Raw genomic sequence first — 230686 nt, 5'->3', positions numbered from 1 at the left:
GTGCTCGGGTCGCTGGTGGCCAAGCTCGGCATCCCGTCCTTCGTGGTCACGCTGGCGGCGTTCCTGGCCTTCCAGGGCGTCGTCCTGCTGCTGGTGAAGGACGGCACCAACATCTCGATCCGCGACGAGACGATCCTCGCGATCGCCAACAAGAACGTCCCGCCGGTCGCCGGATGGGCGGCCCTGATCGTGGGCGTCGTCGCGTACGCCGCGATCCAGCTCCTGCAGGCGCGCCGCCGCGCGGCGCGCGGCCTGGTCGCCACCCCGATCGCGGTCATCGCCGCCCGGGTCGTGACGCTCGCGGTGGTCTCCGGGATCGCGGTGTACGTCCTCAACCTGGAGCGCAGCCGCAACGCGGCGCTCGTGTCGCTCAAGGGCGTGCCGATCGTCGTCCCGCTGATCGTGATCCTGCTGATCGTCTGGACCTTCGTGCTGCGGCGCACGGCGTACGGCCGGCACATCTACGCGGTCGGCGGCAACGCCGAGGCCGCCCGCCGGGCCGGCATCAACGTGGACCGCATCCGCATCTCCGCCTTCGTCATCTGCTCCTTCATGGCCTCGCTCGGCGGCATCATCGCGGCGTCGCGGGCCAACTCGGTCGACCCCAACACCGGCGGCAGCAACGTGCTGCTGTTCGCGGTGGGCGCGGCCGTCATCGGCGGCACCAGCCTCTTCGGCGGCAAGGGCCGGGCGCTCGACGCGCTGCTCGGCGGCGCGGTGGTCGCGGTCATCGAGAACGGCATGGGCCTCATGGGCTACAGCGCCGGCGTCAAGTTCGTCGTGACCGGTTCGGTGCTCCTGCTCGCCGCGGGCGTGGACGCCCTGTCGAGGAAGCGTGCGGCGGCGACCGGCAGAAGATGACGTGATCGGGCCCCGATAAGGTGATCTGCGACCCCTGACCTGGTCAGGTTCCCCCCGACCCCACGGAATCCGAGGCTCCCCCGATGATGCGCGCCGGTCCCTCACAGGAGGAGATCCGCAAGCACAACCTCGGGACGCTGCTGCGGCACGTCCATCTCGGAGGGCCGACGTCGCGGGCCGAGCTGACCTCGCTGATGGGGCTGAACCGGAGCACCATCATGGCGCTCACGGCGGACCTCACGGCGGCGGGCCTCGTCAGGGAGGAACTGCCCAAGGACACCGGCCGGGCCGGACGGCCGTCGCTGGTCGTCCGCCCGGAGACGGCCCGCGTCTACGTCCTGGCCTTCGAGGTGGGCGTCGACCGGCTGGCCGCCGCGCGCATCGGCCTCGGCGGGGTGATCCTCGACCGCCGTGAGGCCGCGCGGGCGCGCGGGGAGTTCGACATGGCGCAGGTCGTGGGGACGCTGGCGGGCTTCGCCCGGCAGATGCGGCGCAGGACGCGCGAGGACACGATCTGCGTCGGCGCGGCGGCGGCGGTCTCCGGGGTGGTCCGCGCCTCCGATGGCGTCGTCAGGATCGGGCCGAACATCGGCGCGTTCGAGGTGCCGCTGGGGGAGGAGCTGACCAAGCGGCTCGCGCTCGGGCTGCCCGTGGCGGTGGGCAACGAGGCGAACCTCGGCGCGCTCGCCGAGCACACCCGCGGCATCGGCGCGGGCTGCCGCGACCTCATCTACCTGCACGGCGACGTGGGCATCGGCGGCGGCATCATCGTGAACGGCCAGCTCCTCGGCGGGTACGGCGGGTATGGCGGCGAGGTGGGCCACATGGTGGTCAACCCCGACGGCCGCCCGTGCGCCTGCGGCTCGCGCGGCTGCCTGGAGGCCGAGGTGGGGGAGCCGGCGCTGATGGAGCACGCCGGACGGTACGGCGAGATGATCGGCAGGGACGCGGTCCGCGCCGTCGTCGACGCCGCCGACCGGGGCGACGTGATGGCCCAGGAGGCCCTCGCCCAAGTGGGCAACTGGCTCGGGCTCGGCGTGGCCAGCCTGGTCAACGTCTTCAACCCCGAGATGGTCGTCTTCGGCGGCATCCTGCGGGAGATCTACCTGGGCTCGGCCGCCCAGGTGCGCAGCCGGATCGCCACCGGCACCCTGCGCGCGACCCGGGAGCAGGTGCGGCTGCGCACCTCGGCCCTGGGCGACGACGCGACGCTGATGGGGGCGGCCGAGCTGGCGTTCGCCCAGGTGCTCGCCGACCCCCTCGAAGCGTTGTCCCGGGTCGCCACCTGAACGTGGTCAGGCGACCTTGGAGACGGGAGCACGGAACGTGTCGCACGCCTGAGGGCCGCCACCCGCCCAGCCGCGCTTGAGCCAGTAGCGGATGTTGCGCGTCGTGCCGTGCCACATGTCGCCTTCGTCCGCCGTGAGCCACTCGTCCCAGTCGCGCCGGTCGCGGGCGAGCGAGGACCAGACGCTGCGGACGAAGGCGGCGGAGAAGCAGTCGGCCTGCAGCTCGATCCTGCGGTTGAGGTCGAGGGCCCGCTTTCCGCTCAGCGTGCGGGACCGCCGCTCGAACTCGGCCAGGATGCCGGCGCGGTCCTGCGCGTGGTGGCCGTACTCGTGGGCGACGACCGTGAAGAGCCCGAACCCCCTGGGGTCCGACAGCTCCTCCTTGGAGAGCATGATCCACAACGTCTTGTTCGCGGGGCAGTACAGGCTCGCCGCGTAGCTCGCCATGAACTGGCCGCAGCCCGTGTAGACGCTCTTCGTGATGTACCTCACCCGGGGCGGGGAGAACCGCAGCCCCGCCTGCCGGAACTTCTCGCTCCAGGCCCGGCGGAGGCAGCCGAGCAGGTCGTCCAGGTAGGCCCGGTAGGAGCCGAGGTCGTCGGCCCGCCGGGCCGGCTCGGTGCACGCGGAGGATCGGAACGCGCCCGTGGCGTAGAGCGGGTTCCTCATCAGCGCTCCCGGCCCGGTGGGCACGGGCCGCGCCGAGGCGCCGGAGGCGTCCGCCGCACCGGTGAGGGGCAGGGCTCCCACCACCGCCGTGACCGCGACGGCGGCCGTGCGGAGGCTTATGCGAATCATCAGTGGGCATCTCAAGCGGACAGAGAGATAGTCAGGAAGTGGCGAATCGCCCGAAGATCCGGCAGCGCGGATGTTCCTTCTAGGGGATCATGAGGGTAGAGCAGGAGGAGGCGACGGGTAAAGCAGGATCGATGCCGGCGCCGGGAAGGTCTTGTGGAGGTTCGGTGCAACCCCTGATCCCCCCGCACCTTCCTCGAACTAGACTCGATCCGTTCGATGGCGAGCGGGAAGGATGAGCGGTGGGGATTCTGGAGACGATCAAGGACCCGCTCGACGTGAAGCGCCTTGAGGCCGGGGAACTGCCCGTGCTGGCGGCGGAGATCCGCGACCTGCTGGTCTCCTCCGTCGCGAAGACCGGCGGTCACCTCGGGCCCAACCTCGGCGTCGTCGAGCTGACCATCGCCCTCCACAGGGTCTTCGACTCGCCGCGCGACCCGATCCTGTTCGACACCGGCCACCAGGCGTACGTGCACAAGATGCTGACCGGCCGGTCCGGCCAGTTCGACACGCTGCGCCAGGAGGGCGGCCTGTCGGGATATCCCAGCCAGGCCGAGTCGGAGCACGACTTCATCGAGAACTCGCACGCCTCCACCGCCCTGTCGTACGCCGACGGGCTGGCCAAGGCGATCACCCTGCGCGGGGAGACCGGCCGCACGGTGGTGGCCGTGATCGGCGACGGCGCGCTCACCGGCGGCATGGCCTGGGAGGCGCTGAACAACATCGCCGGGCGCAAGGACCTGCCGCTGATCATCGTGGTCAACGACAACGGCCGGTCCTACTCGCCGACCATCGGCGGTCTCGCCTCCCACCTGTCGTCGCTGCGGATGAGCCAGGGCTACGAGCACGTGCTCGAACTGGTGAAGAACAACCTCGGCCGGGTGCCCGTGGTCGGCGCGCCGCTCTACGACACGCTGCACGGCATCAAGAAGGGCCTGAAGGACATCCTGACCCCGCAGGTCATGTTCGAGGACCTCGGGCTGAAGTACGTCGGCCCGATCGACGGCCACGACGAGGGGGCGGTGGAGGCCGCGCTGCGCCGCGCCAGGGGCTTCCGCGGGCCCGTCATCGTCCACGTGCTCACCCGCAAGGGCAACGGCTACAGCCACGCGGAGAACCACGACGAGGACTGCTTCCACGGTCCCGGCCCGTTCGACCCGCTGACGGGCGAGGAGCGGCCCAAGCCGCACAGCTGGACCAACGTGTTCAGCGAGGAGATCGTGAAGATCGGCCGTGAGCGGGACGACGTCGTCGCGATCACCGCGGCGATGCTCCACCCGGTCGGCCTGGCGGCGTTCGCCGAGGCGTACCCGGACCGGATCTACGACGTGGGCATCGCCGAGCAGCACGCCCTGACCAGCGCCGCCGGGCTCGCGCTCGGCGGTCTTCACCCCGTCGTGGCCCTCTACGCGACGTTCCTCAACCGGGCCTTCGACCAGCTCCTTATGGACGTGGCGCTGCACCGCCTGCCGGTCACCGTCGTGCTCGACCGCTCGGGCGTGACGGGAGACGACGGCGCCAGCCACAACGGCATGTGGGACCTGTCGATCCTCCAGGTGATCCCCGGGCTCTCGATCGCCGTCCCGCGCGACGGCGCGCGGCTGCGCGAGCTGCTGGCCGAGGCGGTCCGGATCGAGGACGGCCCGACGGTGGTCCGCTACCCCAAGGGCGGCCTGCCCGCGGACGTCGAGGCGGTCGGCAAGCTCGGCGAGATGGACGTGCTCCGCGCCGGCGACGCCGACGTGCTGCTGGTCGCGGTCGGCCCGATGGCCGAGGTCTGCCTGGAGGCCGCGAACCTCCTCGACGCGCAGGGCATCTCCACCACCGTGGTCGACCCCCGCTGGGTGAAGCCGCTCGACGAGGCGCTGGCGCTGGCCGCCGCCGCGCACAAGCTGGTCGTCGTGGTGGAGGACAACGGCCGGGTCGGCGGCGTGGGCGACGCCGTGGCGCGCCTGCTGCGCGACGCCGACGTGGACGTGCCGGTGCGGACCTACGGCATCCCCCAGCGCTTCCTCGACCACGCCAAGCGGGCCAAGATCCTCTCCGATATCGGCCTGACCGGGCAGGACCTCGCCCGCCAGATCACCGAGGCCGTGGCGCGCCGGTCGCAGGTGATGGAGAGCCATCCCGCGCGGCTCGTGCAGCCCACCGATTGACAACCAGGAGTAATACCGGTGTGACCGGGAAGTCTGCAGGTCATCGACGTGATGAGGAGCCTGCGGATGAGCCTTTTCCGGACGAAGCCGGTCGAACAGTCGATTGAGGATGCCGAAGGCGGCGAGCATCGGCTCAGGCGCAGCCTGAGCGCTCTCGACCTCACCGTCTTCGGCATCGGCGTCATCGTGGGCACCGGCATCTTCGTGCTGACCGGTGTGGCGGCGCGCAACACGGCCGGCCCGGCCGTCGCGATCTCCTTCGTGATCGCCGGGATCGTGTGCGCGCTCGCGGCCCTGTGCTACGCCGAGTTCGCCGCCACCGTCCCGGTCGCGGGCTCGGCCTACACCTACGCGTACGCCACGATCGGCGAGTTCCCGGCCTGGATCATCGGCTGGGACCTGATGCTGGAACTGGCACTGGGCGCGGCGGTGGTCGCCTCGGGCTGGTCGGGCTACTTCGCCTCGCTGCTGAAGAACTTCGGCGTCTATCTGCCGCCGTCCATCGCCGGCGACGAGGCCGTCTTCAACATCCCGGCGGCGGTGATCGTGATCCTGCTGACCGGGGTCCTGGTGGCCGGGATCAAGATGTCGGCCCGCTTCAACGGCGCCATGGTCGCGGTCAAGCTGGCCGTCGTGCTCCTCGTGATCATCGCCGGGCTGTTCTTCATCAAGGGTGCCAACTACCAGCCGTTCGTCCCCCCGCCTCACCACATGGCCGCCGGGGAGGGCATGAAGGCCCCGCTCATCCAGGTGCTGTTCGGCGTGCAGCCGGTCGCGTACGGCGTCTTCGGCGTCTTCACCGCCGCGGCCCTGGTGTTCTTCGCCTACATCGGCTTCGACGTCGTGGCGACCGCGGCCGAGGAGACCCGCCGCCCGCAGCGCGACCTGCCCATCGGGATCATCGCCTCGCTGGTCGTCTGCACGATCCTCTACGTGGCGGTCTCGCTCGTGGTCGTCGGCATGCAGCACTATTCGGAGCTCAGCGCGTCTGCCCCGCTCGCGGACGCGTTCCGGTCGGTGGGCCAGCCCTGGATGGCCACGCTGATCAGCATCGGAGCCATCGCCGGGCTCACCACCGTCGTGATGATCCTCATGCTGGGCCAGAGCCGGGTGCTGTTCGCGATGTGCCGTGACAACCTGCTGCCCCGGTCCCTCGCCAAGGTCCACCCGACGTTCCGCACGCCGTACCGGATCACGATCGTCATCGGCGCGGCCACCGCGGTGCTCGCGGCGCTGATCCCGCTGAGCGCCATCGCGGAGCTGGTGAACATCGGCACGCTGTTCGCCTTCGTGATCGTCGCGGTGGCCGTGATGATCCTCCGCAGGACCCGTCCCGACCTGCCCCGCTCCTTCCGCACCCCGTTCGTGCCGGTGGTGCCCATCCTGTCGGTGCTGGCCTCGGCCTACCTGATGCTCAACCTGCCCGTGGAGACCTGGATCCGGTTCTTCGCCTGGATGGTCGTCGGCGCCGTCGTCTACTTCCTGTACGGCCGGCGCCGCAGCAGGGTGGCCGCTACAACCCCTGGGGAAGCAGTCCTCGAACGGTGAGCACGGCGCCCACGACGGCCAGCAGCGCGCCGCTCGCGCCCAGCAGCAGGCGGTAGCCGCGGGGGGTCAGCCGGTGCCGCCCGGCCCCCACGGCCCCCGCAAGCGCCACCTTGGAACCCACCAGGACCAGATAGAACCCGCCCACGAAGACCAGCGCGTACGCCGGGGCGTGGTCCCACGCCGAGACGAAGATCGGTGAGCCCACCGCGATCCAGAACAGCCACGGGTGGGGGTTGAGCATGTTCACCACCACCCCGCGCAGGATCTCCCGGGCCGAGGAGGGCGCGTCCTCGCCGGGCCGGGGCGGCAGGGCCGTACGGGCCTCGCGCAGCGTCTCCACGCCGAGGTGGACGACGTAGAGCCCGCCTCCGACCGCCAGCACGCGCAGGAGCACCTGCGGCAGCGCCCCGACCGCCGTCACGGCGAGCAGCACCACGGGCAGGTCGGACAGCAGCGGCACGCAGGCCAGGCGCACCCCCGAGCGGAACCCGCCGCGCAGGCTCGCCGTGATGACGAGCGTCAGCAGCGCGCCGGGCGTGACCCCCGCGCCCAGGCCGAGGCTGAGCCCCATCAGCAGTTCCGTCACGCCGCTTACCTCCCGTTTCGTCCGCACGAGAGGCTATCGCCGGTCGCACACCGGAAGCGCGCGGCGGACGAGGTCAGGCCTTGCCGCCGTTCCCTGGTTCGCATTCGCATGGCGCCTGCCGCGGATGGAGATCATGTCGTTTCCGCCGGCGATTCGGGCAGATTTTCAAGCGCTCTGTCGTGGCGGTGGAATGCCGGGGAGCCGCGAGGTCCGGATCTCCGGCGCCGCGGAGGCGCCTGCCGGGTGGTGTCCGCACGGGAGTGACGGCCGGTGTCTTGAGCGGCGGAAACGGTCTTGTGTTTCCAAAATGTATCAATTACCTTGACTTGGTGGAATCGCGGGCTGAAAAGGCGCGCGTCGAAAAGTTTCACATTCCATCAATTGGGTCGAGTCGATGGGCGGGACCGACCACTGCGGGCCATCAAGGGAGTTTCGGCATGGCGTTATTCCAGCGTGGCAGCGCGCGCCCCACGGGCGCCCGCAGACTCTCGGCGGTGATCGCCGCTGGAGTCACGGCGGTCGCGGCGGTGTCACTCACGCCGCGACCGGCGGAGGCGGACACGCCCTGGGTGAGCGTCTCGGACGACGGCTACCTGGCGATCAGCATCCCGGCGGCCGCCGTCGAGGCCAGTGTCGGCCAGGTGTCGGAGCTGGCCGTCGAGGGGAACTTCGGCCCCTCCTTCGCATGGGCGGAGTATGGCCTGACCCGCCGGGGCGACCTCTGGTGGGGAGCACTCGGCCCGCTCAAGCCGGGGCTGTACGCCTACCAGGTCACGGGCGACAACACCAAGAGCCTCAAGGACCCGACGAACAGCACCACCGTGGCGTCCAAGCCCCTGTGGAGCACCTTCCTCGTGCCGGGCGAGTCCGTACGCCTGCTGGCGGACGCGCCGCAGGGACAGGGCGGCCGGGTCGAGACCCTGACCTACCGGGTCAAGAAGGAGGAGCGGTCGGCGCTGGTGTGGACGCCGCCGGGCTACCAGGCGAAGGACCCCAAGGACCCCAAGGGCACCAAGGGCGCGGACGGCCCCAAGGGCGCGGACGGCCCTAAGGGGCCGAAGGGTCCCGAGGGCCCGAAGGGCTACCCGGTGCTGTTCCTGCAATCCGGCAAGGGACAGAGCGCCACCGACTGGCTCGATCTCGGCCGGGCCAAGCAGATCCTCGACAACCTGTCGGCCCAGAAGGCCATCGAGCCGATGGTGGTGGTGATCAGCGACGGTGACGACGACAAGGACCTGAAGGACCTCGGCAAGGCGGTCGGGGACAGGTACGACGTCCTGCGCGACCCGGCGCACCAGGCGATCGCCGGTGTGGCCGAGGGCGGGACGCTGGCGCTGCGCGCCGCTCTCACCGGGGGGCCGGGTCGGTTCGCCTACGCCGGCTCGTTCTCCGGCCTGCTGACGGACGCCGGGGGGCCGGACGCCCGGGCGATCGGCCACGACCTCAAGCTGCTGCGGCTGTACACCGGGAACGTGACCGATCCCGCGTACAACGCGACCGTCCGCCTGACGAAGGCGCTGGACCATGCCCGGGTCAGGTACGAGTTCGACGGGGTCAACCCCGACGGCGGGGCGAACTGGAACGCCTGGCAGGAGAACCTGATCGACTTCTTGCCGCGGCTGTTCCGCAACGCCCCGGACCACGGTCCGAGCGCCGGTCACGGACCGCTGAAGGGCGAGTTCCATCCGCCCGCGCCCGGCACCACGCCGACGCCGTACGTGTCCGAGGACGGGTTCGTCACGTTCGAGACCACGACGGAGTTCAAGGACGCCGACCACGTCACGGTGTGGGCGAACGACGCTCCCAACGGGAGCTGGCTCTGTATCCCGATGTCCCGCGACGGCGACCGGTGGCGGGTGACCGTGGGTCCGCTGGAGCCGTGGTTCTACTACTACCAGTGGATCGTGGACCGGGTCGCGGCCAAGGACACGTCGAACCCGACCAAGGTGACCTCCGAGCCCAACTGGAGCTCCTTCTTCATCCCCGGTGAGAGGTCGCGCCTGCTCTCGGACGTTCCCGCCGGTCAGGGTGGGAAGGTCGAGAGCCTGACGTACCACAGCAACGTCGTGAACGAGGACCGGACGGCGCTGGTGTGGACCCCGCCCGGCTATGACGCCGAGCGCGCGGAGCCCTATCCCGTTCTCTACCTCCAGCACGGCAGCGGCCAGAGCTACACCGACTGGGTCGAGATGGGACGCGCCAAGCAGATCCTCGACCACGAGTTCCTCGACGGGAAGCTCGTGCCGATGGTGGTCGTGATGGGCAACGGCAACGTGCCCGACTTCGGCAAGGAGCTGCTGGACGACATCGTCCCGGCGGCCCGCGCCCACTACAACGTCTCCGGCGACCCGGCGCAGCAGGCCCTCGCCGGGCTCTCGATGGGCGGCGTGCAGACGCTCGGCGTGCTGAAGGACTATCCGGGCCGGTTCGCGTACGTCGCGGCGTTCTCGGCCTGGTTCGGCGACGGCACCGGCGTCGACGCGGCGGCGATCAACAACGGGACCAAGATGCTGCGCCTGTACGTCGGCGACCAGACCGACTTCGTGCAGCCGTTCTTCCTGGGGTCCCTGCCCACCTTGGACAGCCTCGGCATCCGCTACGAGTTCGACGGGGTCACCCCCGGACCGCACGGCTGGGACGTGTGGCAGAAGAACCTCATCGACCTGGCGCCGCGCCTGTTCAAGCGCTGATCGACCACCGTCGCGGCGCGGTCGCCCCTGCTGCGGGCGACCGCGCCGTGCCCGTTCCGCCGCGCCGTGTACGGCACGCAGCGGGAGGGCCGTGGCGGACTCCCGCAGCGGGGAGCGAGCGCGGCGCCCCGTCGCGCTCGCAGAGAGGGATCAGTGACGCACCAGCCGGGCGCGGTGGGCGCGGTTGATATCGATGAGCCGGTCGAGGGCGTCGCGGGCCTGGACGAGCTCGTCGATGTTGCGGTTGATCCGGTCCCGCTCCTGGACCAGCCGCTCGAACGCCTCGTCGGAGTTCCGCTCGCTCGGCGAGTCGACACAGGGGAGCACCTCGGCGATCGTCCGGCTGGACAGCCCCGCGCCGTACATGCGCTGGATGAGCCGCACCCGCTCGACCTCGCCGTCGGTGTAGTGGCGCTGGCCGCTGGGGCTGCGCGTGCTGGTGAGCAGGCCCTGCTCCTCGTAGTAGCGCAGGGAACGGACGCTCACCCCGGCCCGCGCCGCCAGCTCGCCGATTCGCATCGCGCCTCCTTGAGAGAAACCCGGCTCTAACGCTTGCATCTGACGTCAATGTCAGGTCTTAGCGTAGTCGCGTGTCCAGCCGGCGGACGCGTCCCTCTGCAGGAACGTCTGGAAAGGCACGCAGGAATGACGACCCTTTTCGACCGCCACCAGCTTGGTTCGCTGACCCTGCCCAACCGTGTGGTGATGGCCCCGATGACCCGGGTCCGCGCGGCGGCGGGCGGCCTGGCGACACCGTCGATGGCGACCTACTACGCCCAGCGCGCCACCGCCGGGCTCATCGTGACCGAGGGCGTGCAGCCGAGCCTCGTCGGGCAGTCCAACCCCGGCACGCCCGGGCTGCACACCGACGAGCAGGTCGCGTCGTGGCGGCCGGTCACCGACGCGGTCCACACCAACGGCGGCCGCATCTTCGCCCAGCTCATGCACGGAGGCCGCGTCTCCCACCCCGACACCACGGGAACGCAGCCCGTGGGTCCCTCGGCCGTCCCCGCGCCCGGCGAGGTGTTCACCCCGTCGGGCCCAAGCCGGCGCCCGTGCCGAGGGCGCTGGAGACCGCAGAGGTGCCCGAGCACGCCCTGTCGTACGCGCGGGCCGCCGTCCGGGCGGTCGACGCCGGCTTCGACGGCGTCGAACTGCACGGTGCGAACGGCTATCTCATCTCCCAGTTCCTGTCGAGCACCGCCAACCTGCGCACCGACGCGTACGGCGGGTCGATCGAAGGCCGCATCCGCTTCGCGGTGGAGGCCGTGACGGCGACGGTCGAGGCGGTGGGCGGCGACCGTACGGGCATCCGACTCTCGCCGGGCGCGGGCCTGTGGGGCGCGGAGGAGCACGACGTCCCCGAGCTGTACGGCGCGCTCCTCGCCGCGCTGGCTCCCCTGAATCTCGCCTACATCCACCTGGAGGCCACCACGGACGAGGACGTGCTGGTCGAGCTGCGCAAGGCCTGGCCCGGCACGCTCATCGTCAACCCGGCCTTCCCGACGGGCCCCCGGAAGACGGACAAGGCGGCGGCCGATCATTGGCTGGGGCTCGGCGCCGACCTGATCAGCTTCGGCCGCGCGTTCATCGCCAACCCCGACCTCGTGGAGCGGCTGCGCCAGGGGCTGCCCATCGCGCCGGACGACAAGACCACCTGGTATCAGGGCGGCGACGCGGGCTACCTCACTTATCCCGCCTACCACCACGCGGCCTGACCGCGTACGGAACCGCGGCGAGCCGTCGCGCCGATGTGGCGTGACGGCTCGCCGCGCGGTCCTGTGCTCTGCTTCGGAGCTTCTGGAGGTGGCCCACCTCAGCCTCCTCGGAAGCGGTAGAGCGCCTTCCCCCGTAGCAGGCAGACCGTCACCCTCAGCGCGGGCTTCGGCTCGGATCGACGACGAGCTTGAACACCTACACATCGATCCCGCGAGCGGCGAGGATCTCGCGCCATGGCTTCCCCTCGGAGCGGGGTTCCCCGGCGAGGACATGTTCGGCCCGTTCGTGCATCTGCCGGCGGCCTTGGGGATCGCGCACCGAGTCGCAGACGGAGATCCACCACCGGTGCACGAACGCGTTCAGCGCCCCCAGGTCCAAGTTGACCCTGACCTCGTCGAGCACTGCCTTGAGTCCCGCGTCGAACGCCTCGCGGTCCTGGGGAACGACCAACGCGGCGCGGATGGCCCGCAGGTTCTTCTCGGGCAACGGCGTCTCACGGGACACGAAGTCGTGCGGTTGCGCTGTCATGGCCTGCTCCCTTCCCGCTCATAGAGCGTACAGAGAAGGGCCGACATCTTCCGGGCCGGCGGAGCGGGAAGGCGGAGCCGTCAGGCCGGTGACTGGTGCGGTGGATCACCGGGGCCCCGCGCGACAGGGGCCCCGGTGATCCGCCAGAGCCGGCGAAAGCCGGCTCGCTCAGCCGGTTCAGGACGGTTCAGGCCGATTCAGGCTGGTTCAGGCTGGTTCAGGCAGGTACGGAGGCGACGCCGGGCTCCAGGAAGCGGGAGCCGGTGACCTCCGCGGAGATGCCCGTACGGTCGAGATAGGGCGTGATGCCGCCGGTGTGGAACGGCCAGCCGGCGCCCAGGATCATGCACAGGTCGATGTCCTGCGGCGCGGCGACCACGCCCTCGTCGAGCATGAGCCGGATCTCCTGGGCGAGGGCCCGCAGCGCGCGCAGCCGCACCTCCTCGCCCGTGGACGGGGACGAGCCGCCCTCGAACAGCGCGCGCACCTCCGGGTCGATCTGGAAGTCCGCGCCGTAGAGGCCGGGCTTGCCCGCCGCGACCAGCTTGGCGAGGTTCTCCGATACGCCGAACCGGTCGGGGAACGCCGCGTGCATGGTCTCGGCGACGTGCAACGCGACGGCCGGGCCGACGAGCTGGAGCAGCGCGAACGGCGTCATCGGCAGGCCGAGCGAGTCGAGCGCGTGGTCGGCGACCTCCAGCGGGGTGCCCTCGTCGGCCGCCGCCGTGACCTCGCCCATGAAGCGGGTCAGCAGCCGGTTGACGACGAACGCGGGCGCGTCCTTGACCAGCACGCACGACTTCTTCAGCGTCTTGCCGACTGCGAAGGCCGTGGCCAAGGTCGCGTCGTCGGTGGCGGCGCCCCGGACGATCTCCAGCAGCGGCAGCACCGCGACCGGGTTGAAGAAGTGGAAGCCCACGACCCGCTCGGGGTGCCGCAGGCCGGACGCCATGTCGGTGACCGACAGCGACGAGGTGTTGGTGGCGAGCACACAGGTCTCGGAGACGACCTCCTCCACCTCGGCGAAGACCTTCTGCTTCACGGCGAGGTCCTCGAACACCGCCTCGATCACGAAGTCGGCGTCGGCGAAGACGTCCTTCGTCAGCGACCCGGTCACCAGGCCCTTCAGCCGGTTGGCCTGGTCGGCGGAGATCCGGCCCTTGCCGAGCAGCTTGTCGACCTCGGCGTGCACATATCCCACGCCCTTGTCGAGCCGGGCCTGGTCGAGGTCGGTCAGCACGACCGGCACCTCCAGACGGCGGGCGAACAGCAGCGCGAGCTGCGAGGCCATCAGCCCGGCGCCCACCACGCCGACCTTGGTGACCGGGCGGGCGAGCGACTTGTCCGGCGCGCCCGCCGGCCGCTTGGCCCGGCGCTGCACCAGGTCGAAGGCGTACAGCCCGGCCCGCAGCTCGTCGCTCATGAGCAGGTCGGCCAGCGCCTCGTCCTCGGCGGCGAAGCCCTCGTCGCGCGACGCCGTACGGGCCAGGGCCACGAGGTCGAGCGCCCGGTAGGGCGCGGGGGAGGCGCCCCGCAGCTTGAGGTCGACGAGGGTCCTGGCCTGGTCGATCACCGGCGCCCAGTCTTCGGCGGTATGGTCGGCCCGCTCGACGGCGATCTCGCCGCGCAGCACCTGGGCGGCCCACCGCAGTGATTCCTCGATGAAGTCGGCGGGCTCGAACATCGCGTCGGCGACGCCGAGGGCGTACGCGTCCCTGCCCTTGATCATGCGGTTCTGCGACAGCGGGTTCTCGATGATGAGCTTGAGCGCCTTCTCCGGGCCGATCAGGCGGGGGAGGAGCTGGGTGCCGCCCCATCCGGGCACCAGGCCGAGGAAGCACTCCGGCAGCGCGATCGCCGGGACGCCCGACGACACGGTGCGGTAGGTGCAGTGCAGGGCGATTTCCAGCCCGCCGCCCATCGCCGCGCCGTTGACGAACGCGAACGACGGCACGTCCAGCTCGCCGAGGCGGCGGAACACGTGGTGCCCGAGCCGCCCGATGGCGAGCGCCTCCTCGCGGGAGGACACCGCCGCCGCGCCCTTGAGGTCGGCCCCGACGGCGAAGATGAACGGCTTGCCGACGACGCCGACGGCCGCCAGGTCGGAGCGGGCGGCGATCGCGTCGAGCGCGTCGTTCAGCGCGAACAGGCCGTGCGGGCCGAACGTGTTGGGCTTGGTGTGGTCGAGGCCGTTGTCGAGCGTGATCAGGGCCATCGTGCCCGCGCCGTACGGAAGCTCGACGTCGCGCACGAGCGCCTTGGTGACGACCTCGTCGGCGTTCTTGCCCTCCAGGAGGGCCTTGCAGGTCTCGATCGTGCTCATGCGAGGTTCTCCCAGATGACGGTGCCGCCCATGCCCATGCCGACGCACATCGTGGTGATCCCGTAGCGGACGTCCGGACGCTCGGCGAACTCCCGCGACAGATGCGTCATCAGCCGCACGCCCGACGACGCGAGCGGGTGGCCGAACGCGATCGCGCCGCCGTACGGGTTGACCCGGGGGTCGTCGTCGGCGATGCCGAAGTGCTCCAGGAAGGCCAGCACCTGGACGGCGTACGCCTCGTTGATCTCGATCAGGCCGATGTCGCCGATGGACAGCCCGGCCAGGCGCAGCGCGCGCTCGGTGGAGGGGATCGGCCCGATGCCCATGACCTCGGGGTCGACGCCGGCGAAGGCGTACGACACCAGCCGCATGCGCGGGGTGAGGCCGAACTCGCGGGCCACGTCCTCGGCGGCCACGATGCAGCCGGTCGCGCCGTCGTTGATGCCGGAGGCGTTGCCCGCCGTGACCCGCCCGTGCGGCCGGAAGGGGGTCTTCAGCCCGCGCAGGCCCTCCATCGTCGTGCCGGGGCGCGGGGGCTCGTCCACGGTGGCCAGGCCCCAGCCTTCGGCGGCCTTGCGGGTGGCCATCGGCACGAGGTCGCGCTGGATCTTGCCGTCGGCGTACGCCTTGGCGGCCTTCTCCTGGGAGGCGACGGCGAAGGCGTCGGCGCGCTCCTTGGTGATGGACGGATAGCGGTCGTGCAGGTTCTCCGCGGTCATGCCCATGACCAGCGCCGAGCCGTCCACGAGCTGCTCGGACAGGAACCGGGGGTTGGGGTCCACCCCCTCGCCCATGGGGTGGCGGCCCATGTGCTCGACGCCGCCGGCGATGGCCACGTCGTACGCGCCGAAGGAGATGCCGCCCGCCACGGTGGTGACGGCGGTCATCGCGCCGGCGCACATGCGGTCGATGGCGTAGCCGGGGACCGACTTCGGCAGGCCGGCGAGCACCGCCGCGGCCCGGCCGATGGTCAGGCCCTGGTCGCCGATCTGGGTGGTGGCCGCGATGGCGACCTCGTCCACCCGCTCCGGGGGGAGGCCGGGGTTGCGCCGCATCAGCTCGCGGATGACGCGGACTACCAGGTCGTCGGCACGCGTCTCGGCGTACAGGCCCTTCGGGCCCGACTTGCCGAAAGGCGTCCGAACGCCGTCGACGAAGACGACTTCACGGGACGCAGGCACGGGTTCGCTCCTACTTGTCAGTAGCTTCCGGAATCCTATGCTACTGGCCGGTAACCGGTTCTGGCATCGGTGGGCCGGTGGCGTTTGTGAATGATCGTTAACCGGTCGGCAACCGGTGTGAATCAGTACAGGTCTCCGGTGACGATCTCATTCGGGATGCAACCCCTCAAACCCCAAGAATCACTCCTCTAGCTCTCGCAAGCGGATTTCTTGGGGCAATGCACTCGGAGAAAAAACCACATGCGCTCCCCTGTGCGCGCCTGGACCAAGGCGCTCGCCGCGGCCGTCACGGCCGCGACCCTGTCCACACCCCTCATCGCAGGGCCCGCGTACGCAGAGCCGCCCGGCTCGGTCGGGAAGGACGGCACCTGGACCGTCGAACCCGTCGGCGGCGGCCACCGGGTCACACTCCACCTGAACGCGCCCCTGCCGGTCCGCGACGCGGTCCCCGAGCTCGCGGCGGACGGCCGGTCGCTCGGCCCGGCCGAGGAGTCGCCCGACGGCATGACGCTGACCGTCGTCACCCCCGACCCCGCCGTCGCCTCCGCGTCGTCCGTCGACGTGGCCTGGAACGGCGAGGTGCCCGAGGCCGCCGCGGCGGCCGCCAAGACCACGCCCATGCTCGCCGACCCGCCGGCCGATCCGCCCGCCGGTCCGCCCGGCAAGCCTGGCACTCCGCCTGGCCCGCCCGGCAACCCCCCGGGCCCGCCCGGCAAGCCGGATCCCGCGCCGGTCGACCCCGCCGCGCCCGGCCCGTACGCCGTGACCCACGGCGAGTACGACTTCGGTGACACCGCGATCACCCTGGAGGGGCTCGGCGGCCGTCCGGCCGAGATCCGGGCGAAGGTCTACCTGCCGGAGGGCGCCCGCGGCAAGCGCCCGCTGGTCGTCTTCCTGCACGGCCGCCACTCGGCCTGCTACAACCCGACGGCCTGGACGTCGTCCAACACCCAGTGGCCCTGCCCGGCGGGGCAGCAGCCGATCGCCAGCTACCAGGGCTACGACGGCCCCGCCGACGTGCTCGCGAGCCACGGCTACGTCGTCGTGTCGGTCAGCGCCAACGGCGTCAACGCCGCCGACAACCCCTACAGCGAGGACCGGGGCGCGCTGGCCCGGGGCGAGGTCGTCATGCGCCACCTCGACCTGCTCGCCGACGCCGACCGGGGCGTGGGCGACGCGAAGCTCGTCAGCCTGTTCAAGGGCCGCCTCGACATGGCCGATGTCGGCCTGATGGGTCACTCGCGCGGAGGCGAGGGCGTCGTCAAGGCCGCGCTGATGAACGCGGGCAGGGCCAAGCCGTACGGGATCAAGGCGGTGCTCCCGCTCGCGCCGACGGACTTCGCACGGGCGACCCTGCCCGGCACGCCGATGGCCGTCATCCTGCCCTACTGCGACGGCGACGTCTCCAACCAGCAGGGCCAGCACTTCTACGACGACTCGCGATACGCCGAGGACGACGACCCCGCCTTCCGCTCCTCGCTGATGGTCATGGGCGCCGACCACAACTTCTTCAACACCGAGTGGACCCCGGGCGTGGCGCACGCGCCGGCGTCCGACGACTGGTCCAACCGCAACGACCCGGTCTGCGGCGGCACCGCGCCGTCGCGGCTGACCGCCGCCGAGCAGTACGCCGTCGGCACCGCGTACATCGCGGGGTTCTTCCGCCTCGTCCAGGGCCGTGAGCAGGGCCTGCTGCCGCTGTTCGACGGCAGCGGCGGCACCACCGCCTCCGCCGGGCGGGCCGTCGTGCACGCCGTCGCCCAGGCGCCCGCGAGCAAGCGCTTCGACGTGGCCTCCTTCACGTCGCTCGCGCCGTCCACGCGGGTCTCCGGCTCGGCAACCGCGGTCATCTGCGCCGGCATGCTCGACCGCTCGCCGCAGAGCGGCCTGCCGTCCTGCGCCTCCACGCTGACCACGTCGCAGGCGCCGTCGTGGACGCCCGCGACGTACGCGAACAACGTCGCCTCGACGCCGGTGCTGCGGTTCTCCTGGAGCGACCCCACGGGCACGGTGACCGTGCCGATCGACAACCGCGACCAGAACGTCTCCCACTACGACGCGCTCACCTTCCGCGTCGCGAGGGACGAGACGGCGACCGGCGACGTGGACCTCGCGGTCACGATCGCCGACAAGCACGGCGCGTCCCGCACCGTCAAGGTGTCCGAGGTGAGCGACGCGCTCACGGCGTTCCCCGGCACGGCCTCGCCGCTGCCCAAGACCTGGCTGCGCACCGTACGCGTCCCGCTGAGCTCGCTCACCGGCCTCAAGCCGCAGCAGATCAGCGAGATCCGGATCTCGGGCGCGAGCGAGAAGGGCGCGGTCTACCTCGCCGATCTCGCGTTCGGCACGGTGGCCGCGGGTGACGCTCGCACCGGCAAGCTGCCGCAGGTGTCGGTGGAGAGCGTCACGGTGGACGAGGGCGACGGCCCTGGCACGGCCACGATGACGGTGCGCCTGTCGGAGAAGAGCCCCACGCCGGTGACGGTCCAGATCCAGGCGATCGCGACCGGCGCCGCCCCGGTGATCGCCTCGGCGGCACAGGAGGTCGTCATCCCGGCCAGGTCGCTGCAGGCGTCCTTCCAGGTGCCCGTCAACGGCGACACCGCGGTGGCGGCCGAGCCGCAGTCCTACCAGGTGGTGGCCTCGGTGCCGGTCAACGCGACGATCGGGAACGGCTTCGCCCGGCTCGTCGTGACCGACGACGACGCGGTCTGATCACGTACGGCTCCCGGGGGCGCGCCGGCCGCGCCTCCGGGAGTCTTCGCGTGCTCACAGCGGTTCGAGGTCACAGCGGTTCGAGGTCACCGGGGTTCGAGGTCACCGGGGTTCGAGGTCACAGGGGTTCGAGGTCACAGGGGTTCGAGGAACTCCAGCCGGTTGCCGACGTTGTCGTGGGCGTAGAAGCGGCGGTGGCCGGGGAAGTGCGGGTCCCAGGAGACCTCGACGCCGGCGGACGTCAGGCGCGCGGCGAGGTCGTCGAGGCCGGTCACCAGGATGCCCGGGTGCGCCTTGCGCGCCGGGCGGAAGTCGCCCTCCACACCGAGGTGGATCTCCAGGGCCCCGGCCCGCACCCACAGGCCCCCGCGCGCGGCGAGCACGGGGGGCTTGCCGATCTCGGTCATCCCGAGCACGCCCACGTAGAAGGCGCGGCAGTCGCCCTCCGCCCCGGGCGGGATGGCGAGCTGGACGTGGTGCAGGCGATAGCCGAAGGAAGAGCCCGCGTCCCCGTCCCGCACGTCACACCTCTCCCTTGATCTCCAGCCGTTCGAGCGCCTTGGTCAGCGGGTGGACGGTCAGGCCGATCTGCCACTCCCGCGCGCCCAGCGAGCGCAGCCGGGCCGCCACGGTCTCCTCGCTGACCGGCGCGGGCGGCTCCCAGGTCAGCCTGCGTACGGCGTCGGGCTGGAGGAGGTTCTCCGTCGGCATGCGGTGCTCGTCGGCGAGCGTGGCGACGACGGCACGCGCCGCCGCGAGCCGCTTGGCGGCGGCCGGGTCGCGGTCGGCCCACCGGTTGGCCGGGGGAGGACCGTCACCGGGCCCCACGGGCTGCGGCAGCGCCGCCTCCGGCATCGTGCGGGCCCGGTTCACCGCCGTCAGCCAGTCGTTGAGGTGGCGGCGCGCGCTGCGGCCGACGAACGGCGTGATCTCGGTGAGGGCCTTCGTCGTACGCGGCTGGTCGAGGGCGGCCTGCACTATCGCCGAGTCCGGCAGCACGCGGCCCGGCGCGAGATCGGCCTCCCGCGCGATCTCGTCGCGCAGCGTCCACAGCTCCCGCACCACGGCGAGCCCGCGCAGCGTGCGCACCCGGTGGATGCCCGAGGTGCGCCGCCAGGGGTCCGTACGCGGGGGATGGGCGGGCGCGGCCAGGATCGACGCGAACTCCTCCAGCGCCCACTCCAGCTTGCCGGCGTCGGCCAGCTCGTCGTGCAGCACGTCGCGCAGCTCGACCAGCACCTCGACGTCGAGCGCGGCGTAGCGCAGCCAGTCTTCCGGCAGCGGGCGGGCCGACCAGTCGGCGGCGGAGTGCCCCTTCTCCAGCCGCAGGCCGAGGACCAGCTCGACCATCGTGCCCAGGCCGACCCGCTCGTAGCCCAGCAGCCGCCCGGCCAGCTCGGTGTCGAACAGCCGCCGCGGGCGGAAGCCGAGCTCGGCCAGGCATGGCAGGTCCTGGTTCGCGGCGTGCAGGACGATCTCGGCGTCGCGTACGGCCTCGTCCAGCGCGGACAGGTCGGGACACTTGATGGGGTCGATCAGCGCGGTGCCCGCGCCGGCCCGGCGCAGCTGCACCAGGTAGGCACGGCCGCTGTAGCGGTATCCGGAGGCACGCTCGGCGTCGACGGCCACCGGCCCCGACCCACGGGCGAAGGCGTCGACGGCGGCCGCGAGTGCGGCGGAGTCCTCGATGACGGGCGGGATTCCCTCGCGCGGCTCCAACAACGGCTGGACTACGGGTTCTGTCACGGGCTAAGGAACTTTCGGATCATCTCGGCGGGCGGGGCGCGGATGCAGCGTGGCGACGTCGGGGGGCAGCGGAGGGATGCCCGCGGCCAGGCACATGAGGTCGCACCACGCGGCGGCGTGCGGCGACAGGTCCTCGTCGAGCGGCGACCAGGAGGCCCGCAGCTCGATCTCCGTGGTGACGGGGTCGTCCGCCTTGCCGCCGAAACCCTCGGAGACGGCGCGGGTGACCGTGCCGCCCACCGCGGCGTACGTCGCGCCGTGGGCGTCGAGCGCCTCGGTGAGCCAGCTCCAGGCCACCGGCCCCAGCAGCGGGTCTGTGGTCATCTCCGGCTCCATGTCGGCGCGTACGTAGGCGACGAGGCGGAACGGTCCCTCCCAGCCGCGCTGCCCCTCGGGGTCGAACAGCATGATCAGGCGGCCGACGGCGAGTTCGTCGTCGTCACGGTACACCGAGGCCCCGACGGCACCGGAATACGGTGCGAGCCGCTGGGGTGCGGGAATGTCCTCCAGCTCGATCTCCGGCCGCACCTCGGCGGGGCGCAGCGTCTCGAGCGCGCGCCGGAAGGCGGCGGGAGGCGCAGGCGGTTCACCGAGGGTCATGACGGAAGAGTAGGTCGGATTCGGGATAGCGCGAAGCAGGGGGGTGGCTGTGGGGGGCATCGGAAGTCGTCAAACCGTCGCCGCCAGTCGGACCGTCACCTGATCGGCCGTACGCGCCGGGGCGTCTCCGAGCACGCGATCCCGGCGGTCGCCGCGGCCGTCCGCGCGGTCTCGCCGCCCCGTCGCGCACGGCGCGCCGCTCGGGCGGGCGGGGCGCGCGGCGTCGCTGCCGGCACAGCGCTCAGTGCGGCGTTCGGGGGAACTCCACATCGAAGTCATCGCTCCGGGGCCTCTCGTCGGATCCACGGTCGTGGCGGTCGCTCGGGACTGATCCGACGTTGGCACGTCCCGGCGACATTTCCCCGCATCGCACTCGGCGTGTCTCGAAAGTGGTATTGGAATCGATGCCGGATGGCTGATTGGCGAACACATTGCCGAGCTGTGAGATGACTCACAGGTGGGGATGGGGTTCACCTTACGCGATCAACGGTCGTCCGCGCGGCGTTCTGGAGTCCCAGGTCATGGGTCCCGGCGTCGGGCGCCGCCAGGGCATGGCAGGCTGGTGCCGTGAAACCCCAGCTCGCCGATTCCGTTTTCATTCGCGCGTGCCGGCGCGAGCCCGTTCCGCACACGCCGGTGTGGTTCATGCGCCAGGCCGGGCGGTCGCTGCCCGAATACCGCAGGGTGCGCGCGGGCGTCGAGATGCTCACCGCCTGCGCCACGCCCGACCTGGTGGTCGAGATCACCATGCAGCCGGTCCGCAGGTACGGCACGGACGCGGCGATCTTCTTCAGCGACATCGTGGTGCCGCTCAAGGCCATCGGCGTCGACCTCGACATCAAGCCGGGCGTCGGCCCGGTCGTCGGGACCCCCATCCGCGACAAGGCGGGCATGGATGTCCTGCGGCCCCTGGAGCCCGACGACGTCCCGTACGTGACGGAGGCGATCGGCGCGCTCACCGGCGAGCTGGGCGGCACCCCGCTGATCGGCTTCGCGGGAGGGCCGTTCACGCTCGCGTCCTACCTGATCGAGGGCGGCCCCTCCAAGAACCACGACCGCACCAAGGCCATGATGTACGGCGAGCCCGAGCTGTGGCACGAGCTGATGGAGCGGCTCGCCACGATCACGCTCGCCTTCCTGCGCGTGCAGGTCGCGGCGGGAGCCTCGGCCGTACAGCTCTTCGACTCGTGGGTGGGCGCGGTCGCGCCGCAGGACTACCGCACCTACGTGCTGCCGCACACCAGCCGGATCTTCGCCGGGCTGGCGGACCTCGGCGTGCCGCGCATCCACTTCGGCGTCGGCACCGGCGAGCTGCTCGGCCTCATGGGCGAGGCCGGGGCCGACGTGGTGGGCGTCGACTGGCGGGTGCCGCTCGACGAGGCCGCGCTGCGCGTCGGCGCGGGCAAGGCCCTGCAGGGCAACCTCGACCCGGCGATCCTGCTCGCGCCCTGGGAGGTCGTCGAGAGGCGGGCCAGGGACGTGCTCGAACGGGGCCGGGTGGCCGAGGGGCATGTGTTCAACCTCGGCCACGGCGTGCTTCCCTCGACCGACCCCGGCCAGCTCACCCGGCTCACCGAGTTCGTCCACGAGTCGTCGGCCCGCTGAGCGCTACCCCGGCGTGCGCTCGGACTCCCGGTCCTGATCCCGGTTCGCGTCCCGGTTCTCGTCACCGTCCTCCTGCGGCCCCGGCGAGCCGGGAGCGGGAGGCACGGCGCCGGGGGGCACCGGACCGGCCGGCGGGGTGGCGCGGGGGCGCAGCCGGCGCATGATCATCCGTACGGCCAGCCACACCACTCCCGCCACGACGAGCCAGGGCAGCAGCGCGCCCAGCACGGTCAGCGCCACCACGGTCGACGTGGTCAGGGTGTCCCACCCGGTGCGCAGCCCGGCGAGGAAGCCGCCCGCGTCGTCCTTCTTCTCGGGCCGGGGCGAGGACTGCGGCCGGGGCAGCAGGGTGAGCGTCACGGTGGCCATGCCGGTCTGCGCCTCCAGGGCCTTCTGCCGGGCCTGCAGCGACTCCAGATCGGCCTCGCGGCTGGAGATCTCCCGTTCGATCTCCAGGATCTCGCCGATCTTGTTCGCCTTCGACAGCAGCGTGCGGAACTGCCCGAGCGCGGCCTCGGCCGACTTCATCCGGCTGGCGACGTCGGCGACCTCCTCGGTGACGTCCTGCGCGTTCTGCCGCACCGACAGGCGTTTGCCGAGATCGCGCCCGAGCTGGGCCAGCACGTCGGCATAGCGCGCCGGGGGCACCTTGAACGTGATCGTCGACTGTTCGCCGCCGGGGATGGTCTCGCTGCGCTCCTCGGCGACGTATCCACCGGCGCCCGTCACGATCGCCTTCGCGCGGTCGGCCGCCGCCGCGACCTTCTCGGCCTCGACGCTGAGCTCGGCCTGATAGATGATCGCCCGGTCGGCCGGGTCGATCCGGGTCTTCTCCAGCCCGCCGCCCCCGCCGCTCCCGCCGCCTGTCGCGGGCGCCCGCTCCTGAGCCGCGCCCCCGGGCGTGATCGCGGCCACGGGGGCCTCCGCGTCCGCTGCGGTGCCGGCGCCGCCGGCCGCGTCGCTCATGGACGTGCCCGAGCCGCCGCATCCCGTCACCAGAAAGGCGACGGCCGCCAGGGCCGCCGCGCCGTACCGGATCTGCCTCATGCCCTTTAATCGGTTCACCGGCGGGGAGGGTTCGACGCCGGCGATCACGATGGCATCACGATGCCGCCGTGGCCGCCGGCGTCTCCGCGGAGGCCGGGTGGGGGGTGTGGTGCCCCGTGAGCCCGGCCGGGCCGGGCCGGACCCACGGGGGGCCTCCTGACCGCGCGGCCGCTCGGCGAGCGCCCTCGCGTCGCGGACGAGCGCGTCGCTCGCGGCAGCGGATGACGGGCCGGGGCGCCCGGCGGGCCTCAGCCGCGGAGCTTGGCGATGTTCTTGTAGCTCAGCTCGGCGTACTGCAGCGACTGCGCCGGGTTGGCCGAGCCGCCGGGCGCGTTGTCCTGCTCGTACATCGGGTTGTGGTAGCCCTTGGCGCCCATCTGCGAGAAGAAGGTCTTGTAGTCGATGTCGCCGGTGCCGAACGGAACCATGTCGTAGCCGTTGGACGTGGCGGTGTTGATCTTGCCGTCCTTGGCGTGGAACAGCGGGAACCGCTTCGTCTGGGCCTGCACGACGCCGAGCGGGTTGAAGACCTGCGTCTGGGTGGAGCCGTCGGGCGCGGTGTAGGTCTTGTACTTGTACTGGGCCACGTGCGCCCAGAAGATGTCCATCTCCAGCCAGACCTTGCCCGGGTCGGTCTGCGTGAGGAAGTACTCGAGGCGGCGGATGCCGGAGGAACGGGTGGGCCTGCCCTGGGCGTCGAGCGGGCCGCTGTCGAGCAGGAAGCTGTAGGCCACGTCGTGGTTGTGGGTGTAGAGCTTGAGGCCGGCCGCGGTGGCGATCTCGCCCAGCGTGTTCCACTTCTCGGCGGCCACGTCCCAGTCGGCCTTGTACGCGCTGCTGGTGGGGTCGTTGCCGGTGCCGACGTGGCCCATGCCGAGGATGTTGGCGATCTCCAGGTGGAGTTTGAAGCGGTCGAGGTCGGCCTGGCTCAGCGGCCAGGAGCCGGGGATGAAGCCGTGGTTGCCCTCGGCCTCCAGGCCGTTGTCGTCCAGCCAGGTGCGCAGCAGGCGGGCGCCCTCGACGGTCTCCAGGTCGGCACCGCCCTCGGCGTTGGCGTGCTGGCTGTAACCGGCGAACTCCACCTGCTTGTAGCCGATCCGGCTGAGCTCCTCGAACACGGCGCGGAAGCCGGACGGGAGAGTGGTCGACAGCGGGTCGCGTGCGGTGGCGTCGCGCACGGTGTAGAGGATGATGCCCCGCTTGCCGGGCGGCACGAGCACGCCGTTGCCCGCGGCCGCCGCCTGCGCGGCCGACTTCATCGGGCCGGCCGCGGCCACGGCGGCGGCAGCCGCCATGCCGGTCGTGGCCGCGAGGAACCGCCGGCGGTTGAGGCCCAGCCTGCGGCCGAGGGTGCCGGCGGTCTCGATCTCTTCTTCGTACGCGCTCATCGTCGTGCCAACTCCATCTGCGTGAAGAACCCTGATCCCCCCGATGACGCGGCCGTGCCGCGGGTGCCTCCGTTCCCTTCGTCTCACTTCGGCCCCGTGCGACTGTGCGGGGCACCTGGCGAGCAAGTTACGCGACTTTTACCCAATGGGGAAGAAGTTTCGGCATGATCCTTTTGACTTTCGTCATTAAGAGGACAAAGTCGGAGGTCGCGCACGGAATTCGTCAACACAGGGGTCGTCGTGTCCGGGCGTGACGCGGCGGTGAGGGCCGGCGGCCGGGATCCTGTCGCACTGTTCGTAGGCGGGTGACGTAACTTTCCGTCTCCTGTCAGGAAACTTTTGCTTGTCAGTGCCGAAAGATCCCTCTTAGTATCCGAATGTTCCGGGTGATCCTTCATACCCGAGTTGACGGGAGAGTTACAGTGCCCATCGGTGTCTGGCTGGTCGGCGCCCGAGGGTCCGTCGCGACCACGGCGGTGGTCGGGGCGGCGGCGGTTCGGGCGGGAGCGGCTCCGCCCACCGGGTGCGTCATCGAGGCCGCGAACTTCCCCGGGGACTTCACCCCCCTGGGCGACCTGGTGTTCGGTGGTCACGACGTGGTCGCCCTCCCGCTGCGCAAGAGGGCCGAGCTGCTCGCCCAGGCCGGCGTGCTCCCTCCCGCCCTGACGAGCCTGCTCGCCACGGCCCTCGACGCCGCCGAGGCCGAGATCAGGCACGGCTACGTTCCCGGCGAGGAGAGCCAGGCGCAGGCCGCGCGGCGGCTGGCCGCGGACATCGCGGACTTCCGGGAGCGGCATGGCCTGTCCCGCGTCGTCGTGGTGGACGTGTCGTCGACCGAGCCTCCCGCCGAGGTGCCGTACGCCACGCTCGCCGACCTGGACGAGGCGCTCGTGTCCGGACAGGATGTGCTCCCCGCCAGCTCCCTGTACGCCTACGCGGCGTTCACGGCCGGATGCGGCTACGTCGCGTTCACCCCCTCCACCGGCCCGACGCCCCCCGCACTGGACGAGCTGGCCCGGCGGCGCGGCCTGCCGTACGCGGGACGCGACGGCAAGACCGGGGAGACGCTGGTCAAGAGCGCGCTCGCGCCGATGTTCGCCGGCCGCGCGCTGCGGGTCCGCTCGTGGTCGGGGCTCAACCTCCTCGGCGGCGGTGACGGCGCCACGCTGGCCGACCCGGCGGCACGGGAGAGCAAGTCGGCCAGCAAGGCGCGGGCAGTCCCCGCGATCGTGGGCGATGACGTCGAGGGCCTGACGCACATCGACTACGTGGCCGACCTCGGCGAGTGGAAGACCGCCTGGGACCACATCACGTTCGAGGGATTCCTCGGCGTCCGGATGACCATGCAGTTCACCTGGCAGGGATGCGACTCGGCGCTGGCCGCCCCGCTCGTCCTCGATCTCGTGCGGCTCGTCGCGCGGGCCCACGAGGCCGGGCACCGCGGCGTGCTCCCCGAGCTCGGCTACTTCTTCAAGGACCCGTTGGGCGGCGGCGGGCACGACCTGCCCGGCCAGTACGCCCGGCTGGTGGCGTTCGCGCACGAGCTGTCGGAGGGGCGGTCATGAGGGCCTGGCTGGAGCTGGTCCGCGCACCGGCCGCGCTGTCGGTTCCCGGGGACACGCTGGCCGGTGCGGCGGCGGCCGGACGATCGGCCCGGCCCGGCCTCGCCGCCGCGTCTGTGCTGCTCTACTGGGCCGGAATGGCGCTCAACGACTGGTCCGATCGCAAGCTCGACGCCAAGGAGCGGCCGGAACGGCCCATCCCCTCCGGCCGGATCAGCCCGGCGGGCGCCCTCGGCCTCGCCGCCGCCTTGACCGGCGCCGGGGTGGCCACCGCCGCGGTCGCCGGCGGACGGCGCGGGCTCGCGCTCGCGGGCCTGCTCGCCGGCGCGGCCTGGGCCTACGACCTGCGCCTCAAGCACACGGCGGCGGGCCCGGCCGCGATGGCGGCCTGCCGCGTGCTCGACGTTTTGCTCGGGGCGGGCCCGCGCATGCGGGCGGCCGCCCCCATGGCGCTGGCCGTCGGCGCCCACACCTACGGGATCACCCTGCTCGGCCGCGCCGAGGTGGACGGCGCCACCCCCGCGACCATCGCCCAGGCGCTCACCGCCACCGGCGCGTCCGCGGCGCTGGCCGCCGTCGCCTGCCGCGGCGGCGACACCACCGGACGGCTGGGCGCCGCCGCGATGATCGCCGGCTACCTGGCCACCGCGGGAAGGGCCCAGGCGGCGCTGCGCGCCGACCCCGACCCCGAGCAGGTGCGGCAGGCGGTGCGGATGAGCATCCTCGGCCTGATCTCGTTGCAGGCGGCCGCAGTGGCCGGGCGGGGCAGGTTCGCCCAGGCGGCGGCGCTGCTGGCCGCGCTGCCCGCCGGCCGGTGGCTGTCGGCGAAGGTGTCCACGTCGTGACCTCGCTCACCTGGGCCTACTGCACCAACGGCTTCCGCGACCACCCGCTGGACCAGACGCTGGAGGTGCTCGCCGGCCTCGGCTACACCGGCGCGGCGGTCTCGCTCGACCACGGGCACCTCATGCCCGGCGCCTCCCCGGCGGAGGTCGGGCGGATCGCGGCGCTGGCGGGGCGGCTCGGCCTGGCCCTCGCCGTCGAGACGGGCGGCCGTTTCACGCTCGACCCCCGGCGCAAGCACTTCCCGACCCTGCTGCACGACGACGCGGAGCCGCGCGTCCGCTTCCTGGGCGAGGCGATGCGGATCGCGGCCGACCTCGGCGCCCCCGTGGTGCACCTGTGGAGCGGCATCCGGCCGCCCGAGGTGTCCGAGCACGAGGCCTGGGACCGGCTCGTACGGCACTGCGAGCGCCTGCTCGCCGAGGCCGAGACGACAGGCGTCACGCTCGGGTTCGAGCCCGAGCCGGGCATGCTCGTGGCGGACCTCGCCGGATACGAACGGCTGCGCGGCCTGCTCGGCGGCCACCCGAGGTTCGGCCTCACCCTCGACATCGGGCACTGCCGCTGCCTGGAGCCGTACGACGTGCCCGAGTGCGTCGAGCGGGCGCTGCCGCATCTGGTGCACGTGCAGATCGAGGACATGCGGCGGGGCGTCCACGAGCATCTCGAGTTCGGCGAGGGCGAGATCGACTTCCCGCCCGTGCTCGCCGCCCTGGAGGGCTTCGGCGGGCTGGTCGCCGTCGAGCTGGCCAGGCACAGCCACGCGGCGCCCGAGGTGGCGAGAAGGTCGATCGAATTCCTGAGGAGGGCACATGAGCTGGCTGGCGCGGGCCGTAGCCGACGTCGAGCGTGATCCGGAGACCGTCTACGCGCTGTTCCCACGGGCGGCGCGAGAGGGCGGCCCCGGAGCCCGCACCGAGCTGCTGACGGCGCTGGGGAAGGCCCTGCCCGACCCGGCGGCGGCCGTCATGAAGCTCTACTGGCAGGGCGACGCGGGGGAGCGGCTGGAGATCCTGGAGTCGCTTCCGCAGCTCGACCTCGGTCCGGCCGCTCTCCCGCTCGTCCATGACGCCCTGCGGACCAACGACACCCGGCTGGTCGCCGCCGCGCTCGGCCCGTACGGCTCGGCCTGGCTGGACGACCACGCCTTCCGGCAGGGCGTGCTCAAGTGCGTCTTCATGTCCGTCCCGCTCACGTCGGTCGAGGGCCTCGACCGGCGGTTCGACGAGGAGCTGCGGCGCATGCTCGCGGACTTCGCCGCCGAGCGCCGCGCGGCCGGGCGTCCCGTTCCCCCCGACGTTCTCGAGAGGCTCTGACTCCGATGAGGATCTTCGACCCCCACGTCCACATGACGTCCCGCACGACCGACGACTACGAGCGCATGTACGCCGCCGGAGTGCGGGCCGTCGTGGAGCCCGCCTTCTGGCTCGGCCAGCCGCGCACGAACGTCGGCAGCTTCATCGACTACTTCGACGCCCTGCTCGGCTGGGAGCCCTACCGCGCCGCGCAGTACGGCATCCGCCACCACTGCACGCTCGCGCTCAACCCCAAGGAGGCCAACGACCCGCGCTGCGCGGGCGTGCTCGACGAGCTGCCCCGCTATCTGCTGAAGGACTCGGTGGTCGCGGTCGGCGAGGTGGGCTACGACTCGATGACGCCGGAGGAGGACCGCGTCTTCGAGGCCCAGCTCGCGCTCGCCGAGGAGCACGGCCTGCCGGTGCTCGTGCACACGCCGCACCGCGACAAGGCGGCGGGCACCCGGCGCACGCTCGACGTGGTCAAGGGTCTGGACCCCGGCACGGTGCTGGTCGACCACCTCAACGAGCTGACCGTCGGCATGGTCCACGAGGCCGGCTGCTGGATGGGCTTCTCGATCTACCCGGACACGAAGATGGACCCCGAGCGGATGGTGGCGATCCTCAAGGAGTACGGCACCGAGCGGATGATCGTGAACTCCGCCGCCGACTGGGGCCGCAGCGACGTGCTCAAGACCCGCGAGGTCGGCGAGGCCATGCTGGCCGCCGGGTTCACCGACGACGACGTCGACCAGGTGCTGTGGCGCAACCCGGTGGCGTTCTACGGCCAGAGCGGGCGCCTGTCGCTGGACGACGTCGAGTCGGGCGGCGACTACGAGGGCAACACGATCCTCCGAGGGACGCGCTGACCATGCGCCTGCTCCATCCCTCGGGATCCGTCGTCCATCTGGCCTACTGCACCAACGTCCACCCCGCCGAGGACCTCGCCGGGATCTACGACCAGCTCTCCGGCGTCGCCGCCCGGGTGCGGGCGCTGACCGGCGCGCCCGTGCTCGGCCTCGGGCTGTGGCTGTCGTCCGGCGCGGCGCGGGCGCTGCGCGCCGACCCCGGCGAGCTGGCGCGGCTGCGCGCCCGGCTGGACGAGCTGGGGCTGGAGGTCGTCACCCTCAACGGCTTCCCCTACCAGGGCTTCCACGACCAGGTCGTGAAACTCCGGGTTTACCGGCCCGACTGGGCGGAGCCGGAGCGGCTCGCCTACACCCTCGACCTGGCCGAGATCCTCACCGCGCTGCTGCCGGACGACGTGACCGAGGGCTCGATCTCGACGCTGCCCCTCGCCTGGCGCACCGGCTGGACGCCCGACAAGGCCGGGACCGTCGCCGCCAACCTCGACGCGCTCACCAGCGGCCTGCGGGCGCTGGCGGAGCGCACCGGCAAGACGATCCGCGTCGGGTTCGAGCCCGAGCCGGGCTGCATCGTGGAGACCACCCCCCAGGCGGTCGAGCTGCTGGCCGGCACCGACCCCGCGCACCTCGGCGTCTGCCTCGACGCCTGCCACCTCGCCGTCGGCTTCGAGGACGCCGCCGACGCGGCCGGCCTGGGGCTGCCGATCGTGAAGCTCCAGGTGTCCTCCGCCGTCGAGACGCCGCCGGGCGGCCAGCCGGCGCTGGCGGCGTACGAGGAGGAGCGGTATCTCCACCAGACGCGCTGCGCGGCCGGATACACCGACGACCTGCCGGAGGCGCTGGCCGGCGGGCTCCCGGCGGACCTGCCGTGGCGCACGCACTTCCACATGCCGCTGCACGCCGCGCCGCCGCCCCCGCTCACCACGACCACTCCCTATCTGGAGGACCTGCTGAAGCGCCTCCTGGCCTCCGCCGACGCCCCCCTCACCCGGCACCTGGAGGTCGAGACCTACACCTGGAGCGTGCTGCCCGGCCCGGTGGACGTCGCCGAGGGCATCGCGGCCGAGCTGGACTGGACCCGGCGGCGGCTCGCCGCACTCGGACTCAAGGAGATCTGATGGCACCCGTCGTCGTCGTGAACGTCGTCGGCCTGACCCCGCGCCTGCTGGCGCACATGCCGAACGTGGCCAAGGTCGGCGCCGCCGCGTCGCTGCGGCCCGTGCTGCCCGCCGTGACCTGCTCGGTGCAGGCGACCCTGCTGACCGGATCGATGCCGCGCGACCACGGCATCGTCGGCAACGGCTGGTACTTCCGGGACCTCGGCGAGGTCTTCCTGTGGCGGCAGCACAACCGGCTGATCCAGGGCGAGCAGCTCTGGGACGCGGTGCCCGGGATCCGCACGGCCAACGTCTGCTGGTGGTACGCCATGGGCGGCTCCAGCGACTTCATCGTCACCCCGCGCCCGATCTACTACGCCGACGGGCGCAAGGAGCCCGACTGCTACACCAGGCCGCCGTCGCTGCACGACGACCTGGTCGCCGAGCTGGGCGAGTTCCCGCTGTTCACCTACTGGGGTCCGACGGCGAGCATCACCTCGTCCAAGTGGATCATCGCGGCCGCCCGCTGGATCCTCGCGAAGGAACGGCCCGACCTGCTCATGGTCTACATCCCGCACCTCGACTACGACCTGCAGCGCTTCGGGCCCGACGCGCCCCAGGCGGTCGCGGCGGCACGGGAGGTGGACGCCGCGCTCGCGCCGCTGTTGCGGGAGGACGCCACCGTGATCGTGCTGTCGGAGTACGGCATCACCAACGCGTCCCGCCCGGTCGACGTCAACCGGGCGCTGCGCCGGGCCGGGCTGCTGGAGGTCTACACCCAGGACGGCATGGAGTATCTCGATCCCTGGGCCTCCCGGGCCTTCGCGGTCGCCGACCACCAGGTCGCCCACGTCTACGTGAACGACCCCGCCGACCTGCCCCGCGCACGGGACGTCGTGGCCGAGCTGCCGGGCGTGGACGAGGTGCTGGGCCAGGAGGGCAAGGCGGCGTACGGCCTCGACCACGAGCGGGCCGGCGACCTGGTCGCCGTGGCGGAGCCGGACGCGTGGTTCACGTACTACTACTGGCTGTCCGACGACCGGGCGCCCGACTTCGCGAAGCTCGTGGAGATCCACCGCAAGCCCGGGTACGACCCGGCGGAGCTGTTCATGGACCCCGACGACCCGTTCGTGAAGCTGCGCGCGGGCGCGGCGCTGGCCCGCAAGAAGATGGGCATGCGCTACAAGATGTCGGTGGTCCCGCTCGACCCCGAGCCGGTGCGCGGCAGCCACGGCCGCCTGCCCGACGCGGCGGCGGACGGACCGGTGCTGCTCGGCCCCTTCGACAAGGACGCCTACGCCGCGACCGAGGTCAAGGGCCTGATCACGCAGCTGCTGAAGGGCTGAGCCGGCGGAAGACGGCCGCCGTCCCCTCTGAGTGGGGCGGCGGCCGTCCCGCGTTCTGACCGGCTCACGCGGGGCGCGCGCTCCGGCGGCATGTGCTCAACTCGCGCATGCTCAACTCGCGCATGCTCAACTCGCGCATGCTCAACTCGCGCGTGCACCCATGGCGCGTGCCCATCTCACGCGTGCCGACTCGGGGCGTGCCTACTCGGCAGAGAAGACGTGGTCGCTGATCAGCCGGGTCGCCCCGATGATCCCGGCCGTGTCGCCGAGCTCGGACAGCACGATGGGCAGGTTGCCGGTCGCCAGCGGCAGCGAGCGCTGGTAGACGACGCTGCGGATCTCCGCGAGCAACGCGTGGCCCAGACCGGCCACCCCGCCCCCGATGATCACCAGGCCGGGGTTGAAGAAGCTCACGAGCGACGCCAGCACCATGCCCACGTGCCGCCCGCCCTCACGGATCATCCGTACGGCGGCGGCGTCTCCCGAGGCCACCGCGGCGGCGACGTCCTCCGCCGTCAGCACGCCTTCCTGCGCGAGCCGTTCGGCCAGGAAGGGGGAGTCGCCCGACTCCGCGGCGGCCCGGGCGTCGCGGGCCAGCGCCGCGCCGCCGAAGTAGGCCTCCAGGCAGCCGGTGTTGCCGCAGGTGCACACCGGGCCGTCGTCGGACACCCGGATGTGGCCGATGTCACCGGCGCTGCCGGTCACCCCGCGGTAGATCTCGCCGTCCACCACGATGCCGCAGCCGATGCCGGTTCCGATCTTCACGAGCAGGAAGTCGCCGACGGCCCTGGCCAGGCCCGCGTGCAGCTCGCCCAGTGCCATGATGTTCACGTCGTTGTCCACGAGCACCGGGCAGCCGAACTCGCGGCTCAGCGTCTCCCGTACGGGGAAGCGGTCCCAGCCCGGCATGATCGGGGGCGAGACCGGCGTCCTGTCGAGGAAGCTCACCGGGCCGGGGACCCCGATCCCGACGCCGTGGATCTCGGTCGTCTCGCCGGTCCGCAGCTTGCCGACCAGTTCAAGGGCCTGCTCCAGCACGGCCTCGGGGCCGTCGCGCACGTCGGCCGGTTTCGACAGGTGGCCGAGCACCTCCAGCTCGCCGTTGGTCACCCCGACGTCGATGGATGTGGCGCCGATGTCGATCCCGACGAACCGCAGGTGTGAGGCGACCCGTACGATGCCCGACCGGCGGCCGCCTCGCGAGGCGGCGAGCCCGCCCGACTCGATGAGGTTCAGCTTGGCGAGCCGGTCGAGCTCGAGTGCGAGCTTCGACGGTGACAGGCGGGCCACCTCGCCGAGTTCGGCGCGTGAACGCGCGCCGTCCTGACGCAGGAGGCGCAGGATCCGCGACTGGTGCGGGTTCTCGGGGCGAGCCGTCATTCGCTTCCGCTCTTCGGTCGGGGACTCGGGATGCCTGTCCAGAAGTGACTGGACTTCTGCTCTTACTACAACAACTTTATTACAGGGAACCGTTACTTTTTGCCCGTCAGGTGAAAAGTTTCTGAGAATCTTGCGTTCCTGTCTGATTTGTCGGTTGGCGTCCGAGGTGTGGCCATACATGCTCCCGCCGAGGTGGCCGGGCGCCCGTTTCCCGCGGACACGCCCCGCGCCGGTGCGGGACCCGGCCGTACGGGCCGGTAGCTTTTCCCCATGGACGAGATTGCGGGTCGTCATGTGGTCGTCGTCGGCGGGGGCATCGCGGGTCTGGCCGCGGCGCTGCACCTCAACCGGGCCGACGCCGGCCTGCGGGTGACAGTGCTGGAGGCGGCGCCGAGGATCGGCGGCAAGCTGTACGCGTCGCAGGTGGCGGGGATCGAGGTCGACGCGGGCGCCGAGTCGATGCTGGCGCGGCGGCCCGAGGGCAAGGAGCTGGCCCGGCTGGCCGGCCTCGGCGACGACCTGGTGGACCCCGGCACGACCCGGGCCGCCGTCCTGTCGCGCGGTGCGCTGCGCCCGCTGCCCCGGGAGCAGGTGATGGGCGTGCCCTCCGACGTGGTCGCGCTCGCGCGCTCGGGCGTCCTGTCGCCGGCCGGGCTCGCCCGGGTGCCCCTCGACCAGTTCCTGCCACCCACGCTCGTGACCGGGGACGTCTCCGTCGCGGCGTACATCCGGGCCCGGATGGGGAGCGAGGTCGTCGACCGGCTGGTCGAGCCGCTGCTCGGCGGCGTCTACGCGGGCCGGGCCGACATGTTGTCGCTGGACGCGACCATGCCGCGGATCGCCGCCGTCGCCCGCACCGAGCGGTCGCTGCTGCAGGCGGCCCGGAGCATCACGGCCGAGGCCCCCGCGAACGCCGGGCCGGTCTTCACCACGCTCAGGAACGGCATGGGCGCGCTGCCCGCCGCGGTGGCCAAGGAGTCGGGCGCGCAGATCCGCACCGGCGTCACCGTCCGCGACCTGATCAGGACGCCGGACGGCTGGCGGCTGGTGACCGGTCCCACCAGGGACGAGGAGACGATCGACGCCGATGCCGTCGTCCTCGCGGTGCCGGCGCGGCCCGCCTCCCGCCTGCTGCGCCGTGAGGTGCCGAAGGCGGCGGCGGAACTGGCCGCGATCGAGTACGCCAGCATGGCGATCGTGACCCTCGCCTATCCCCGGACGGCGTTCCCCGAGCCGCCGGAGGGCAGCGGCTACCTCGTGCCGCCGGTCGAGGGCAGGCCGGTCAAGGCGGCGACGTTCAGCAGCGTCAAGTGGCCCCACCTCGCCGAGGCCGACCGCAACGTCCTGATCGTGCGGTGCTCGATCGGCCGCCTGGGCGAGGAGCTCGTGCTCCAGCGTGACGACGCCGAGCTGACGGCACTGGCGATGAACGAGATGGCCGAGGTCATGGGCGTGCGGGGGCTGCCGCTCGACACCCGGGTCACCCGCTGGGGCGGCGGGCTCCCGCAGTACGACGTGGGCCACCTCGACCGGGTCGCCCGCGTACGCGCCGCGATCGCCGGGCAGCCCGGCCTCGCCGTCTGCGGCGCCGCGTACGAGGGCGTCGGCATCCCGGCCTGTATCGCGACCGCGCGCACCGCCGCCAAGCTCGTGCTCGAGCACCTGCGGCAGGCACAGGGGACGACGGCCGCGGACGCCTGACGGGAGGCGGTGATCGTCCGGCGGGCGAGCGGCGAGGACGTCTGAGGGGACCGGCGGGGACGTCCGAGAGGCGGCGGGGACGTCCGAGAGGCGGCGGGGACGTCCGAGAGGCGGCGGGGACGTCCGAGAGGCGGCGGGGACGTCCGAGAGGCGGCGGGGAGGCCCGCCGCCGATGCCTCCGGGCGGTGCCGGCGCGGTTGATCGGCGGCACCCCGAGGCCGGACCGCCGCCCCCTACCGGCAGAATGGAGGCATGACGGAGCCTGCCCCGCGGCCCAAGGCACGCGATCTCAATCTGGTCATTCGCTACACGATGTGGTCGGTCTTCCGGCTGCGCGACCAGCTTCCCGCCGCCCGTGAGGGCGTGGCCGACGAGGTCGAGGAGCTGCTCGCGCAGGCGGCGGGCAAGGACGTGACGACCCGAGGCTGCTACGACGTGGCCGGGTTCCGCGCCGACGCCGACTTCATGTTCTGGTGGCACGCCCCCACGCCCGAAGACCTGCAGGAGACCTACACCCGCTTCCGCCGCACCGCCCTCGGGCGCGCGAGCGAGCCGGTGTGGTCGGCCATGGCCCTGCACCGCCCGGCCGAGTTCAACAAGTCCCACATCCCGGCCTTCCTCGCGGATGAGGAGCCCAAGGGCTTCGTCTGCGTCTACCCCTTCGTACGGTCCCTGGAGTGGTACCTGCTGGAGGACTCCGAGCGGCGCAGGATGCTGGCCGAGCACGGCAAGATGGCGCGCGAGTATCCCGACGTGCGGTCCAACACGGTCGCCTGCTTCGCGCTCAACGACTACGAGTGGATGCTGGCGTTCGAGGCCGACGAGCTGCACCGCATCGTCGACCTGATGCGCCACCTGCGCGGAGCCGAGGCGCGGCGGCACACCAGGGTCGAGATCCCCTTCTACACCGGCACCCGCAAGCCGGTCAGCGAGCTCGTCGCCGCGCTGCCCTAGCCATGCCCTTACAGCCACCCGCCCGGTGCCCCGGGCGGGTGGGCCCTGGCGTGCTGGAGCGACGCAAGGGACATTTAGGTTGATCTCGCGCGAAGCGTCGGAAACGGTCTTGGCGGCCCGAAGTCTTTGCCATACTGTGACGAAGAATCGACGTCTAGGTGAGGCAGAGTGGCTAGCGGGCTGGCACGTTCCAGGGGGCGCCGCCGCAAGAGGCGGGCCCGTTCGCACGTTGTCGAGGTGTCTCTTGGGGTGGCCGCCTTCGCCGTCGGGGCCGTGGCCATCGCCTGGCCGCTGTCGCGTTCCGGCGCGGAGCCGCGGCACGTGGTCGCCGCGCCGGCGCCGCACGCGTCCCCGGCCGGCGAGCTGACCGTCGCCAGCGTCGAAACCGACAAGAAGCCGGCCACCAAGCGGGACAAGAAGGCGGCGGAACAGAAGGCGTCCGGACGGTCGAAATACACCGACACCAAGGCGGAGGCCTACTTCCGCAGCAGGTGGAGCGACAAGACCGCCAAGCGCGTCAAGGACATCCGCACCGAGGGCGGCTACCTGCGCATCTACACGAACCTCCCGGAGAACGCCGGCAACTCCAAGACCGCGATCACGCTGTGCAAACGCGGCCTGGAGTATCTGGCAGAGCGGGGGGAGTCCAACCCCGTCGTGTTCGTCCAGGCGAGGTTCGGCGAGAACGGCAACCCCGTCCTCGCCAACGTCCTCGGCCCGGACGACGACGACTGCCGGGTCACCTACCCCAAGCCGAAATAGGCGTCACTCGCCCGGCTGCAGCGTCAGGCAGACGGAGTTGATGCAGTAGCGGTCGTCGGTCGGCGTGGGATAGCCCTCGCCGTGGAACACGTGCCCGAGGTGCGAGTCGCAGCGGGCGCAGCGGACCTCCACCCGGCGCATGCCGAGCGAGTCGTCCTCGTGCAGGGTCACGGCCTGCGACTCGGACGGCTCGTAGAACGACGGCCAGCCGCAGTGCGACTCGAACTTCGTCTCCGACCGGAACAGCTCCGCCCCGCAGGCGCGACAGGAGTAGACGCCGACCGTCTTGGTGTCGACGTACTCGCCGCTGAACGGGCGCTCGGTCCCCGCCTGCCGGAGGACCCGGTACTCCTCGGGGGAAAGCTGCGCGCGCCACTCGGCGTCGCTCTTGATTACCTTCTCCATGCTCACCACCCTGCCTTCGTGGGCCCCTCGCGGGGATTACGAAGTGGGAAACTCCGCGGACGCCCCGGATCTTCCCCGCACATGTTGACGAGGCGGAGCATCCTTTCCCAGGTCTTCCGGCGTCTTCATTGACGAGGGGGTTGATCGCCGTCACCCGCGCGGGGGCGGTCACCCACACCGCCGTCAGGGCGGCGAGGCACCCGACCCGTGCTGGACGCCGCCGGACGGCGAGAGGAGGCCGCCCGCGGGCGGCCGTCGTGGTCCGTCCCGTCGCGTGCGGCGCAGTCCGAACGCGAGCGCGCCGTACGCGACCACGTGCCTGCGCCGGGAGGGCGCGGCCGTGGGAGCGCCCGGTCCGGCCGCCGTCGGCAGCCCGGGACGGACCCCCTCATCCGGGTAGTGTCACGTGCATGGCTTCGCCGTACATCGAGATAGAGGTGGGTGGCCGCACCGTCAAGGTCACCAATCCGGACAAGGTCTACTTCCCCGAGGCAGGCGCCAACAAGCGCGACCTGGTGGAGTACTACGTGAGCGTGGGGGACGGCGTGCTGCGCGCCCTGCGGGAGCGGCCGACCTACCTCAAGCGGCACCCCGACGGCGTCGGCACCGACGCCATCTACCAGAAGCGGATGCCCCGGCATCCCGACTGGATCGAGACCGTCACGGTGCGCTTCCCCAGCGGGCGTACGGCCGACGCGTTCTGCCCGACCGAGGTGGCGGCCATCGCGTGGTGCGCCAACCTCGGCACCATCGACTTCCACCCGTGGCCCGCCCGCCGCGCCGACCTCGACCACCCCGACGAGCTGCGCATCGACATCGACCCGCAGCCCGGCACGTCGTTCGAGCAGGCCCGTCAGGTGGCCTTCACCGTGAAGGAGATCCTCGACGAGCTCGGTATGACGGGCTTCCCCAAGACCTCGGGCAGCCGCGGCATCCACGTGAACATACGCATCGAGCCGCGCTGGACCTTCACCGAGGTGCGGTACGCCGCGATCGCCTTCGCCCGCGAGGTCGAGCGCCGCTCGGACCTCGCGACGAGCGCCTGGTGGAAGGAGGAGCGGGGGGAGAAGGTCTTCATCGACTACAACCAGAACGCCCGCGACCGCACGGTGGTGGCCGCCTACTCGGTCCGCGCGCGGCCCGACGCCCGGGTCTCGGCCCCCGTGACCTGGGATGAGCTGGCCGGCTGCGACCCGCGCGACTTCGACATCAGAACCATGCCGAAGCGGTTCGCCGAGCTGGGCGACGTGCACCGGGCGATCGACGACCACGCCTTCGGCATCGGCACGCTGCTGGAGTGGTACGACGCCGACGAGCGGGGCGACATGCCCTATCCGCCGAACTACCCCAAGATGCCCGGCGAGCCGAGGCGCGTCCAGCCCAGCAAGGCGAGGCCGTCCGGCTGATCGTGACTCGCCGGGCGGTGTTTTTGTCCCACTGTCTCTGCTCTTGATCGGCTCTTGCATTCCCGCCCGGTGTCCCTGGAGACGGGTGCGGGGATGGTCCTGGCGAGCGCTCGCCGACGGGGGAGCGGGCGCTCGTCCCCGGGCAAGACCGCGCACGGACGAACCTGGAACACCCGAGCCTCGCCCTCACACCGCTGCCGAGGGCGGGGCCGTTGTGCACACGACCGAGCAGGGGGAGACAACCGCATGTGCCTGAGCTGCGGCTACGGCGAGCCCGACGACGATCGTGGGGATACCGGCCACATCACCTGGACGGATCCGCGGAATGCCTCCGGGGCCGTGGACAACGGCCCGGAGCAGGCCGCCGGCGACATCGGGTCCGGGACGGACGCCCTCGGCACGCCGCCTTCCTGACGCCCGGCCGGTTTCCCCTGTCCGGAACAGCTGGAAGCCGCCGCTAGACCGATATGTATGGAGAGTGACCAAGTGACGACACCGGTCAAGAGGATCACGATGTCCAAGCCGTTCTGCGCCCTCGCGGGCGTCGGGCCGTACGCCCTGGCCAAGGCGGGCGAGGTGTACGAGGACATGGCCCTCCGCGGGCGCAGGATCGTGAGCAGGATGAGCCGGGAGGCCGCGCAGGAGTTCGAGGAGACCGCGCACGAGCTGGAGGGCCTCTCCAGGTCCGCCCGCCAGCAGGAGAGGCAGGAGCGGGAGACCGTCGGTACGGCGACGGGCCGGAGCCGCACCGCGACTACCAGGGCGTAATGTGCGTCCTACGGCGGTCCCGCCCTCTTACCCGAGGGTGGGACCGCACTAGGCGCGCGTTCGCGGGCGCTCGTTCCTCCCCGCGGGCTCTCAGCCGTGAGGCCCGAAGACAGGGGTCATCGGGAAGGTGATGCGGTGGGTGTCGCCGCCCTTCGAACCGCCTGCCTCGACCACTTCGAACGCCAGCTCGCCGTCATCGCCGTTACGGCTGTTCTGGACCAGGATCTCCACCTCGACCGTGCCGACGCATCTCCTCGCCCATGACCTCAGCCCTGATGCGGGCCTTGCCGATCTCGCCTCGGATCACGTCCATCGCGCGTCGCCCCTTGCGAACGGCCAGACCCGAACGGCCAGACCTCGGTGTCGTTTCCGCTCACAAGCCAGAGGTGCCGGGGACCTCGACATGTATCGCTCCAAGCGGTCCGCCTGCTCGGTGTCGGGAGGACACCGGTGGGAATGGAGCCAGGATGGACCACAGGGACTTCTTCGGCAGGGTGGCCGAGCGCAGCGGCCTGTCGCGCGAGGAGGCGGCGGATCTGAGCCGCGCGACACTGGAGCTCCTGGGAGACCGGCTCAGCGCCACGGAGGCTCAGCATCTCGCGTTCGAACTTCCGGAGCCTCTCCGGGAGTCGGTCCACGTCAGTGATTCGATCCAGCGGCTCGGTTTCCGCGAGTTCGTCGTGCTGATCGGCAAACGCACAGGGCTGACCGAGGAGGAGGCGAGGGGAGGGATCCGGGCCGTCCTGCTGACGCTGCGGGACGCTGTTCCGGACGAGACCTTCGACCATGCCATGTCGCAGCTGCCGGCCGAGTTCCAGCAGGCCGCGGAGTAAGCCGTACGGCCGGGGCGGTGCGGTCAGGGCGGTGCGGTCAGGGCGGTGCGGTCAGTGGTGAAAGCTCGCCCCCTCCTAGCCGGCGGTGCGCACGGCGTCCTCCCAGGTCGATTCCCACACCCCTACGCGCCCCGGGCCGGGAGGCGGTGCCTACAGTGGACGGTATGGCTATCGCCATCGGCCTCGTCGGTGCGGGCCGCCGGGCGGCGGAGGTGCACGCACCAGCCATCGCGGCGTGTCCAGAAGCGCGCTTCGCGGGCGTGTGGGCGCGATCGCCGGGTCCCACGCAGGCGCTCGCGGCGCAGTACGGCGTGCCGGCGTGCGGCCGCTTCGAGGACCTGCTCGACCACTGCGAGGCGGTGGTGTTCGCCGTGCCGCCTCCCGTCCAGCCCTACCTGGCGGAGGTCGCGGCGGGGCAGGGCAAGGCACTGCTCCTGGAACGGCCCGTCGCGGGCGACCTGGCCGGCGCGGAGCGTCTGGCCGAGGCCGCCGGACCCACGGTCTCGCAGCTCGCGCTGCTCTGGCGTTACTCGGCGACGGTCCGCCACTTCCTGACCGACGCGGTTCCGAAGACCTTTCCGAAGGGGGCCAGCGGTCTGGTCGTCACGACAGCTCCGCCCGATCCGCGCCCATGGCGCAGAGGATTGAGCGTGCTGCGCGGGGACCTCGGCCCCGATCTCCTGGATCTCCTCGACGCCGCGCTCGGCCGTGTGATCGGCGTTCACGCGCACGGCCAGCCGACCGGCTGGTTCGGGATGATGTTCGAGCATGAGGGCGGGACCTACAGCGAGGTCTCCATGTACACCTCGCCCGAGCCCGTCAGGGAGCGCGCCGAGATCGAGGTGTTCGGCTCCGGCGGCGTGGCGGCCGTCGACGGCGTGGCCGCCGTCGGCAGGGAGGCCGTCGACACCATGTACCGCGAGTTCGCGGACGCCGCCGGGCACCGCCGGCGGCACGAGCTGGACGCGGCCCGCGGCCTGCACCTTCAGCAGGTGATCGAGGCGGTGGAGAGCGACCTGCTCCACCGTGACGACGACTGAGCGCGCCGCCTGTCGCCGGCCGCCCGGACGAGGTCAGCGCGTGCGCGGCCACACGCCGTCGTAGCGGTAACCCAGCTTCTCGACGTCCAGGACGTTCGCGACCTTCTCGCTGTACCGGGGCAGGCGGCTGGACTCGGTGACGTTCCCGTACGCCGACCGGATCGGGGCACCGGGATGGCGGGTGCGCCATGTGTGCCACAGCAGGTCGCCGAAGCAGGCGATGACCCAATACAAGGGGTCGTTCGGGGCGGAGGGCAGGGCCAGGTCGCCTCCGATGCCCATCTGCACCGCGCCGATGTGAACCTCCATCTGCATGTTGAACACCTGGAAGTCCGGATTTTTCAGCATGTTCACGATGAGATCGGGCGAGGCCCACGCGGGGATCTTCCCGCCGTCGGCGTAGGAACGCCGGAGCGGATGAGGTCGTGGGATTCTGGCCGTCCACCCGGCGAACGCACCGTTGAGCACGGCCTGATCGTGTTTCGCGTCGCCGTTTCCCCCGAAATACTCCTTCGACAGCACCACCGAGCGGTGCGGCGACCGGCTGTCGCGCGTCCAGTCCCAGTACGGCACGGACACGGCCGGATCGATGCGCTGGAGCTCCCGCTCGAAGTGCAGGAGATATCTACGCTGCCACGGCAGGAAGAAGCCGTTGGCGTGGGTGGCCGCGAACTGCTCGGTGTAGGCGTTGACCAGCGCGTCGTAGGTCCCCCGTGCCTTCAGTGTGCGCACCGCCCGGACGAACGCCTCCCACTGCTCCTTGGGCAGGTCGCCGATCCGCCGGCGTACCGTGACCGGGGCCGCGTGCGCCGCCGGGCCGCGCACCCCGAACGCGATCGCCGCCGTTCCCCACACCGCCGACGCCAGCATCTCCCGCCTGCTCGGCCCGCGCATATGTCCGCCCCCCGGATGTCCTCGAATCACATGGCCTGTTGCGACCGGCCGAAAGATTAGAACGGCGAAGCCGCCTGACCGTGAATTTCGCGCCGTGTCGGGGTGCCGGGAGGGGACGAAACGAACATCGGGGGAGTGATCGCCGGGCCAGGAGAGGCGATCACTCGGCGGAGAGCGTGTGGACGAGCCGGGCGACCGGGCGGCGCCGCACCATCCGCGGGCACGGCCACGGGAGCGGGCCCTGGCCGGGCGACCGGGCGGCGCCGCACCGTCCGCGGGCAGGGCCACCGGGACAGCGGGCTCTGGCCGGGGGATCGCCGGCCCGGCCGGTGGCGGCACCCCGGGCACGGGGCGTCGCGGCGGGGTTGTCGGTGCCGTGTGCCACTGTAGGAAGCGTGCGCCGCATCCACCCCTACGCCGAGGACGAGCCGGACATCCCCGCCGCCTACGCCTATCCGCGCGACCACTGGCTGCGCCTCAACATGGTGAGCAGCGCCGACGGCGCGGCCTGGGTCGAGGGCCACTCGGAGGGCCTGTCCGGCCGGGCCGACAAGCGGATCTTCGGAGTGCTGCGCGGCCTGGCCGACGTGGTGCTGGCCGGGGCCGCCACCGTCCGCACGGAGGGATACCGGCCGGCCCGCCCGCGCGAGTCGTGGCGGGCCCTGCGGGAGGGCAGGCCCCCGGCGCCGCCCATCGCCGTCGTCACCCGCCGCCTCGACCTCGACCTCGGCAGTGAGCTGTTCACCGAGGCGGAGCCGTACGCCCGGACGATCGTGATCACGACCGAGTCGGCGCCGAAGGACCGCCGCGAGGAGGCGGCCGCGAGGGCCGACGTCATCGTCGCGGGCGAGGAGACGGTCGATCTCGCGACCGCCGTCGGCGAGCTGCGCGCCCGGGGGCTCGGCCGTGTTCTGTGCGAGGGCGGCCCCCGGGTGAACGCGCAGCTTGCCGCCGCCGGCCTGGTCGACGAGCTGGCGCTGACCGTGAGCCCGCTGCTGACCGGCGGCGACGCGGCGCGCATACTGGACGGCGTCGCATCGCACACGCCGCTGACCCTCGCCCAGGTGCTCGAAGATGACGGCTTCCTCTTCTGCCGATACATCAGGGAGGCGCAGGATGAAGCTTCCGGTTGAGCCGGAGATCCCCGGTCTGGATCTGCCGGTCGTGCCGCCGGTCGCGCCGATGCTCGCCAAGGCCGTCAAGGGGCTGCCGAAGCAGGACGGCACGCTCTTCTACGAGCCGAAGTGGGACGGCTTCCGCTGCATCGTCTTCCGCGACGGCGACGAGGTCTTCCTCGGCAGCAGGAACGAGCGGCCCTTCACGCGCTACTTCCCCGAGCTGGTCGAGGCCATCCGGCAGGAGCTGCCGCCCAAGTGCGTCGTGGACGGCGAGATCGTGCTGATCAGGGGCCAGTCGCTCGACTTCGACGCGTTGCAGCAGCGCATCCATCCCGCGCAGTCCCGGGTGCGGCTGCTGGCCGAGAACACGCCGGCGTCCTTCGTCGCCTTCGATCTGCTCGCCACCGGGACGGAGGACCTCATGGAGGCGCCGTTCTCGGCGCGGAGGGCCCGGCTGGAGGAGATGCTGGCGGGCGCGGGCCGGTCCGTACGGCTCACGCCGGTCACCCGGGACGAGAGCCTGGCCGCCGAGTGGTTCGACGCGTTCGAGGGCGCAGGTCTCGACGGCATCGTCGTCAAGCCGGGCGACCAGCCGTACACGCCGGACAAGCGCGTGATGTTCAAGGTCAAGCACGAGAGGACGGCCGACTGCGTGGTGGCGGGCTACCGCGAGCACAAGTCGGGGCCGATCGTCGGCTCGCTGCTGCTCGGGCTCTACTCGCCGGACGGTCGCCTGCACCACGTGGGCGTCGCCGCGTCCTTCCCGATGAAGCGGCGTGAGGAACTCGTCGAGGAGCTCGCGCCCTACCGGGTGGAGGACCTGAGCGAGCATCCGTGGGGACACTGGGCCGAGGTCGCGACGGGCGGCGCGCAGGGCCAGCGCCTGCCCGGCGCCGTGTCGCGGTGGAATGCCAAGAAGGACCTGTCGTTCATCCCGCTGCGGCCGGAACGTGTGGTCGAGGTGGCCTACGACCACATGGAGGGCGACCGGTTCCGGCACACCGCCCAGTTCCGCCGCTGGCGCCCGGACCGCACGCCCGCGTCCTGCACCTACGAACAGCTCGAACGCCCGGTGAGTTACGACCTCGACAGGATCCTCGCCCGCTGACCCGCCGGGCGGCCGACCCGCTGCCCGCCGGCCGGCCCGACCACAAGTAGCTCTGACTTTCAGCCGGTCAGGGCGCGGACGGCGGCGGTGACGACGACGGCGACCGCGACGACCACCAGGAACGGCGCGCGCAGCAGCAGCGCGACGGCCGCCGCGGCGAGCCCGGCGGCCCGGGCGTCGACCACGAGCGTGCGACCGTCGGCGAAGGTCTGCAGGGCGATCAGCGCGGCCAGCGCCGCGATCGGCACCAGCGCGGCCAGCCTGCGGACGAGGGGCCGTTCCAGCACCGCCGCCGGCACCGAAAGGCCAAGCAGCTTCACGGCGTAACAACCGGCCGCCGTGACGACGATCGCGACCCAGACCATCAGCGTCCTCCTTGGGGCGAACGGCGGGTGAGCAGCCGTGACGCGGCCAGCACGGCGGGCGCGGCGAGCACGGCCACAAGCACCGGCACACCTGCGGGCAGGAACGGCACGCAGGCGAGGGCGAGCACCACGGCCAGCACCGCCACCACCGCCTCCGCATGCCGGGCGAGCGGGTCTCGGGCCGCCTGCGGTGTGCGGGGCGCCTCATCGCGTGGTTCCGCGTGGACACCGGGCCGGGCGCGGCCACGGGGTCCGCCGTCATCGGGCGGTTCGGCAGGGGAAGCGGCGGCGGGCCTGGAGGAGGAACGGCCTCGGAGCATGGGCAGGAGCAGGGCGAGGAAGACGGCCGGACCGGCGGCGTCGAGCCCCCACGCCGTCGGATCGCCCAGCGCGGAGGCGCCCAGCGCGCCCAGGAACGTGGTGATGTTCCACCCGGCGTACAGGCTGACCCCGGTGACCGTGAACCCGAGCCGGGCGAGGCGCCGGTCGGGCTGGGCCAGGGCCACGGCGGAGGTTTCGTCGATCACCCACTGCGCGGCGAGCGGGCGGACCGATCCGGGGAGCCCGAGCAGCTGTGACAGCCGCAGCCCATAGAAGGCGTTGCGGACGCCGAGCAGCAGCGCCCCGGCCGCGGCGGCTAGCGGGTTGCCGCCGCTGCCGAGCGCGCCCACCAGCGCGAACTGGGACGCCCCGGTGAACACGAACAGCGACAGCACGCAGGTCTGGACGACGGTCATCCCCGCACCCGCCGAGGTCACGCCGAACGCGAAGCCCGACAAGCCGACGGCAGTGCCGACCCCGAGGGCGTCCCGTACGACTGCCGCCCGGGGTTTCGGCGGCAGACCGGCCTGCACTGGTGTGGTGGTCACCCGCCAGAGAGTAACGAAGCGTGCAGGTATGTCCCTTATGGGTGGGGGTCAAGACGTGCCGGCGGGGACGGCCGTGTGGCGCGCCCGGGCGGCGGGGAGGGTTCAGGCGCCGGTGGAGACCAGGACCCGCATGGACCGGTCGGCGAGACAGACCTTGGCCTCGGCGGGCAGGATCTCCTCGGCGTACGGATCGTCGCGGAGGTCGTCCTCGGCGGTGTCGAGGACGGGACGCCAGGCGGCCCCCAGCTCCGGCCCCGGGAGGGCGAACGTCAGGTTCTCGTGGTGCGCGTTGATCAGCAGCAGGAACGTCTCGTCCCTGATCCGCTCGCCGCGCGGGCCCGGCTCGCTGATCGCGTCGCCGTTGACGTACACCGCCAGCGACTTGGCGTAGCCCGTGTGCCAGTCGCCGTCGGTCATCTCGGTGCCGGACGGCGTGAGCCAGATGATGTCCCTGCTGCCGTCCCCGGGCGAGTGGCCCTGGAAGAACCGGCGTCGCCGGAAGACGGGATGCGCCCGCCGTAACGCGGCCAGGCGGCGGACGAACTCCAGCAGGTCGCCCTCCTGGCGGATCAGCGACCAGTCGATCCAGGAGGTCTCGTTGTCCTGGCAGTAGGCGTTGTTGTTGCCGTGCTGGGTGCGGCCGAACTCGTCGCCCGCCAGCAGCATCGGCACGCCCTGGGACACGAACAGCGTGGTGAGGAGATTGCGCCGCTGCCGCCGGCGCAGCCGTACGATGCCGGGATCCTCCACCGGGCCCTCGGCGCCGCAGTTCCAGGAGCGGTTGTCGTCCGTGCCGTCGCGGTTGCCCTCGCCGTTGGCCTCGTTGTGCTTGTGGTCGTACGACACGAGGTCGTTGAGCGTGAACCCGTCGTGGGCGGTCACGAAGTTGATGGAGGCGACCGGGCGGCGGCCGCTGCTGGCGTACAGGTCGCTGGAGCCGGCCAGGCGCGAGGCGAACTCGGGCAGCGTCCGGGAGGCGCCGCGCCAGAAGTCCCGCACGGAGTCGCGGTATTTGCCGTTCCACTCGGTCCACAACGGCGGGAAGTTGCCGACCTGGTAGCCGCCGGGGCCGACGTCCCACGGCTCGGCGATCAGCTTGACCTGTGAGATCACCGGGTCCTGCTGGATGAGGTCGAAGAACGCGCTCAGCCGGTCGACGTCGTGCAGCTCCCGGGCCAGCGCGGCGGCGAGGTCGAAGCGGAAGCCGTCCACGTGCATGTCGAGCACCCAGTAGCGCAGCGAGTCCATGATCAGCTGGAGCGCGTGGGGCGAGCGGACGTTCAGCGAGTTGCCGCACCCGGTGTAGTCGAGGTAGTAGCGGCGGTCCTCCTCGCGCAGCCGGTAGTAGGCGACGTTGTCGATGCCGCGGAAGCCCAGCGTGGGGCCCATGTGGTCGCCCTCGGCGGTGTGGTTGTAGACGACGTCGAGGATCACCTCGATCCCCGCGTCGTGCAGGGCCCGCACCATCGCCTTGAACTCCTGGACCTGCTCGCCGCGCTGCCCCGAGCTGGCGTACGCGTTGTGCGGCGCCATGTAGGCGATCGTGTTGTAGCCCCAGTAGTTGGTCAGCCCCCGGGCGACCAGGAAGTGCTCGGGCACGAACTGGTGCACGGGCATGAGCTCGACCGCCGTCACGCCGATCGACAACAGATGGTCGATCACGGCAGGGTGCGCGAGCCCGGCGTAGGTGCCCCGCTGCTCCTCGGGTACGGCGGGATGGCGCATGGTCAGGCCGCGCACGTGCGCCTCGTAGATCACCGTCTCGTGGTACGGCGTGCGGGGCGGCCGGTCGTTGCCCCACTCGAAGAACGGGTTCACGACCACGTTCTTCGGCATGTACGGCGCGGAGTCGTCGGTGTTGAGCCGCGCGGGGTCGGCGAAATGGTAGGAGAAGAGCGACTCGTTCCACCGCACCGAGCCCTCGATCGCCTTGGCGTACGGGTCGAGCAGCAGCTTGGACGGATTGCACCGGTGCCCGTGGTCGGGCCGGTAGGGTCCGTGCACGCGGAAGCCGTACCGCTGGCCGGGCATGATCCCGGGCACGTAGCCGTGCCAGACGAACCCGTCGACCTCGGGCAGGTCGACGCGGGTTTCCTCACCCCTGTCGTCGTACAGGCACAGTTCGACCCGCTCGGCCACCTCTGAGAACACCGAGAAGTTGGTGCCCACACCATCCCAGGTGGCGCCGAGCGGGTAGGGCTCTCCAGGCCAAACCTCGCGCATGTAACCTCATTCTCCACTGCTCGGGCGAATCGTGCACGCGCGACGATCGCTGCTCTCGCACCGGAACGCGGGAGCCCCCGCCGGATCCGGTCCGGCGGGGGCTCCCACTGGTGCTCAGCCGACCAGCTCGGCGTTGAGGGTGATCGTCGTGCCGGCGAGCGCCTTGCTCACCGGGCAGTTCGCCTTGGCGGTCTCGGCGGCCTGCTGGAAGTCCTCGGCGGAGATTCCGGGCACCTGCCCGCGGACGGAGATCACGATGCCGGTGATGCCCTCGCCCGGCTGGAAGGTCACGTCCGCGCGGGTCTCCAGCGACTGCGGCGGCGTGCCGGCCTTGGCCAGCCCCGCGGACAGGGCCATCGAGAAGCACGAGGAGTGAGCGGCGGCGATCAGCTCCTCCGGGCTCGTCTTGCCGTTGGCCGCCTCCGCCCGGGAGGGCCAGGAGACGTCGAAGGTGCCGACCCCGGAGGTGTCGAGCGAAACGGTGCCCGAACCGTCGAGCAGTGCGCCCTTCCACTGCGTCGTCGCGGTACGAGTGGTCGCCATGGCGATATCCCTTCAGTAAGCGGAGCCTATCCACAGTGACCTTAACGCCGCCGGCGACGGGCCGGGCCCGCGGCATGGCCGGTTGCGGGCTCACGCCGGGGCGGCGCGCTCCAGGATCGCCTCCAGGTCGAGGCCGGGGGGCAGCGTGCCGAGGGCGCGTCCCCAGTCACCGGCAAGGCGCGAGGCGCAGAACGCGTCGGCCACCGCGGCGGGGGCGTGCCGTACGAGCAGGGACGCCTGGAGGACCAGCGTCATCTCCTCGGCCACCCGGCGCGCGTCGGCCTCGCCCGCCGCGGCGAGCCTCTTCAGCACCCGCTCGGCCGCGTCGGCGACCCTCCGGTCCTGGGCCAGCGCCACCTCGGCGAAGAACGCCTCGACGGCCTCCGGCTCCCTGGCCATCACCCGCATCAGGTCGAGGGCGGCCACGTTGCCCGAGCCCTCCCAGATGCCGTTCAGCGGCGACTCCCGGAACAGCCGGGGCATCTGCGACTCCTCGACGTACCCGTTGCCGCCCAGGCACTCCAGCGCCTCGGCCGCGTGGACCGGTGCCCGCTTGCACACCCAGTATTTGCCGGCGGCGAGGGCGGCCCGGCGGAACAGGCCCTCGCCCGCGTCGCCCCGGATCGCCCGGTCGGTGGCCCCGGCCAGGCGCATCATGAGCGTGGTCGCGGCCTCCGACTCCAGCGCCAGGTCGGCGAGCACCGAGCGCATCAGCGGCTGCTCGGCCAGCGTCCGGCCGAACGCCCTGCGGTGACGGGCGTGATGAAGCGCCTGCGTCAGGCCGTACCGCATGCCGGCGGCCGAGCCGATCACGCAGTCGAGCCTGGTCATGTTCACCATCTCGATGATGGTCCGGACGCCCCGGCCCTCCTCGCCGACGAGGTAGGCGATCGCGCCCTCGTACTCGACCTCGGCCGAGGCGTTCGACCGGTTGCCGAGCTTGTCCTTAAGCCGCATCAGGCGCATCGCGTTGCGGGTGCCGTCGGGCAGCACGCGGGGGAGCAGGAAGCACGACAGCCCGCCCGGGGCCTGGGCCAGCACCAGGAACACGTCGCACATGGGGGCGGAGTTGAACCACTTGTGGCCGGTCAGGGCGAAGCTCCCGTCGCCCAGCGGCTCGGCCCTGGTGGTGTTGGCCCGCACGTCGGAGCCGCCCTGCTTCTCGGTCATGGCCATCCCGGCCAGCACGCCGCGCTTGTCCTTCGCCGGGCGCAGCCCGAAGTCGTACGTGCGGGAGGCCAGCAGCGGCTCCCACTCCGCGCGCAGCGACGGAGAGTGCCGCAGCGCGGCCACGGCGGCGTACGTCATGGAGACCGGGCAGCCGTGCCCGGCCTCGACCTGCGACCAGGTGAAGAACTTCGCGGCCCTCGCGACGTGCGCACCGGGCCGGGCCGACGTCCAGGGCGCGGCGTGCGCGCCGCTCTCGACCGCGACCGTCATCAGCTCGTGCCAGGCCGGGTGGAACTCGACCTCGTCGATCCTGTTGCCGTAGCGGTCGTGGGTCCACAGGACGGGCGGGTGCTCGTTTGCCAGCCGCCCCCACTCCTGCGCCTTCGCCGAACCGGCCAGCAGGCCGAGCTGGCGCAGCTCCCCGGTCGCCCAGTCCGCCCCCTCCCTGGCGAGCCCCTCCAGCAGCGCCTTGTCGGCCGCGACGTCGTGGCCGGACAGCGGTGGCACCTGGTTGGTCACGTCGTGGGTCACTGGGTCCTCCTGTGGTCAGTGCAGGGACTCGTCCATACCGGGACGTCCACGATGCCGGGACTTCATCTCTAACATCCCGGGCGGCAGGGACAAACACCGGACAACGAACGGTCAAGCGCCCGTAATCTCCAGTCCGAGCTCCTGGGCCGCCTCCAGGGCGAGGTCGCGGGCGTAGTCCTGGTCGGCCCCCGCCTCGCTGAGCACCCGGTGGACGCCCTCGATCGCGCGCCGGTCCCCGCGCCCGGCCAGGCCCCGCGCGGCCTCGGCCACCGTCGTCAGATCGCGGTCGGTCAGCCGGGAGACCAGGGCGTCCCTGATGGGCTCGGTGTCGGCGGGCAGTCCCGCGATGCCCATCGTGGCCCAGTCGCGCACCTCGTCGTCGGCGCACCGGCTCAGCCTGATCAGCGCGGCCAGCCCGTCCTCGTCGTCCGGAGGCAGGACCGCGGCGAGTGCCATGGGATCGTGGACCGTGGGCTCCCGGCCCGGGGTGTTGACGAGCTTGAGCACCTCGGGGAGCGCCCATTCGTCGGTCTGGTGGCCGAACGCGCGGAGCAGCGCCTCGACGACCGCGGGCTCGGTCTCGTGCCGGGCCAGGTCGCGCAGGATCTCCAGGACGCGGTCCTGGTAGGGGTCGTGCGCCGCGTCCGCGCCGAGCCCTGTCTCCGCGCCGAGCCCTGTCTCCCCGGCGGGCCCCGGCTGTCCGTCGAGCCCCGGCCGCCTCCCGAGCGCCGCCTGCCCGCCGACGCCCGTCACGCGGCCGAACTGCGCGAGCGCGTCCACGCCGAACTCCCGCTCCACCGGGTCGTCGCTCTCGCACAGCCGGGCCAGCGCCAGGAACGTCTCCTCGTCGTGGCGGGACTGGAGCGCGTGGACGGCCGCCCACCACGTCTCGTCGTCCTCGTCCAGGTCGCGGTAGGGCAGCACGCGCCTGAGCAGTACGTCCGGGGGCGGACGCAGACCGAGAGCCGCCTCCAGGACCGTCGCGATCGCGGCGTGCCCCTGCTGGCGGCTGATCGAGTAGTCGACGCCGGTGCCACGCGCCTCGACCGCGACCCGCCGGGTGCCGTCCGCGGCGGAGGCGTGGGCCACCAGCACCGTGTGCTCGCCCTCCACCCTCCTGGAGACCTCCTCGCGCAGCACGGCTTCGACGTCCACCGCCGCCAGCCGCGCGGCGATCTCCAGCGGGGTCATGCCGTCCCAGCCCGGCGCGGACGGGTCGGCGCCGTGCTCCAGCAGGGACCAGACGATCCCGTACGCCCCGAAGATCGTGGCCAGCGTCAGCGGGGTGTCGCCGTCGTCGTCGGCCCGGCCGGGATCGGCCCCGGCGTCGAGCAGGATGTCGGCCGACTCCAGGTTGCCGTTGGCCGCGGCCCACAGCAGAGGCGTCCAGCCGCCCTCCTCCGCCGCGTCGGGATCGGCGCCGCCGTCGAGCAGCGCCTGGACGGTCTCGGCATGGTTCCAGCACGCCGCCGCGCAGAGCGGAAGGCCCTCCTCGTGCCCTCCGCTCGGCTGGTCCGGGTCGGCGCCATATTCCAGGAGCAGCCTGACGATGTCGTGGTGACCGCCGACGGCCGCCCGGTAGAGCGGCGTCGTCCCCTGAGCGGGGTTCACGGCGGTGTCCGGGTGCAGCATCGCCGCCACCCGCGCGACGTCCCCTCCCGCTACCGCTTCCAATAACCTGCTGCGGGTCACGATTCCATGCTCACACAGCCTCTTCCGAGCATCGTCCGCAGGGATCGTCTCTCCGGTTCGTCTCCTGGGTCGGTCCCAGGACCGCTCCCAGGATCGGCGCAGGATCGTTCCCAGGGAGGAGGGCGAGCGGGACCGGCCCGGGATACGGTGAAGGGCGTGAACGATCCGGGTGGTATGCGGGCATCCGACGCCGAACGCGAGGCCGTGGTGGAGCAGCTGCGCGTGGCCTCCGCCGAGGGACGGCTGACCCTCGCGGAGCTGACCGAGCGGACCGAGGCCGCCTATCTGGCGCAGACCCACGGAGAGCTCGCCCAGATCACCGCCGACCTGCCGGGAGGCGTTCCCGGGCCCCGGCCCGCCGTACCGGCCGCCCCGCAGGGCAGGACGCGCAAGTGGATCGTCGCGGTGCTGGGCGACGCCAAGAGGACCGGCACATGGCGGATCGACGACGGCATCGGCGCGGTCTCCGTCATGGGCGACGTGGTCCTCGACCTGCGTCAGGCCGAGGTGCGTGGGCGTGAGGTGGACATCGTCGCCGCGTGCGTGATGGGCGACATCAGGATCATCGTGCCGGACGGCGTCGACGTCGAGCTCTCCGGAATCACGATCATGGGGGACAAGAAGGTCCAGGTGATCGAGGCGCCCCGAGGCCGGTCCGCCCCCGTCGTCAGGGTCACGGCGTACGTGCTGATGGGCGACGTGAAGATCATCGGCGACTCGCACGCCGCGCCGGTCAAGCGCGGCTGGTTCGCCTGGAGCGAGTGGTGGCAGGAACGCCGCCAGCGCCCGGGCTTCAGCGGATACGAGATCCACCACCACCACCGACGCCGCCACCGCGGCCTGCACTGATCGAGCCGACTTTCCGGCCCGCGCCGGCCGGATGGCCCCCCGAGGCAACATCGGGACGTTCCCAGGGCGTAGTCATCGGTGACCGTTCACCAAGGGATCACCGAGAACCTGGGGGCCGCACATGCGCGACCGGGCCGACTTCGAGCGCTATGTCGAGCAGCGCTCGGAGCGACTGCTGCGGACGGCCTACCTGCTCTGCCGTGACTGGGCCACCGCCGAGGACCTGCTCCAGACGGCGCTGGCCAAAGCGTGGCTGGCCTGGCGCAGGGTCGGCGAGAACCCCGACCCGTACGTCTACCGCATCCTGACCAACACCCACGCCTCCTGGTGGCGCCGACGCTGGCGCGGCGAGCAGCCGGTCGACGTGCTGCCGGAACCGGCCGTCGGCGACCCGGCCGACCTGCTCGGCTCCCGCGACGCCGTACGGCAGGCCCTCACCTGCCTGCCGCCGAAACAGCGCGCCGTGATCGTGCTGCGTTACTTCGCCGATCTGGGCGACGCCCAGATCGCGGAAATCCTGGGCTGCTCGGCCGCCACCGTTCGAAGTCAGGCGAGCAGGGCGCTGGCCAGGCTGCGTGTCGATTCCGCCGCCCGCTCCGCGATGAGCCTGGAGGGCTGACATGACGATGACCGATAACGACCTGCGTGACCTGCTCGCCCGAGATGCGTCCACGGGGGGAGGCGCGGGCGTCACCCTGGCCGACGTCGACCGGAGGGTGCGGCGCATCCGGCGCCGTCGCGGCGTCGCGGGGGCGGCGGTGGCCGCCGGACTGGCCACTGTGGTGATGGTGGCGACCTCACCGCGTACGATGACGATCTCGCCGGCCGACGCCCCCGACGCCGCCACCGCGGCCGGCCCTTCGCCGACCCAGGATGTGACCTACCTGACGAGCGACCGGGTGCTCCTGGACGAGGAGATCACGGCTGGCGGGCGCAAGGTGCCGTTCAGGGTCGCCGTCCAGGCTGATTCGGTGAACATCCAGGTCGAGTGCCGCACGCCGTCCTACGCGTTCGTCTGGCACGAGGGGGTGCTGGTCGATCAGGGACCCTGTGGAATCCAGGACGACCACGTCGACCACCTGCGCTCCTGGACCGATCAGGATGGGCGGGTGCCGTCAGGACGCGACGAGTTCCATGTGGCGGTGATTCCGCCGGGCAGCGTGGTGGACGGTCATGGTGCGGTCGATGCGGACGACGCCGCGCGCATCGTCGGCGAGACCGGCGAATACCGCACCGACGCCAGGGTGACGATCCGGGAGGCGTTCGCCGTCGTCGGCGCGGGCTCGCCCAGCGTCTGCCAAGGAGACATCGTCATCCGCAGGCCGGACGGGCGGGAGATCCTGTCGTCGGCGTGCGACCAGCCCGGCGAGGAGCCCCCATCCCCGCAGGGTTAGTGCTCTCAGCCGCGCTGTGAGCCACGTCTGGCCGGTGCGGATCACCGGCTGCTGTCGGGCGTCCAGCGAAGCGTCATGTCGGGCAGGTTCTCCATGTTGCGATCACCGTCGCTGGTGTCGAGGACGGTGAAACCGTGGCTCTCGTAGAACGCGCGGGCATCGGTGTTCTGCTGGAAGACGTGCAACGACACCCCGTCGGGGCTGTGCCGCCTGACCTCGTCGAGCAGCAGCGTGCCGACTCCCTGCCGGCGGACGTCCGGGCGCAGATAGAGGTCTTCGAGCATGTCGCCGTCGAGGGCCGCATAGCCGATGATCTCCGCGTCACGCACGGCGACCCACGTGCGACACCGTTTGAGCACGACGTCCTGGACCCACCCGGTCACCTGCTCGTGACTGCGCTTCTGCGGAGGGAGGTAGGGCATGGTCGCCGACCGGGAGGTCATGTGGATCCGCGCGATCACAGCAGCGTCCGCTTCCTCCGCGATTCGGATCAAGGTCCTGCCGTCATCGGTCACGCCGGGAACCTACAAGCCCCGCGAAGACTCGGTCCACCGGTTAACCCCGTGAACACTGCCGGTCACAACACTGAACGAGCACGTCCTGACGCGAACCGGGAAACTCCGTCGAGATCTAATAGCCGACAATCGCCGCCATTTTTGCGAACTCTGTGTAATTGAACGACTGCCGTACGTAATATCTCGGCCATGCCTGGTATTGATCACGAAATGCCGATCGAGCTCATCCGCAACCGGCCGGAGACCGCACTTGAGCTGCTCCGCTGCGTCACCGGGATGCGGGTGCCGCCCTTTGCCGCCGCTCGCGTCGAGGCGGCCGACTGCACCCAGCCGGGACCGATCGAGCACCGAGCCGACTCGGTGGTGGTCGTGCGGGACAAGAACGGAACGGCGCTCCTGGCCGTGATCGTGGAGGTGCAGCTCGGACGGGACGCCGCCAAGAGGTTCAGCTGGCCGGTCTACGTCACGACGTTGCGATCGCAGCACAAGTGCGACGCCGCGCTGCTGGTCATCTGCCCGGACCGGTCGATGGCCCGCTGGTGTGAGAAGGCGATCCGGCTGGGCCCGAACGGCGTCATCGTCCCGCTGCCGATCCACCCCGGCCGCATGCCCCTGATCACCGACCCCGAGCAGGCCCGCGCCTGCCCCGAACTCGCGGTGCTGTCGGCCGTGGCGCACTCCGACGAGGCCGAGAGCGAGCAGGTGCTGGAGGCGATGCTGGCAGGGCTGGAGGCCCTGGATGAGGATCGGGTCAGATTATATTTGAACCACGTGTTCGGCTCGCTACCGGAAGTAACCGCTAAGCGTCTGGAGGAGATGGTGAGCACCATTCAGGACTTCGACTACCTCGGCGAGAAGTACTTCTCCCACTGGGTCGACAAAGGCCGTGAGGAGGGCCGTGAGGAAGGCCGCGCGGAGGGCGAGATCAACTCGATTCTGGCGGTGCTCGACGCCCGTGGTCTGGAGATCTCCGACGAAGCGCGTGAGCGGATCCGCGGGTGTGAGGACCTGAGCCAGCTCGGCATCTGGGTCCGCAGGGCCGCCACCGTCACCTCGGCCGACGACCTTTTCGCCTAGCCTGGGGCGTTCCGTCAGGCGGCCGCGGAGGCGGCGCGTACGGCCTGGGCGTGGCGTTCGAGCAGGAGCGTGACCAGTTCGGGAGCGGGCCCGAGGACGGCGGCCACGGCGTGTGCCCCGGCCTCCAGGGTGTCGCGCTCCACCATGTCGGCGAAGTAGCCGGGAGCCAGCAGGTAGGGCGCCACCACGACCTTCGGGGCGCCCGCGCGCGTCAGCCGTACGACCTCGTCCCGAGGGGTGGGCGCGGCGGCCGAGGCGTAGGCGGCGCTGACCGACCACCAGGGGCGGGTGCGCGCCCACTCGCGGGCGACGGCGGCGATCGTCGCGTTCGCCCGGCGGTCGCTGGAGCCGGCCGAGACGAGCACCACCGCGGTGTCCGGGTCGCCGATCTCCACGCCGGCCTCGGCGAGGCGGCGTTCGAGTGCGCGTACGAGCAGCGGGTGGGGGCCGAGGGTGGGGCCGCAGACGGCCCGCAGCAGCGGCGTACGGCCGGCGGCCTCCCGCAGCGCCGCCGGGATGTCCACCCGGCTGTGGTAGGCGGCGGTGAGCAGCAGGGGGAGCACGACGGCCTCGTCCAGCCCCGACAACGCCTGTGGCAGCGACGGCGTGGCGTGGTCGAGATAGGCGGCGCGGACGTCCAGGCCGGGCCGAGCCTGCCGTACGCCGTCGAGGAGCGCCTCCACGGTCGCGGCGGCGCGCGGGTCGCGGGACCCGTGCGCCACCGCGATCAGCGGTGCGCCTGTGTGCGCGACGGTCGTCACAGGTGGATGCCGCACTCGATCTTGCCGAGGCCGGCCCAGCGGCCGCTGCGCGGGTCCTCGCCCGGCGCCACCCGCCGGGTGCAGGGGGCGCAGCCGATCGAGGGATAGTCGTCGTAGTGCAGCGGGTTGATCAGGACGCCGTTGTCGGCGATGTAGTTGTCGACGTCCTCCTGGGTCCACCGGGCGATGGGGTTGATCTTCACCATCTGCCGCTTGGCGTCCCACTCCACGACCTTGGTGTTCGCCCTGGTGGGCGACTCGTCGCGGCGGATGCCCGACACCCAGGCGAGGTACGGCTCGAGCGCCCGGTTGAGCGGCTCGACCTTGCGCAGGTAGCAGCACAGGTCGGGGTTGCGCCCGTACAGGCGCGGCCCCAGGTCGCGGTCCTGTTCCTCGACGGTCCTGGACGGCTTCACGTTGATCACGTTGACCTGGTAGACCGCCTCGACCGCGTCACGGGTGCCGATGGTCTCGGCGAAGTGGTAACCCGTGTCGATGAACAACACGTCGACGCCGGGCTTGACCCTGCTGACCAGGTCGATCAGCAGGGCGTCGCTCATCGACGAGGTGAGACAGAGGCGGTCGCCGAAGGTGGCCGCGGCCCAACGGATGATCTCCCGGGCGGGCGCGTCCTCAAGGAAGCGCGCCGCGGACTCCACAATGCCCTGGAGATCCAGCGTCACCCGCTGCCGCTCCAGTCCTGCCTCTATCTCCGCCACCGACATCGTTACTCCTCACACGTCGTTCATTGGTTCATTCATCGGGTGATGGGATGAAAAGCCTCTGGGGATTACGAACGCACGCCGAGGCCGAGGAATTTCACCCGGAAGGCGCGGGCGCAGGACCTGCAGTACCAACCGTGGCTTTCTTCCTCGGTCACATAGGGCTCCAGGTCCTCCTCGCCGCAGTACGGGCAGTAGAAGGGCGCGGCGCGCTCGGTGCTCATCGGTTTGCTCCGCTCGCTGGCCTTGAGCGCGTTCCAGGTGACGTCTTCCGTCGTCGCTCACGCGTGCTCGTACCTCGCACGCGTTCGCTCCTCAGTTCAGACGCCACCGCGCCCTCGGCTGTCATTTGAGGTCGGCTTCGTCGGCGCGCTGGACCCACTGGGCGAAGGTCTCGCCGGCGTTCTTCTGCTTCTCGTAGTTGCGGACGACCCGCTCGACGTAGTCGGGCAGATCCTCGGCGGTGGTCTTGAGACCGCGGACCTTGCGGCCGAAGCTCGGGTTGAGACCGACCGAGCCGCCCAGGTGCACCTGGAAGCCTTCGACCTGCTCGCCCTTGTCGTTGACCACAAGCTGGCCCTTGAGGCCGATGTCGGCCACCTGGATGCGGGCGCAGGAGTTCGGGCAGCCGTTGACGTTGATCGTCAGCGGCTCGGCGAAGTCCGGAAGGCGCCGCTCCAGCTCGTCGATCAGGGCCGACGCGGTGGCCTTGGTCTCGACGATCGCGAGCTTGCAGTATTCGATGCCGGTGCAGGCCATCGTCTGGCGGCGGAACGTGGACGGGTTCACCTGGAGATCGGCGGCCTCCAGCTCCGCCACGATCGACTCCACCTTGTCGGGGGCGACGTCGAGGATGACCATCTTCTGCTCGACCGTCGTACGGACCCGGGTGGAGCCGTGCCGCTCGGCGATGTCGGCGATGCGGTGCAGCGTGTCGCCGTCCACCCGGCCCACGCGGGGGGCGAAGCCGACGTAGAAGTTGCCGTCACGCTGGGGGTGCACCCCGACGTGGTCGCGCCGGCCGCCGCGCGGCGCCTCCGGAGCGGGGCCGTCCGGCAGGGCGTACTTCAGGTATTCGGTCTCCAGGACCTCGCGGAACTTCTCCGCGCCCCAGTCGTTGACGAGGAACTTGATGCGCGCCCGGTGACGCAGGCGGCGGTAGCCGTAGTCGCGGAAGATGCCGGCGACCCCGGCCCACACCTCGTGAACCTGCTCGGGCCGGACGAACGCGCCGAGCCGCTTGGCGAACATCGGGTTGGTCGACAGACCGCCGCCCACCCAGACGTCGAAGCCGTGCTCGCCCTGCTCGTTCACCACGCCGACGAACGCCACGTCGTTGATCTCGTGGACGGTGCAGTGGGCCGTGCAGCCGCTGACCGCCGTCTTGAACTTGCGCGGCAGGTTGGAGAACGCCTTGTCGCCGATGTACCGGTCGTAGATCTCGCGGATCTGGGCGGTGCCGTCGATCACCTCGCCGGCGTCGATGCCGGCCAGCGGGCAGCCGAGGATGACGCGGGGAGTGTCGCCGCACGCCTCGGTGGTGGACAGGCCGACCGCCTCCAGCCGCTGCCAGATGTCCGGCACCGACTCGATGTCGATCCAGTGGAGCTGGATGTTCTGCCGGTCGGTGATGTCGGCGGTGCCCCTGGCGTACTCGTTGGAGATGTCGGCGATCACCCGGAGCTGCTCCAGGCTGAGCTGTCCGCCGTCGATGCGGACGCGCAGCATGAAGTAGCGGTCGTCGAGCTCCTCGGGCTCCAGGATCGCCGTCTTGCCGCCGTCGATTCCGGGCTTGCGCTGGGTGTAGAGGCCGAACCAGCGGAACCGGCCGCGCAGGTCGGCGGGGTCGATGGAGTCGAAGCCGCGCTTGGAGTAGATGTCGATGATCCGCTGGCGGACGTTCAGCCCGTCATCGGCCTTCTTGTTCTCCTCGTTCTTGTTCAGCGGCTCACGGTAACCGAGAGCCCACTGACCTTCGCCGCGCGGGCGCTTGTGGTGGCGGTTCGCCGGGCGGGCCGGGGTGCTCATGGGCACACGTCCTTCTCCGAGGCTCGGTCTGAGATCGGGTTTCGGCGGACACCGGCGCAGGCGGCCTCTCACCTCGCCGTCGAGTGTGAGGGCATACGAAAACGACGCCTGGCCGAGCGCCCGGATGGATCAGCGGAGGGGCGACGGTCAGCCGGCGTCGATACAGATCGCGCTACGGACGCGCAGGAGATCGACGTGGCGTCGCACGACGAGCAACGGGTCCGCTGGCATGTCCCAAACGATACCTCTGAGATCCTGGATGTCCAAGTTCGTGTCCAGGATGCGGGATTGTGACGGCAATGTAACGCGGGTCAGCCCTTGCGGACCCAGTTCACCGGAGGTTCGGCCTCGTGCTCCTTCTTGGACGGCTCCTGATGCTGGCAGTCGCACCAGGACCCGCCGCGGCACTCCTTGTGCCGGCGCTCCCTGCACGCTCTGCAGATCATGTCTCCATTGTGAACGCCATGCTGCAGGCCGGGCGATCCGGAGGGGCACGTCGCCGGTCTGGACCGAGGAACGCGTGGGAGCGAAGCGACCAGAGTGCGACGAGGGAATGCCCATGGCGCGCCTCCGGCACGACCGGGTTCTCGCGAGCAGGGGGTGGGGGCCCCTATTCTGGGCGGCGACGATCCGCCCGCAGGTCACGTACTAACCGCTGCGGCAGCGGGTAGAGCCCAGTTCTCATGACCGGTTGGGTGCCATGACCTCCACGGACGCGCCATCGCGCAGGCCGCGGCTTACGCGCAAGGGCATGGCGCTCGCCCGTGCGCGGCTCACGTGGCTGCGTGACACGAACGTCTGGGCCCTGGTCAGGGCGACCACGATGGCGGGCGTCAACTACCGGGTTACCGGCCTCGCGGGCGAGGCGGCGTTCTTCGCGCTGCTGTCGCTGCCGCCGTTCGTGCTCGGGCTGCTGGGTGTCATGGGCCACCTGAGCGGGCTGCTCGGCCCGGCCGCCATCGACGAGATCAGGCGCTGGGTCGTGGACCAGTCCGAGCTGCTGTTCACTGACAACACCGTCCAGCGGGTCGTCAAACCGCTGCTCGCCGACGTGCTGAGCGGCGGACAGGTCTCGCTGATCTCGGTCGGCTTCCTGCTGTCGCTGTGGTCGGGCTCGCGGGCCCTGTTCGTCTACGTGGACCTGATATCCATCGCGTACGGTCTGGGGGAGACCCGGGGGATCATCCGCACCCGGGTCATGTCGTTCTGCCTCTATATCGCGGCGCTGCTGATCGGGCTGGTCGTGATGCCGATCCTGGTCATCGGGCCCACGCTGATGTCCAACGCCCTGCCCAGATATGCCGCGCTCGTGACGATCTTCTATTGGCCCGTGCTCGTGATCGGCTCGGTGCTGATGCTCACGCTGCTCTATCACGTGAGCGTGCCGCACCGCACGCGCTGGTGGCGCGAGGTGCCGGGGGCCGTGCTGGCGCTGCTGATCTGGATCGTGTGCGCCGCGTTCCTGCGCGAGGTGCTCGCCGCCTGGTTCACCCCGCTGTCGATCTACGGCTCGCTCGCGGCGCCGATCGCCGTGCTGCTGTGGCTCTACATCACCGCGCTCGCCGTGCTCATCGGGGCGACGCTGAACGCGGAGCTGGACCGGCTCTGGCCGCTGGGCGGCGCCCCCCGGCACGAGCACCATCACCGCAGGTCCGCCAAGGACTGATCTGCGGCTGTCGCCGGGTGTGCTCCCGGTCTCGGCAGCCGTGCCCCGGGCCGGATCGTGCGCCGCGCACGGCTCTCGTACGGGGCGCGCTCCGATAGGGTTGATAGGCATCGCGACTGGCGCTGGAGCGCCCGATGGGCGCAGGTGGGGCACCACCGGGGAGCGAATCTGCGGAGGCCGTGCGCCTGGGTCGCCGCCGACGTCGACGTGGAGAAGGAAGGCGCAATGGCTGAGAACTCGCTGAACGTCGTCGATCCCGAGATCGCCGAGCTGATCAGGGCGGAGGAGCGGCGGCAGGCCGACACCGTCAAGCTGATCGCGTCAGAGAACTACGTGTCCAGGGCCGTCCTGGAGGCGACCGGAACCGTCCTCACCAACAAATACTCCGAGGGCTACCCGGGCAAGCGTTACTACGAGGGCCAGCAGGTCATCGACCAGATCGAGACGCTGGCGATCGAGCGGGCCAAGTCGGTCTTCGGCGTGAGCCACGCCAACGTCCAGCCCTACTCGGGCTCGCCCGCCAACCTCGCCGTCTATCTGGCGTTCCTGAACCCGGGCGACACCGTGCTCGGGATGGGCCTGCCGTTCGGCGGCCACCTCACCCACGGCTGGTCGGTGTCCGCGACCGGCAAGTGGTTCAACTCGGTCCGCTACGGCGTGCGCCGCGACACCGGCCGCATCGACATGGACGAGGTGCGCGCGCTGGCGCTGGAGCACCGGCCCAAGCTGATCTTCTGCGGCGGCACCGCGATCCCGCGCACGATCGACTTCCCGGCGTTCGCCGAGATCGCCAAGGAGGTCGGCGCGGTGCTCGCGGCCGACATCGCCCACATCGCGGGCCTCGTCGCCGGCGGCGCCCACCCCTCGCCGGTCGGGCACGCGGACGTGATCTCCACGACCACCCACAAGACCCTGCGCGGCCCGCGCGGCGCGATGCTCATGACGAACACCGACGAGGTCGCCAAGGCGCTCGACAAGGCCGTGTTCCCCGGCCTTCAGGGCGGCCCGCACAACCACACCACCGCCGCCATCGCGGTCGCCCTGCACGAGGCCGCCCTGCCGGAGTTCAAGGCGTACGCCGCGCAGATCGTGAAGAACGCCAAGGCGCTCGCCGACGAGCTGCTCGCCCGCGGGTTCGACCTGGTCTCCGGCGGCACCGACAACCACCTGATCCTGATGGACCTCACGTCCAAGGGCGTCGGGGGCAAGCCGGCCGCGCAGGCCCTCGACCGGGCGGGCCTGGAGACCAACTACAACACCGTGCCCTTCGACCCGCGCAAGCCGTTCGACCCGTCCGGCATCCGCATCGGCACGCCGTCGGTCACCTCCCGCGGGATGGGCGAGGCCGAGATGCGCCAGATCGCCGCGTGGATGGACGAGGTCGTCACCGCCGTCGCCAAGGGCGACGCGGAGGACGTGATCGCACGGGTGCACGGCGAGGTCACCGAGCTGACGAGCCGGTTCCCCGCGCCCGGCCTGTCCTGATCGCCGGAATCGACGAGCGACGGCTCCCCGCGACCTCACGAGGCCGTGGGGAGCCGTTGTTTCGCACCGGCCGGGGACGGATCAAACGGAATAATCGGTTGCGTGAAGCCGCGGGGGCGCTGCTAGGGTTCCCCCATCGCCGCAGCCGTGCGGCCAGGACCAGGGAGGTGAGGACTATGCGGGTCTTCCTGACGACCATGCCGTCCGTCAACTCCCGGGTGCCCGCCTAAGCTCTTCTCGCTGGGACACCCGGTTTCCCGAAGGGTGTTCACCAGCAGTGTTCAACGATCTTTCTCTTCTCGGCTGGCATGACGGGCTCGCGGAGGAGCTTCCCGGCCTGCCAGGCGGAGCCGTCCCCGCGCGTGTGGCGCGGGTCGACCGGGGCGCCGCCGAGGTCATCGCCGCCGACGGAACCCATCAGGCGCGGTTCGGCGCCCGCGTACGCAGGGCCGCGGCGGCCGATCCGCTGGAGCTTCCGTGCGTGGGTGACTGGGTCGCGCTCGCCCGGCTCGATCTGTCCTCGTCCAATGGAGGCCGCTACGAGCTGGCCGAGGTGCTGCCCCGCCGTACGGCCTTCGTCCGGGGCGGCGTGAGCCGCGACTCGCGCGGCGGCCTGTCGGGCGACGGCCAGGGCCAGGTGCTGGCCGCCAACGTCGACGTGGTCTTCGTGGCCGAGCCGTCCATGCACGCTACGCCTCCCGGGGGGCTACGGGGGGTCGTCCCCCCGGGCAAGCACGGTGCCGATCTCGGAAGGATCGAGCGTCTCGTGGCGCTCGCCTGGGAGAGCGGCGCGCGTCCGGTCGTGCTCGTCACAAAGGCCGACCTTTTCGATCAGGGGCTGGACGATCTCCTCGCCGACGTCGCGGCGGCGGCGCCGGGCGTCGACGTCCATCCGGTCTGCTCGCTCACCGGTGACGGCGTCGACCTGGTGCGCGCCCACCTCGGCCCCTCGGGGACCGCGGTGGTCCTCGGCCCGTCGGGTGCGGGCAAGTCCACGCTCGTCAACGCCCTCGCCGGCGCGGAGGTCATGGAGACCCAGCAGGTCAGGGCCGCCGACGGGCGGGGCAGGCACACCACCGTCCACCGGCAGCTCATCCCGCTGCCCGGCGGCGGGCTCGTCATCGACACGCCCGGCATCCGCCGGGTCGGGCTGTACGAGATGAGCGAGGGCGTCGACCTGGTCTTCTCCGACATCGAGGAGCTGGCCGGGGGCTGCCGGTTCTCCGACTGCCGGCACCAGGCGGAACCGGGCTGCGCGGTGCTCGCGGCGGTCGAGTCGGGCGAGCTGCCCGAACGGCGGCTGGAGAGCTGGAACCGGCTCCAGCGCGAGGCCGCCTGGATGGCCCGCCGCACCGACGCCCGGCTGCGCGCCGAGCAGACCCGCAAATGGAAGACCATCCACAAGCAGATGCGGGGCATGAGCCGCCCATAGGCCCGGATGTGTCCCGTTCCGGGCGGGTATGACCGGGACGTGAAGACGATGCGGGTGCGGCTGCCGTACGCCGACCGCGCCGAGGCGGGTGCGCTGCTCGCCGAGATCCTGTGGGACATGAGCCCGCGCGATCCGGTGGTGCTCGCCCTGCCGCGCGGCGGCGTCGCGGTGGCCGTGCCGGTCGCGGAGCGGCTGCGCGCCCCGCTCGACGTCCTGGTGACCCGGAAGATCGGGCATCCGGCCCGGCCCGAGCTCGGAGTGGGCGCGATCGCGGAGGGCGGGCTGCTCGTGCTCGACTACGAGATGCTCGACCGGCTCGGCCTTGATCCGGAGGACGTGGCGGAGGTGGCCCGGCGGGAGCGGCACGAGCTGGCCAGGCGGGTGCGGGCCTACCGGGGAGACCGGCCGCTGCCGGACCTGCGCGGCCGTGACGTGATCGTCGTGGACGACGGCCTGGCGACCGGTGGGACGGCGCGAGCGGCGCTGCGTGCCGTACGGGCGATCCAGGCGGGGCGGGGCCGGGTGACGCTGGCGGTGCCGGTCGCCGCGCCGGAGACGGTGGAGGCGATGCTCGGCGAGGCGGACGCGATCGTCGTGCCGGTCACGCCGGAGAACTTCCGCGCGGTGGGTCAGTGGTATCGGCGGTTCGACCAGCTCACCGATGACGACGTGCTGGGCCTGCTGGCCGAGGCGGGGCGAGGAGGAACGGATGACACCTGAAGGGCGCTCCGCGTGCGCCGTCGCCCAGGTCGGGGGACGGGACGCGAAGCGCCCAGCGGTGACGCGTGTCGGGGAAGGGGAAAATGCTCAGGCGACAGCGCTGATCCCGGCGCTGGCGGCGCGGCGCATACGACGGCGGCGCTCGGAAGCGCGCTCGTCCTCGTTGAGGCCACCCCACGTGCCGTACTTCTCCGGGCGGGAGAGCGCGTAGTCGAGGCACTCCGCTCGCACAGGACACTGAGCGCAGATGGCCTTGGCCTTGCGCTCCCGGATGTCGCGCTCGGGCTGACGCTCGCCGTCAGGACCGAAGAACAGCACCAGGTCCTCTCCCCGGCACGCGGCATCATCCTGCCAACCCCAGCTGGGGCGCGGGCGGGCGAGCTGCCGACGTACCTGAGACATGAGAAACCACCTTTGGTGAGAGGTATTTCAGTGTTTGTGCCGCATTGGACGCTTGTGGCATCCCTTGTGCCAACGCCGGGATAGGCCGTGGTGTTCCCGGCTCCGGGGCGGAGCCCTCAGGTCAACGCCGGCGTGAGCTCGCTCAGCTCGGCCAACCTGTAGGTCGGGATTCCGTCGGCGCAGAGCGATCCGCACGGTGCCGTGAACACCGTGGGTTCGACCACGACCCGAAACCGCGACGTCCCACGCTTCGTCGTGCAGCGCACGACGCAGATCGTGGAGTCGTCAACCGACCGGGAGGATTCCACGGCCACCCCGCCGACCGAGATCTCGCCGGTATGCGCCCGGACGAAGTGCTCGGCGGCCTGCAGTGGCTCAGGGATACCCGCGCGTCCCCGGAAACGGTCGAGGACGACCTCGCCGTGCCGGTACGCGTTTGCCGCCGCGATCGCAGCAGCCTGAGACATGCTGCCGTAGTAAAGCCCGTGTGGCAAGCATACGAGGTTGGCGGCGTATCGATCGCCGCCGACATGTGTGGTTTCCCACACTTCGCCGGGCAGGTTCTCGTCGAGGAACCGCGCCAGCGGGAGTCCGAGACGTGCACAGCACGCGTTGTGCCGACCGTGCGTGCACACCAGGTACATCGGCTCGTTAACCAGTATGCAGGACTCCGGAACCACTCCGTGCACAAGAGCGCCCAGGTCAAGATCGTCGGGGCGCTCCAGGAAGGCCTCGGCGAGCCATGGATCGTCCACCGCGCAGGCGGCGACGTAGACGTGCAGGGGGCCCGTACGGGCCTCGCGGCGGCCGGGCCGGCGGATGAGTTGCGGCCGGATGTCAAGAGCTCTGGCGCGGGAGATCAGCCGGTGGACCTCGTCGGGCAGGCGGCACTCCTCCAGCTCCGCGGCCCAGGGCCCCGCGTGCTCGATCAGCAGCCAGAACCGGCCCTTCTTGGTCGCGCTCGCGAGGATCGGCGCCTCCCCCGTGTGGCAGGCGGCGGGGTGCTCGCACCCGTTGGCCATGCGGTCCCGTCCTTCTCTCGCGTTTCTTAGGTAAGACTAACCTTAACCAATGACGTCGGCGGTCGCAGGAGCGGGCCGGTAAATCCCCGTTAAATCCACAAATGTCGTGATACGGCCCATCTGGGCGGCGCAGCCGAGCACGTGTGAGGCGGGCAGGGGCCGGGCGGCGGGAACGGCGGGGGTGCGGGAAGGGGCCCGTGGCGCAGGGGCGGCACGCTCGTCCCCGAGCGCGTGCGGGTGGCGCTCGGAACGGGCCCGGGGGCTTCGGCGGGGCGAGGGCCGGGTGGCGTTCAGGGCGGTCGGGGGCTTCGGCGGGGCGAGGGCCGGGTGGCGTTCAGGGCGGCCGGGGGCTTCGGCGGGGCGAGGGCCGGGGAGGCACTCAGGAGTAGGCCAGGGCGGCCTCGGCGGCGGGGAGGGCCGCCGCACGGTCCTCGGCCACCAGGCCGATCCTGGTCCGCCGGTCGAGCAGGTCGGCGGCGTCCAGGGCGCCCTCGTGGCGCACCGCCCACACCAGCTCGGCCCGGGTGATCCCCAGCGCCACCGGCTCGGCCAGGTCCGGGTCCTCGCGCATCAGGTCGCGCACCGCCCAGGCCTCCGAGCCGTACCTGCGGGCCAGCCGGTCGGGGGTGCCCGGCCGCACCGGTCCGGCGCCGACGAGGGGCAGCCGCGCCGTACGGCTCGCGCGGGCGTGGGGGCAGGCCGCGTCGACCGCGTCCTCGGCCATTCGCCGGTAGGTGGTGAGCTTTCCGCCCACGACCGTCACGACGCCGTCCGGCGAGCGCAGCACGGCGTGGCGGCGGGACAGGTCGGCGGTGCTTGCGCCCGCAGGGCCGCCGGGCGTGTCCGCCGTGTCGACCAGGGGCCGCAGCCCGGCGAAGGCGCCGGCGACGTCCGAGCGCCGCAGAGGGCGGTCCAGCGCCGTTCCGACGACGTCGAGCAGGAACTTGATGTCGCTCTCGGGCGCCTCGGGGACGTCCGGGATCGGGCCGTCGAGCGGCTCGTCGGTCAGCCCGGCGTAGATCCGCCCGTCGGCCTGGGGGAGCACCAGCGCGAAACGGGCGCGCTCGCCGGGGATCGGCACGTGCAGCCCCACGCGCAGCTCGCCGAGGGCCCCCGGGCGCAGCACAAGATGCGTGCCCCGCGAGGGGCGCAGCGCCACCGACGGCGTCAGTTCTCCGGCCCACACGCCGGTCGCGTTGATCACCGCGCGGGCCCGGATGTCGAACTCCTCGCCGGTCAGCTCGTCGCGCACCCGGGCGCCGTCCCCGGAGAGCGCCAGCGCCCGGCAGCGGGTGAGGATCCGCGCGCCGTGGGCGGCGGCCGTACGCGCCAGTGCGACGACCAGCCGGGCGTCGTCCACGACCCGGCCGTCCCACGACAGCAGCGCCCCGCGCAGGCCCTCCGCCCGCAGGTGCGGGGCGAGCGTGAGCGTCCGCCGGGCGGCGAGCCGGGTGGGGCCGGGCAGCAGGTGCCGCGGCGTGCGCGCGGCGGCCCGCAGCGCGTCGCCCATGCGGTAGCCGGCCATCAGGGTCGCGGCCTGGCCCCGGGAGACGGCCGGCGTCAGCGGCAGCAGGTAGGGGTGGGCGGAGACCAGATGGGGCGCGGTGAAGCGCAGCAGGGCGTCGCGCTCCACCGCGCTCTCCCACGCCACGCCGACCTGCCCGCTCGCCAGATAGCGCAGCCCGCCGTGAATCAGCTTGGAGCTCCACCGGGACGTGCCGAACGCCAGGTCGTGGGCGTCCACGGCGGCCACCGACAGGCCCCGCGAGGCGGCGTCGAGCGCGGCTCCGGCGCCCGTCGCCCCCAGGCCGACCACGAGGACGTCGACGACGTCCGTACGTGCCTCGTCGAGATCCCACCGGCGCCTGGCCGCATTCAGTGAGGAGTTCATGTCCCCTCCACTACTCGCGCATTACTCTTTAGTAACCTACCTGGAGGCGCGACGGCTATGGAAACCCCTCTCACTGCGGCGGAACCCATGCTCTGGTCGGGCTGGGGTGATCCCGCCAAGGCCGCCGAGCTGCCCGCGCCGGTGCGCGACCTGCTCGCGGGACTCCTCGGCGTCCGGGCGCCCGCCACGCCGCCGGCGACGTTCGGCGAGGTGCGGCTGCCGCCGGTCGTGCTGCCGCCGCCCGTCCTGGCCGCGCTGGCCGCGATCGTCGGCGACGAGCACGTGCGGGCCGACGACGACGCCCGAATCCGCCACACCCGGGGCAAGTCCACCCCCGACCTGCTGCTCATGCGCGCGGGTGACGCCTCGGACGCGCCCGACGCCGTCGTGCTCCCCGGCTCGCACGACGAGGTGGCCGCCGTGCTCCGCCTGTGCGCGGAGCATCGGGTGGCCGTGGTGCCGTTCGGCGGGGGCACCTCGGTGGTCGGCGGCCTCGTCGCGGTCCGGCGGGGCTTCGCCGGCGTGGTCGCGCTCGACCTCGCCAGGCTCAACCGGCTCGTCTCCGTCGACCCCGTGTCCATGATCGCCGAGCTGGAGCCGGGCCTGCGCGCGCCGCAGGCCGAGCAGCTCCTCGCCGCGCACGGGCTGACGCTCGGGCACTTCCCCCAGTCGTACGAGTACGCGACGCTGGGCGGCTTCGCGGCGGCCAGGTCCAGCGGGCAGGCCTCGGCCGGATACGGCAGGTTCGACGACATGGTCGCCGGCATGACCGTGGCGACGCCCCGGGGCACCCTGGAGATCGGCCGCGCGCCCCGATCGGCCGCCGGGCCCGACCTGCGCCAGGTGTTCCTGGGCTCCGAAGGCGCCTTCGGAGTGATCACCGCGCTGCGGCTGCGCGTCCGCCGCGCCCCGGCCGTCAGGGCGTACGAGGGCTGGCGGTTCGAGAGCTTCACGGCGGGCACGGCCGCCATGCGGCGGCTCGCGCAGCAGGAGGGACCGCCGCCCACCGTGCTGAGGCTGTCGGACGAGACCGAGACCCTGGTCGGGCTGGCCAAGCCCACCGACCTCGGCGCTTCCGGGCGCGACTCCGGCTGCCTGCTGGTGGCGGGCTTCGAGGGCTCCCCGGGCGACGTGGCCCACCGGCGGGAGCGGGCCGCCGCCGTGCTGGTCGAGGCGGGCGGCGTGCACCTCGGGCCCGAGCCGGGGGAGAAGTGGGCGCAGGGCCGGTTCTCCGCCCCCTACCTGCGCGACTCCCTGCTGGCTGCGGGGGCGACGGTGGAGACGCTGGAGACCGCCTGCTTCTGGTCCAACCTGCCGCGCCTGTACGACGCCGTACGGCTGGCCCTGCTCGGCGGGCTCGGGTCGCCGCTGGTGATGTGCCACATCTCCCACGTCTACGCCACGGGGGCCTCGCTGTACTTCACCGTGGTGACCGCCCAGACCGGCGACCCGCTCGGGCAGTGGGCGGCGGCCAAGCGCGCGGCGAACGAGGCGATCGTGCAGGCGGGCGGCACGATCTCGCACCACCACGGCGTCGGCCGCGACCACCGGGAGGCGTACGCCGCGGAGATCGGCGACCTGGGCGCCGAGATCCTGCGGGGGATCAAGGAACGGCTCGACCCCGCCGGGATCCTCAACCCGGGTGTGCTGATCCCATGAAATTGCCAAGATTGTTCCCATGGTCGATATGGGCGCGGCCGCCGCGCGGGGGAAGCAGGTCTCGTCACGGGTGTCGCAGGCCGGAGCGGGCTGGGACTGCGCGCAGATCGGCACGTTCGACGCGCTGCGCCCCACCCGGAACTCCTTCAGCTGGCTGAACCCCGCGACGCTGTGGCGCTCCCGCAACGAGGTCCTCGCCCAGCTGTTCGGCGACCCCTCGCCGCGGGTGCGCCGCCGCTGGGTGGCGGCCCAGCGCGACCGCGGCGTGGACGAGGACTTCCGCGTCCGGCTCGACCTGGGGGAGGAGTTCTCGTTCCTGGTGCTCGGCGACACCGGCGAGGGCGACGCCTCGCAGTACGCGGTGGTGCCCGGGCTGCTCAAGCTCGGCGCGGACACCGCGTTCGCCGTCATCGCCAGCGACGTGATCTATCCGACCGGCTCGGGCAACGAGTATGGCGACAAGTTCTTCCGGCCCTACAAGGACTATCCGGCCCCGATCTTCGCCGTGCCCGGCAACCACGACTGGTATGACGGGCTCGGCGGCTTCATGCGCGTGTTCTGCGACGCCCACCCTGTGTCCGCCGAGGGCCGGGGATTCCGGTTATCGCCCGGCGGCCTGCGCGGGCTCCTGTGGCGGAAGCCGGAGACGATCGACGAGGACGCCCTCGCCGAGGCCAGGAAGATGCGGCCCAACCCGGGCCCGGCGCTGCCCGGGCCGTACTGGGTGATCGACACCGGCCGCCTGCTGCTCGTCGGCATCGACACCGGCATCAAGGGCACACTCGACCGGGAGCAGGGCGAGTGGCTGCGCCGGGTCTCCGCCGACCCCCGGCCCAAGATCCTGATCACCGGCAAGCCGATCTACGTCAACAACGCCTACCACCCGTGCGAGATCGAGGGCGGCGGCACGGTGGACGACGTGGTCCGGGATCCGGCGCACAACTATGTGGCGGCCATCGGCGGCGACGTGCACAACTACCAGCGCTACCCGGTCCGTGTGGACGGGCGGCTCATCCAGTACGTGGTCTCCGGGGGCGGCGGGGCGTTCATGCACGCCACCCACACGATCCCCCGAGTGGACGCGGGCGGCGTGCACGAGGACGACTTCAAGTGCTATCCCCTGCGCGGCGACTCGCTGTCCTTCTACAGCCTGCTCTACAGCAAGCGGCTGCGCCTGCCCAGGCTGTACATCACGCCGGAGGAGGGCCTGGCCCTGATGTCCCGGCGGATCGGCAACACCCCGCCCAGGCCCACGCCGGGAGCGCCGATCGGCGCGCGGGTGAAGTGGGCGGCCCGGCTGCTCGGCGGCTGGCCCATGCCGTTCCGCCTGCCGGTGGGGCGGATCTTCCATCGGTACATCTCCGAGCTGTCCGACTGGGACACCCCGCCCTTCTTCAAGAGCTTCCTCCACCTGTCGGTCGTCGGGGACACGATCCGGCTGCGCTGCTTCGCCGCGACGGGCTGCCTGCAGCAGGAGGAGGAGCCGCCGTTGGAGGACGAGGTCGAGATCCCCATCTGACCGGCCGGGCGCGACAGGGCGGACGCCGGTCGCCGAACGGCTGGAGGAACGCCGCCCGGGGCGCGCTTGGCGGGCTCGGTCGGGGAACGTCGGCTGGGGGACGGCGCCTGGGTAAGGCCGATGGGGATGGGCTGGGGAGTGCCTGGCGGGCTCGGTCGGGGAAACGTCGGTTGGGCATTGGCCGGGGAACACCGGCTGGGGAAATGTCGGCGGCGCCTGGCACGCTGGTGGGGTGCACGTTGTGGTGGCGGCCGACGCCGAGGGGGGCGGCACTCTGAAGCCCCTCGGCGGGCCGGCGAGCCGGGTCCCCGATCTCGCGGCGGCCGTACGCTCGCTGGAGGCCGCCGAGCGGCCCCGCTGGGTATGGGCCGACGCCCACCGCGTCTACCCGGCGCTCCTGGCCGCCGGGGTACGGCTGTCGCGCTGCCACGACATTGCGTTGACCGAGAACCTGCTGCTGGCGGCCGACGGGCGCTACGGGGAGCCCAGAGGGGTCCAGGCGGCCTACGCGCGCCTGCACGGTCTCCCGGTGCCCGACGACCCGCACGAGGCGTCTGACGCGCATCAGGGAGGCGGGACGCAGGCGAGCCTGTTCGACCCGGCGCCGCCGCGGCACGGCGTGCCCGAGGCCGACATGGTCGCCGAGGTCTTCGAGGACCAGCGCCGCCGTGTCGCGCGTACGCCCGATCCCGGGCGGTTCCGCCTGCTCGCCGCCGCCGAGTCGGCCGGTGCGCTCATCGCCGCGGAGATGGGCCACGACGGCATGCCGTGGCGCGAGGACGTCCACGACGCGCTGCTGACCGACCTGCTCGGGCCCCGCCCCGCCCACGGCATGCGGCCCGCGAAGCTCCAGGCCCTGGCCGACGAGGTGGCGGCCGCCTTCGGCCACGTGGTCAACCCCGACTCCCCGCAGCAGATCGTCAGGGCGTTCAAGACCATGGGGATCGAGATCCCGTCCACCCGCTCCCACGTGCTGAAGACGGTCGACCATCCGGCCGTCGCGCCGCTGCTCGCGTACAAGGAACTGACTCGTCTCTACAGCGCCCACGGCTGGACCTGGGCCGCGCAGTGGGTCAGCGGCGACCGCTTCCGGCCCGAATACGTCGTCGGCGGGGTGGTGAGCGGCCGGTGGGCCACCAGCGGCGGCGGCGCGCTGCAGATCCCCAAGGTCATGCGCAAGGTCGTGGTCGCCGACGACGGCTGGACGCTCGTGGTCGCCGACGCCGCGCAGCTCGAACCCCGGGTGCTGGCCGCGCTGTCCGGCGATCTCGGGCTCGCGCGGGCGGCCGGGGAGATCGACCTGTACGCCGCGCTGGCCCAGGCGTTCGGCGGGGTGCGCGAGTCGGCCAAGATCGCCATGCTGTCCGCGATGTACGGCGGCACCAGCGGCGACGCCTCCAAGCTGCTGGCCGTGATGCGGCAGCGGTTCCCGAAGGCGTACGCGTTCGTGGAGGACGCGGCCCGCGCGGGGGAGGAGGGGCGGCTGGTCCGGTCGTGGCTGGGCCGCACCTGCCCGCCTCCGTCGGACCGGTGGCGGCGGCTGGTGGCCGGTCCCGAGGGGGCGAGGGCGGCCAGGGACCGGGGGAGGTTCACCCGCAACTTCGTCGTGCAGGCGACGGCGGCCGAGTGGGCGCTGACGCTCCTCGCCGTGCTGCGCGGGCTGCTGCCGGACCCGGCGCGGCTGGTGTTCTTCCAGCACGACGAGGTGATGGTGCACTGCCCGCTCGACGTGGCGGGCGAGGTGCGGGAGGCCGTCGGCCGCGCGGCCGACGAGGCGACCCGGCTGCTGTTCGGCGAGACCATGGTCCGCTTCCCGATGGAGGCGGTGGCCGTCACCTGCTACGCCGACGCCAAGTGACGGGCGGAGGCCGGACGGCTCCGGCTCAGGAGGCCGGACGTCGCTTCCTGGTGATGAGAGCGACCACCAGCAGGGTCGGAGCTCCGAAGACGGCGAGGAGCACCAGGAGCGCCACGGCGGCGGCGGAGATGCCCCGGGTGCCGGGGGAGGGCGCGGCTCCGACGCCGAACACGGTGTCGTCGCCGGAGCACGTCACCGTGTAGCTGCCCGCCTTCGGCGGGCGGATCTCGTAGAGCAGCCGCCACTTGGTGTCGCTCGTGGTGAACGGCCGGTAGCTCGCCGCCGGGCGGACGAGCCTGACGTTGCGCCCGCTGCCGTTCTCGACCCGGCAGCGCGGATCGGGCGACGCGTCGGAGACATAGATCGCCGGCTTCAGCGTGGGATTCAGCGTGACGGTCAACGCCGAACCGTCGGAGGAGATCCTCCTCGGCGTGGCGGAGATGCCCATGCCGACCTCGCACACGGCGGCGACGGCCACGAGGAGCACGCAGAGGACCAGCCAGGCACGCGTGGTCCGCCGCAACCAGGCGGGGTATCGCCTCGGCCGCCGTGGTCCCGGCGCGGGAGGCACCTGCGGCGCGTACGGCTGCGCCGGGCGGCGCGCCGAGTAGGGAGCGGCTCCCGCCGGGTGGGGGACGGGTCCCGCGGGGTGGGGAGTGGCTCCCGCGGGGTAGGGGGCCGGGCGCGAATACGGAGGGCCCGGTGCCGGAAAGGCCGCCTGCGGACCGGGCGCGTTCACCGGCGGAGCCGACCCGCCGCCCGCGCGGGGACCTCCGGGCGGGCCGGCCATGTGCGGATGCGGCGTCCCCGGCACCCCAGGCGTTTCCGGCGCCCCAGGCGTTTCCGGGCCCCTCGGCGTCCCCGGGCCGGGCATCCCTCGGCGAGGTCCGTCGAGCATCCCTGGGCCGTACGCTGCCGCGCCGGGTCCGTCGAGCATCCCTGGGCCGTTGATCACCACGCGGGGTGCTGCCGCGCCGGGTCCGCCGGGCGTTCCTGGGCCGGGGGCGACCGCGCCATGCGCCGCCGCGCGGGGTTCGTCCGGTGTTCGTGGGCCGTGCGCCATCGGGCCGGGTCCTGGGCCGTACGCTGCCGCGCCGGGTCCGGCGGGCGTCGCTGGTCCGGGTGCTGCCGCGCCGGGTCCGTCGAACAGCGGCGAGCGCGGCGTCTCCGAGGACGTGGTCAAGGTGCGGGTCGGGGCGACGGCCGGGGCGACGCGCGTACGCACCGCCTGCGCCACGTCCGGGGGGAGCCACCGGCCCTGCTGAATGGGCGAGGCGAAGTCACGGCCGCTGCCGGCGAGCTCGTTCAGCACGGCCGACACGGTCGGCCGCTCCTCGGGTTCCTTGGCCAGGCACCGCGCGACCAGAGGCCGGACCGCGGGCGGCAGCCCATCGAGGGCGGGCTCTTCGTGCACGATCCGATACCACAGCCCCTGCCAGGACCCCTGCCCGAACGGTCCGCTGCCCGTCGCGGCGAACGCGAGCACCAGCCCCAGGCAGAACACGTCGCTCGCCGGTCCGACCCGGGTGCCCTTGAGCTGCTCCGGGGACATGAACCCGGGGGATCCCATGGTGATGCCGGTCTTCGTCAGCGAGCCGCCCTCGGCGGCCAGGGAGATGCCGAAGTCGATGACCCGGGGGCCGTCGTCGGCCAGCAGCACGTTCGACGGCTTGAGGTCGCGGTGGACGACCCCGGCCGCGTGGATCGACTCCAGGGCCTCGGCCAGCCCCGCGGCCAGGGCCAGAACGGACTCCTCCGGCCAGGGCCCGTGCTCGTCCACGGCGTCTTCCAACGACAGTCCGGGCACGTACGCGGTGGCCAGCCATGGCGGCGACCCCTGTGGGTCGGCGTCGACCACGCCGGCCGTGAAGAAGCCGTTGACCTTGCGGGCCGTGGCGATCTCGCGGTCGAACCTGCGGCGGAAGTCCGCGTCGCCGGCCAGCTCGGGCCGCACGACCTTCACCGCGACGGCCCGCCCGCTCCGCGAGCGCCCGAAATACACGCGGCCCATCCCGCCCTCACCCAGGCGTGCCTCGATGCGGAATGGCCCCACCTGCTGCGGATCGTCTTCCCGCAGCGTTTCGAAGGTCCGCACCGGCACTCCTTCGGATCCGGGATCATGCGTCATCGATCAGGCCATTCTCGCCAAAAGCGCGGGAACGTGTGGCAGGGCGACGCCGCACTGCCCGCTCGACGTGGCGAGCGAGGTCCGCGAGGCCGCCGGTCACGCGGCCGGCGAGGTGACCCGGCCGCTGTTCCCCGAGACTACGGTCCGCTTCCTGAGGAGGCGGTGGCCGTCACCCGCCGTCACCCGCTACGCCGACGCTGAGTGACAAGGGGAACCGCACCGACATAGTCACCGCAGGACCCGCGCGGGCGGCCGTGACCTGCACCATCTGCACCATGGAGGCCGGACGCCCCCGGCGCAGCAGGCGGGGCGTCGCGGCCGGGACCCCGAGGCCGCGAAGAGGGTGGGCAGATGCCCCCGAGGCGGTGAGGAAGGCAGTCGGCGCGCGCGGCCGACGCCTCCAAAGCGGGGAGGAGCACCGGGAGCGCCACGGCGGCGCGTCGCCGACACCGCCGTGGTCCCCGCATCACGTGCCGGCGCCAGGCCCTGGCACAGGCCCCCCACCGAAGTTCCAGCAGGTCTCGGCGCCAAGGGTCCGACAGCAGATCCGGCGTCGGACCCTTGGCGCCGGGTTCCGGCGTCAGGCGGGGCGGAAGGTGCTCCAGAGGGCCTTCCGTACGGGCGCGGCCGACTCGTTCCAGTCGAAGTCGGGCGAGGCGAACATGATCGCGTAGGCGCGGTCGCCCGCCTCCAGATAGCGGATGACCGCGTGGACGGTGACCTCGCTGTTGTTGGTGTAGGTGTACTCCCAGTCGGCCGCCGGGTAGCGGTAGTCCCCCACCTTGCGAAGCTGGACCTGCGTGTAGTCGGTGAAGCCCTTGATGTCCAGGTTCTGCTCGGCGGACTGCAGCGCCGCCAGGCTGCCGTCGGGGATCCTCTTGATCGTGATGCTCTGCCCGCTGTCCTTCGGGCCCGTGAGCCTGACGACGCCGTCGTCGACCGTGGTGCTCCAATCCTCCGGCACCGCGAGCGACACCCCGCCCTCGGTCACCAGGTGGTAGCCCTCGGGCACGCGTACGGCCGACAGGGGGCGCGCGGTCGGCGTGTTGGAGTCGGGGGGCGCGAGGGTGTGGCCGGACCTGCCGTCCTGCTGGGAGACCACGGCCTCGTCCGGGCCGCTCGGCAGCAGCACGAACACGATCCCGGCGATCACCGCGACCACGGCCACGGCGGCGACGACGAGCAGCAGCTTCGACCGGCCCTCGCCCTGGGCGACCTCGTCGGCCTGTTCCTTGCGCCTGCGCCCCGCCCGGGGGTTGTGCGGACCCGTGGCGTCCTCGATCGGCCCGAAGTCACCGTGAGACGTGGCACCGGGCGACGAGAGACCGGGCGACGAGAGACCGGGCGACGAGACGCTCTGTGGTCCGGTGGCCTGCTGCGGCGCCGCGTGCGGTCCCGTCTGGTGGGGTGCCGCGTGCGGCCCGGTCCGGTGCTGCGGCCGCGGCGCACCGCCCAGGTCGCCGGGCATGTCGCCCGGCGCGGGCGTCGGCCACATGGCCTCCTTCGGCCGCTCCGGCGCGTGTGTCGAGCCCGAGGGGGACGCCAGCGGGTCGAAGCCCGTGTCGAAAGCGGGGGGCTGCCCGAAGGCGTTCACGGGCCCGAATGCGCCCGGCGGCTCGTACGCGGGGCCGTCCGGCCGTGGCTCCCCTGCGTGGGGCTCGGCCGGACGGGGTGCGGCGCCGGGCGGGACGGCCGCGCCCCCGGGGAGGCTCTCCGCCGTGAGCGGCACGCGGACCGGGCCCGAGGGGGTCTCGATGATGCGCGAGGGCAGCGGCCCCGAGGGGATGTCGAGCGGCGGCAGCAGCCCGGCGGGGGTGGAGTCCTGCGGGGTCGGCACCGACGTCGGCGTGCCCGCCCGGCCCGGCAGCCCGGCGCCGTGGCTGTGCAGCACCCGCTCCAGCATCTCCGCGACCTGCGCGGCCGGAAGGCGGTCGGCCGGGTTCTTGCGCAGCAGGCCCTCGATGACCGGCAGCAGCGCGCCCGCCCGGCGCGGCCGGTTGGGCTCCTGCGTCAGCACCGCGCCGAGCACGGCGACCGCGTCCGGCCCCTCGTAGGGCGGGCGACCCTCCACGGCGGCGTACAGCGTCGCGCCGAAGGACCACAGGTCGGCGGCGTGGGTGATCGGGCGGCCCTGCAGGCGCTCCGGCGGGATGTAGGCGGGCGAGCCCATGAGCAGCCCGGTCTGGGTGATCGTGACGTCGCCCTCGATGGCGGCGATGCCGAAGTCGGTGAGCACCACGCGGTCGGCGGTGAGCAGCACGTTGCCGGGCTTCACGTCCCGGTGGAGGATGCCGGCCGCGTGGGCGTGCCGCAGCGCGTCGAGCACCCGGATGCCGATCTCGGCGGCCTGCACGACCGGCAGCGGCCCGCTCTGCCGTACGGCCTGCTCCAGGGACCAGGCGCGGACGAGCTCCATCACGATCCAGGGACGCCCGTCCTCCTCGACGACGTCGTGGACGGTGACGATGCCGGGATGGCTGAGCCGGGCGGCCGAGCGCGCCTCGCGCAGCATGCGGCGGTGGGCGGCCTGCGCGCCGGCGTTGTCGAGCCCGAACGGCAGGAGCAGCTCCTTGACCGCGACGTCCCGGTCGAGCAGCACGTCATGGGCGTGCCACACCATCCCCATGCCGCCGCGGCCCACCGGGGACAGCAGCCGATAGCGCCGGCCGACGAGACGTCCCTGCCCTTCGGGGGCGCCTCCCGCGGGGACGCGACCCACAGGTCCGTGACCCTCTGGCATAGGGGGGACCATACCGAGCAGGCGATCTGTCGTCATAGATTAGGTCCCCAATTCACGCTCGTTCCGCAAGATCTTCCGAACGGACCGTGCGAATTGCATCGGATATCTGAGGTTGACGACGATATTACGGTCTGATGACGGTCGTTGGGAATTCACACACCGCACAGCGCGTCGAGCGCGGCCGTGAACGCCTCGGCCGGCGGGCTGACCAGACCCGCGCCGACCTGCCCCGTTCCGGCGATCCTGCCCGCGATGCCGGTGTTCACGACGGGCAGCAGGCCGGTCCTGGCCACGAGCGCGACGTCGATGCCCACGGGCGTGCCGCGGAAGCCCAGCCCCGGGATCTGGTACGCCGGGTGCTCGGCCAGGGTGATCTCGTACATCGACGTCGTGGCCGCCACGGCGTCGGACACCTCGCCGCCGACGAAGCGGACGATCGCCGGGGCCGCCGCCATCGCGAAGCCGCCCAGGCCGGTCGTCTCGGTGATGGTGGAGTCGCCGATGTCGGGGTTGGCGTCGTCCGGGCCGTACCCGCCGAGGTAGAGGCCGTCGGGCACGCCGGCGGGGCCGGTGAACCACCGGTCGCCCAGCCCCGACACCTGTATTCCGAAATCGGTGCCATTGCGGGCCATCGCCACGACCAGGCTCGATCCGGGCACGTCGCGCGCCGCGTCGGCGCTGACTTTCGCCGCCGCCATTCCGGCGTTCAGGAAGAAATGATCATTGCCATTGATGAATCGCAGCACCTCGGCCGCGTGGTCCGGGGCCGCCTCCACGATCGCGGGCGCGATCTCGCGCACCAGCAGGGACGTCGCGGCGCGGTTGCGGTTGTGCAGCTCGTCGCCCATCTGGAGCGCCTGCGCGATGAGCGTGCGCAGGTCGAGAGGGCCGCACCGCTCCAGCGCCGCCGCGAGCACCGGCCCGAGGACCTCGCCCATCCAGCGCAGCCGGTCGATCACCTCGGGCCCGTACGCGCCGTAGCGCAGGACCTTGCCCAGCCCCTCGTTGAGCGAGCAGTAGGCCGTGCCACCGTGCTCGGCGTCGGCGACCTCCAGCATCCACATGGACGGGCTGACCAGCCCCGCCATCGGGCCGACCGTGCGGTGGTGGTGGCAGGAGTCGAGGGTGATCCCCGCGCCCGAGGCCAGGCGTTCCTCCGCCTCCTCGGGGGTGGCCGCCAGGCCCTCGAACAGCATCGCCCCGACGAGCGCCCCCCGCATCGGGCCGGAGGCGCGCTCCCAGGTGATCGGCGGACCGGCGTGGAAGAACTCCCCGGCCGCCAGGCCGAGGACCTCACGCGCCGGGCGTACGCCGGTCAGCATGGGCCGTGCCGACAGCATCCTGCCGACGGCGGTCGCGTTGGCGCTCTCACGCCGGGGATCGGCCAGCACCCGCGCGAGGGCCGCCGAGGTGCCCGGCAGCGGAGGCCGCCAGTCGACCTCCCGGCGCGGCACGGCCTGCCGGTCCAGCGCCTCGCCCAGCACCTGCGCGCCGACGGTGATGACGCGCGGCTCGCCGTACAGCATGGAGAGGGTCATCGGGCTCCGATCCGGGTCGGCGCGGACACGCCCGTCACCCGCCCGCGAGGAGACGGGCGTGCCGGGCGGCCGCGGCATTGGAGGTGAAGACCGCCGCCCCGGCCTCGTTCAGCCGGGCGGCCTGGGCGCGCAGCCCCTGCGGGTCGCCGTCGGTGCCGACGACGGCCACGACCACGTCCACGCCCCTGGCGACCGCGTCGCAGATCGCGGGCGCGAGCCAGGCGGCCGGGTCGGGGTCGGCGCCGTGCCCGAGCACGACGTCCATCAGCACGACGCCGGAGGCGACGCCGCGCAGCGCCTCAAGGCGCAGCGCCGGGTCGATCATGGGATGGGCGCGGCCCCGGGTGTAGGCGTCGTCGCCGAAGTCGGTGAACTCGCCGGTGCCCGCCACGAGGGCCGCCTCCGCGCACAGCGTGCCGCCGGCGTAGAGCCCCCGCAGTGCCCGGCGGTCCGCCGCGCCGCCGCGTGACGCCGCCTGCCGCTCGGCGCCGCTCGTCCCGGCGGTCGCGTCCGCCTGGCGTACGGGTGCGGGCCAGGAAGGCCACTCGGGCACGTCGTGGCCGAGGGCACGCAGCACCTTCTCGGCGGCGGTGGTCAGGTCGTCCTGCCCCGGCCCGAGCAGCGCGGCGACGACCGGCGTCGCCAGGTCGAGGTCGCGTACGGCACGGGCCACCTCGGGGGCGGGGGGCTTGGAGACCAGCACGATCAGCTCGGTCGCAGGGTCGTCGTCGAGGGCGCGCAGCGCCTGCATCGCCGAACGCCCGCCCACCTCGGCGGACAGGTCCCTGCCGCCCACGCCGAGCACGTGGGAGACGCCGACGCCGGCGAGGTCGAGCAGGCTCGTCACCTGCTGGGCGCCGGTCCCCGAGGCGGCCACGACGCCGACGTTCCCGGGGCGCAGGACGTTGGCGAAGCCGAGGCCGGCCCCGCCCACGACCGCGGTGCCGCAGTCGGGGCCCATCACCAGCACGCCCCTGGCCCGCGCCCGGTCCTTGAGCAGGATCTCCTGCTCCACGGGCACGTTGTCACTGAAGATCATCACCGAGAGCCCGGCCTCCACGGCGTCGAGCGCCTCGGCGAAGGCGTGCTCGCCCGGCACGCTCACCAGCACCAGGCTCGCCTCGAAGGCACGCGCCGCCGACCGCGTGGTGCGCGGCGGCGCCTCGCCTCGCGGCGTGCCGCCCGGCTGCTCCCGCGCGGCGAGCTGCCGCTCCAGCTCGGCGGAGGCGTCCTCCAGCTCCGCCGGCGAACCGGCCCGGACCGCCACCAGCAGGTCGCCGGGCGTCGCGGGCGGCACCGCGAAACCGAGATCGCGGGCCAGGCCCACGTTGAGCTCGGTCGCCATCGCGACGACGGCGACGGACACTCCGGGCCGTTCGGTGAGCGCCCGGCTCACCCGCATCAGCGTCACGGAGTCGCGGTAGACCCCCGGACGCACCTCGACCAGGTCGTTCAACGGCCCTCCCGATGAGCGAGGACGGCGGACAGGCCGATCTGCACTCCCCACGCCAGGTCGGCTCCCGAGGTGTGGCCGAGGCGGAGCAGGCGGTGCACGGCGGGTTCGAGCGGCTGGCGCCCGGCCACGGCGCGCAGCACCCCGACGACCTCCGGGCTCGCCTCGCCCCTCGCGGCGCAGTGCAGCAGCGTGGCCGAGATGGACGTGGTCCTCGTGCGCGCGTCGTAGGTGACCGCGGCGGCGAGCCAGTCGGCCAGCCACACCGCGCGCGGCACGCCCGCCGCCGCGCCGAGGTGCCGCAGCGCGACCAGCAGCCCGGCGAGCATGTCGTCTCCGCTCGGCGTCAGCCCCGGGCCGAGGCCGATCAGCCGTTCGGCCGCGGTGATGCTCTCCACGAGCGAACCGGCCCGGCAGCCGTGGTCGAGCAGCGCCGGGGCGCCGTCCGGGTCCAGTCCCGGCCGCCGGGGCGAGGCGGCGCGGGTGCGGGCGAGCAGGCCGAGGGCGGGCGCGAGCCGTACGGGATCGGCGGGGCCGAGCGGGGGAGCGGGGTCCCACCAGCGGCGCACGCAGATCGACACGCCGCCGACCTCGACGGAGCCCTCGCCGACCCAGGCGTCGTCGCCCGCCGACACCCCGTCGAGGCGTTCGGGGAGCAGCACGGCGTTGGGCAGGCGGGTGGCCTCGCCCGTCACCACGGCGATCACGTGCGGTTCTGACTCGCTCCTGATCTCCAGGTAGAGCGCGAGGGGGAAGACCGCGAGCACTCTGGCCGGGCGGCGGGGCGCCTCAAGCGCGGGCCGCACGGCGACGCTCGCGGCGCCGCTCATGAAGGTGGGGGCCGCCGGGGGGCGGGACGCGGGCGTCGTCGCCCGCCGCCCTCTCGGGCGCGTGCCAACACTCACCGGACCTCCCGAAGCAGTCGTTGCCGACGCTAAGCCTCGCTCTCCCCCCTCCGTACGGAGAAAGATGCCAACAGTCGGCCGAATGCTTGGCTCTTCCTGCCAGGACCGCCGTCGTGCACAATCGCCCTGAGAGGTCCGCAACCCGTGATCGCGAGTGAACCCGACGCAGCGAGCGGAGTGGTCCGTGAGGTACGAGCGGCCCGCGTAGCGAGCGAGGAGGGGTGAGCGAGCCATAAGCACGAGTGAACCCGACGCAGCGAGCGGAGTGGTCCGTGAGGTACGAGCGGCCCGCGTAGCGAGCGAGGAGGGGTGAGCGACCCATGGTCACAGAACGTGCGACCCCGTTGACGGCACTTGCGGAGACGGCATTGCAGAACGACCCGGCCCCGCCCGCCATGCGCCTGGCGAGCACGGGGACGATCCTCCACGGCGTGTCGGTGGGCGAGGTGCTCGGGGTCTCGACGCTGGCGGACGCCCGCCTGATCGCCGGGCGGGGCGGCCTCGGCCGCATCGTGCAGCGCCTCAACGTGATGGAGGTGCCCGACATCCTCGCCTGGGTGAAGCCGCACGAGCTGCTGCTCACCACGGGCTACCCGCTGCGCAACACGCCGCAGTCGCTCGACCGGCTCGTGGCCGACCTGGACGAGCGCGGCCTGGCCGCGCTGGCGATCAAGCTGGGCCGTTACCTGGACGAGCTGCCGGGGGAGATGGTCGAGCAGGCCGACCGGCTGGGCTTCCCGCTGATCCTGCTGCCCAACGACGTGGGTTTCGACGACATCCTCAACCAGGTGCTCACCGACATCCTCAACCGCCAGGCGGCGATCCTCGCCCGTACGGAGGAGGCGCATCGGGCGCTCGTGCAGATCGTGCTGGCCGGGGGCGGGATGCGGGAGGTCACGGCGGAGGTGGCCGGGCTGCTGCAGGTGGCGGTGGGGGCGACCGACGCCGCTGGGCATCTCCTCGCGGCCGCGGGCGATTCGGCGCAGGTGGCGCGGCTGCGGGAGATCAACGCGGCGCTCGCGCGGACGCCGTCGGCCCCGCCCCCGGGCGGCGATGGTCACTACGCGGCGGTGCCCGTCGTCGCGGGCGGCCATCACCACGGGAGGATCGCGGCCTACAGCGCCAACGGCACGCTGACCCCCAGCGACATCAACATCCTGGAGCGCGCCGCGACCGTCGCCGCGCTGGTGATCACCAAGCAGGAGGCGGTCACCGCCGTCGAGAGCAAATATCGCGCCGACTTCCTGCGCGACGTCCTCACGGGCAGGGGCGGGCTGCGGGTGGCCGAGCGCGCCCAGGCGTTCGGCTGGGACCTGGAGCGCCCGGTGAGCGTGCTGGTCGCCGAGATCGACCCGGACGCCGAGGAGCGCCCGGTGCAGGACCGCATGCTGGCGGCGTGGCAGGCGGCGGTGCGCAAGCACGACCCGCGCGGCGCGGTCGCCGGCTTCTCCCACGAGGTGGTGGCGATCGTCGGGGCGGCGGCCGACCCGGCGAAGGTGGCCAGGGACGCGCTCGCCGCCGTCTCCGAGGGCACCTTCTCGACCGGCCTCAGCCGGGTCGCCTCCGGCGTGGACTCCCTGCCCGGCGCGTACGGCCAGGCGCTGAAGGCCGCCAGGGTGGGCCGGCAGCTCCACGGGGCCGGCGCGGTCGCCCACTTCGACGAGCTGGGGGTCTACCGGCTGCTGTCGCTGGTGAACGACACCGACGAGCTGCACGCCTTCGTCCGCGAGACCCTCGGCCCGCTGGCCGGGGACGACGACGCGGAGAACGCCGACCTGCGGCGCACCCTGCAGGCGCTGCTGGAGACGAACCTGAACGTCGCGGAGACCGCGCGCCGCCTGCACTTCCACTACAACACCCTGCGCTACCGGATCGGGAAGCTGGAGCGCATGCTGGGCAACTTCACCGAAGACGCCCATCTGCGGCTCAACCTCACCCTGGCCCTGCACGTGCTGCGCATGAGGGGCATCTAGGCTGGCGGCGTGAACGACGCGAAGGCCCCAGCGATCACCTTCGAGCTGGACGGCGACTACATCCCGCTCTGCGATCTCCTCAAGTTCTGCCAGATCACCGACAGCGGCGGCGCGGCCAAGCACCTCGTCGCGGAGGGCCGGGTGCGCGTCGACGGGCGCGTGGAGCTGCGTAAGGCCTGCAAAATCCGGGCGGGCCAGGTCGTCACCGGCGAGGGATACACGATCCGCGTGGTGTGACGCCCGGGAGCTCACCGGTTTGGCAGATCATGCCCATGTCTGTCGCGCATACCAGTCCTACAGTGCCCCAAACGGTGAACGCCGCGGAGGGACGCCTGCGGGGTGGCCGACCGGCCCACGGCCCGGTGAGCAAGAGGGGCGTATATGGCTTTCAGATGGACGGTGCACGGCAACGGGAAAGGGCTGGCTCCCGGGGAGGTCGTCAAGCCCGATGAGAGGCTGAGCTGGCCGCGCATGGTCGGCATCGGCGCCCAGCACGTGATCGCCATGTTCGGCGCGACCTTCGTCTTCCCCCTCGTGATGGGGCTGGACCCGAACACGGCCGTGATGATGTCGGGTGTCGCGACGATCCTGTTCCTGCTCTTCACCCAGGGGCGGATCCCCAGCTACCTGGGCACGTCGGCGTCGTTCGTCGGCGGCGTGGTGGCGGTGCGGGCGGCGTTCGGCGGCGACACCCCGGGGGCCGACCAGGTGGTGACCGGCGCGATCCTCGTCGCCGGCCTGGTGCTCGCCCTGTGCGGCGTGGCGATCCACGTGCTCGGCGTGCAGATCATCCACCGGATCTTCCCGCCGGTCGTGACCGGCGCCGTGGTCATGCTGATCGGCTTCGGCCTGGCGTACGTCGTGGCCGACGTCTACTGGCCGCAGGACCCGTGGATCGCGCTGATCACGATGGTCGCGACCTTCGTGTTCATCGTGCTGTTCCGCGGCTTCCTCGGCCGGATCGGCGTGCTGCTCGGGCTGGTCTTCGGGTTCGTCGTGTCGTGGCTCGCCGACAAGGTCTTCGGGAACATCACCGCCTACAACGCGGGCACCGGGAAGATCGACACCCATCCCCGGGTGAGCTTCCAGGCCGTCGCCGACGCCGACTGGATCGGGCTGCCGCACTTCCACGCGCCGTCGTTCCAGGCGTCGGCCGTGCTGGTCGTGCTGCCCGCCGTGATCGCCCTGATCGCGGAGAACGTCGGCCACGTCAAGGCCGTGGGCCAGATGACCGGCGCGGACGTCGACCCCCAGATGGGCAAGGCGATCATCGCCGACGGCGTCGGCACCGCGGTCGCGACCGCCGTCGGCGGCTCGCCCACCACGACGTACGCCGAGAACATCGGCGTCATGGCGGCCACCCGGGTCTACTCGACGGCCGCCTACTACATCGCCGCGATCATCGCGATCCTGTTCGGCCTGTGCCCCAAGTTCGGCGCGCTGGTCGCCGCCACGCCCGGCGGCGTGCTCGGCGGCGTCACGGTCATCCTGTACGGCATGATCGGATTGCTCGGCGCGAAGATCTGGGTGGAGAACCGCGTGGACTTCGCCGATCCGGTCAACATGGTGCCGATCGGTGCGGGCATCATCCTCGCGATCGGGCCGGTCACCCACCAGATCACCGGCGACTTCTCGCTCGCCGGGATCGCGCTCGGCACGATCGTGGTGCTCGCCGGCTATCACCTGCTCCGCGCCATCGCGAGCAGACGAGCGAAGGAGGTCACGGGTGGGGAGATCGGGCTCGAACGCGACCCGGCGGTCTGAGCGGCCCGCGCCGCGGGTGCGATCGCGGTGAAACCGCCTCCGTTCGACTACCACGGCCCGGTCACCCTCGGCGAGGCGCTCGACGTCCTCGCCGAGGCCGGGCCCGGCGGGAAGGTGCTGGCGGGCGGCCAGAGCCTGATCCCGCTGCTCAACATGCGCCTGGCCGCGCCCGCCCACATCGTCGACGTCAACCGCGTGCCCGGCCTGGACGGGATCGAGGCCGGGCCTGCGGGCGTACGCGTCGGGGCCCTGGCCCGGCACGCCGCCGTGGAGCGCTCGCCGCAGGCCGCCGCCGTGCTGCCGCTGCTGCGGCAGGCGCTGCGGCTGGTCGCCCATCCCGTGATCCGCAACCGCGGCACGGTGGTGGGCAGCCTCGTGCACGCCGACCCCGCCGCCGAGATGCCCGCCGTGCTCGCGCTGCTCGGCGGGTCCGTACGGCTGGCGAGCCGGGACGGGGAGCGGGAGGTGCCGGCCGCGGAGTTCTTCACCGGCCCGATGGAGTCGGCGGTGCGGCCCGGTGAGCTGGCCGTGTCGGCGTTCTTCCCTGCGCTGCCCCCGCGGTCGGGCACTGCCTTCCACGAGGTGGCCCGGCGGCACGGCGACTACGCGGTGGCCGGGGTGGCCGCCGCCGTCACGCTCGGCGAGGACCTGCGCGTCGCCGCCGCCCGTGTCGCCTGCGTGAGCGTGGGACCGGTCCCCGTCGTCGTGGACGTGACCCCGGCGTGCGGCCCTGGCCCGGCCGCCGAGGCCGACTGGGAGGCGGTGGCGGGAGCCGTACGGGACCGGGTCGATCCGGAGGGCGACATCCACGCGACGGCTGACTACCGGCGGCACCTCACCGGGGTGCTCGCCGCACGGGCGCTGCGGGACGCGGCCTTCGCGGCCCGCGGGGAGGAATCGTGAACGAGACACGCCATCACGTGACGCTGACGGTCAACGGCGTCGTGCGGGAGGCGACGGTGCCGGGGCGGCGGCTGCTGTCCGACTGCCTGCGCCACGACCTCGGCCTCACCGGCACCCACGTGGGCTGCGAGCACGGCGTCTGCGGCGCCTGCACGGTGCTGCTCGACGGAGAGCCGGTGCGGTCGTGCCTGACGTTCGCCGTCACGGCGGACGGCCACGAGATCACGACGGTGGAGGGGCTGGCGCGCGACGGCGAGCCGTCGCCGGTGCAGCGGGCCTTCAGCGAGTGTCACGCCCTGCAGTGCGGGTTCTGCACCCCGGGGTTCCTGTGCACGGTCACCGCGTTCCTGCGCGACAACCCCGTGCCCACAGAGGAGGAGGCGCTGGAGGCCGTGGCGGGCAACCTGTGCCGGTGCACCGGCTACCAGAACATCCTCAAGGCGGTCCACCGCGCCGCCGAGCTGCAGGCGGAGGAGGGCCGGTGACGACGAAGCTGTTCGGCGAGCCGGTCCGGCGGCGCGAGGACGACCGGCTGATCACCGGGCGGGGGCGCTACCTCGACGACCTGGGCGAGGGCGCGCTGGCCGCCGCCTTCGTCAGGTCGCCGCACGCCCACGCGCGGATCCTCGACATCGACGTGTCGGACGCCGTCGACGTCGAGGGACTGGTCGCGATCTACACGTGGGAGGACCTGCCGGGCGCGCTGGCCGAGCCGCTGCCGCTGCTGATCCCGCATCCCGCGCTCACCCACGGCCGTACGGCGTACCCGCTGGCCAGGGAGATCGTGCGGCACGTCGGCGAGCCGGTCGTGATGGTCGTCGCCCGCGATCGCTACCTCGCCGAGGACGCCTGCGCCCTGATCCGGGTCGACTACGAGATCCTCAAGCCGGTCGTCGGCATCGAGGAGGCCGTGCGCGGGGTCCATCTCGTGCACGAGGACGTGCCGGGCAACGTCGGCGCGCACCTCGTGCAGGAGGTGGCGGGACCGGGCGGCGTGACCGCGCGCGAGGCGATCGACGCCGCCCCGCACACGCTGGAGTTCCGCCTCGACATCGAGCGCAGCGCGAGCATGCCCCTGGAGGGGAGGGGCGTGTACGCCCGATGGGACGCCGACGACGAGTCGCTGCGCGTCTACACCTCCACCCAGACGTCCACGAGCGTGCGGATGGCGATCGCGGCCAAGCTCGGGCTGCCGCTGCCCAAGGTGGAGGTGATCGCGCCCGACGTCGGCGGCGGGTTCGGCGTCAAGATCGTCCATCCGTGGCCGGAGGAGGTCCTCGTGCCGTGGGCCGCCCGGCTGCTCGGCCGCGAGGTCAAGTGGACCGAGGACCGGCGTGAGCACTTCATCTCCTCCTCCCACGAGCGCGGCCAGGTCCAGCACGTGCGGGTCGGGTTCGACGACGAGGGGCGCGTCCTCGGGCTGGACGTCGAGATCCTGCACGACCACGGCGCGTACACGCCGTACGGGATCATCGTGCCGATCATCACCTCCACGCAGCTGCTCGGGCCGTACAAGGTGGGGGCCTACCGGGTCGAGTTCTCCTCGATCTACACCAACACCGTCCAGGTCACGCCTTATCGGGGTGCGGGCCGCCCGCAGGGCGTGTACTGCATGGAGCGGACGATGGACCGCATCGCCGCCCATCTCGGCAGGGACCGCACCGAGGTCCGCGCGGCCAACTTCATCCAGCCGGACGAGTTCCCGTACGACCAGGGCCTGACGTTCCAGGACGGACGGCCGCTGATCTACGACAGCGGCGACTATCCCGAGGCGCTGCGCCTGCTCAAGGAGCTGATCGGCTGGGACTCCTTCCCCGAGGAGAAGGCCCGCGCGGCGGCCGAGGGCCGCCGGATCGGCATCGGCGTCGGCTGCTACGTCGAGGGCACCGGCGTCGGGCCGTACGAGGGCGGGCACGTGCAGGTCACCTCCGACGGCCGGGTGCACGTCTCGACCGGGCTGACCTCGCAGGGGCAGGGGCACGAGACCGTGTTCGCGCAGATCGCGGCCGCCGAGCTCGGGGTGCCCATCGAGAAGGTGTCGGTCGTCACCGGCGACACCCGGCGTTTCGGGTACGCCGTGGGCACCTTCGCCTCACGGGCGGCAGTGATGAGCGGCAACGCGATCGCGCTCGCCTGCCGGAAGGTCAGGGAGAAGGCACTGCGGATCGCCGCCGAGGCGCTGGAGGCCGACCCGCGCGACCTGGAGATCACCGACGGGATGGTCCACGTCGCCGGCGTGCCGTCGGCGTCGATCCCGCTGGCGACCGTCGCCGTGCTGTCCAACCCGCTGCGCTACGCCTTCGACGAGGAGGCCAGACGGGCCACGCAGTTCGCCGGTCCCGCCTCCGACGACCGGCCGCCGGTGGCCGAGGGCGAGGAGCCGGGGCTGGAGGGCCGGGACTACTACTCGCCGATCAGGTCCACCTTCGCGGCCGGCATGCACGCGGCCATCGTGGAGACCGACCCCGACACCGCCGAGATCAGGATCCTGCGGTACGCCGTCGTCCACGACTGCGGCAGGCTGATCAACCCGATGATCGTCGAGGGCCAGATCCACGGCGGGGTCGCCCAGGGCGTCGGCGGCGCGCTCTACGAGAAGATGGCCTACGACGAGCACGGCCAGCTGCTGAACGCCTCGTTCATGGACTTCCTGATGCCCTACGCCACCGAGGTGCCGCGCATCGAGACGGCCCACCTGGAGACGCCCTCGCCGCTGAACCCGCTCGGCATCAAGGGCGCGGGGGAGGCCGGGGTCATCCCCGTCTCGGCCGTCATCGCCTCCGCGGTCGAGGACGCCGAGGGCATCACGATCACCCGGATGCCCATCTCCCCCTCCGACCTCTACACCCTGCGCCACGACCGCTGACCCCGTCAGAGCGCCGGAGTCACGTCCGTGTGAACGAAGTCGTCACCCTTGAACAGGAGTGGTTCCCCGCACTCTCTCGCGAGCGCGTAGGAGAAGCAGTCGCCGAAGTTCAGTCCCGCTTTGTGACCGCTCCCCCTGCCGTAGTCCCAGTAGGCCCGGCGCGCGGTCCGGGCCTGCTCAGGCGTGACCGGCATGATCTGCGCCCTCATCCGGGCGAGAAGGTCGTCCAGGAGCCGTGACGCAGCAGGGTCACGCGCACGCTCGACCACCGCGGCCAGCTCGACGTAGGTCCCCGCCGAGATCCGTCGCGTCGGCGCGTCTCTGATGGCTCTGGCCAGGTCGACGGCGTCCGGCTCTCCGTTGATGATCGCGATGATCGCGCTCGTGTCGATGATCACGACGGAAGCCCGGTCTCAGGGTCGTAGAGGAAGTCGCTTGACAGCTCGACCCCACCCACTCGCGAGCGGATCCTCGCGGCAAGGGCGAGGATGTCGTCTGCCATCGCGGCGTCCTCGGCCTGCCGAAGCTTGGCGAGCAGCCGCTCGTGCCTCTCCCGCAGGGCGGAAATGACGGCGGCGGTCTTGCTCTCGCCGGTGAGCGCCCCGATCTCGGCCGCCAATCGCTCGGCCTCGGGATTCTTGATGTTCAAGCTCATGGCCGCCCCTTTCTACCCTGTCTACCTTAGGACTCTACCCTTTCTGCCGTTCCTGGATCAGGAGACTTGGGCCGTGAGGCGCTTGCGGAAGACCCAGTAGGTCCAGGCCTGGTAGGCGATGACGCCCGGCAGGGCGAACAGGCCGATCCAGGTGAGGACGGTCAGCGTGTACGGCGCCGAGGCCGCCTCGGCCAGCGTGAGCCCGGGCAGGGGAGCGGACCACAGCACGCCGAAGACGGTGGCGGTCGTGGCGGCGATCGCCGTCGCGGTCGCGACGAAGGCCCAGCCCTCCCGGCGGCCCCACACCAGCGTCACCCCGGCCGCCAGCGCCGCGGCGGCGAGCAGGGCCGTGCCGAGCGTCCACATCGGCCCCATGCCGGGCACGGACGGCAGCACGGCGAGCGCGACCGGCAGCGCGCCGGCGGCCGCGAGCAGCGCGGCGCGCCGGGCGCGGGCGCGGACCCCGCCGGTCGTCTTGAGCGCCACGAACACCGCGCCGTGCAGCACGGCCACCGACAGCGACAGGGCCCCGCCCAGCATGGTCGCCAGCGCCGTGCCGAACAGCAGGTTGCCGAAGATCGCGCCCCACAGGAACGCCGGGAGCACGCTGCCGGTGACGATCCCGGCGTCGCACAGCGCGACCTCGCGCCGGGAGTGGACCTTGCCCCGCCACTCCAGGCCCACCCCACGGAGGATCAGGCCGGTGATGACGAGGAAGACCGGCAGGTAGAAGCTGCTGAGCAGGCCCGAATACCAGGCGGGGAAGGCGGCGAACATCGCCCCGATCGCGGTGATCAGCCACACCTCGTTGCCGTCCCAGACCGGCCCGATGGTGCCGAGCACCTGCCTGCGGTCGGCCTCCGACCGCGACAGCAGCGGCAGCAGCGCCCCCACGCCGAAGTCGAACCCCTCCAGGACGAAGTAACCCGTCCAGAGGAACGCGATCACGATGAACCAGAAGGTCGTCATCTCGTGGCTCCTCAGTACATGAGCGTCGGCGTGAGCCGCGCCTCGTCGGGGCGGGTGGGAACGGTGCCCGAGGGCGCGTTCTCGACCGGCGGCAGCTCCGGGCCCGCCTTGACGTGCCGCACCAGCAGCACGCCCTCGGCCAGCGCCAGCACGCCGTACAGGACCGTGAAGACCGCCAGGGTGATCGCGACCTCGCCGAGCGAGACGCCGGGCGACACGCTCGCGGCCGTCATGAGCTCGCCCTGGACGGTCCACGGCTGGCGGCCGATCTCGCTGAGCAGCCAGCCCGAGATGATCGCGACGATGGGCAGCGGGAGCGCCAGAACGCACAGGCGGGCGAACCAGCCGGGCACCGGCTTCGCCGTTCCGCCGCGCCGGCGCCGCCGGGTCAGCCACAGGCCGAGCACCGACAGGCCGACCGTGGTCATGCCGAAGACGATCATCACGCGGAACGACCAGAACACGACCGGCAGGTTCGGGACGTAGTCGGCCGGTCCGAAGGCCTTCGCATAGCGCGCCTGGATGTCGTCGACGCCCTGGACGGTCGCGCCGGGGTCGTGCGCGGAGAGCAGGCTGAGCAGCCCGGGCACCTCGACGCCGGGCACGATCGAGAACGGCGCCCCGGCGGTGTCGTGGCGCAGGCCCTCCGCCGCGGCGAGCTTCATCGGCTGCTGCTCGTGCAGCAACCGGCCGGACAGGTCGCCGGTGCCGGCGACGACCGCCCCCGCGATCGCCGTCATGACGAGCGCGGCGCGCAGGCTCGTACGCCACATGTCCGGGACGCGGCGCATCGGCACGGTCGCGTTCTGGACGGCCTGGGCGCTCCGGCGGCCGGGCAGCACGCGCAGGCCGCGCTCGCGCAGGATGCGGTAGCCCGCGACGGCGATGACGAACCCGCCCGCCACGACGAACGAGCCGGCGACGACGTGCGGCACCTGGGCGAGGGCAGTCGAGTTGGTCAGCACCGCCCACAGGTCGGTCATCCTGGCCCTGCCGTCCACGACCTCGTAGCCGACCGGGTGCTTCATCCAGGCGTTGGCCGCGAGGATGAAGTACGCCGACAGGTTGGAGCCGATGACGGCGGCCCACAGGCAGGCGAGATGGAAGCGCTTGGGCAGCCGGTCCCAGCCGAAGATCCACAGGCCGAGGAACGTCGACTCCAGGAAGAACGCGAGCAGCGCCTCCAGCGCCAGCGGCGCGCCGAACACGTCGCCGACGAAGGTCGAGTATTCGCTCCAGTTCATCCCGAACTGGAACTCCTGGACGATGCCGGTGACCACGCCCATGGCGAAGTTGATCAGGAAGAGCTTGCCGAAGAACTTCGTGAGCCTGAGGTAGTGCTCCTTGCCCGTCCGCAGCCAGGCGGTCTGGAGCCCGGCGACGTAGACGCCCAGCCCGATCGTCAGAGGTACGAAGAGAAAGTGGTAGACGGTGGTGACCCCGAACTGCCACCGTGCCAGGTCAAGCGCGTCCATGTCTCCCTCACGCCAGAGAGCTCTACAGCTTGTAGTTCTATGTTCAGTAGTACTACAAGCTGTAGAGCAATAGGGTTCCGCGGTGTGCGATCTTCGTCACAGCCGGGCGAAGTCCCGCCCCGTTCGCGGTGTCCCCGTCGCCTGCAGTGCCGGCCATGCCGGCCATGCCGGCCATGCCGGCCGGATCGTCCCGGTCGCCGGGGACTGACGGTCCCGGACCGCCGGGAGCGCCTCCTGGGGAGGCGCGCGATCAAGGATGGGCGAACGAGGGCAAGTGCCGCGTCCGTCGTGCGGGTGATTCCCCCGTACGCCGCGCGGTTGACCATGCGGGGGCCGGCATCGGTGGACGGGCGTACGCGCCGGGGCACTTCTGCGCGGCGACGGCGGAGAACGGCCGATAGCCGGCCGCGCCGCCGGGCATGTGAACTCTGCACGAGCACGACGCCGTGCCGGGGCAGATCTTGCCGTTCTCGCCGAACCGGTGATTCTCTAGGGTGCTCGGCATCGGAGGTGGGCGCATGAAGGTCTCAGGCAGCGCGCTGGTCGCGGTGGAGCGCAAGCGGGTCTGGGACGCCCTCCAGGACCCCGGCGTCCTGGTCAGGACGATCCCCGGTTGCGAGCGCCTGGAGACGATCGGCGAGAACGTGTACGCGATGACGGTGACGGCGGGGGTCGCCTCGATCAAGGGCGTCTACCAGGGCGAGGTGGCGCTGCGCGACCAGGAGGAGCCCGACCGGTTCACGCTCGGCGCGCGCGGTCAGGGCGCGCCCGGCACGGTCGAGGCGACCGTGGCCGTACGGCTCAGCGACGCCGAGGGCGGCACCCGGGTCGACTACGACGCCGACGCCGTCGTCGGCGGCATGATCGGCGGCGTGGGGCAGCGGATGCTCGCCTCGGTCGCGAAGAAGACCGCGGGGGAGTTCTTCTCCGCCGTCGAGCGGCACCTGCTGTCGGTCCCCGTCGCAGGCACGGCCGTCGTCGCGGCGGGGCCGGGAGCGGCGGCCGGTGACGAGCGTGCGGTGGTGCCGGCGGCCGTGACAGGGGAGGCCGCGCCACGCGTGTTCACGCGCGAGGCCGCCCCGGCGGCGCGTCGCCAGGGCGTGCCGGCCTGGACGATGCTCGCGGCGTTCGGCACCGGCGCCGGGGTGGCGCTCGGCAGCGCCGTCATCGGCTGGCTCCTCGGCCGCCGGAGCCGCCGCGGGTAGGCCGCCGCGGGCAAGGGCGGACGCCGCGAGCCGCGGTGGTGTGGCAGACCTGGAAGCGTTCGGCCGCGCGGCGGATGCTCCCGCCCTCCCCGACGACGCAGAGGTGTCGAGGGCTTTCCCGCCGGGGTGCGGTGTGGTCGCCGCACACCGAGCCGGGAAAGCCCTCACCCGCGGCAACCTGGGCGAGCGTGGTCAGCGGACCGGGGAGGCGGCGGCGGCGGGCGCGTCCCAGTCGATGCGGTAGCGCTGCTCCGGGCCCACGGTCTTGTCCGGATTCATGACCGTCTTCAGCATCAGCGGCATGAGAAGCGGAATCAGCCTCCGCATGACCGGGCCCGGTGTCTTGGCATGGTTGATCTTGGCGGTGCGCGCCGCCACCTTCTCCACCCGGCTGCGGCGGAGCCGCTCGTACGTGGCGAACGCCCGCGGCACGTCCTCGATGTCCCGCAGGCAGCGGGCGAGCTGGACGGCGCTCTCGATCGCGAGCGACGCGCCCTGCCCCGAGCTGTTCGACGGCGCGTGGGCGGCGTCGCCGACCAGGACCATCCGGTCGCGGTGCCAGCGCGGCACGCTGGGCATGATGTAGAGCGCCCCCGTCACCAGCATCGACGTCACCGGGGCGTGCCGGATGAGGTCACCACCGGGCACGTCGTCGCCGTACGTCTCCCGCAGGGTGCGCATCCACTCCTCGCGCGGCACCTCGCGGGCCTGGGCGAGGGACAGGGGCCGGTCGTAGGGCAGGTTGACGCCCCAGGTGGTGCCGCCCGCGGTGTTGCGCCAGTAGAGGTAGTAGCCGCGCCTGCCGAAGGCGAAGACCGTCGTCTCCGCATCCTCGGGCACCTCGTACGTCGAGACGCCCTCCACGCCGATCATCCCGGTCCACTTCGGGCCGGGCGCGTGCGGGTCGATGAGCCGGCGGACGGTGGAGTGGACGCCGTCGGCGCCGACCAGGACGTCGAACCCGGCCCGGCCGCCGTCGGCGAAGATCGCCGTGGTGCCCTCGACCCCGGTGAGCCGTCTGCCGTACTCGACCGCGACGCCCTGCTTCACGAGCTGGTCGCGCAGCGCCCGGTAGATGTCGGCGCGCCGGACCATGTGCATCGGTCCGACCTCGGACAGGCTGGGCAGCTCCAGGCGCGTGCGGCCGGCGAGCGACATGACCGAGCGCGTGACGGGCTGCGCGGCCGCCCGCACCGCGCCGGCCACACCGACGATCTCCAGCGCCGCCAGGCCGTTGGGGGCGAGGCCGAGTGATCCGCCTGCCTCGTCGGCGCTGGTCGGATAGGCATCGTAGATGGTGACGTCCATGCCCGCCCTGCGCAGCGCCAGCGCGGTGACCGGGCCGGCGATGCCACCGCCGATGATCGCGACGTGCTTCATTTCTCCTCCTGTCGATTGACGTGCACGCCGAACCGCCATGGGAGGAGACCCGTTATCCTCGATTCGCTGCATCTTCGGGCCACCACATGCCGGTTCGAAGGTCTGCCTGGTGGCGGTGTTGCAGCACCGCCACCAGGACTAAAGGTCAGTGATCTTCTCTTCCGCGAGCTCCTTCATCTCCGCTGACAGCCCGCCGGCCTCGTGGAAGCCCCGCCACTCCGCCAGGCCGGGGAACGTGCCGGAGGTCAGCTCGTCGAGCAGGGCCGCGACCCAGCGCTCTTCCGCCCTGAGCATCGCCAGGTCGTACTCCGTCTCGATGAGGAACAGACGCGGCACCTGCAGGTCGTCACGTTCATGGAACTCCTCCAGCTCGGCGATCCCCCTCCTGATCGCCGAGAGCCGGTCGGTGAGCAGCCCGGCCACGTCGTCCGGGGGGAGCACGGCCATGACCGACAGCCCGGCGCGGAACCGCGGGAACTCCATCTGGGGGACGCCGAGCAGTTCCCGGGTCCAGTCGACCAGCTCCTCCCGGCCCGCCTCGGTGATCCGGTAAACGGTCCGCTCCGGGCGGCGCCCCTGGCGGCCGCTCTCCAGTTCCTCGATCAGCCCGTGCTTGGCCAGGTTTCCGACGACCGTGTACAGGGATCCCCACTTGATCCCCATGTCGTGCTCTTTGTTCCAGCCGCGCAGGGCCGCCGCCATCTCGTACGGATGCATCGGCCGGTGCGCGAGCGCGGAGAGCACCGCCAGCGCCAGCAGGTTCGCCACCTTGCGCCGCTTCGCCATGGACGATCACCCTCTTGTTCGTTTACTCGCACACGAATATACGGATGCGAGTGCGCGGGTCGCAAGGCCGATCGAATCCCCGCCGGCGGGGAATCCACTGCCGGAGGCGCTGGTTGGGACATGTCGTGAAAGTCGAGATCTTCTCCGATGTCGTGTGTCCGTGGTGCTACATCGGTCACCACCGTCTCCATCAGGCCGTACGCCTCTACGAGGGGCCCGTTGAGATCGCCCATCGCCCGTTCCAGCTCGACCCGGACGGGGTCTCCAGCGGTGAGCCGCTGCTGAGCGCGCTGGAGCGCAAGTTCGGCGGCGCCGCCCAGGTGGCGCAGATGACCGGTCACGTCGCGGGCGTGGCGGCGCAGGACGGGCTGGAGCTCCGCTTCGACCGCGCGATCGCCGCCAACACCTTCGAGGCGCACCGGCTGATCGGGCTGGCCGGCCGCGCCGGGCGCGACGCGGACATGACCGACCGGCTCTTCCGGGCGCACTTCACCGACGGCCTCGACGTCGGCGACCCCGCCACGCTGGCCACTCTCGCCGCCGAGGTGGGAGTCGAGGACACGGGCGAGGGAGCCGGCGAGGTGCGCGCGGACCTCGCCCGCGCCCGCGAGCTCGGCATCCGCGCCGTCCCGCTGTTCCTGTTCGAGGAGAAGTTCGCCGTGTCGGGCGCGCAGCCCGTCGAGACGCTCGTGGCCGCCCTGCGTGAGGTCGAGCAGCGTACGGCGCAGGAGAGGGCCGCACGCGTGCCGGGCGGCGACGGCTGCGACGACGGCGCCTGCGCGGTGTAGGCCGCTGGTCGGGCAGGGTCTGACGACAGGACGGCGATTCTTCGGCAGAGTGCGCCGGTTCTTCCGATCGGCGGCGATCGGTAAACACGGAGCATGTCCAGCGTGCGCATCGGGGTCGACACTGGCGGCACCTTCACCGACGTCGTGCTCGTCGACGAGGAGTCCGGCCGGATCGTGACGACCAAGACTCCCTCGACTCCTGCCAACCCGGCCGACGGGTTCATGGCAGGCGTGCACAAGGTGCTCGAGGCCCACGCGGGGTCCCGCGCCCTCGACGCCGTGTCCGCACTCGTCCACGGCACCACCGTCGCCACCAACCAGTTGCTGGAGGACCGCCCGGACGGCACGTCGCACCTGGGCTTCGTCACCACGGAGGGCTTCGAGTTCGTCCTGGAGATCGCCCGGCAGAGCGTGCCGGACGGGTACGGCAACTCCTACTTCTGGGTCAAGCCGCCGCGGATCGTGCCCGTCCACCGGGTGCGTACGGTCGGGGGGCGGCTCGACCACCTCGGCCGCGAGGTCCGGCCGTTCGACGAGGAGCAGGCCGCGGACGCCGCGCGGTGGTTCAAGGCGCGCGGCGTCACCGCGATCGGGGTGTGCTTCCTGCACTCCTACGCCAACCCGGAGCACGAACGGCGGATGCGCGCGGTGCTGGAGCGCGAGCACCCCGAGGCGGTCGTGTCGCTGTCGAGCGACGTGCTGCGCGAATACCGGGAGTACGAGCGGTCGGTGACCACGCTGGTGGACGCGGCGGTCAAGCCGATCATGCGGCGATACATCGACAACCTGTCGGAGCGGCTGGGCCGGCCGTTCTCGGTCATGAAGAGCAACGGCGGCGTGCTGTCGGCGGCCGAGGTGGTGCACCAGCCGATCACGACCGTGCTGTCCGGTCCGGCGGCGGGGGCGCTCGGCGCGGCGCTTATCGCGAGCACCGCCGGGCACCCGAGCGTCATCACCCTCGACGGCGGCGGTACCTCCACCGACGTGGCCGTCGTGGTGGACGGGGAGCCGTCGCTGACGACCGAGGGCAGCATCGGCCGCTACCCGTGCAAGATCCCGATGATCGACATCGTCACGGTCGGGGCGGGCGGCGGGTCCATCGCCTGGATCTCCCCCGAGGGCACGCTGAAGGTCGGCCCGAGATCGGCGGGTGCGGACCCCGGGCCGATCTGCTACGGCAGGGGCGGCACCGAGGTGACGGTGACCGACGCGCACGTCTTCCTCGGCCGGGTGCCTCCGCACCTGCTCGGCGGCGAGATCCCCCTCGACGTCGCCGCCGCCCGGGCGGGCGTCGAAGCGCTGGCGGGCCGTCTCGGGCTGACCCCGGAGCGCTGCGCCACCGGGATCCTGGAGATCAGCGCGTTCAACCAGTCCAACGCGATCAGGCAGATCACCGTGCAGCGCGGCCTCGACGTGCGGGACTTCCCGATGGTCGCCTTCGGCGGCTCCGGGCCGTTGCTGGCCTGCCGGCTCATCGACGTCCTCGGGCTGCGGGCCGCGATCGTCCCGCCCGATCCCGGGAACGTGTCCGCGTTCGGCCTGCTCACCGTGGACGTGAAGAACGACTACGTCCGCACGTACGTCGCCCGCGACCCCTCGCCCGAGGTGGTCGCCGGAATCCTGGCCGGCCTGGAGGCCGAGGCCGCCGCCGCGCTCGACCGCGAGGGCTTCACCGGGCACGTGTACGCGCGCAGCGCCGACCTGCGCTACTACGGCCAGGCGTACGAGGTGCGGGTGCCCGCCCCCGACGGCCCCGTCGACGCGGCATGGCTCGCCGAGGTCGCCGAGCGGTTCCACGCCGAGCACGAGAGGCTCTACGGGTACGGCTACCGCGACGACCCCCGCCACGCCGTCGAGTGGGTCAACCTGCGGGTGTCCGGCATCGGCCCGATCACCCGGCCGAAGATCGCGCGCAGGCCCCTCCAGGAGGACGAGCCGAGCCCGGTCGCGACCCGCGACGTGTTCTTCGAGCAGTGGGCCAGGACCGTGATCTACCGCCGGGCCGACCTCGGCGCGGGCGCGGTGGTGCGCGGCCCGGCCGTGATCGAGGAGTACGGCTCGACCCTGCCGGTGCATCCCGGCTTCACGGCGACCATGGACGACTACGGCAACCTCGTGGTGGTGAGCGATGACCGGTAGGACCGCCGACCCCGTGCTCGTGGAGATCGTGGAGGGCACGCTCGCCTCGGTCGAGAAGGAGGTCGAGACGGCGATCGCGCGTACGGCGAGGTCGCCGATGATCCGCGACGCCCACGACTTCCGCGCCGGCATCCACGACGTGCGGCTGCGCAAGCTGACCGGGCGGTCCTACTCGGCGCTGGTGCAGCCGGTCGTCCGCGACTTCCCGATCGAGACGATGCGGCCCGGCGACGTGTTCTTCCACAACGACGTCTACCTCTCCGAGGGCGGCATCGGTCACCTGCCCGACCTGTGCGTGACGGTGCCGGTCTTCCACGGCGGCGAGGTCGTCGCGTTCGTCCAGGCGTTCGGCCACCATGACGACATCGGCGGCGCGGTGCCGGGGTCGATGCCGTCGCACGCGCGCAGCGCGTTCGAGGAGGGCCTGATGGTCCCGCCGATCAAGCTGTGGGACCAGGGGGTGCCCAACCGCGCCGCGCTCACGATCATGACGCGCAACTCCCGGATGCCCGACTCGCTGGCCGGGGACCTCGACGCGGAGTGCTCGGCCTGCCTCATGGGCGCCCGGCGGCTCGGCGAGCTGTTCGGCCGGTACGGCCGGGAGGCGGTCGAGGCGTGCTTCGACGCGATCATCGACAAGACGACCGAGACGTTCCGCCGCGAGCTGCTCGCGAAGATCCCCGAGGGTGTGCACGTCTGGGAGGACTACGCCGAGCACGACGGCGTGGACGAGCCGCGCCTGCACGCCCAGCGGATCACGCTCACCGTCGATCATTCGGCGGAGACCCCGCTGACCATCGACTTCACCGGCACCTCGCCCCAGGCGAAGGGGCCGATCAACCACGCCGGCGACTACGCCGACGGCGTCTTCCTGAAGAAGTGGCTGGCGCCGATCCTGCGCAACCTCGCCGACACGCCCGAGCGGATGGCCGAGCTCGACGTCAACGAGGGCGTCGTGCCGCTGATCAAGATGGTCTTCCCGGAGAAGGGCACCCTGCTGACGCCGATCTTCCCCGCGCCCACCAACGCCCGTACGTTCGTGATCCTGCGCCTGCTCGGCGTTCTCGCGGGCGTCCTGGCCAAGGCGACCGGCGGCCGCATGCCCGCCGATCAGGAGACCATCCGCTACACCGGCGTGTACGGCGAATCGGACGACGGGCCCTATCTCATGCGCGAGGTGCTCGGCGGCGGCTCGGGCGGGCGCTGGTACGCCGACGGGGAGGACACCATCCACGTGGTGCCCGACAGCCGCAACATCCCCGTGGAGTTTGCCGAGGCACGCTGGCCGTTCCGGGTCGAGCGGCTGGGGCTGGCCGTGGACAGCGGCGGGCCGGGGGAGTTCCGCGGCGGCCTCGGCTACGACAAGCACATCCGCATGCTCCGCGACGCCTCCTTCATGTCGATCGCCGACCGCTCGATCCTGTCGTGCTGGGGCGTCAACGGCGGCCGGGCGGGCCGCCGCTTCCAGGTCACCGTGGACGGGGTGGAGATGGAGGGCCTGGTCGACGACTTCCCCGTACGCGCCGGGCAGGTCATCCGCATCCGCACCACCGGCGGAGGCGGCTGGGGCTCCCCGTACGACCGGCCCGTGGAGAAGGTGGCCGCCGACGTGCGCGACGGGAAGGTGTCGTTCGAGGGTGCGCGGGAGGACTACGGCGTCGTGCTGACCGGCACCCGCGATGACGTCGTCGTCGACGCCGAGGCGACCGAGCGCCTGCGGGAACGCCTGCGCGAGACCCGCCCCGCAGCCTTCTTCGACCGCGGCCCCGGCTATCCCAAGCTCTCCGGCGGCCTCCCGCACGCGGAGGTGGACACCCTCTGACGCGCCCCCGCGAAAGCGGCTCATTCGCCCATCTCAGCGGAACGGGTACGGGGGCACTGCCGCCCCAGGCTGCCTGGGCGCCGGTGGTTGGGGGCGGTGTCCGTGGGTAGCCGTTCAATAACGGCACAATCGGGATGGTGAGTTACAAATGGCATCTATCGTCCAGCGCATCAGGGAATACCTGCACACCCCCAAGGGGCGCGAGAACGTCGAGAAGGCCAAGACCATGGCGCGTGATCCGCAGAACCGGCAGCGAATGCGCCGGCTGATGGACCAGTGGCGCGGCCATCGCACGCATCACTGACCCGGAACCCCGGGCAGCTCCGTGCCGCCCGGGGCACCGGGAGGCGCGGTCGGGGGCTGTCTTCGGGCGGGGTGATTTGACAGTCTTGCCGGTGGAGACCGAAGGACGTTCTCCTTAGCAACCCCCGTGGAGGCTGGTTGTGCAGGGACCTCTCAGCGGCATCGTCGTCCTCGATCTGTCCCGGGCCCTCGCCGGGCCGCACTGCACGCAGATGCTCGGCGATCTGGGCGCCCATGTGATCAAAGTGGAGCACCCCGCGGGCGACGAGTCGCGCGAGTGGGGCCCCTTCGTCGGCCCGGATCATGCCATATCCACCTACTTTCTCGCGGCCAACCGCAACAAGCGCTCGATCACGGTGGACCTGAAGTCCGGGGAGGGCCGCGCTCTGGTCGAGCGGCTCGTACGGCAGAGCGACGTGCTGGTGGAGAACTTCCGCACCGGCGTGCTCGACCGCCTCGGGTTCCCCGTCGAGCGCCTGCACACGATCAACCCCGGGCTGGTGATCCTGTCCATCACCGGCTTCGGGCACGACGGTCCCGAGGGCGGCAGGCCGGGCTACGACCAGATCGCCCAGGGGGAGGCCGGGCTGATGTCGCTGACCGGGCCCTCGCCCGACGAGCCCTACCGGGTCGGGACCTCGATCGCCGACCTGCTCGCGGGCATCCACGGCGCGTACGGGGTGGTCGCGGCCCTGTACGAACGCGAGCGCACCGGCCGCGGGAGGGTCGTCAGGACGTCTCTGCTGGCGTCGATCGTGGGTGTGCACTCCTATCACGGCACCGCCTGGACCGTCGCGGGCACGGTGCCGAGGGCGGGCGGCAACCACCACACCTCCATCGCCCCGTACGGCGCTTTCACCTGCGCCGACGGCATGATCCAGATCGCGGCGGCCAACGACGGGCAGTGGCGCAAGGTCGCCCAGCTACTGGACATCGATCCCGAAATGCCAAAATATGCGACAAACAGGGATAGGTTCGCGCATCGGGAAGAGCTGATCGCCGAGATGGAGAAGGCGCTGGCGGCCCACGACCGCGAGCACTGGCTCGCGGCGTTGCGCGAGGTCGGCGTGCCCTCGGGCGCGATCCGGTCGATCGACGAGGTGTACGCCTGGGACCAGGTCCGGTCGCAGGGCCTGGTCGTCACCGTCGACCATCCGGTGCTCGGCCCGATCGAGCTGCCCGGCCCGCCGCTACGCTTCGACCGTGACGATCAAGCAGGAACCCCGGCGGCCGGAGAGGGACACGCGGCGCCTCCCGCCCTGGGCCAGGACAACGACGCCGTGCTCGACTGGCTGGCCGAACGGGAGCGGCGTTCGCCATGAGCAACGCTGACGCGGCCAGGCCGGACGCGCGGACGCTGATCGCGCGGGTGCTCGACGCGCACTCGTGGAAGTCGTGGGACGGTCCCCCGCGCGACCGGGCCGAGCCCGGCTCGGACTACGCAGCCGAACTCGCCCGCGCCCGGGCCAGGACGGGGTACGACGAGTCGGTCGTCACCGGAGAGGGCACGCTCGACGGGCGCCGGGTGGCCGTCGTCGCCTGCGAGTTCTCCTTCCTCGGGGGCTCGATCGGGACGGCGGCGGCCGAGCGGCTCGTCCGGGCCGTCGAGAGGGCCACCGCCGAGCGCCTGCCGCTGCTCGCCGCCCCCGCCAGCGGCGGCATCCGCATGCAGGAGGGCGCGCCGGCCTTCGTCCAGATGGTGAAGATCACCGCGGCGGTCGCCGCGCACCGCGCCGCCGGCCTGCCGTACGTCGTCTATCTGCGCCATCCCACGACGGGCGGGGTGCTCGCCTCGTGGGGATCGCTCGGGCACGTGACGGCCGCGGAGCCGGGCGCGCTCATCGGCTTCCTCGGGCCGCGGGTCTTCGAGTCGCTGCACGGCTATCCCTTCCCCAAAGGGGTCCAGGTCGCGGAGAACCTCTACTCCCACGGGCTGGTCGACGCCGTCGTCTCGGCCGAGGACGCGCGGGAGATCGCCATCCGGGTGCTGGCCGTGCTCTGCGCCCCGCGCGAGGGGCTGGACCCCGGCGGGGAACCCGATGAGGCGGCCGAACCCGTGCCGGCGTGGGAGGCCATCACGCGCTCGCGCCGCGACGACCGCCCCGGCGTGCGCGAGCTGCTCAAGTACGGCGCACGCGACGTGACCCCGTTGCACGGCACCGGCGTGGGGGAGCGCGACCCCGGCCTGCTGCTGGCGCTGGCCAGGTTCGGCGCCGCGCCCGCCGTCGTCCTCGGCCAGGACCGGCGGCGGCAGCGGACGGGCAGCACGCTCGGCCCGGCCGGGCTGCGGGTGGCCAGGCGCGGCATGCGCCTGGCCGGCGAACTGGGCCTGCCGCTGGTCACGGTCGTCGACACCGGCGGGGCGGAGCTGTCGAAGGCGGCCGAGGAGAGCGGCCTGGCCGCCGAGATCGCCCGCTGCCTGGCCGACCTCGTCATGCTCGACGCGCCGACCGTGTGCCTGCTGCTGGGGGAGGGCGCGGGCGGCGCCGCGCTGGCGCTGCTCCCGGCCGACCGGGTCGTCAGCGCGCAGCACGCCTGGCTGTCCCCGCTCCCGCCGGAGGGCGCCTCGGCCCTGATGTACCGGACCGTCGATTTCGCCCCGGAGATCGCCGCCGCCCAGGGCGTACGCGCCGCCGACCTGCGGCGGGACGGCATCGTGGACCGGATCGTGCCCGAACGGCCCGATGCGGCGTACGAGCCGGAGGAGTTCTGCCGCAGGGTCGGCCGCACGCTCGAACACGAGATCGCGGGCCTGCTGGACCGCCCGGCGGAGGAGCGGACGGCGGCCCGATTCGCTCGCTATCGGTCGCTCGGCTCCTGAACCGGCCGTCTGAACCGGGCCGTCTGAACCGGGCCGTCTGAACCGGGCCGTCTGAACCGGTTGTCCCAGCGGGGCGGGGCCCTCACGGGCCCTCGTGACCGTCCGGCCGGTCAACGGTGAGCGGCACCGGCACGCGCTCCACCCGGATCGCGTGGACCTCCTCGCGGGGCACGACCACCTCGTAGGCGCCGTGGTCCACCAGCCAGTAGCCGAGCGCCTCGGCCTTCAGGCCGTTGTGGCCGGTGTAGGCGATGTGCAGGCCGCCCTCCCCGCCGTCGCCGCCGTCGTCCTCGTCCAGCACGAGGCACGGCTCGCCGCCGAACGCCCCGACCGTACGCAGCAGGGTGAGCCGGTCCAGCGCCGCCCGGCTCACCCGCAGCCGCCAGTAGCCGCCCGCGTCGGTGAACCCCTCCTGCGGCGTCTCGCTGAACAGCACGACGTCGTTCCCGCCGGGCCCGACCGCGGCGGCGTAGTCCCGGTCGCGGTAGCGGGCGACGAATCCCAGGCCGACCGGCTCGATGTCGCTCATCGCGCCGGCCGCCAGGTCAGGCCGTCGTATCCGGCGAACGGACGCTCCCCGGCCGCGGTGAGGTGGACGATCTCCGCGCCCGCGGGGACCGGCATGGGCATCGTGTGGAACTGCGGCACCACCTGCTCGCGCGAGGCGGTGAAGCCGTTCCCGGTGAAGGGTGGTGCATCGCTCCAATCACCGCCCATGTGCGGGCCGTACGGGACGACGTAGGTGTCGATGTCCCGCGCGTCCCAGCGCATGATGTACAGCTCGGGCACGTCCGGCGTCAGCTCCGATCCGTCGAAACTCAGGTCGAGGGCCTCGACGAGCGCGGCGGGTGTGGTGAGGCGGTCGCAGTCCTGCACCCGGTACACGTAGCCGGAGATGATCGTGCGACGGCCCGACAGGTACGGCACGAGCAGCCGCGGCGGAACCACCTTCTGCATCCGCGTCCTGCGTCCCGGCTCGCTCATGGGGCCAAGTTTACGATCTGCCGACTCCGAGCCGGCGGTGTTCGAGCGAGGGGAGGGTGGCGCGCGCGGTCTCGGTCCAGGCCGTGTCGATCTCCGCGATCAGCACGCCGGGGCCCGTGCCCAGGTCATGCCGGGCGACGCCCATCGGATCGACGAGCATGCTGCGGCCCACACCGAACCCGTCCGGTATGGCGGGATTGGGGGCTTGACCGACCGCGATGGTCCAGGTTGTGTTCTCGATGGCCCTGGCCCTCACCAGGGTCGTCCAGTGGTCCTCCTTCAGCGGGCCCGAGCCCCAGGCGGCGATCACGGCGAACGTGTCCGCGCCCCGGTCCACCAGCGCGCGGGCCAGCTCGGGGAAGCGGACGTCATAACAGGTGATCAGGCCGATCCTGAGCCCGGCCAGCTCCACGACCTCCGGGACGTCCCCCGGCGCGACCAGCTTCGACTCCTTCGCGCCGAAGGAGTCGAACAGGTGGATCTTCCGGTAGGCCGCGGCGAGCGAGCCGTCCTCCCGCAGGGCGACGGCCGAGTTCCACACCCTGCCGTCCGGGGCGGTCTCGAAGACGCCGGCGATGACGGCCGTGCCGTGCTCGCGCGCGGCCTCGGCCAGGCCGGTGACGAACGGGCCGTCCAGGGGCTGGGCGGTCTCGAGGATTCCCGGGCCGAACCGGGCGAGCGTCGCCTCGGGGAACACGGCGAGGTCCGCCCCCCGCGCCCGTGCGAGGGCGTCACGCACGGTCGAGAGGTTGGTCTCCGGGTCGTGGTCGACGGGAATCTGGCACAGCGCTACGCGGGTCACGGATCACAGTCTGCCCGGTCGCCGCCGTGCCCCACCAGGTGCCTCCGGAGTCGTCCAGGGAGGTGCCCCACCACGTGAGCGTGCGCCACACCCGTTCCAGCGGGCCGTACCGGTGCCGGGCGAGCCACCACCTGCAGAAGACCGCCTGCACGGCCACGGTGACGACGGTGAGCACCACGACGGCGGCACCCGTGTGGTCGGCCTCCAGAAGCGGCATCGCCACCACGATCACCGTCGTGCCCGTCACGTAGTTGGTCAGCGTCATCCTGCCCAGCGCCTCGAACACCGCCGTACGACGGGCGACCAGCAGGAACGCCGTGGCGTACGCCGCCGCGCCGCACAGCGCCGCCGCCTGGTAGACCCCGCCGCCGGGCGGCGCGTGGTTCCACCACCAGGTCAGCCCGGCCGCGAGCAGGGCCGCCGTACCGCACACGGCGCCGAGGAGCGGCCCGCTGCCCAGGCCGTCGGCCCCGCCGAGGCGCCCGGCGCCCCTCCTCGCCTCCCCGCCGGGCGCGGCGGCCAGGCCGAGCAGGAACAGCGCGGTGATCAGCACGTACGGATGGGGGTCGAGCACGGAGGCGACCAGGACGCCGCATCCCACCAGCAGCACGGCCCCCCGGGGCAGCAGGCTCGCCGGAAGCAACAGGACCACCCCCAGCAGCGCGTACGGCAGCAGCACCTCGCCGGGGTCGATCAGCATGTGCGCCGCGCCCAGGGCCGCGAGCACGGCCAGGCGCCGCAGCATGACGACGCGCGGGCGCCGCGTGCGCAGCCCCGCCGAGCGCAGGAACAGCGCGAAGGACAGCCCGAACAGGAACGCGAACATCGGGTAGAAGCGGCTCTGGAACAGGTTCGTCATCACCCAGTCGATCGAGGTCGGCCCGTGCCGCACCCTCTGCTGCCAGGCGTTGACCAGCATGATCCCGCACACCGCGAACCCGCGCAGCGCGTCGACCCGCCGGATCCTGTCCGCCGCCGCCTTCACCCCGACCGTCCCCTTCGTGCCCGTCTTCGTGTCAGTCCCTCCGCGAGCCGGGCGGCCAGAGCACCAGCACCCGCATCTCCTGCTCGCGGGCGTGCGCGACGACGTCGGCAGTCCCGCCGTACCCGCGCGCCGGCAGCCCGTCCCAGACGGCGAGCAACTCGTCCGCCCGCTCCAGCATGAAGACCGAGGCGGCCATGTACGCCACCGGTTCCGGCCGTTCGAACGGCATCGTGTGCACGTGCCGCGCGAGCGGGAGCAGCTCGTCGTATCCCGCCCGGGCCGCGCGGGGCAGGCTCTCCCGATATCCGGCGGAGGGCACGATCACGTCGAGCTCGCCGCCGGCACGCAGCACCTCGCGGGCGAAGAGCTGGTCGGCCCCCTCCGCCAGGCAGGACAGGCCCACGAGCGGCCGGCCCCGGCCGGCGAGAACGGCCCGAAGGGCGCGGCGGATCCGGACGGCCGTGTCCCTGGGCAGGCCCCGGTGGCCGGTGAACGCGATCGTGGGCACCCCGCTCACTCGCTCAGCCGACCCGTACGATCTGGAAACCCGCGGTGGCCAGGATGCGCGGCAGGTTCCGCACGGTGTCGCGGGCCTTCTCTCTCGCCATGTCCGAGATGTTGTCCCAGCTGTCCAGGTCGGGGTGCCTCCTGCTCTCGTCGTCGCGGACGGGCCGCGGGTCCATCCGTCGGCGACCAGGTCCCGCAGCCACCGTTCGTGCTCCATCATCGCAAGCTGCTCGATCTCGTAGTCCTTGAAGGCGAAGTGCAGCTCGGGCTCCACGCGGGGAGCGAGGGCGCAGCCGATGCTCGTCAGCTTGCGGCCGATGTCCTCGGCCTGCCGCCGGTTCGCCGCCCGCAGACGGGACGGCAGGCTCTCCCACGGCACCAGCGAGGGGTTGGTCGCCCGCACGTGGCGCCGCGCGGTGTTCTCCACGATGTAGCTCTCGTGGATCGCCCGGGCGAGCGTCTCCACCAGGTCCTCCCCGATGAGTCGTGGGTCGCCGGCCTCCTCGTTGACCGCGAAGACGCGCAGGGCGCCGGACAGCCCCTCCAGCAGATGGACGTCATCGAAGGCCCGGCTGAAGGTGCCGGCCTCCTCGACCCGTACCACGAGCGATCCCGGCCCGCAGTTCCACAGACGCAGCGAGGTGAGCGCGGTCTTGAGCGCGAGGTCCTGGTCGCGATGGCACACGAACACCCGCTGCGGCGGCTCGGACGGCAGCAGCTCTCCCAGCGGCAGGTCGCCGGGCGGCGCGTTGTGCGTGGTCAGCGCGCACGTCTCGGCCACGAACTCGAACCTGCGGCACACGGCCTCGACGGTCTTGGTGGCGTCGGCGTCGATGACCGTCACGGGCAGCGGGTACGGCGCGGGGATCAGCCGCCGCCTGCGCGCCATCTCGACCAGCAGGCTGCGGCCGAAGGCGTCGAGCCCGATGACGACGACAGGCTGCTCGTTCACTATCGGGTGCCGGTCCAGGAGCACCCGGGCGGCGAGCTCGTCCAGGTTGAAGAAGTCGAGACGCAGCCGGGGCCTGCCGGGAAGGCTCAGCCGGCGGGCCCGCAGCGCGGCGCACAGGTCGGGATCGGAGATCAGGGCGTACGCCGACAGGGGCCGCCTGCCGTCGGCTCTGGCCACGCCGTGCGCCGCCAGGGCGATCGCCGTGTTGGCCGAGCTGTCCGGCTCGCAGGCGTACAGGACGGAGGCCCGCTGGATCCCGGCGGCGCGGAGGGTGGCGGGGCTGCGCGCGTCGCCCCTGACGTAGAGCACCCTGCGATCGCCGGTGGCGGCCACCGGAGCCGACCCGATCATCACGATCCGCGTGCTCGTCGCGCGCAGCCGTTCCACCAGGGCCAGCGCCGGCGATCCCGTGCCGCACACGACCACGTGCTCCTTCGACCTGCGCGCCCGCAACCGCCGCAGTTCGGCGGCGAACAGCAGGCGGGCTCCGTCGACGAGGGTGTAGATCGTCACGCCGGGCGCGGCGAAACGCGCGAACTCCAGCAGGCCCGGCAGCGGTTTCGGCTCGTCGAGCGGCGCGGAGTCGAATACGAACAGTTGCAGGTCCCAGTAGAGGAGATCGAGGGGACCCGACGGCAGATTCAGCGTTTTCGCATAGGTCTGAAGGCCGATATATCCGGTCACCAGTGCGGCCACCGCCAGGCCCGCGAATACCGCACGCACCACGTAGCTCGCGGGAAAGGCCATAAATCCTCGTCCTTCGCTGGGCGGCACGTGCCTTTATCGAAAATAACCCGCCAAAAGGGAGCGCTCCAGGGGCCGTCCGGGAAAGGTGTTGCCGTTCCGAGGCCGCCGGGCCCTTTCGCGTCACACCGGTTCGGAGGATCCTGGGCCTGAGATCCTTCGACGATCGACACGGAGGGCCCGGCGTTGACGGACGGGGTGTGGTCGGCGGATCGCGAGCGGCGCCTCGCGGTCGCGCAACGGGGAAAGATCCACGGAGGAAGACCGGTGTTCCTGCTCCACGGGACGCCCGGCAGCAGGATCGGCCCCCTTCCACGTGAAGGACTGCTCTATCGGCTCGGCGTGCGGCTCATCACCTACGACCGCCCGGGGTACGGCGACTCCGACCGGCACGAGGGCCGCAGTGTGGGGGACGTCGCCGCGGACGTGGCCGCCATCGCGGACCACTTCGGGCTGGACCGCTTCGCGGTGGTGGGCCGTTCCGGCGGCGGGCCGCACGCGCTGGCCTGCGCCGCCCTGATCCCTCACCGGGTGACCCGGGCCGCCGTGCTCGTCGGGCTCGCGCCGCGGGAGGCGGAGGGCCTCGACTGGTTCGACGGCATGTCCGAGGGCAACATCGCGGAGTACATGACCGCGATGCAGGGACGGGCGCGGCTCGCGGCGCGGCTCGGCCCGACCGCCGCCGAGATCCGCGAGGACCCCGTACGGCTCGTCAACGCCCTCTACGACGAGCTGCCCGAGCCGGACAGGAGCGTGATCGCGGACGCCGGCATCCGGACGATGCTGGTCCAGAACTACGCGGAGGCCGTGCGCAACTCCGCGTACGGCTGGATCGACGACGCCATGGCCTTCTGCTCGCCATGGGGGTTCGACCCCGCCGACATCAGGGTCCCCACGCTGCTGTGGCACGGCGAGGACGACGTGTTCTCACCGGTCAGCCACTCCCGCTGGCTGGCCGGGCGGATACCTACCGCCACGGTGCGGATCCAGCGGGGCGCGGCGCACTTCCACGCCCTGCACGTGCTGCCCGACCTGCTCGGCTGGCTCGCCAGGGACGAACGGGCGGCCTGATCGGCCTGGCCGCCCGGGTCACCAGGGGAGCGGCTCCAGCTCGCGGTCGACACGGCGCCAGTCCAGCACCGCCGCGATGACCGGGTGCGCCTCCCCGAGGATCCGGCGGAGCTGGACGAGCAGCGGCTCGCGCAGCACCCGCGCCTCGTCGGTCCGCCTGACGTCGCGGAGGGTGACGGCCAGGTCGGCCTCGCAGATCAGCGTGGTGGGGTGATGGGGGCCGAGCACCGCGCGCAGCCGGTCGAGCGTGTCCCGCTGCAGCTTCTCGGCCTCGGGGTAGTCCTGCAGGTCTCCGAGGGTGTTGGCCACGTTGACACCGCAGGCGAGCGAGAAGGGGTGGTCGGGCCCGACCTTGCGCCGCAACGTCGCGAGGGTCCGGGTGCCCAGCGCCCGGCTCTCGGCGAGCTCCCCCAGGTGCCGCAGGTAGATCGTGATGTTGTTGGCCGCGATCAGGGTGTAGGGGTTGTCCGCGCCCAGCTTGCTTTCGTAGCTGGCCCTGACCTCGGAGGCGAGTTCGTACGCCCGTCGCCTGTCGCCCGACGCGGCGAGGTCGCAGGCGAGGCTCAGCTTGCAGGCGACGGTGTCGGGCGACTCGGGACCGAAGCGCTGGAGACACCGCTCGTAGGTCGTCTCGGTGAGCCGCCGCGCCTCGGCGAGCGCGCCGGTCTCGCGCAGCGACACGGCGAGGCTGCGCGCGGTGTTCAGCGTGTCGGGGAGCTCGGGGCCGGACACCTCGCCGTAGCTGTTCAGCGTCTCGCGCAGCAGGTCGGCCGACTTCGCGTACTCTCCGGCCTCCCGGATGTCCAGAGCGAGGTTCGTCTCGGACAGGAGCGTGAAGGGGTGGGCGGGACCGAGCACCTCGCGGCGCTTGTCCGCGGTCTCCTGGTCGAGCCGGCGCGCGGCGCCGATGTCACCGACGTGCCGCAGGGCGACGGCCAGGTTGTTGGCCGCCGCGAGGACGCGCGGGTGGTCGTCGAAGAACAGCTCCTTGGTCCGCGCGTAGGTCTCCTGCTCCATACGCAGCGACTCGCTCAGCTCGCCCAGCGCGCGCAGGTCGGCCGCGAGGCTCCCCGCGGTCTGCAGGGTGTGGGGATGCGGGTCGGGCAGGACCCTGCGCTGGTCTTCGAGGATCGCCCGGTTGAGATCGCACGCCTCGAGGTACCTGCCCTGGGAGCGCAGCACGTTGCCCATGTGGAACCGCAGGTAGAGCGTCTGCCGGTCGTAGTCGCCGAGCTTCCTGATCCACAGCTCCTCCAGGCGGCGGCCGAGGCTCAGCGCCCGGTCGAACTCGCCGCGCCGATACAGGTAGCGCACGCGGTCGATCAGCAGCTGCCGGGTCTCCTCCTCGTCGCACTCCTCGGCGTTGGACGGGGCGAGGTGCGGCCAGATCTCGTCGTAGCGCGGCCAGTTGCCGGGGTCGTCCGTGTCGCCCTCGCGCGGGCGGGCGCCCAGGAGGATGCGGTGCACCTCGTGGACGGTGCGCTCGCGCTCGTCGTCGTCCATCTGGTCGCGCAGCACGGCCTGCACCAGCCGGTGCACCTGCACCGAGTTGTTGCGCTGGTCGACCTTGGCGAGGGCGAACCTGTTCAGCTCGCGCACCAGCCGCCCGATCATGATTTTCTCACGCAGCGAGTCGTCGTACCGGACCAGGCAGCGCACCGTCTCGTCGCCGTACAGCATGGACAGCGACACCGGTTCCGCGGCGAAGAACGCGAGCAACTGGAGCAGCCGGACCGCCGCGGGCGACTTTTCCCGCAGTCGCTGGAACGACACGTTCCAGGTGGCGGCGACGGGCGTCGGATAGGTCGTCGGGGAGTCTCCGAGCGCGAGCGTGCGTACGGGCTGCTTCGCGAGCTTGTCGACGTACTCGTCCACGCTCATGCCGGTCTCCTGCAGCCACGCCCCGGCCTGTTCGATGGCGAGCGGCAGGTCGCCGAGCGCGGCCGCCACCCGGTCGGCCTCCTCGTCGCTGAGATCGGCGACCCGGCGCCGCAGGTGCTCCAGGCTCTCCTCCCGGGTGAAGACGTCGATCTCCAGCGGCTTGGCGATCTGCGACCAGGTCTGGCTGCGCGAGGTGATCAGCACGTGGCCGGAGCCGCCGGGCAGGTAGGTCTGCACGTCGTCCGCGCTGTTGGCGTTGTCGAAGATGAGCAGCCAGCGGGCGTACGGCTCGCCCCGCCGTAAGGCGTCCTTGGCCGCGAGCGCCGCCTCCGCCAGGTTGTCGCCGATCCTGATGCCCAGCCGCTCGGCCAGATCGGCCATCGCTCCGTTCAGCAGCTCCGGCTGCTCGGCCGACACCCACCACACGACGTCGTAGTCGCTCATGAAGCGGTGGGCGTACTCGATGGCCAGATGTGTCTTGCCCACGCCGCCGAGGCCGAACAGGGCCTGGGTGCGGCCCTCCTGCACCTGGGTCACCACGGCCTGGCTGCCGCCGACCAACTGGTCCCGCAGCCGCTCCAGCACCTCGCCCCGGCCGGTGAAGGCGGCGTTCCTGGTCGGCAGGTTCAGGATGGCGGGCTGGATGCCGGGATACCGCGGCGTCCCTCCCTGCCCCACGGCCTCGGTGCCCGCCGGGCGGTCGAGGGCGCGCAGCAGCGCGGCGGCCGCGTGCTGCTCGTCCAGCCGGAACAGGTCCAGCGCGGGCGGGTCGGCGTACGTCTGCGGGACCCGGACGTCCGACACGCGGACGGGAAGGAGGTGAGCGGACAGGGTGGCGGGCCCCTCGGCGGCGTGCCAGGTCTCCCGGGCCTGCCGTGAGCGCAGGTAGGCGGGGGACAGCAGCGCGACCGTGCGGCCCGCGGCCTCCGGCGTCCGCGCCTGCCCGCTCTCGTCCTCCTCGCGTTCGCCCCCCTGCGTACGGACCCGCATGCCGGCCTGGGTGAGCACGGCGGCGATCCACTCCGCCCACAACCGGTCCTCGGGGACGTAGCTCAGGCTGACGTCGTTCGACAGCGACGGGCGGCGCCGGACGAACAGCTCCCGGTGACTCAGCCGCAGTTCCTCGTCCAGCGGGGGAAGGGACGAGACCCGGCCTCCGGTGATGACGCCCGTGAGCCGCTCGTAGGCGGCCAGCAGCGAGCCGGGCGAGCCGGGCGCGTCACCGAAGGTCGCCAGGGTCTCCTCGTACGCGTAGAACGGCTTGTAGGGGATCTCGACGGCCCCCCAGTAGCTGCCGGCCTGGTCCTGGCCGAGGTCGCTGGGGAACCCCTCGAACTGGCTGCGGGCGAAGGCCCGGCCCGCGTCGAGCTTCTCCTTCTCCGCGTCGTCCACGCGCATGGGGACCGGCAGGATCCTGATGCGGCGGTCGGGGAACCGTTCGGCGATCTCCGACGCGACCCGCGCGGCCCCCTCGATGCTCTGGTCGCTGAGCGTGAAGCAGGTCACCACGGTGTCGGGGAAGTGGACCGTGCAGATGTCGGCGATGTCGCTCAGGCCGGTGCGGCTGTCGATGAGCACGTAGTCGTAGCCGCGACGCATGTCCACCCGCAGGGCATCGAGGAACTGCCCTCCGCCCAGCCGCTCGTAGAAGTTGTCCCAGTCGAACGTGGACACCAGCGACGAGTAGTCGCGGTTCTGCCGTCCGGCGGGCAGGAAGTCGAGGGAGCCGCCGTCGGGGAAGTGGGGCCACTCGACCGACAGGACGTGCCGCCCCACGTCGGCGTACCGGGTGTGCCAGTCGGCGGGACGCGGCTCGGGGCGGGTCGCCGCCCAGGCGAACTCCTTGATCAGGTCGATCACGCCGGTCGTGCCGCTGATCATGTCTCCGTCGAGGAAGGGCCGGAAGAACTTGTGCAGGCCGGGAGACTCCAGGTCCCAGTCCACGACCAGCACGCGGTGGCCGTTGGAGGCGAGGATCCAGGCCGTGTTGGCCAGCGCCATCGTCCTTCCCGTCCCTCCCTTGTAGGAGTAGAACGTGACGATGTGGCCGTTTCTGAACTGGCTCACTGTCTCCCCTGCTTCACTCCCGCCGCGTCGTGGTGAGTCGGCTGCCGCGAGCGGCGGCTGCGTCGGCCAGTTGCCTGGCGAACCGACGCCCCACAGCGGGGAGCGCCCAGTCGGTGATCTGGCCGATCGTCTCCATCAGCCGCTCGAGTTCCTTCTCACCGAGGAGATCGGCGACAGAAAGGAGCCCGTAGGCATCGCACAGCAGGCGCTCGTGGTTCGCGTCGCCGCCGGCGAGGTCGAGCAGGTCGAGCAGCGCCCCGAGCTGGGCCCGGTGGAAATGCTCGGCGAGCAGCCGGGCCGTCGTCTCGGGGCCGGCGCTCAGCGGCAGGGCGATCGCGCCGTACGCCGCGCGGCTCGTCGCGCCCGTCGCGGACGGAGAGAGGGGCGTCACGACGCGCAGGCCGTCGCGCATGGCGGCCCGCTGATCATCGGTCAGGAGGTCGAGCGCGGCACGGACGACCTCGTCCCATCCGGCGGCGGTCTCGGCGCTGAGCCGGTCCTCGACGGGCAGGCCGTAGCAGTCGCGATAAGGATCGACGTCGTCGAGCAGCAGACGGATCCCGGCGCCGCCGACCAGGCGGACGGGCTCCCAGAGCCCGCTGTCCTCGGAATGCCATCGGCCGCCGACCCTCACGGCGAACGACCCGTCGTGCGCTTCGACATCGGCGCGGTCTTCTCCGGCCGCGCGCATGCGGCCGAGGGCGGGCAGATGAATGAAGTCCTGGACGACCGGCACCGTCACCTTCACGGCCAGACCGGTCCGTACGGCGGCGACCGCGGCGACGGCGGCGAGATGACCCGTGTCGGCGGTGGTGAGCGAGGCGGGATCGACGGCCGCGCAGCGCGCCGCCCAGGCACGGACGTAGGGGTGGCTCAGCAGGTCGTCGACCGCGGCGCGGTCCGCCCGCTCCGCGTCCACGAGGACGGACCAGGACTCCTCGTCGGCGACGACCGTCGCCGTGCGGCGCGCCGCCAGCCGTGCTCTGCTGAGCTGCGGGGCGCGCAGGAGGGCGACGTCGTCAGACGTGACGCTTCCCGACGCCATGGCGTCCACGGTGGCGACCGGCAGCCGGTGGACGGGGGTCGCCGGGCGCCGGCGCTCGTAGGCGACCAGGTGGGAGATCAGCCGGAAGAGGTCGGCGCAGTAAACCGAGGGGTTCGCGAAGCCCGAGCCCGTCCGGTAGCGGTGCGCGTAGAGGCCGCCGCCGCAGCTGGCGACGAGCGGGCAGCCGCGGCACTCCTCGGACAGGGAGTCCAGGCCGCCCTGACGCGCCGCGAAGCCGGGATGCCCCGCGGCCTCGTTCAGCGAGTGACGGAAGACGTCATATCCGGTCGCGGGCGCGCCGTCGAAGGAGGTCTTGAGCGAATCGGCCTGCTCGTAGGAACCGTCGGTCTCGATGACGACGAGGTCGGAGGGCCGCAGGCCGAGCGACTCGGTCTGGCTGTCCCCGCCCGAGGCGGTCAGGATGATCGACTCGAATATCCTGACCGGGACCGGCCTGCCGTCCGCGCGCCACCGGTCGTGCACGGTGATCAGCCAGTCGGCGTAGGCGGTGTCCCGGCCGGCGGGCCGCAGTGGGGGGTTGTCCCACGTTGCGTGCGGCAGCAGGAAGTCGACGCGCGGAGGGCGCAGCGCGACGAGCGCCTCGTATACCGCGATGGGATCGTTGCGGACGTCGATGGTGCACAACAGCCCGGCATAGAGATGCGGGTAATGGTCCCGCAGCAGGGTGATCGCCCGGATGACCTGGTCGTAGCTGCTGCGGCCGTTGGCGTAGAGCCGATGGCGGTCGTTCGCCACGCGGTCGCCGTCGATCGACACGCCGACCTTGACGCCCTCGTCCGTGAACATGTCGCAGAACGCTCGTGACAGGAGCACGCCGTTGGTGTGGATGCGCAGGTCGAGGTTGCAGACACCCTCGACCGCCCGGCGGAGCGTCCGTGCGAAACGCCGGAGCCGCTCGATCCCGGCGAGGAGGGGCTCGCCTCCGTGGAAGACGACGTGCGTCGTCTGGATTCGATGCTCGGCGGCATGCTCTGCGATCCGGTCCGCCGCCCGGACGGCGGTCTCGTCGGACATCACCACCGGCCGTCCCCGCCAGCTGGTGTCGGCGTGTTCGTACACATAGCAGTGGTCGCAGGCCAGATCACACCTGCTCGCCACCTTGAGCACGAACTGGCGGAAGGGCAGGGTGGCTAGAGGCGGCCGCTTGAGTGCCATTGAGTTCATAGCCTCGGTTCTGTGGGCCCGACGGGTTTGGTAATTATTTAACTCGCCCTTGCGACGCCCTCCAGGTTGCGCAGGTATCCAGGACCCTGGTGGAGCGGACCTACTTCGCGGCCGACCCTATGAGGAGTCATTCCCGTCGTCCAGCAGGTGACGGTCCGCCAGGCACTCCTGCACCCCTTTTTCTGCTGCGGTAAAGGACGGGTGATCTTCCCCCAAGACCTGGCGGGCCAGTGCCAGGGAATCTTCGTACAGTTGGAGGGCGGAAGGCACGTCCCCGAGCAGGCGGATGACCCGGGCGAGGTTGTTCATGGAGACGATGCTCGCAGGATGTGTCTCGCCGAGTACCTTGCGTCGCAGTGTGAGGACCTTTTCATGGAGCGCGCGAGCCTTTTCTAAGTCTCCCTGAGCGCGCGAGACCTCCGCCAAATTGTTTATCCAGACAAGATTGTCGGGATGTTCCTCTCCCAGCAACTCGCTCCCGATTCTCACTACTTCCGTGGCAAGAGCATGTGCAGTGGGGAGATCGTGAAGATAGCGGCACACCTTGCCGAGGTTGTTCATTGACATGAGAGTGTGAACGTTACGCTGGCCGAGTGTGCGAAGCCGCGTAGTAACGACTTGCTCGTAGATGCGTCTCGCCTGGAGTAGGTGCTCATCCTGTTCCAGGAGGACACCGCCCAGATCATTCATCGTCTGGATCGTGTCTGGATGATCTTCCCCATAGTCGCGGCGATAAACAGAGAGTGCCTGTTCATAAAGGTCTTTTGCCTCGCTCAACTTTCCAAGGCCGTGGGTCACCTGGGCAAGGCAGTTCGCCAGGCGCAGCAGGCGTGGATCCGTTTCTGAAAGCACCTCTTGGCCGATCCGCCAGGCTCGGCGGCACAACTCTTCGGCCACCGCGTAGTCGCCCTTTCGGAACAGCCGAATGCCAAGCTCGCCGAACAGCTGGGCGGCAAGAACCATTTCTTTTTGACGGAATGTCACCTCTCCGTTCACCAGGTAGGTCCAGACCCGGTCAGCATGGGGAAGCAGTGTGGCGGCGCGGCTCCAACCGTCCGGGTCCCGCTCGTTCACCTGCACGCCCGCCCACAGGAGAGTCAGGGCCGCCTTCAGCCAGCGTGAGACGCTCCAGGACGAGGACGGGTCTCTCCTCGGGGTGAACACCGCTCGCAAGCCGCGCAACCATCGCAGTCCGCGATTTCCGTCGGCCGTGATCCGGTCGCGAAGCACGTCTGAGATCAACTGGTGCACGCGGATATGCTCGGCGGTGGCCGAGGTGAGAAGGGAGGCCTGCAGGAGCGTCGCGATGGCCTCATCGAGGGCCACGACATCGGCGCAGGCGCGCGCGAGCGCACGAGGGAGCACGGACGGACTCATCATGGGCAGGTTTCGAGGAATGTCAGCGGGCGCCATAAACGCGAGAACGCGAAGGAGCTGCATGGCTGCAGGGTTGCGCCGCATCACCCAGTCGAAGGAAAGATCGAGAGTCGCCTCCACGCTGACACGACTGTGGCCCGAGCCCTGTCTAAGCAGACGCGCGCGACTGGAGTCGTACCGCTGCAGGTAGTCGCGGAGCCCGATGCCGGAGTCACGGCAGTAGGCGCCCGCTTGCTCCAGTGCGAGAGGCAGACCCCCGAGCCTCGTCGCCAGTTCCGCGGAGGAGTCCTGGTCGGCGTCTCCGGCACGGTTGCGTAAGAACCGGGCGGCCTCCTCCTGGGGGAACACCTCGAGGAGCAGCGTTTCCGCGAGACGATCGAATTGTGGGTTTCTGGAAGTTATGAGGACCTGCCCGCCTGATGTGACGGGTATCAGATCCAGGAGATCTTCGCAGCTCTTTGCATCGTCGAATATGAGGAGCCATCCCTCTCGCTCGCTCAGCAGGTCGACGACTTTCCTGGCTGTGGACTCGGCAGTGGTGGAAGCCAGGTTCATTTGGCGGCCCAACTCGGCCAGGGAGGAGACCACCGACGTTCGGCTGCCCGCGGACACCCGCCACCCCAGAGTGAGGGACGAGCGCCGGCGGTGTGCGTAAGCGAGAGCGAGTTGCGTTTTCCCGATACCTCCCATGCCGCACAGCAGAAGCGCCCGACCGCTTCCTCGCATCAGTATGGTGCCGATCCTGCGGAACTCCGCTCTGCGATTGCTGAATTCCTTGACGGGTGCTGGAATATTCCATATTTGAGTGTCGGTCTTCGGAGCGACCGTCACCGGGGGAGGTGCATGCTCGGCAGGGGCGCCATGACGTGTGCGCAGCTCCATGACCAGTACGGGAATCGCGAGCAGTATGCAGATGGGCCATGCCAGCCAAAGGTTCGATCGCCAGGAATCGGGAAGGGCGTTCGAGGCGACATTGGTCGCGGTCGGCAGCAGGACGACCGCGATGATTGATGTAGTCAGAACCCAGGAGGTCCGACGACGTGGCAAGACCGGCTCCTTCGAACGTTCTTCCCGGAAGGCGGTCCCACCGCCTTCTTGGCAGGTTACTCGTAGGATGCGTCCATGACGAGGCTTTCAGGCAACTGCGGAGCTACGATGTAGAGGCCGCGGTAGCCAGGTCGCAGCCGGCCACTGCAACCTTCGTCGTCAAAGGTGGTTTGATGCACACCAATCAACTGGTTGAATTGAACGTAACAGTAGACGCTTCAATTGCCTGCCTGTCGGGTAGCTCCTCCAGTGTTATATCGGCGTAGTCGGCGACCGAAGTATGTAGCGTGGGAGTGTCGTTCATGCAACCAGTGCCAATCGTGAGCTGAGGACTTCGGGCACTCGCAATGGACGAGGATGGTAGCAGGATCGCCATGTTCCGAGAAGCTAATTCACCTACGACTATGGGAAGAACGGCAGGCGGTTCCCCGTGTCGGAGGTATTGGCTGTTGAGGCTCGGTGGCATCATTTGTTCGCTTATTGGCTTCCGGATAGAGTAACGGAGTGAGAGAGCCGCTGGTGCGGCGGATGCGGGAGTTCGGGACGACCGTGTTCGCCACGATGACGAAGCTGGCCGTGGAGACGGGATCGATCAACCTGGGTCAGGGTTTCCCCGACACCGACGGGCCGGAGCGCATGCTGCAGCATGCGATCGAGGCCGTGCGGGGCGGTCTCAACCAGTACCCGCCAGGACCGGGCCTCCCAGAGCTGAGGCAGGCGGTCGCCGAGCACCGCAAGCAGTGGTACGGCCTCGCCTACGACCCCGACGGGGAGGTCCTCGTCACCGTCGGCGCCACCGAGGCCATCTCCGCGGCGATCCTCGCGCTCTGCGAGCCGGGCGACGAGGTGGTTCTCTTCGAGCCCTACTACGACTCGTACGCCGCGGCCGTCGCGCTCGCGGGAGCCGTACGCAGGTCGGTCACGCTGCGTGTCGACGCGGGGAGGTTCACCTTCGACCCGGCCGAGCTGGAGGCCGCGATCACGCCCCGCACCCGGGTCATCCTGGTCAACTCGCCGCACAATCCGACCGGCACCGTGTTCACCCGCGAGGAGCTGGAGTGCGTCGCGCGGGTCTGCCAGGAGCACGACCTGATCGCGGTGACCGACGAGGTCTACGAGCATCTCGCCTTCGACGGCGTCGAGCACATTCCGCTCGCCACGCTGCCCGGCATGCGCGAGCGCACGGTCATGATCTCCTCCGCGGGCAAGACCTTCAGCGTCACCGGCTGGAAGACCGGCTGGGTGTGCGCTCCGGCGCCGCTCACCGCCGCCGTGCAGACCGTCAAGCAGTTCCTCACCTTCACCGCGAACGCCCCCTGGCAGGTCGCGGTCGCGTACGCCCTCCGCGAGGAGATGGAGTGGGTCGCGGCCCAGCGGGCGGCCCTGCAGGCCAAGCGGGACCGCCTCATGACGGGCCTGACGGAGGCCGGGTTCGACGTGCTGCGGCCGGCCGGCACCTACTTCGTGCAGACCGACATCCGGCCGCTCGGCTTCGAGGACGGCCTGGAACTGGCCCGCCGGCTGCCCGAGCTGGCGGGAGTGGTGGCCATTCCGACCCAGGTCTTCTACGACCATCCCGAACGGGGGCGCCACTACCTGCGGTTCGCCTTCTGCAAGCGGGACGAGGTCATCGACGAGGCGGTGACCCGCCTGCGCCGCCTCGGCGCGGACGTGGCGTGATAGGCGGAGCGCCGGCTCTCAATTCCGGTGCCGGCGCGACACGGCATCCCTAGGATGCGGGCATGGCCATGACGCTTCGCCTGACCGACGAGCAGACCGAGGCCCTCCGGCGGCTCGCCGAGAAGGAGGGCCGGAGCATGCAGCAGATCGTCGTCGCCGCGGTGGAGGAGTACCTCTCCCGGCATGCCGCCGACGAGGAGGTACATCGCCTCGGTGTCGAGGCGGTGCGCCGCTGGAAGCCGGTGCTCGACCGCCTCGCCCAGTGACCCGCTACCTCTCGGTCGAGCAGGTTCTGGATCTGGCCGAACTGGCCGTTGAGGGCACACCCCAGCTCCGGGATTTCGGCCTGCTCGACTCGGCCGTCCACCGGCCGCGGGCGAGGATGTTCGACCAGGAGGCATACCCCGATCTCCTGGCAAAGGCGGCCGCGCTGCTGCACTCACTGGCGATCAACCGCCCCTTCGTCGATGGGAACAAGCGGGTGGCCTGGGTCTCCACTGTGGTCTTCCTCGCCTACAACGGCGTGGAGGTGGACATGGATGACGACTCGGCCTACGACCTGGTGAGCGCGGTGGCGTCGGGGAAGCTGACCGAGGTCGACGAGATCGCCGACGTGTTGCGCGGCTTCACCGTCTCATCCTGAGCACCCGGACCGTGCCGGCGGCGACGAGCGGGGTAGCCAGCCACAGGAAGGGCACCGCGTCGACCGTCCACGCGCTCGCCGCGGCGGTCAGCAGCCAGTAGATCCCGATGGCCCAGTAGATGAAGGCGTTGGCGCGCAGGCGTTGCACGTCCGCGTCCGGCCGGTGCAGGCGTTGCGCCAGCACCAGGGTGAACAGCGCGCCCTGGGCGAGCAGCAGGATGGCCTCGTTGCCGGCGAACAGGCCCGTCGCCAGGGCCCTGCCGTCGGCCTCGGCCGGCAGCCGGCTGGCGTTGGTCTCGCCGAAGAGCGACGTCGTGTACGGCAGGAAGACCACGAAGAACAGCAGCGGGATGTGCAGCAGGAGAGTCAGCTGGGACACCCGCTCAATCTGGTCGAACAGCGTGTGATGGGCCCGCCACGTGAACCAGAGCATGAGAAAGGCGATGGCGAAGGCCATGAAGGAGCCGACGTGGTCGCCGAAGAACGATCCCAGCCGCCGGAAGTCCTCGCCCTCCGGGCGCGGTAGTTCCAGGGCGAGCAGCGTGATCGCGATCGCGAATATCGCGTCGGCGAAGATACTGACACGTTCATGTGTGAGCCCGGGACGCGCCTGTGCCATCGCCATGCGGATCTCCAACATAAGGGGGGCAGAGGCGAGCATTCTGGCAGAAGCCGCCTGGGACGGGAGCCGGCAAGCGGCGGGGCGGCCATTCACCCGGGAGGCCGCCCGGCTTCTTCGCTGTGGCTTGGTGAAATCTGCCCATGGATGCGGCAGGGGTGGGCGAGACTCGCCAATGAAGGCCCGGATGGGGCTGGATAGTTTCCGGATGTGGGCGGACGCGTACTGATCGCACTGGGCGGCAACGCCATGACGGCTCCCGACGGGAGCGCGTCCCCGGCCGACCAGGAGCGGGCGATCGGCGAGGCGATGGCCCACGTGGCGGCGCTCAGCAAGGCCGGGCACGAGGTGGTGCTCACCCACGGCAACGGCCCCCAGGTCGGCAACCTCCTGCTGAAGAACCAGCTCGCCGCCCACGTCGTGCCGCCCGTGCCGCTCGACTGGTGCGTGGCCCAGACACAGGGCACGATCGGCACGCTCATCATGAACGCCCTGCAGCATGAGCTGGGGCACGCCCGGGTGGCGGCGATCGTCACCCGTACGCTCGTGGACCCGGCCGACCCGGCGTTCCAGGACCCCGTCAAGCCGATCGGGCGGTATTTCGGGGAGGAGGAGGCGCGCCGCTTCGAGGGGCACGGCCAGGCCTGGCGGAGGTTCGACCGCGGATGGCGCCGCGTGGTCGCCTCGCCGCGTCCCGTGGAGATCCTGGACGCCTCCGCCGCCGTCGCGCTCATCGACGCCGGATTCACCGTGGTCGCCGCCGGAGGCGGGGGAGTGCCGGTCGTGCGGCAGGAGGACGGCACGCTGACCGGGATCGAGGCCGTGATCGACAAGGACCTCGCCGCCGCCGTGCTCGCGGTCGCCGTCGGCGCCACCGACCTCGTGATCGCGACCGACGTGCCGAACGCCGCCGTGGACTTCGGCACGCCCCGCGCCCGCCCGATCGGGGAGATCGACGTGGCCGCCCTGCGCGAGTTGCAGGCGGCCGGTCACTTCGCCGGAGGCAGCATGGGACCCAAGGTCGAGGCCGCCCTGCGCTTCGCCGAGGAGACCGGGGGCCGGGCCGTGATCACCTCGCTGCACCACATCGGTGCCGCGCTGTCAGGAAATATCGGTACGAGGGTGTACAGAGGGGTGGAGAGATAGTGCCGGATCCGATCGAGGTACGGAAGGTCCCCATCGAGAGCGTCACCGACGCCTCCGGGCTGGCGAGGCTGATCGACGACGGCGTGATCGAGGCCGACCGCGTGCTTGCCGTGATCGGCAAGACCGAGGGCAACGGCGGCGTGAACGACTACACGCGGATCCTCGCCGACCGGGCCTTCCGCGAGGTGCTGGTGGCGAAGGGCACGCGCACCGCCGAGGAGGTCGCGCAGGTGCCCCTCGTGTGGTCCGGTGGCACCGACGGCGTGCTCAGCCCGCATGCGACGATCTTCGCGACCGTCGACCCGACCACGGCCGTACGGACCGACGAGCCGCGGGTGAGCGTCGGCGTGGCCATGAGCGAGGTGATCCTCCCCGAGGACATCGGCAGGCCCGCCATGGTCGAGAAGGTGGCCGCCGGGGTGCGCGAGGCCATGAAGATCGCCGGTATCGACGACCCGGCCGACGTCCACTACGTGCAGACGAAGACGCCGCTGCTCACGCTGTCCACGATCACCGACGCCAAGGAGCGCGGCCAGACGGTCGTCACCGAGGACACGCTGAAGTCGATGGACATCTCCAACTCCACCACGGCGCTCGGCATCGCCGTCGCACTCGGGGAGATCGAGACGCCCTCGGCCGAGCAGATCCACAAGGACCTGTCGCTTTACTCGTCGGTCGCCTCGTGCTCCAGCGGCGTCGAGCTCGACCGGGCCCAGATCGTCGTGGTGGGCAACGTACGCGGGATCGGTGGCCGCTACCGCGCCGGCCACTCGGTCATGAAGGACGCCCTGGACACCGACGGGATCTGGGAGGCCATTCGCAGCGCGGGCATCGAGCTGCCCGAGCGGCCGCATCCGAGCGACCTCGGCGACCGGCTGGTCAACCTGTTCATCAAGTGCGAGGCCGACCCGTCGGGCCGCGTACGCGGGCGGCGCAACATCATGCTCGACGACTCCGACGTCCACTGGCACCGCCAGATCAAGGCGACCGTCGGAGGGGTGGCGGCCGGCGTGACCGGAGACCCGGCCGTGTTCGTCTCCGTGGCGGCGGTCCACCAGGGCCCGTCCGGCGGCGGCCCGGTGATCGCCATCGCCGACCTGGGCTGATCCCGCCGCACGGCCTGGCTGTTCCGGCCTCCCGGGCCGGGCTGTCCGGGCGGGGCCGAGCGTGTGCGGCACCGCCAGGGGCGGGCGGTAAGGTCGCAGACATGCCGGTCATTCCGCAGCCGCTGCGCCCCGACGACGACGGCGCCACCGACGCGCCCGTCGCGTCCGCGCTGTCGGCGTTCCAGGCCGGTACGGCGACGGCGGCCGACGTCCTGGCGGCGCTCGCCGGGGCGCGGCTGCTGGTGCCCGTGGTCGCGCTGCTCACCGAGTCGGAAGTGGGGGAGCACGGCCTGCGCCAGGAGAAGGAGAGCGAGATGGCCCTCCCGAAACTGGTCGGCAAGGACGGTCGTGAGGCCGTGCTCGCCTTCACCGGGACCGAGCCGATGCGCAGATGGCGCCCGGACGCCCGGCCGGTGCAGGCCACGGCTCCGCAGGTCTGCCAGGCGGCGCGGCACGAGAGCGCGGCGGCCGTGGTGGTGGACGTGGCCGGGCCGGTCCCGTTCGTGATCGAGGGCGGCATGCTGCAGGCACTCGCCACGGTGGAGGAGGCCAAGAGGGACGCCTCCGCCGTGGACCGCCTCGCCCGCGAGGTGCCGGGCGCCACGGTGGCCCGTCTGGGGACCGCGGAGGACAAGCGCCGCCGCCGCCGCTGGTGGAGCCGCCGCGCCTGAGCGGCGCCGGCGCTGGTGACCGCCGTCGCGCTCGAGCGCTACCGGCGCTCGTTGACCGTCGCCGCGTCTGAGCCCGCCTCGCCTTAGTCCGCGTCGCCTTAGTCCGCGTCGGCCGCCGGGTGACCGCCGCCGCGCGTGAGCCCCGCCTCGGCCGCTGGTGAAGCCATCGCCCGCGGACGCCCGGCGCGCCGTTGCGCCCGGACCGTCCGCCTGGCCCTGGCCTGATGTCCGGTGACCCGTGACCCGCTGTGGGCGGGGACGAGCCGCCCGGCAGCCGGCCGCCCGGCCCTACACAGGAACGTGGTTGTCCACAGGGGAGTCCGCGGACCGGTCCCGGGCGGCGTACGGGCGTTAGGGTCGGCCGCGTGCCCCTCGTCGTCCTCGCCGCAGCCGTCCTCGGCCTGATCGCCGGTGCGTACGCGCGTGCGGTCGCCGGCGGCTTCGGCCCGGAGCAGGACGCCCGGCGCGAGAGCCGCCGCGCGGAGGCGCGGGCCGCCCTCGCCGCGGCGGCCCGGACCGTGCCGCTGCCCCGCCCGCCGTACGCGGTCGAGGGCGCGACCGCGCTCGCCGCGGCGCTGGTGGCCTGGCGCGTCCACGACGGCTGGGTGCTCGCCGCGTGGTTGTACGCGGTGGCGGTGGGGGCCGCCCTCGCGGAGAGCGACCGGAAGACCTGGCGGTTGCCCGACGCGATCACGCTGCCGTCCTACCCGATCGTGCTGGCCCTGCTCGCGCCGTCTGGCCGCCTGCTGCCCGCGGTGGCGTCGGGCTGCGCGCTCGGCGCGGTCTACGCCGTGCTGTGGTTCGCCCGTCCCACGGGCCTCGGGCTCGGCGACGTGAAGCTGGCCGGGCTGATCGGCCTGCTCACCGGCGCGCTCGGCGTGCAGGCCACGGTCGTCGCCGGGATGGCGGGCCAGGTGCTCGGTGCGCTGTACGCCGTGGGGCTGCTCCTGGCCCGCAGGGCCACCCGCACGACCGAGTTCCCGTTCGGCCCGTTCATGCTCGTGGGGGCCCTCGCCGCGGTGGCTCTCACCGGGGTCTTCCCAGGGGTCTTCCCAGGGGTTTTCCCCGGTGGCTAGCACGTGCGGTTTCCGGTCTGGGGGCATCCGCATACGGTCATGGGGGTGTCAGGGGGACGCCGCAGTCGGGTGCACATGGAAGACTTGTCCCCATGCTGCGCTGGTTGACCGCCGGGGAGTCACACGGCCCCGAGCTTCTCGCGATCCTGGAAGGCCTGCCCGCCGGGGTGGAGGTGACCACCGCCGACCTCGCAGAGGCGCTGCGGCGCCGCCGTCTCGGATACGGCCGCGGGGCGCGGATGAAGTTCGAGCAGGACGAGGTGACGATCTCCGGTGGCGTACGGCACGGCCGCACGCTCGGGTCGCCCGTCGCGATCCGCATCGGCAACACCGAGTGGCCGAAGTGGGAGACCGTGATGGCCGCCGACCCGGTCGACCCGGCGGTGCTGGAGGGCCAGGCGCGCAACGCGCCGCGCTCGCGCCCCCGCCCCGGCCACGCGGACCTCGCCGGCATGCAGAAGTACGGCTTCGACGACGCCCGGCCGGTGCTCGACCGGGCCAGCGCGCGGGAGACCGCCGCCCGGGTGGCGCTCGGGCAGGTCGCCCGATCCTTCCTCAAGCAGGCCCTCGGCGTCGACATCGTCAGCCACGTGGTCTCGATCGGCGAGGCGAGCGCGCCCCGCGACGTGCTGCCCGGTCCCGGCGACATGGCGGCGGTGGACGCCGACCCGGTGCGCTGCGTCGACCCGGCCGCGAGCGCGGCGATGGTCGCCGAGATCGACAAGGCGCACAAGGACGGCGACACCCTCGGCGGTGTGGTCGAGGTCGTGGCCTACGGCCTGCCGCCGGGTCTCGGCAGCTACACCCACTGGGACCGGCGTCTCGACGCCCGCCTCGCCGCGGCGCTCATGGGCATCCAGGCGATCAAGGGGGTCGCGGTCGGCGACGGCTTCGAGACCGCCCGCCGCCCCGGCTCCCGGGCCCACGACGAGATCGAGAACACCCCCCAGGGCGTGCGCCGGATCACCAACCGGGCCGGCGGCGTCGAGGGCGGCATGACCAATGGCGAGCCGCTGCGGGTCAGCGCCGCGATGAAGCCGATCTCCACCGTGCCCCGGGCGCTCGCCACGGTCGACGTGCTGACCGGCGAGCCGGCCAAGGCGCACCACGAGCGCTCGGACGTCTGTGCGGTCCCGGCCGCCGCGGTCGTCGCCGAGGCGATGGTGGCGCTGGTGCTCGCGGACGCGGCCGTCGAGAAGTTCGGCGGCGACTCCGTCGAAGAGGTCGCGCGCAACCTGTCGGGCTACCTGTCGTCCCTGGTCATCAAGTAATAGGGTTTGTGATCATGCAATCGGTGTCCCAAGGACCCGCCGCGGTCCTCATCGGCCCGCCCGGCTCGGGCAAGTCCACGGTCGGGCGGCTCCTCGCGGACCGCCTCGGCCTGCCGTTCCGCGACACCGACGCCGACGTCGAGGCCGTCGCCGGCAAGACCGTCAGCGACGTGTTCGTGGAGGACGGCGAGGAGCGGTTCCGCGAGCTGGAGGCGCAGGCCGTACGCGACGCGCTGGAGACGCACTCCGGCGTGCTCGCGCTCGGCGGCGGCGCGATCCTGCACGAGCACACCCAGAAGCTGCTGTCCGGCCATCGGGTCGTGTACCTCCAGGTCGGGCTCGACCAGGCGGTCAAGCGCGTCGGCCTCGCCTCGGCCCGGCCGCTGCTGGTGCTGAACCCGCGCAGCCGGCTCAGGCAGCTGATGGAGCAGCGCCGGCCGATCTACGAGGGCCTCGCCGCGATCACCGTCGCCACCGACGGCCGCGAGCCCGAGGACGTGGTGACCGAGATCGAGGCGGCGCTGTGACCGCGACGCGCATCACCGTGCGGGGCGAGAGCCCGTACGACGTCGTCGTCGGCACCGACGTGCTGGCGGAGCTGCCGGGGCTGCTGGACGCGAAGGTGCGCACGGTCGCCGTGATCCACCCCGCCGGGCTGCCCGAGATCGCCAGGCCGGTGCGCGAGACCCTGGAGGGCGCCGGGTTCGAGGTCGTCGCCCTGCCCGTGCCCGACGGCGAGGACGCCAAGTCCGTCCACGTCGCGGCCGAGCTGTGGTCGGCGTTCGGCCGCTACGGCATCACGCGTTCCGACGCGGTCGTCGGCGTCGGCGGCGGCGCGACCACCGACCTGGCCGGGTTCGCGGCCGCGACGTGGCTGCGCGGCGTCCAGGTCGTGCAGGTGCCGACCACGCTGCTGGCCATGGTCGACGCGGCGGTCGGCGGCAAGACCGGCATCAACACCCCCGAGGGCAAGAACCTGGTCGGGTCCTTCCACCCGCCGAAGGGCGTGCTGTGCGACCTGGCCACGCTGGCGAGCGTGCCGCGCGAGGACTACGTCGCCGGCCTCGCCGAGATCATCAAGGGCGGGTTCATCGCCGACCCCACGATCCTCATGCTGGTCGAGGACGACCCCGCCGCCGCCCGCACTCCCGAAGGCGAGCACACCCGCGAGCTGGTCGAGCGCAAGATCCGGGTGAAGGCCGACGTCGTCGGGGCCGACCTGCGCGAGAGCGGCCTGCGGGAGATCCTCAACTACGGCCACACGCTCGCCCACGCGATCGAGCGGGTCGAGGACTACCGCATCAGGCACGGCGAGGCCGTGGCCATCGGGCTCGTCTACGCGGCGGAACTGTCCCATCTCGACGGCCGCGTCGGCCGCGACGTCGTCGACCGCACCCGCTCGATCCTGGAGTCGGTCGGGCTGCCCACCACCTACCGCGCCGACGCCTGGCCGCGGCTGCGCGACCACATGCGGGTGGACAAGAAGGCCAGGGGAGCGGTGCTGCGGTTCGTCGTGCTCGACGACATCGCCAAGCCGGCCCGCCTGGAGAACCCGTCAGAAGAGCTGCTCGAAGCCGCTTACCGGGAGGTCGCCCGATGAGGCAGGTGCTCGTGCTGAACGGGCCCAACCTGGGTCGTCTCGGCAGCCGTGAGCCCGACGTCTACGGCGCGCAGACCTTCGACGACCTGGCGGCCCTGTGCCGCGAGACCGGCCGCGAGCTGGGCCTGTCGGTGGAGGTCAGGCAGACCGACGACGAGGCCGAGCTGGTGAGCTGGATCCACGAGGCGGCCGACAGCAGGACCCCCGTGGTCCTCAACCCCGCCGCCTTCACCCACTATTCGTACGCGCTGCGCGACGCGATCGCGCAGCGTACGGCTCCGCTGGTCGAGGTGCACATCTCCAACCCGAACGCGCGGGAGGAGTTCCGCCACACCTCTGTCGTGGCGGCGGTGGCCACCGGGACGATCGCGGGGTTCGGCATGCGGTCGTACGAGCTCGCGCTGCGCGCGATCGCGGACATGGGCGAGTGACGAAAGAAGGGATCATGGGCTACCGGTCGTTCGTGGCGGTCGGAGACAGCTTCACCGAGGGGCTCAACGACCCCCTCCCGGACGCGCCCCCTCCGGCGCCGGGTGAGGTGGTCCGCTACCGGGGCTGGGCCGACCGGGTCGCCGAGCGGCTCGCCCGGCTCGACCCGGACTTCCGCTACGCCAACCTCGCGGTGCGGGGCAAGCTCATCGACCAGATCGTCGCCGACCAGGTGCCCGTGGCCGTCGAGATGAAGCCTGACCTGATCAGCTTCTGCGCGGGCGGCAACGACCTCATCCGGCCCGGCACCGACCCCGACCAGATGGCCAAGAAGCTGGCCGCCGCCGTACGGACCCTGCGGGCCACCGGCGCCGACGTCGTGCTGTTCACCGGGACCGACCCGCGGGACACCCCGATCATGCGGCAGCTGCGCGGCAAGTTCGCGATCTTCTTCATGCACGTCCGCTCGATCGCCGACCTGTACGGCTGCCACCTGGTGGACATGTGGTCGATGCAGGGGCTGCGGGACTGGCGGGCCTGGAGCGACGACCGGCTGCACATGAACGCCGAGGGCCACCGCCTGGTCGCGGCCCGGGTCCTGCACGTGCTGGGCCTGCCAGGCGAGGACGACTGGCGCAAGACCTGGCCGCCCCGGGAGCGGGTGGACCCGAGGGCCAAGCGCCGCGAGGACATGCAGTGGCTCAAGGAACACTTCGGTCCGTGGATCGGGCGGCGCCTGCGTGGCACCTCCTCCGGCGACGGCCTCGCCCCCAAGCGGCCCGAACTCGGCCCGCTGCCCCCGGCCCCCACGTCCTGATCTCTCTTCCCCGGCCCCGGGGCGCGCGCCGATCCGGCGGTTACCTCGGCGTGCCGGACTGTGCCGTCGCGCGGCGCAGGCCGCGTGCCGTCCACGGCGGGCAGCCCGGATCGCCGTCGGTCTCGACCTTGCCGCCCACACCGGCGAGCGTGCCGGGCGCGTGAGCCTCCTGCTTCCCGCGCCGGATGAGCAGCCACCGGCCGTCTTGCTCCAGGAAGACCTCGACGTTCACGACGAAGGCCGGCCGGCCGCCTTGAGTGAGGCATACCGGCGTGGCAGGGGCGTCAGCGCTCATGCCCCCGCACTCTACGCGGGGGCCTGACGCCCTGCCTGATCTTCGGCCCCGGTCAGGAGCCGGCGGTGAGGCGGCGCAGGGCGTCGCGGACCTTCGCGGGGTCGGTGGTGCGCCAGAAGGGCGGCAGCGAGTTGAGCAGGAAGCCGCTGTAACGGGCTGTGGCGAGCCGCGGGTCGAGAACGGCGACGACGCCCCGGTCGTCCATCGACCGCAGCAGCCGGCCCGCGCCCTGCGCCAGCAGCAGCGCGGCGTGGGTGGCCGCCACCGCCATGAAGCCGTTGCCCCCCGTGGCCGCCACGTGCCGCTGCCGGGCCGAGGCGAGCGGGTCGTCGGGACGCGGGAACGGGATCCTGTCGATGATCACCAAGGTCAGCGATGGGCCCGGCACGTCGACGCCCTGCCACAGGGACAGCGTGCCGAACAGGCAGGTGGCGGGGTCGCCCGCGAACTGCTTGACGAGCTGCGAGGTCGAGTCGTCGCCCTGGCAGAGCAGCGGCACGTCGAGCCGCTCGCGCAGCGCCTCCGTGGCGGCCTTCGCGGCCCGCATCGAGGAGAACAGGCCGAGCGTCCGGCCGCCGGCCGCCTCGATCAGCTCGGCGATCTCGTCGACGTACGCCTCGGGGAGGCCGTCGCGGCCGGGCTGGGGGAGATGCGTGGCGACGTAGAGGATGCCCCGGCGCGGATGGTCGAACGGCGAGCCGACGTCGAGGCCGGTCCACTCCCCGGACCGCAGGCCCCACTGGCGGGACAGGCTGTCGAACGAGCCGCCGAGCGCGAGTGTGGCGCTGGTGAGAACGACGGTGCGGTCGCCGAACAGCTTGTCGCGCAGCATGCCGCCGACCGACAGCGGCGCCACCCGCAGGGTGGGGGGAACGCGCCCGCGCCCCTCCTCCAGCCAGACGACCTCGGCCCGGTGGACCTCCTCGGACCGGGCGTCCGCGCCCCCGCCGCCCCGGGAAGCCGCCGAATCCCGCGAGCCCCCCGAATCCCGCGCGTCCTCCGGATCGCCGGTGTCCTCCGCGTCGTCCCCGGCCCCGTCGCGGCCGGCCGCCGGGCCGAAGGCGTCGAGCATCCGCTGGGCGGTGTCGTGCACCTCGTCGAGCGCCGTGAACGCGGCCTTGCGGAGCCCGGCGTTCTCGGGGTCGTCCTTGTCCTTGTTGCGCGGCCCGAGGGCGGTGATGCAGGCGAAGGCGGCGTCGCGCACCAGCGCGAGCGTCATCCCGAGCGACTGCGGCAGGGTGTCGACGCGGCCGGGCGGGGCGACGGCCAGCAGGGCCCGCAGGTCCTCGCCCGCCTCCTGGAGCCGGTCGGCCACTCCCTGCTCGATGAGCCGCCCGGCCCGGCGGGCGGCGAGGTTCACCGTGCTCTCCGACAGCTCGCCGGTGACCACCGACGTCACCCGGTCGACCAGCTCGTGCGCCTCGTCCACCACGACCACGTCGTGCTCGGGCAGGACGGCGAAGTCCTCCATGGCGTCGATCGCCAGCAGCGCGTGGTTGGTCACCACGACGTCGGCCGCGCCCGCGCGCTCCCGTGCGAGCTCGGCGAAGCACTCGGCGCCGCTGGGGCACCGCTGGGCCCCCAGGCACTCCCGGGCCGTCACGGAGAACTGCCGCCACGCCTGGTCGCTCACCCCGGGCACGATCTCGTCGCGGTCGCCGGTCTCGGTGTCGTTGGCCCACTCCTGGATGCGCTGGACCATCCGGCCGGTGGCGCTGACCTCGCGCGGGTCGAAGAGCTGGTCGTCCTCGTCGTCGGGCATCCCGGCGGCCATCTTGTGGCGGCACAGGTAGTTGCGGCGGCCCTTGAGGATCGCGAACTCGGGACGGTGCGGCAGCAGGCCCTCCAGCGCGTCCGCGAGCCGGGGCAGGTCGCGGTCGACCAGCTGGCGCTGCAACGCGATAGTGGCGGTGGACACCACCACGGCGTCGCCGCTTTCGGCCGCGTGCCTGATCGCGGGCACGAGATAGGCCAGGGACTTGCCGGTGCCGGTGCCGGCCTGCACCGCGAGGTGCTCCTCGCTCTCGATGGCGTCGCGCACCGCCTGAGCCATCTTGACCTGCCCAGGGCGCTCGACCCCGCCGAGCGCGGTCACCGCGGCGGTGAGGAGTTCTTCGACGGGCGGAAGATCGGCACGGTCCTTGGGCACGGAAGAACGCTACCCGGTGTGACCGACATCCTGTGCGTGTCCGCCCCACCACATCCTGGCGTTCCAGGAACTCCCTCCCGGCGCGCATGGCACACTGAGATGTCAGTGCTCTCAAGGTCAACAACGATCTACCCAGTGAGGTCGAAAAGGGAAGAAACGGAAGTTTCGCGAGGGTTCCCGAGATCGAGTGGACGGAAAAGGGCAGGTAAAGGCACTATGTCTGCCATGTCGGAAGTTGTCCCATTGCCCTCGTTCGGCGAGGTGTTCTTCGACGCGCGAGGCCAGGACCGTGTGCTCCGGGTCACGTGGCACGACGGCACGCTGGTGCTGAGCCTGTGGCGGGGCGAGATGTGCACGGCCAGTTTCCGCATGCCCATGAACGACGTGGGACGGCTGATCGACACCCTCGACGAGGGTTTCGCCGAGGCCGGCGGCGAAGAACAGGACGCCGGGACGGGACCGTTCCCACGGCAGGGGGCGCCGGGCCAGGACGGCTACGCCCCCCAGGACGCGTCGTATCCCGCGCACCCGCAGGACCAGGGGCAGGACCCCTATGCGACCCAGGTGCACGACCCGTACGCCACGCAGGTCCACGACCCGTACGCGGGGCGAGGCCAGGACGCCTACGGCGCTCCGGACGGGTACGCGGGGCAGCCCGGTGACGGATACGGGGGCCAGGACCTCTACGGCGCGCCCCAGACCGGGCCGCACGCCGTGTCCCGGGCCCCGTACGGCCAGGGCCGGGACGGCTACGCCGCCGACGAGGGCCACGCCGCCGCACCCGACGGCTACGGCCAGGCCCCGGACGGGTACGGCAGGGCCGGCGACGGCTACGCGCAGGGCGAGGACGGTTACGCCCCACGGGGCCGCCGCGCGTCGCGTGACGCCGGGCGCGACGCCGGCTATCCGGAGCAGGCCGCCCCGTCCGACTACGAGTACCCCGACTATCCGGGAACGGGACAGTACGCCCGCCCGCCGGTGCCGCCGCCCGCCCCGGCCCCCGAGGCCTACCCGGCGCCCGCCGCGCTCGGCCCCAACGACGTGCTCGTCGCCCGGGGCACCCCCACCCAGGACCGCCTCGTCGCGTCCTCTGCGGCCCAGACCGGCCCGCAGCCGGCCTACCGCCCGGCGCCGCAGGCCCCGCAACCCCAGGCCCCGCAACCCCAGGCCCCGCAGCCCGGAGCGGTCGACCCGAGCGACCCCCTCGGCCTTGGCCCGGCCCGGCCGTACGTCAACGAGCAGTACGCGAACGACCAGTATCCGAACGAGCAGTACGCGACCGAACCGCCGCTCTACACCACGGGCGAGCGCCTGCGGCCGGAGCAGTGGCCGGCGGGTCAGGCTCCTGACCAGCACCCCGAGCGCGAGCGCCGAGGGCGGCGCGGCGGGCGGCCCTCCGGGGACTCCCCGATCCCGTGGTCGGACGAGGACGGAGAGGGCTGGGAGGCGTCGCGCGGGTGGTGAGGACCACGGTTTGAGGGCCACGGTCGGCGGGAGTTCCAGCTGTAAGTAACCTCATCGGTTGATGGACACAGCAACAGCACTGCAGTTCCTCCTGCTCCCGGCCGGCGCCCTCGGCGTCGCAGCCCTGGCTCGATGGCGTGACTGGTCGGCCCCACTGCTCCTGGTGGTGGCGGGCCTGGCCGCGTCCTACGTGCCCGGGGTCCCCGACTACAGCCTCGACCCGCACATCGTCCTGGTGGTCTTCCTGCCGCCGATGCTCTATTCGGCGGCACTCGACAGCTCATATCTGCGGCTGCGCGACGCCGCCAGGCCCGTCGGCCTCCTGGCCGTCGGGCTCGTCCTGGCGACGACGGTGGTGGTCGGCTTCGTCGCGCACGCGATCATCCCCGATCTCCCGCTCGCCGCGGCCTTCGCGCTCGGGGCGATCGTCGCCCCTCCCGACGCCGTGTCGGCGGTCGCCATCGGCCGCAGGCTCGGCCTGCCGCGACGCGCGCTGACCATCCTCGTGGGCGAGAGCCTGTTCAACGACGCCACCGCGCTGACCGCCTACCGGGCCGCGGTGGGCGCGCTGACCGGCGCCGCCGCCGGCCTGCTCGGCATCGGCGGGCAGTTCCTCCTCGCCGCCGGGCTCGGCGTCGTGATCGGCCTCGCCATCGCCTACCTGTCCGGCTTCGTGCTGCGACGGCTCGACGACCCGTTGAGCGCCAACGGGGTCTCGCTGCTCGTGCCGTACGCCGCCTATCTCGCGGCCGAGGCCGTGCACGCCTCCGGTGTGATCGCCGTCGTGATCGTCGGCATCTACCTGGGCCACGAGCTCAGCCGGACGACGTACGGCACACGGCTGCTGTCGAACGCGGTCTGGAAGGTCGCCGACCTGGTGCTGGAGTCGATCGTGTTCGCCCTGATCGGCCTGCAGCTGCGCCCGATCATCGCCGGGCTGGGCGGTGAGCGGCCAGGGGAGCTGGCGACGTACGCGATCGTGCTGTTCCTGGTGGTCGTCCTCGTGCGGTTCGTGTGGGTGCCGGCCAGCACCTGCCTGCCGCGGATGCTGTCGAAGCGGGTGCGCGCCGAGGAGCCCAGAGCGCCGTCGGTGCAGAACATGGTGCTGACGAGCTGGGCGGGGATGCGCGGGGTGGTGTCGCTGGCCGCGGCCTTCGCCCTCCCCGAGAACTTCCCCCAGCGCAACCTGCTGCTGTTCCTGACGTTCGCGGTCGTCGTGGGCACATTGATCGTCCACGGGCTGTCGTTCCCCTGGCTGATCAGGCGGCTGGGCGTCTCCACCGCCCAGGAGCGGTACGGCGACGACCTCGCGGAGGCGGGTGCCCAGCAGGCCGCCGCGGCCGCGGCCCTGGCGCGGCTGGAGGAGCTCACCGCCGACGGTGTGCTGGACGTCCACCAGGAGGTCGTCGACCAGTTGCGCACCCGCGCCGAGCGCCGGGCCCTGCACGCCTGGGAGCGGCTCGGCGGCGGCACCGGCCCCGAGGGCGAGGAGACGCCCGCCTCGCTCTACCGGCGGCTGCGCCGCGAGATGCTCGCCGCGGAACGTGAGGTGTTCGTGCGGCTGCGCGACGAGCGGCGCATCGACGACGAGGTCCTCCACCGGGTCATGCAGGAGCTCGACTTCGAGGAGGCGGCGCTCGAACGCGGCTGAGCGCGCTCGGACGCGCGGTCCACGCGCCGAGCGCGGTCCACGGTCCACGCGCCGAGCGCGGTCCACGGTCCACGCGCCGAGCGCGGTCCACGGTCCACGCGCCGAGCGCGCTCCGCGGGCTCCCGGTGGCGCGCTCCGCGGGCTCCCGGTGGCGCGGTCTACTGGCTCGGCGGTGCGGTCTACTGGCCCAGGCGCTGGTCGACGTAGCACCAGCGCCAGTCCTCTCCCGGCTCGAACGAGCGGATCACCGGGTGGCCGGTCTCCTTGAAGTGGGCGGTGGCGTGCTTGCCGGGAGAGGAGTCGCAGCAGCCGATGTGGCCGCACTCCAGGCACTTGCGCAGGTGGACCCATCGCATGCCGCGCTCCAGGCACTCCTGGCAGCCTCCGGGCGTGAGCGGATCCGGGTCGGCCGTGACGAGCATGTGTTCGCAGTTCCCCATGCCGCAGATGCTACGGCGCGCGATCCCGTGCCCGGCGCCCTCCCCGGCGCCGGGTGCAGGGTGCCGGGTGCCGGGTGCCGGGTGCGCCGAACCTCCACGAACTCCCCCTCGTGATCTGCACATCGCTTCCGTAGGTTCGGGGACCATGACGACGACGGTCGACACGGGCGACTTCACCGCCTGGTTACACGACTTCGAGGGCGCGGCGCTGCTGCGGCGCACCTGGGGCGACCCCGACTGGGGCGCGGGAGCACGGCTGGAGCCCGCCCTCGTACGGAGCCTCCAGCGGTTCCAGGTCGGCGAGGACGGCGACGGTGCCCGCCTCATGGACAAGGCCCGCCGGGCGGGCGACCCCGTTTACGCGGAGGCGGTCCGCCTGTTCGTGGCCGAGGAGGGCGAGCACGCCCGCCTGCTGGGCCGGCTCCTGGAGGCGGCGGGTGCCGCGACGATCGCCGGTCACTGGACCGACGCGGTCTTCGTACGGCTCCGGCGGCTCCTCGGTCTCCGCATGGAGCTGATGGTCCTGATGCTCGCCGAGGTGGTCGCGCTCGGCTACTACCGCGCGGTGCGCGACGGCGTACGGGACCTGCTCGCCTCGGAGGTCGCGGGCCGGATCCTCGCCGACGAGCTGCGCCACGTGCCCTTCCACCGCGACCGGCTGCGGGCGTCCTTCCGGAGATCCTCACGGCTTTCGCGGGCGATCGCCTCGGCCCTGTGGTGGTCGCTGCTGGCGGGAGTGCTGGCCGTGGTCGTCCTTGATCACGGCGAGGCCCTGCGCGGGACCGGACTGTCCAGGACCGCATTCGCCTGTGAGGTCGCGGGGTACTTCCGCGCGATCGTCGCCGAGGTGATGACGACTGATGGACGCGTGACCAGGGATGGGCGCGGAGGCCCCCATGGGCATGATCGGGTGCCACGGCGGCCGGGCCGCCGTTGGGTAGGGTGATCGGCATGCGACTCCTCCCGTTCGCCGCCGTCTGCGCGGCCGCCGTCCTGTTCGCCTCCGGCTGCGCGAGCGCGGGGAAGGCGCAGACGTGCGCCGATGCGACGCGGCTGGTCAGCCGGACCATCAGCGACATCGGCGCGGTCGTGAACGACCCCGACGCCATGCGCAAGAAGATCGAGGACGGTGCCGCCGACCTGGAGGACATGGCGAACAAGGCCGCCGACACCACGCTCAGGGACGCCCTTCAGGGGCTGGCCGACAGCCTCCAGAAGCTCGATGTCGACGACGCCAACGCGGCGGTGGACGCGGCGCAGAAGGTCGCCACCGACGGCGCGACCTACCTGCGCGAGGTCAGCCAGGCCTGTCTCTGACCCGGCCGCCCGCGCCGCGCCGTCCGCTCAGGCGCGGCCCGCGGGGGCGACCGAGTCCCCTCCGGCCGGGTCCTCTCCGGCCGGGTCTCCTTGCGCAAGGTCCTTCACCGTACGGTCTCCTCCGGCGCGGTTCCTCCGGGCCGGACGGAGCGCCGCCAGCGCCGCACCGGCGAGGGAGACCACGGCGGCGACCAGGACGGCCGAGCGCAGGCCGTCCGAGGTGGCCGCGCGCAGCGCCTCTCCGGTCAGGCCGGCGGTGTCGCGACCGGCCACCGCGACCAGGACGGCCAGGCCCGCGGCGCTGCCCGCCTGCAGCACGGTGGAGGACAGGCCGGAGACCACGCCCTGCTCCTGCGGGGCCGCACCGGTCGAGGCAAGGATGAACATCGCGGAGAACCACACGCCCGCGCCCAGGCCGAAGCCGGCCAGACCGGCCAGCAGGCCGAGGTAGGAGCCGTCGGCCGACAGCCGCCACGCCAGCACCGCCGTTCCGGCCGCGCCCACGGCGACGCCGAAGACCAGGGTGCCGCGCAGCCCGAGGCGCGGGATGAGCCGTTCGGCGGCCAGGTTGCCCACGGTGATCGTGAGGGTGGGCCCGAGGAAGGCCAGGCCCGACGTGACGGCGTCGTAGCCGAGCACGTCCTGGAAGTGCAGCGTGAGGAAGTACGGCACGCACTGCAGGGTCAGGCCGTAGACCAGGATGACCCCGGCGCCGGTGGCCGTGTTCCGGACGGCGAGCAGCCGCGGCGGCAGCAACGGGTCGCGGCCGCGCGCCTCGATCACGAGGAAGGCGGCGAGCAGCCCCGCCGCCGCGACGGCGGACGCCAGGACGCCGGGGGAGAGCCACCCCCACCGGGGGCCCTGCGCGACGGCGAACACGAGTGCCGTGACGCCCGTGGTGCCGGTGAGCGCCCCCGGCAGGTCGATCGCGCCCGGCCGCCGCGGCCCGTCGGGGGTGAGCACGGCGAACGCCGCGGCGGCGCCCACCGCGGTCAGCGGCACGTTCACGAAGAAGACCGCCTTCCAGCCGAACGCGCCGGTGAGGACGCCGCCGAGCAGCGCGCCGAGACTGAGCCCGGCGGCGCCGCACGCCGCCCACACGCTCATCGCCCGGTTGCGGGCCGGTCCTTCCTCGAACATGGTGACGACCAGGGAGAGGGTCGCGGGCATCAGCACCGCACCGCCGAGCCCCTGCAGCGCCCTGGCGCAGATCAGCGGCACAGGAGAGGAGGCCAGCCCCCCGAGCAGCGAGGCGACGCCGTAGAGCAGCAGGCCGGCGACGAACATGCGCCGCCTGCCCAGCCGATCGGACAGGCGGCCCCCGAGCAGCAGGAAGCCGCCGAACGGCACCGCGTAGCCGCTGACCACCCACTGCAGCGCGTACGGGGAGAACCCGGCCTCGTGGGCGATCTGCGGCAGTGCGACGTAGACGACGGTGAAGTCGAGGGCGGTGATCGAGCTGCCCAGTCCGAGCAGCATGAGCGGGAACGCAGATCTCATGCGGGCAGCCTGATCGCGGGCCCGGCACCTCAGCCAGCACCGCGTTCTGACTACTCAGAAGTTGCCTAGGCTTGACGATGTGGATCGAGGGGCCGAGCTGAGCGAGTTCCTCAAGTCCCGCAGGGCGCGCGTGCGGCCGGAGGACGTCGGCCTGCCGTACAGGGCCGACGGGACGCGGCGCGTGCGCGGCCTGCGCCGCGAGGAGCTGGCGCTGGCGGCGGGGGTCAGCGTCAGCCACTACACGCGCCTGGAACAGGGCAACGGCCGGAACGTCTCGGCCGAGGTGCTGGACGCGATCGCCGACACGCTGCGGCTCACCGGGGACGAGCGGGCCTACCTGCACGCGCTGGCCCGCCCGGCGCACCGGGGTCACGACGTCGCGCAGGCGCCGGTCAGGCCGGGGTTGCAGCGGGTCCTGGACTCGCTGGTGCTCACCCCCGCGCTCGTCCTCGGACGGCACGTCAACGTGGTCGCCTGGAACACGCTGGCGGCCGCGGTCTTCGCCGACTTCGCCGCGATGCCGGAAGAGCGCAGGACGATCGGGCACCTGATCTTCCTGGACGAGGGGTTCAGGCGCATGCACGGCGACGGGTGGCCGCGGCTCGCCCGGGAGCACGTGGCCCGGCTCCGCGTGCTGGCCGCGCGCTATCCGCGGAACGCGCAGATCATGGAGCACGTCGACGCGATCTGCCGGCAGAGCCCCGAGTTCGGGCGGCTGTGGCACGAGCATCACGTGGCCGCCGTCACCCACCGCGACTACGTCCTCGATCACCCGGTCGTGGGCGAGCTGCGGCTGTCGGCCGAGCTCGTCGGCCTGCCCGGCGACCCCGAACTGCAGGGGATGGACCTGTTCGCCGCCGAGCCCGGCTCGGAGTCGGAGGACAGGCTGCGGCACCTGGCCGCCACGACGACGCGGACGGCGTCGCCCCACGCACGGTAGAAGTGGCAACCCGGCAAATCTAGGGGAAAAGGGGCAGAAATAGCGTTATCGCATGGAAGAGAACGAACCCGACCCCCGCTTCGTCCTCGCCAACGAGCGTACGTTCCTCACCTGGATCAGCACCTCCCTCGCACTGAGCGCGGGCGGCATCGCCATCGCGGTCGTCCCCGAGGACGTCTTCGTGCCGTGGGTGCGTACGCTGCTCGCCGTCGTGCTCGTGCTGCTGTCCGCCGTGGCGGCGGGCTCGGCCTATCCCCGCTGGCGGCACATCGACCGGGCGCTCCGGCAGGACCGCGCGCTCCCGCCGCCCGCCCTGGCCCCCATGTTCGGGTACGGCGTGGCCGGGGTGGCCGTACTGGCCCTGCTCCTCATCGTCCTGGAACGGTGATCGGCGCGTGAGCGGCGAGCCGAGGCCCGGGCTGCACAGCGAGCGGACCCGGCTGGCCTGGGTCCGCACGGCCGTGACGATGGCGGGCTCGGGCATCGCGGCGGCCGGGATCTCGGTGCGCCAGGATCTGCCCGTTCTCGCCGTCCCCTTCGCGGCGGCCGCGCTGGCCGGGGCGGTGCTGCTACTGCGCACCGGGATCCGCCACCGCCGCCTGGAACGGGCGCTGCGGCAGGGGAGCCTGGTCGACGGCCGGAGGGACGCCCGCATCGTCTGGGCCGGCGCGCTCGCCGTCGCCGCCGCGGCGCTGATCATGGTGCTCACGATGGCCCTCTGAACACCGCACGTCCCGCGCAGGCGGGCGAGACCGTCCCGCGCGCCACGAGGCGTCATCGCGCCGGGTCGTCGGTGAGGAGAGGGTCTTCCCGGCGGGGATCGTGGCGCGAGCGCGTGAATCCCCCCGGGCGAGGCGGGCGCCCAGGCGGCAGCGGAGGTCAGATCGCCCGCACGGCCTCCATGGTGTGCGGGCGCAGGGCGGTCTCCAGCCGGACGCCGCCGACGGACGTCACCGCCGCCTTGGCCGCGTTCTTCTTCGCCCAGCTCGCCGCCCGTGCGCGCAGGGTCCGGTCGGGAGACAGTAGCGTGTCCGCCATCATGGCGAACAGGTTCGTGCACGCCTTCGATCCGACGCCGAGATCGCAGCGGGCCTTCACGGAGAGCACCTTGTCCGGCGCGTCGTACCAGATGGAGACGGACATGTGGAGACGGGAGGCGTCGCCCGGCCGGCAGATCGTGTTCTTCGTGGCGCCGGTCACCGGGTCGGCCGCCGTGGACGTCGCGCAGGTCCAGGAGCCGGCCCCCTGCAGCCAGTCCACCGCGAGCATGCCGAACGTCACCTTGGGCAGGTAACGCTGCTTTTCCGAGGGGAAACTCCCGGGGAAGGAAGGCGCGCGGTCGTCCGTCACCGGCTCGGTGGTCGCGAGTCCCACGGCCGCGCCCGCGGCCCCGCCCAGGGCCAGCGCCGCGATCAGCACGCCGGCCGTGACCAGCGCGAACACCGCCGTCCCCCGGCGGCGCGGCGCGTCCGGCGGGACCGGGACGGAAGCCGCGGAACCGGGCGGCCCCGCAGGATCGTGCGCCGGTGTCCACGCCTGCGGCCCGGCGGCGTACGGCCGAGCCGTCTGCGGCCCCGGAGGCGGCGGCACGGCGAAGCCCGGTTGCGCCTGCGAGCCTGGGGGCGGTGGAACGGGGAAGCCCGGTTGCGCCTGCGGCCCCGGAGGGGGCGGCACGGGGAAGCCCGGCTGTGGGGGAGTGCCCGGAGGCGCGGCCTGCACCGGCTGCTGCACCGGAACCGGCTGCCAGGCGGCGCCGTCCCACCAGAACCTGCCGTCGGGAGAGTACGGCCGGCCGGGGGGTGGAGCCGCCATCAGTGTCTCCGCTTCATCGTCAGCTCGACGGACCGGGTGCCCGGCTTCCGCTCCAGCGTGTACTCCCAGTCGAGCACGTAGGTCACATCCCCGTCGCCCGCGAGCTGCTCGGCCAGCCAGCCGCCGACCTTCTTGGCCGTCGAGGGGTCGTCGCGGTGCGGCAGCGTCGCGAACCACGACATGTAATCCAGCCCGGCCGCCGCCGTGGTGGTGCCGGGGTCGACGATCCTGGCCTCGATCTTGCCGATGTACTCGTAGAAGTCCGTCACCTTGGCGACCCGGAAGAGGTCCGCCTCGAACCGCACCTTGCCGATCTTCAGCTCGCAGGACCAGAGCTGCCTGTTGTCGGCGCAGGTGTGCCCCCGGCCCTGCAGCGCCTCGACCACGGTGCCGATCTTCAACCCGGGAACGCACTCGTGGCCGCAGTATTTCGTGTCCTGTGCGCGATAGCCGGACGCGACGGCGAACCCGCCCGCGCCGGCGAGCAGGAAGAGGACCAGGCCGATCACCCCGATCACGATGCGGCGAGACCCGCGGCCACTCTGCGTCAGCTCCACAGTCACGAAGACGGAGTATGACAAGGATTCCCTGCACAGGTGGACAAAGCCCGCGAATCTCTCCGACGTCCGCGGCCGTGGGGGTCACGAGCCCTGGTCAGTCGTCCGCGGCGGCGATGGTCTCGGCGACCTCCTCCGCCCGTTCCTCCTCCTCGCGGGCGAAGCGCTCCGCGTCGAGCCGCTCGGCGATCTCCTCGTCCTGCCGCATCAGCGCGTCGAGGCTCTGCCCGGCCATCTCGAGCACGCCCATGTCGGCGTACGCCTTCTGGAGGCGGGGGCTCCACAGGCCGATGTCCTTGACGCACGGCACGATCCGGCTGAACAGCAGCGCACGGAACAGCCGCAGATACTCCGACCGGTCCACACACTCCATGGCCTCGGCGGACTCCTGCCGCGACAGCCCCATGGTCTCCCAGATCTCCGCGCCGCGCAGCCGGTCGCGCATGAGGTAGCAGCCCTCGATGACGAAGTCCTCGCGCTCGCGCAACTCGGCCTCGGACAGGTTCCGGTAGTAGTCGCGCAGCGCCATCCGGCCGAACGCCACGTGCCTGGCCTCGTCCTGCATGACGTACGCGAGGATCTGCTTGGGCAGCGGCGTGGTGGCGATGTCGCGCATCACCCCGAACGCGGCCAGGGCCAGGCCCTCGATCAGCACCTGCATGCCGAGGTAGGGCATGTCCCACCGCGAGTCGTTCAGCGTGCTGTCGAGCAGCGCCTTGAGGTGCTCGTTGATGGGGTAGGCGAGCCCGACCTTCTCCTGCAGGAACCGCGCGTACGTCTCGGCGTGCCGCGCCTCGTCCATCGTCTGCGTGGCGGCGTAGAACTTGGAGTCGAGGTCGGGCACCGACTCCACGATCCGGGCCGAGCAGATCATCGCGCCCTGCTCGCCGTGGAGGAACTGGGAGAACTGCCAGGCGGCGTTGTGCCTGCGCACCTCGTCATGCTGCCGGGCGTCCATGCGGTCCCACAGCGGGGAGCCGTAGATGGCGAGCGTGGTGTCGGGGACGCCGAGGACGTTGCAGGGATCGACCTCAAGGTCCCAGTCGATCCGCTTGACGGAGTCCCACTGCTTGTCCTTGCCCTTCTGGTAGAGGGCGAGCATCCGGTCGCGGCCTTCGTCGTACTCCCAGGTGAACCGGGCCGCTCCGGTCATCTCCACGTCCCACGTGGAGAGCTCGGCGGGGATGGTGTAGAGCTCGTGGGTCGACACGGGGGACCTCCCTCGACGTACACCGTACGTATCCCTGCGAGCGTGTCACGTACGCTGTACGTACGTCAATGGACGGAGACCATGTGGCGGCGAGAGGATTCGGTCATGCTCAACCGCACCCGCATCGTGGCCGCCGCCGTGGAGCTCATCGAGAGAGAGGGCGCCGACGCCGTCTCGATGCGCAGGATCGCCGCCGAGCTGGGCGTCGGCGTCATGTCGCTGTACAACCACGTGCCCAGCAAGGCCGCGCTGCTCGACGCGGTCGCCGAGGACGTGCTGTCGCGGATCGGCTTCACCGACGACCCGTCCGCCCACTGGACCGAGCGGGTGCGCATCCAGGCGCGGGCCTTCCGGCGCATCGCCCATCACTATCCCCGGTGCACGATGGTCGTGGTGAGCAGGCAGCTGAACTCGACGGCGGGCCTTCTCCCGGTGGAGCGCGCACTGGCGACCCTGCGCGAGGCGGGCTTCGACAGCCGGGAGGCCGTCCGGATGCTGCGGATGTTCATCGCGTACGTCGTCGGCTCGCTGCTGCGGGAGGTGGGGGTGACCCCCACGTTCGCTCCCGTACGGGGCGGCGCGACGGTCGCCGAGGTGGATCCGGCGCTGTTTCCCGTGCTGAGCGAGCTGCGGTCGCATCTGGACTCTTGCGACCACGACGAGGAGTTCGAGTTCGGCCTGGAACTGCTGGTCCAGGCGATGGCCGTACGGGCCGCGGCGCGGGCGGACGCCCATACCGGCGCCGGGGAGGGCGAGCGCGGCGGCGCGCGGGCCGGTCGTGGAGGCGCCCGGCAGTAGGCCGGGCGCCTCCGCCGGGTCAGTACCAGTTGTGGGACCGGAAGTGGCCCCACGCGCCGCACGGCGAGCCGTATCGGCCCTTGATGTATCGCAGCCCCCACTTGATCTGGGTCTGCGGGTTGAACCGCCAGTCGTTGCCGGCGTAGCCCATCTTGTGACCGGGCAGCGCCTGCGGGATGCCGTAGGCGCCCGAGCCCGGGTTGTAGGCCCGGTGATTCCAGTTGCTCTCCCTGGTCCAGAGGCTGTCGAGGCACTGGAACTGCTCGCCCGACCAGGTGTTGCGGGTGACGAGCCGGAAGGCGTACGCCTTGCTGCGGAGCTTCGCCGGCGCCCGGCGGAACCGCGGCGGCTGTGCCGTCACCGGCGTCTTCCACACTCCGACGTGGATGACGGGCCGCACGCTCTCTCCGGTGCGTGCCGTCTCCCCGGTCTGCGCCGTCTCTCCGGTCTGCGCCGTCTCTCCGGTCCCGGCCTGGGCGGCCCACTCGCCGGCCCAGGCCACTCCGCTTCCGCCACCGGCGACGGTGGCCGCGATGACGGCGGCGACTGTGCTGCGTAGAACGCTGTTGCTGTCCAAATCGGTCCTTGTCGTCGGGTCGCGTGCGGAAGGCGGGCGCGCGTGCGCCCGCCGCGCGGTCGCGCGCCCATGGCGTGGGCGCCGCCGTCCGCTCGGCCCGCACCGGATCATCAAGAGCTTCCGGCGGGCACCGCGACGGGTCCTCACGCGGATTGAAATACGGCCGCCCGCCTTCGCGACGGCATCTGCGGCACGCCGCGGACGGTTCTTTGCCGATCCGCCCCCCAACGCCGACCCTTCCACGAGGCGCGGCTTACCGTGCGCGGCGCGGCACGCCCTGCGGCGAGACCGCACGCGACGCTCGTTTAGGGTGCGGACATGAGCGTTCTCAACATTCCGGTGACCACGATCGACGGCGAGAGCACGACCCTCGGCGATCTGCTCGGCGGCGGGGCCGCCCTGGTGGTCAACGTGGCGTCCAGGTGCGGGCTGACCCCGCAATACGAGGGCCTGGTCGCCCTCCACAAGGCGTACGCCGGGAAGGGCTTCACGGTCGTCGGCGTGCCCTGCAACCAGTTCATGGGCCAGGAGCCCGGCTCGGCGGAGGAGATCAAGGAGTTCTGCTCCACGACGTACGGCGTGGACTTCCCCCTGCTGGAGAAGACCGAGGTCAACGGCCCGGACCGGCACCCCCTGTACGCCGAGCTGACCGCGACCCCCGACACGGAGGGCGAGGCGGGCGACATCCAGTGGAACTTCGAGAAGTTCCTCGTCGCCGCCGACGGCCAGGTGGTCGCCCGGTTCCGCCCCCGCGTGGTCCCCGAGGCCCCGGAGATCGCCGAGGCGATCGAGAAGGTCATCTCCTAGCCGACGCCTTCGGCCCGCAGCTCGCCCGCACGACGAGCTGGGTGGGCAGCGTGACGGCAGGAGGGCGCCTGCCCTGCCGGAACACCAGTTCGGCGGCGCGGTAGCCGATGTCCTGGGCCGGCTGGGAGATCACCGTCAGCGGCGGGGAGCACAGCTCGGCCCAGGGCACGTCGTCGAACATGATGAGCGACACGTCCCTCGGGATGCGCACGTCCAGCTCGCGAGCGGCCAGCACGGCCGCCTCACCGAGCACGTTGCCGCCCGCGATCACCGCCGTGACGTCGGCGCGGTGCTGGAGCAGGCCCGCGGCGGCCGCGTACGCGGAGTCGCGGCTCGACCGGGCGTGCACGACCAGATCCCGGTCGGCCGGCAGGCCCAGCGAGGCGATCGCCGAGGTGAACGCGGCGACCCGCTGCGACTGGCCGTGCCTGCCGAGGTAGGCGATCTTCCGGTGGCCCAGCCCGGCCAGGTATTCCACGGCCGTCAGCACCCCGGCCCGGTCGTCGGGCACCACGCTGGGCACGTCGGCGCGCACCCGCCGGTCGGCGAACACGACGTTGAGCCCGGCGCGCAGCGCGGGCCCCCACATCTCGCCGTCCCCGGACGGCACCGCGATGAGCCGGTCCATGCTCTGCTCGATGAGCGTGCCGATCAGCTCGGCCTCCCGCTCGGGATCGTCGCCGGTGACCCCCACCGTGACCGGCTCGCCGTACGAGCGGGCGCAGGAGAGCACACCGTCGGCCAGCCGCGCGTAGAAGCTGTCGGTGATGTCGGGGACCAGCAGCCCGATGCCGCCCGTCCGCTGGCGCCTCAGGTTGCGTCCGAGCGCGCTCGGCCGGTAGTCGAGCCGCGCCGCCGCGGCGAGCACCTTCTCGCGGGTCTCCGCGCTCGCCGAGCCGCCCGACAGGACACGGGACACGGTGGCCACCCCGACCCCGGCGGCCTCCGCCACTTCCTTGATGGTTATCCGTCGCTGCACTGGACCACTCATGGAAACGATTCCACCATGGTTCCATGGGTCTTGCTACCGAAATCTTGACAATAGGCGGTATTTCACGGGAGAGTCATGAAAACGTATCCACATCATCTTGGCTCGGGAACGCGAAGGACTGGGGATGGCTTCAATCGTTCTGAACAACGTCGACAAGATCTACGCGGGCGGGGTGAAGGCCGTGAACGGCCTCAACCTGGAGATCAAGGACGGCGAGTTCATGGTGCTGGTCGGCCCGTCGGGTTGTGGCAAGTCCACCGCCCTGCGGATGATCGCCGGTCTGGAGGACATCAGCGGCGGCGAGATCGTCATCGGTGACCGTGTCGTGAACCACCTTCCCCCGAAGGACCGCGACATCGCCATGGTCTTCCAGAACTACGCGCTCTACCCGCACATGACCGTCGAGGAGAACCTCGCCTTCGGCCTCAAGCTGCGCAAGATGTCGAAGCCGGAGATCCAGAAGCGGGTCAACGAGGCCGCCCGCATGCTCGGCCTCGAGCAGTACCTCAAGCGCAAGCCGGCCGCCCTGTCCGGTGGTCAGCGCCAGCGTGTCGCGATGGGCCGCGCCATCGTCCGCGAGCCCCAGGCCTTCCTCATGGACGAGCCGCTGTCCAACCTGGACGCCAAGCTCCGCGTCTCCATGCGCGCCTCGCTGAACCAGCTGCACGAGCGCCTGGGCGTCACCACGGTGTACGTCACCCACGACCAGGTCGAGGCCATGACCCTCGGCGACCGCGTCTGCGTCCTGCGCGACGGCGTGCTCCAGCAGGTGGACACCCCGCAGAACCTGTTCGACGACCCGGTCAACCTGTTCGTCGCGGGCTTCATGGGCTCCCCGGCCATGAACTTCACCTACGCCGAGCTGGTCCGCGACAACGGCGGCGCGGCCGTGGCCTTCGCCGGCTACCGCCTCCCCGTCCCCGACTCGACCTTCGCGGAGAAGCCGGGCCTCGACCGCTACATCGGCCGCAAGATCATCCTCGGCATCCGGCCCTCCGACTTCGAGGACGCCGGTTCGGCCAGCGGCAACAGCGCCGGGTGGGTGCGCATCCCGGTCCGCGCCAACGTCACCGAGGAGCTGGGCTCGGAGATCAACGTCCTGTTCACGATCGACGCCCCGCCGGTCGAGCACAAGGACACCGTGGCCGCCGCCCACGACGGCGACGACGAGGAGACGACGCTGCCGCTGACCGGCGACAAGTCGCTGTGGACCGCGCGTGTCAACGCCCGCAGCCACGTCCGTCCCGGCCAGGAGATCGAGCTCGTCGTCGACACGCACAACCTGCACTTCTTCGACGTCGACTCGGGCCTGTCCATCGGCCACGAGGCCAACATCGGCCGCTGATCCCGGTCACCCCCGCCGCACGACGCGCGGCGGGGGATTTCCGGCCGCGGAGCGCGGGGGCGGCACAGGCCCGCGCGGCCGGTCGTCGCCGGCCGTCATCCGCGACGATGCCCACCTCGCACGCTCGGAATGGTCGTGCCGGAGGCGCGTGAAGAGGCCGTGCCTGAGGGGCGTGCAGCAGAGCACCGCGGCGGCGGTCGCGGCGGTGGCCGTGGCCGCGGCGCCCGCGGGCACCCAGCCGAGCGCGACCGCGAGCCCGGCCGTCCCGGTGCCGGCCGAGACGCCGCACAGCGCGGGCGCCGCCTTCCGCGCCGGTCCGGTCGCCCGGCTCGCCCGCCGGGCCTCCCGGCGGGCGGCGTACGCCCCGGCCCCCACGATGGCGGCCAGCGCCGGCAGCAGCAGCCCGGCCGCGATCACGGCCGTGCCGCGCCCGGCCGTCAGCCCGGCGGCCGTGCAGGTCAGGACGAACCCGGCGAACAGCGACCCGGACGGACCGAGCCGTGCCCTGCCCCGCGCTCTGCCGTACGGGATGGCGCCGAGGCACGCCCCGGTCAGGGCGGCCGGGAGCACCGCGAGTGCCGGGTCGCCCAGCACGAGCGCCGTCACGGAGAGGAACGCGCCGGTGACGGCGGCGACCGCGGCCAGCGCGCCGCCGAGCCGGTCGAGCAGCCCGTACGCGTTGGTCATCGCGACGATCCACATCACGCTGACCGGGCCGTCGAGCCAGTCGCCCGTCAGCGTCACCTGGACGCCGCACAGCACGACACCGCCCGCCGCGAGCGACTCCACGATGAGCCGCGTGACGAGCGGCAGCGCGCCCACGTCGGCGATGAGGCCGAGCAACGCCACGGCCGCGGCGGCCAGCAGGATCGCGCTCACCCACCGGTCCGGCGCGCCGTACGCCGTCATCAGGGCGCCCGCCGTGGCCGCCGCGAGCGCCATCCCGGTCAGGTAGGGCGCCATGCGCCGCACCGGGCGCAGGCACACGGCGGAGAGCAGGCAGGCGACCGCTCCCGCGAGCGCGGGCGCCAGTGCCGGAAAGGGCGTCATCGGCTGCCCACCTCCGATCGCGTCGCGCCGCGCAGCGTCCGATAGAGGGCCTCGGTGTCGGCCACCAGCCGGTCCACGCAGAACGCCCGGCCCGTCCATGTCCGGGCCGACTCGCCCATCCGCCGCGCCAGGCCGGGGTCCACCAGCAGCCGTACGAGGCGGTCGGCGATCTCGTCCGGGTCGGGCTCGGTCAGGAATCCCGTGCGATGGTCCATGACGACCTCGGGAACGCTGCCGACACGCGTGGCCACCACCGGCAGGCCCGCCATGCCGGCCTCCACGAGCGCCAGCGGCGTGCCCTCGCTGTCGGAGGTGAGCAGCACCACGTCGGCCGCGGCGTACACGGTCTCGACGTCGCGCCGCCAGCCGAGCAGCCGGAAGGACTCCCACATCGGCATGACGGCCCGCTCCACCTCCTCCTTCAGCTCACCGCTGCCGCAGACGAGGAACCGGGCGCCGGGCAGCCGGGCCAGCACCGCCTTGGCGACCTCCGCGAGCCGGTCGGGCCGTTTGGTCTTCTTCAGCCTGCCGACGTACGCCACGATCGGCGCGTCCAGCGGGACGCCCAGCGAGGCGCGGGCCTGGGAGCGCTCGGGCAGCGGGGCGAGCTCGACGCCCGGCGGGATGACGACGTACTGCTCGGGCCGGCCGATCCCGGCCGCGAGGAGGTCGTCGCGCACCCGGGCGCCGACCGTGACGAGGCGGTCGGTCATCTTCGCCAGCCGGCGCTCCGTGCGGACGTAGGCGGCCCGCCGCAGGCGGGAGAGCTGTCCGTCGAGGAGGTGGCCGTGATAGCTGTGCACCCGGGCGGCCCCGACCCCCGACAGCCGCACCGCGAGGCGGCCGAGCGCACCCGCCTTGGTGGTCCTGGTGTGCACGATATGTGGCTTGAACTCGCGCATCGCGTTCGTCAGCCGGAACAGGGCCCGATAGTCGTCGGCCGGTTTGATCGCGCGGCCGAGGCCCGGCACCCGGTGGACCGGGATCGTCGCGTCGCGAAGCTGCAGGTGGTCGCCTTCGCCTCCGTCGACGTATCCGGTGTAGAGGCGGTGGTCGAACTCCACCGGGCTGAGCCGCTCGCACAACCCCGTGACCTGGGTGGCGGGACCGCTCACGTTCATCCGGGCGATTATTTCCATGACACGAATCCGGTCGTCCGGTTTCATGCTGGCTCCTCCCTGATCATGTCGGAGAAGCTAGTCCGCGGTCCCACTTCCGATTGGGCTCCCGGACGCCGCCGGAAGAGACTTTTCCCTATCCGTACCCAAGCCTTACAGCCGTCCCGTCCGCCAATCCCGGGGGTGGCGGAGGGATCACTCCTACAGTCGTAGCGTGGCGGAGAAGCTGGTGGTCGTGGGCCAGGGCCCGGCCGGGCTGCCCCTGGCGATGCGCGCCGTGGAGGCGGGATTCCGCGTCGTCGGCCTCGACGAGGACGGGTGGCGGGTCAAGCGGCTCAACGCGGGGGAGCCGTGTGCCGAAGGCGTCGGCGCGGACGCGCTCGCCGCCGCGCACGCCTCCGGCAGGTACGCGGCCAGCGCCGACGCGGACGACGCCACCGGGTTCGACGTCTGCGTGCTCACCTCGCCCGTACGGATGCGGGGCGGCGCGCCCGACCTCGGCCCGCTCGGCTCGGCGGTCCGCCGGATCGCCCCGTTCCTGCGGCCGGGGGCGACCGTGGTGCTGGAGGGCACCGCCTATCCCGGCACCACCGAGGAGTTCGTACGGCCGCTGCTCGAACAGGGGTCGGGGCTGCGCGCGGGGGAGGACTTCCATCTGGGCCACAGCCCGCACCGGGCCGAGCCGGGCAACCCGCGCTGGCGGCTCGGCAACACCCCCAAGGTCGTCTCGGGCGTCGACGCGGCCTCGCTGCGGGCGGTGACGGACTTCTACGGCAGGCTCGTGCGGGAGACCGTCCCGGTCTCCTCGCCCCGGGTGTCGGAGATGTGCGCGCTGCTGGAGACCGCCCGCGCGCACGTCGGCGCGGCCCTGGCGAACGAGCTGTCGATCTTCGCCGCGCAACTCGGCGTCGACGTGTGGGAGGCGGTCGAGGCCGCCGCCACCACGCCCTTCGGGCACGCCACCCCGGTGCCCTGCCCGGGGATCGAGGATCCCTGCCTGCCGCTCGACGTGACATACCTGCCGTGGGGGATCCGGCGCGGCGTCGGGCGGGGCTTCCGGCTGATCGAGGCGGCCAACGACGTCAACGCGCACATGCCCGCCCACGTGGTCGACCGGCTCGGCCTCGCGCTGAACCGCAGGTGCCGCTCGATCAGGGGCAGCAGGATCCTGCTGCTGGGGCTTTCGCCCGTCGAGGTCGCCAAGACGCTGTGCCGGCTCGGCGCCCGGGTGCGGGCCGCGGACCCCCGTGCCGACGACCGCTGCCCCGACGATTTCGTCGTACCCGCCGGGGTCGAGGTGGTCGAGCCGGACGCCGCCGAGCTGGCCAGGGCCGACGCGGTCGTCGTGCTCGGCGGGCAGGACTGCTACGACTACGACCTGGTGCAGCGGGCCAGCCGGTTCGTCTTCGACACCCGGGGCCGCTGCCGCGGCCCGAACGTCGAACGGCTGTGACTCAGCGGTAGCGCAGCCTCGCCACGCGGCCGGTCAGGTTGAGCGGCAGGAGCCGGGCGAGCGTCGCGACCGCCTTGTAACGGGCCGACGGGATGCTCACCCACGCCCCGCGCGCCAGGTCGCGCATCGCGTCGGCGGCGACACGGTCGGCCGACAGCCACGCGAAGCGCGGCAGCCCGGACATGTCGAGCTCGGCCCGGTCGTGGAACTCGGTCCGTACGAACCCCGGGCACAGCGCCATGACCCGCACGCCGTGCCGGTTGACGATGTCGGCCGCCGAGGCGCTGTAGTTCACCACCCACGCCTTGCTGGCGCTGTAGGTGCCGCCGGGGAGGAACGCCGCGACCGAGGCCACGTTGATCACGCCGCCCCGCCTCTTCGAGATCATGTACGGCAGGGCCGCCCGGGTCAGCCGCAGCACCGCCTCGCAGTGCAGCCGCAGCATCCGCACCTCGTCCTCCACGGGGGTGTCGAGGAAGCCGCCGTGGTGCCCGAACCCGGCGTTGTTGATCAAAAGGTCGATGCCGGAGGTCAGCCGTCGCTCGGCCGCCGCCATCCCCTCGTCGGTGGCGAGGTCGGCGCGCAGCGGCTCGACCGGCACGCCGTACCGCTTGTGCAGGGCCTCGGCGGAGGCGGCGAGCCGCTCCTGATCACGGGCCACCAGGACCAGGGAGAATCCGTCGGCGGCCAGGCGGCGCGCGAAGGCGGCGCCGATCCCGGCGGTCGCGCCGGTGATGAGTGCGGTGGGCATGACGGCAGCGTACCCACCATGGAGGTCCCCTCGTCCGGCGCCGGAACGGCGCTCACGCCTCGGAGGTGCGGGCGATGAGCTCCTCCACCTTCGCGCTGAGCCGGGCGGCGCGGGGCCACCCGGCGTACAGGGTGAGGAACACGACCGTCTCGCGCAGCTCGGCCGGGCTCAGCTCGCCCGAGCGCAGGGCGGTCTCGAGGTGCAGCTCCAGCATGTCGTCCATGTCCTGGCCGACGAGCAGGCCGAGCAGCAGCAACCGCCGTTCCCTGACCGTGAGGACCTGCCGGGACCACACCTCGGAGAACATGCGCTCCGCCGTCACTCCGAAGAAGCCGTCCGGCCCCTCGCCGGTGCCGTCCTCTTCGTAGACCTGCTTCATCTGCGCCAGCCCTCCCCACGGTGATTCCTGACGTCATGCATCCAGATGTCGTGTTCGGGGCAGTCAGGTGTTACATCGATCCGCTCATCCGACCCCGGCCGATCTCACTACGCGGGTCTTCCGATTGTCATGTCCCGCGTGGGCAAAGCGGATCCCCCGCGCAGGCCGGGACCGCCGGATGTGCCGGAAACCGCTTTCGCCGGTCGCCCTTCGGGGTACGGCATCAAGGGTGGGTCCGCGGCCGATCGGAGCCGGTGGGGCGAGAGGGTCCGGATAACAGGATGAGCCAAGATCCGAGCAAGATTTGGTCTAGTTTTCCGGCGCGTCGCAGACTTACCGTTGGGAAGGATAGTTGGAAAACGGGCACTACTACCTCGTAGACCCGCAAAGCGGAGGTTGGGCCCTGGTGGAAAGACCGCGGGTAAGGACCGGGGTGGTGGGAACGGTCGTGGGGGCGGCGATGGCCGCCTCTGTGCTGTCCGGCTGTGCCGGCCCCGAATACACCTACGTACGCGACGATACGGGCGGCACCTACTTCAAGGTCCCCGCGTCATGGCGGCAGATCGACCAGAAGACGCTCGACAAGGAACTCTTCGGCGATGCCGACTCCGCCACCGCACAACTCGCGAGGCAGGCGATGTGGACGGCGGCGTTCGACGCCTACGACGAGCCGTCCCTCACGCACCTTGTCCTGGGCTCCGCGGGCAACGACGACAAGCCTTTCGTGTTCGCCAAGGTGCAGAAGCTCAGCGAGGCCGAGCAGAACGCGGCGTCGCTCAATCTGCTGCGTGTCTCCCCTCCGATGCCGGTGCCGCTGACGGAGGAGCAGCAGAAGGAGTTCGAGGCGAGCGGCCTGACGGGGTTCGAGCTGCTCGCCGACGAGGTGCTGCCCATCACGGACGGCGTCCGCGGCGTCCACACCGTCTACAACTACCGCGTGGGAGACACGGTGCAGACGTTCGACAGGACGGCCTACCTGTCGGCGGACGGGACGACGGCGTCCACTCTGCTGATCCGCTGCTCGCCCGCGTGCTACCGCCAGCGGGCCGCCGAGATCGGCACCGTCGTCAAGTCCTTCAAGGTCAAGCACCTCATCAACCCGTGAAGGAGCCCCTCATATGAGTACGGCCCTCCCACCGAAGCACCACGAGGGGCTTCGCGAGCCGGGGTCGGGTCCGGTGGACCGCGACCCGCTCACCAGGAAACGTCTGCCGCTGTGGGACCGGACGAAGTTCCTGATCCTGCTCGCCGTCGCGTTCGGCGTGCTGTACTGGAACGAGATCGCGACGTACGAGGGCATCATCTCCCCTTATGACGCCGCGGTGATGACCGTCCGGAACGCGTCGTGGGTGCTGTGGCTGGCGGGCATCGAGGTGGTCCGGCAGATCCACTTCCTCATCAGCGAGCGCTCGGCCGGCTATCACCGGTTCTGGACGCAGAGGGTCTTCGGCGGCTGGAACCGCTGGTCGCATCGTAGGTTCAACGACTGGAACCGCTACCGCATCTCCCGCGCGATCAAGTGGGCCGTGTGGATCGCGATCATCGCGCTGGTGCTGGGCAAGGTGCAGCAGGTCTCGCCGCTTGAGGCGCTGTACAGCGTGCCGGCCACGGTGTGGGGCTTCCTCCCCATGGTCCTGCAGCTCATGCTGATCATGGTGGTCGCGGTCGGCCAGTTCGTCGCGATCTTCTGGTTCCTGTCGCGGGGCGGCGTCGACGTCTACTACCCCGACGACATCAAGACGCGCTTCTCCGACGTCTGGGGCCAGGACCACGTGGTCGAGCGGGTCAAGGAGAACATCGTCTTCCTGGAGAAGCCGGACGAGATCGAGGCCAGGGGCGGCTACGTGCCCAGCGGCATCCTGCTGTGGGGCCCGCCCGGCACCGGCAAGACGCTCATGGCCGAGGCGGTCGCCGGCTCGACCGGCAAGCCGTACGTGTTCGTCGACCCGGGCGCGTTCATCAACATGTTCTTCGGCGTCGGCGTCCTCAAGGTCAAGTCGCTGTTCCGCAAGCTGCGCAAGCTGGCCCTGCGGTACGGCGGCGTCATCGTGTTCTTCGACGAGGCCGACTCGCTCGGCCGCCGCGGCGCGCTGGCGCAGGGCGGACCCGGCGGCTGGGGCAGGTCGGTCCCGGCGCCGTTCGCCGACTCCGGCTGCAACGGCTTCGCCTACCTCGACCCGCACACCCGTACGGTGCTCGGCCGTCACGCCGCGGGCCCGGCCGCCGAGGCCGCGCCGGCGCGGATGCCGCGCACCGGCGCCTTCGTCAACCGCCTCGTGTACGGCGCGGGCATGGGCGGCGGCGGTGGCGGCATGGGCACGCTGGAGGCGCTGCTCACCGAGATCTCCGGCCTGAAGAAGCCGCGCGGCTTCGTCAACCGCTATGTGCGCAGGCTGCTCGGCATGCGGCCCAAGCCGCCGCCGAAATACCGCATCCTCATCATGATGGCCACCAACCTGCCCGAGGCGCTGGACGACGCCCTGCTGCGGCCCGGCCGCATCGACCGCATCTACAAGGTCGGCTATCCCTCGAAGGCGGGCCGGATCCGCACGTACAAGGGCTACTTCGACAAGGTCAGCCACCAGCTCACCGACGAGCAGATCGACAAGCTCGCCACGATCACGCCGTACGCCACCGGTGCGACCATCAAGGACCTGGTCAACGAGTCGCTGATCACCGCGATCCGGGACGGCCGGGAGACCATCACCTGGTCGGACGTGATGCGGGCCAAGCGGCTCAAGCAGCTCGGGCCGCCCGAGGACGTCGAATACATCGAGCGTGAGCGGCACGCGGTCGCGGTGCACGAGGCGTGCCACGCGGTCGCCGCCTACCGCACCCGCCATCACCTGGAGATCGACCTGGCGACGATCGAGAAGGGCGCCGACTACCTCGGCATGGTGGCCAGCATCAAGCCGGAGGACCAGTTCACCCGGTGGAAGTCGGAGTACGAGGCCGACATCATGGTGTCGCTCGCCTCGCTGGCGGGGGAGCGGATGTTCTTCGGCGAGGACAACTCCTCCGGCGTCTCCGGCGACCTGCAGAGCGCGACCGCGATCACCGGGCTCATGGAGGCCCACTGGGGCATGGGCATCGGGGTGGCGTCGCTGCCGGCGCTGCAGGAGCTCGGCCTGCGCGAGGGCAAGGCGGCCCAGCCGCAGCCGGGAGGCGGCGGCATCGGCTTCACCGGCACTCCGGCGGGCCGGCGCGACGAGATGGTGCCCGACATGCTCCCCGAGCGGATCGAGTTCAACCTCAGCCGGCTGCTGGAGAAGACGGCCGAGCTGCTGCGCGAGAACCGCCGCGAGGTGCTGTCGGTCGCGCACGCGCTGGAGCAGCACAAGACGCTGAACGGCGACGACGTGGTCGCGGTCATCGAGGGCAGGATGGGCCCGCTGATCGACGGCACCGTCTACACCTCCGACGAGTTCTACGAGGAGATCGAGACCTACCACGCGGCCGCGGCGGCGGCCCACAAGGCGCACAGCGAGGTCCCGGTCGAGCTTCCGCTGCCCCGGAGCCGGGTCATCGAGGCGTCGGTCGTGCCGGCGTCCTCGGGCGGCACCGCGCCGGTGCTGGTCGCGCCGCCGCCCAACGGCCTGGCCGGCGGCAACGGGCACACCCCGGCGACGCAGCCGGTCGCCCCGGCGCAGCCGGACTTCGTGCCGTGGAGCGGCTCGCCGCCGCCGGTCGCCCCGGCCCCGCCGTTCGCCCGGTCGTCCGCGGAGCCGTCCCGCGCGTCGTACGGCGCGCTGTGGGCGGTCGTCGGCGTGGTCGTGGCGGTGGTGCTGCTCATGCTCCTGGGCGTGCTGCTGTTCGCCGCGCCGCGGGGCGCGGCCGGCGCGGCGGGCGCCTCCGTCGCGGGCGTGCCCGCGGGCACGGCCGTCCTGCTGGCCGTCGCGCTGGTCGCGGTGATCGGCGGCATCGCGGTCGCGTTCCTGCTGGTCCGCTCCCACCAGGCGGGGCGGCGGCGGGCCGAGGAGGCCAGAGACCGGGCCGCCGAACGCGCGCAGTTGCTCGCGGCGGCCATGGACCCCGAGGTCGCGATGCGGCTGCTCGGCTACGACGGCAGGCGAGGCCCGGAGTCCTGAGCCTGAGACGTCCTGGCCGTCCGGCCCTGCGATCCGATCCCCGGTGGGCGCCGCCCGCCGGGGATCGGCGTTTCCGGGACCGCGTCGGCGATCACCCAGATGGTGACCAAGCCGGAGCGCGTGGGCCTGGTGGAGCGCCACCCGGATCCGTTTCCCGTCCGCGCCACGGCCGCCGGTGCCGCGATCGTGGACGGACGGCGCGCCGAGCGCATGGCCCGGAAGAGGCGCCCGGCGAAGGGCCCGCGGGGGCCGTGGTTCTCCGGCCCAGGCTCTTCCGGTCACGGCTCTTCGAGCCGAGTCCGGGACGTTCTCCCGGGTCCCGGGCAGGACGCCCCGGCCGTGGCCTGGGAGAACGCGCGGTGAACGGTCCTCCGGGTCAGAGGCGGAAGCCCAGATCGGGCGTGATCTCCGCCACGTCCATCTGGGCCTTCTGCAGGCGGCCTGAGTAGTCCCAGTTCATCGCCTGCCAGCGGGTGAACTGGTCGAGCACCCACATGCCGCTCTGCCTGCTGCCGTTGCCCGACCTGCCGTTCCCGCCGAACGGCAGGTGGGCCTCCGCGCCGGAGGTGGAGTTGTTGACGCTGACCATGCCGGCCGACACGCCCTCGCGGAACCGGAACACCGCCTTCGGGTCGGAGGTGTAGATGGACGACGACAGGCCATATCCGGGCCGGTTGGCCAGGTCGATCGCCTCGTCGAGAGTGGCGAACGTCGTCACGCCCACGATCGGACCGAACGTCTCCTCCAGGAACAGCCGGTCATCGGGACGGACGCCGTCCACCACCACGGGGTGGTAGTAGAGGCCCTCGCCGTCCATCCGGCCGACCGGGCCCGGCAGCACGGTGTGGTGCGGCTGGATCCAGCCCAGGTATTCCTCGTAACGCTCGGCGAACTTGTGGTCGAGCAGCGGGCCGTACAGCACGTCGCCGTTCGGGTCGCCGATCTTCGCGTCGCGCACGAGGGCGGTGAACCGGCGCAGGAACTCGTCGTGGACGTCCTCGTGCACGATGACCGTGCCGAGGGAGGTGCACCGCTGACCGGCGGTGCCGAAGCCGGAGAACAGCGCGCCCTCGGCGGCGAGATCGAGATCGGCGTCCGGCATGACGACCATCGGGTTCTTGCCGCCGAGCTCCAGGCAGGGCGACTGCAGGTGCCGCCCGCACAGCTCGCCGATGGCCCGGCCGACCGCGCTCGACCCGGTGAAGCCGACCTTCTGCACGGTGCCCTCGCCGAGCGCGCGGTCGAGTCCCGCGTACGTCTGCTCGCCGTCGGCGAAGACGATGTTGAGCACGCCGTCGGGCAGCCCGGCCGCCGCGAACAGCCGATAGAGCGCGTGCGCGGAGGCCGCGGCGTATTCGGCCGGCTTCCACACCACCGCGTTGCCGCACAGCAGCGCCGGGACCAGATACCACGAGGGGACCGCCACCGGGAAGTTGCCCGCGGTCACGACCGCCGCCACGCCGACCGGGACGCGGAAGGTGAACAGGCTCTTGTCGGGCATCTCCGACGGCACGGTCTGCCCGTAGAGGCGGCGGCCCTCGCCCAGGAAGAAGTCGCAGGTGTCCACGATCTCGCGGACCTCGCCCAGCGCCTCGGCGTACGGCTTGCCGATCTCCTCGGTCACCAGCCGGGCCAGCGCCTCGGTGTTGGCCTCGACCAGGCGGCCGATCGAGGCGATCACCCGGCCGCGCACCGGAGCGGGGACGCGCGCCCACTCCCGCTGGGCGACCGACGCGGCGCGGCTGGCGCCGGCGAAGTCGTCCGCGCCGGCGAGCAGGACGGTCGCCACCGTCTCCGCGGGCCGCGCCGGGTTGACGGACTCGTACGGCGTGCCCGAAGCGAGCTCCTCACCCGCGACGACGGAAACGATCTGCACAGCCACCGCTGACCTCCGGAATTGTTGCTGGTGCCACGCCTTGATTACACAGTATTTCCGTCCGGGGCACCCGGCGACAGGCCCTCCTGGAGGGCGACCGCGGCGGCCTGGGTGCGGCTGGTCACGCCGAGCTTGGCCAGGATGTTCGAGACGTGCACGCTCACCGTCTTCTGCGAGATGAACAGCCGATCGCCGATCTCCCGGTTGGCCAGGCCGGCCGCGACGTGGGCCAGCACCTCCCGCTCACGCGTGGTGAGCGCGGCCAGCCGCCCCGGCTCGCGTGCCGCTCCCGGCGGCTCACCGGCGGCGGTCTCCTGCGCCTCGCCGTCGTGGGCGGACGTGGAGACCGCCGAGGCGTCCGCTGGGGTGACCGTGGGGGTCGCCGTTGGGGTGGCCGCCGTCGGGTCGGGGAATCCGGCCCGTGCCCCGACCGCCCTCAGCGTTTCGAGGAAGGGCCGGGCTCCGAGCGCGGCGGCGACGTGCACCGCGCGCTCCCACTCGACGCGGGCCGCCGCGCGGTCACCCGCCCGCAGCAGGCTCTCGGCCAGCCGCCACCGCGACCGCGCCTCCTCGTAGACGAAGCCGAAGCCGAAGGCTTCGGTGGCACGCCGCCAGACCTCCGGATCCTCCGTGCCGTTGGCGCGGTGCCACTCGGCCTCCGCCCGTGCCAGCCAGGCCACTCCCTCCGGCCCCAGCCGGCCTCGCGGGCCGTTCGGCCCGTTCTCCGCCGCCCACCGTGCCCGGCGCAGCAGGTCGTCGCAGGGCTCGCCGGTCCGGCCGAGGTCGGCCAGCGCCCACAGGCCGGTGGCCGCGATGCGGATCAGGCTGGGATCGAACGGTTCGAGCACCGCGACGATCGCGTTGACGTGGTCGAGCGCGGTGTGCGGGTCGCCGCGCCACAGCGCGTGCTCGGCCGCCATGCCGCGGCCCATGTAGCTGATCAGGTCGTCCGACCAGAAGCGGGACAGCCACCGCAGTCTCTCTTCGGCGCCCGGGCGCCCCCGGCCCACCTCGACGAAGAGGGCGAACGACGACAACTGGGCCTCGGCCCTGGTGCCGACCCGGACGCCGAACCCTCCCGCCAGCCGCTCCGCCGCGTCCCAGTCGCCGTCCGCGTAGTGCACCAGGTAGTTCAGGAAGCGCAGGTCCGTGCCGAACGTGCTCCAGTTGAGCCCGGTCTCCTCGGCCAGCCGTACGCCGTCCTCGGTGATGCGGGCGGCCACAGCGAGGGCGCCGTTCTCGTAATGGATGCGGGCGAGGTTGAAACGCGCCCGCAGGTCGATGGACAGGTCGCCGGAGGGGCGGCGGGTGGCGCGCGTGAGGAGATCGACGGCCTGCTCGACGCTGGTCCCGAACTCCTCCTCGATCAGGGCGAGCGAGACGAGCGCGCTGGCCTCCGCGTCGCGGGCGCCGGTGGCCTCCGCGACCTCCAGCGCCCTGGCCGCCGTCGCCGCCGCCTCCTTGTCGTGGTACTGCCGGAAGAGCGCGCGGGCGTAGGTGGCCAGAGCCCTGGCCAGCAGCGGACTGTGCGGCGCGGCGTCCACCGCCTCCCGGGCGGCCGCGACCGCCTCGGCCTCGTCGCCGCCCGCGTCCGCCAGGTAATAGGACAGGCGTTCGCCGGTCTCCGCGATCAGGGCCGGGTCGTCGGTCTCATGGCGCAGCCGCCGCACCTGTTCCGCCGCCCGGTGGTAGTCGCCCGCCGCGGCCGCCGCGGCGGCGCCGGCCAGCGCGATCCTCGGCCGGCTCGCCCCGGCCAGCCGTTCGGCCTCCGGCACCTGGTCCCAGACCTCCAGCGCCCGCCCGTAGTGCCGGTGCGCCTCCGCGGGCGCGCCGAGCCCGGCGGCCATCCGCCCGGCCTCCACCGACGCCCGCAGCGCGCCCGGCAGGTCGTGCCCGGCGAGGTGGTGATGGGCCAGCTCGGCGGGGGCGCCGCCGCGTTCGGCGAGCAGCGCGGCGAACGCGGTGTGCAGGCGGGTCCGCTCGCCCGGCAGCAGGTCGTCGTAGACGGCCTCCTGAAGGAGCGCGTGCCGGAAGGTGTAGCCGTCGCTGCCCGCCGTGAGCAGCCGCTGCGAGACGATCTCGCGCAGCGCGTCCTCCAGCGGCAGGTCGCCGAGCCCGGTCGCGTCGCGCAGCAGGTCGTGACCGACCCGGCGGCCGGCCACCGCGGCGACCCGCAGCACCTGGCGGGCGGTGTCGGACAGGGTCTCCACCCGGGCGAGCAGCAGGTCTGCGAGCGTTCCGGGCAGCCGCGCCCGTTCCGCGCCGGCCGCCAGGAGCTCCTCGGCGAAGAACGGGTTGCCGCCGGCGCGCTCGATCACGGTCGTCAGGCCGCGCTCCGCCACCGGCCCCGCGGGGCCCTCACCGTACCGGTCGAGGACGGCGAGATACTCCGCCATGTCGTCGTCGCCGAGCGGCGGCAGCTCGACGGAGGTGACCAGCGGCAGCCGCCGCAGCTCGGCCAGGACCGGGCGCAGCGGGTGGCGGCGGTGGAGGTCGTCCGTACGGTAGGTGCCGACGAGGCACACCCGCTCGCGCTGCAGCATGCGGGTGAGGAAGACCAGCAGGTCGCGGGTCGAGCGGTCGGCCCAGTGCAGGTCCTCGAACACGAACAGCACCGGCTGCCGCCCGGCCACCTCCGACAGCATGTCGAGCACCGACCCGAACAGGCGCTGCTGGGCGAGCCCCCCGGTCGTCGCCTCCGTGGGGCCCGCCTCGTCGCCGGGCAGCAGCCGCCGCAGCGCGGGACGGGCCGTGACGGCCGAACCGACCGGTCCGTCGGCGTCGGCGGCTCCGCGCAGGGCGTCGGCGAGCGGCAGATAGGGCAGGGCGTCGCCGAGCTCGGCGCACTGGCCGGTGAGCGTCACGAAGCCCCGCCGCTGCGCGAGGTCGCACAGCTCGGTCACGATCCGCGTCTTGCCGATCCCCGCGTCGCCGCCCACGAGGGCGACCCCCGCGAGCCCGGCCGCCGCGGAGTCGAGCACGCCCAGGAGCCGATCGAGCTCGGCAGAACGCCCGATCAGCACTCTTTGCGGCGTACGCGCAACCACGCAGGCGAGTATGACACGCGGCCCCGACAAAACCGTGCCCCCGACGTCGGCGCCCACCCGTTCCGGTGGCCGGCCGTGCCGAGGTGCTCGCCCAGCAGCGGCACCGGCCCGGGCCCGCCGTCCGGACCCCCACAGAGGAGAGCCGCGGCCCCGACGTCTACGAGAAGGCGTATGACGCCCCCCACCCCGAGCTGTTCTTCAAGTCGCTCGGCCGGCGGGTGCGCGGGCACGGGCAGGCGATCGCCGTACGGCCCGACTCGTCCTGGGACGTCCCGGAGCCGGAGCCGGCCGTGGTCGTCCGCGCCAACGGCGAGATCGCCGGTCACCACGATCTGCGACGACGTGAGCTCCCGGTCCGTCGAGGGCGAGAACCCGCTGTGCCTCCCGCAGCCCTCAATATCCGGTGGCGCCGTCGATCCGCTCGCGGAGCAGGTCGGCGTGCCCGTTGTGGCGGCCGTAGATGCCGATCATGTCCACCAGGATGCGGCGCAGCGAGATCGGCTGCCCGGTGGCGCGGTGGACGCCGGTCTCGTCCAGCGAGTGGGCGGCGACGATCTCACGGGAGCGCGCGCACTCCGCCCGCCACACGGCGAACGCCTCCTCGACGTCTCCGTCCAGATCCTCGAAGTCCTGGTCGGGGTCGTCGTCGGAGTAGTAGAGGAGCGGGACGTCCTCACCGGCGAACTGGATGCGGAACCACCACCGCTCCACGCCCGCGACGTGCCGGAGGATGCCGTGGAGGCTGAGCCCGGACGGCGGCACTCCCTTGTCCGACAGCCGATCGCCGGGGACCCCCGCGCATTTCATCGCGAACGTCTCGCGTTGCCATTCGAGAAAGGCCGTGAGGATCTCCCGCTCGTCGCCGACGAGGGGCGGGGTGGACCGGCGATCGCCGTCCCACTTCTTCGAATAGTTCACCTCGGGTATGTCGTTCACGGGCCCGACTCTGCCAGACGGCTCCGACACTTTCGCCCGGGCGCGGGCCCGTCCGCTCACATGGGGGAGGAAGCGCCAGGCTCTCCGGCACGCCGGGAGCCTTCCGCCCATCCGCTTTCGCGTGGGTGAGAAGGGACGTGCTCCGCCCCGCCGCCGGGCCCGGACCGGCCCCGTTTCGCGGGCGCGGCTAATTGTCGGAGCCCGGGGCTACTGTGCGGCGGGTGATGACACGGTGGGGCCAGGCCGCGACCCGGGACACGGGTGACGCGGGGGTGGACGGCGCCCGTGCCGGCACCGATGCCGAGACCGATGCCGGCGCTGGGGCCGGGGCCGGGGCCGGTGGCCGGGTGGCGGCCGGGCGCAGCCAGGCCGAGCAGCGGGAGAGCAGGGTCGCCGCGGGCCTGTCGGAGCTGGAGCGGTGGCTGGCCGACCAGATCGGGCAGGGGATCGCGCAGGCCCGTCAGACGGGGCCGGCCGACTGGGAGGATCTCGCGAGACGCCTGGTCGACGCGCAGGCGCCGGGTGTGGCGGGGACCGTCACCCGGCTCTCGCGGGTGCTCGGCGCCGAAGACTGGCCGGGCCTGCTGCTCGGGGAGTACGCGCTGCTTCACCTGCTCGCGGTCGCCCATCGCCGTGCCGCCGCGCTGCCCGGGCCGTTGCGGCAGACCGTGCGGGCGCGGGTGGGATTCCCCGTCACGAGGGAGTCGGTCCTGGCCACCCCGGCGGTTCGGGACCACTGGGATGTCGTCGGCTGCCGCGACGAGGAGCAGGACCGGCTGGTCGCCCGTCGCGTGTGGCTGGCCGGACGCACGACGGGCCGTCTGGCGATGGTGCTGTCGTTCGCGCCGGCCGGGCAGCCGCTCGACACGTTTCCGCCGCCCGGCACGACGATCGACGCCGACCTGGCCTTCTATCCGGGGGCCTCGCCCCTGCGCGCCCTGGTGGCCGGGCGGCGGGGCCATGTCGACGCCGGGCCGCCCCCGGGCACAAAGGTCTCCCAGGTGCCCGCGCTGATCGCCGAGGTGCTCGCCGCCGATCCCTGGACCGACTCCTGGCCGCTGGTGCTCGACGGGGCCGTGCCGTGCCCGGACGGCCTCGCGGACGACGAGGGGAACGCACTTCCGCTGCATCCGTCCGCGGGCGTCCCGTGGCGCCTGCTGGCCGTCTCCGGCGGGCGGCCGGTGACGGTCGCCGCCGAGTGGACGCCGCGTGGGCTGCTCCCGCTGACGGTGTGGAACGAGGACGGCGGGGCGGTGCGGTTATGACGCGTGCCGTTTCCGGGCGATGGGAGGCCGGACGGGTCTCGTGGGAGGAGCTGGTCTCCACCGCGCTGGTGGGCGCCGGCCGCCGCGCCGTCCCGCCGGAGAGCCTGTTGGAGCGGGCCGCCGAGCAGGTGGTGCGGATGCGCGCGGGACGGCGGCCGGGCAGGGGCAGTCCGCCGGTTCCCGCGCCGGCGGAGACGATGCCTCTCGTACCCGGCGCCGCCGCGGACCGGCTGGCCCGCATGCTCGCGGGGGAGCAGAGCAGGCTGCTGACCGAGTGGCTGGAGACGGCGGCGGCGCGGCGGGTGCGGGTCCCGGCCGAGATGATTCCCGGGCTGCTCGACCTCGGGGCCCGCGACCGGTCGATCCGCGCCTGCCTGGGGGCGGTCACCGGAGCCCGGGGCCGCTGGCTCGCCGGTCTCAACCCGGCATGGGCCTATCTGCTGGCGGAGCCGGCGCACGTGCCGCCCGACGAGGTGTGGGAGCTCGGCACCAGCGGCGACAGGCGTGCCTTCCTGGCCGCCTTGCGGCGCCGTGACCCGGCCGCCGCGCGGGAGCTGCTCGAACGCGGCTGGAGCGCCGAGACGCCGGAAGACCGGGCTGTTTTCGTGACGATCCTCGCCGACGGCCTCGGCATGGCCGACGAACCGTTCCTGGAGGCGGTGCTCGACGACCGGCGCCGCGAGGTGCGGCAGGCCGCCGCCGACCTCCTCACCCGCCTGCCGCGGTCGCGGCTGGCCCTGCGCATGACCGCACGCGCGCGCCGTCTCGTGACCGGGGACGGCTCGCGGCTGCGGGCCGAGCCGCCGCCGGAGTGCGACGGCGAGATGGAGCGCGACGGCGTCAGGGCGCGGCCGCCCGCCGGGATGGAGACGCGGGGCTGGTGGCTCCAGCAGGTGGTGGCGCACACGCCGCTGTCGTTCTGGCCGGATCATCTCGGCATGCCGCCGGACGAGATCGCGGCGGCCCGGATCGGCGACTGGCAGCGTGAGGTCCGCATGGGCTGGACCAGGGCCGCCATCCTGCAGCGGGACGCGACGTGGGCGCGTGCCCTGTTCGAGGCCGAGCCGCTGACCGACCTGCTGGCCGTGCTCCCGCCGGAGGAGCGGTCGCGCCGGGCGGCCGAGCTCGTGGCGGGCCATCCCGTGGACGGCCAGATGGTCATGATGCTGGGCGGCGTGCCGCGGCCGTGGGGGCACCGGCTGGCGAGGGCCGTGCTCAAGAAGATCGTCGAGACCACGCGGACGCAACCGTGGAACGCCGGTGAGCTGATCCGGCTGGCGGGGGAGCGGTTCGACCCCGCGATGCACGAGCACGCCGGGGAGGTCCCCGAGCTGGCCGCGACCCTGCGCTTCCGTTCCGAGATGCTGAAGGAGCTTGAGTGACCGGCATTCTGCGCCCGCACGCGGAGGACCAGTTCGCCGACGAGCTGGCGATCCTCGCGAAGACCGACGACCGGCCGCGCCCACCGGGCTGGCGGCTGTCGCCCTGGGCGGTGACGACCTACGTGCTGGGGGACGGCGGCCAGATCACGCCGAAGTACATCGGCCCGCGCAGGATCGTCGAGGTCGCGGTGGCGACGCTCGCCACCGACAGGGCACTGCTGCTGCTCGGCGTGCCCGGCACGGCCAAGACTTGGTTGTCCGAGCATCTCGCCGCGGCGATCAGCGGCGACTCGACCCTGCTCGTGCAGGGCACGGCCGGCACGGCGGAGGAGGCCGTGCGTTACGGGTGGAACTACGCGCGGCTGCTGTCGGAGGGCCCGTCCCGAGGGGCGCTGACGCCGAGCCCGGTCATGCGGGCCATGGCGGAGGGACGGCTGGCCAGGATCGAGGAGCTGACCCGCATGCCGTCCGACGTCCAGGACGCCCTGATCACCGTGCTGTCCGAGAAGACGCTGCCGATCCCCGAGCTGGGGGAGGAGGTGCAGGCGGCCAAGGGCTTCAACGTCATCGCCACCGCCAACGACCGCGACCGCGGGGTCAACGAGCTGTCGAGCGCGCTGCGCAGGCGGTTCAACACCGTCGTGCTGCCGGTGCCCGCCAGCACGGAGGAGGAGGTCGGCATCGTGGCCCGGCGGGTGGCGCAGCTCGGCCGCGCCCTGGAGCTGCCGGAGACCGTGACCGGTTTGGAGGAGATCCGCCGCGTTGTGACGGTCTTCCGGGAGCTGCGCGCGGGCGTGACCTCCGACGGGCGGACCAAGATCAAGTCGCCAAGCGGCACGCTCAGCACGGCTGAGGCCATCTCGGTCGTCACCAACGGGATCGTGCTCGCCGCCCACTTCGGGGACGGCGTGCTGCGCCCGGCCGACGTCGCGGGCGGCATCGTGGGGGCGGTGGTCCAGGACCCGGTGTCCGACCGCGTGGTCTGGCAGGAATACCTGGAGACGGTCGTCCGCGACCGCGACGACTGGCGTGACTTCTACCGGGCCTGCCGCGATGCCGGCTGAGATCGCCGCCGGCGCCTTCCCCGGCCCGGACGGCGACCGGCGTGGCGGCCGGGGCGGTTCCCGGAGTGGCGACGACCACGACGACCGGGGCCACTCGGGTGGCGGGAGCAGGCCGGAGGATCCGGCGCAGGAGGTGCCGGTGCCGGGGGTGCCGGTGCCGGGGGTGTCGGTGTTGGGGGTGCGGCACCACGGGCCGGGATCGGCCAGGGCCGTGCGCGACGAGCTGAACCGGATCCGGCCCGATCTGGTGCTCGTCGAAGGCCCGCCCGAGGCCGACGCCCTGGTGGCGCTCGCCGCCGATCCCGGCATGCGCCCGCCCGTCGCGCTGCTGGCGTACGTGCCGGGAGAGCCGTCGCGGGCCGCCTTCTGGCCGTTCGCGGAGTTCTCCCCGGAGTGGCAGGCGATCGCCTACGCCGTCAGGGCGGGCGTCGAGGTGCGGTTCTGCGACCTGCCCGCCGCGCACAGCCTCGCGCTCGACGCCGACCCCGTACGCCGCGATCCCATCGGCGAGCTCGCCCGCGCGGCGGGATACGACGACCCGGAGCGGTGGTGGGAGGACCTGGTCGAGCACCGGGGCGAGGCCGGGACGCTCGACGTGGTCGCCGAGGCGATGCGGGCCGCGCGTGAGGGGCACGTCGCGGAGGGCGTCGAGGCCCGGCGCGAGGCGTACATGCGCAGGACGCTGCGGAAGGCGACGCGCGAGGGCTTCACCCGGATCGCGGTGGTCTGCGGAGCCTGGCACCTGCCCGCACTGACCCTGCCCGCACTGACCCTGCCCACGCCGACCCTGCCCACGCCGACCCTGCCCACGCCGACTCCGCCTGCACCGACCCTGCCCACGCCGACTCCGCCTGCACCGGCCTCGCCTGCACCGGGAGTGCCCGGGGGACATGCCCGGGAGACCGGCCGGACCGCGGGGCCGGGCCCGGGCACGCCGGACGGGCCCGGCGGGCTGCCCTCCGCGGCTGAGGACGAGCGGCTGCTGCGCGGCCTGCCGAAGGTCAGGGTCGAGGTGACCTGGGTGCCGTGGACCCACGGACGGCTCGCCGCCGGCGCGGGCTACGGCGCGGGGGTCGGCGCGCCCGGGTGGTACGAGCACCTGTTCACGGCGCCCGACCACCCCGTGGAGCGCTGGCTGGCCCGCGCCGCCGCGATCCTGCGGGAGGAGGGCCTGCCCGTCTCCTCCGCGCACGTCATCGAGGCCGTACGGCTGGCCGAGGGCCTGGCGGCGCTGCGCGGCAGGCCGCTCGCCGGTCTGTCGGAGGTCACCGACGCGGTCAGGGCGGTGCTGTGCGGCGGCGACGAGCTGCCGGTCGAGCTGGTCCGGCGGCGGATGGTCGTCGGGGAGCGGCTCGGGCGGGTGCCGGACGCCACGCCGATGGTGCCGCTGCGGCGTGACCTGCGCGACGAGCAGCGGCGGCTGCGCATGAAGCCCGAGGTCATGGCCGGGGAGCACGACCTCGACCTGCGCAGGCCGCTCGACCTCGGCCGCAGCCGGCTGCTGCACCGGCTCGCCCTGCTGGGCGTGCCCTGGGGGACGCCGCGGCGGGCCCGGAGCAAGGGGACGTTCAAGGAGTCGTGGTCGCTGGAGTGGCGTCCGGAGCTCGACGTGGCCCTCATCGAGGCGGCCGTGTGGGGGATCACGGTCGAGGCGGCGGCGACCGCCCGCGTCCGCGACCTCGCGAACGGCGCGGGCCTGCCCGAGCTGGCCGCGCTGGTCGAGCGCTGCCTGCTCGCCCACCTGCCGGACGCGCTGACGTACGTCCTGGGGCGGATAGAGGACCGGGCGGCGCTCGACGGCGAGGTGCGCCACCTCATGGGGGCGCTGCCCGCGCTCGTGCGGGCCCGCCGCTATGGCGACGTGCGCGGCACCGAGGGCCTCGCGGCTGTCACCGAGTCGATGCTCGCGCGGATCTGCGCCGGGCTGTCGCCCGCCCTCACGGGGCTGGACGAGGACGCGGCCCGGGAGATGGCGGCGCTGATGGACGGCGTCCACACGGCCGCCGGGTTGATGGGCGGCGGCCGGTGGCTCGCGACGCTGGCGGGGATCGCCCGGCGCGACGACCTGCCGGGGCTGCTCGACGGCCGGATCGTGCGGATCCTGTTCGACGCCGAGGCGCTGGAGGACGACGTGGCCGCCCGCATGGCGCGGGCGATGTCGTCCGGCGACCTCCCGGCCCGGTCGGCGGCCTGGATGGAGGGCTTCCTGTCCGGGGGCGGCCTGCTGCTCGTCCACGACCCGCGCCTGCTGGCCGTCGTGGACGCCTGGCTCACCGGCCTGTCACCCGAGGCGTTCGTGGACGTGCTGCCGTTGCTGCGGCGCACGTTCGGGGCGTTTCCCGCGCCGGAGCGGCGGATGATCGGCCGCAGGGTCCGCTCCGGCGCGGCGTCCGGTGGCGAGGAGGAGGCCGGGTACGACGACGGGCCGGCCGCGGCGGCCGTACGGACCGTGCGCGAGATCCTGGGACACGCGGGGAGGGCCTGATGGACGGCGAGGAGGAGCGGCTGCGCCGCTGGCGGCTGGTGCTGGGCGGCGCGGCGGAGGGGACGCTCGAAGGCGTGGACGCCCGGATGGACGCCGCCCTCACGGCCCTTTACGACGCGCAGGAGCAACGCGGCGCCGGCCTCGGCGCGTCCGCGCCCCGGGTGGCCCGCTGGCTGGGGGACATCAGGGAGTGCTTCCCCGCGGGTGTCGTGCAGGTCATGCAGAAGGACGCCATCGAGCGGCTCGACCTGACCCGGCTCCTGCTGGAGCCCGAGATGCTGGAGGCCGTCGAGCCCGACGTGCACCTGGTGGGCACGCTGCTGTCGCTGAGCCGGCTGATGCCGGAGCGGGCACGCGAGTCGGCAAGGGCCGTCGTCCGCACGGTCGTGCGGGAGCTGGAGGCCCGGCTGACGCGGCGCACCCTGACGGCCGTCAGCGGCGCGCTCGACCGCTCGGCGAGGACCCACCGGCCCAGGAGGACGGCCGAGGTCGACTGGAACCGTACGATCCGGGCGAACCTGCGCAACTACCTCCCCGAGCGGAGGACCGTCGTGCCGTCCCGGCTGGTCGGGTACGCCCGGGGGCGGCGGGCCGTCCAGCGGGAGGTCGTGCTGGCCGTCGACCAGAGCGGCTCGATGGCCGCATCGGTGGTGTACGCGGGGGTCTTCGCCGCGGTGCTCGCGTCGATGCGCTCGCTCAAGACCTCGTTCGTGGCCTTCGACACGGCCGTGGCCGACCTGACCGATCGGCTGCACGACCCCGTCGAGGTGCTGTTCGGCACCCAGCTCGGCGGCGGCACCGACATCAACCGCGCGGTGGCCTACTGCGAGCGGCTCGTCACCCGGCCGGCCGGCACGATCTTCCTGCTGATCAGCGACCTGTACGAGGGCGGGCCGCGTGAGGAGATGCTGCGCCGGATCGCCGCCATGACCGCCGCCGGGGTCCAGGTGATCGTGCTGCTCGCGCTGTCGGACGAGGGCACGCCGCAGTACGACCACGACAACGCGGCGGCGCTGGCCGCGATGGGCGTGCCGGTCTTCGCCTGCTCGCCGGACGCCTTTCCCGGCCTCATGGCGGCCGCCATAGAGCGCCGGTCGTACGACCAAGGTCGCATTCCCGCGCCCGGACGGTGATATGTAATGTCCGTATCATGTCTTCGGTAATGACCGCTCCAGCCACCGTCTTCAGCCGGCGCTACCGTGCCCTGAGCGTCGGGATCGTGGCCCTCGTCATGCTCGTGGCGTTCGAATATCTGGCGGTGGCCACCGCGATGCCGCTCATCGGCCGGGAGCTGAACGGCTACCACCTCTACGGCCTGGCGTTCAGCGGCGGCATGGCGGCGAACGTCATCGCCACGGTGGTGGGGGGACGCTGGAGCGACGCCCGGGGGCCGTACCCCGCCCTGTGGACGGGAGTGGCGGGGTTCCTCGCCGGGCTCGCGGTGTCCGGGTTCGCGCCCGCCATGGAGGTCTTCCTCGTGGGCCGGTTCCTCCAGGGGCTCGGCGGTGGTCTGTTCAACGTGGCGTTGTACGTCCTGGTCGCCCAGGCGTACCCCTCGGCCATGCACCCGCGGGTGTTCTCCGTGCTGGCCGCGGCGTGGGTGCTGCCGTCCGTGGTCGGCCCGGCCGTCACCGGCTTCGTGGCGGAGACCTGGAGCTGGCGCCTGATCTTCCTGGGCGTGGCGGTGCTGTCGCTCCCCGCCGCGCTGATCATGTATCGGGGACTGCCCGCCGGGGAGGGGCAGCCCAGGGAGGCGATGGGCCGGGCCTTCCTGCCCCGGTTCGCCTGGGGCGTCTGCGCCGCGATCGGCGCGGCGCTGCTGCAGTACGGCAGCGGCGCGGCGGGCGCGGGGATCGTCCTCGCGGTCGCCGGGCTGGCGATCCTCGCGCTGACGCTGCCGAAGCTGCTGCCGAAGGGGACGCTGCGCGCCGCCCGCGGACTGCCCACCGTGATCGCGCTGCGCGGCCTGGCCGCCGGAGCGTTCTTCGCCGCCGAGGTGTTCGTCCCGCTGATGCTGGTGCAGGAGCGGCACCTGAACACGGCCGAGGCCGGGCTCGCGCTCACCGGCGGGGCACTCGCCTGGTCGCTCGGCTCGTGGATCCAGGGCCGCAGGCCCCACGCGCGGGCGATGACCATCCGCCTCGGCGCGACCCTGATCGCCGCCGGCATCTGCGTCACCGCTTTGATCGTGATCCCCGCCACGCCGGCCCTCGTGGTCTTCGGGGGCTGGATCGTGGCGGGCCTGGGCATCGGGATGATCTTCCCGACGTTGTCGGTGCTGGTGCTGGAGCTGTCCGCGCCGGGGGAGGAGGGCCGCAACAGCTCGTCGCTGAGCATCGGAGAGTCGGTCTTCTCCGTCGTCGCCGTCGCGGTCACCGGGGCCGTTTTCGCCGCGTACGGGGGCCGTCCGTGGGTGTACGTGACCTGCCTCGGCCTGCTGGTCGTCATGGCGGGCACGGCCACTCTCGTGGGCGGCCGTTTCGAGCACCGCCGCGAACCGGGCACCATGGAGGTCTAGGGAATCCCGGATATCCCGCCGTAGAGCAGGCCGGCCGGACGTAGCGCCACCGAGGCGCCGCCGGGGCGGCCTTCGGCGGGTCCGGGGGGAGAAGCGAGGGGATCCGAGTGCCGCGTGTCCGGGAGCTGGAGGTCTTCAGGATGACCCTGCCGTACGGCAGGCGTCCGGAGACCGTCCTGGTGAAGATCACGGACTACGGCGGCATGGTCGGGTGGGGCGAGGCCGTCGATCCCGCCGAGGCCGGCCCGCTCGAGCGGGCCCTGCCCGCGCTCATCGGCATCGACTGGGAGCACCCGTCGGAGCTGGGGGAGATCCCCGGCGGCGCGGCCGGAGACATGGCCTGCTGGGACCTGTGGGGCCGCATGAACGGCGTCCCGCTCTCCCACGCCCTCGGCGGCAGCCGCACGTCGCTGATCGCGACCGTCAGGCTGTCGGCGGACCGCTCCCTGGAGAGCATGGTCGCCCGGGTGAACCGGCACGTGTGCGCGGGCTACGGGCACGTGACCCTCGACGTCCACCCCGGCTGGGACGTCGAGCCGCTGCGCGCCGTGCGCGCCGCCTATCCCGGCCTGGCCATCGCGGTGGACGGGCGCGGCGCCTACACGGAGATCGCGCAGCTGGAGGCGCTGGACGCCTACGGGGTGGTGGCCATCGAGCGCCCCTTCAAGGACCTGCTGACCAGCGCCGACCTGCAAGACCGGGTGTCGGCCCAGGTCGCCGTCGAGGTGGCCTCGGTGGCCGAGCTCGACGAGGCGGTGAGCCTCAACGCGGGCCGGGCGCTGCTGCTGCGTCCCGCGAAGTTCGGCTCGCTCGGCGCCGTACGGCTCGCGCACGACCGTGCGGTGGAGGCCGGGTGGGACATCGTCTGCGCCGGCGGCCTCGGGGCGGGGCTGGCCCGGGCCGCGACGGTCGCCGTCGCCAGCCTGCCCGGCTGCTCGCTGCCCAGCGACGTCGCAGAGCCGCCGAAGAGCGCGCAGGTGGTGCTCCCGCCCGTCGGCGCGTCCGGCGGGGTCGTCGCGGTGCCGCTCACCCAGCCGGGTCTCGGGCACACGGTGGACGAGGACCGGGTGCGCCGCATGGCCCGCGCGTCGTTCCGCGTCTGACCCGCGCTCCTGTCTGAGGCGGGCGCGGCCGGAAGAGCCCGGCTCAGCTCGTCATCGCCGCGCTCGGCGCCCCGCAGCCGTCGTCGATCGGGCTCGGCGTTCCCTCGGGCGAGAGCACGGGCGTGGGGGAGGGCGGCGGCGAGTGCCGGTGCCGATGCCGGTGCCGTCCCTGAGCGGACGGGGCGCCGGACGGTGGGGCGGACGGACCGGCCTGGGCGTGCTCGGAGGCGTGGATCGCCTTGGCGGTGAGCAGCCGGATCCGGTCCCAGTCGGGATAGGCGGTGTTGATCAGCGGCGGCACGAACTGCAGGCTGGTGATCGCGGCGTGCTTGACCTTCCAGGCCAGCGGCACCAGGTGTTCCAGCATGGGCCGGGGCACGTCGGTGCTGAGCAGCCTGCGGGTGGCCGCCGCGATCTCGGTGAACCGCGTCAGCACGGTGGCCGGGTCGGCCTGGGAGAGCAGGGCCCCGAGGACGCACCGCTGCCGGTGCATCCGGTCGAAGTCGTCACTGAGGGTGCGGGAGCGCGCGTACCACAACGCCTCGGTGCCGTTCAGCCGCCGGGTGCCCGCCCTGACGACGCCCTCGTCGTGCAGGCCGTAGACGATGTCGCGGTCCACCGACACCACGAGCCCGCCGAGGGCGTCGATCATCTTCGCGAAGCCCCAGATGTTGACCAGGGCGTACCAGTCGATCCGCAGGCCGAGGATGTGGCCGACCGTCTCCTTGAGGACCTCGGCGCCCATGTTCCGCCGCCCGCCGAACAGCTCGGGATGGTCGTCGGCGTACTGCCACACCGAGAACAGCAGGTCCTCTCGCCAGCCGGGGTGATACTCCGGGAGCTGGAAGCCGAAGGGGAAGCGGGCGGCCATGGCGCTGCCCGGGGGGAACCGGACGTGTTCCAGGTTGCGCGGCAGGCCAAGCAGCACGGTGTTGCCGGTGTGCACGTCCACGCTCGCGACGTTGATGCTGTCGGTGCGCATCCCGATCCGGTTGTCGCCCCAGTCGCCCCCGAGCAGGAGCACGTTGACCCGGTCGCGGCCCGCCCACGGGTCCTCCCGGCGCACGACACCGGCGGCCTGGCCGGTCCCGGCCGGCGCGGCGAACAGCGAGTCGAGGGTCTCCTCGGATACGCGCGCATATCGGGCGGCGATCGCGAACGGCACCGCGACGGTGACCGCGAGCACGCCCGCGACCAGGCCGGTGAGGACCTGCCCCCTGCGGGGCAGCCGGCCGGGCCGCAGGACGACGTACGAACGGATGACCAGCCAGAACCAGGCGACGGCACAGGCCCCGAACACCAGCGAGATCTGGCCCAGCCAGCCGAGCGCGCGTCCGGCGAGGCCGGCGTCCGCGCCGAGGGCCACGCACACGACGGCGACGACCACGGTCAGGTAGCCGCCGAGCAGGAGCAGCCCGGTGCGCCACCGGCCCGCGCGCAGGTGCGCCGCCCCGGGCAGCACCGCCGACAGCGCCACCCAGCCGATGAGGGCGGTGGCCGCGGACGCCGGGCGGCCGCGACGCGTCGACGGCCGGGCGCCGTTCCGGGGTGCGAGATCAGGGGTGACCACGCGTCAATTGAAGCGACACGGGCCCCGGAAAACCCGTCGGCGGCACGAGCGGGAACAGTCCATACCGGCATTTGACCGGGACTCGACCTTGAGGCCGGCCTACCAGGGGAACGCGAACAGCCCGTAGTAGGCGGCGGTCAGCAGCAGCAGCGCGGTCCCGCCGAGCACACCGGCGAGGACGCTCTTCTGCCAGGGCGTCGGCTCCCAGCCGTCCCGCAGGCCGCCGGTCACCGCCGCGAACGTCGTGACCGTCTGCACGAGCATCAGGAGGGCGAGCAGGCGCACGACCAGCCACCCGGCCTGTACGGCGGGCCAGGCGCCGGCCTGGTTGACCGAGAACAGCACGATGAGCGTGATGAACGCCAGGACCGCGGCGAGCTCCCCGAGGCCGGTCCAGGCCATCCTGCGCAGCCGCCGCCGGAGGGCCGGCCACAGTTGCACGGTGGCCTCCATCCTGGCCTGCAGCCGCAGGTCGCGCCCGCGCAGCCGGACGACCATCTCGGTGACCGGCGCCGCGACGTAGCCGACCGCGGCCAGGCAGAGCGTGAACCACAGGATCGTGCTGTTGCCCCACCACGGCGCGGCAGGCACGTCGGCGGCCTCGAAACGCTGCACCGGCGTCGCCCCCGCGATCGCCACCGAGGGCTTGGCCGTACGCGGCAGGTCCTTCATCCAGTTGGCGAGCGTGGGCAGGTAGTCCGGGACGTACGGCCCGCCGTGGATCCGCATGGCGTGGTCGGCCCCGGCGAGGAAGCGGATCGTGTAGTCGGTGTTGCCGCCCTCGGTCAGGGCGGCGGTGAGCGTCTCGGTGCTCTCCACGAAGGGGATGGACGGGTCGTCGGTGCCGTACAACGCCAGGACGGGCTGGGTGATCCCGCGCAGGGCGGGCACCCCGTCGTACCGCAGGAAGTCGAAGCCGACCCCGCCCATCGCCCGGGTGAGCAGGTCGCGTACGCCGGTCGGCGCGTGCAGGCGCAGCAACTGCTCGTTCAGCGCCCAGGCGACCTGGCGCAGCGGTGAGACGTTCGGGGAGGAGACCAGCACCACGAACGCGGCCTGCGGATCACGCGCGGCGGCGATCGGGACGACCCAGCCGCCCTCGCTGACGCCCCACAGGCCGGCGCGCGCCGGGTCGACGTCGGGCCGTGCGCGCAGCACCCGCAGCATGCGCAGGGCGTCGTCGGCGAGCAGGCCGAAGTCGCGGCTGCGGAAGGAGTAGCCCACCGTCCGCTTGTCGTACGCCAGCGTGACGATGCCCGCGCCGGCCAGCCACTCGGCCTGCTGGGTGAACTCCCCGCCGTCGCCCGACCCCGAGCCCTGCACGAACACCATCGCGGGATGGCGTCCCGGGGACAGGGGCGCCCTGATCGTCGCCTTCAGCGTCTCGTTCTTCGCCGGCACGAGGAGCGTCTCGGTGCGGAACCTGTCGGTGCGGGCGACCGGCCGCACTTCCGCGGCGGGCTGGGGAGGTAAGTCGCGAAACTGGGGCGAAGCGGACAGAGGTGGCGGGTCGAAGGCCGGCGGGGAGAGCAAGTGACCGACCGCGGCGAGTGCCACCATCAGCACACCGGCGATCACTCCGAGAGTGCCCCGGCCGACGTTCATGAGGCCGCTCCCCCATGCGTACTCGTGATACCGAACCCAGGCTAAGTCATTACTCCTTCTTTGCGTCATGCACCAGAGGGGCCGTTGGGGCCGCGTTTGTCGGAGGGACCTGTTAGCTTCCTGCGACATGCGTGTCCTGCACAGCTCCGACTGGCACCTCGGCCGGTCGTTCCACCGGGAGAGCCTGCTCGGCGCCCAGGCGGCGTACGTCGACCACCTGGTCGAGACCGTGCGTGCCGAGCACGTCGACGTCGTCGTGGTCTCCGGCGACGTCTACGACCGCGCCCTGCCTCCCGTCGACGCGGTCGCGCTGTGCAACGAGGCGCTGGCCAGGCTCAAGGCGCTCGGCGTGCACACCGTGCTCATCAGCGGCAACCACGACTCCGCCGTACGGCTGGGATTCGGCGCCGACCTCATGGAGCGGGTGCACCTGCGCACCGACCCCGCCAGGGCCTGGGAGCCGGTGATGATCGAAGACGTGGCGTTCTTCGGCATCCCCTACCTGGAGCCCGAGCTGGTCAAGGGGCCGTGGGAGCTGGCCGAGCGCAGCCACACCGCCGCGATCACGTACGCGATGGACCGGGTGCGGGCGCACCCGGCGGCGCGCAAGGTCGTGCTCGCCCACGCGTTCGTCACCGGGGGAGAGGCCAGCGACAGCGAGCGGGACATCAGCGTCGGCGGGGTCGCGCACGTGCCGGTGAGCGCGTTCTCGGGGGTCGACTACGCGGCGCTCGGGCACCTGCACGGCCGTCAGGTGATGAGCGAGACGGTCCGCTACAGCGGCTCGCCGATCGCCTACTCCTTCTCCGAGGCAGGCCACACCAAGGGCTCCTGGCTGGCCGACCTCGATTCGGGTCTGACGGAGTTCGTCCCCGCCCCGGTGCCCCGGCCGGTGAGCACGGTGCGGGGCCGCATCGACGACCTGCTTACCGACGGGCGCTTCGAGCGCTACGAGGACCACTGGCTGCAGGTGACGCTCACAGACCCGGTGCGTCCGCGCGAGGCGATGGAGCGCCTGCGCCGGCGCTTCCCGCACACGCTGGCGCTCGTCTTCCAGCCGGACGGCGCGTCCGAGGGGCCCGCGGCCCGGGCGAGGATCGCCGGCCGGGCCGAGATCGAGGTGGCGCTCGACTTCGTCCGCGAGGTTCGCGGCGAGCCCGCGGACGACGACGAACGGCGCCTGCTGCAGGAGGCGGTCGAGGCGTGCCGCATCAAGGAGAGCGCGTGAACGGCCGCCCCGCCGCGAGGTACGGCGCGGCGGCCGGGCGGGCGAGGCCGTCGTCCGCCGGGCGGGTTGAGGTTCGGGAACGCGGGGGCTTCCCGCGGGCGAGCGAGGAGGTCCGGTGAGGCTGCATCGGCTGCGCATGGTCGCGTTCGGGTCGTTCCCCGGCACCGAGGAGGTCGACTTCGACGCGCTCGGCGAGGCGGGCCTGTTCCTGATCCACGGGCCGACCGGCGCCGGCAAGACGACCGTGCTCGACGCCGTCTGCTACGCCCTGTACGGCAGGGTGCCCGGTCAGCGGGAGAGCGCCCGGAGCCTGCGCTGCGACCACGCGCCGCCCGACCGCGGGCCGTCGGTCACGCTGGAGCTGACGATCCGGGGCAGGCGGCTGCGCATCACCCGTTCGCCCGCCTGGATGCGGCCGAAGCTGCGGGGTTCCGGCCTGGTCGAGGAGAAGGCCAAGGCCCGCGTCGAGGAGCTGACCGAGCCCGGCGGGCAGTGGGTCGTGCGCAGCACCCGCAGCGACGAGGCCGGCGACTTCGTGAACACGCTGACGGGCATGACCGCGGCCCAGTTCTGCCAGGTCGCGATGCTGCCGCAGGGCGAGTTCGCGAAGTTCCTGCGGGCAGGCGGCGAGGAGCGACGTGAGCTGCTGGAACGGCTCTTCTCCGTGCGGGTGTTCAGCGACGTGGAGCGGTGGCTGGCCGACCATCGCACGCGCACGTGGCGGGAGGCGCAGGAGCTCGGCCAGCGGGTCGAGTCGGTGCTCGACCGCATGCGCGGCGCGGCGGGCGACGACCTGCCGCTGCCCGAGGAGGCCGGCGATCCCGCGGCCTGGGCGGGGGAGACGCTCGGCCTCGCCCGCGGCGCGCTCGCCGACGCGGTCACGGCCCGCGCGGCCAGTCAGGAGGCGCTGCTGTCGGCCCGTGCCCGGCTGGAGGAGGGCCGTGCCCTGGCCGACCGGCAGCGCAGGCACGCCGCCGCACTCGCCCGGCGGCAGGAGCTCGACGCGGCGGCGGACGAGCGGTCGGACCTGGAGGCGATGCTCGACGAGGCCGCCCGCGCCGACCGGGTGGCGCCGCTGATCCGGCAGGCCGTCCAGCGGACGGAGACCGCCGCCAAGGCGCGGTGGGTGGCCGCCGACGCCGTGCTCCGCGTGCTCCCCGGCCTCGGTCCGGAGCCCGACGGGGAACCGGACGCGGACCGGCGGGAGGCCCTGCGGCAAGGTGCCGTGCGGCTCGACACGGAACGAATCGACACGGAGCGAATCGACACGGAGCGAATCGAGACCGAGCGAATCGAGACCGAGCTGCCGGATCCGGAGCGGCTGGCCGTGCTGGAGCGGGAGCGGCGCGACGAGATCGCCCGGGTGAGCCAGATCCTCCCGGAGGAGGAGCGCCTGCGGCAGGTGCGAGGCGAGCGCGCCGACGCCGAACGCGCGCTGGCGGAGCTGACCGAGCAGGAGGCGGAGCTGACGCGGCGGCTGGCGGCCCTGCCGGCCGAGCGGCTCGACGTCGAGGAACGGCTCGCCGGGGCGCGTGCGGCGGCGGCGAGCCTGCCGGGCCTGACGGCCGTCAGGGACGCCGCGCTGCGCCTGCGGGAGGTCACCGGGCAGGCCGCGCGGCTGGACGCGGAACTGGTCCGGCTTGCCGATGACGAGGCGCGGGCCCGGGCCGCGCAGGCGGAGCTGCCGGAGCTGCTGGCCGGGGCCGAGGAGCGGCTCAGGGGCCTGCGCGACATGGCCGCGCGCGTCCCCGCGCTGGAGGCCGCCGCGCAGATGGCGGGGGACCGGCTGGAGGCCGCGCGGCTGCGCGACGCCCTGACCGCCCAGCTGGAGGAGGCCGAGCACGACCGGCGCGCCGCCGTCGACCTGGCCCAGGAGCGTCGCGACCGGCTGCAGGAGGTCCGCCAGGCGAGGATCGACGGGATGGCCGCCGAGCTGGCGGCCGGGCTCGTGCCCGGGGCGCCCTGCGCCGTCTGTGGCGCCACCGAACACCCCGGCCCCGCCGCGCCCGCCGCACGGGCCGCGACCGCGGACGACGAGCAGGCGGCGCAGGAGGCGTTCGAGGCCGCCCAGCGGGCGCGCGAGGAGGCGGAGACGACCGTCGCCGCGCTCTCGTCGCGGCTCGGCGACGCCGCGGCGCGTGCGGGGGGCCTGTCCCAGGACGACGCGTCCGCCGCCCTCGCCGACGCCCGCGAGGAGCTGGCGCGGCTGCGCGCGGCCGAGACGGCGGTCGCGGCGGCCGAGGCGGAGGCCGGGCGGCTCGCGGCGGAGCTGGAGTCGGCCCGCGAGCGGGCGGCCGAGCTGACCGGGCTGCTGACCGAGACCAGGACCAGGCGGGACGCGCTGCTCGCGGAGGGAGAGCGGCTCGCCGCCGGGCTGGAGGGCGACCTCGCGACGGCGGAGGCGGAGCTGGAACGCGCCCGCTCCCTGGCCGCCGCCGAAGAGGAACTGGCCGCCCAGGCCGCCCGGCTCGCGGCCGAGCTGGAGGAGCTGGGCGCGCGGGCCGCGCGCACCGGTGCGGCGCTCGCCGAGGCCCGCGCGCACCGGGACGGGCTGGAGGCCGGCGAGCGCAGGCTGGCCGAGGTGATCGACGCCGCCCGGGGCGAGGATCCCTCGCTCGCCGCCCGCCTCGACCGGCTGCGTGAGGAGGCGGATCTGCTCAGGGAGGCCGCCGAGGCTGCGGCCACGGCGGCCGCCGCCGATCGCGAGAGCGAGACCGCGCTGGCCGAGGCGGCCAGGGCCGCCCGCGCGGAGGGGTTCGCGAGCGTGGAGCACGCCTCGGCCGCCGTGCGCACGCCGGAGGAACGGGAGGCGATGTCCGAGCGGCTGGGACACCTGGACGCCGAACGGGCCACGGTCGAAGGGCTGCTCGCCGATCCCGAACTGGTCGCGGCGGCGGCCGAGCCCCCCGCCGACCTGCCGGAGCTGGAAGCCGGTCACGAGCGCGCCGAGCGCGACCACACCGCCCGCACCTCGGCGCACGACCGGGCGAAGGCCAGGCTCGACCAGCTCACGGGGCTCGCCGCCGAACTGGACGCCGCGCTGCGCGCCTACCGGCCCGCAGAGGAACGGCACCGCCTGGCGCGCCGGCTCGCCGAGCTGGCGACCGGCACGTCCGGCGACAACCGGTGGCACATGAGGCTGTCGGCGTACGTGCTGGGCGAGCGCCTCCGCCAGGTCGTCGACGCCGCGAACGAGCGGCTCGACCACATGTCGGGCGGGCGCTATCTGCTGCGGCACGACCTGAACCGGTCCGCGGGCGACCGGGGCCGGTCGGGCGGCGGGCTTGGCCTGCGCGTGCTCGACGCCTGGACCGGTGTGGAACGCGACCCGGCCACGCTCTCCGGCGGCGAGAGCTTCATCACCTCGCTCGCCCTGGCGCTGGGCCTGGCCGACGTGGTGACCGACGAGGCGGGCGGGGCCGAGATCGGCACCCTCTTCGTCGACGAGGGCTTCGGCACGCTCGACGACGAGACGCTCGACGACGTGCTCGACATCCTCGACGGCCTGCGCGAGGGCGGCCGGGCAGTCGGCGTGGTCAGCCACGTCGCCGAGCTCCGGGTGCGCATCCCCGCGCAGCTCCGCGTGGTGAAGGGCCGCTCCGGTTCCACCCTCTCGCACCACTGAGCCCTGTCCAAGAAGCACTGCCCGAGAAGCCCTGTCCAAGAAGTCCTGCCCGAGAAGTCCTGCCCGAGAAGTCCTGCCCGAGAAGCCCCGCCACCGCAGCCCCGCCCAACCGCAGCCCCGCCGCCGGAGCCCATGCCGCGAGGCGACTGTGACAGCTCGCTCGCACGTGAAGCGAGCGTGGGTTGCGCACCGCACCGCAGAGCGACCCCGGAGCCGGCCCGCACCGGACGGCGGCCGATGCGTGGCCCTCTTACCAGAGGGCGAGCGAGCGGGTGAGGATGCGGGCGAGGTCCTCCTCTCGCACGGGCTTGGGGGCGGTGGTGAGCAGCCGCTGCTGCTTCATCGCCCCCTCGACCAGGGCCGGCACGTCGGCCTCCGCGTATCCCACACCGCCGATGCCGTTCGGGATGCCGACGTCGCGCATGAGCGTGGTCAGCACGCCGGGCAGGAACTCCGACGGCTCGTCCGGCTTCGCCGCCGAGGGATCGAGCAGTTCGGCCACGCGCAGGTGCCGCGCCGGGTCCGCGTCGAAGGTGAACCGGAACGCCTCCGGAGCGGTCAGCGCCACGGCCATGCCGTGCGGCACCATCGGCTCGCCGCCGGGGTAGCCGCGCGGGTGGAAGTCCTTCACCCGGCCCGCGATCGGATAGGCGTTGGCGTGCGGGATGTGCACGCCCGCATTGCCGAACCCGAGCCCGGCGAACGTCGCCGCCAGCGCCATCGCGCCCCGCGCCCGCGCGTCGTCGCCGTGCCGTACGGCGGTGCGGAACGAGCCCGCGAGCAGCCGGATCGCCTGCTCCGACCACATGTCCGCCACCGGGTTCGACCCGCAGTAGGGCACGCGCTCCTCGGGCCGCCTGCGCTCGTATGAGGTGTACGGCCGGGCGGTGTAGCTCTCCAGGGCGTGACAGAGGATGTCCATCCCCGCCGCCGCGGTCACCTCGGGCGGCTGCGTCATCGTGAGATCCGGGTCCACGACGGCCAGCACGGGACGGAGCCGGGCGTGGCTGATCCCCGTCTTGACCTTCAGGCCGAGCACGTCGAGCACGCAGATCGTCGTGCTCTCCGAGCCGGTGCCCGTGGTCGTGGGCACCGCGACCAGCGGCTTGAGCGGGCGGGAGGGGGCACGCCCGGCGCCGATCGGCGCGTTGACGTAGTCCATCAGCTCGCCCGGATTCGTCGTCAGCAGGTTGACGGCCTTGGCCGTGTCGATGCTCGATCCGCCGCCGACCGCCACGAAGGCGTCCCAGGGGCCGCTCGCGCGGGCGTGCCCGATCGCCGCGAGCAGGCTCTCGTCCGTGGGCTCGACGTGCACGCCGTCGTACACCTCCGCGTGGATGCCGAACCCGGCGATCTGCTCGGCGATCCGTGCCGGAGCGCCCGTCGCCGCCACGCCCGCGTCGGTCACCACCAGCACGCGGCGCGCGCCGTACTGCCCGAGGTCGAAGCCGATCTCGGCGGACGCGCCGGGGCCGAACTTGAGGGCGGGCGCGCCGTACGTGAAGACGGACTCGGGATTGCTCGGGACGATCACGATCGCTGGCCTTCCATCCGGGGGCTCACGCGGGCAGGGCGTGATGCCGGTTGCGGGGCGTTCCCGATGGGAACCTGGCATGTAGCATGCTGCATGTCAATGCGCCGCCGTACGCGGGCGGGCCCACTCCGGAGGGTGATCAGACGGTGCGAGCGGTCGCCGGCACGTCCAGTCTCACCGAGCAGGTCATCGAGGCGGTCAGGGAGGCCATCCACTCGGGGGAGCTGCGGCCCGGAGAGCTCTATTCGGTCTATCGGCTGGCCGAGCAGCTCAACGTCTCCCGCACCCCCGTACGCGAGGCGATGCTCCGGCTGGCGGAGGCCGGCCTGGTGCGGTTCGAGCGGAGCCGGGGTTTCCGGGTGCTGCGCCGCGATCCCCGGGAGATCGCCGAGGTGTTCCACCTGCGGATGCTGCTGGAGGTGCCGGCGACCAGGCGGGCGGCCCGCGACGCCGGTCCCGGCCTCGCCCGGGCGCTGCGCGAGGAGCTGGAGGCCATGCGCGCCGCCGCGGCCGGACACGACGAGCCGCGCTTCATGCGGCACGACCGGGCGTTCCACGACGCGATCCTCGCCGCGGGGGCCAACCGGCGGCTCGCCGGGGTCGTCGCCGGGCTCAGGGACGCCACGGTGACGCTGGGCGCCTCCACGGTCGACCGCTCCCGCTCGCTGGCGGACGTCGCCGCGGAGCACGAGCCGATCCTCGCCGCCGTCCTCGGCGGCGACCCGGACGCCGCCGCCGCGGCGATGCGCGCCCACGTGGCGCACACCGGCGAGCTCCTTGTGGCCCAGGCCGCGGCCGAGAACGGCCTGCCCGCCGACCCCGCCGACATCGCCCTCATCCGCGACGCAGCAAACGAATCTACAACGTAAAGGGCCGGTCGGCCGCCTTACGAGACAGGTCAGGAAGTGCCGGTCAGCCTGCGGGCCCGGGCGAGGCGGAGGGTGTCGCGCAGGCCGTACTCGCGATAGCCGTTGACCCGTCTCGGCGGCTGGGGCAGCACGCCCTGGTGGTGGTAGTGCCGCACGGTACGGGTGGACACCCCGGCCAGCGCGGCGAGTTCTCCGATCCGCATGGCCTCATTACAGACGTTGACGTCGCGTCAAGGTCAACGGCTCAGAAGGGCAGCCAGCGGGCGGTGAGGAGATAGCCGCCGTAGACGAACGCGGCGGCGGAGACGAGCAGGAACAGCAGCACCCACAGCGTGCCGGGCACGCGGGTCAGCCGGGCGAGCTGGTCGGCGTCGGAGTCCGGGGCACGGCCGAGGCGGCGCTTGGCCTGCAGCTCCAGGATCGGCCGCACCCCGCCGAGCAGCAGGAACCACGCGGCGGCGTACGCGCAGGCCGACTGGATATTGGGCGGCGCGAACCGCGACAGCGCGAAGACCGCGCCGCCCACGGCGAGCAGCGTCACGGCGCCGAAGAAGTTCCTGATCATCAGCAGCATGCAGGTCAGCAGCGCGAGCACGGCCCACAGCAGCATCGTGATCCGGCCGTCGGAGACCAGCCAGGCCGATCCGAGCCCGATCAGCGAGGGCGCGACGTATCCCGCCGCGGCTGTGGCGATCATGCCGGGGCCCGTCGGCCTGCCCCTGGTGAGCGTCACGCCCGAAGTGTCCGAATGAAGGCGGATGCCCCGCAGCTTGCGCCGGGTCAGCACCGCGACCAGCGCGTGGCCCCCCTCGTGCGCGATCGTGATCAGGCCGCGTGAGATGTGCCATGACGCCGGATAGGCGATGACGACGAGAGCGGCGAACCCGGTCAGTACGACCAGCCAGAGCGGGGGCGCGATCTGGACGGCGGTCAGGTGGTTCCACAGGGCGTTCAGGGGGTTCACCCCGAGATCGTACGGCGGCGGCCCGCCGGCCGCGGACCTGTCCACCCGGCCGGCGTTGATCGGTACACTCCGGGCATGTCCACCGCCGAGCGAGCCGTCACCGTCGATCCGGTGGTGCCGGCGGACACGGAGTCCGTCGGGAGCATCCTCGCCGAGTCGTGGGGCGGCCCTCACGTCGCCGTCCACGGCGAACTCATCGACGCGTCCGCGCAGCGGGCGCTCCTCGCGAGGGTGGAGGGGCGGCCCGTGGGACTGCTGACGTACCGGGCGGTGTCGGACGCCGAGTGGGAGATCGTGACACTCGACGCGACGGAGGCCGGGCGGGGTGTCGGGCGGGCGCTGCTGGACGGGGTGCGCGCCGAGGCGGAGCGCGCGGGCGTCAGGCGGCTCTGGCTCGTCACCACGAACGAGAACACCCGCGCCCTGCGCTTCTACCAGCGGTACGGGTTCGACCTGGTGGCGGTCCACCGCGACGCGGTCGAGGCCGCGCGCCGGCTGAAGCCCTCGATCCCCATCCACGCCGACGGCATCCCGATCCGCCACGAACTCGAACTCGAACTGCTCCTCTAGCGCGACGGCCGAGACGGTGTGCGGCCGTCCTCGACGAGCCGCCCGAAGGCCGGCCCCGCCGGGCAGGAACAGCAGGGTCGCCGCGATGACCAGCCGGTCCGCGTGGTCCGCCTGGGTAAGGGCGACGAGGGCGGTTACCTTCTACGTGTGGCTGAGCGGCGTATGCGTGGACTGCGCGGATTGAGTGGATTGGGCGGGCTGATGAGGGCGAAACCGGAGCAGGCTCCCGAGCACTCCATGGATCCCCGCGCGGACCTGGGGGAGCCGTTCCGGCAGAGCGTGGTCGACAACGCCGTGTACATGGACGGCGAGCGTGTGGACTCGCCGCCGTCGCTGGCCGACGCGATCGCCTCGCTGCGCTCGCGGCCGGGGGCGATGGCGTGGATCGGCCTCTACCGGCCGGAGGAGACCGAGCTGATCAAGGCGGCCGAGGAGTTCGGCCTGCACGAGCTCGCCATCGAGGACGCCATCGTCGCCCACCAGCGGCCCAAGGCCGACCGCTATGGCGACACGCTGTTCGTGGTGCTGCGGGCCGCCCAGTATCTCGACCAGCCCGAGAAGGTCGCCTTCGGTGAGCTGCACGTCTTCGTCGGCCCCGACTTCGTGCTGACCGTACGGCACAGCGAGGCGCCCGACCTGTCCAAGGTGCGCAGGCGCATGGAGTCGGACCCCGACCTGCTCCGGCAGGGGCCGCAGGCCGTGCTGTACGCGATCCTCGACGCGGTGGTGGACGGCTACGCCCCGGTGGTCGCCGGGCTGCAGAACGACATCGACGAGATCGAGGTGCAGGTCTTCGGCGGCGACCCGGCCGCGCCCCGGCGCATCTACAGCCTGTCGCGGGAGGTCATCGAGTTCCAGCGGGCGACCAGCCCGCTGGTCCCGATGCTCGACGGCTTCATCGCCGGCTCGCCCAAATATGGCGTGAACGAGGAGCTGCAGCGCTACCTGCGCGACGTGTCCGACCACGTCATCACGGTCACCGAGCGGGTGGCGGGCTTCCGGCAGATGCTCCAGGACATCCTCGTCGTCAACTCCACGCTCGTCAGCCAGCAGCAGAACGAGGAGATGACCAAGCTCACGGCCGCGAGCATCGCCCAGGGCGACGAGGTCAAGAAGATCTCGGCGTGGGCGGCCATCCTGTTCGCCCCGACGCTGGTCGGCACGATCTACGGGATGAACTTCGACCACATGCCCGAGCTGCACTGGCTGCTCGGATATCCCATGGCGATCATGCTCATGGGCGTCGTCTGCGTCACGCTCTATCTGGTCTTCAAACGCCGCGACTGGCTCTGACCCGGGCGCGTGACCCGGGTGCGTGACCCGGGCGCGTGACTTGGGTGCGCACGCGAACCGGCCCGGGGCGTACGGCACGCCCCGGGCCGGCTCAGTGACCCTTGAACGGATCCTCACGCAGGATCGTCTAGCGCTTCACGCGCACCCAGTCGATCCGGCTCTTGGAGCCGTCGGCCTCGCCGTTGCCGCCGAAGACGACCCTCCAGTAGCCGGACGCCGACGCCGTGGTCTTGCCCCAGAACCTGCCGGTGCTGTTGGTCCACAGCGTCTTGGCGTAGTGCCAGGAGCCGCCGGGCTTCTTGAACCACACGGTCACCTTCTGGTGGCCGTAGCCCTCCCAGGGGTGGTCCCACACCTGGAGCTGGCCGGTGAAGGTGAGGTATCGGTGATACTTCACCGGCTCCGGCGAGGCGTTGAACTGGACGATCCGGGTGTGGGCCTTGGGCGCGGGCGGCGGAGGCGTCGGCCGCGGCACGCGGACCGTCACGTAGTCCGTCGCGCTCGCCGAGTAGCCCGCCCCGGTGGCGCCCTCGAACTCGGCCCGCCACCAGCCGGAGATCCTGGCCCTGACGTCCGCCGAGAAGCGGCCGTTGGAGTCGGTCCAGTCGGTGGTGACGTGCTGCCAGCTGTAACCGCCGGCCGGCTTGAACAGGATCTTCACCTGCCGGCCCGGGTAGCCGCTCCAGCCGGCGAAGCCGGAGATCTCCAGCCTGCCGCGCAGACGCAGCGTCTTACCGGCGTCGACGGGCTCGGGGGAGGCGTCGAAGCCGGTGATCCTGGTGCGGCTGGCCTTGACCTTGACGTCGACCTTGTCGCTGTCGCTCGTCGCGGGCTCGGCGTCGGACGCGCCCTCGAACTCGGCGCGCCACCAGCCGGTCCTGTCGGCCGTCTGGTCGAGCGAGAAGCGGCCGTTGCGGTCGGTCGTCACCGAGCCGACCCGGCTGTAGGAGCCGTCGACCGGCTTGAAGGCGATGTAGACCTTCTGCCCGTCGTACGCCTGCGGGCCGGCGCCGTTCCGGTAGGTCAGCGTGCCCGACAGCTTGATGCGGTCGCCCTTGTCGACGACGTCGGGTGCGGCGTCGAAGTCGAGGTCGGTGGTCCAGTGGACCTGGAACTCCTTGGTCGCGACCCCGCCGCCGGCCCGCACCTGCAACGTCCAGACGCCCGGCTCGTCGCTGAAGGTGAAGCCGTACTTGGCCGTGTAGGCGCCGTAGCCCGCGGGGGCGGGATCGAGCGGGACGGTCCGGCCGTCGCGGTCGACCAGCCTCGCCGCGCCCTTGTCCGGCGCCTTGTAGGTGAAGGTCGCCGTCGTGCCGGCGCCACTGGCGACGACGACGGGGCTGGGGGAGACGGCCAGGTCGCTCGGACCTGCTGCCGTCGCCGCGCCGGCGGTGGCCGGGAGCGCGACGAGGACCGCCCCTCCCAGGGCCACTGCCGCGATCACGGCATGGATGCGTTTCAACATTCCGGTGAACCATCCTTCCGGTGGTCGAACGTTGAACGCGGCATGAGGGTGCCACGTCTTTCGTAATGAGTAGACGGGCGAATACCCTCCGTGGTTTAGCCTTAGAACTTATCGTCATCGATTTGTGTCACAGCACATGATCGATAACCGGTTGTATACGGACTTGTCGCTGTGCGGGACGGAGCGTGCATCCTGCGACATAATCGTCCGTGTGGTGCGCGACGCTGTGGAGACCCATTTCGCCGAGGCCGTCGGGGCGCTGACGCCCGGACCGGCCCGGGACCCGGACCTGCCGGTACGGCCGGGCACGAGCCTGACGGGCACGCGGTGCCGTGAGCTGTTCGCGGTGCAACTGGGCAGCCGTCTCCTCGACGTCGCCGCCCGCGTCATGCGTGAGCGCGACGAGGGCTTCTACACGATCGGGTCGTCGGGGCACGAGGGCAACGCCGCCGTCGCCGCCGCGCTCCGGGTGGACGACCCCGCGCTGCTGCACTACCGGTCCGGCGCCTTCTATCTGACCCGCTCGGCCCAGGCCGGGCGGCTGGCGGAGGAGGGGCTGCGCGACGTCCTGCTCGGTATCGCCGCGTCGTCCGAGGAGCCGATCGCGGGCGGCCGGCACAAGGTGTTCGGCCATCCTGACCTCGCGGTAATCCCGCAGACCTCCACGATCGCCAGCCACCTGCCGCGCGCCGTCGGCGTCGGCTTCGCGATCGAACGGGCGCGCATGCTCGGCCTGCCCTCGCCCTGGCCCGGGGACGCCGTCGCCGTCTGCAGCTTCGGCGACGCCTCGATGAACCACGCCTCCGCGCTTACGGGGCTCAACACCGCCGCGTACGGCCGCTTCCGCGGGCTGCAGATCCCGGTGCTCTTCGTGTGCGAGGACAACGGCCTCGGCATCAGCGTGAAGACGCCGCCGGAGTGGGTCACGCAGGCCCGGCACCCCCTGCTGGAGTATTTCCAGGCCGACGGCTGCGACCTGGCCGAGACCTACGACGTGGCGCGGCGCGCCGTCGAGCACGTGCGCGCCAACCGCGCCCCGGCGTTCCTGCACCTGCGCACCGTGCGCCTGATGGGCCACGCCGGCTCCGACGTGGAGATCGGCTACCGCACCCGCAAGGAGATCGCCGCCGACCTGGAGCGCGACCCCCTCGTCCGTACGGCGCGGCTGCTCGTGGAGGCGGGCCTGGCCGAGCCCGACGAGCTGCTGGCGCGCTACGAGGCCGAGCGCGACCATGTGCTGAAGCTGGCGTCGGAGTGCGCCCGGCGGCCCCGGCTCACGACGGCCGCGGAGGTGATGGCCCCGCTCGCGCCGCGCCGTCCCGAGGCGGTGGCCGGCGAGGTCGTGCGGTCCGCGCCCGCCGAGGCGCGTGAGCGCGCCTTCACCACCCTGCCGGAGCAGGAGGGCAGGCTGACGGTCGCCCAGGCGATCAACCGCGCGCTGGCCGACGCGATGGCGGTGGACCCCGGTGTCCTGGTGTTCGGCGAGGACGTGGCCCGCAAGGGTGGGGTGTACGGCGTGACGCGCGGGCTGCTGCGCAGGTTCGGGGCCGAGCGGGTCTTCGACATGCTCCTGGACGAGCAGGCGATCCTCGGTCTCGCGCTCGGGGCAGGGGTGTCGGGGCTGCTGCCGGTGCCGGAGATCCAGTACCTCGCCTACCTGCACAACGCGCTTGACCAGATTCGTGGCGAGGCGTCGACCATGCAGTTCTTCTCGCAGGGCGCGTATCGCAATCCATTGGTCGTACGAGTCGCCTCATATGCCTATCAAAAGGGCTTTGGGGGACATTTTCACAATGACAACTCAATTGCCGCATTGCGCGATATTCCCGGGGTGATCGTCGCGTCCCCGGCCCGGCCCGACGACGCGGCCGCGATGCTGCGCACCTGCCTGGCCGCCGCCCGCACGGACGGCAGCGTCTGCGTGTTCCTCGAACCCATAGCGCTCTACCACACGCGTGACCTCTTCGAGGAGGGCGACGACGGCTGGCTCGCGCCGTACGCGCCGCCCGCACGCTGGGCCGAGACGCACGTGCCGGTGGGCCGCGCCCGCTCGTACGGCGACGGCCGCGACCTGACCATCGTCACGTACGGCAACGGCCTGCGGATGAGCCTGCGTGCGGCGGTCAGGCTCACGGCGGAGGACATGGGCTGCCGGGTGCTCGACCTGCGGTGGCTGTCGCCGCTGCCGGTCGACGACCTCATGCGCGCGGCCGAGCTGACCGGCCGTGTGCTGATCGCCGACGAGACCCGCCAGAGCGGCGGCGTGTCCGAGAGCGTGATCGCGGCACTCGTCGACAACGGCTTCCGCGGTCCGATCGCCCGGGTGACCTCGCAGGACAGCTTCGTGCCGCTAGGCCCGGCCGCGGGCACCGTACTGCTGTCGGAGTCCGACATCGAACGCGCCGCCCGCAAGCTGCTCGCCTGACGGCGAGCCGAGCGACGCGCTTGGGGGTGAGGCCGATCTGGGCGCGGAACCGCGACCAGAGGCGCTTGCGGCTCCATCCGGTCTCGGCGGCCAGCCGTTCTTTTGATCGTGACGCACACGACCTCGTCGCGGGCGGAGGAGGTGCCGCGATAGCCGGGGACGGATCCGGACCCCTTGGTGAACATGCCGCCGTGGATCCAGACCAGCACCGGCAGGCCGGACCCCGGCGCGTTGTCCGTGCTGTCCGCGTTGTTCGTCATCGTCCCTCCTGCCGCTCGTCACTGCGCGGCCCCTGCCTGGGGCCGTGCCGGACGTCGAGCGTCGCAGGCGCGGGACCTGGGTGTCTTGGAGAAATGTTCCGTCCGGTCAGAGGCGTGCCAGCGCGGCGCGGGCCATGTCGCGGAGCAGGCCGGCCATGGCCTCGGGGGCGAGTTCCCCGGCGCTGCGCGGGGTGGAGTTGAGCAGGCCGAAGACCGCGTGGGTGGCGGCGCGCAGCCGCGCGGGCGGGCACGCGGGGTGCAGCTCGGACAGCACGGTCACCCACTCCTCCACGTAGAGCCGCTGCAGCCGCCGGATGGCCCGGCGGGCCTGTTCCGGCACGTTGTCGAGCTCGCGTTCGTGGACGCGGATGAGCGCGGGATGGGTCAGCGCGAACGCGATGTGCCCGGACAGCAGCGCGTCGAGCGCGGCCTCCGCGGTGTCCGGGTCGGCGGTGGTGGCCAGCCGCGCCCCCTGCTCGCGCAGCCGCTCGCTGATGTCGAGCAGCATCTCGGTGAGCAGCGCCTCCTTGCCGCTGAAGTGCCGGTAGAGCGCCGGTCCCGACACCCCCACGGCCGCACCGATGTCCTCGATGGACACGCCGTGGAAGCCACGCGCCGCGAAGAGGTCCGCGGCAGCCTCCAGGATCTCGGCCCGCCGATTGCGGGTAGGGGTCTTCTCGGTCCTCCCGGTCTTCACGGCACCATGGTAGACGGAGTCTGTTAATGATGACTAACATCCGAGCATGAGCACGAGTGACTGGCCGGTGCTGGAGAGCCGGTGCGACCCGGGCGGCGAGCCGTACAAGCGCAACGCGGAGGCGAACGAACGCCTGGTCGCGGAGTTGCGGGAACGGCTCGCGGCGGCGGCGCGCGGCGGCCCCGAGCGGGCTCGGACCAGGCACGTCCAGCGCGGCAAGCTGCTGCCCAGAGACCGCGTCGACACGCTCCTCGACCCCGGCGGGCGCTTCCTGGAGCTGTCCCCGCTCGCGGCCACCGGCATGTACGACGACCAGGCCCCGGCCGCCGGGATCATCACCGGCGTGGGCCGGGTGAGCGGGCGCGAGGTCGTGATCGTGGCCAACGACGCCACCGTCAAGGGCGGCACGTACTACCCGATCACGGTCAAGAAGCACCTGCGCGCCCAGGAGGTCGCCCTCCACAACCACCTGCCGTGCGTCTACCTGGTCGACTCGGGCGGCGCCTTCCTGCCCAAACAGGACGAGGTGTTCCCCGACCGCGAGCACTTCGGCCGCATCTTCTACAACCAGGCCACCATGTCGGCGCGGGGCATCCCGCAGATCGCGGCCGTGCTCGGCTCCTGCACCGCCGGCGGCGCGTACGTCCCGGCGATGAGCGACGAGGCGGTGATCGTCCGCGGCCAGGGCACGATCTTCCTGGGCGGGCCGCCGCTGGTGAAGGCCGCGACCGGCGAGACCGTCACGGCCGAGGAACTGGGCGGCGGCGAGGTCCACGCCCGCGTCAGCGGCGTCACCGACCACCTCGCCGAAGACGACGCGCACGCCCTCAAGATCGTGCGCGACATCGTGTCGACGCTCGCACCGAAGGGCCCCCGCCCCTGGGACGTCGCCCCCGCCGAACCGCCGCTGCACGACCCGCGCGACCTGTACGGCATCGTCCCCCAGGACACCCGCCGACCGTACGACGTGCGCGAGGTGATCGCCCGGGTGGTCGACGGCAGCCGGTTCCTGGAGTTCAAGGCCGAGTACGGCCCGACCCTCGTCACCGGGTTCGCCCGGATCCACGGGCACCCGGTGGGGATCGTGGCCAACAACGGCATCCTGTTCGGCGAGTCGGCGCTCAAGGGCGCGCACTTCGTCGAGCTGTGCGACCGGCGGTCGATCCCGTTGGTGTTCCTGCAGAACATCAGCGGCTTCATGGTCGGCAAGGCGTACGAGGCCGGGGGCATCGCCAAGCACGGCGCGAAGATGGTGACGGCGGTCGCCTGCGCCCGGGTGCCGAAGTTCACCGTGATCATCGGCGGCTCGTTCGGCGCGGGCAACTACGCGATGGCCGGCCGCGCCTACTCGCCCCGATTCCTGTGGATGTGGCCGAACGCCCGCATCTCGGTCATGGGCGGCGAGCAGGCCGCCACCGTGCTCACCATGGTCGGCGACGCCGACGCCGACGAGATCCGGGCCCAGTACGAACACCAGGGCAACCCCTACTACTCGACCGCGCGCCTGTGGGACGACGGGGTGATCGACCCGGCGGACACCAGGACCGTCCTCGGCCTGGCGCTCGGCGCCGCCGCGAACGCCCCCCTCGAACCCGTCGGCTACGGCGTCTTCCGGATGTGAGGTCGAGCTCGTGATGTTCACCAGTGTGCTGATCGCCAACCGGGGCGAGATCGCCGTCCGGATCATCCGTACGCTGCGGGCCCTGGGCGTGCGCGCGGTCGCCGTGCACAGCGACGCCGACCGCGATGCCCGCCACGTGCGCGAGGCCGACCTCGCCGTACGGCTCCCGCGTGGCTACCTCGACATCGACGGGATCATCGAGGCCGCCCGGGTGAGCGGCGCCGAGGCCGTCCACCCCGGCTATGGCTTCCTCGCCGAGAACGCCGGGTTCGCCCGGCGCTGCGCGGCCGAGGGGCTGGTGTTCGTCGGCCCGCCCGCCGCGGCCATCGAGGCCATGGGCGACAAGATCCGGGCCAAGGAGACGGTCGCGCGCGCGGGCGTGCCGGTCGTGCCCGGCGGCGCGGAGCCGCACGACGACCTGGCCGAGGTCGCCGCGCGCGTCGGCTTCCCCGTGCTGATCAAGCCGTCCGCGGGCGGGGGCGGCAAGGGCATGCTGCGGGTCGAGTCCGCCGACGCCCTGCCCGCCGCCGTCGAGTCGGCCCGCCGTACGGCGACGGCGGCCTTCGGGGACGGCACCCTGCTGATCGAGCGGTTCGTGGACCGGCCCCGGCACATCGAGATCCAGGTCATGGCCGACGGCCACGGCAACGTCGTCCACCTGGGCGAACGCGAGTGCAGCCTGCAGCGCCGCCACCAGAAGATCGTGGAGGAGGCGCCCTCGCCGCTGCTCGACGAACAGACGCGGGCCCGGATGGGCGCGGCGGCGGTGGAGGCCGCCCGGTCGGTCGGCTACGTCGGCGCCGGGACGGTCGAGTTCATCGTCCCCGGTGACCGGCCCGGCGAGTTCTTCTTCATGGAGATGAACACCCGGCTGCAGGTCGAGCACCCGGTCACCGAGATGGTCACCGGCCTCGACCTGGTCGAGCTGCAACTGCGGATCGCCGCGGGGGAGCCGCTGCCGTTCGGGCAGGACGCGGTGCGCCTGCGCGGCCACGCCGTCGAGGCCCGCGTGTACGCCGAGGACCCGGCCCGCGACTTCCTGCCCACGGGCGGGCGCGTGCTGCGGCTGCGCGAGCCCGCGGGCGAGGGCGTCCGGTTCGATTCCGGGCCGGCCGAGGGCACGGTGGTCGGCAGCGACTACGACCCCATGCTGGCCAAGGCGGTCGCCTGGGCCCCCGATCGGGCGGGCGCGCTCGCGGCCCTCGACCGGGCGCTCGGCTCGACCGTGATCCTCGGGGTCACCACGAACATCGGGTTCCTGCGCGCGCTGCTGGCCGACCCGGAGGTCGCCGCCGGGCGGCTCGACACCGGGCTGGTCGAACGGCGGCTCGGCGGCCTGGTGAGCGGCGAGGTGCCCGACGAGGTGCTCGCCGCCGCCGCGCTCGTCGTCCACTCCGGCTTCGACCGCTCCGGTGTGGTCCGCTCCGGCTCGGGCGACCCGTGGGACGTCGCGGACGGCTGGCGGATCGGGGAACCGGCCTGGACCGTGCACCGGCTCGGGGTGCCCGTACGGGTCCGGGGCGCGGCCGGCGACGCGGAGATCGAAGTTAACGATCGTTCACTTGGCCGGGCCCGGCTGGAGTGGACGGGCACGGATGAGGCGACGGATGAGGCGGCGGTCACCCTCGGCGGCGTCACCCGGAAGTACGCCGTGGCCCGCGACCACGACACGGTGTGGCTCGCCGAGGGCGGCCGGGCATGGTCCGTCACCCGGCACGAACCCGGCGACCCGAAGGACCGGCAGGGCGGGGCGCTCGCCGGCGACGGAGCCGTACGCAGCCCGATGCCGGGGACGGTGCTGCTGGTGAAGGCGGCGGAGGGCGACCGGGTCACCGCCGGGCAGCCGCTGGTCGTCGTGGAGGCGATGAAGATGGAACACACCCTGACGGCGCCGGCCGACGGCGTGCTCGCCGAGCTGCGGGTCCGGCCGGGGCAGACGGTGGAGCTGGACGCGATCGTGGCGAAGGTGACGCCGTGCGAGTGATGATCTACGAGGTCGGCCCGCGCGACGGCCTGCAGAACGAGTCGGCCATCGTTCCCGTCGAGGTCAAGCGCGAGTTCATCGGGCGGCTGGCCGAGGCCGGACTGACGACCATCGAGGCGACGAGCTTCGTCCACCCCAAGTGGATCCCCCAGCTCGCCGACGCCGGGGAGCTGCTGGAGAGCCTGCCCCGGGTGCCCGGGGTGCGGTACCCGGTGCTCGTCCCCAACGAGCGGGGGCTCGACCGTGCCTTGGAGCAGGGCGTCACCGACATCGCGATCTTCGGCAGCGCCACCGAGTCGTTCGCCCGGCGCAACCTCAACCGGACCGTCGAGTCGCAGTTCGAGATGTTCGCCCCCGTCGTCGAACGGGCCCTCGCCCACGGCATGCGGGTCAGGGCGTACGTCTCGATGTGCTTCGCCGACCCCTGGGAGGGGCCGGTCGCGCCCGAGCAGGTCGCCCGGATGGGCCGCCGGCTGCTCGACCTCGGCTGCTACGAGCTGTCGCTCGGCGACACGATCGGCGTCGGCACGCCCCGGCACGTCGAGGCGCTGCTCGACGCGTTCGCCGAGGCGGGGGTCGGGACCGACCGGCTGGCCGTCCACTTCCACGACACCTACGGCCAGGCCCTGGCCAACACGCTCACCGCGATCAAGCGGGGGATCACGGTCGTGGACTCCTCCGCGGGCGGCATCGGCGGCTGCCCGTACGCCAAGAGCGCCACCGGCAACCTCGCGACCGAGGACCTGGTGTGGATGCTCGACGGTCTCGGCGTCGAGACCGGGGTGGACGTCAGGTCGCTGACCGCCACCAGCCTCTGGCTCGCCGAGATCCTGGGCCGGCCGAGCCCCTCCCGCGTCGTCCAGGCCCTGGCGAAGGAGATCTGAGATGCTCAACGACGAGCACATCGAGCTGCGCAAGTCGGTCGAGGAGTTCGCCCGCGAGGTGGTGGCCCCCGTCATCGGGGACTACTACGAGCGGTGCGAGTTCCCGTACGAGATCGTCCGCAAGATGGGCGCGATGGGCCTGTTCGGCCTGCCCGTCCCGGAGGAGTACGGCGGCATGGGCGGCGACTACTTCGCGCTGTGCCTCGCCCTGGAGGAGCTGGCCAGGGTCGACTCGTCGGTGGCGATCACCCTGGAGGCGGCGGTCTCGCTGGGCGAGATGCCCATCCTGCGGTTCGGCACGGACGCCCAGAAGGAGCGCTGGCTGCCGAAGATGGCCACGGGGGAGATCCTCGGGGCGTTCGGCCTGACCGAGCCCGGCGGCGGCTCCGACGTGCCGGGCGGCATGCGCACCACGGCCGTCCTCGACGGCGGCGAATGGGTGATCAACGGCTCGAAGGCGTTCATCACCAACTCGGGCACCGACATCACCGGCGTCGTCGCCGTGGCGGCGATCACCGGCCGCCGGGAGGACGGCAGGCCGGAGATCTCCACGATCCTCGTGCCGTCGGGCACGCCCGGCTTCACCGTGTCGAAGAAATACTCCAAGGTCGGGTGGTCGGCCTCCGACACCCGGGAGCTGTCGTTCACCGACTGCCGGGTGCCGGAGGAGAACCTGCTGGGCGAGCGCGGCCGGGGCTACGCGCAGTTCCTCCAGACGCTCGACGAGGGCCGGGTGGCCATCGCCGCGCTGTCGGTCGGCCTCGCCCAGGGCTGCGTGGACGAGTCGCTGCGGTACGTGCGGGAGCGCCGGGCCTTCGGCCACGAAATCGGCCACTACCAGGCCATCCAGTTCAAGATCGCAGACATGGAGGCCCGGGTGCACACCGCCCGCCTGGCCTACTACCACGCCGCCGAGCGCATGCTGGCCGGCCTGCCGTTCAAGAAGGAGGCCGCGATCGCCAAGCTCGTCTCGTCCAACGCGGCGATGGACAACTCCCGCGACGCCACCCAGATCTTCGGCGGCTACGGCTTCATGAACGAGTTCCCCGTCGGCCGTTTCTACCGGGACGCGAAGATCCTGGAGATCGGTGAGGGCACCAGCGAGGTGCAGCGCATGCTCATCGCCCGCGAGCTCGGCCTGCCCGCCTGAACCCCATCCCGCCGTGGCCGGACCACCCGGCCTCGGCGGCTCGCGCGTTGGATTCCTTCCCGCCGTCCCCAGGGACCGGCGGGGAGTCTTCGTCGTCCTGATCGGCTTGGGTCTTGTCAGGTGGCCGGGAGGCGCATGCCGAGCCACTGCTCGGCGTCCCAGGCATGAAACCGCTCGACCTCGCTGAACCCCAGCTTCGCCGCGAGGCGCATCGAGGCGACGTTGGCGCTCTGGGTGGTGAGCACCACCGGCTCGCCGGGAAGTGTGGCATCGAACCAGCCAAGCGCCGCCGCGCATGCCTCGGCGGCGTACCCGTGCCCCCAAGCGGTCGGCAGGAACAGGTAACCGAGATCGGCCTTCCCCACGGCGGCCGGGCGACGGTGCTCGGTCGCTCTCCTGAGCAGGATGTGGCCGATCATCGCCCCGTCGAGCTCGACGACGAAGCTCCCGGGCCACCGCTCGGGCACCTCGGGCAGCTCACGCTCAAGCACGTCACGCGGGCGGGGACCGCCGAGGTAGGTGTGCACCTCCGGCGAGGCGAGCAGCTCGGCGAACGTCGTACGGTCCCGCGCCTCGGGCTCACGGAGCACGAGCCGCTCGGTCCGGATCGGCTCAGGCGGCCAAGGGACATGTCCAAGGTCTGACATGCGCGGCACGCTAACAACCCCATAGGACGACGTCGAACGCGGGTGGAACGCGATGCCCACCCGGCCGGGCCAGTTGCCCAGGGTAGGGATCATGGCGAGCCGGAACGCGGACCCGGTCCGAGCCCACCTGTGAAGCCCCATGCGGCACTACGGCACAGGTGAAGCCCCGGGGGAGCAGTGTGGCCCTAGGGAGCATTGTGGCCCTAGGGAGCAGTGTGAAGCCCCGTCGAGCAGCGTGAAGCCCAGCAGCGCACGGTGAAGCCCAGCGGACAGTGCACCGGCGACCCTCGCGTCCGCCCTCGGCCTGCGGCTTGGAGGGTCATGCACGCAGCCGCCGGGCCGGTCCGTGCGTCGCCCGGGCTTGCCTGCGCATCGCTCACCCCGTGCCTCTCGCCTTACTCGTGTGGTCGTCGGGTTCTTCCGAGGCGGTGGTAGGTGAAGGCCCAGCGGTCTTCGCCTTCTTTGCGGCGGGTGTAGCGGTCGGGGTGCTGGTAGCGGTCGCGGTTGTGGAACTGGCAGGCCGGGCCGAGGAGTTTCAGGTCGGTGAGGCCGCCGGTGCTCCAGTTGTCGGCGTGGTCGATCTGGCACATGGTCGCTGGGAGCGGGCAGCCGTCGATCCAGCAGGTGTCATAGCGGGCGTAGATGGCCCGGCGTTGGGCGGGGGTGGCCAGGCGGACCTTGCGCCCCATGTCGAGGACCTGCCCCTCGGCGTTCATGACGATCCGGACCAGGGCTGAGGTGCGGGCGAGGCGGTGCACGCTGGAGAGGGGCAGCACCTGCCCGGTCGCCAGCAGCAACCCCGGCGGCACCATCCCCAACGCCCCTCCCAGAGACGCCCCCAGCAGCGTGCTTGCCGACGCTCCCAGCGCCGTCCCCAGCGACGCCCCGGGCATCGTGCCCGCCGACGCACCCCGCGACGCACCCTGCCCTGCTCCAGGTGACGCCCCTTCCGACGTCCCTGGCGTGCCCTGGCCATGCCGGCAGTCCCTCGCAGGCCGAGGCCCGGCGTGGGTGTGATGTGCGGAGGCGTCCTCGGGAGGAGGATCCGGCCACGCCGCCTCCGAAGACGCCGTGTCCCAAGACGCCGTGTCCGAAGGCGCCGTGTCCGAATGCCCTCCACGGTCGGCTGGCCATGCTGCCCCGCGCCGTGTGGTGTGCGGTGCTCCAGACGGGGCCGCAGCGCGGTCGCCGTCGCCGCCTGTGGCGGGCGCGGTCTCGTGGCGCTCGGCAGAGCTGGTGCTGACGGTCTCTCCGCCCTCGGCGGAGGCGGTGCTTGCGGTGTGGTCGCCCTCGGCAACGGCGGTGCTTGCGGTGTCGGACGGCTCGCACTCGCCGGGCCGCCGCTCACCGGCATCCCTACCCGTACCGGCACCTGCCTCGGCAGCGTCGAACTCGTCGGCTTCGGCGGGCGTCGGATCGCCCGTGTCGTCCCGGCCTTCCCCGAAGCCCCCGGCGTCCCGCGCGTTTTCGACATGGTCGGCGGTGTCGTCGGCCTGGCCCGGCTCGTCAGTGCTTCCGGCAGGGTCGGGGACGTAGTCGCTGGGGGCGCTGTCGCCGAGGTCTGCGAAGTGGTCGCTGACCTCGTCGGCGGTGGCCGGGTCGGCGGGGTCTTGGGTGGCCGGGTCGGTGTCTTGGGTGGCCGGGTCGGCGGTGGGGTCGGTGGTTTCTGGGTTGGTGTTGTCGGGGTCGGTGGGGAGGGATTCGGCGCTGACCACGACGAGGAGCTCGGTGACGATCTTCTGCTCCAGCAGGGCGATCAGCGCGTCGGCCTGACGTACCGTCAGCGGGCGGTCATCCCCCTGCGCCCTCAGCTTGGCGTACGCCTGCAACAACGTCATCAACCGGGCGCCGGCCTCACGCGGCAGGTAGAACTCCCCTTCCACGCCGCCGCCCTTGCCCGGGCGGACCCGCAGGAACCGCCTCCCGTAATCGGCCCGCTCGTCGCGTTCTTCCCCATCGGGGTCGAGCACCGCCCGCAGGTGGCGGCCGGCTTTGGCGACTTCCGCCGCCCCCGCTTTGCTGGCCAGGTCCACCAGGATCGGCTCCGCCAGGGTGGCTTGCTCGTCGGTTAGTCCGGCGACGGCGGCGCAGATGGCCTCCACCACCCCCGCCGCCAGCTCCCCTGTGGCGAACTTCTCCCGCACGGTAGGGAGGCGCGGCAGTTCCGCGCCGAGGGTGAGCAGGCGGCCCGCACCGCCCACCGTCATCCCCCCACTGGTGCGTAGCCAGCAGCGGGTGGAGGCATGCCCATGCTGCCTGGCCTGACCTGCTCGGTGGACCCGCCCCACCCGGTCGGCCAGCGCGCTGGTGATCCGATCCCGGGCGAACAGCAACTCCTCCGCCTCGGCCAGGCACACATCCACGTCATCGGGAAGCGGGGTCAGCGCCAGCTCTTGGGCCACCTCACGAACCGACCCCACCACCACCCACGACGACCGCACACGACCCCGACCACGGTCACGACCACGATCACGCCCACCCACACCCTCGGAAGCACCCGCACCTGCGCCCGCACCCGAGCCAGAGCCGCCCGCGCCAGCGCCATCCGCGCTAGCGCCAGAGCCGGAGCCATTCGCACCGGCGGGAGCCGCGTCCTCGGCAGTCTCACGGGCGGCATTCGCGCTAGCGCCGTTCGCGCCACCCACATTCGCACCGGCGAATGCCGCACTCTCGGCGGCCCCGCGCGCGGCGTGCGCGCGAGCACCATCCGCGCCAGCGGCGTCCGCACCGGCGGCAGCCGCACGATCGGCAGCCCCACGGGCGGCACCCGCGTCAGATCCCGCGCTGTCGGCGGTCCAACACACGGCGTTCGCGTCAGCGCCGTCCGTGCCAGCACCGCTTATGCCAGCGGCATCCGCACCGGCGGCAGCCCTACCCGTGGACTCCGCGCCGTCGCTATCTGCCCTGTCGGTATGCGTGCCTGGGGCGTCCGTGCCTGGAGCGTCCGCGCTATCGGTGCCGGGCGCGTCTGCGTGCTGCCGGGGCCCAAACTTGATGATCGGGAAGGGCTCGCGGGCGGACGAGCCGTCGGACGACCACAGTGGGGAATTGGCGATCAGGCGATCCCACCAGCCGTCCCACCACTCACCGTCGACATCGTTCGAATGACTAAGGCGCTCAGGATCGATATCGAACAGATCCATCACACCCTCCTCGTTTTATTCGAACTGTTGTATGGATTATCTCACACTCTGTGAGCGAGTGACAACCGTGCGAAGCGGAGGGTTGGAGCCTCAGCTCAACCCGAGCAAAGTCGTTGGGCGATTTGGTGCGAGCTGCGGCCTCGCTGCGTTTGCCGAGGCGGGCGCTGCCGACGGGCCGCGCGCCGTCAGGGCACGGCCAAGGGCGGGAGGACGGTGAGGTTGAGCGGGGCGGGGGCTGCTGACGGCCTCGACCAGGCGAGGCAGTAGCAGAGTTCCGGGCGGCGGGGGCCGCCGTATCGGGGGACCTGGCGCGTGGTCGTCGGGGCGGATGGTTGATCAGGCGAGGGTGTAGCAGAGTTCCGGGCGGCGGGGGCCGCCGTATCGGGGGAGCTGGCGCGTGGTCGTCGGGGCGGATGGTTGATCAGGCGAGGGTGTAGCAGAGTTCCGGGCGGCGGGGGCCGCCGTATCGGGGGAGCTGGCGCGTGGTCGTCGGGGCGGATGGTTGATCAGGCGAGGGTGTAGCAGAGTTCCGGGCGGCCGGGGCCGCCGTATCGGGGGACCCGGCGCGCGACGCCGGTGTCGACGAGGTGTTCCAGGTAACGTCGGGCCGTCACCCGGGACACGCCCACGACCGTGCCGACGGCCTGGGCAGACATGCCGTCGGCGGCGTCCCGCAGCGCGCCCGCGACCGCCTCCAGGGTGTCGGCCGTCATCCCCTTCGGCAGGTGGGGGCGGGCGGTCCCGCGCAGGGTGGACAGCGCCCGGTCCACCTCGCCCTGGCCGCTGACCTCGCCCGGCCCGCTGATCGACGACCGGAACGCCGCGTATCGTTCGAGCTTCTCCTGCAGCAGGGCGAAGGTGAAGGGCTTCAGCAGATATTGCACGACCCCGGCGGAGACGGCCGACCTGACCACCGACAAGTCCCGCGCCGAGGTCACGGCGATGACGTCGGAGGGCAGGCCTGCGGCCCGCATGGCCCGGCAGACGTCCAGCCCGTGCATATCCGGCAGGTAGAGGTCGAGCAGCACGAGGTCAACCGGCTCGCGGCGCAGCGCGCGTACGGCCTCGCCGCCCGACCTGGCCACGCCCGCGACGCGGAAGCCGGGCACCCGCTCGACGTACAGGCGGTTGGCCTCGGCGGTCAGCTCCTCGTCCTCCACGATCAGCACCGAGATCACGGCCGGACCTCCGCGCGCCCCGGGCCGCCGCCGGGAACGTCCGCCGCCGCCCGTCCCAGCCCGTCCGCCCGGCGCGGCACGTCCGGCACGTCCGGCACGTCCGGCACGTCCAGCACGTCCGGCCCGTCCGGCCCATCAGACTGACGCGGCAGCGGGAGCCGTACGGTGAACACCGCCCCCTGACCGCCGATGCCCTCGCCGGCGCAGACCTCGATGTCGCCGCCGAGGCGCCGGGCCGCCTGCCCCGCCATCGCGAGGCCGAGCCCCCGGCCGTCCCCCTTCGTGGACCAGCCGCGCCGGAACACGTCACGTACGACGCCGGGGTCGATCCCGGGGCCGCTGTCGGCGACCCTGATCAGGAACGTGCCGTCCTCGGCGCGCAGGTGGACACGGACCCGGGCGGGCGGCGTTCCCTGAACAGCGCCCTGAACAGCGCCCTGAACAGTGCCTTGAACAGCGCCCTGTACGGCGGCGTCGATCGCGTTGTCGATCAGGTTGCCGACGATGGTGACGAGGTCGCGGGCGTCGAGGGCGACGTCGTCGAGCTCGCTGTCCGGGCTGATCACGAGATCGACTCCGCGCTCCGCGGCGGCCGCGCTCTTGCCGAGCAGCAGCGCCGCGAGGACGGGCTCGCGGATCGAGCCCACCACGCGGTCGGTGAGCCGCTGGGCCGCCCGCAGCTCCGCGGTGGCGAACTCCACCGCCTCGTCGGTGCGGCCCAGCTCCACGAGCGCGACGACCGTGTGCAGCCGGTTGGCCGCCTCGTGCGCGGCCGAGCGGAGCGACTCGGCGAAGCCGCGTTCGGCGTCGAGCTGCCCGGCGAGGGCCTGCAGCTCGGTGTGGTCGCGGAGCGTGACCACCGTGCCGAGCGAACGCGCGCCTGACCGCACCACGGCGGCGCTCGCCACCAGCACGCGTTCGCCGGTCAGGTGGATCTCGTCCGACCGGCTCTCCCCGGAGCCGAGCATCTCGGCCAGCGAGGGCGACAGGCCCAGGTCGCCGACGTGCCGTCCCTCCGCGTCCTCGGGCAGGCCGAGCAGGTCGCGGGCGCCGTCGTTGGCGAGGGTCAGCCGGCCGTCCCGGTCGACGAGCAGCAGCCCTTCGCGCACCGCGTGCAGGATCGCGTTGTGGTACTCGTACATGCGGCTCAGCTCCGCCGGGCCCAGCCCGTGCGTCTGACGGCGCAGGCGGGCGCCCACCAGGTAGGCGCCGGCGATGCCCGCCGCCAGGCCGAGCAGGCCGGTGAGGACGGCCGAGCCGAGCTGCCCGCGCATCTCGGCGCTGATCTTCGCCACCGTGATGCCGGCGCTGACCAGTGCCACGACCCGGCCGGTGGCGTCCCGCACGGGGGTGACGGCCCGTACGGACGGCCCCAGCGTGCCGGTGTAGGTCTCGGTGAACGTGCGCCCGGCCAGCGCCGGCGCCGTGGTGCCGAGGAAGTGCCCGCCGATCTGCCGGGGATTGGGGTGCGTGTATCTGCGGCCCTCGGTGTTCATGATCGTGATGAAGTCGAGCCCGGCCTCCGTGCGCACCCGTTCCGCGTACGGCTGGAGCACGGCCGAGGGATCGGGGTCGTCCAGCGCGTCGAGCACGGTGGGCGCGTCGGCCAGGCTGATCGCCACCGCCTTGCTCGTCCTCGCGGCCTCGTCGTCGAGAAGCTGACGGGTACGGAGGAAACCGAGGAAGGTGGCGCCTGCCACGGTGATCGCGACGACGAGGATCTGCAGCACGAGCACCTGCCGGGCCAGACTCCAGCGTCCGAGCCTGGCGGTCATCGTCGTCACGGCCTCAGCGTCCTCGCTCCCGGTGCGGTCCTGCACGGTCCTGCGCGGTCTGCGCGGATTCACCGCCGCGGCGCGCGCCGGTGAAAACCGCCGTGAACGAAATGTACGCAATAGTGACCCAGGTCACTACCGGGCGCATAGTCACCGACCAGATCGCGTTGTCGCCCGCGTCTGTCGTGGGCCGTATGAGGACGAGGAGGGTCGCGTGACGACCACACCGAACCCGGCACCCCGTGACCGGACCCACTATCTCTACCTGGCGGTGATCGTCGCGGTCCTCCTCGGGATCGCCCTGGGCCTGGTGGCGCCGGACGCCGGGGTGGCGCTGAAACCGCTGGGCACGGCCTTCGTGGCACTGATCAAGATGATGATCAGCCCGATCATCTTCTGCACGATCGTGCTCGGCGTCGGCTCTGTGGCCCAGGCCGCGAAGGTCGGCAAGGTGGGCGGGCTGGCCATCGGCTACTTCCTCGTGATGTCCACGGTGGCGCTGGCCATCGGCCTGCTCGTGGGCAACGTCCTGCACCCCGGCGAGGGGCTCCAGCTGACCGACGAGCTGCGCAAGGCCGCAGAGGAGCAGGCGGCCAAGGGCGGCGAGAGCGACACCACGTCGTTCCTGCTCGGCATCATCCCGGCGACGTTCGTCTCGGCGTTCACCGAGGGCCAGGTGCTCCAGACCCTGCTGGTCGCGCTGCTGACCGGCTTCGCGCTGCAGGCGATGGGGGAGCGGGCGGCGCCCATCCTGCGGGGGCTCGGCCACGTGCAGCGGCTCGTCTTCCGCGTGCTGGCGATGATCATGTGGGCGGCTCCGGTCGGCGCGTTCGGCGCGATGGCCGCGGTGGTCGGCGCGGGCGGTTTCGACGCGCTGCGCAGCCTGGCGCTGCTGATGGGCGGCTTCTATCTGACGTGCCTGCTCTTCGTGGGAGTCGTGCTCGGCACGGTGCTGTGGCTCGGCGCGCGGATCAACCTGCTGTCGCTGCTGCGCTACCTCGGCCGGGAGTTCCTGCTCATCCTGTCCACGTCCTCCTCCGAGTCGGCGCTGCCGCGCCTGATCGCCAAGATGGAGCATCTGGGGGTGAGCCGCGCTGTCGCCGGCATCACGGTGCCGACCGGCTACTCCTTCAACCTCGACGGTACCGCCATCTACCTGACCATGGCGACGCTGTTCGTGGCGCGGGCGACCGGCTTCCCGCTCTCCGCCGGGGAGCAGATCGGGCTGCTGGTCTTCATGATCATCGCGTCCAAGGGGGCGGCGGGGGTCACCGGCGCCGGCCTCGCCACGCTGGCGGGAGGCCTGCAGGCGCACCGGCCGGCTCTCGTGGACGGCGTCGGCCTGATCGTGGGCATCGACCGGTTCATGTCGGAGGCCCGGGCGCTGACCAACTTCGCGGGCAACGCGGTCGCGACCGTCCTGATCGGCTCATGGGTGGGCGACTTCGACCGCTCCCGGGCCGAGGAGGTGCTGGCCGGCCGGGTGCCCTTCGACGAGGCGACGTTCGTGGACGAGGGCCACGCCCCGGCTCCCGGGGCCGAACCCGCCGCCACACCGGTCCACTCCTGATCGCTCCGGCACGCCCCGGAGAGCGGCGCTCCCCGGGCGTGCCGGCAGCACGTCGCTCAGCGGGACGGCGGCTGGAACTCCGGCTGGTCGAGCACTCGCAGCCAGCTTCCGTCGGGCTGGCGCCGTACGACCTGGGCGCGGGCGCCGGCGCCGTCCCTGGGCGGGGTCGAGGTGAGCGCGATGTCGCCGCTGACCAGCGTCGGAAGGGGCTCCTCGGGCTCGAAGCGGGGGCGGTTCGCCAGCACCTTCTCCCACAGGGCGCGGATCGCCTCCCGGCCGGCCGTCACGCTGCCCGGCGGGTAGGCCAGCACGGCGTTCTCCTCGTAGAGCGCCGCCACGCCCGCGGCGTCACCGGCGTTGGACCGCTCGACGAACAGGCGGGTGATGTCCTCCGGCCGCATGGCCTTCTCGTAATCCGGCATCGGTTCCTCCCCGAATCTCGACGGCGAATCTCGTACGGCCTCCACCCTGCCGGGCCGCCTTCCAGAAGTCCAACAGATGGTTCTGCTGGCAACTAGAATCAAAAGTTATGGAGCTGCGCCAGCTGGAGTATTTCGTCGCGGTCGCCGAGGAGCGCAACTTCACCCGCGCCGCCGAGCGGGTGCACATCAGCCAGCCGGGCGTCAGCGCCCAGATCAGGCAGCTCGAACGCGAGCTCGGCGCCGAGCTGTTCGACCGGTCCGCGCGGACCGTCACCCTGACCGTCGCGGGCAAGGCCGCGCTCGACCACGCCCGCGCCGCGCTCGCCGCGGCCGGGGCGCTGGGCCAGGCGGTGGGCGAGGTGACCGGACTCATCCGGGGCAGGCTCACCGTCGGGATGGTCGTCGGCTGCACCGTCACGCCGCTGTTCGACGCACTCGCCGCCTTCCACCGGGCCCGTCCCGGGGTCGAGATCGCCCTGCTGGAGGACAACTCCGACCGGCTCGTCGAAGGGGTGCGCTCCGGGGCTCTCGACCTGGCCCTCGCCGGGCTCGCCGCCGCCCCGGACGGCCTGGAGACGCTGACGATCGTCAGCGAGCGGCTCGTCGCCGCCGTCCCTCCGGATCACCCCCTCGCGGGACGGGGCGGCGTCACCCTGAGCGACCTCGCCGCGCACCCGATCGTCTGCATGCCGTACGGCACCGGCCTGCGCACCGTCTTCGACCGCGCCTGCGCGGCCCGGGGCCTCCAGCCGGTGATCGCGCTGCAGGCCGGGGCGGCCGACGCGATCGCCGGCCTCGCGGCCCGCGGGCTCGGCGTCGCCGTCCTCAGCGAGTCGATGGCCGCGGCCTACCGGGACCGGCTCACCGCGCTCACCATCGAAGACGTCGAGACGCCCGCCCTGCTCGCGCTGCTGTGGCGCGGCGGCCAGGGCCCGGCCGTACGCGAGTTCGTACGGCACGCCCGGCGCTCCTTCGCCGTGCCTCCGGCGTGAGAATCGCCGGACTCCGGATTGGACGTATGTGCCCGGGCACTCCTAGAGTCCCTTTCATGACGTCTGGTGATCTCCAGTTCCGGAGGGCCGAGAAGAGCGACGCGGACGAGATCTTCGCGCTCGCCCGCGAGTTCGCGGTGACGTTCCGGCCCGAGCGGGCGCCGTTCGACGCCGCGCTGCCGCAACTCCTGGAGAACGAGGACGCCTTCCTGCTCGTCGCCACCGTTGACGGCACCGTACGCGGCTACCTGCTGGGCTTCACCCACCTCACGCTGTTCGCCAACGGCAGGGTCGCGTGGGTGGAGGAGGCGATGATCGAGAGCGGTTACCGCCGTCTCGGCATCGGGCGGCGGCTCCTTGAGGAGTTCGAGACGTGGGCGCGCTCACGGCAGGCCGGATACGTCGCACTGGCGACCCGGAGGGCCGCCGAGTTCTACGGCGCGCTCGGCTACGAGGTGTCGGCCACCTACTACCGCAAGATGCTCAGACCGAAGACGTGAGCTGGGCGTCCAGGCGATAGCCGTCCACGGTCACGTAGACCGAGTCGCCGGGCCGTGCGTTCAGCCGCATCAGCACCGGCTGGAGCGAGTCGAACACCGGCTGCCGGTCGCGCCACACCAGCACGACGGCGTTGTCCCCCGGGCCGGTGACCGACAGCAGCGTCCCCGGGCGCATGCCGAGCTGGGCGGCGTACCCCTCCGGGACCGCGACCGGCTCGCCCCGCAGGTGGCCGCTGGTGACGTCGATCCGCTGCCAGCGGCGCGGGTCGGAGGCCGGGCTGGAGGTCGGGCGGGGGTTCGGCACCAGGTGGGGCCGCGGCACGCCCCCGTTCAGATTGCCGCCCAGGTGGTTCCCGTTCTGGTGTCCGTTCAGGTTGCCGTTGAGATTGCCGTTCGTGAGCGCGTTGAGCGCGGCGAGCGCGGTGGCGGCGTCGGGCCCGTTGTTGGCCTGCGAGGGGATCGGGACCCCGCCGCGGCCGTGATGGTGCCCGTTCGCGCCCGGCGTACGGCGGGGCAGCGGCGCGGGCCGCGCGGACTGGTCGGGGCCGTGCCGGGTGGGCAGGGGGCCGGGCTCGGCCGGCGAGCTCGCCTGCGGCATGGATTCGAGCCACGCCTTGGCCGAGTGGGCACGGATGCCGAGCTGGCCGAGCAGTTCCACGACGTCGGCGTCCGCCGGCTTGTTCGCCAGCAGCTGGCGGGTCTTCTCCCGCAGCCCCGCTAGGTCGCCGACCACGAGCCAGCCGTCCTGGAGGCGGCGGTCGGGCATCAGCGTCACCAGCACCCGCCACAGCGGCGTGCCGAGGGCCGGCACCTCGATGGGGTGGGACGGGTCGGCCGCGATGAGCTGCTCCTGGGTGGCCGCCGCGCCCAGCCATTCGGTGAGCCCGAACAGGTGGCCGGTGAGCGGCGCGGAGTCGGGGGAGCGCAGCCACAGCAGCACCCGCTCCTCGGCCGCGCGCTGGGCCTGGGAGAGCAGGTCGCGGTCAACGTTGAGGTTGTGCGCCAGCGTGCGCAGGCTCACCGGCTCGGCGGCGAACAGCCGCTCGGCCGCGACGGCCCTGGCGAGCGGGTCCCAGCCGCGGAACAGGCCCTCGATGACCGCGACCATCGGGTGCGCGCTGAGGTCGGCGGGCCGCGCCGCCTCCGGAGCAGGCTGGGCGGCCGGCTGAGCGGCGGGCTGGGCGGGTGGCTGCGCAGGGGCCGCAGGGACCTGCGGGAGCGAGGCTCCGGGCTGCCGGGCGAAGGGCTGGGTGGCGGGCCTGACCGGTCCTGCCGCCGGCGCCGCCCCCGGTACGGTGGGTGGCGGCGGCGTGCCCTGCCCCGGCCGGGCGGGCGCCTGCCCCGGCTGCGGGGGCGTCTGGGCGGGTGCCTGAGCCGGTGCCTGCGCGGCGGCGACCTGGGGGAACGCCTGAGAGGAGGTCCCGGGCACGGCCTGCGGGAAGGGCACGGAGGCGGGGCCGGCGGGCGCCTGCGTCTGGCCCTGACCCGGTGCCTGTGCGGGTGCCGGTGCCTGTGTGGGGGCCTGTGCCTGTGCGGGTGCCGGTGCCTGGACCTGTGCCTGTGCCTGTGCCTGCGGCTGAGGCGGTGCCGGAGTCTGGACCTGTGCCTGTGCCTGTGCCTGTGCCTGTGCCTGTGCTTGGGCGGCCTGGGCCTGGGGTGCGGCCTCGGCCCCGGCGAGGGCCTCCGCGGACCGCCCGGACGCCAGCTCGCTCTCCAGGTGCCCGAACACCTCCCGGAACACCGTGGTCAGGAGAACCTCGGGCGAGGCCGGGGCGGCCGGGGCCTGGAGGTCGCACGGCGTCAGGCGGCGCAGCCGATACCAGCCGCCGAGGTGGTTGACCACCGTGCGTACGGGGTCGGGCCAGCCGGGCATGGCCGGGTCCACGGTGTGCACCTGGAGCGCCGGAAGCAGGTCGGTGAGGGGCAGGTGGTCCCAGCGCCCGACCGCCAGGCGGGCGAGCCGCTCGCAGAGCCAGTCGACGCCGGTCGCCCGCATCGCGCGGCCGATTCCGACGGAGGCCCACCAGCCGCCGGGCAGGCGCGGGTCGGCCAGCAGCTCGGCCACCTGCTGAGGACGGCTCCAGCGCAGGGCCGGGACCAGGTCGCTCAGGCAGATCGTTGACTCGGCGTCCATCGGTATGACCGCACCCTCCCGAGAGTGACGCATGTTGCTAATGGTGCAGCTTACGCCGCAAACCAGCAATTGGTGTCAATAGGGTAAAGTTCCCAGGATCCGGCCGGGCACCGATCTGCGCGACCGCCGCGGCACCCGTCTCACACCCCTTACGCAGGGCTTCCTCGGGCGTGTCCCCGGCCATGAAGGCGACCAGGAACCCCGCGGCGAACGCGTCTCCCGCGCCCGTCGAGTCGACGACCTCCGCCGTGGGCGCGGCCGCTCTGGCGACTATACGGCCATCGCGGGCCAGCAGGGCACCACCGGCCCCCAGCTTCACCACAGCCGTCCCGTAGTGGGCGCTGAGCGTGCCGGCGGCCGTCTCGGGATCCGCGGCGTCCGCGAGCAGCAGGGCCTCCTCCAGGTTGGGGATCACGATGCTCGCCGGGGCGCTCTCGCGGAGGAACCGCTCGGGCCCGAAGGCGCGCAGCGGCCCGCTGGAGGCCGGATCGACGCTGATGGTGATCCCGCGCCCGGCTGCCTCGCGCATGGCGAGCCGTACGAGCTCCAGGCCCGGCTCGGCGAACATCGTGTACGCCGACACGTGCAGGTGCCCGACCCCGTCGAGGAGGTCCGGGGTCCAGTCGCCGACCCCGATGTGGCCGCTCGCCCCGCGGTTGGTGAGCATGGACCGCTCGCCGGTGGAGTCGACCATCGCGATCACGACGGCCGAGGGCCGTTCCGGGTCGATCCGCAGGTGCGGCCGGACCCCGGCCTTGGTGAGCTGGGCCGCGTGCCACTCGCCGGTGTCGTACCCGGCCCGCGCGAGCAGGCGGGTGTCCGCGCCGAGCCGGGCGGCCCAGGAGGCGGTGTTCGCCCCCGAGCCGCCCGGGTGCAGCGCGATGTCGGCGGGCGTGTCGGTGCCGGTGGCCGCGGGGCCGTCGTGCAGCGCGACGACGTCGGTGACCACGTCGCCGATCACCAGCAGACCGCTCACCCGGCCGCCCAGGCGGCCGCGATCTCCCCGGCCAGGCGGGTGTTGCCGCGTACGGCCGCGAGGTTGGCCTCCAGCGAGGCGCCACCCGTGCCCTCGACCAGGTATTCCAGCAGGAACGGCGTGATGGCCTGCCCGGTGACCCCGCGCTCCTCGGCGGCGCGCAGGCCGTCCGCGAGCACCCGGTCGTGCAGTTCGGGGTCGAGCTGGAGATCGACCGGCACCGGGTTCGCCACGATCAGCGCCGTGTCGAGCCCGCCGAGCGCGTCCTGGGCCCGCATGACGCCGGCGGCCTCCTGCGGCGTCTCGATGCGCCAGTCCACCGGCTCGCCGGAGGTGTGCAGGTAGAAACCGGGGAACTCGTCCGTGCGGTAGCCCACGACGGTGACCTGCTTGGTCTCCAGCCGCTGGAGCGTCGCGGGCACGTCGAGGATCGACTTCACCCCGGCGCACACGACGGTGATCCTCGTGCGGCTGAGCGTGTCGATGTCGGCAGACTCGTCCTGCACCGTGGTCCAGCCGCGGTGGACGCCGCCGAGGCCCCCGGTGGCGAACACCCGCACGCCCGCGCGGGCGGCCAGGAACGAGGTGCCCGAGACGGTCGTGGCGCCGCTGAGCCCGAGCGCGGCGGCCGGGGCGAGGTCGCGGAAGCCGAGCTTGCGCAGGCCCGGCTCGGTCGCGATCCGCTCCAGCCCCTCCTTGTCCAGGCCCACCCGGGGGACGCCGTCCAGCACCGCCACCGTCGCCGGCACGGCCCCCGCCTGCCGGACGATGTCCTCCAGTTCGAGTGCGACCTGGAGGTTGCGGGGCTGGGGAAGCCCGTGGGAGATGATGGTGGACTCCAGGGCGACCACCGGACGGCCGGCGGCCAGCGCCTCGGCGACCTCATCGGAAACGCGCATGTCTCTCCTGTGTTTCCCGCTCACCATCGGGGCGCTCACTTCCGCCTGGCCGTGCCGAAGGCGCGCCGTCGGCGCCTCCCTCGTCGCGCTCGGGTCGCTTCGCTCCCGCGCGCTGCTCGGTCCAGATCGGCGGCGCGCCCCTCCGGATCGCTCGGTGTGTTTCCCGCTTGGGGTTCTCTCGTTGGCGGAAGATTGTCCGCTTCGGCATATTCTGCCCGGGTATCGAGGGGGAACTTGCGATAAGTTGCGGGCGTCCGCCCGGCCTCACCCGTCGCCGGCCCCCCGTCGGCCCTCCGAGACCCTTTCACGCCCGCCGTCACGACCCGCATCCGGCCCCGCCCACTGAGACACCGAGCCACGTACGACCCGGGAGAACGCCTTCATGCCACGCTCGCACTACGACGTCGTCATCGCCGGCGCCGGGCACAACGGCCTCGTCGCCGCGGCCTACCTCGCCCGCGCCGGACGCAGCGTGCTGGTCCTGGAACGCCTCGGCCACGTGGGCGGTCTCGCCGTGTCGGCCCGAGCGTTCCCCGGCGTGGACGCGCGGCTGTCGCGTTACTCCTACCTGGTCAGCCTGCTGCCCACGAAGATCGTGAAGGACCTCGGGCTCCGTCTCGACCTGCGCCGCCGCCGCTTCGCCTCCTACACGCCGGCGGGCGACACCGGTCTGCTCGTGGACAACGAGGACGCCGCGCGCACCGCCGCCTCCTTCGAGGCGGTGACCGGAGGACGGCACGACCTGGCCGCCTGGGAGCGGTTCTACGGGATGACCGCCCACGTGGCCCAGCGGGTCGCGCCGACGCTGCTCGAACCGCTGCGCGGCCGTACGGCACTTCGGGAGGTCGTGGGGGACGACGAGGCGTGGCGCGACCTGTTCGAACGGCCCGTCGGCGAGGTGGTGGACGAGCGGTTCGCCGACGACACCGTGCGCGGGGTCGTCCTCACCGACTCCCTGATCGGCACCTTCGCCGACCCGGCCACCGACCTGCTGGCCAACCGGTGCTTCCTCTACCACGTCATCGGCGACGGCACGGGCGACTGGAACGTCCCGGTCGGCGGCATGGGCGCGGTGACCGCCGAGCTCGCCGAGGTCGCGCGGCGGCACGGCGCCGAGATCCGCACCGGCGCCGAGGTGCTGGCCATCGACCCGGACACGGGAGAGGTCACGTTCGACGACGGCGCGCAGCACGCGGTGACCGCCGGGAAGGTGCTGGCCAACCTGCCGCCCGCCGTGCTCGCCCGCCTGCTCGGGGAGACGCCCGAGCGGCCCGAGGGCGCCCAGCTCAAAATCAACATGGTGCTGTCGCGGCTGCCCCGGCTGCGCGACCCCGCCGTGGACCCCGCCGAGGCGTTCAGCGGCACCTTCCACATCAACGAGACCCGCGACCAGCTCGCCGCGGCGTACGCGCAGGCCGCCGCGGGGAAGGTGCCGGACCTGCCGCCCGCCGAGGTCTACTGCCACTCGCTCACCGACCCCTCGATCCTCGGCCCGGAGCTGCGCGAGGCGGGGGCGCACACGATGACGCTGTTCGGCCTGCACATGCCGGCGCGCCTGTTCGCCGATCCGGCGGCGAAGAAGGAGGCGCTGGCCCGCACGCTCGCCTCGATCGACTCCGTGCTCGCCGAGCCCATCGAGGACTGCCTGCTGCGCGCGCCCTCGGGCGAGCCCTGCCTGGAGGTCAAGACGCCGCTCGACCTGGAGCGCGACGCGGGCCTGCCCGGAGGCCACATCTTCCACCGCGACCTGTCCTGGCCGTACGCCGAGGAGGGCGGCCACGGGGACCGGCCCGCTCAGTGGGGCGTCGAGACGGCGCACGAGCGGGTGCTGCTGTGCGGCGCGGGCGCCCGGCGCGGCGGCGGCGTCAGCGGCATCCCCGGCCACAACGCCGCGATGGCCGTTCTAACGGAACCTTCATGACGCTCGGGTAGCTTGTGCCGGTGCGTGAGGAATCGGCGAAACTGCTGGTAGTGGATGACGAGCCCGCACTCAGGGAGGCGCTGCGCAGCAGCCTGGAGTTCGAGGGCTACGCGGTCGAGACCGCCGCCGACGGGCTCACCGCGCTCGACCTCCTCGACCGCGCCGGGCAGGACGGGAGGACGTACGACGCGGTGCTCCTCGACGTCATGATGCCCCGGCTCGACGGGCTGACGGCCTGCCGGCGGTTGCGCGCCGCGGGCAACCTGCTGCCGGTGCTCATGCTGACCGCCCGCGACGCCGTCGGCGACCGCGTCTCCGGCCTGGACGCCGGGGCGGACGACTACCTCGTCAAGCCGTTCGAGCTCGACGAGCTGCTCGCCCGCGTGCGGGCGCTGCTGCGGCGCGGCGGGCAGTACGTGCGGAACGAGAGCGGCGGCGACGTCCTCGCCTTCGGCGACCTGCGCATGGACACCGTGAGCTGGGAGGTCACCCGGGCCGGCCGCAGGCTCGACCTCACCCGCACCGAGCACCTGCTGCTCGAACTGTTCCTCTCCCACCCACGCCAGGTGCTCACCCGCGAGCAGATCCTGCGGGAGGTGTGGGGCTTCGACTTCGAGCCGTCGTCGAACTCGCTGGACGTGTACGTGATGTACCTGCGGCGCAAGACCGAGGCGGGCGGGCTGCCCCGCGTGATCCACACGGTGCGCGGCGTGGGCTACGTGCTCCGGCCGTCGCCGTGAGACGGCGATCCCTGCGGTCCCGGCTCACGCTGCTGATCGCGGCCGGGGTCGCCCTGGCCGTCGCGGTGGCGGCGGCCGTGTGCTGGCTGCTCGTCCGCAGTGAGATGCGCGGCCAGATCGTCGGTTCGATCACGCACCTGCGGCCGCCGGCGCAGCAGGTCGCGTTCGCGCTGCGGGACTGCGCCGGTCAGGGGCGCAAGGAGGCCCGCCCCCGGCCCGACTGGGACCCCTCGGGGCGTAGCTGGCAGGTCGTGCTGCCGGACGGCTCGGTGTGCGTCGCGTCCGGGTCGGCCCAGGTGACGCCGACGGCACAGGAACGGACGATGGCCGCCTCCGGCGGCACGCCCGTGCTGCGCGACGCGGTCGCCACCGACGGCACCTCCGTGCTCGTCTACACCTTCAGATATGAGCCGCGTCCCGGTGTCCCTCCGGGCGACGTCGCCCAGCTCGCGGAGCCGCCCCTGCGGCCGGGCCCGGTCACGGTGAGCGTGTTCCGCTCCACCGCCGAGATGGACCAGACGCTCCGCATCCTCGCCCTCGTCTTCGGCTCGGTCAGCGTGCTCGGCGTGCTCGGCGCCGCCGTGGCCGGGCTCTGGCTGGCCCGTACGGCACTGCGCCCGGTGGAGCGGCTGACCCGCGCGGTCGAGCACGTCGCCAGGACCGAGGACCTCAGCGTGACGATCCCGGTGGAGGGGGAGGACGAGATCGCCCGCCTCAGCCGGTCGTTCAACACGATGACCGCCGCCCTGTCCAGCTCCCAGGAGCGCCAGCGGCGGCTTGTCGCCGACGCGGGACACGAGCTGCGCACCCCGCTGACGAGCCTGCGTACCAACATCGACCTGCTGCTGCGCAGCGAGAACACCGGCCGCGCCATCGAGCCCTCGGCCAAGCGGCGCCTGCTGGCGAACGTCAAGGAGCAGTTCGAGGAGATGTCGAGCCTCATCGGCGATCTGCTGGAGCTGTCGCGCAAGCCGGAGAGCGGCGAGGGGTCGTCCGACATCGCCCTGCACGAGGTGGTGGCCTCGGCGGTCGAGCGGGCCAGGCGGCGCGGTCCAGGGCTGCGCTTCGACGTCGACCTGGAGCCGTGGCAGGTGCACGGGGACGCCAGGGGCCTGCAGCGGGCCGCGGTGAACGTGCTCGACAACGCCGTGAAGTTCAGCCCGCCCGGGGGCCTGGTGACCGTGCGGCTCAATGGCGGCGTGCTGACCGTGCGCGACGAGGGCCCCGGCATCCCCGACGACGAGCTGCCGCACGTGTTCGAGCGGTTCTGGCGCTCGCCGTCGGCGCGCAGCCTGCCCGGCTCCGGTCTCGGCCTGTCGATCGTGGCCCAGGCCGTACGGGACGCCGGGGGCCGGGTCGCGATCGAGAACGCCCCCGGTGGCGGCACCCTCGCCACCGTCGAGCTCCCCGGCAACCCGCCGGCCGCCTGACGCCGGCACGTACAGCACGCCCCGGCTCATGCCTGCACTCCCGCGCGAGCGGCGTACGCGACCTGGCGGCGCAACCGGACGAGGTCTCCCGGTCCGGCATCGAGGGCGTAACGCTCCATCGCGTTCCGGATGTGCTCGACCTGGGCGTCGTCGATGCACACGGTTCCGCTCCGGGCGGGCTCCTCGCCGATCAGGGTTTGCAGATCGACGTTCAGCGCCTCGCAGAGCGAGTCCGGGGCGGAAAGCCGGTCGGCGCTTCGAACCCCGGCCTCCACCTTGCGCAACCAACTGGTCGAACGGCCAATCCGGTCGGCAAGGATCTGCTGAGTCAGGCCGCGCCGACGCCGCCAGTACGCCACCCGCCGGCCCAGCTCCCGATCGTTCATTCCATCGCCTCAATCCGTCCGCGCCCGGATTCCTTGACGCCTCATGAGCACCCCGTGCCGGAGTCGGTGAATCGAAAATCGCTCCGGGAATAGTCGTGGGGCGTTTGCAAGGGGACAACGGGACTACCCGCGACGCGGGCTGTACAGGAACGGGAACGACCCTCAAACGCACGCTTGATCTGCTCGACACGTAGCGAGCGTCTGCACGAGCCGGGCCGAGCTGACCGCGCCTCTCCGGACCCGAGCGCAGCCGATAGGTCGTCATTGGGCCGCCGCAGCATCGGGGCCGGTTGGTGTGGGCGCGTGAATGCGGGGCTTGACGTGCTCGGCGTGATGTGGTTGGCCTGAAACCAGGGTTTTCTCCGAGTCCCTAAAGATACCCTTCTGAGATCTTTGACTACTGACATCCACTCTCGTGGTGATTAGAGTCAGTTTGATCACGATCTTCGGCGATGCGGCTTACATCCGCTTCGCTGCCCCTCAAGGAGGGTTTGTGAGAGTGAAACCTCTCGTAGCGGCCGCAGCCGCGCTGTTGACCGCGGCAGCGCTGCAGATCCCCGCAGCAGGCTCGGCGTTCGCCGACACACCGTCCGACCAGCGTCCATCCGACAACTCCGCCCATGGTGGGCCGGTCCTGGACGACGTGCACAACGTTCCGACGACCGCCGTCAAGAGCAACGTGACGTTCCTCGACAACGTCAAGGGCGTGAGCGGCTACTCAGGGCTGAACTTCATCAGCTACGACAAGTACGGCTACGACTTCATGTTCGCCAACGGCACCGGCGGCCTGGCCGTCTGGTCGCTGAAGGACCCCGAGCACCCGGCGCTGGTCTCCACCATCACGGCCGCCCAGCTGCGCCAGCCGGGGGACACCCAGGACAGGTTCTGGGAAGGCGAGAACATGACCGTCGACCCGAAGCGCAAGCTGGTCTTCCTCAGCAGGGACCCGCGCGGCTTCGGCGGCACCGTCTCGACCGGCCAGTCCGGCGTCTACATCGTGGACGTGAAGAACCCCTGGCAGCCGAAGGTCGTCGTCTTCCAGCCGGTCGCGGCCGGGCACACGGCCACCTGCATCAACGACTGCTCCTACCTGTGGTCGGTCGGACCGGCCAACACCGGCACGCCGGGCCAGGACCCGTCATGGAAGGGCGTGCCGGTCCGGGTGACCGACATCCGTGACCCCAAGCACCCGAAGACCCTGGATCTGGCGCTCGACCTCGGCCGGTTCGACGGCGTCACCGACTACGTGCACAGTGTCGACGTCGACAAGGACGGCGTCGCCTGGGTCTCCGGCGAGGGCGGCGTCCGCGGTTACTGGACCAAGGGCAACCACTACGACCCGGTGCGGAAGACCAAGCGGGTGGCGACGGCGTACGACCCGATCCCGTACGCGGGCGGTACGGCCATGCCGACCAATCCGCAGGGCACGGAGTTCTTCGACTACTTCGACCACAACGCCTACCACAACACCGAGAAGCTCGGCTCCTTCGACAAGGGCGAGCTGGTCTACGTGACCAACGAGAACATCACCACCTGTTCCCAGGCGGGCGAGTTCAAGATCGTGTCGCTGAAGGGCAGCTACGACGGCGAGGGCTGGAAGTCCACGCCGGACAAGCCGCTCCGGCTCAACCTGGTCAGCCACTGGTCGCCCTGGGGCAAGGAGGGCTCGGCCACCACCGGCAGCTGCTCCGCCCACTGGTTCACCGTCAACGGCAACATCGTGGCGATCGGATGGTACGGCCAGGGCACGCGGTTCCTCGACGTGTCCGACCCGGCCAACCCGACCCAGGTCGGCTACTTCCGGGTCCCGTCCGGCACGGACGTGACCGGCGGCTCGGCGTCGGCCGCGTACTGGCACAACGGCCTGGTCTACGTCGCCGACTACAACCGGGGCGTCGACGTGCTGCGGTTCGACGGCAAGCTGGCGGGCAAGCCGGACAAGAAGATCTGCTGGAACTCCTGCGACAAGTGACCGTCCGAGCCGGAGCCGGTCCGGGCGGGACTCCCCGCTCGGGCAGGCTCCGCCCTGACGGAGTGGAAGGGTGACGGTGCGACGCCGACATCTCACGCGGGAGACGACATACGCCGTGCCCGTCGCGCGACTCGTGGCAGCAGTGCTCCTGCTGGCCGGCGGCCTGGTCGTCGGCCTCCTCCCCGGTGTGGCCGCCCGCCCGGCGTACGCGCACGCCTACCTGCTGGAGAGCTCGCCGGTCGACGGACAGGTGCTGGCCTCGCCCCCGGCCGAGGTGCGGCTCCGCTTCGACGAGGCGGTGAGCCTGAGCGGCCGGTCCATCCAGTTGCTCGACCCCACCGGCAAGGAGCTGGCCATCGGCGCGGCGGGGTTCGCCGACGGAAAGGCCGACACGGCGCGGGCGAGCCTGCCCCGGGACCTGGCCGAGGGAACCTACGTCGTGTCGTGGCGGGTGACGTCCGTGGACTCGCACGTTGTGTCGGGAGCGTTCAGCTTCAGCGTCGGCCACCCGAGCGCGATGGCCGCCGACGTGGAGCAGGACGCCGACCGCGTGGTCCCCGTCGTCGCCGCGATCGGCCGTGGCGTGGCCTACCTCGGTGTGGCCCTCGTCCTCGGCGGCGGGATGTTCGTGGCCGCGCTCTGGCCCGCGGGACGTGGTGACCGGCGCGGCCGGCGCGTCGTCTGGTCGGGGTTCGCCGCGCTGGCCGCAGGCACCGCCGTGGTGCTGCTCGTCCAAGGGCCGTACGCCGACGGCAGGCCGCTGACCGGGGTGTTCGACCCCGGCCTGCTGGGCGCGACGCTGTCCACCCGGCTGGGGTACGCGCTGCTGGCCCGGCTGGTGCTCGTGGCCGTCCTCGGTGTGGTCTTCCTGATCGCGATCCGCCCCTCGGCCGCCGCCGACGCGGAGACGGACGCTCCCGAGCCGGGCGGCGTCGGCCGCAGGATCGCGCTGCCCGTGGTCGCCGTCGGCGCCGTCGCCATGACGCTGACCTGGACGCTCGCGGACCACGCGCAGAGCGGCACGCAGACCTGGCTGGCCGTCCCGGCGACCAGCCTGCACCTGCTCGCCATGTCGCTGTGGCTGGGCGGCCTGGTGACGCTCGCGCTCTGCGTGCTCGCCCCGGCCGGCAAGCGGGACCCCGGGCTGCTCTCCCTGGAGCCCGCGCTCCCGAGGTTCTCCCGGCTCGCGCTGCTGTGCTTCGCGGTGATCGCGGTCACCGGGCTGTACCTGTCGTGGCGTCAGGTGGGAACGTGGGGCGCGCTCGGCGCGACCGGCTTCGGGCGGCTGCTGCTCGTCAAGCTCGCCATCGTGCTCGGGGTGCTGGCGCTCGCCTCCGGATCGCGGCGGTTCGTACAGCGGCGCGACCGCGCCCGCCGTACGCCGCAGGACCCTGCTGCTGCGGTGCGCAGGCTGCGCCGCTCGGTCGCCGGTGAGGTCGTGCTCGGGATCGTCGTCGTGTCCGTCACCGCCGTTCTGGTCGACACTGCCCCGGCCCGCACCAGCTACGCGCCGCCGGTGGACACCACGGTCCCGTTCCCCGCCGCGGTGAACGCGTCCGGCCCGTACGGCGGCCCGTACGGCGGGCTGCGCGGCGGCTCGATCCAGGTGAAGATCGAACCGGCGAGACCGGGCGGCAACACCGCGGACATCTACCTGACCGGACGCGACGGCAGGCTGGTCGCGGTGCCAGAGATCTCCGGCGCGCTCGAATCGCGGGACCGCGGCGTGCCCGCGCTGCCCGTCACGTTGACGGCGGCCGAACCCGGGCACTACGTGGCGGGCTCGATGTCCATCCCCTACCCCGGGGAGTGGGCGTTGCGGCTGGACATCCGCGTTTCCGACTTCGACGAGACACGCGTGCGTGTCCCGTTCACCGCACATTGAAAGGCTGCCGACACATGCGAGGCGCTGACCGTACGGCCCCCGCGTCGCGGGTGGCCCTGGCCGCCGCCGGTGCGATCGCCGCCGGCGTCCTGGCGGGGTGTTCCGGCGGGACACCGGAGCCGGTGACCAAGCCGCCCTACACCGTCGAGACCATCCGTTCCGGCTTCGTCGGCGCCGCCGACCTGGGAAAGGGCGCGGTCGCGTTCGAGGACGAGGACCACGCGTCGCACACCATCTACACGCCGCCGAACAGCATCCCCACCTGCCCGTACGTCCAGCGTGCCGACGACGTGAAGGGTCCGGTGGAAGCGGCCATCGAGCCGGTGGGCGGGAACCCGACCGGGCGGTTCATCGTCGCTCCGCCGAAGGTGGGGCCGCAGACGCTCCCGGTCGTCACGCAGGGCGCGGTGGTCTTCGAGAGCTCCACGCTCGCCGGCAACGCGATGAACGCCGTGACGGCCGAGTCGGCAAAGTGCCCGGCGACGTTCACCATCCTCGGCGGGCCGCCGTCCATCGTGGGCGACTACAGGACCAGCAGCCGGCCTGTGGAGGTGAACGGGTGGCGAGGGTTCGCCCAGCACCTCGTGCACACCCCGCCGGCGGACCTGGGCTCGGACACCTACGACGATCTGGTCACCGTCGTGGTGCACAAGGCGAACGCGGTCCTCTACGTCGGCTACACCCAGATCAAGAAGGTGGGCGACCGGTCCGACACCGAGGAGAAGGTCAAGGACCTGATGACGACGACGCTGGCCCGCCTCGGCTAGCGGATCACCGATGAACGCGACGGTGGGAGTCCCGCCGATGGGAGGAACGTTGAGCGGCAGAGCACTTCGGGCGGGTGTGGCGCCCGCGGCAACGGGCGTCGGCCCCGCGCACCCGGTCGCGGGCGGTGCGGCGGCTGCGCCGGCACGCCCCGGACCGGCCGCAGCCGCGTGCGGCACGGCGTCCCGTACGCCTCGCGGGATGCGGGTGCGGATGCGGGTGCGCGCGCTGCGCCGTACGGCACGCGGGCTGGTCGTCGCGACCGTGGCGGCCTGCCTGGTCGCCGTCCTGCCGGCGGCGGCGTTCGCGCATGTGAAGGTGACCGCGGACGCCGCGGTCCAGGGTGGCTATGCGGCGTTGACGTTCCGGGTCCCCAACGAGCGCGACGACGCGAGCACCACCAAGATCGAGGTGCGGCTCCCGACCGAGTTCCCGCTGGCCTCGGTCTCGGTGAAGCCGCACCCCGGCTGGTCGTACAAGATCGAGAAGACGACTCTGGCCACGCCGATCGAGTCGCACGGCACGAAGATCGGCGAGGTGACCTCGAAGATCACCTGGACCGCGTCGGATGAGGACTCGGGGATCAAGCCGGGTGAGTACGACGAGTTCTCGGTGAGCGCCGGGCCGCTGCCGGAGACCGACCGGCTGACGTTCAAGACGCTCCAGCACTACAGCGACGGCGAAGTGGTGCGCTGGATCCAGGAGAGCTCGGGAGACGACGAGGCGGAGCGGCCCGCGCCGGTGCTCGATCTCACCGCCAAGGGGGCCGCCGCGCCCGGCTCGGCGGCTGGCGCGGCCCCGGCCGCCGGAACCGAGGCGGCGGCCGGAGCGGAGGCGGCGGCCGGAGCGGAGGCGGCCGCGCCGGAGTCCGGCTCGGACGCGGGGGTGGCGTGGGCGATCGGGCTGTCCGCGGCCTCGCTGGTGATCTGCCTGGGATGCGTTGTGGCGCCCGCCCTGCACCGACGCCGGACAGGCTAGGCGGATGGGCCGGACGAGCCGCGCCCGGAGCCCGCGCAGAGTGCCGCTGTGAGCCGCTGACAGTCGGCCGGGTGGCGGCCTGCGTCGGGACCGCCACCGGCGCAATTCATGTGGCCTTAATGAACGGCTCAGAGCGGTCCCATTCCGGCTCGCGAGCGTGGGCCCATGAGCGAGCGAAGCGAGCGAATCGACAGGCACGGCGCGACTCACGCCGGTGCCACCGGCCTGCCCCCGGTGCGACGCCACTCCCGGCCGTCGGGCGAGGGGACGGCATGAGCACGACGACGGTTTCCGGGCCGGCGGCGGGGGCGTCCCGCAGGACCCGCCTGGTCGAGGTCGTCGTTCCCGTGCACAACGAGGAGCGCGTCCTGGCCGCGAGCGTGGAGCGACTGCACGCCTACCTGAGCGGCGACTTCCCGTACGGCTTCCGCGTGACGATCGCCGACAACGCGAGCACGGACGGCACGTGGACGATCGCCCGGCGGCTGGCCCACGAGCTGCCGGGAGTGCGGGCCGTCCACCTCGACCAGAAGGGCCGGGGCCGGGCGCTGCGGCGGGTGTGGGAGTCCAGCGAGGCCGACGTGGTCGGCTACATGGACGTGGACCTGTCGACTGACCTCGACGCGTTCCTTCCCCTGATCGCACCGTTGATGACCGGCCACAGCGACCTGGCCATCGGGACCCGCCTGTCCCCCTGGTCCAACGTCGTGCGCGGCCCGAAGCGCGAGATCATCTCCAGGGCCTACAACCTGCTGCTGCGCTCGCTCATGGGAGCGCGCTTCTCCGACGCGCAGTGCGGGTTCAAGGCGGCCCGCACCGAGATCGTGCAGGCCCTGCTGCCGACTGTGCAGGACGAGGCGTGGTTCTTCGACACCGAGCTGCTGCTGCTGGCCGAGCAGCACGGGCTGCGCATCCACGAGGTGCCGGTCGACTGGGTTGACGACCCCGACAGCCGGGTGGACATCGTCAGGACGGCGGTCGACGACCTCAAGGGCATGGTGCGGGTCGCTCGGGGGAGTCTCGCGGCCCCGGCAGCCCCGCCGTCCCGGGCGTCGGCGCGCACGCAGATCCCCGCCTTCACGGTGATCGGGGCGATCAGCACGGTGGCATACCTGGCGCTGTTCTGGATGCTGCGCTCGGTGCTGCCGCCGGTGGCGGCCAACGCCGTCGCGCTGTTCGTCACCGCCGTCGCCAACACCGCGGCCAACCGCCGCTTCACCTTCGGCGTACGGGGGCGGGCGGGGGCGCTGCGGCACCACCTCGGCGGGCTCGTCGCCTTCGTCGCCGGGCTCGCGCTGACCAGCGCGGGGCTGGTCACGCTGCCCGACGGCGCGCCACGGGCGGCCGAGCTGGCCGCCGTCGTCGTGGCGAACGGCCTGGCCACCCTGCTGCGCTTCCTGCTCCTGCGCACCTGGGTCTTCGCGCCCCGGAAGGACTTCCGATGACCCTCCTCGCCTCCGCGGCGTCGATCGGTCACCGGGCCCCGGCGGACCGTGTGACCCCCGCCCTGCGCTGGGGGAGGTGGGCAGTCCTCGTGCTCGCGGCCGTGCTCTACACGTGGGCGCTCGGCCGCAACGGGTACGCCAACGACTACTACGCCGCCGCGATCTACTCCGGCACGAAGAGCTGGAAGGCGTTCTTCTTCGGCGCACTGGACGCCGGGTCGTACATCACGGTCGACAAGCCGCCCCTCGCGCTGTGGGTGATGGGCCTGTCGGCCCGGATCTTCGGGTTCGGCACGTGGAGCATGCTGCTGCCGCAGGCGGCGGCCGGGGTGGCGTCGGTCGCCCTGGTGCACTCCGCCGTACGGCGGGCGCTGCGAGGGCTGGACGCCCGTGCGGCCGGGGCCGCGGCCCTGCTGGCGGCCCTCGTCATGACGCTGACGCCCATCACCGTGGCCATCAACAGGGACAACAACCCCGACACCGTGCTGGTGCTGCTGCTGGTCGCGGCCGGATGGCTCTGCCTGGAGGCGATCCGCACCGGGCGGCTGCGCACGCTGCTGGGCACCGCCGTGCTGGTGGGCCTCGCCTTCAACACCAAGATGCTCCAGGCCTACCTCGTGCTGCCGGCGTTCGCGCTGACCTACCTCTACGCCGCGCCGGGGGCGTTCGTACGCCGGCTCGGCCGTCTGCCGGCCGCCGGAGCGGTCCTCGTGGTCACCAGCGCGTGGTGGATGGTCGTGGTGGACCGGTGGCCCGCGTCGTCGCGGCCGTACGTCGGCGGCAGCACGGACAACACCGTCTGGGACCTGGTCATCGGCTACAACGGCCTGGGCCGGATCTTCGGCGGCGAGGGCGACGGCGGCGGCCGGGGCAGGCTTCCCGCCGGTGTCCCGGAAGGCGTGACACGTGCCTTCGGCGGCGGTCCCGGTGGTCCCGGCGGTGGCGGCGGCTTCGGCGGCGCGTCCGGCGCGGGCAGGTTGTTCAACGACGTCATGGCCGGGCAGATCTCGTGGCTGCTCCCGTTCGCCGTGGTCGCCCTCGTCTGCGGCCTCGTCCTGGTCGCCGGATCGGCCTTCGGCCCGGCCGTCAGTCCGGCCGTCAGTCCGGCCGGGGGTCCGGCGAGGGACGCAGTGAGGGACACAGTGAGGGACACGGTACGCGCGTCGCTGCTGGTGTGGGGCGGCTGGCTGCTCGTGCACTACGCCGTCTTCAGCTTCTCCAGCGGCACCTTCCACCCGTACTACACGACCGCGATGGCCCCGGCGGTCGCCGCGCTGACCGGCATCGGCGGGGTGCTGATGTGGCGGGCGGCCCGCGCCTCGGCCGCCTGGCGGCTTGTCCTGGCCGCCGCGATCGCCGTGACCGGGGCCTGGTCGTTCGTCGTGCTGCGCCGTACGCCGGAGTTCGTGCCGTGGCTCGCCTGGGCCGTCGCGGGCGGCACGGCGGTCGCGGTGCTCGTCCTGGCGGGCACGGCGCTCGCGGGCCGCGGCACGGCGGGTGGCGGCCCGGCCGGGCGTGGGGGCCGGACGGCCGCGCGGGTCACGGCGGTGGCTCTCGCGGCGGCGGTCGCGGCCGGGCTGGCCGGTCCGGCGGCGTACGCGGTGACGCCGCTGGGCGCGGCGGTGAACGGCACCAACCCCACGGCGGGGCCGTCGCAAGGGTTCGGCCCCCGTGGAGGTCCCGGTGGCGGTCCCGGTGGCGGTCCTGGTGGCGGTCCTGGTGGCGGTCCCGGTGGCTTCGGTGGCCCCGCAGGCTTCGGCAGGTACGGCGGACCGGGTGAGGCCGTGCCCGGCGGAAACCGGCAGGGCGGGCCCGGCATGCGCGGGCCCGGTGGGCAGGTGGACGCCGCGATGGCGGCGTACCTGAAGCGGAACAAGGGGAGCGCCACCTGGCTGGTGGCGGTGGACAGCGCGCAGAGCGCGTCGTCGCTCATCCTGTCCACCGGCGAGCCGGTCATCGCGATGGGCGGGTTCACCGGCTCGGACCCGGCGATGAGCGTGGACAAGCTGCGCCGGTACGTGGCCGAGGGGAAGCTCAAGTACGTCCTGATCGGCGGCGGCTTCGGACGTGGCGCGAGCGCGGACGTCACCGCATGGGTGAAGGCGCACGGCACCCAGGTCGACCCCGCGGAGTACGGCGGCACGTCCACCGGCACGTCCGTCTTCGCGGACGGCGGCGGATCCTCGCTCTACAAGGTGGGCTGACGGCGTTCGGCGGCGTCCACGGCGGGTAGGTGGCGGGCCTTCCGACCGACGAGAGGACTCCCATGGACACGGATGGCTTCATCGCCCTGCTCAACGAGGACCTGGAGAGCGAGTATCGCTCGATCGTCCAGTATGTGCAGCACACGGCCACCATCAAGGGCGCGGAGTATCTGTCGATCATCGAGGAGCTCAGGCAGCACCTCGGTCAGGAGCTCGACCACGCGAGCACGCTGGCCGAGCAGATCGACTTCCTCGGCGGCGTCCCGAGCGTCCGCGTTCCCGAGGTGCCGGTGGCGACCGACGGCGCCGACGCCCTCCGCCTCGACCTGGAGCTGGAGCAGGAGCAGCTGCGCCGCTATCGCGAGCGCGTGGAGCAGGCCCAGGAGCTCGGCCTGAGCGATGTGGCCGAGGCGCTGCGCCCGCTGCTGCAGCAGACGCAGGACCACGTCATGGACCTGCAGACCGCCCTGGGGAAGTGACGGACGGCGGCACGCGGAGTGAGGCGGGACGTCGCGGCTCGGCCCTGGCCGCGACCTCCCGCGTCCGGGCGCCGACGCATGGGCGGCACGGTGGTGCCGCAAGGGCGTGCGGCCCGGTGGTACGGCCCGGTGGTACGGCACGGTCGTGCGTGCGGCACGTGGCATGAAGTCGTGCGGCGAGGTCAGCGCGGGCGGGCGTAGTCGTCGAGGGCGCGGACGATCAGCGCCCTCGCGTCGTCGTGGAAGACCGCCACCTTGCAGAACTCCTCGAACGTCTCCGCGTAGAAGGCGACGTCCTCGGCGTCGCGAAGCAGCAGGTCCCTGGTCATGGTCGCCACCCCGACCAGGCAGTCGTCGTAGATCCAGAACGAGTTCATCAGCGCGGACGGCAACTGCGCCTCGAACGGCAGCAGCCCGAACTCCACGTTCGGCAGCGTGGTCACCGCGATCAGCCGGTCGAGCTGGCCGCGCATCACGTCCGGCGGCGCGAGCCGGTACCGCAGAACCGCCTCCGGCATGACGAACCGGAACCGGCGCGTCGGGTCGTACAGGATCTCCTGGCGCCGCATGCGGACGCGGATCGCGTCGTCCACGTCGTCGGTGGGCTCGTGGACCCGCCTGACCTTGCCGAAGGTGTGCCTGGCGTACTCGGTGGTCTGCAGCAGGCCGATCACCACGCCCGGCTCGAACGCCCGGAACAGCCGGGTGCGCGCCTCCAGGTCGCGGACGTCATCCTGCAGCGCGGCCAGGCCGTTCCTGTTCCGCTGCCGCCAGGAGTCGTGCCGCTCCAGCAGGCCGGCCGCCTGCCGGATCAGGTCGTCGATGGTCTGCGGGTCGGCCTCCACGGCCTTTCCCCACGCGGCCACGTCGTCCTCGGTGGCGGTCTGGCGGGCGTTCTCGATGCGCGAGACCTTGGACGGCTGCCAGCGCAGGCGTTCGGCGAGATCCTTCCCGGACAGGCGGGCGTTCTCCCGCAACCGGCGTAGCTGGGCTCCCAGGTCCATGCGGGCCTGATGGAAACCGCTCATGCCCACCTCCGGCCGTGGTGCGGTTCAAGGTAGACCCGGCGCGCCGGATCATGCCAGAGGGAGGCCTTCAATCGTGATCGGGCAGGACCCGCCGGGCGATCTCCACGAGGAGCTCCCCCCGCACCTCGACCGCCGTCTCGACCGCCGTCTCCCCGTCGAGCACATGGCGCAGGCCGGCGCGGCCCTCGTGGTCCACGACCTCCCGGCCCTGGACGGCTATCGTGCCGCGGCCGGTCTCGTAGAGGGAGGGGCAGGCCCCCGCCTCCGAGGTGGAGCCGAGAAAGCGCAATCGCATGTCCTTCTCTCCCGATCGGCGGCGAACGGCGCAATCCTAGTCATAGCGGAATGGGCACGCATACAGCCCGAAGCCGCTCGCCGAGCGCCTTCGCCTGGGCGTCCAGGAGCGGGCTGGCCGCCACGCCCCGGCCCAGGAGCCCGTGGACGACGAAGTTCAGCGCGTGCAGGTTCGGGAGCGCGAACCGTTCGATCGGCAGGTCGCCGACCTCCGGCAGCAGCTCCCTGAGCCGCTTCACGGTCAGGAACGCCGCGAGCCACGGATAGCGCGCGGGATCGCGCACCCAGACGCCGAGGTTGGCGTCGCCGCCCTTGTCGCCCGAGCGGGCGCCGGCGACCCTGCCGAGCGGCATGACCGGCCCGGCCGCGAGATCCCCGGCGTACGGAGGAACGGTGTCGCCGGGCGTCTCACTGGGCGGCCCGCCCGCCTGCTCGCCCAGCAGCGGACCGGACGGAGGGGTGTGCGGCACCTCGACGCGGACTCCGTCCACGGTCACCACCGGGAGCACGGCCCGCGCGTCGGCCGACGAGGGCCAGTAGACCCCGTAGGGGGAGGCGTCGCCGGGCGGGGTCAGGCCGTAGAAGCCGGGATAGCTCGCCAGGCCGGTCTCCACCACGGCGGAGGAGAACGTCCGCCCCGCCTTGCGCGGATCGGAGTCCATGACCGTGATCCGCAACAGCGCGGTCGCGGCCGCGCCCACACCGTGTGTGGTCACGCTGCCCGTGCGGGGGCTGCCCTCATCTACGGCGCTTGTGCGCGGGTCGCCCGCACCCGCGCCGCCGGTGGTCATGCCACCCGTGCGGGGCTCGTCCGCACCCGCGCCGCCTTCGCCCGCGCCATCCGTGACGCTGCCGCCGGCACCGGCTGTGCCCGCGCCGCCCCTGGCCGGGTGTCCGCCGGTTTCCGGGCCGGGCGCGGCCGAGCCCGCGCCGTCCGCGCCGAGGGGAGTCAGCTCCACGTGGACCTGTTCGAACGACTCGCGGGGGACGCGCGCCCAGATCGCCTCCTGCGCGATGCGGGCTTTGGCGGCGATGTCGAGGCCGGTCAGCACGAGCGTCATCGTGTTGCGGTAGCCGCCGAGGTAGGTGACGGCGACCTTCAGCGTGTCCGGCGGGGGCTCGCCGCGCACGCCCGTGATCCTGACCCGGTCGGGGCACTCCTGCTCCAGCCGTATGGTGTCGAACCTGGCGGTCACGTCGGGCCCGAGATAGCGCGGCGAGGCGATCTCGTACAGCAGTTGCGCGGTCACGGTCCCGGTAGAGACCAGCCCGCCGGTGCCGGGGTGCTTGGTGATCACGCTCGATCCGTCGGCGTACAGCTCGGCGATGGGGAAGCCGCAGTGGGCGAGGTCGGGCACCTCCTCGAAGAAGGCGTAGTTGCCGCCGGTCGCCTGGCAGCCGCACTCGATCACGTGCCCGGCGACGACGGATCCGGCCAGCGCGTCGAGGTCGCCCGGATCCCAGCCGAACCACCACATGCCGGGCCCGGTGACCAGCGCCGCGTCGGTGACCCGCCCGGTCACGACGACATCCGCGCCGTGCTCCAGCGCCACGGCGATCGGCCGGCCGCCGAGGTAGGCGTTGGCGGTGAGCGGAGTCGCGCCCAGGGTCTCACCGGTGTCGATGTTGACCGGCGGCTCGGCGAGCGGCATGAGGTCGTCGCCGGTGACGTGGGCGACGGACGCGCGCAGCCCGAGCCGGTCGGCCAGGGCCGAGACCGCCTCCGCGCACCCGGCCGGGTCGAGGCCGCCCGCGTTGGCGACGACCTTGATGCCTCGGTCGAGGCAGGTGCCGAGGACCTGCTCCATCTGGGTCAGGAACGTACGCGCGTAGCCGGGGCGGCCCTTGAGCCGGTTGCCCGCGAGGATCGACATGGTGAGCTCGGCCAGCCAGTCGCCGGTCAGCACGTCGATCGGCCCGCCCTCGACCATCTCCTCGGCGGCCGACAGCCGGTCGCCGTAGAAGCCGCCGCAGTTCGCGACCCGGATCGGTCCCTGCCGCCCGGCCTGCGCCGTCGTAAGCCCGGCCTTCGATGTCATCCGCCCGCCTCCGGTGTTCTCCGCGCGGCTTTCGCGGGCATCTGCCGGGCCTTCGGCGTCATCGCCCCGGCCTGCGCCGTCATCGCCCGGCTTCCGGGGACGGCGCGTCGGCGGGAACCCAGGCGGCGGGCCGCTTCTCGGCGAAGGCCCGGATGCCCTCCTGCCCCTCCGCCGAGGTGAAGCGCTCCGCGGACAGCGCGGCCATCGCGCGGAACCCCTCCTCGACCGATAGTTGCGGCACCTCCCGCACGAGCCGCTTGGTGATCGCCAGCGCCTCCGGGCCGCCGCGCAGCAGCATGCCGGTGTAGTGGGCCACGGTCGCGTCCAGGTCCTCTTCGGGCACGGCCCGGGTCAGCAGGCCGATCTCCACCGCACGTCCGGCGCTGAAGACCTCGCCGGTGAGGAAATACTCGGCCGCGGCCCGGGGCTCCAGGCGGCGCAGGCAGGTGACCGCGATCATGGCGGGGACCACCCCGAGCCGCACCTCGGTGAAGGCGAACGAAGCGGTCGCCGGGGCGATGGCGAAGTCGCAGGCCGCCACCAGCCCGAGACCGCCCGCTCGTGCCGTGCCGTTCAGGCGGCACACGACCGGCTTCGGGCTCTCCCAGATCCGCAGCATGATGTCGGGAAACGACGCGGTGACCGGCGCCCCTCCGCCGCGCTGCTCCTTCAGGTCGGCGCCCGCGCAGAACACCGGTCCCGTGCCGGTCAGCACGATCACCCGTACGGCGGGCTCGTCGAGCGCCCAGGACAGGGCGTCGTCGAGCTGCCGCAGCAGCCGGGACGACAGGGCGTTGCGGTTGTGCGGGGAGTCGAGCGTGATCGTGGCCACGCCGCCCGCCTGCTCGCGGCGTACCAGCACGTCCTGGGGCTCGCTCACGGCTGCGTCGCCTCCCCGCCCCGATCAGCGTCGATCGGACTGCCGATCGGACTGGGGATCGGACTGCCGATCTCCGGGCCGCCCTGCGTGCCCGGACCGGCGCCCGTCTCGATGCCGGAGGGAACGCCCGTCCCCATGACCGGGCCGGTCGCCGTGCCCGGATGCCCGGCGGTGCCGAATGCCGGATGCGCACCGGTGTCCATTGCACGATGGCTTGCGGCGTCCGTCTCCGGTGGCGCGCCCGTCGCCGAGAACGTCTCCGGTCTCGCCTCCGGGCTCGACTCTGGCCTCGTCTCCGGGAGGCTTTCCGCGCCGGGACGTTCGCCGAGGTCCGGATCCGGGCCCGCATCCATCACGGGGTCGGTCACCCCACCGATCACCGGGCCGGTCGCCGCCCCTGTGTCCGCCCCTGTGTCCGCCCCTGAATCCGTCCCTGTCTCTGTCCCTGTCCCTGCCTCTGGGCCCGGCTCTGCCGGGGGAGCCTCCGTCCGCGGGCCGCCGTCCGGTTCCTGCGGCGGCGACGGCTCGATCACGGCGAGAGGCACGCCCGCCTCGACCTGCGTGCCCGGCGTCACGTGCAGTGCGGCCACCGTGCCCGAGGCGGGAGACACGATCAGGTGCTCCATCTTCATCGCCTCCAGCACGACCACCGGCTGCCCGGTCTCGACCACGTCGCCGGGCTTGACCTCGACGCGCAGGACCGTACCCGGCATGGGGGCGGGCAGCGCCCCCGGCGTCACGCTCGCGGCCGGTTGCGGCAGCCGCTCGACCGGGGTGAGCCGCACCGGTCCGAGCGGGGAGTCGACATGCACCACACCGGGGTGCGCCCCGGGGTAGGCGGCCACCTCGAAGGTGCGCCGCAGGCCCGTGGTCTCCAGCACCACCCGGCCGGGTTCCGCCGCCACGAGCGTGACGTCATCGAAGCCCTCGGCCCGCAGCCCGTCCCTGGTCAGCCGGTAGGCGACTTCCAGCCGCCCGCCGTCCTCGGCGTCGAACGCCACACGTTGCGGCTGGGAGGGAACGTTGCGCCAGCCGCTCGGCAGCCCGCCCAGCACGCCGTCGCGGCGGGCGGCGGCGCGGTTGGCCGCCGCTCCGGCGAGCGCCGCCGCGAGCGCCGACAGCCGTACGGCCTCGGGACCGGCGAGCGGGGCCGGTGCGGGATGCCGGTCGAGGAAACCGGTGTCGAGCGCCCCGGACAGGAAGTCCGGGTGCCGCAGCACTCCCACGAGCAGGTCGCGGTTGGTCGTCAGCCCGTGGATGCGCGCCCGCGCGAGCACGTCCGCCAGCCGCCGGGCAGCTTCCGCCCGGTCGCGGCCGTACGAGACGACCTTGGCGAGCATCGGGTCGTAGTGGACGCCCACCTCGGTGCCGGACGTCACGCCCGAGTCGAGCCGCAGCCGCGCCTCGTGCCCGAACTCGCCGTCCACGCCGGGGATCTCGAAACGGCGCAGCACGCCGCTCTGCGGGCGGCCCTCGGAGTCCTCCGCGTACAGGCGGGCCTCGATCGCGTGACCGACCGGGCTCGGCGGCAGCGCGGCGAGGTGGGCGCCCTCGGCGACCTCGATCTGCAGCCGGACCAGGTCGACCCCGTAGACGCTCTCGGTGACCGGGTGCTCCACCTGGAGGCGGGTGTTCATCTCCAGGAAGAAGAAGCCCTCGTCGGACAGCAGGAACTCGACGGTGCCCGCGCCCTGGTAGCCGATCGCGCGGGCGGCCCGGATCGCCGTGTCGCTCAGCTCGCGGCGCAGCTCGGGGGTGACCGCGGGGGAGGGAGCCTCCTCGATCACCTTCTGGTGGCGGCGCTGGATCGAGCACTCGCGCTCGCCGAGCGCCCAGACCGTGCCGTGGGCGTCGGCGAGGATCTGCACCTCGATGTGGCGGGCGCCCTCCAGCAGGGGCTCGGCGAACAGCGTGCCGTCGCCGAAGGCCGACAGCGCCTCCCGCCGGGCCGACTCGACGGCCCCGGCGAGGCCGGCCGGATCGCGCACCACCCGCATGCCGCGCCCGCCGCCGCCCGCCGACGCCTTGACCAGCACGGGACCGGTCAGCTCCACGGGGGCGTCCGGGGAGAGCGGGATGGTCGGCAGGACCGGCACCCCGGCCTCCTCCATCAGCGCCTTCGCCTCGATCTTCTTGCCCATCGCGGCGACGGCCTCGGGGGAGGGGCCGATCCAGGTCAGCCCGGCCTCCAGCACGGCGCGGGCGAAACCGGCGTTCTCCGACAAAAAGCCATAGCCGGGATGGATCGCGTCGGCGCCCGACCTGCGGGCCGCCTCGACGATCCGCTCCGGGTCGAGGTACGCCAGGGGCGCGCCCAGCCGTACGGCCTGGTCGGCCTCGGCGGTGTGCGGGGCGGACGCGTCGGCGTCGGTGAAGACGGCGACGGTCTCGATTCCCAGCTCGCGGCAGGTGCGGAAGACCCGGCGGGCGATCTCCCCGCGGTTCGCGACCAGCAGTCGCCCGATCATGACCCCTCACCCCCGTCGATCTTCATGAGCATGGTGCCGATGAGCATGGTGCCAGTGAGCATGCCGGTCACATCCGGAAGACGCCGTAGCCGGCCCGGCCCGGGTCCGGTGCCCCCGCCACCGCCGACAGGCACAGCCCGAGCACCGTACGGGTGTCGCGGGGGTCGATGACCCCGTCGTCGTACAGGCGGCCGGACAGGAAGAACGCCGCCGACTCCGACTCGATCTGCGCCTCGACCGCGGCGCGCATCGCCGCGTCGGCCTCCTCGTCGTACGCCTGCCCCCGCGCCTGCGCGGCGGCCCGGCCCACGATCGACATGACGCCCGCGAGCTGGGCCGGGCCCATGACGGCCGACTTCGCGCTCGGCCAGCTGAACAGGAAGCGGGGGTCGTAGGCCCGCCCGCACATGCCATAGTTGCCCGCGCCGTAGGAGGCGCCCATGACGATTGTGATGTGCGGCACGGTCGAGTTGGCCACCGCGTTGATCATCAGTGCGCCGTGCTTGATGATGCCGCTCTGCTCGTAGTCCCTGCCGACCATGTACCCCGTGGTGTTCT

194 protein-coding genes, 1 pseudogene and 1 riboswitch (2 of these 196 only partly in view) are annotated in these 230686 nt (G+C 72.4%); of the genes and pseudogenes, 106 read left to right on the top strand and 89 right to left on the bottom strand.

Annotation, left to right across the window (positions count from 1 at the left end):
• On the top strand, positions 1-861 hold the 3' portion of the coding sequence (locus HCK04_RS03950; RefSeq protein ID WP_142645483.1) for an ABC transporter permease. Its footprint begins 387 nt before the window's first position; 861 of the gene's 1248 nt are visible here — the last part of the coding sequence; the start codon falls outside the window, past its left edge; the stop codon is at positions 859-861.
• Positions 862-944: 83 nt separating this feature from the next.
• A complete protein-coding gene (locus tag HCK04_RS03945; protein WP_142645482.1) occupies positions 945-2150 on the top strand; it encodes an ROK family transcriptional regulator in 1206 nt (401 codons plus the stop codon).
• A 6-nt stretch (positions 2151-2156) separates the two neighbouring features.
• Here HCK04_RS03945 and HCK04_RS03940 read toward each other — a convergent pair whose 3' ends face one another.
• Positions 2157-2948 (bottom strand): neutral zinc metallopeptidase, encoded by a 792-nt coding sequence (locus HCK04_RS03940; protein ID WP_142645481.1) that lies wholly within the window; start codon positions 2946-2948, stop codon positions 2157-2159.
• A gap of 239 nt (positions 2949-3187) precedes the next feature.
• Here HCK04_RS03940 and dxs point away from each other — a divergent pair, with 239 nt between their 5' ends.
• Both dxs and HCK04_RS03930 read left to right on the top strand, forming a co-directional pair.
• Positions 3188-5101, top strand: coding sequence for a 1-deoxy-D-xylulose-5-phosphate synthase (dxs, locus tag HCK04_RS03935; protein ID WP_142645480.1), 1914 nt, complete (start codon positions 3188-3190; stop codon positions 5099-5101).
• A gap of 66 nt (positions 5102-5167) precedes the next feature.
• Entirely contained in the window at positions 5168-6649 is a 1482-nt protein-coding gene (locus HCK04_RS03930) for an amino acid permease (RefSeq protein WP_142645479.1), read from the top strand.
• Here the strand turns inward: HCK04_RS03930 and HCK04_RS03925 are convergent.
• Positions 6615-7235 (bottom strand): LysE family translocator, encoded by a 621-nt coding sequence (locus tag HCK04_RS03925; protein WP_142645478.1) that lies wholly within the window; start codon positions 7233-7235, stop codon positions 6615-6617. The two genes, HCK04_RS03930 and HCK04_RS03925, sit on opposite strands and share 35 nt — an antisense overlap.
• Before the next feature lie 494 nt (positions 7236-7729).
• On the opposite strand from HCK04_RS03925, the gene HCK04_RS44080 reads away from it, so the two are divergent.
• Entirely contained in the window at positions 7730-9925 is a 2196-nt protein-coding gene (locus tag HCK04_RS44080) for an alpha/beta hydrolase-fold protein (protein ID WP_205829785.1), read from the top strand.
• Between the two features lie 150 nt (positions 9926-10075).
• On the opposite strand, the gene HCK04_RS03915 is transcribed toward HCK04_RS44080, so the two are convergent.
• Positions 10076-10444: a MerR family transcriptional regulator gene (locus HCK04_RS03915; RefSeq protein WP_142645476.1), complete on the bottom strand. Its 369-nt coding sequence runs from the start codon at positions 10442-10444 to the stop codon at positions 10076-10078.
• A 126-nt stretch (positions 10445-10570) separates the two neighbouring features.
• Between HCK04_RS03915 and HCK04_RS03910 the strand changes: the two are divergent.
• Positions 10571-11643, top strand: a pseudogene (locus HCK04_RS03910) (alkene reductase).
• A gap of 196 nt (positions 11644-11839) precedes the next feature.
• Here the strand turns inward: HCK04_RS03910 and HCK04_RS03905 are convergent.
• From HCK04_RS03905 to HCK04_RS03895, 3 genes are all read right to left on the bottom strand, one after another.
• Complete coding sequence (locus HCK04_RS03905; RefSeq protein WP_142645475.1) at positions 11840-12172, bottom strand: DUF6247 family protein; 333 nt, start codon at positions 12170-12172, stop codon at positions 11840-11842.
• A gap of 217 nt (positions 12173-12389) precedes the next feature.
• Complete coding sequence (locus HCK04_RS03900) at positions 12390-14495, bottom strand: 3-hydroxyacyl-CoA dehydrogenase NAD-binding domain-containing protein (protein ID WP_142645474.1); 2106 nt, start codon at positions 14493-14495, stop codon at positions 12390-12392.
• Positions 14492-15676 (bottom strand): thiolase family protein, encoded by a 1185-nt coding sequence (locus tag HCK04_RS03895; RefSeq protein ID WP_142645473.1) that lies wholly within the window; start codon positions 15674-15676, stop codon positions 14492-14494. The genes HCK04_RS03900 and HCK04_RS03895 overlap by 4 nt, the downstream gene beginning before the upstream one ends.
• 240 nt (positions 15677-15916) lie before the next feature.
• On the opposite strand from HCK04_RS03895, the gene HCK04_RS03890 reads away from it, so the two are divergent.
• Positions 15917-18391, top strand: a complete 2475-nt coding sequence (locus HCK04_RS03890) for an acetylxylan esterase (RefSeq protein WP_168065624.1) — start codon at positions 15917-15919, stop codon at positions 18389-18391.
• Positions 18392-18525: 134 nt separating this feature from the next.
• Here the strand turns inward: HCK04_RS03890 and HCK04_RS03885 are convergent, their stop codons facing one another.
• The 3 genes from HCK04_RS03885 to HCK04_RS03875 are packed head-to-tail and all read right to left on the bottom strand — an operon-like array spanning position 18526 to position 20737.
• Positions 18526-18912 carry a glyoxalase gene (locus HCK04_RS03885; protein WP_142645471.1) on the bottom strand — a complete coding sequence of 129 codons (387 nt, stop codon included), beginning with the start codon at positions 18910-18912 and terminating at the stop codon, positions 18526-18528.
• 1 nt (position 18913) lies between these two features.
• Positions 18914-20137, bottom strand: a complete 1224-nt coding sequence (locus tag HCK04_RS03880; RefSeq protein WP_142645470.1) for an HRDC domain-containing protein — start codon at positions 20135-20137, stop codon at positions 18914-18916.
• A gap of 3 nt (positions 20138-20140) precedes the next feature.
• Positions 20141-20737, bottom strand: a complete 597-nt coding sequence (locus HCK04_RS03875; RefSeq protein WP_142624117.1) for a DUF3000 domain-containing protein — start codon at positions 20735-20737, stop codon at positions 20141-20143.
• A 567-nt stretch (positions 20738-21304) separates the two neighbouring features.
• On the opposite strand from HCK04_RS03875, the gene hemE reads away from it, so the two are divergent.
• On the top strand, positions 21305-22342 hold the full coding sequence (hemE, locus tag HCK04_RS03870; protein ID WP_142645469.1) for a uroporphyrinogen decarboxylase: 1038 nt from the start codon (positions 21305-21307) through the stop codon (positions 22340-22342).
• A 3-nt stretch (positions 22343-22345) separates the two neighbouring features.
• On the opposite strand, the gene HCK04_RS03865 is transcribed toward hemE, so the two are convergent.
• Both HCK04_RS03865 and HCK04_RS03860 read right to left on the bottom strand, forming a co-directional pair.
• Positions 22346-23389: a DUF4349 domain-containing protein gene (locus HCK04_RS03865; protein WP_142645468.1), complete on the bottom strand. Its 1044-nt coding sequence runs from the start codon at positions 23387-23389 to the stop codon at positions 22346-22348.
• 248 nt (positions 23390-23637) lie between these two features.
• Positions 23638-24777 carry a sugar phosphate isomerase/epimerase family protein gene (locus tag HCK04_RS03860; protein WP_142645467.1) on the bottom strand — a complete coding sequence of 380 codons (1140 nt, stop codon included), beginning with the start codon at positions 24775-24777 and terminating at the stop codon, positions 23638-23640.
• A gap of 422 nt (positions 24778-25199) precedes the next feature.
• Here HCK04_RS03860 and HCK04_RS03855 point away from each other — a divergent pair, with 422 nt between their 5' ends.
• The 7 genes from HCK04_RS03855 to HCK04_RS03825 are packed head-to-tail and all read left to right on the top strand — an operon-like array spanning position 25200 to position 31786.
• On the top strand, positions 25200-26342 hold the full coding sequence (locus HCK04_RS03855) for an inositol-3-phosphate synthase (protein ID WP_260617096.1): 1143 nt from the start codon (positions 25200-25202) through the stop codon (positions 26340-26342).
• Positions 26339-27184 carry an SCO3242 family prenyltransferase gene (locus HCK04_RS03850; RefSeq protein ID WP_142645465.1) on the top strand — a complete coding sequence of 282 codons (846 nt, stop codon included), beginning with the start codon at positions 26339-26341 and terminating at the stop codon, positions 27182-27184. The genes HCK04_RS03855 and HCK04_RS03850 overlap by 4 nt, the downstream gene beginning before the upstream one ends.
• Complete coding sequence (locus tag HCK04_RS03845) at positions 27181-28035, top strand: sugar phosphate isomerase/epimerase family protein (protein ID WP_142645464.1); 855 nt, start codon at positions 27181-27183, stop codon at positions 28033-28035. Before HCK04_RS03850 ends, HCK04_RS03845 begins: the two co-directional genes overlap by 4 nt.
• Positions 27995-28498, top strand: coding sequence for an EboA domain-containing protein (locus HCK04_RS03840; RefSeq protein WP_142645463.1), 504 nt, complete (start codon positions 27995-27997; stop codon positions 28496-28498). Before HCK04_RS03845 ends, HCK04_RS03840 begins: the two co-directional genes overlap by 41 nt.
• A 5-nt stretch (positions 28499-28503) precedes the next feature.
• Positions 28504-29346: a TatD family hydrolase gene (locus HCK04_RS03835; protein WP_142645462.1), complete on the top strand. Its 843-nt coding sequence runs from the start codon at positions 28504-28506 to the stop codon at positions 29344-29346.
• A gap of 2 nt (positions 29347-29348) precedes the next feature.
• Positions 29349-30461: a metabolite traffic protein EboE gene (gene eboE / locus HCK04_RS03830; RefSeq protein WP_142645461.1), complete on the top strand. Its 1113-nt coding sequence runs from the start codon at positions 29349-29351 to the stop codon at positions 30459-30461.
• Positions 30461-31786, top strand: a complete 1326-nt coding sequence (locus tag HCK04_RS03825; RefSeq protein ID WP_142645460.1) for a nucleotide pyrophosphatase/phosphodiesterase family protein — start codon at positions 30461-30463, stop codon at positions 31784-31786. The genes eboE and HCK04_RS03825 overlap by 1 nt, the downstream gene beginning before the upstream one ends.
• Before the next feature lie 201 nt (positions 31787-31987).
• On the opposite strand, the gene HCK04_RS03820 is transcribed toward HCK04_RS03825, so the two are convergent.
• Positions 31988-33166 (bottom strand): ROK family transcriptional regulator, encoded by a 1179-nt coding sequence (locus HCK04_RS03820; RefSeq protein WP_142645459.1) that lies wholly within the window; start codon positions 33164-33166, stop codon positions 31988-31990.
• A gap of 270 nt (positions 33167-33436) precedes the next feature.
• On the opposite strand from HCK04_RS03820, the gene hemG reads away from it, so the two are divergent.
• The 3 genes from hemG (at position 33437) to HCK04_RS03805 (ending at position 36583) form a co-directional block, all read left to right on the top strand.
• The gene (hemG, locus tag HCK04_RS03815) at positions 33437-34867 is read left to right on the top strand and encodes a protoporphyrinogen oxidase (protein ID WP_142645458.1); all 1431 of its coding nucleotides are present in this window, start codon (positions 33437-33439) and stop codon (positions 34865-34867) included.
• 252 nt (positions 34868-35119) lie between these two features.
• Complete coding sequence (gene hemQ, locus HCK04_RS03810) at positions 35120-35821, top strand: hydrogen peroxide-dependent heme synthase (protein WP_142645457.1); 702 nt, start codon at positions 35120-35122, stop codon at positions 35819-35821.
• A gap of 237 nt (positions 35822-36058) precedes the next feature.
• Positions 36059-36583, top strand: a complete 525-nt coding sequence (locus tag HCK04_RS03805; protein ID WP_142645456.1) for a hypothetical protein — start codon at positions 36059-36061, stop codon at positions 36581-36583.
• 3 nt (positions 36584-36586) lie between these two features.
• Here HCK04_RS03805 and msrB read toward each other — a convergent pair whose 3' ends face one another.
• The gene (gene msrB, locus HCK04_RS03800; protein WP_142645455.1) at positions 36587-36988 is read right to left on the bottom strand and encodes a peptide-methionine (R)-S-oxide reductase MsrB; all 402 of its coding nucleotides are present in this window, start codon (positions 36986-36988) and stop codon (positions 36587-36589) included.
• Between the two features lie 410 nt (positions 36989-37398).
• On the opposite strand from msrB, the gene ligD reads away from it, so the two are divergent.
• The 3 genes from ligD (at position 37399) to HCK04_RS03785 (ending at position 39162) form a co-directional block, all read left to right on the top strand.
• Complete coding sequence (ligD, locus tag HCK04_RS03795; protein ID WP_142645454.1) at positions 37399-38394, top strand: non-homologous end-joining DNA ligase; 996 nt, start codon at positions 37399-37401, stop codon at positions 38392-38394.
• Positions 38395-38640: 246 nt separating this feature from the next.
• Positions 38641-38808: a hypothetical protein gene (locus tag HCK04_RS03790; RefSeq protein ID WP_168065622.1), complete on the top strand. Its 168-nt coding sequence runs from the start codon at positions 38641-38643 to the stop codon at positions 38806-38808.
• Between the two features lie 72 nt (positions 38809-38880).
• Entirely contained in the window at positions 38881-39162 is a 282-nt protein-coding gene (locus HCK04_RS03785) for a hypothetical protein (protein WP_142645453.1), read from the top strand.
• 90 nt (positions 39163-39252) lie between these two features.
• Here the strand turns inward: HCK04_RS03785 and HCK04_RS03780 are convergent, their stop codons facing one another.
• Complete coding sequence (locus HCK04_RS03780; protein ID WP_168065620.1) at positions 39253-39393, bottom strand: hypothetical protein; 141 nt, start codon at positions 39391-39393, stop codon at positions 39253-39255.
• A 236-nt stretch (positions 39394-39629) separates the two neighbouring features.
• On the opposite strand from HCK04_RS03780, the gene HCK04_RS03775 reads away from it, so the two are divergent.
• Positions 39630-39995, top strand: coding sequence for a DUF2267 domain-containing protein (locus tag HCK04_RS03775; protein WP_142645452.1), 366 nt, complete (start codon positions 39630-39632; stop codon positions 39993-39995).
• A 164-nt stretch (positions 39996-40159) separates the two neighbouring features.
• Complete coding sequence (locus tag HCK04_RS03770; protein ID WP_142645451.1) at positions 40160-41035, top strand: Gfo/Idh/MocA family oxidoreductase; 876 nt, start codon at positions 40160-40162, stop codon at positions 41033-41035.
• 33 nt (positions 41036-41068) lie between these two features.
• Here the strand turns inward: HCK04_RS03770 and HCK04_RS03765 are convergent, their stop codons facing one another.
• Positions 41069-41929 (bottom strand): tyrosinase family protein, encoded by an 861-nt coding sequence (locus HCK04_RS03765; RefSeq protein ID WP_142645450.1) that lies wholly within the window; start codon positions 41927-41929, stop codon positions 41069-41071.
• 395 nt (positions 41930-42324) lie between these two features.
• Between HCK04_RS03765 and HCK04_RS03760 the strand changes: the two genes are divergently transcribed.
• Entirely contained in the window at positions 42325-43062 is a 738-nt protein-coding gene (locus HCK04_RS03760; protein ID WP_185948913.1) for a pyrimidine reductase family protein, read from the top strand.
• 16 nt (positions 43063-43078) lie between these two features.
• A complete protein-coding gene (locus tag HCK04_RS03755) occupies positions 43079-44155 on the top strand; it encodes an ATP-dependent DNA ligase (protein ID WP_142645562.1) in 1077 nt (358 codons plus the stop codon).
• Positions 44156-44214: 59 nt separating this feature from the next.
• Here HCK04_RS03755 and HCK04_RS03750 read toward each other — a convergent pair whose 3' ends face one another.
• The 6 genes from HCK04_RS03750 to HCK04_RS03720 form a co-directional block, all read right to left on the bottom strand.
• Positions 44215-44523: an AzlD domain-containing protein gene (locus HCK04_RS03750; RefSeq protein ID WP_142625312.1), complete on the bottom strand. Its 309-nt coding sequence runs from the start codon at positions 44521-44523 to the stop codon at positions 44215-44217.
• Positions 44520-45389: an AzlC family ABC transporter permease gene (locus HCK04_RS40915; RefSeq protein WP_260617091.1), complete on the bottom strand. Its 870-nt coding sequence runs from the start codon at positions 45387-45389 to the stop codon at positions 44520-44522. The genes HCK04_RS03750 and HCK04_RS40915 overlap by 4 nt, the downstream gene beginning before the upstream one ends.
• Before the next feature lie 102 nt (positions 45390-45491).
• The gene (gene glgX / locus HCK04_RS03735; RefSeq protein WP_142645449.1) at positions 45492-47612 is read right to left on the bottom strand and encodes a glycogen debranching protein GlgX; all 2121 of its coding nucleotides are present in this window, start codon (positions 47610-47612) and stop codon (positions 45492-45494) included.
• 114 nt (positions 47613-47726) lie between these two features.
• Positions 47727-48155 (bottom strand): OsmC family protein, encoded by a 429-nt coding sequence (locus HCK04_RS03730; RefSeq protein ID WP_142625310.1) that lies wholly within the window; start codon positions 48153-48155, stop codon positions 47727-47729.
• Between the two features lie 90 nt (positions 48156-48245).
• Positions 48246-49856: an isovaleryl-CoA dehydrogenase gene (locus HCK04_RS03725; protein WP_142645448.1), complete on the bottom strand. Its 1611-nt coding sequence runs from the start codon at positions 49854-49856 to the stop codon at positions 48246-48248.
• Between the two features lie 111 nt (positions 49857-49967).
• Positions 49968-51548 carry an ankyrin repeat domain-containing protein gene (locus HCK04_RS03720; RefSeq protein ID WP_260617089.1) on the bottom strand — a complete coding sequence of 527 codons (1581 nt, stop codon included), beginning with the start codon at positions 51546-51548 and terminating at the stop codon, positions 49968-49970.
• A gap of 156 nt (positions 51549-51704) precedes the next feature.
• On the opposite strand from HCK04_RS03720, the gene HCK04_RS03715 reads away from it, so the two are divergent.
• From HCK04_RS03715 to HCK04_RS03705, 3 genes are all read left to right on the top strand, one after another.
• The gene (locus tag HCK04_RS03715; protein WP_142645447.1) at positions 51705-52397 is read left to right on the top strand and encodes a DUF1707 domain-containing protein; all 693 of its coding nucleotides are present in this window, start codon (positions 51705-51707) and stop codon (positions 52395-52397) included.
• A 121-nt stretch (positions 52398-52518) separates the two neighbouring features.
• Positions 52519-53016, top strand: a complete 498-nt coding sequence (locus HCK04_RS03710; protein ID WP_142645446.1) for a SigE family RNA polymerase sigma factor — start codon at positions 52519-52521, stop codon at positions 53014-53016.
• Between the two features lies 1 nt (position 53017).
• Positions 53018-53791, top strand: coding sequence for a hypothetical protein (locus HCK04_RS03705; protein WP_142645445.1), 774 nt, complete (start codon positions 53018-53020; stop codon positions 53789-53791).
• 41 nt (positions 53792-53832) lie between these two features.
• Here HCK04_RS03705 and HCK04_RS03700 read toward each other — a convergent pair whose 3' ends face one another.
• Complete coding sequence (locus tag HCK04_RS03700; protein WP_142645444.1) at positions 53833-54306, bottom strand: GNAT family N-acetyltransferase; 474 nt, start codon at positions 54304-54306, stop codon at positions 53833-53835.
• A 210-nt stretch (positions 54307-54516) separates the two neighbouring features.
• On the opposite strand from HCK04_RS03700, the gene HCK04_RS03695 reads away from it, so the two are divergent.
• Complete coding sequence (locus tag HCK04_RS03695; RefSeq protein ID WP_142645443.1) at positions 54517-55383, top strand: hypothetical protein; 867 nt, start codon at positions 54517-54519, stop codon at positions 55381-55383.
• Between the two features lie 14 nt (positions 55384-55397).
• Here the strand turns inward: HCK04_RS03695 and HCK04_RS03690 are convergent, their stop codons facing one another.
• From HCK04_RS03690 to HCK04_RS43360, 5 genes are all read right to left on the bottom strand, one after another.
• Positions 55398-56144 (bottom strand): sirohydrochlorin chelatase, encoded by a 747-nt coding sequence (locus tag HCK04_RS03690; protein WP_260617087.1) that lies wholly within the window; start codon positions 56142-56144, stop codon positions 55398-55400.
• A complete protein-coding gene (locus HCK04_RS03685; RefSeq protein WP_079314141.1) occupies positions 56141-56869 on the bottom strand; it encodes a phosphoadenylyl-sulfate reductase in 729 nt (242 codons plus the stop codon). Before HCK04_RS03685 ends, HCK04_RS03690 begins: the two co-directional genes overlap by 4 nt.
• A gap of 65 nt (positions 56870-56934) precedes the next feature.
• Positions 56935-57090, bottom strand: a complete 156-nt coding sequence (locus HCK04_RS03680) for an Insertion element protein (protein ID WP_142563833.1) — start codon at positions 57088-57090, stop codon at positions 56935-56937.
• 121 nt (positions 57091-57211) lie between these two features.
• Complete coding sequence (locus HCK04_RS03675; RefSeq protein ID WP_142645442.1) at positions 57212-58894, bottom strand: nitrite/sulfite reductase; 1683 nt, start codon at positions 58892-58894, stop codon at positions 57212-57214.
• A gap of 311 nt (positions 58895-59205) precedes the next feature.
• Positions 59206-59340: a hypothetical protein gene (locus HCK04_RS43360; RefSeq protein ID WP_260617085.1), complete on the bottom strand. Its 135-nt coding sequence runs from the start codon at positions 59338-59340 to the stop codon at positions 59206-59208.
• Positions 59341-59645: 305 nt separating this feature from the next.
• Here HCK04_RS43360 and HCK04_RS03670 point away from each other — a divergent pair, with 305 nt between their 5' ends.
• The 4 genes from HCK04_RS03670 (at position 59646) to HCK04_RS03655 (ending at position 64197) form a co-directional block, all read left to right on the top strand.
• Positions 59646-60560, top strand: a complete 915-nt coding sequence (locus tag HCK04_RS03670) for a YihY/virulence factor BrkB family protein (RefSeq protein WP_168065618.1) — start codon at positions 59646-59648, stop codon at positions 60558-60560.
• A gap of 102 nt (positions 60561-60662) precedes the next feature.
• Positions 60663-60758: riboswitch (ZMP/ZTP riboswitch) on the top strand.
• A gap of 27 nt (positions 60759-60785) precedes the next feature.
• On the top strand, positions 60786-62045 hold the full coding sequence (gene glyA / locus HCK04_RS03665; RefSeq protein WP_142645440.1) for a serine hydroxymethyltransferase: 1260 nt from the start codon (positions 60786-60788) through the stop codon (positions 62043-62045).
• 277 nt (positions 62046-62322) lie between these two features.
• Positions 62323-63477 carry a ribosome small subunit-dependent GTPase A gene (gene rsgA, locus HCK04_RS03660; protein WP_142645439.1) on the top strand — a complete coding sequence of 385 codons (1155 nt, stop codon included), beginning with the start codon at positions 62323-62325 and terminating at the stop codon, positions 63475-63477.
• A 48-nt stretch (positions 63478-63525) separates the two neighbouring features.
• Entirely contained in the window at positions 63526-64197 is a 672-nt protein-coding gene (locus tag HCK04_RS03655) for a phosphoribosyltransferase family protein (RefSeq protein WP_240970979.1), read from the top strand.
• 87 nt (positions 64198-64284) lie between these two features.
• Here the strand turns inward: HCK04_RS03655 and HCK04_RS03650 are convergent, their stop codons facing one another.
• The 3 genes from HCK04_RS03650 to HCK04_RS03640 all read right to left on the bottom strand — a co-directional run bounded on the left by HCK04_RS03650 (position 64285) and on the right by HCK04_RS03640 (position 67512).
• Complete coding sequence (locus HCK04_RS03650; RefSeq protein ID WP_076434697.1) at positions 64285-64599, bottom strand: WhiB family transcriptional regulator; 315 nt, start codon at positions 64597-64599, stop codon at positions 64285-64287.
• Positions 64600-64715: 116 nt separating this feature from the next.
• On the bottom strand, positions 64716-65621 hold the full coding sequence (locus HCK04_RS03645) for a sucrase ferredoxin (RefSeq protein WP_142645437.1): 906 nt from the start codon (positions 65619-65621) through the stop codon (positions 64716-64718).
• 379 nt (positions 65622-66000) lie between these two features.
• A complete protein-coding gene (locus tag HCK04_RS03640; RefSeq protein ID WP_142645436.1) occupies positions 66001-67512 on the bottom strand; it encodes a glycerol-3-phosphate dehydrogenase/oxidase in 1512 nt (503 codons plus the stop codon).
• Positions 67513-67569: 57 nt separating this feature from the next.
• On the opposite strand from HCK04_RS03640, the gene HCK04_RS03635 reads away from it, so the two are divergent.
• The 3 genes from HCK04_RS03635 (at position 67570) to HCK04_RS03625 (ending at position 72548) form a co-directional block, all read left to right on the top strand.
• Complete coding sequence (locus HCK04_RS03635) at positions 67570-69171, top strand: FAD-binding oxidoreductase (protein ID WP_240970908.1); 1602 nt, start codon at positions 67570-67572, stop codon at positions 69169-69171.
• A 19-nt stretch (positions 69172-69190) separates the two neighbouring features.
• Positions 69191-70690: a metallophosphoesterase gene (locus tag HCK04_RS03630; RefSeq protein WP_142645435.1), complete on the top strand. Its 1500-nt coding sequence runs from the start codon at positions 69191-69193 to the stop codon at positions 70688-70690.
• 232 nt (positions 70691-70922) lie between these two features.
• Positions 70923-72548: a bifunctional 3'-5' exonuclease/DNA polymerase gene (locus tag HCK04_RS03625; protein WP_142645434.1), complete on the top strand. Its 1626-nt coding sequence runs from the start codon at positions 70923-70925 to the stop codon at positions 72546-72548.
• A 25-nt stretch (positions 72549-72573) separates the two neighbouring features.
• On the opposite strand, the gene HCK04_RS03620 is transcribed toward HCK04_RS03625, so the two are convergent.
• Positions 72574-74643 (bottom strand): serine/threonine protein kinase, encoded by a 2070-nt coding sequence (locus HCK04_RS03620; protein WP_168065616.1) that lies wholly within the window; start codon positions 74641-74643, stop codon positions 72574-72576.
• 100 nt (positions 74644-74743) lie between these two features.
• On the opposite strand from HCK04_RS03620, the gene HCK04_RS03615 reads away from it, so the two are divergent.
• The gene (locus HCK04_RS03615) at positions 74744-74881 is read left to right on the top strand and encodes a hypothetical protein (RefSeq protein ID WP_168065614.1); all 138 of its coding nucleotides are present in this window, start codon (positions 74744-74746) and stop codon (positions 74879-74881) included.
• 375 nt (positions 74882-75256) lie between these two features.
• Here the strand turns inward: HCK04_RS03615 and HCK04_RS40910 are convergent, their stop codons facing one another.
• From HCK04_RS40910 to HCK04_RS03595, 4 genes are all read right to left on the bottom strand, one after another.
• Positions 75257-77395 (bottom strand): serine/threonine protein kinase, encoded by a 2139-nt coding sequence (locus HCK04_RS40910; RefSeq protein ID WP_260617081.1) that lies wholly within the window; start codon positions 77393-77395, stop codon positions 75257-75259.
• 173 nt (positions 77396-77568) lie between these two features.
• Positions 77569-78954 (bottom strand): DUF1116 domain-containing protein, encoded by a 1386-nt coding sequence (locus HCK04_RS03605; RefSeq protein WP_142645432.1) that lies wholly within the window; start codon positions 78952-78954, stop codon positions 77569-77571.
• 34 nt (positions 78955-78988) lie between these two features.
• Positions 78989-80410 (bottom strand): FdrA family protein, encoded by a 1422-nt coding sequence (locus tag HCK04_RS03600; protein WP_142645431.1) that lies wholly within the window; start codon positions 80408-80410, stop codon positions 78989-78991.
• Positions 80407-81312: a DUF2877 domain-containing protein gene (locus tag HCK04_RS03595; protein ID WP_260617079.1), complete on the bottom strand. Its 906-nt coding sequence runs from the start codon at positions 81310-81312 to the stop codon at positions 80407-80409. The genes HCK04_RS03600 and HCK04_RS03595 overlap by 4 nt, the downstream gene beginning before the upstream one ends.
• Positions 81313-81707: 395 nt before the next feature.
• On the opposite strand from HCK04_RS03595, the gene HCK04_RS03590 reads away from it, so the two are divergent.
• From HCK04_RS03590 to cutA, 6 genes are all read left to right on the top strand, one after another.
• A complete protein-coding gene (locus tag HCK04_RS03590; protein WP_142645557.1) occupies positions 81708-83285 on the top strand; it encodes a PucR family transcriptional regulator in 1578 nt (525 codons plus the stop codon).
• A 9-nt stretch (positions 83286-83294) separates the two neighbouring features.
• The gene (locus tag HCK04_RS03585) at positions 83295-83522 is read left to right on the top strand and encodes an RNA-binding S4 domain-containing protein (protein WP_167538717.1); all 228 of its coding nucleotides are present in this window, start codon (positions 83295-83297) and stop codon (positions 83520-83522) included.
• Positions 83523-83666: 144 nt separating this feature from the next.
• Positions 83667-85049: a solute carrier family 23 protein gene (locus tag HCK04_RS03580; RefSeq protein ID WP_142645430.1), complete on the top strand. Its 1383-nt coding sequence runs from the start codon at positions 83667-83669 to the stop codon at positions 85047-85049.
• 27 nt (positions 85050-85076) lie between these two features.
• A complete protein-coding gene (locus HCK04_RS44075) occupies positions 85077-85952 on the top strand; it encodes an FAD binding domain-containing protein (RefSeq protein WP_142645429.1) in 876 nt (291 codons plus the stop codon).
• Positions 85949-86437 (top strand): (2Fe-2S)-binding protein, encoded by a 489-nt coding sequence (locus tag HCK04_RS03570; RefSeq protein ID WP_142645428.1) that lies wholly within the window; start codon positions 85949-85951, stop codon positions 86435-86437. Before HCK04_RS44075 ends, HCK04_RS03570 begins: the two co-directional genes overlap by 4 nt.
• Positions 86434-88818 (top strand): aerobic carbon-monoxide dehydrogenase large subunit, encoded by a 2385-nt coding sequence (cutA, locus tag HCK04_RS03565; RefSeq protein WP_142645427.1) that lies wholly within the window; start codon positions 86434-86436, stop codon positions 88816-88818. The genes HCK04_RS03570 and cutA overlap by 4 nt, the downstream gene beginning before the upstream one ends.
• A gap of 5 nt (positions 88819-88823) precedes the next feature.
• Here the strand turns inward: cutA and HCK04_RS03560 are convergent, their stop codons facing one another.
• Genes HCK04_RS03560 through HCK04_RS03545 form a run of 4 tightly spaced genes read right to left on the bottom strand, consistent with a single transcriptional unit; the run spans position 88824 to position 91917 of the window.
• Entirely contained in the window at positions 88824-89216 is a 393-nt protein-coding gene (locus tag HCK04_RS03560; RefSeq protein ID WP_142645426.1) for a type II toxin-antitoxin system VapC family toxin, read from the bottom strand.
• On the bottom strand, positions 89213-89473 hold the full coding sequence (locus HCK04_RS03555; protein ID WP_142645425.1) for a type II toxin-antitoxin system VapB family antitoxin: 261 nt from the start codon (positions 89471-89473) through the stop codon (positions 89213-89215). Before HCK04_RS03555 ends, HCK04_RS03560 begins: the two co-directional genes overlap by 4 nt.
• A 57-nt stretch (positions 89474-89530) precedes the next feature.
• On the bottom strand, positions 89531-90442 hold the full coding sequence (gene cydB, locus HCK04_RS03550) for a cytochrome d ubiquinol oxidase subunit II (RefSeq protein WP_142645424.1): 912 nt from the start codon (positions 90440-90442) through the stop codon (positions 89531-89533).
• 11 nt (positions 90443-90453) lie between these two features.
• Positions 90454-91917 carry a cytochrome ubiquinol oxidase subunit I gene (locus HCK04_RS03545; RefSeq protein ID WP_142645423.1) on the bottom strand — a complete coding sequence of 488 codons (1464 nt, stop codon included), beginning with the start codon at positions 91915-91917 and terminating at the stop codon, positions 90454-90456.
• 518 nt (positions 91918-92435) lie between these two features.
• Here HCK04_RS03545 and HCK04_RS03540 point away from each other — a divergent pair.
• A complete protein-coding gene (locus HCK04_RS03540) occupies positions 92436-93122 on the top strand; it encodes a carbon monoxide dehydrogenase subunit G (RefSeq protein WP_142645422.1) in 687 nt (228 codons plus the stop codon).
• 192 nt (positions 93123-93314) lie between these two features.
• On the opposite strand, the gene HCK04_RS03535 is transcribed toward HCK04_RS03540, so the two are convergent.
• Together HCK04_RS03535 and HCK04_RS03530 are read right to left on the bottom strand one after the other, a co-directional pair.
• A complete protein-coding gene (locus HCK04_RS03535) occupies positions 93315-94502 on the bottom strand; it encodes an NAD(P)/FAD-dependent oxidoreductase (protein WP_142645421.1) in 1188 nt (395 codons plus the stop codon).
• A 138-nt stretch (positions 94503-94640) separates the two neighbouring features.
• Complete coding sequence (locus HCK04_RS03530) at positions 94641-95288, bottom strand: PadR family transcriptional regulator (protein ID WP_142645420.1); 648 nt, start codon at positions 95286-95288, stop codon at positions 94641-94643.
• A 125-nt stretch (positions 95289-95413) separates the two neighbouring features.
• On the opposite strand from HCK04_RS03530, the gene HCK04_RS03525 reads away from it, so the two are divergent.
• From HCK04_RS03525 to HCK04_RS03500, 6 genes are all read left to right on the top strand, one after another.
• Positions 95414-96076 (top strand): DsbA family oxidoreductase, encoded by a 663-nt coding sequence (locus HCK04_RS03525; protein WP_142645419.1) that lies wholly within the window; start codon positions 95414-95416, stop codon positions 96074-96076.
• Positions 96077-96169: 93 nt separating this feature from the next.
• Positions 96170-98215 (top strand): hydantoinase/oxoprolinase family protein, encoded by a 2046-nt coding sequence (locus tag HCK04_RS03520; protein ID WP_142645418.1) that lies wholly within the window; start codon positions 96170-96172, stop codon positions 98213-98215.
• Complete coding sequence (locus tag HCK04_RS03515) at positions 98205-100037, top strand: hydantoinase B/oxoprolinase family protein (RefSeq protein WP_142645417.1); 1833 nt, start codon at positions 98205-98207, stop codon at positions 100035-100037. The genes HCK04_RS03520 and HCK04_RS03515 overlap by 11 nt, the downstream gene beginning before the upstream one ends.
• Positions 100038-100185: 148 nt before the next feature.
• Positions 100186-100341 carry a hypothetical protein gene (locus HCK04_RS03510; protein ID WP_168065612.1) on the top strand — a complete coding sequence of 52 codons (156 nt, stop codon included), beginning with the start codon at positions 100186-100188 and terminating at the stop codon, positions 100339-100341.
• A gap of 139 nt (positions 100342-100480) precedes the next feature.
• Entirely contained in the window at positions 100481-101662 is a 1182-nt protein-coding gene (locus tag HCK04_RS03505; RefSeq protein WP_142645416.1) for a CoA transferase, read from the top strand.
• A complete protein-coding gene (locus HCK04_RS03500; protein ID WP_142645415.1) occupies positions 101659-103161 on the top strand; it encodes a carboxyl transferase domain-containing protein in 1503 nt (500 codons plus the stop codon). The genes HCK04_RS03505 and HCK04_RS03500 overlap by 4 nt, the downstream gene beginning before the upstream one ends.
• Before the next feature lie 82 nt (positions 103162-103243).
• Here HCK04_RS03500 and HCK04_RS03495 read toward each other — a convergent pair whose 3' ends face one another.
• From HCK04_RS03495 to HCK04_RS44070, 5 genes are read right to left on the bottom strand one after another with little or no spacing between them, the layout of a single operon-like run.
• Complete coding sequence (locus tag HCK04_RS03495) at positions 103244-103690, bottom strand: hypothetical protein (RefSeq protein ID WP_142645414.1); 447 nt, start codon at positions 103688-103690, stop codon at positions 103244-103246.
• Positions 103687-104145, bottom strand: a complete 459-nt coding sequence (locus HCK04_RS03490; RefSeq protein ID WP_240970906.1) for a hypothetical protein — start codon at positions 104143-104145, stop codon at positions 103687-103689. Before HCK04_RS03490 ends, HCK04_RS03495 begins: the two co-directional genes overlap by 4 nt.
• A 10-nt stretch (positions 104146-104155) precedes the next feature.
• Positions 104156-104947: a carbon-nitrogen hydrolase family protein gene (locus HCK04_RS03485; protein WP_142645413.1), complete on the bottom strand. Its 792-nt coding sequence runs from the start codon at positions 104945-104947 to the stop codon at positions 104156-104158.
• Positions 104877-105932: a DUF418 domain-containing protein gene (locus HCK04_RS03480; protein WP_142645412.1), complete on the bottom strand. Its 1056-nt coding sequence runs from the start codon at positions 105930-105932 to the stop codon at positions 104877-104879. The genes HCK04_RS03485 and HCK04_RS03480 overlap by 71 nt, the downstream gene beginning before the upstream one ends.
• A gap of 31 nt (positions 105933-105963) precedes the next feature.
• Complete coding sequence (locus HCK04_RS44070) at positions 105964-108138, bottom strand: NAD-binding protein (RefSeq protein ID WP_142645411.1); 2175 nt, start codon at positions 108136-108138, stop codon at positions 105964-105966.
• Between the two features lie 264 nt (positions 108139-108402).
• On the opposite strand from HCK04_RS44070, the gene HCK04_RS03470 reads away from it, so the two are divergent.
• Complete coding sequence (locus HCK04_RS03470) at positions 108403-109206, top strand: alpha/beta hydrolase (RefSeq protein WP_205829782.1); 804 nt, start codon at positions 108403-108405, stop codon at positions 109204-109206.
• An 18-nt stretch (positions 109207-109224) separates the two neighbouring features.
• On the opposite strand, the gene fxsT is transcribed toward HCK04_RS03470, so the two are convergent.
• From fxsT to HCK04_RS03455, 3 genes are all read right to left on the bottom strand, one after another.
• On the bottom strand, positions 109225-113154 hold the full coding sequence (fxsT, locus tag HCK04_RS03465) for an FxSxx-COOH system tetratricopeptide repeat protein (protein ID WP_142645409.1): 3930 nt from the start codon (positions 113152-113154) through the stop codon (positions 109225-109227).
• A gap of 13 nt (positions 113155-113167) precedes the next feature.
• Entirely contained in the window at positions 113168-115384 is a 2217-nt protein-coding gene (locus HCK04_RS03460) for an FxsB family cyclophane-forming radical SAM/SPASM peptide maturase (RefSeq protein WP_142645408.1), read from the bottom strand.
• 117 nt (positions 115385-115501) lie between these two features.
• Entirely contained in the window at positions 115502-117808 is a 2307-nt protein-coding gene (locus tag HCK04_RS03455; protein ID WP_142645407.1) for a tetratricopeptide repeat protein, read from the bottom strand.
• A gap of 504 nt (positions 117809-118312) precedes the next feature.
• Between HCK04_RS03455 and HCK04_RS03450 the strand changes: the two genes are divergently transcribed.
• From HCK04_RS03450 to HCK04_RS03440, 3 genes are all read left to right on the top strand, one after another.
• Positions 118313-119488 carry a pyridoxal phosphate-dependent aminotransferase gene (locus tag HCK04_RS03450; protein ID WP_142645406.1) on the top strand — a complete coding sequence of 392 codons (1176 nt, stop codon included), beginning with the start codon at positions 118313-118315 and terminating at the stop codon, positions 119486-119488.
• 62 nt (positions 119489-119550) lie between these two features.
• Positions 119551-119754: a ribbon-helix-helix protein, CopG family gene (locus HCK04_RS03445; RefSeq protein WP_142645405.1), complete on the top strand. Its 204-nt coding sequence runs from the start codon at positions 119551-119553 to the stop codon at positions 119752-119754.
• Positions 119751-120131: a type II toxin-antitoxin system death-on-curing family toxin gene (locus HCK04_RS03440; protein WP_142645404.1), complete on the top strand. Its 381-nt coding sequence runs from the start codon at positions 119751-119753 to the stop codon at positions 120129-120131. The genes HCK04_RS03445 and HCK04_RS03440 overlap by 4 nt, the downstream gene beginning before the upstream one ends.
• Here HCK04_RS03440 and HCK04_RS03435 read toward each other — a convergent pair.
• Positions 120115-120756, bottom strand: a complete 642-nt coding sequence (locus HCK04_RS03435) for a TMEM175 family protein (RefSeq protein ID WP_168065610.1) — start codon at positions 120754-120756, stop codon at positions 120115-120117. The genes HCK04_RS03440 and HCK04_RS03435 overlap by 17 nt on opposite strands.
• A 204-nt stretch (positions 120757-120960) precedes the next feature.
• On the opposite strand from HCK04_RS03435, the gene arcC reads away from it, so the two are divergent.
• The 9 genes from arcC to HCK04_RS03390 all read left to right on the top strand — a co-directional run bounded on the left by arcC (position 120961) and on the right by HCK04_RS03390 (position 128866).
• Positions 120961-121896 carry a carbamate kinase gene (arcC, locus tag HCK04_RS03430; protein WP_260617071.1) on the top strand — a complete coding sequence of 312 codons (936 nt, stop codon included), beginning with the start codon at positions 120961-120963 and terminating at the stop codon, positions 121894-121896.
• The gene (locus HCK04_RS03425; protein ID WP_142645402.1) at positions 121896-123002 is read left to right on the top strand and encodes a ring-opening amidohydrolase; all 1107 of its coding nucleotides are present in this window, start codon (positions 121896-121898) and stop codon (positions 123000-123002) included. Before arcC ends, HCK04_RS03425 begins: the two co-directional genes overlap by 1 nt.
• A gap of 101 nt (positions 123003-123103) precedes the next feature.
• A complete protein-coding gene (locus tag HCK04_RS03420) occupies positions 123104-123673 on the top strand; it encodes an SseB family protein (protein WP_142645401.1) in 570 nt (189 codons plus the stop codon).
• Positions 123674-124038: 365 nt separating this feature from the next.
• On the top strand, positions 124039-124749 hold the full coding sequence (locus HCK04_RS44065) for an A24 family peptidase (protein WP_142645400.1): 711 nt from the start codon (positions 124039-124041) through the stop codon (positions 124747-124749).
• 92 nt (positions 124750-124841) lie between these two features.
• Positions 124842-126020 (top strand): chorismate synthase, encoded by a 1179-nt coding sequence (aroC, locus tag HCK04_RS03410; RefSeq protein WP_205829781.1) that lies wholly within the window; start codon positions 124842-124844, stop codon positions 126018-126020.
• A gap of 23 nt (positions 126021-126043) precedes the next feature.
• Positions 126044-126547, top strand: a complete 504-nt coding sequence (locus tag HCK04_RS03405) for a shikimate kinase (RefSeq protein ID WP_221889855.1) — start codon at positions 126044-126046, stop codon at positions 126545-126547.
• Entirely contained in the window at positions 126544-127620 is a 1077-nt protein-coding gene (aroB, locus tag HCK04_RS03400) for a 3-dehydroquinate synthase (RefSeq protein WP_142645398.1), read from the top strand. Before HCK04_RS03405 ends, aroB begins: the two co-directional genes overlap by 4 nt.
• Positions 127617-128051, top strand: coding sequence for a type II 3-dehydroquinate dehydratase (aroQ, locus tag HCK04_RS03395; protein ID WP_079314096.1), 435 nt, complete (start codon positions 127617-127619; stop codon positions 128049-128051). Before aroB ends, aroQ begins: the two co-directional genes overlap by 4 nt.
• A 14-nt stretch (positions 128052-128065) precedes the next feature.
• Positions 128066-128866: an SGNH/GDSL hydrolase family protein gene (locus HCK04_RS03390; protein WP_142645553.1), complete on the top strand. Its 801-nt coding sequence runs from the start codon at positions 128066-128068 to the stop codon at positions 128864-128866.
• A 40-nt stretch (positions 128867-128906) separates the two neighbouring features.
• Here the strand turns inward: HCK04_RS03390 and HCK04_RS03385 are convergent, their stop codons facing one another.
• Positions 128907-129161, bottom strand: a complete 255-nt coding sequence (locus tag HCK04_RS03385; protein WP_142645397.1) for a hypothetical protein — start codon at positions 129159-129161, stop codon at positions 128907-128909.
• A gap of 52 nt (positions 129162-129213) precedes the next feature.
• Entirely contained in the window at positions 129214-131310 is a 2097-nt protein-coding gene (locus HCK04_RS03380; protein ID WP_142645396.1) for an ATP-dependent DNA helicase, read from the bottom strand.
• Positions 131311-131535: 225 nt separating this feature from the next.
• Between HCK04_RS03380 and HCK04_RS03375 the strand changes: the two genes are divergently transcribed.
• On the top strand, positions 131536-132774 hold the full coding sequence (locus HCK04_RS03375; protein WP_142645395.1) for a hypothetical protein: 1239 nt from the start codon (positions 131536-131538) through the stop codon (positions 132772-132774).
• Positions 132775-132835: 61 nt separating this feature from the next.
• A complete protein-coding gene (locus HCK04_RS03370; protein WP_142645394.1) occupies positions 132836-134425 on the top strand; it encodes a Na+/H+ antiporter in 1590 nt (529 codons plus the stop codon).
• A gap of 179 nt (positions 134426-134604) precedes the next feature.
• Here the strand turns inward: HCK04_RS03370 and HCK04_RS03365 are convergent, their stop codons facing one another.
• On the bottom strand, positions 134605-134865 hold the full coding sequence (locus HCK04_RS03365) for a UBP-type zinc finger domain-containing protein (protein WP_142645393.1): 261 nt from the start codon (positions 134863-134865) through the stop codon (positions 134605-134607).
• 145 nt (positions 134866-135010) lie between these two features.
• Here HCK04_RS03365 and HCK04_RS03360 point away from each other — a divergent pair, with 145 nt between their 5' ends.
• Together HCK04_RS03360 and HCK04_RS03355 are read left to right on the top strand one after the other, a co-directional pair.
• Positions 135011-135811: a ferritin-like domain-containing protein gene (locus HCK04_RS03360; RefSeq protein ID WP_185948912.1), complete on the top strand. Its 801-nt coding sequence runs from the start codon at positions 135011-135013 to the stop codon at positions 135809-135811.
• 5 nt (positions 135812-135816) lie between these two features.
• Complete coding sequence (locus HCK04_RS03355; RefSeq protein ID WP_142645392.1) at positions 135817-136182, top strand: NAD-glutamate dehydrogenase; 366 nt, start codon at positions 135817-135819, stop codon at positions 136180-136182.
• 27 nt (positions 136183-136209) lie between these two features.
• Here the strand turns inward: HCK04_RS03355 and HCK04_RS03350 are convergent, their stop codons facing one another.
• Positions 136210-137682, bottom strand: a complete 1473-nt coding sequence (locus HCK04_RS03350) for an MFS transporter (RefSeq protein WP_205829780.1) — start codon at positions 137680-137682, stop codon at positions 136210-136212.
• Positions 137683-137761: 79 nt separating this feature from the next.
• Here HCK04_RS03350 and HCK04_RS03345 point away from each other — a divergent pair, with 79 nt between their 5' ends.
• The 3 genes from HCK04_RS03345 to HCK04_RS03335 are packed head-to-tail and all read left to right on the top strand — an operon-like array spanning position 137762 to position 139344.
• Complete coding sequence (locus HCK04_RS03345; protein WP_142645391.1) at positions 137762-138622, top strand: helix-turn-helix transcriptional regulator; 861 nt, start codon at positions 137762-137764, stop codon at positions 138620-138622.
• Positions 138623-138674: 52 nt separating this feature from the next.
• Complete coding sequence (locus HCK04_RS03340; RefSeq protein ID WP_142645390.1) at positions 138675-139010, top strand: DUF202 domain-containing protein; 336 nt, start codon at positions 138675-138677, stop codon at positions 139008-139010.
• A gap of 7 nt (positions 139011-139017) precedes the next feature.
• Positions 139018-139344: a DUF202 domain-containing protein gene (locus HCK04_RS03335; RefSeq protein WP_142645389.1), complete on the top strand. Its 327-nt coding sequence runs from the start codon at positions 139018-139020 to the stop codon at positions 139342-139344.
• A 157-nt stretch (positions 139345-139501) separates the two neighbouring features.
• On the opposite strand, the gene HCK04_RS03330 is transcribed toward HCK04_RS03335, so the two are convergent.
• From HCK04_RS03330 to HCK04_RS03320, 3 genes are all read right to left on the bottom strand, one after another.
• The gene (locus HCK04_RS03330; RefSeq protein WP_142645388.1) at positions 139502-140434 is read right to left on the bottom strand and encodes a hypothetical protein; all 933 of its coding nucleotides are present in this window, start codon (positions 140432-140434) and stop codon (positions 139502-139504) included.
• Complete coding sequence (locus tag HCK04_RS03325) at positions 140434-140997, bottom strand: hypothetical protein (protein WP_142645387.1); 564 nt, start codon at positions 140995-140997, stop codon at positions 140434-140436. The genes HCK04_RS03330 and HCK04_RS03325 overlap by 1 nt, the downstream gene beginning before the upstream one ends.
• Before the next feature lie 91 nt (positions 140998-141088).
• Positions 141089-142201, bottom strand: coding sequence for a ferritin-like domain-containing protein (locus HCK04_RS03320; RefSeq protein ID WP_142645386.1), 1113 nt, complete (start codon positions 142199-142201; stop codon positions 141089-141091).
• A gap of 105 nt (positions 142202-142306) precedes the next feature.
• On the opposite strand from HCK04_RS03320, the gene HCK04_RS03315 reads away from it, so the two are divergent.
• The gene (locus HCK04_RS03315) at positions 142307-142999 is read left to right on the top strand and encodes a TetR/AcrR family transcriptional regulator C-terminal domain-containing protein (protein WP_142645385.1); all 693 of its coding nucleotides are present in this window, start codon (positions 142307-142309) and stop codon (positions 142997-142999) included.
• 19 nt (positions 143000-143018) lie between these two features.
• On the opposite strand, the gene HCK04_RS03310 is transcribed toward HCK04_RS03315, so the two are convergent.
• On the bottom strand, positions 143019-143576 hold the full coding sequence (locus tag HCK04_RS03310; protein WP_240970904.1) for a transglycosylase SLT domain-containing protein: 558 nt from the start codon (positions 143574-143576) through the stop codon (positions 143019-143021).
• A gap of 318 nt (positions 143577-143894) precedes the next feature.
• On the opposite strand from HCK04_RS03310, the gene HCK04_RS03305 reads away from it, so the two are divergent.
• Positions 143895-144383 (top strand): glutathione peroxidase, encoded by a 489-nt coding sequence (locus HCK04_RS03305; protein WP_142645384.1) that lies wholly within the window; start codon positions 143895-143897, stop codon positions 144381-144383.
• Here HCK04_RS03305 and HCK04_RS03300 read toward each other — a convergent pair.
• Entirely contained in the window at positions 144373-145362 is a 990-nt protein-coding gene (locus tag HCK04_RS03300) for a LacI family DNA-binding transcriptional regulator (protein ID WP_260617063.1), read from the bottom strand. The two genes, HCK04_RS03305 and HCK04_RS03300, sit on opposite strands and share 11 nt — an antisense overlap.
• Before the next feature lie 136 nt (positions 145363-145498).
• Between HCK04_RS03300 and ugpC the strand changes: the two genes are divergently transcribed.
• A complete protein-coding gene (ugpC, locus tag HCK04_RS03295) occupies positions 145499-146719 on the top strand; it encodes a sn-glycerol-3-phosphate ABC transporter ATP-binding protein UgpC (RefSeq protein WP_142645382.1) in 1221 nt (406 codons plus the stop codon).
• A 6-nt stretch (positions 146720-146725) separates the two neighbouring features.
• Here ugpC and HCK04_RS03290 read toward each other — a convergent pair whose 3' ends face one another.
• Both HCK04_RS03290 and HCK04_RS03285 read right to left on the bottom strand, forming a co-directional pair.
• Positions 146726-147769 carry a hypothetical protein gene (locus HCK04_RS03290; protein WP_168065608.1) on the bottom strand — a complete coding sequence of 348 codons (1044 nt, stop codon included), beginning with the start codon at positions 147767-147769 and terminating at the stop codon, positions 146726-146728.
• Complete coding sequence (locus HCK04_RS03285; RefSeq protein WP_142645380.1) at positions 147766-148935, bottom strand: glycosyltransferase; 1170 nt, start codon at positions 148933-148935, stop codon at positions 147766-147768. Before HCK04_RS03285 ends, HCK04_RS03290 begins: the two co-directional genes overlap by 4 nt.
• Before the next feature lie 166 nt (positions 148936-149101).
• Between HCK04_RS03285 and HCK04_RS03280 the strand changes: the two genes are divergently transcribed.
• Positions 149102-150340: a nucleotide sugar dehydrogenase gene (locus HCK04_RS03280; RefSeq protein ID WP_142645379.1), complete on the top strand. Its 1239-nt coding sequence runs from the start codon at positions 149102-149104 to the stop codon at positions 150338-150340.
• A 1-nt stretch (position 150341) separates the two neighbouring features.
• On the opposite strand, the gene HCK04_RS03275 is transcribed toward HCK04_RS03280, so the two are convergent.
• Together HCK04_RS03275 and HCK04_RS03270 are read right to left on the bottom strand one after the other, a co-directional pair.
• The gene (locus HCK04_RS03275; RefSeq protein ID WP_142645378.1) at positions 150342-151091 is read right to left on the bottom strand and encodes an SDR family oxidoreductase; all 750 of its coding nucleotides are present in this window, start codon (positions 151089-151091) and stop codon (positions 150342-150344) included.
• A gap of 52 nt (positions 151092-151143) precedes the next feature.
• On the bottom strand, positions 151144-151470 hold the full coding sequence (locus tag HCK04_RS03270) for a carboxymuconolactone decarboxylase family protein (protein WP_142645377.1): 327 nt from the start codon (positions 151468-151470) through the stop codon (positions 151144-151146).
• Between the two features lie 436 nt (positions 151471-151906).
• Between HCK04_RS03270 and HCK04_RS03265 the strand changes: the two genes are divergently transcribed.
• Positions 151907-152575 carry a hypothetical protein gene (locus tag HCK04_RS03265; protein WP_142645376.1) on the top strand — a complete coding sequence of 223 codons (669 nt, stop codon included), beginning with the start codon at positions 151907-151909 and terminating at the stop codon, positions 152573-152575.
• Between the two features lie 13 nt (positions 152576-152588).
• Entirely contained in the window at positions 152589-155558 is a 2970-nt protein-coding gene (locus HCK04_RS03260) for an AAA family ATPase (protein ID WP_142645375.1), read from the top strand.
• A gap of 376 nt (positions 155559-155934) precedes the next feature.
• Here HCK04_RS03260 and HCK04_RS03255 read toward each other — a convergent pair whose 3' ends face one another.
• The 3 genes from HCK04_RS03255 to HCK04_RS03245 all read right to left on the bottom strand — a co-directional run bounded on the left by HCK04_RS03255 (position 155935) and on the right by HCK04_RS03245 (position 161417).
• Positions 155935-157440 carry an aldehyde dehydrogenase family protein gene (locus tag HCK04_RS03255; RefSeq protein WP_142645374.1) on the bottom strand — a complete coding sequence of 502 codons (1506 nt, stop codon included), beginning with the start codon at positions 157438-157440 and terminating at the stop codon, positions 155935-155937.
• 38 nt (positions 157441-157478) lie between these two features.
• Positions 157479-160457: a helix-turn-helix transcriptional regulator gene (locus HCK04_RS03250; RefSeq protein WP_168065606.1), complete on the bottom strand. Its 2979-nt coding sequence runs from the start codon at positions 160455-160457 to the stop codon at positions 157479-157481.
• A gap of 417 nt (positions 160458-160874) precedes the next feature.
• Positions 160875-161417 carry a DinB family protein gene (locus HCK04_RS03245; protein ID WP_260617060.1) on the bottom strand — a complete coding sequence of 181 codons (543 nt, stop codon included), beginning with the start codon at positions 161415-161417 and terminating at the stop codon, positions 160875-160877.
• A 224-nt stretch (positions 161418-161641) separates the two neighbouring features.
• Here HCK04_RS03245 and HCK04_RS03240 point away from each other — a divergent pair, with 224 nt between their 5' ends.
• The 7 genes from HCK04_RS03240 (at position 161642) to HCK04_RS03210 (ending at position 171234) form a co-directional block, all read left to right on the top strand.
• Entirely contained in the window at positions 161642-162682 is a 1041-nt protein-coding gene (locus HCK04_RS03240) for an SWIM zinc finger family protein (protein ID WP_240970955.1), read from the top strand.
• Positions 162679-164064: a DUF5691 domain-containing protein gene (locus HCK04_RS03235; RefSeq protein ID WP_142645371.1), complete on the top strand. Its 1386-nt coding sequence runs from the start codon at positions 162679-162681 to the stop codon at positions 164062-164064. The genes HCK04_RS03240 and HCK04_RS03235 overlap by 4 nt, the downstream gene beginning before the upstream one ends.
• Positions 164061-165128: an AAA family ATPase gene (locus HCK04_RS03230; RefSeq protein WP_142645370.1), complete on the top strand. Its 1068-nt coding sequence runs from the start codon at positions 164061-164063 to the stop codon at positions 165126-165128. The genes HCK04_RS03235 and HCK04_RS03230 overlap by 4 nt, the downstream gene beginning before the upstream one ends.
• Positions 165118-167613: a DUF5682 family protein gene (locus HCK04_RS03225; RefSeq protein WP_221889854.1), complete on the top strand. Its 2496-nt coding sequence runs from the start codon at positions 165118-165120 to the stop codon at positions 167611-167613. The genes HCK04_RS03230 and HCK04_RS03225 overlap by 11 nt, the downstream gene beginning before the upstream one ends.
• Entirely contained in the window at positions 167613-168746 is a 1134-nt protein-coding gene (locus HCK04_RS03220; protein WP_142645369.1) for a VWA domain-containing protein, read from the top strand. The genes HCK04_RS03225 and HCK04_RS03220 overlap by 1 nt, the downstream gene beginning before the upstream one ends.
• A 29-nt stretch (positions 168747-168775) precedes the next feature.
• Positions 168776-170131 carry an MFS transporter gene (locus HCK04_RS03215; protein WP_240970903.1) on the top strand — a complete coding sequence of 452 codons (1356 nt, stop codon included), beginning with the start codon at positions 168776-168778 and terminating at the stop codon, positions 170129-170131.
• Positions 170132-170238: 107 nt separating this feature from the next.
• Positions 170239-171234: an enolase C-terminal domain-like protein gene (locus tag HCK04_RS03210; RefSeq protein WP_142645367.1), complete on the top strand. Its 996-nt coding sequence runs from the start codon at positions 170239-170241 to the stop codon at positions 171232-171234.
• 43 nt (positions 171235-171277) lie between these two features.
• On the opposite strand, the gene HCK04_RS03205 is transcribed toward HCK04_RS03210, so the two are convergent.
• Positions 171278-172804, bottom strand: coding sequence for an LCP family protein (locus tag HCK04_RS03205; protein WP_142645366.1), 1527 nt, complete (start codon positions 172802-172804; stop codon positions 171278-171280).
• Positions 172805-172903: 99 nt separating this feature from the next.
• Entirely contained in the window at positions 172904-174409 is a 1506-nt protein-coding gene (locus HCK04_RS03200) for a prolyl oligopeptidase family serine peptidase (protein ID WP_142645365.1), read from the bottom strand.
• 127 nt (positions 174410-174536) lie between these two features.
• Here HCK04_RS03200 and HCK04_RS03195 point away from each other — a divergent pair, with 127 nt between their 5' ends.
• Both HCK04_RS03195 and HCK04_RS03190 read left to right on the top strand, forming a co-directional pair.
• Positions 174537-175637 carry an exonuclease SbcCD subunit D gene (locus tag HCK04_RS03195; RefSeq protein ID WP_142645364.1) on the top strand — a complete coding sequence of 367 codons (1101 nt, stop codon included), beginning with the start codon at positions 174537-174539 and terminating at the stop codon, positions 175635-175637.
• 115 nt (positions 175638-175752) lie between these two features.
• On the top strand, positions 175753-179262 hold the full coding sequence (locus tag HCK04_RS03190) for an SMC family ATPase (protein WP_142645363.1): 3510 nt from the start codon (positions 175753-175755) through the stop codon (positions 179260-179262).
• 250 nt (positions 179263-179512) lie between these two features.
• Here HCK04_RS03190 and HCK04_RS03185 read toward each other — a convergent pair whose 3' ends face one another.
• Positions 179513-180796 (bottom strand): hydroxyacid-oxoacid transhydrogenase, encoded by a 1284-nt coding sequence (locus tag HCK04_RS03185; protein ID WP_221889853.1) that lies wholly within the window; start codon positions 180794-180796, stop codon positions 179513-179515.
• 86 nt (positions 180797-180882) lie between these two features.
• Here HCK04_RS03185 and HCK04_RS03180 point away from each other — a divergent pair, with 86 nt between their 5' ends.
• Positions 180883-181665, top strand: coding sequence for a GntR family transcriptional regulator (locus HCK04_RS03180; protein WP_142645361.1), 783 nt, complete (start codon positions 180883-180885; stop codon positions 181663-181665).
• A gap of 29 nt (positions 181666-181694) precedes the next feature.
• Here the strand turns inward: HCK04_RS03180 and HCK04_RS03175 are convergent, their stop codons facing one another.
• Entirely contained in the window at positions 181695-181868 is a 174-nt protein-coding gene (locus HCK04_RS03175; RefSeq protein WP_205829777.1) for a MerR family transcriptional regulator, read from the bottom strand.
• A gap of 41 nt (positions 181869-181909) precedes the next feature.
• Positions 181910-182620, bottom strand: a complete 711-nt coding sequence (locus HCK04_RS03170) for a M50 family metallopeptidase (RefSeq protein WP_142645550.1) — start codon at positions 182618-182620, stop codon at positions 181910-181912.
• Between the two features lie 84 nt (positions 182621-182704).
• Between HCK04_RS03170 and HCK04_RS03165 the strand changes: the two genes are divergently transcribed.
• On the top strand, positions 182705-183199 hold the full coding sequence (locus tag HCK04_RS03165; protein WP_142645360.1) for a GNAT family N-acetyltransferase: 495 nt from the start codon (positions 182705-182707) through the stop codon (positions 183197-183199).
• A 201-nt stretch (positions 183200-183400) separates the two neighbouring features.
• Positions 183401-184492 carry a magnesium and cobalt transport protein CorA gene (locus tag HCK04_RS03160; protein WP_240970901.1) on the top strand — a complete coding sequence of 364 codons (1092 nt, stop codon included), beginning with the start codon at positions 183401-183403 and terminating at the stop codon, positions 184490-184492.
• Between the two features lie 127 nt (positions 184493-184619).
• Here the strand turns inward: HCK04_RS03160 and HCK04_RS03155 are convergent, their stop codons facing one another.
• Positions 184620-185957, bottom strand: coding sequence for a hypothetical protein (locus HCK04_RS03155; RefSeq protein WP_142645359.1), 1338 nt, complete (start codon positions 185955-185957; stop codon positions 184620-184622).
• A gap of 211 nt (positions 185958-186168) precedes the next feature.
• Here HCK04_RS03155 and HCK04_RS03150 point away from each other — a divergent pair, with 211 nt between their 5' ends.
• Entirely contained in the window at positions 186169-188382 is a 2214-nt protein-coding gene (locus tag HCK04_RS03150) for a thiamine pyrophosphate-dependent enzyme (protein ID WP_142645358.1), read from the top strand.
• 366 nt (positions 188383-188748) lie between these two features.
• Here HCK04_RS03150 and HCK04_RS03140 read toward each other — a convergent pair whose 3' ends face one another.
• A complete protein-coding gene (locus tag HCK04_RS03140) occupies positions 188749-189339 on the bottom strand; it encodes a TetR/AcrR family transcriptional regulator (protein WP_142645357.1) in 591 nt (196 codons plus the stop codon).
• Positions 189340-189385: 46 nt separating this feature from the next.
• Between HCK04_RS03140 and HCK04_RS03135 the strand changes: the two genes are divergently transcribed.
• Genes HCK04_RS03135 through HCK04_RS03120 form a run of 4 tightly spaced genes read left to right on the top strand, consistent with a single transcriptional unit; the run spans position 189386 to position 194978 of the window.
• Positions 189386-190960 carry a carboxyl transferase domain-containing protein gene (locus HCK04_RS03135; RefSeq protein ID WP_142645356.1) on the top strand — a complete coding sequence of 525 codons (1575 nt, stop codon included), beginning with the start codon at positions 189386-189388 and terminating at the stop codon, positions 190958-190960.
• A 13-nt stretch (positions 190961-190973) separates the two neighbouring features.
• Positions 190974-192944 carry a biotin carboxylase N-terminal domain-containing protein gene (locus HCK04_RS03130; protein WP_142645547.1) on the top strand — a complete coding sequence of 657 codons (1971 nt, stop codon included), beginning with the start codon at positions 190974-190976 and terminating at the stop codon, positions 192942-192944.
• Complete coding sequence (locus HCK04_RS03125; protein WP_142645548.1) at positions 192944-193828, top strand: hydroxymethylglutaryl-CoA lyase; 885 nt, start codon at positions 192944-192946, stop codon at positions 193826-193828. Before HCK04_RS03130 ends, HCK04_RS03125 begins: the two co-directional genes overlap by 1 nt.
• A 1-nt stretch (position 193829) precedes the next feature.
• Positions 193830-194978 carry an acyl-CoA dehydrogenase family protein gene (locus HCK04_RS03120; protein ID WP_142645355.1) on the top strand — a complete coding sequence of 383 codons (1149 nt, stop codon included), beginning with the start codon at positions 193830-193832 and terminating at the stop codon, positions 194976-194978.
• Positions 194979-195094: 116 nt separating this feature from the next.
• Here HCK04_RS03120 and HCK04_RS03115 read toward each other — a convergent pair whose 3' ends face one another.
• From HCK04_RS03115 to HCK04_RS03100, 5 genes are all read right to left on the bottom strand, one after another.
• Positions 195095-195625, bottom strand: a complete 531-nt coding sequence (locus HCK04_RS03115) for a GNAT family N-acetyltransferase (RefSeq protein ID WP_142645354.1) — start codon at positions 195623-195625, stop codon at positions 195095-195097.
• Between the two features lie 395 nt (positions 195626-196020).
• Complete coding sequence (locus tag HCK04_RS03110; RefSeq protein ID WP_168065604.1) at positions 196021-198027, bottom strand: DUF222 domain-containing protein; 2007 nt, start codon at positions 198025-198027, stop codon at positions 196021-196023.
• On the bottom strand, positions 198006-198197 hold the full coding sequence (locus tag HCK04_RS40905) for a hypothetical protein (RefSeq protein WP_185948910.1): 192 nt from the start codon (positions 198195-198197) through the stop codon (positions 198006-198008). The genes HCK04_RS03110 and HCK04_RS40905 overlap by 22 nt, the downstream gene beginning before the upstream one ends.
• A gap of 1077 nt (positions 198198-199274) precedes the next feature.
• Positions 199275-199946: a response regulator gene (locus HCK04_RS03105; RefSeq protein ID WP_142645352.1), complete on the bottom strand. Its 672-nt coding sequence runs from the start codon at positions 199944-199946 to the stop codon at positions 199275-199277.
• Entirely contained in the window at positions 199943-201721 is a 1779-nt protein-coding gene (locus HCK04_RS03100) for a sensor histidine kinase (protein WP_142645546.1), read from the bottom strand. The genes HCK04_RS03105 and HCK04_RS03100 overlap by 4 nt, the downstream gene beginning before the upstream one ends.
• 214 nt (positions 201722-201935) lie before the next feature.
• Between HCK04_RS03100 and HCK04_RS03095 the strand changes: the two genes are divergently transcribed.
• Positions 201936-203291 (top strand): cation:dicarboxylase symporter family transporter, encoded by a 1356-nt coding sequence (locus HCK04_RS03095; protein WP_142645351.1) that lies wholly within the window; start codon positions 201936-201938, stop codon positions 203289-203291.
• 56 nt (positions 203292-203347) lie between these two features.
• Here the strand turns inward: HCK04_RS03095 and HCK04_RS03090 are convergent, their stop codons facing one another.
• Entirely contained in the window at positions 203348-203713 is a 366-nt protein-coding gene (locus HCK04_RS03090) for a nuclear transport factor 2 family protein (RefSeq protein ID WP_142645350.1), read from the bottom strand.
• 107 nt (positions 203714-203820) lie between these two features.
• Between HCK04_RS03090 and HCK04_RS03085 the strand changes: the two genes are divergently transcribed.
• Together HCK04_RS03085 and HCK04_RS03080 are read left to right on the top strand one after the other, a co-directional pair.
• Positions 203821-204705, top strand: a complete 885-nt coding sequence (locus HCK04_RS03085; RefSeq protein WP_142645349.1) for a LysR substrate-binding domain-containing protein — start codon at positions 203821-203823, stop codon at positions 204703-204705.
• Between the two features lie 56 nt (positions 204706-204761).
• Positions 204762-205205 (top strand): GNAT family N-acetyltransferase, encoded by a 444-nt coding sequence (locus tag HCK04_RS03080; RefSeq protein WP_142645348.1) that lies wholly within the window; start codon positions 204762-204764, stop codon positions 205203-205205.
• On the opposite strand, the gene HCK04_RS03075 is transcribed toward HCK04_RS03080, so the two are convergent.
• From HCK04_RS03075 to HCK04_RS03065, 3 genes are read right to left on the bottom strand one after another with little or no spacing between them, the layout of a single operon-like run.
• A complete protein-coding gene (locus HCK04_RS03075) occupies positions 205189-207339 on the bottom strand; it encodes a hypothetical protein (RefSeq protein ID WP_142645347.1) in 2151 nt (716 codons plus the stop codon). The genes HCK04_RS03080 and HCK04_RS03075 overlap by 17 nt on opposite strands.
• A 37-nt stretch (positions 207340-207376) precedes the next feature.
• Complete coding sequence (locus HCK04_RS03070) at positions 207377-208315, bottom strand: sugar kinase (RefSeq protein WP_142645346.1); 939 nt, start codon at positions 208313-208315, stop codon at positions 207377-207379.
• Entirely contained in the window at positions 208312-209214 is a 903-nt protein-coding gene (locus HCK04_RS03065; RefSeq protein ID WP_142645345.1) for a pseudouridine-5'-phosphate glycosidase, read from the bottom strand. Before HCK04_RS03065 ends, HCK04_RS03070 begins: the two co-directional genes overlap by 4 nt.
• A gap of 382 nt (positions 209215-209596) precedes the next feature.
• On the opposite strand from HCK04_RS03065, the gene HCK04_RS03060 reads away from it, so the two are divergent.
• From HCK04_RS03060 to HCK04_RS03050, 3 genes are read left to right on the top strand one after another with little or no spacing between them, the layout of a single operon-like run.
• A complete protein-coding gene (locus HCK04_RS03060) occupies positions 209597-211135 on the top strand; it encodes an NAD(P)/FAD-dependent oxidoreductase (protein ID WP_142645344.1) in 1539 nt (512 codons plus the stop codon).
• 20 nt (positions 211136-211155) lie between these two features.
• Positions 211156-211875, top strand: coding sequence for a response regulator transcription factor (locus tag HCK04_RS03055; RefSeq protein ID WP_168065602.1), 720 nt, complete (start codon positions 211156-211158; stop codon positions 211873-211875).
• Positions 211872-213305: a HAMP domain-containing sensor histidine kinase gene (locus tag HCK04_RS03050; RefSeq protein WP_142645343.1), complete on the top strand. Its 1434-nt coding sequence runs from the start codon at positions 211872-211874 to the stop codon at positions 213303-213305. The genes HCK04_RS03055 and HCK04_RS03050 overlap by 4 nt, the downstream gene beginning before the upstream one ends.
• 26 nt (positions 213306-213331) lie before the next feature.
• Here the strand turns inward: HCK04_RS03050 and HCK04_RS03045 are convergent, their stop codons facing one another.
• Positions 213332-213691 (bottom strand): helix-turn-helix transcriptional regulator, encoded by a 360-nt coding sequence (locus tag HCK04_RS03045; RefSeq protein WP_142645342.1) that lies wholly within the window; start codon positions 213689-213691, stop codon positions 213332-213334.
• Between the two features lie 499 nt (positions 213692-214190).
• Here HCK04_RS03045 and HCK04_RS03040 point away from each other — a divergent pair, with 499 nt between their 5' ends.
• The 7 genes from HCK04_RS03040 (at position 214191) to HCK04_RS03010 (ending at position 223419) form a co-directional block, all read left to right on the top strand.
• Positions 214191-215663: a hypothetical protein gene (locus HCK04_RS03040; RefSeq protein WP_185948909.1), complete on the top strand. Its 1473-nt coding sequence runs from the start codon at positions 214191-214193 to the stop codon at positions 215661-215663.
• Between the two features lie 133 nt (positions 215664-215796).
• The gene (locus tag HCK04_RS03035; protein WP_168065600.1) at positions 215797-217548 is read left to right on the top strand and encodes a copper resistance protein CopC; all 1752 of its coding nucleotides are present in this window, start codon (positions 215797-215799) and stop codon (positions 217546-217548) included.
• A 14-nt stretch (positions 217549-217562) separates the two neighbouring features.
• Positions 217563-218315, top strand: a complete 753-nt coding sequence (locus tag HCK04_RS03030) for a hypothetical protein (RefSeq protein WP_142645340.1) — start codon at positions 217563-217565, stop codon at positions 218313-218315.
• A gap of 199 nt (positions 218316-218514) precedes the next feature.
• Positions 218515-219291 (top strand): YcnI family protein, encoded by a 777-nt coding sequence (locus HCK04_RS03025; protein ID WP_168065598.1) that lies wholly within the window; start codon positions 218515-218517, stop codon positions 219289-219291.
• Positions 219292-219563: 272 nt separating this feature from the next.
• Positions 219564-220736, top strand: coding sequence for a bifunctional glycosyltransferase family 2/GtrA family protein (locus tag HCK04_RS03020; protein ID WP_142645338.1), 1173 nt, complete (start codon positions 219564-219566; stop codon positions 220734-220736).
• Positions 220733-222940, top strand: coding sequence for a glycosyltransferase family 39 protein (locus tag HCK04_RS43355; protein WP_142645337.1), 2208 nt, complete (start codon positions 220733-220735; stop codon positions 222938-222940). Before HCK04_RS03020 ends, HCK04_RS43355 begins: the two co-directional genes overlap by 4 nt.
• Before the next feature lie 62 nt (positions 222941-223002).
• Positions 223003-223419 (top strand): ferritin-like domain-containing protein, encoded by a 417-nt coding sequence (locus HCK04_RS03010; RefSeq protein ID WP_142645336.1) that lies wholly within the window; start codon positions 223003-223005, stop codon positions 223417-223419.
• Between the two features lie 182 nt (positions 223420-223601).
• Here HCK04_RS03010 and HCK04_RS03005 read toward each other — a convergent pair whose 3' ends face one another.
• From HCK04_RS03005 to HCK04_RS02980, 6 genes are all read right to left on the bottom strand, one after another.
• Positions 223602-224447 carry a helix-turn-helix transcriptional regulator gene (locus HCK04_RS03005; protein ID WP_142645335.1) on the bottom strand — a complete coding sequence of 282 codons (846 nt, stop codon included), beginning with the start codon at positions 224445-224447 and terminating at the stop codon, positions 223602-223604.
• A gap of 67 nt (positions 224448-224514) precedes the next feature.
• Entirely contained in the window at positions 224515-224742 is a 228-nt protein-coding gene (locus tag HCK04_RS03000; protein ID WP_168065596.1) for a hypothetical protein, read from the bottom strand.
• 40 nt (positions 224743-224782) lie between these two features.
• On the bottom strand, positions 224783-226780 hold the full coding sequence (locus HCK04_RS02995) for an acyclic terpene utilization AtuA family protein (RefSeq protein ID WP_142645333.1): 1998 nt from the start codon (positions 226778-226780) through the stop codon (positions 224783-224785).
• A gap of 79 nt (positions 226781-226859) precedes the next feature.
• Positions 226860-227660: an enoyl-CoA hydratase-related protein gene (locus tag HCK04_RS02990; protein WP_185948908.1), complete on the bottom strand. Its 801-nt coding sequence runs from the start codon at positions 227658-227660 to the stop codon at positions 226860-226862.
• Positions 227657-230128: a biotin carboxylase N-terminal domain-containing protein gene (locus HCK04_RS02985; protein ID WP_142645332.1), complete on the bottom strand. Its 2472-nt coding sequence runs from the start codon at positions 230126-230128 to the stop codon at positions 227657-227659. Before HCK04_RS02985 ends, HCK04_RS02990 begins: the two co-directional genes overlap by 4 nt.
• 67 nt (positions 230129-230195) lie before the next feature.
• Positions 230196-230686 carry the end of a carboxyl transferase domain-containing protein gene (locus HCK04_RS02980; RefSeq protein WP_142645331.1) on the bottom strand. The gene runs 1108 nt beyond the window's last position, so only the last 491 of its 1599 coding nucleotides appear in the window; its start codon lies beyond the right edge, outside the window; its stop codon occupies positions 230196-230198.

Origin of the sequence: Microbispora sp. CL1-1, from assembly GCF_012034195.1 — a bacterium.
GTDB lineage: Bacteria > Actinomycetota > Actinomycetes > Streptosporangiales > Streptosporangiaceae > Microbispora.
Note: the sequence above shows the minus strand (reverse complement) of the source record. Positions and strands in the feature narration are given on the sequence as shown.

Excerpts from the sequence above, each read along its gene's own strand:
- HCK04_RS03945 (WP_142645482.1), top strand. The coding sequence starts at position 945 with ATGATGCGCGCCGGTCCCTCACAGGAGGAGATCCGCAAGCACAACCTC.
- HCK04_RS03940 (WP_142645481.1), bottom strand. The coding sequence starts at position 2,948 with ATGATTCGCATAAGCCTCCGCACGGCCGCCGTCGCGGTCACGGCGGTG.
- HCK04_RS03930 (WP_142645479.1), top strand. The coding sequence starts at position 5,168 with ATGAGCCTTTTCCGGACGAAGCCGGTCGAACAGTCGATTGAGGATGCC.
- HCK04_RS03915 (WP_142645476.1), bottom strand. The coding sequence starts at position 10,444 with ATGCGAATCGGCGAGCTGGCGGCGCGGGCCGGGGTGAGCGTCCGTTCC.
- HCK04_RS03905 (WP_142645475.1), bottom strand. The coding sequence starts at position 12,172 with ATGACAGCGCAACCGCACGACTTCGTGTCCCGTGAGACGCCGTTGCCC.
- HCK04_RS03900 (WP_142645474.1), bottom strand. The coding sequence starts at position 14,495 with ATGAGCACGATCGAGACCTGCAAGGCCCTCCTGGAGGGCAAGAACGCC.
- HCK04_RS03890 (WP_168065624.1), top strand. The coding sequence starts at position 15,917 with ATGCGCTCCCCTGTGCGCGCCTGGACCAAGGCGCTCGCCGCGGCCGTC.
- HCK04_RS03875 (WP_142624117.1), bottom strand. The coding sequence starts at position 20,737 with ATGACCCTCGGTGAACCGCCTGCGCCTCCCGCCGCCTTCCGGCGCGCG.
- HCK04_RS03865 (WP_142645468.1), bottom strand. The coding sequence starts at position 23,389 with ATGAGGCAGATCCGGTACGGCGCGGCGGCCCTGGCGGCCGTCGCCTTT.
- HCK04_RS03860 (WP_142645467.1), bottom strand. The coding sequence starts at position 24,777 with ATGAGCGCGTACGAAGAAGAGATCGAGACCGCCGGCACCCTCGGCCGC.
- HCK04_RS03850 (WP_142645465.1), top strand. The coding sequence starts at position 26,339 with ATGAGGGCCTGGCTGGAGCTGGTCCGCGCACCGGCCGCGCTGTCGGTT.
- HCK04_RS03840 (WP_142645463.1), top strand. The coding sequence starts at position 27,995 with ATGAGCTGGCTGGCGCGGGCCGTAGCCGACGTCGAGCGTGATCCGGAG.
- HCK04_RS03835 (WP_142645462.1), top strand. The coding sequence starts at position 28,504 with ATGAGGATCTTCGACCCCCACGTCCACATGACGTCCCGCACGACCGAC.
- eboE (WP_142645461.1), top strand. The coding sequence starts at position 29,349 with ATGCGCCTGCTCCATCCCTCGGGATCCGTCGTCCATCTGGCCTACTGC.
- HCK04_RS03825 (WP_142645460.1), top strand. The coding sequence starts at position 30,461 with ATGGCACCCGTCGTCGTCGTGAACGTCGTCGGCCTGACCCCGCGCCTG.
- HCK04_RS03820 (WP_142645459.1), bottom strand. The coding sequence starts at position 33,166 with ATGACGGCTCGCCCCGAGAACCCGCACCAGTCGCGGATCCTGCGCCTC.
- hemG (WP_142645458.1), top strand. The coding sequence starts at position 33,437 with ATGGACGAGATTGCGGGTCGTCATGTGGTCGTCGTCGGCGGGGGCATC.
- hemQ (WP_142645457.1), top strand. The coding sequence starts at position 35,120 with ATGACGGAGCCTGCCCCGCGGCCCAAGGCACGCGATCTCAATCTGGTC.
- msrB (WP_142645455.1), bottom strand. The coding sequence starts at position 36,988 with ATGGAGAAGGTAATCAAGAGCGACGCCGAGTGGCGCGCGCAGCTTTCC.
- ligD (WP_142645454.1), top strand. The coding sequence starts at position 37,399 with ATGGCTTCGCCGTACATCGAGATAGAGGTGGGTGGCCGCACCGTCAAG.
- HCK04_RS03790 (WP_168065622.1), top strand. The coding sequence starts at position 38,641 with ATGTGCCTGAGCTGCGGCTACGGCGAGCCCGACGACGATCGTGGGGAT.
- HCK04_RS03775 (WP_142645452.1), top strand. The coding sequence starts at position 39,630 with ATGGACCACAGGGACTTCTTCGGCAGGGTGGCCGAGCGCAGCGGCCTG.
- HCK04_RS03770 (WP_142645451.1), top strand. The coding sequence starts at position 40,160 with ATGGCTATCGCCATCGGCCTCGTCGGTGCGGGCCGCCGGGCGGCGGAG.
- HCK04_RS03765 (WP_142645450.1), bottom strand. The coding sequence starts at position 41,929 with ATGCGCGGGCCGAGCAGGCGGGAGATGCTGGCGTCGGCGGTGTGGGGA.
- glgX (WP_142645449.1), bottom strand. The coding sequence starts at position 47,612 with ATGCGCGAGGTTTGGCCTGGAGAGCCCTACCCGCTCGGCGCCACCTGG.
- HCK04_RS03730 (WP_142625310.1), bottom strand. The coding sequence starts at position 48,155 with ATGGCGACCACTCGTACCGCGACGACGCAGTGGAAGGGCGCACTGCTC.
- HCK04_RS03710 (WP_142645446.1), top strand. The coding sequence starts at position 52,519 with ATGCGCGACCGGGCCGACTTCGAGCGCTATGTCGAGCAGCGCTCGGAG.
- HCK04_RS03705 (WP_142645445.1), top strand. The coding sequence starts at position 53,018 with ATGACGATGACCGATAACGACCTGCGTGACCTGCTCGCCCGAGATGCG.
- HCK04_RS03695 (WP_142645443.1), top strand. The coding sequence starts at position 54,517 with ATGCCGATCGAGCTCATCCGCAACCGGCCGGAGACCGCACTTGAGCTG.
- HCK04_RS03685 (WP_079314141.1), bottom strand. The coding sequence starts at position 56,869 with ATGTCGGTGGCGGAGATAGAGGCAGGACTGGAGCGGCAGCGGGTGACG.
- HCK04_RS03680 (WP_142563833.1), bottom strand. The coding sequence starts at position 57,090 with ATGAGCACCGAGCGCGCCGCGCCCTTCTACTGCCCGTACTGCGGCGAG.
- HCK04_RS03675 (WP_142645442.1), bottom strand. The coding sequence starts at position 58,894 with ATGAGCACCCCGGCCCGCCCGGCGAACCGCCACCACAAGCGCCCGCGC.
- HCK04_RS43360 (WP_260617085.1), bottom strand. The coding sequence starts at position 59,340 with ATGATCTGCAGAGCGTGCAGGGAGCGCCGGCACAAGGAGTGCCGCGGC.
- HCK04_RS03670 (WP_168065618.1), top strand. The coding sequence starts at position 59,646 with ATGGCGCTCGCCCGTGCGCGGCTCACGTGGCTGCGTGACACGAACGTC.
- glyA (WP_142645440.1), top strand. The coding sequence starts at position 60,786 with ATGGCTGAGAACTCGCTGAACGTCGTCGATCCCGAGATCGCCGAGCTG.
- HCK04_RS03655 (WP_240970979.1), top strand. The coding sequence starts at position 63,526 with ATGCGGGTGCGGCTGCCGTACGCCGACCGCGCCGAGGCGGGTGCGCTG.
- HCK04_RS03650 (WP_076434697.1), bottom strand. The coding sequence starts at position 64,599 with ATGTCTCAGGTACGTCGGCAGCTCGCCCGCCCGCGCCCCAGCTGGGGT.
- HCK04_RS03645 (WP_142645437.1), bottom strand. The coding sequence starts at position 65,621 with ATGGCCAACGGGTGCGAGCACCCCGCCGCCTGCCACACGGGGGAGGCG.
- HCK04_RS03640 (WP_142645436.1), bottom strand. The coding sequence starts at position 67,512 with ATGAACTCCTCACTGAATGCGGCCAGGCGCCGGTGGGATCTCGACGAG.
- HCK04_RS03635 (WP_240970908.1), top strand. The coding sequence starts at position 67,570 with ATGGAAACCCCTCTCACTGCGGCGGAACCCATGCTCTGGTCGGGCTGG.
- HCK04_RS03630 (WP_142645435.1), top strand. The coding sequence starts at position 69,191 with ATGGTCGATATGGGCGCGGCCGCCGCGCGGGGGAAGCAGGTCTCGTCA.
- HCK04_RS03605 (WP_142645432.1), bottom strand. The coding sequence starts at position 78,954 with ATGACCCTCTCCATGCTGTACGGCGAGCCGCGCGTCATCACCGTCGGC.
- HCK04_RS03590 (WP_142645557.1), top strand. The coding sequence starts at position 81,708 with ATGCGCCTGGCGAGCACGGGGACGATCCTCCACGGCGTGTCGGTGGGC.
- HCK04_RS03580 (WP_142645430.1), top strand. The coding sequence starts at position 83,667 with ATGGCTTTCAGATGGACGGTGCACGGCAACGGGAAAGGGCTGGCTCCC.
- HCK04_RS03555 (WP_142645425.1), bottom strand. The coding sequence starts at position 89,473 with ATGAGCTTGAACATCAAGAATCCCGAGGCCGAGCGATTGGCGGCCGAG.
- cydB (WP_142645424.1), bottom strand. The coding sequence starts at position 90,442 with ATGACGACCTTCTGGTTCATCGTGATCGCGTTCCTCTGGACGGGTTAC.
- HCK04_RS03545 (WP_142645423.1), bottom strand. The coding sequence starts at position 91,917 with ATGGACGCGCTTGACCTGGCACGGTGGCAGTTCGGGGTCACCACCGTC.
- HCK04_RS03540 (WP_142645422.1), top strand. The coding sequence starts at position 92,436 with ATGAAGGTCTCAGGCAGCGCGCTGGTCGCGGTGGAGCGCAAGCGGGTC.
- HCK04_RS03535 (WP_142645421.1), bottom strand. The coding sequence starts at position 94,502 with ATGAAGCACGTCGCGATCATCGGCGGTGGCATCGCCGGCCCGGTCACC.
- HCK04_RS03530 (WP_142645420.1), bottom strand. The coding sequence starts at position 95,288 with ATGGCGAAGCGGCGCAAGGTGGCGAACCTGCTGGCGCTGGCGGTGCTC.
- HCK04_RS03520 (WP_142645418.1), top strand. The coding sequence starts at position 96,170 with ATGTCCAGCGTGCGCATCGGGGTCGACACTGGCGGCACCTTCACCGAC.
- HCK04_RS03515 (WP_142645417.1), top strand. The coding sequence starts at position 98,205 with ATGACCGGTAGGACCGCCGACCCCGTGCTCGTGGAGATCGTGGAGGGC.
- HCK04_RS03510 (WP_168065612.1), top strand. The coding sequence starts at position 100,186 with ATGGCATCTATCGTCCAGCGCATCAGGGAATACCTGCACACCCCCAAG.
- HCK04_RS03500 (WP_142645415.1), top strand. The coding sequence starts at position 101,659 with ATGAGCAACGCTGACGCGGCCAGGCCGGACGCGCGGACGCTGATCGCG.
- HCK04_RS03495 (WP_142645414.1), bottom strand. The coding sequence starts at position 103,690 with ATGAGCGACATCGAGCCGGTCGGCCTGGGATTCGTCGCCCGCTACCGC.
- HCK04_RS03490 (WP_240970906.1), bottom strand. The coding sequence starts at position 104,145 with ATGAGCGAGCCGGGACGCAGGACGCGGATGCAGAAGGTGGTTCCGCCG.
- HCK04_RS44070 (WP_142645411.1), bottom strand. The coding sequence starts at position 108,138 with ATGGCCTTTCCCGCGAGCTACGTGGTGCGTGCGGTATTCGCGGGCCTG.
- HCK04_RS03460 (WP_142645408.1), bottom strand. The coding sequence starts at position 115,384 with ATGAACTCAATGGCACTCAAGCGGCCGCCTCTAGCCACCCTGCCCTTC.
- HCK04_RS03445 (WP_142645405.1), top strand. The coding sequence starts at position 119,551 with ATGGCCATGACGCTTCGCCTGACCGACGAGCAGACCGAGGCCCTCCGG.
- HCK04_RS03435 (WP_168065610.1), bottom strand. The coding sequence starts at position 120,756 with ATGGCGATGGCACAGGCGCGTCCCGGGCTCACACATGAACGTGTCAGT.
- HCK04_RS03420 (WP_142645401.1), top strand. The coding sequence starts at position 123,104 with ATGCCGGTCATTCCGCAGCCGCTGCGCCCCGACGACGACGGCGCCACC.
- aroC (WP_205829781.1), top strand. The coding sequence starts at position 124,842 with ATGCTGCGCTGGTTGACCGCCGGGGAGTCACACGGCCCCGAGCTTCTC.
- aroQ (WP_079314096.1), top strand. The coding sequence starts at position 127,617 with ATGAGGCAGGTGCTCGTGCTGAACGGGCCCAACCTGGGTCGTCTCGGC.
- HCK04_RS03390 (WP_142645553.1), top strand. The coding sequence starts at position 128,066 with ATGGGCTACCGGTCGTTCGTGGCGGTCGGAGACAGCTTCACCGAGGGG.
- HCK04_RS03385 (WP_142645397.1), bottom strand. The coding sequence starts at position 129,161 with ATGAGCGCTGACGCCCCTGCCACGCCGGTATGCCTCACTCAAGGCGGC.
- HCK04_RS03375 (WP_142645395.1), top strand. The coding sequence starts at position 131,536 with ATGTCGGAAGTTGTCCCATTGCCCTCGTTCGGCGAGGTGTTCTTCGAC.
- HCK04_RS03370 (WP_142645394.1), top strand. The coding sequence starts at position 132,836 with ATGGACACAGCAACAGCACTGCAGTTCCTCCTGCTCCCGGCCGGCGCC.
- HCK04_RS03365 (WP_142645393.1), bottom strand. The coding sequence starts at position 134,865 with ATGGGGAACTGCGAACACATGCTCGTCACGGCCGACCCGGATCCGCTC.
- HCK04_RS03360 (WP_185948912.1), top strand. The coding sequence starts at position 135,011 with ATGACGACGACGGTCGACACGGGCGACTTCACCGCCTGGTTACACGAC.
- HCK04_RS03355 (WP_142645392.1), top strand. The coding sequence starts at position 135,817 with ATGCGACTCCTCCCGTTCGCCGCCGTCTGCGCGGCCGCCGTCCTGTTC.
- HCK04_RS03350 (WP_205829780.1), bottom strand. The coding sequence starts at position 137,682 with ATGAGATCTGCGTTCCCGCTCATGCTGCTCGGACTGGGCAGCTCGATC.
- HCK04_RS03340 (WP_142645390.1), top strand. The coding sequence starts at position 138,675 with ATGGAAGAGAACGAACCCGACCCCCGCTTCGTCCTCGCCAACGAGCGT.
- HCK04_RS03330 (WP_142645388.1), bottom strand. The coding sequence starts at position 140,434 with ATGGCGGCTCCACCCCCCGGCCGGCCGTACTCTCCCGACGGCAGGTTC.
- HCK04_RS03315 (WP_142645385.1), top strand. The coding sequence starts at position 142,307 with ATGCTCAACCGCACCCGCATCGTGGCCGCCGCCGTGGAGCTCATCGAG.
- HCK04_RS03305 (WP_142645384.1), top strand. The coding sequence starts at position 143,895 with ATGAGCGTTCTCAACATTCCGGTGACCACGATCGACGGCGAGAGCACG.
- ugpC (WP_142645382.1), top strand. The coding sequence starts at position 145,499 with ATGGCTTCAATCGTTCTGAACAACGTCGACAAGATCTACGCGGGCGGG.
- HCK04_RS03290 (WP_168065608.1), bottom strand. The coding sequence starts at position 147,769 with ATGACGCCCTTTCCGGCACTGGCGCCCGCGCTCGCGGGAGCGGTCGCC.
- HCK04_RS03285 (WP_142645380.1), bottom strand. The coding sequence starts at position 148,935 with ATGAAACCGGACGACCGGATTCGTGTCATGGAAATAATCGCCCGGATG.
- HCK04_RS03275 (WP_142645378.1), bottom strand. The coding sequence starts at position 151,091 with ATGCCCACCGCACTCATCACCGGCGCGACCGCCGGGATCGGCGCCGCC.
- HCK04_RS03270 (WP_142645377.1), bottom strand. The coding sequence starts at position 151,470 with ATGAAGCAGGTCTACGAAGAGGACGGCACCGGCGAGGGGCCGGACGGC.
- HCK04_RS03260 (WP_142645375.1), top strand. The coding sequence starts at position 152,589 with ATGAGTACGGCCCTCCCACCGAAGCACCACGAGGGGCTTCGCGAGCCG.
- HCK04_RS03240 (WP_240970955.1), top strand. The coding sequence starts at position 161,642 with ATGACACGGTGGGGCCAGGCCGCGACCCGGGACACGGGTGACGCGGGG.
- HCK04_RS03235 (WP_142645371.1), top strand. The coding sequence starts at position 162,679 with ATGACGCGTGCCGTTTCCGGGCGATGGGAGGCCGGACGGGTCTCGTGG.
- HCK04_RS03225 (WP_221889854.1), top strand. The coding sequence starts at position 165,118 with ATGCCGGCTGAGATCGCCGCCGGCGCCTTCCCCGGCCCGGACGGCGAC.
- HCK04_RS03220 (WP_142645369.1), top strand. The coding sequence starts at position 167,613 with ATGGACGGCGAGGAGGAGCGGCTGCGCCGCTGGCGGCTGGTGCTGGGC.
- HCK04_RS03215 (WP_240970903.1), top strand. The coding sequence starts at position 168,776 with ATGACCGCTCCAGCCACCGTCTTCAGCCGGCGCTACCGTGCCCTGAGC.
- HCK04_RS03200 (WP_142645365.1), bottom strand. The coding sequence starts at position 174,409 with ATGAACGTCGGCCGGGGCACTCTCGGAGTGATCGCCGGTGTGCTGATG.
- HCK04_RS03195 (WP_142645364.1), top strand. The coding sequence starts at position 174,537 with ATGCGTGTCCTGCACAGCTCCGACTGGCACCTCGGCCGGTCGTTCCAC.
- HCK04_RS03180 (WP_142645361.1), top strand. The coding sequence starts at position 180,883 with ATGCTGCATGTCAATGCGCCGCCGTACGCGGGCGGGCCCACTCCGGAG.
- HCK04_RS03175 (WP_205829777.1), bottom strand. The coding sequence starts at position 181,868 with ATGCGGATCGGAGAACTCGCCGCGCTGGCCGGGGTGTCCACCCGTACC.
- HCK04_RS03165 (WP_142645360.1), top strand. The coding sequence starts at position 182,705 with ATGTCCACCGCCGAGCGAGCCGTCACCGTCGATCCGGTGGTGCCGGCG.
- HCK04_RS03160 (WP_240970901.1), top strand. The coding sequence starts at position 183,401 with ATGAGGGCGAAACCGGAGCAGGCTCCCGAGCACTCCATGGATCCCCGC.
- HCK04_RS03155 (WP_142645359.1), bottom strand. The coding sequence starts at position 185,957 with ATGTTGAAACGCATCCATGCCGTGATCGCGGCAGTGGCCCTGGGAGGG.
- HCK04_RS03135 (WP_142645356.1), top strand. The coding sequence starts at position 189,386 with ATGAGCACGAGTGACTGGCCGGTGCTGGAGAGCCGGTGCGACCCGGGC.
- HCK04_RS03130 (WP_142645547.1), top strand. The coding sequence starts at position 190,974 with ATGTTCACCAGTGTGCTGATCGCCAACCGGGGCGAGATCGCCGTCCGG.
- HCK04_RS03125 (WP_142645548.1), top strand. The coding sequence starts at position 192,944 with ATGATCTACGAGGTCGGCCCGCGCGACGGCCTGCAGAACGAGTCGGCC.
- HCK04_RS03120 (WP_142645355.1), top strand. The coding sequence starts at position 193,830 with ATGCTCAACGACGAGCACATCGAGCTGCGCAAGTCGGTCGAGGAGTTC.
- HCK04_RS03115 (WP_142645354.1), bottom strand. The coding sequence starts at position 195,625 with ATGTCAGACCTTGGACATGTCCCTTGGCCGCCTGAGCCGATCCGGACC.
- HCK04_RS40905 (WP_185948910.1), bottom strand. The coding sequence starts at position 198,197 with ATGGCTCCGGCTCTGGCGCTAGCGCGGATGGCGCTGGCGCGGGCGGCT.
- HCK04_RS03100 (WP_142645546.1), bottom strand. The coding sequence starts at position 201,721 with ATGACCGCCAGGCTCGGACGCTGGAGTCTGGCCCGGCAGGTGCTCGTG.
- HCK04_RS03090 (WP_142645350.1), bottom strand. The coding sequence starts at position 203,713 with ATGCCGGATTACGAGAAGGCCATGCGGCCGGAGGACATCACCCGCCTG.
- HCK04_RS03085 (WP_142645349.1), top strand. The coding sequence starts at position 203,821 with ATGGAGCTGCGCCAGCTGGAGTATTTCGTCGCGGTCGCCGAGGAGCGC.
- HCK04_RS03080 (WP_142645348.1), top strand. The coding sequence starts at position 204,762 with ATGACGTCTGGTGATCTCCAGTTCCGGAGGGCCGAGAAGAGCGACGCG.
- HCK04_RS03075 (WP_142645347.1), bottom strand. The coding sequence starts at position 207,339 with ATGGACGCCGAGTCAACGATCTGCCTGAGCGACCTGGTCCCGGCCCTG.
- HCK04_RS03065 (WP_142645345.1), bottom strand. The coding sequence starts at position 209,214 with ATGCGCGTTTCCGATGAGGTCGCCGAGGCGCTGGCCGCCGGCCGTCCG.
- HCK04_RS03060 (WP_142645344.1), top strand. The coding sequence starts at position 209,597 with ATGCCACGCTCGCACTACGACGTCGTCATCGCCGGCGCCGGGCACAAC.
- HCK04_RS03045 (WP_142645342.1), bottom strand. The coding sequence starts at position 213,691 with ATGAACGATCGGGAGCTGGGCCGGCGGGTGGCGTACTGGCGGCGTCGG.
- HCK04_RS03030 (WP_142645340.1), top strand. The coding sequence starts at position 217,563 with ATGCGAGGCGCTGACCGTACGGCCCCCGCGTCGCGGGTGGCCCTGGCC.
- HCK04_RS03025 (WP_168065598.1), top strand. The coding sequence starts at position 218,515 with ATGCGGGTGCGGATGCGGGTGCGCGCGCTGCGCCGTACGGCACGCGGG.
- HCK04_RS03020 (WP_142645338.1), top strand. The coding sequence starts at position 219,564 with ATGAGCACGACGACGGTTTCCGGGCCGGCGGCGGGGGCGTCCCGCAGG.
- HCK04_RS43355 (WP_142645337.1), top strand. The coding sequence starts at position 220,733 with ATGACCCTCCTCGCCTCCGCGGCGTCGATCGGTCACCGGGCCCCGGCG.
- HCK04_RS03010 (WP_142645336.1), top strand. The coding sequence starts at position 223,003 with ATGGACACGGATGGCTTCATCGCCCTGCTCAACGAGGACCTGGAGAGC.
- HCK04_RS03005 (WP_142645335.1), bottom strand. The coding sequence starts at position 224,447 with ATGAGCGGTTTCCATCAGGCCCGCATGGACCTGGGAGCCCAGCTACGC.
- HCK04_RS03000 (WP_168065596.1), bottom strand. The coding sequence starts at position 224,742 with ATGCGATTGCGCTTTCTCGGCTCCACCTCGGAGGCGGGGGCCTGCCCC.
- HCK04_RS02995 (WP_142645333.1), bottom strand. The coding sequence starts at position 226,780 with ATGACATCGAAGGCCGGGCTTACGACGGCGCAGGCCGGGCGGCAGGGA.
- HCK04_RS02985 (WP_142645332.1), bottom strand. The coding sequence starts at position 230,128 with ATGATCGGGCGACTGCTGGTCGCGAACCGCGGGGAGATCGCCCGCCGG.